We start from the raw sequence: 230,686 nt of genomic DNA, 5'->3' as shown, positions 1-230,686 counted from the left end.
AGGGTTTGTACGAAAAACAGCGCAGGCAGTTTGCGTGCAAACCCGATACCGAAAGCAGAATTTGAGTGGAGAACACCATGAGTGCAGTTCAGAGCGTCGGTCCGCAGGCATTGCCGGCACTGCAGGAGCAAGTCGAGCAGATTCTCGCCGAAGCCAAGCGACAAGGTGCCAGCGCCTGTGAGGTGGCGGTATCGCTGGAGCAGGGATTGTCGACTTCGGTGCGCCAGCGCGAAGTGGAAACCGTTGAGTTCAATCGGGATCAGGGTTTCGGCATTACCTTGTACGTAGGCCAGCGCAAGGGATCGGCCAGCACTTCGGCCAGCGGGCCCGACGCCATTCGCGAAACGGTGGCCGCGGCGCTGGCGATCGCCAAGCACACGTCCGAGGATGACGCCTCGGGGTTGGCCGATGCCGCCCTTATGTGCAAGGAACTGAAGGATTTCGATCTGTTCCACGCCTGGGACATCACGCCCGAGCAAGCCATCGAACAGGCGCTGCGCTGTGAGGCGGCGGCATTCGATGCCGACCGCCGGATCAAGAATGCCGACGGTACGACGCTCAATACGCACCAGGGTTGCCGGGTTTATGGCAACAGCCATGGCTTCATCGGCGGTTACGCTTCGACCCGTCACAGCCTCAGTTGTGTGATGATCGCCGAGGCGGACGGGCAGATGCAGCGCGACTACTGGTATGACGTCAGTCGCCAGGGCACGTTGCTGGCGGACCCGGTGAGCATCGGCCAGAAAGCCGCACAACGGGCAGCCAGCCGCTTGGGCGCGCGGCCGGTGCCGACCTGTGAGGTGCCGGTGCTGTTTTCTGCCGAGCTGGCCGGTGGTCTGTTTGGCAGCTTCCTGTCGGCGGTGTCTGGCGGCAACTTGTACCGCAAGTCGTCGTTCCTGGAAGGCGCGCTGGGGCAGAAGCTGTTCCCGGAGTGGATGACCATTGATGAGCGTCCGCACCTGATGCAGGCCATGGGCAGCTCGGCATTCGACGGCGATGGCCTGGCCACTTACGCCAAGCCGTTCGTGGAAAACGGCGAGCTGGTGTCCTACATCCTTGGTACCTATTCGGGCCGCAAACTCGGCATGCCGAGCACCGCCAACGCTGGCGGTGTGCATAACCTTTTCGTTACCCATGGCGAAGAAGACCAGGCGGCATTGCTTCGGCGCATGGGCCGGGGGCTGTTGGTAACGGAGTTGATGGGCCATGGGCTGAACATGGTGACCGGGGATTATTCCCGTGGCGCGGCGGGTTTCTGGGTCGAGAATGGCGAGATCCAGTTCCCGGTTCAGGAAGTCACCATCGCCGGAAACATGCGTGACATGTTCAAGCAGATCGTGGCGGTGGGGAATGATTTGGAGCTGCGCAGCAACATCCGCACGGGCTCGGTGTTGATCGAGCGGATGACCGTGGCGGGTAGCTGATACTCAAGGCCACAAAAAAAGGCTCGTCATTCATGTGGATGACGCGCCTTTTTTGTGTCGATTAGAGCTCATGGCAAGTCCGTTTTTGTGGCGAGGGAGCTTGTTCCGCTGAGCCGCGCAGCGGCCCCAACATCTTGCGGCCGCTGCGCACTGGAGCGCCAGCCCGGCCGAGCGGGAGCAAGCTCCCTTGCCACGAAATGGCCTTGGGTCCGGAGGAGTTATTCCCCCTCGTCGAAATAGTTGTTGATCAGCGTCACCAAGGCATCCATCGCCTCCTGGGCCTGTTCGCCCTCGGTGCTCAAGTGGATCTTGGTGCCCTTGCCAGCGGCGAGCATCATCATCGCCATGATGCTTTTACCATCGACGGTACTCTCAGGCGTGCGCCCGACCCGGATCGTGGTCTCAGGAAACTGACCCGCCACACCTACGAATTTCGCCGACGCTCGGGCATGCAAACCCAGCTTGTTGATGATTTCAATTTCACGAGCAGGCATCGCGGTGTGAATCCTTTAGCTGAGGTCGCGGTGGCGAACCTGGACGTTCTTCAGGGATTGTTGCAGGAGCTGACCCAGGCGTTCGGTCAGGTAGACGGAGCGGTGATGGCCACCCGTACAGCCAATGGCGATCGTGACGTAGGCGCGGTTGCTAGCGGCAAAGCGGGGCAGCCATTTAAGCAGGTAGCTGGAAATGTCCTGGTACATCTCTTCGACATCCGGCTGGGCAGCCAAGTAGTCGATTACCGGTTGGTCCAGCCCGGACTGCTCGCGCAGTTCCGGTTTCCAATAAGGGTTGGGCAAGCAGCGGACATCGAACACCAGGTCGGCATCTACGGGCATTCCGCGTTTGAAACCGAACGATTCGACGAGAAAGGCCGTACCCGGTTCTGGCTGGTTCAGCAGGCGCAACTTGAGGGTGTCGCGCAGTTGATACAGGTTCAGGTTCGTGGTGTTGAGCTTGAGGTCCGCCAGGTCCGCGATGGGCCCGAGCAGTTGGCTTTCGTCATGGATCGCTTCGGCCAGGGAGCGGCTCGCATTGCTCAGTGGATGGCGCCGGCGAGTTTCGGAGAAACGCTTGAGCAAGGTTTCTTCGTCGGCATCCAGGTAGAGCACATCGCATTGGATATGGCGGCTGCGCACTTCCTCGAGCAGTTCGGGGAAGCGCGACAAGTGGCTGGGCAGGTTACGGGCATCGACCGACACGGCGACCAGCGGTTGCGCCAGTTCGGTGTGGATCAGGGCGCGCTCGGCCAACTCCGGGAGCAGGCCTGCCGGCAAGTTGTCGATGCAGTAGTAGCCGCTGTCCTCGAGCACATTGAGGGCGGTACTTTTACCGGAGCCGGAGCGGCCACTGACGATGATCATGCGCATGTTTAATGACCGTTCTGCTCGTCCAGGACAACCTGATACAAAGCGTCGTTACCCGTTGCGCTGCGCAGTCTTTCGCGCACTTCCTTGCGGTCCAGCATGCTGGCGATCTGGCGCAGCAGCTCAAGGTGCGCATCGGTCGCCGCTTCCGGAACCAGCAATACGAACAGCAGGTCGACCGGGGCGCCGTCGATGGCGTCGAAATCTATGGGCGCTTCAAGGTGCAGTAGCGCGCTGATGGGCGACGTACAGCCTTTGAGGCGGCAATGTGGAATGGCGATGCCGTTGCCAAAACCGGTGGAGCCTAGTTTTTCACGGGCGATAAGGGCCTCGAAGACGTCCTGCATTTCCAGATCCGGCACTTCGCGGTGGATCAGGTTGGCAATTTGTTCGAGGGCTTTCTTCTTACTGCCACCCGGCGCGTTCACCTGGGAACGGCCGGGGGTCAGGATGGTTTCTAGTCGGATCATGGATTGGGGGGGTTAACGACCGGTTGCGCCCTGGAGGAGGCTCTGGGTCTTTTCCTTATGCTTTTTGAGTTGGCGATCCAGCTTGTCGGTCAGCAGGTCAATCGCGGCATACATGTCATCATGCTCCGCATTGGCAACCACTTCTCCGCCGGGAATATGCAGTGTGGCTTCGATCTTCTGCTTCAGCTTTTCGACGTTCAGAATGACTTGCACGTTGGTGATTTTGTCGAAATGCCTCTCCAATCGGTCGAGTTTTTCGCCGATGTAGGTGCGCAGGGGTTCGGTCACTTCCAGTTGGTGTCCACTGATGTTGACTTGCATACAGCTTCTCCTTCGTTGCCAGTGCATAAAGCGGCAGGCTGGGTGCCTGCCACTGGAACGCTGTGGCGTGGCCTGTTACATCAACCGCTTGCGTTCGCTCGAAGGTGCGATCCCCAGGGATTCGCGGTATTTGGCGACGGTACGGCGGGCCACCTGAATGCCTTGTGCCTCCAGTAAACCAGCGATCTTGCTGTCACTCAACGGCTTTTTCTGATTTTCCGCAGCGACCAGTTTTTTGATGATCGCGCGGATGGCCGTGGACGAGCATTCGCCGCCTTCGGAGGTGCTGACGTGGCTGGAGAAAAAGTATTTCAATTCATAGATACCCCGAGGGGTATGCATGAATTTCTGGGTGGTCACCCGTGAAATCGTCGATTCGTGCATGCCCACCGCCTCGGCAATGTCATGCAGGACCAATGGCTTCATCGCTTCGTCGCCATATTCCAGGAAGCCGCGCTGATGCTCGACGATCTGGGTGGCGACTTTCATCAGGGTTTCGTTGCGGCTCTGCAGGCTCTTGATGAACCAGCGCGCTTCCTGCAACTGGTTGCGCATGAAGGTGTTGTCGGCGCTGGTGTCGGCGCGTTTGACGAAACCCGCGTACTGGGCGTTGACGCGCAGCTTGGGCATCGACTCCTGGTTGAGCTCCACCAGCCAGCGATCGTTGTGCTTGCGCACGATTACGTCGGGGACGACGTATTCGGGCTCGGTGGATTCGATCTGTGAGCCAGGACGCGGGTTGAGGCTTTGCACCAGCTCGATGACCTGGCGCAGTTCATCTTCCTTGAGCTTCATGCGACGCATCAGTTGGCTGTAGTCGCGTCCGCCCAAAAGGTCGATGTAATCGGTCACCAGGCGCTTGGCTTCGGCCAGCCACGGGGTTTTGGCGGGCAATTGGCGCAGCTGCAGCAACAGGCATTCGCCCAGGTTGCGAGCACCGATGCCGGCGGGTTCGAACTGCTGGATGCGATGCAAGACGGCTTCGATCTCGTCCAGCTCGATGTCGAGCTCGGGGTCGAAGGCTTCGAGGATTTCTTCCAGCGTCTCGTCCAGGTAACCCTGGTTGTTGATGCAATCGATCAGGGTCACGGCGATCAGGCGATCGGTATCGGACATCGGCGCCAGGTTCAATTGCCAGAGCAGATGACTCTGCAAGCTCTCGCCGGCGGACGTGCGGGTAGTGAAATCCCATTCGTCGTCATCGCCGCTCGGCAGGCTGCTGGCGCTGGTCTGATAGACGTCTTCCCAAGCCGTGTCCACGGGCAGGTCGTTGGGAATGCGCTCGTTCCATTCGCCATCCTCAAGGTTGTCCACCGTGGGGGCGGCTTCCTGTTGGTAGGTTGGTTCCTGGATTTCCGGGGTGGTTTTCTGCTCGACATTGTCGGCCAGTGGATCGGTGTTGTCGAAGTCGTCGCCCTCTTCCTGGCGTTCGAGCATCGGATTGGATTCCAGGGCCTCTTGGATTTCCTGTTGCAGGTCCAGGGTCGACAATTGGAGCAGGCGGATGGCCTGTTGCAGCTGCGGTGTCATCGTCAGCTGCTGGCCCATTCTCAAGACTAGCGATGGTTTCATGGCAGGGGCTTAACACCTTATTTGCCGGCGCACATGCGCCATCCACTACAGGGCGCCGGAGCGCCAAACTTAAGCAAATTATATGCCTGAAACTGAAGTGTTTGCCTAGGGGGCGTCTTCAATTAATTGAGAGTGCCCCACGGGTCGTCATCGGACATTCGGCGCCACCCAGGCCTTCGCCTGAGGCTTCGTGGCTTAAAGGCGGAACTCGTGGCCCAGATACACTTCCTTGACCAGCTCGTTGGCCAGGATGGTGGCCGAGTCGCCCTCGGCGATCAACTGGCCGTCGTTGACGATATAGGCGGTCTCGCAGATGTCCAGTGTCTCGCGCACGTTGTGGTCGGTGATCAGCACGCCGATCCCCTTGGCCTTGAGATGATGGATGATCTGCTTGATGTCGCCCACCGAAATCGGGTCTACGCCGGCGAAGGGTTCGTCGAGCAGAATGAATTTCGGCGCGGTAGCCAGGGCGCGGGCAATTTCCACGCGACGACGTTCGCCGCCGGACAGGCTCATGCCCAGGTTGTCGCGAATGTGGCTGATATGGAATTCCTGCAGCAGGCTCTCCAATTCCTGGCGGCGGCCGGCCTTGTCGAGCTCCTTGCGGGTCTCGAGGATGGCCATGATGTTGTCGGCCACCGACAGTTTACGGAAGATCGACGCTTCTTGCGGCAGATAACCGATACCGGCCTTCGCCCGGCCGTGCATCGGCTGGTGGCTGACATCCAGGTCGTCGATAAGTACGCGGCCCTGGTCGGCCTGAACCAGCCCGACGATCATGTAGAAACAGGTTGTCTTGCCCGCGCCGTTGGGGCCGAGCAAGCCAACGATCTGGCCGCTGTCGATGGACAGGCTGACATCGCGCACAACCTGGCGGCTCTTGTAGCTCTTGGCCAGGTGCTGGGCTTTCAGAGTTGCCATTACTGCGCCTTCTGCTCGTCGGTTTTCTTTTTCGGCTGGATCACCATGTCGATCCGCGGACGCTGTTCGGTCACCTTGCTGCCAGTGGCACGGCCGGCGCTGGCCAGCTTCTTGACCGTGTCGTAGACGATCTTCTCGCCTTGGGTCACGTTGTTGTCCTTGTCGACGACCTTGGCGCGGTCGATCAATACAACGCGGTCCTGGGCGGCGTGATACTGGATGGTGACCCCGTAACCCTGCACAGGCTTGGTGTCGCCTGCGGTCTGCAACTGTTCGAAGTACGCCAGGTTGCCCACGGATGTGACTACGTCGATATCGCCGGACTGGGTGCGGGTGATGGTGACGGTATTGCCGGTCACCTTCATCGAGCCCTGGGTAATGATCACGTCACCCTTATAGGTGGCGACACCGTTCTTGTCGTCCAGTTGCGCGTCGTCGGCCTGGATGCGGATAGGCTGGTCGCGGTCGTTGGGAAGGGCCCAGGCGCTCGCGCTTCCCAGTGCAGCGCCCAGACTGAGCAAAATAGGGAGGGTTTTAGCGAGCTTCATACTGTCCTCTTACTTTCGATAGCAGGTGTATCCTGCTTTCCTTCAAATACGCCTTCATTCCCACGCCGGTCGACACGCCGCCAGCGCCGTCGATTCTAACGGGTTGCTCGGTCTGCGCATATTCTCGCTGCGGGAAGACCGTCATGCGACTGCTGGTGATGATGGTCGTACGGTTCTTTTCATCGGTCCGGGCGATGCGCACCGAGTCGATCAGTTCGACTTCGGTGCCGCCGGGATTGACCTCGGCCCGTTCGCTCTGCACGTGCCATGGAAATTCGGTACCCCGGAACATGTTCAGGTCCGGTTTGGTCACCAGCGTGACGTCGCTGGCCTTTACATGATCGACCTTTTCGGCCGTCATCTCGTACTGCACCTTTCCGTCCGGCAGGTATTGCAGGGTATGCGTATTGGTCGCATACCAGTCGATGTCATTTTCCTCGACCTTGGCCGCGGGTTGGTCAAGGAAGCGTTCCGGGCTGATGTTCCAATAGCCCACCGCAGCGAAAATCGCGGCGATGCAGCTGAACACCAGAATGGTGCGAATCTTCTTGCTTAGCATAAATGGCTCACAAGTATGCGGCGTTGGCCGCTTCGAGGTGGCCCTGGGCACGCAGGATCAGTTCACAGAATTCACGGGCTGCACCTTCGCCGCCCCTTGCCGTGGTGACGCCATGGGCGTGCTCGCGCACGAACGCCGCTGCGTTGGCCACTGCCATGCCCAGGCCGACCCGACGGATGACCGGCAGGTCCGGCAGATCGTCGCCCAGGTAGGCGACCTGTTCATAGCTTAGATTGAGTTGGCCAAGGAGCTCGTCCAGAACCACCAGTTTGTCTTCGCGGCCCTGGTAAAGGTGGGGGATGCCCAGGTTCTTCGCCCGCCGTTCGACCACCGGGGTCTTGCGGCCGCTGATGATGGCCGTTTGCACGCCCGAGGCCATCAGCATCTTGATGCCTTGGCCGTCGAGTGTGTTGAAGGTCTTGAATTCGCTGCCGTCTTCGAGGAAATAAAGGCGGCCGTCGGTGAGTACACCGTCGACGTCGAATACGGCGAGCTTGATGGTCTTGCCCCGTTGCAGCAGGTCGGTCGTCATTACATTACTCCAGCACGCAGCAGGTCGGACAGGTTGAAGGCGCCGATCGGGCGGTCTTCGTCATCCACTACCACCAGTGCGTTTATCCTGTGGTCTTCCATGATTTTAAGGGCTTCGGCGGCCAGCATGTCGGCGCGGGCGGTCTTGCCGTGCAGCGTCATGACTTCGTCGATGGTTGCGTTGCGAATGTCGATCGCGCGGTCGAGGGTGCGGCGCAGGTCGCCGTCTGTGAAAATCCCGGCGAGCTTGCCGTCGGCTTCGAGGATCACGGTCATGCCCAGGCCCTTGCGGGTCATTTCCATCAGCGCATCTTTGAGCAGCGTGCCGCGTTGCACCTGCGGCAGCTCTTCTCCGGCGTGCATCACGTTTTCGACTTTCAGCAACAGGCGACGGCCCAGCGCGCCACCGGGATGGGAAAAGGCGAAATCCTCGGCCGTGAAGCCCCGGGCTTCCAGCAGGGCCACGGCCAGGGCATCGCCCATGACCAGTGCCGCGGTGGTGGAGGAGGTCGGGGCCAGGTTCAGCGGGCAGGCTTCGTGCTCGACATGGACATTGAGGTTCACCTCGGCGGCCTTGGCCAACGGGGAGTCCGGGTTGCCGGTGATGCTGATCATCTGGATGCCCAGGCGCTTGATCAGCGGCAGCAACGTGAGGATTTCATTGGTCGAGCCGGAGTTGGACAGGGCCAGGATGACGTCGTCCCGGGTAATCATGCCCATGTCGCCGTGGCTGGCTTCGGCCGGGTGGACAAAAAATGCCGTCGTGCCCGTGCTCGCCAGGGTGGCGGCGATCTTGTTGCCGATGTGGCCGGACTTACCCATGCCGACCACGACCACGCGGCCCTTGCTGGCCAGAATCATCTCGCAGGCACGTACGAAATCAGCGTCGATGTGGGCCAGTAAGCCTTGTACGGCTTCGAGCTCGAGGCGGATGGTACGTTGTGCCGATTGAATCAGGTCGCTGGATTGGCTCATGTCAGATCGTATAGCCCGATGAAAAGGCGGCGATTATAGCGGTAATGAACGATTCCCTCACGTTAGTTCGTCACGCTTTGTTCGAACGGTTGCAAGGCTGGACATAAAATGTGGTGTTTTACCTTAAGCCAGGCTTAACGGGCGGGGGGTTGGCCTTGGGCGCCTGACGCTTGCAGTGATATAGTTCGCCGCCGGTTCGTGTGCCCGGCGGTACCGGCATTTGTCGGCTGGCCTGGGCATACGGATATGAGGCTGCATCGCAAGGAGTTTAGATGAGTGCCGACAACGCCTACGCGGTCGAGCTGAAGGGACTGTCCTTCAAGCGAGGGACGCGCAGCATTTTCAATGACATCGATATTCGCATCCCGCGCGGCAAGGTGACCGGCATCATGGGGCCTTCCGGGTGCGGAAAGACCACGCTGCTGCGGCTGATGGGGGCACAACTGCGCCCTAGCGCCGGCGAAGTCTGGGTCAATGGCCAGAACCTTCCAAAGTTGTCGCGCAGCGATCTGTTCGATGCGCGCAAGCATATGGGGGTGCTGTTCCAGAGCGGCGCGCTGTTTACCGACCTCGATGTGTTCGAGAACGTGGCGTTTCCCCTGCGGGTCCATACCGAACTGCCGGACGAAATGATCCGCGACATCGTTTTGCTCAAGCTGCAGGCCGTCGGGCTGCGCGGGGCCCTGGATTTGATGCCGGATGAACTGTCCGGTGGCATGAAGCGTCGCGTGGCGTTGGCGCGGGCCATCGCCCTCGATCCAAAAATCCTCATGTACGACGAGCCCTTTGTTGGCCAGGACCCCATTGCCATGGGCGTGCTCGTGCGGTTGATCCGCCTGCTCAATGACGCCCTGGGCATCACCAGCATCGTGGTGTCCCACGACCTGGCCGAAACCGCGAGCATCGCCGACTACATCTATGTCGTTGGCGATGGCCAGGTGCTGGGGCAGGGTACGCCCAAGGAATTGAAGGATTCGGACAACCCACGCATTCGCCAATTCATGAAAGGTGACCCGGACGGTCCGGTGGCGTTTCATTTTCCGGCCACGGATTACCGTACCGATCTGCTGGGGAAGCGCTGATGCGCAAGAAATCATTAATAGAAAGAATTCGCCTGTTCGGCCGTTCCGGCATCGACGTGCTGGCCGTGCTGGGGCGTTCCACGCTGTTCCTGATGCACGCACTGCTCGGACGCAATTCGACCGGAGGCGGTTTTGGCCTGCTGGTCAAGCAATTGCATTCGGTGGGGGTGATGTCCCTGGTGATCATCGTCGTCTCGGGCATCTTCATTGGCATGGTACTGGCGCTCCAGGGCTTCAGCATCCTGTCCAGTTATGGATCGGAGCAAGCGGTCGGGCAAATGGTCGCGCTGACTTTGTTGCGCGAGCTCGGGCCCGTGGTGACGGCGCTGCTGTTCGCTGGGCGTGCCGGGTCGGCGTTGACCGCTGAAATCGGCAACATGAAGTCCACCGAGCAGTTGTCCAGCCTGGAAATGATTGGTGTCGATCCGCTCAAGTACATCATTGCCCCGCGCCTGTGGGCCGGCTTCATCTCGCTGCCGGTGCTGGCGATGATCTTCAGTGTCGTGGGGATCTGGGGAGGCTCCTGGGTGGCCGTCGATTGGCTGGGGGTCTATGAAGGTTCCTACTGGTCCAACATGCAGAACAGCGTCGACTTTCTCGACGATGTGCTCAACGGTGTGATCAAGAGTGCCGTATTCGCTTTCGTGGTCACCTGGATCGCCGTGTTCCAAGGTTATGACTGTGAGCCCACGTCAGAGGGGATCAGCCGTGCCACAACCAAGACCGTGGTCTATGCCTCGTTGGCCGTCCTGGGCCTTGACTTTATTCTGACCGCCTTGATGTTTGGAGATTTCTGATGCAAAACCGCACCCTGGAAATCGGTGTCGGCCTTTTCTTGCTGGCTGGCATCCTGGCTTTGCTGCTGCTGGCCCTGCGAGTCAGTGGACTGGCGCCGACCGCGAGCACCGATACTTATAAACTTTATGCTTATTTTGACAATATCGCCGGTTTGACGGTCAGAGCCAAGGTAACCATGGCCGGTGTCACCATCGGCAAGGTCACGGCAATCGATCTGGACCGCGACAGTTTCACCGGTCGGGTGACGCTGCAACTGGAAAAGCGGGTGGATAACCTGCCGACTGACTCCACTGCATCGATTCTCACGGCTGGGCTGTTGGGCGAGAAATACATCGGTATCAGCGTGGGTGGGGAAGATGCCTTGCTCAAGGACGGTGGGACCATCCACGATACACAGTCGTCCCTGGTGCTCGAGGACCTGATCGGTAAATTCCTGCTCAATACCGTGAACAAAGACGCCAAATGAGGAGCTATTGAATGATCTCTATCCTGCGACGCAGCCTGCTGGTCTTGCTGGCGGCCCTGCCGCTGATGGGCAATGCCGTGGCGGCGCCTTCGGCGCACGACATCATCAAGACCACCACGGATCAACTTCTGGCGGATCTCTCTGCCAATAAGGAAAAGTACAAGCAGGACCCGGGTGCGTTCTATGAATCCCTGAACCGTATCGTCGGGCCGGTCGTGGATGCCGATGGCATTTCCAAGAGCATCATGACCGTCAAATACTCGCGCAAGGCTACGCCCGAGCAGATGACCCGCTTTCAGGAAAACTTCAAGCGCAGCCTGTTCCAGTTCTATGGCAACGCCTTGCTCGAGTACAACAACCAGGGCATCACGGTCGATCCGGCCAAGGATGAGTCAGGTGATCGCACCAGCGTCGGCATGACGGTCAAGGGCAATAACGGCGCCGTATATCCGGTGTCCTACACGCTCGAGAAAATCAGCGGCGAGTGGAAAGTACGCAACGTGATCATCAACGGCATCAACATCGGCAAGTTGTTCCGCGATCAGTTCGCCGATGCGATGCAGCGCAACGGCAACGACCTGAACAAGACCATCGACGGTTGGGCGGGTGAAGTCGCCAAGGCGAAGGAAGTTGCCGAAGATGCCCAAGAGAAGCAGCAACAATGAATGCGTCGGTGAGTGAGTCGGCCGTTCGCCTGGGCGAGTCTGGCGAGTTGCTGCTCAGTGGCGTGCTGGATTACCGCACCGGCCCGGGTTTGCGCAAGCAGGGCCAGGCGTTGATCCAATCCGCCAAGGCCGCCGAGTTGGTCATTGACTGCTCGGCGGTGGAGAAGTCCAGCAGCGTCGGTCTGTCCCTCCTGCTGTGCTTCATGCGCGACGCCAAGGCCGCCGGCAAGACGTGGAGCATCCGTGGGATGCCTGAGGACATGCGCGAAATAGCCCAGGTCAGCGAATTGACCGAGCTGTTGGAGCACCCCTGATTCACAACTTCGTAAAAGCCCCCCGTCAGAGTCCTGCTTCGCGGGGTTCGCAGGCGCGGGGCTTTTTTGTATGATGTGCGACCCGTGCGCACAGGGCGCCGATTGAGGTTGAGCATGCAGGCTGTAGAAGTGAAGAGCTTCCTTGAAGGAAAGCTGCTTGGTACGCAGGTGGAAGTTGAAGGCGAAGGCTGCAATTTCCAGCTGAACGTGATCAGCGATGAACTGGCGGCGTTGAGCCCGGTGAAGCGTCAGCAGAGCATCTATGCCCATTTGAACCCATGGATCGCCGATGGCAGCATCCACGCGGTCACTATGAAATTTTTCAGCCGCGCGGCCTGGGCCGAGCGCACCTGAGCCCAAGGGCGTCGAGATTCTTATGGATAAATTGATTATTACCGGCGGCGTTCGCCTCGATGGCGAAATCCGTATTTCCGGAGCAAAGAACTCCGCGCTGCCGATCCTGGCCGCGACGCTGCTGTGCGATGGCCCTGTGACCGTGGCCAACCTGCCGCACCTGCACGACATCACCACGATGATCGAGCTGTTCGGCCGCATGGGCATCGAACCTGTGATCGACGAGAAACTCGCCGTCGAAATCGACCCACGTACCATCAAGACCCTGGTCGCGCCGTACGAACTGGTCAAGACCATGCGTGCCTCGATCCTGGTGCTCGGCCCGATGGTCGCCCGTTTCGGTGAAGCCGAAGTGGCGCTCCCTGGCGGTTGCGCCATCGGTTCGCGTCCAGTGGACCTGCACATCCGTGGCCTGGAGGCCATGGGCGCGGTGATCGATGTCGAGGGCGGCTACATCAAGGCCAAGGCCCCTGAAGGCGGCCTGCGTGGCGCGCATTTCTTCTTCGACACCGTCAGCGTGACCGGGACCGAGAACATCATGATGGCCGCCGCATTGGCCAAGGGCCGCAGCGTGCTGCAAAACGCCGCTCGCGAGCCCGAGGTGGTGGACCTGGCGAACTTCCTGATCGCCATGGGCGCCAAGATCAGCGGCGCTGGCACCGACACCATCACCATCGATGGCGTCGAGCGCCTGCACTCGGCCACTTACAAAGTGATGCCGGACCGTATTGAAACGGGCACCTACCTGGTTGCCGCCGCCGTCACCGGTGGCCGCGTCAAGGTCAAGGACACCGATCCGACCATCCTTGAAGCTGTGCTGGAAAAACTCAAGGAAGCTGGCGCCGAAGTCACCTGCGGCGAAGACTGGATCGAAGTGAACATGCACGGCAAGCGGCCGAAAGCCGTCAACGTGCGGACCGCTCCCTACCCAGCGTTCCCGACCGACATGCAGGCGCAGTTCATCTCCCTCAACGCCATTGCCGAAGGCACGGGCGCGGTGATCGAGACGATCTTCGAAAACCGCTTCATGCACGTCTATGAGCTGCACCGCATGGGCGCCAAGATCCAGGTCGAAGGCAACACCGCCATCGTCACCGGCGCCGAGAAACTCAAGGGCGCGCCGGTCATGGCAACCGACCTGCGGGCCTCGGCCAGCCTGGTGATCTCGGCCCTGATCGCCGAGGGCGATACCTTGATCGACCGCATCTACCACATCGACCGTGGCTACGAGTGCATCGAAGAGAAACTGCAGATGCTCGGCGCCAAGATCCGTCGCGTGCCGGGCTAGTTCCGGCTGCATGGCACAAGGATGTGCCAGGATTTCGTTTCAAAATCGAGGGTGGTTGCGCCCTCGATGTATGTCCGGCGCCGCTTGCGACCGGGCATGAGTACCTTGATTAGGACTGACGTTTCCCATGTTGACCATCGCACTGTCCAAGGGCCGCATCCTTGACGACACCCTGCCGCTTCTGGCTGAAGCGGGCATTGTGCCGACCGAGAATCCGGACAAGAGCCGCAAGCTGATCATCCCCACGACCCAGGCCGACGTGCGCTTGTTGATCGTGCGCGCCACCGATGTGCCGACGTACGTGGAGCATGGCGCCGCCGACCTGGGCGTTGCCGGCAAGGACGTACTGATGGAATACGGCGGCCAGGGTTTGTACGAGCCGCTGGACCTGCGCATCGCTCGCTGCAAGCTGATGACCGCTGGCAAGGTCGGCGCGCCCGAGCCCAAAGGGCGCCTGCGGGTCGCGACCAAGTTCGTCAACGTTGCCAAGCGCTACTACGCCGAACAAGGCCGCCAGGTCGACATCATCAAACTCTACGGCTCGATGGAGCTGGCGCCGTTGATCGGCCTGGCGGACAAGATCATCGACGTGGTCGACACGGGCAACACCCTGCGCGCCAACGGCCTGGAACCCCAGGATTTCATCGCCGACATCACCTCCCGGCTGATCGTCAACAAGGCTTCGATGAAAATGCAGCACGCCCGTATCCAGGCTTTGATCGATACCCTGCGCAAGGCAGTGGAATCGCGACACCGCGGCTGATTCACCTGCGCGACCTTGAGTCGCGCCCGTCTATCCGCGTCATAGCCAATTTTCTCAGGTGCCCCCGCGAATGGACTGGTAGCTTAGGGCGCCTGAGCATTTGCCATTAATGAGGCCCTCGCTATGACCGCTCCCACCTCGATTCGCCGACTCAACGCTGCCGACCCGGATTTCGCACATCATCTGGATCATCTGCTGAGCTGGGAGAGTGTGTCCGACGACTCGGTCAACCAGCGGGTGCTGGGCATCATCAAGGCCGTGCGCGAGCGTGGCGACGATGCCTTGGTGGAATTCACACAGAAGTTCGACGGCCTGCAAGTGGCGTCGATGGCCGACCTGATCCTGCCGCGCGAGCGTCTGGAACTGGCTTTGACCCGAATCACCGTGGCCCAGCGCGAAGCCTTGGAAAAAGCCGCGTCCCGGGTACGCAGTTATCACGAGCGGCAGAAACAGGATTCGTGGAGTTACACCGAGGCCGACGGCACGGTGCTGGGCCAGAAGGTCACGCCGCTGGACCGCGCCGGCTTGTACGTGCCGGGTGGCAAAGCGTCCTATCCGTCCTCAGTGCTGATGAACGCGATCCCGGCCAAGGTCGCCGGCGTGACTGAAGTGGTCATGGTTGTCCCGACCCCGCGCGGCGAAATCAACGAACTGGTGCTGGCTGCCGCCTGCATTGCCGGCGTGGACCGGGTGTTCACCATCGGCGGTGCCCAGGCCGTGGCCGCGTTGGCCTATGGCACGCAAAGCGTGCCGCGGGTCGACAAGGTGGTCGGTCCGGGCAACATCTATGTCGCCACTGCCAAGCGCCACGTGTTTGGTCAGGTCGGCATCGACATGATTGCTGGCCCTTCGGAAATCCTCGTGGTGTGCGACGGTCAGACCGATCCGGACTGGATCGCCATGGACCTGTTTTCCCAGGCCGAGCATGACGAAGATGCCCAGGCCATCCTTGTCAGCCCGGACACCGAATTTCTCGACAAAGTGGCCGCCAGCATCGACAAGTTGCTGCCGACCATGGACCGCGCCGAGATCATCAACACCTCCATCAATGGCCGTGGTGCCCTGATCAAGGTCGATGACATGGAACAGGCCATCGAAGTCGCCAACCGCATCGCGCCGGAGCACTTGGAACTGTCGGTTGCCGATCCCCAGGCTTGGCTGCCGAAGATCCGCCATGCCGGCGCGATCTTCATGGGCCGTCACACCTCCGAGGCGCTGGGCGACTATTGCGCCGGACCGAACCATGTACTGCCGACCTCCGGCACCGCGCGCTTCTCGTCGCCGCTGGGGGTTTATGACTTCCAGAAACGCTCCTCGATCATTTTCTGCTCGGAGCAGGGCGCGTCCGAACTGGGCAAGACCGCGTCGGTGCTGGCCCGTGGCGAATCGCTGAGCGCTCACGCCCGCAGCGCCGAATACCGCATCAAAGACGAACAGAAGGGGAACTGAAATGAGTAGATTCTGGAGCCCGTTCGTCAAGGACCTGGTGCCGTATGTGCCAGGCGAACAGCCGAAGCTGACCCGCCTGGTCAAGCTCAACACCAACGAGAATCCCTATGGCCCATCGCCCAAGGCCCTCGCGGCGATGCAGACCGAACTCAATGACAACCTGCGCCTGTATCCGGACCCCAATAGCGATTTGCTGAAAAGCGCCGTCGCCCGGTATTACGGTGTGCAAACCAACCAAGTGTTCCTGGGTAACGGTTCGGACGAGGTGCTGGCGCACATCTTCCACGGTCTGCTTCAGCACAACCAACCGGTGTTGTTCCCGGACATCAGCTACAGCTTCTACCCGGTCTATTGCGGGCTGTACGGCATCGAGTTCGACGCGGTGCCGCTGGATGAACAGTTCCGGATCGACCCGACGGATTACGCCAAGCCGAACGGCGGGATCATCTTCCCCAACCCGAACGCGCCGACCGGCTGCCTGCTGGCGCTTGACGCGGTCGAGCAGATCCTCAAGGGCAGCCCGGATTCGGTGGTGGTCGTCGACGAGGCTTACATCGACTTTGGTGGCGAAACGGCCATCAGCCTGGTGGATCGGTATCCGAACCTGCTGGTCACGCAGACGCTGTCCAAGTCTCGCTCGTTGGCGGGATTGCGAGTGGGCCTGGCGGTGGGGCATCCGGATCTGATCGAAGCGTTGGAGCGGATCAAGAACAGCTTCAACTCCTATCCGTTGGATCGTCTGGCAAATGTCGGTGGCGCGGCGGCGTTCGACGATCGCGAGTATTTCGACCGAACCTGCCGGTTGGTGCTCGAGCACCGCGAGTGGGTGGTGGCCAAACTGGAGGCCAGGGGCTTTGAAGTGCTGCCATCGGCGGCCAATTTCATTTTCGCTCGTCACCCCCGGTACGACGCAGCGGGGTTGGCGGCGAAACTGCGTGAGCAGGGCGTGATCGTGCGGCACTTCAAGCAGGAGCGCATCGCGCAGTTCCTGCGGATCAGCATCGGTACGCCGGAGCAGAACCAGGCGCTGATCGACGGCCTAGGCGAGCTCTAAAGCCCTGCATGGATCCTGTGGGAGCGGGCTTGCTCGCGAAGGCTGTGTGTCAGTTAACGCCTGGATGACTGACCCAACGCCATCGCGAGCAAGCTCGCTCCCACATTGATTTCAGGGCGTCCTAACGATCAGCGACACTGAAATCCTTTGTGGGAGCGAGCTTGCTCGCGATAGTGGCCAGATCAGCTCCCACAATTTCAGCGCTTACTCGTGATGCGGCTCGCCAAGGAACGTCAGCGACGTAAACACGCCGCGCGTCGCGACATCCTTATTGTCCTTGAGTGGGATTTCCATCTGCGCGGCAATGACATTCAACCCTTCATTACGTACCGGTACCTTGGCCCGTCCCTCGGCGTCGGTTTGCGTGGTGATAGTACCTGGCGCGCTGCGATAGTCGCCTACCAGTTTCACGCCAGCGGCAGGTTTGCCATCGATCAGCACTCGCACCGGCAAAGGCTGGCCGGGGCCGACGGTCAGTGGGTCGACTTCCGGTACGATGACGAACTTGATCTGATCCAGTTTCGGCAGCTTCGCTCCCGGCTCATAGATCGCCAGGCTGTACTTGAAGGTCTGGGTCGATTCGATCGCCCCGGGGACCTTGCTGCGGCCTTCGTTGATCCACTTCTTGTCGGCGGTCTGTGACCACATGCCGTTGTCCAGGGCGACGGCCAGCACGGCCGGCGGCTTGAGGGGTTGCAGGCGAGCGTGGTCCGGCAGGCGCTCCACGGTGACGGGGATCATGTTGCCGCCCAGGTCGTAGGCCCAGGCGCCACTGATTTTCTTCGCCTTGAAGGCGTTGTCCTCGGCGCCGTGACCGTAGATCACTTCGATGTTGCCGCGTCGCTGTTCTGTCCACAGGCCATGGGCCGAAGCCTGGGTGGCCAGGAGCAGGCCGAGCAGGGTGAAGGTCTTGGGGTATTTCATGCTGACTTCCTTATAGATCGAGGGTGAGGCTGACAGTGAAGTTGCGTGGATCACCGGGCGTGACCCAGTAATTGCTGTAGGAGCGTTCGTAGTATTTTTCGTCGAAAATGTTGTTCAGGTTCAGGCCCCGAGGTCGAACATCCCCCGTCCTTCAAGTTGAGTAATGCTGTCGTGCCAATTGTTGTCTCGCTCGCGGTAACGACGGTTCACCGTGTGGCCGTCGGCATTCAACGGGCGCGCTTCGGAAGCGAATCCCCAGAGTTCACCCTGCTTGTAATGGCTGGCCAGGTGCATGGCGTCCAGTTCCAGGGGCTGGATTTCTTTGGCAAAAGCCGGATCGCCGAGCAACCCCAGGGTGAGGCTGGCAACGGAAATCCGTTTCAGAGATGACATGTTATGTTGTTCCAATTTTTAGCATTGAAACAATATAACACTACTAATGAGAATTTATGCTATCTGTAATTTCAGGTGTGGTTGTGGTCGCTGGATATCGAGAAGATGTGGCGAGGGGATAAATCCCCTCGCCAAGTAATCTCGCCAAAGTGGCGTGCTTACTGTTCTTCTTTAAGCACCACCGGCGCGGGTGGCGGGCGCAGGCCAATCTCAGCCGTGAGCTTGAGTTCCTTGCCGTTGCGCATGACCTGAATCGTGACCTTGTCGGTGGGTTTGATCCGCGCCACCTGGTTCATCGAGCGCCGGCCATCGCCGGCCGGTTCGCCGTCGATGCTCAGGATGACATCACCCAATTGCAGGCCTGCCTTCTGCGCCGGACCGTCGCGGAAGATGCCCGCCACCACGATGCCGGGTCGCCCGGACAAGCCGAACGACTCCGCCAGTTCCTGGGTCAGCGGTTGGACCTCGATGCCCAGCCAGCCACGAATCACCTGGCCGTGTTCGATGATGGACTTCATTACCTCCATGGCCAGCTTCACCGGAATGGCAAAACCGATGCCCTGGCTGCCACCGGATTTGGAAAAGATCGCCGTGTTGATCCCGGTGAGATTGCCGTTGGCATCCACCAGGGCGCCACCGGAGTTGCCAGGGTTGATGGCAGCGTCTGTCTGAATGAAGTCTTCGTAGTTGTTCAGGCCCAGTTGGTTTCGGCCGGTGGCGCTGATGATGCCCATGGTCACGGTCTGGCCAACGCCGAACGGGTTGCCGATTGCCAGGGTCACGTCGCCGATGCGGATGCTGTCGGAACGGCCGATGGTGATCGCGGGGAGGTTCTTCAGATCGATCTTCAGTACCGCGAGGTCGGTTTCCGGATCGCTGCCGATCACCCGGGCCAGGGTTTCACGGCCGTCCTTGAGTGCTACCACGATCTGGTCGGCACCGCTGGTGACGTGGTTGTTGGTCAGGATATAACCTTCCGGGCTCATGATCACACCCGAGCCCAGGCTCGACTCCATGCGCTTCTGCTTGGGCGAGTTGTCGCCGAAAAAACGCCGGAATTGCGGGTCTTCAAACAGCGGGTGGTTGGGCTTGTTGATGACTTTGGTGGTGTACAGGTTCACCACCGCCGGCGCCGCCAGGGTGACCGCGTCGGCATAGGACACCGGCCCCTGCTGCGGCGCCTTGGCTTGGGGCGCTTGTTGCAGGTTGACGTCGAGGCTTGGCAGCCCGACCCATTCCGGGTAGCGCTGGATAATCAATAAAGCGACAAGCACGCCGGCCAACAGCGGCCAGCCGGAAAAACGCAGCGCCTTGAACATTAAGCACGTCCTACAAAGGTTGCAGGCGGGATGGGACCGCCCATAATGTCGCGCATTATACGAGGCCGCGCGCGCCTCTGGACGGGATATTTAGGAGTCTTTTCATGGCCGTCGCCCTGAACACCCTGGTAGAAGAAGCGGACCGTTACCTGGCAAGCAGCCGGATCGCCGATTATTGCCCCAACGGCTTGCAGGTCGAAGGCGCCCCGCAGGTGATGCGTATCGTCAGCGGCGTGACGGCCAGCCAGGCGTTGCTCGATGCTGCCGTGGAGGCCGAGGCCGACCTGGTCCTGGTGCATCACGGCTATTTCTGGAAGGGCGAGAATCCCTGCATCACCGGGATGAAGCAGCGGCGCCTGAGAACCTTGCTCAAGCACGATATCAGCCTGCTGGCCTATCACTTGCCCCTGGACTTGCATGCCGAAGTCGGCAACAACGTACAACTTGCCCGACAACTGGACATCACCGTCGAAGGGCCGCTGGATCCGGATAATCCAAAGATCGTCGGCCTCGTGGGTTCTCTGTCCGAACCGATGACGCCTCGGGATTTCGCCCGCAAGGTCCAGGAAGTCATGGGCCGCGAGCCGTTGCTGATAGAAGGGGAACAGATGATCCGCCGAGTCGGCTGGTGTACCGGTGGCGGCCAGGGATACATCGACCAGGCGGTACTGGCCGGCGTCGATCTGTACCTCAGTGGCGAGGCGTCCGAGCAGACCTTCCACAGCGCGCGGGAAAACGGCATCAGCTTCATCGCCGCCGGGCATCATGCGACCGAGCGCTACGGCGTCCAGGCGCTGGGCGACTACCTGGCGCGGCGTTTTGCGCTGGAACACATCTTCATCGACTGCCCGAATCCGATCTGACTGCCTATAAACGCTGTGGGCGCTTATCCCTGTGGGAGCGAGCTTGCTCGCCCCTACAGAAAAGCAAATGCGAGGCCCGAACCACCGGGCATATCCATATGCTGTTTCGATCTAGTTGGCGCCCTGATTAGAAGAGGTCGCTGTGCTAGGATTCCCCGCTCGAACACGGCCCGCTGGCCGTTCATAAGAAAGCTTTCGTGAGTAGCCATGGTCGACAAACTGACGCATCTGAAACAGCTGGAGGCGGAAAGCATCCACATCATCCGCGAGGTGGCCGCCGAGTTCGATAACCCGGTGATGCTGTACTCCATCGGTAAAGACTCCGCCGTGATGCTGCACCTGGCACGCAAGGCGTTCTTCCCCGGCAAGCTGCCGTTTCCGGTGATGCACGTCGACACCCGGTGGAAATTCCAGGAAATGTACAAGTTCCGCGACCGCATGGTCGAAGAACTCGGCTTGGACCTGATCACCCATATCAACCCGGACGGCGTGGCGCAGAACATCAACCCGTTTACCCACGGCAGCGCCAAGCACACCGACATCATGAAGACCGAGGGCCTGAAACAGGCGCTCGACAAGCATGGTTTCGACGCAGCCTTCGGTGGCGCCCGTCGTGATGAAGAGAAGTCCCGCGCCAAGGAGCGCGTCTACTCGTTCCGCGACAGCAAGCACCGCTGGGACCCGAAGAACCAGCGCCCGGAGCTGTGGAACGTCTACAACGGCAAGGTCAACAAAGGCGAGTCGATCCGCGTCTTCCCATTGTCGAACTGGACCGAGCTGGACATCTGGCAGTACATCTACCTCGAAGGCATCCCGATCGTGCCGCTGTACTTCGCCGCCGAGCGTGAAGTGATCGAGAAGAACGGCACGCTGATCATGATCGATGACGAGCGCATCCTCGAGCACCTGTCCGACGAAGACAAAGCCCGAATCGTCAAGAAGAAAGTACGTTTCCGTACCCTTGGCTGCTACCCGTTGACGGGCGCGGTGGAGTCCGAGGCCGAGAGCCTGACGGACATCATCCAGGAAATGCTCCTGACGCGAACTTCCGAGCGCCAGGGCCGGGTCATCGACCACGATGGCGCAGGCTCGATGGAAGATAAAAAACGTCAGGGTTATTTCTAAGGGGTTGTCATGTCGCACGCATCTGATTTGATCAGCGAGGACATCCTCGCCTACCTGGGCCAGCACGAGCGTAAAGAGCTGCTGCGCTTTTTGACCTGCGGTAACGTCGATGACGGCAAGAGCACCCTGATCGGGCGCCTGCTGCACGACTCCAAGATGATCTATGAAGATCACCTGGAAGCCATTACCCGTGATTCGAAGAAAGTCGGCACCACCGGTGACGATATCGACCTGGCGTTGCTGGTCGATGGTCTGCAGGCCGAGCGCGAGCAAGGCATCACCATTGATGTCGCCTACCGCTATTTCTCCACCGCCAAGCGCAAATTCATCATCGCCGACACCCCCGGCCATGAGCAGTACACCCGCAACATGGCCACCGGTGCTTCCACCTGTGACCTGGCGATCATCCTGGTAGATGCCCGCTACGGCGTGCAGACCCAGACCCGTCGCCACAGCTTCATCGCCTCGTTGCTAGGCATCAAGCACATCGTCGTGGCCATCAACAAGATGGACCTCAAGGACTTCGACCAGGGCGTGTTCGAGTCGATCAAGGCCGACTACCTCAAGTTCGCCGAAGGCTTGAAGATGAAGCCCACCAGCATGCACTTCGTGCCGATGTCGGCCCTCAAGGGCGACAACGTGGTGAACAAGTCCGAGCGCTCGCCGTGGTACACCGGCCAGTCGCTGATGGAAATCCTCGAGACCGTGGAAGTGGCGGGCGATCGCAACTTCACCGACCTGCGTTTCCCGGTGCAGTACGTCAACCGTCCGAACCTGAACTTCCGCGGTTTCGCCGGCACCCTCGCCAGCGGCATCGTGCACAAGGGCGACGAAGTGGTGGTGCTGCCTTCCGGCAAGAGCAGCCGCGTGAAATCCATCGTCACCTTCGAAGGCGAGCTGGAGCACGCCGGCCCGGGTCAGGCTGTCACGCTGACCATGGAAGACGAGATTGATATCTCCCGTGGCGACCTGCTGGTGCATGCCGACAATGTCCCGCCGGTCACCGACAGCTTCGAAGCGATGCTGGTGTGGATGGCCGAGGAGCCGATGCTCCCGGGCAAGAAATATGACATCAAGCGCGCCACGAGCTACGTGCCCGGTTCGATTGCCAGCATCGTCAACAAAGTCGATGTGAACACCCTCGAGGAAGGTCCGGCCAGCGCGTTGCAACTCAACGAAATCGGCAAGGTGAAGATCGCCCTGGATGCGCCGATCGCCTTGGACGGTTACGAGAGCAACCGCACCACTGGCGCGTTCATCGTCATCGACCGTCTGACCAACGGCACCGTGGGCGCGGGCATGATCGTGGCCCAGCCGCTGGCCCACGGCAGCAGCACGCACCACGGCAAACTGGCCCATGTGTCGGTGGAAGAACGTACCCAGCGCTTCGGCCAGCAGCCGGCCACGGTGCTGTTCAGCGGCCTGTCGGGCGCGGGCAAGAGCACGTTGGCCTATGCGGTGGAGCGCAAGCTGTTCGACATGGGCCGTGCGGTGTTTGTACTCGATGGCCAGAACCTGCGCCACGACCTGAACAAGGGGCTGCCGCAAGACCGTGCCGGACGTACCGAGAACTGGCGTCGCGCGGCTCACGTCGCCCGTCAGTTCAACGAAGCCGGCCTGCTGACCCTGGCTGCGTTCGTCGCGCCGAGTGCCGAAGGCCGTGAACAGGCCAAGGACTTGATCGGCCGCGAGCGCCTGGTGACCGTCTACGTCCAGGCCTCGCCAACGGTATGTGCCCAGCGTGATCCACAAGGGCTGTACGCGGCTGCCGGCGATAACATTCCGGGCGAGTCGTTCCCATACGACGTGCCGCTGGATGCCGACCTGGTGATCGACACCCAGTCGCTGACGTTGGAAGAAAGCGTCAAGCAAGTGCTGGATCTGCTGCGCAAGCGTGGCGCGATCTAAGGGAAACAGCTGCAAGCGGCAAGTAAAAGCCCGCCGATGAGTGATCATCGGCGGGCTTTTTTGTTGTCTGGAGGGACGCCATCGCGAGCAAGCTCGCTCCCACAGGTATTTGCCTCAGCAGTGACCATTGTGGGAGCGAGCTTGCTCGCGATGAGGCCGGTGCAGCCACCTCAAGACTTGTTGGGATATTCCCGATGCATCTGCTCAAGCAGCGCATCCTTGTCCTGCCACAGCTGGTTGATCCAACCCTGGAACTCCAGGCGATACTCCCCGTCCTGGTCGTAGCTTTTGCCAATGAACTGCGGCGGTATCTTCAGCTCCTGGAAGTGCACCACCACCTCGCCAACGTTGCCGCAGAGCAAATCCCAATACCCCGGGCGGCCGCCCGGATAATGAATCGTCACGTTGATGATCGACTCCAATTGTTCGCCCATCGCATCGAGCACAAACGCGATGCCGCCGGCCTTGGGCTTGAGTAGGTAGCGAAACGGTGATTGCTGCTGGGCATGCTTGCTTTCGGTGAAGCGCGTGCCCTCAACGAAATTGAAAATACCCACCGGGTTGTTGCGGAATTTCGCACAGGTGCTGCGGGTGGTTTCCAGGTCCTTGCCTTTCTTTTCCGGATGTTTTTCCAGGTAAGCCTTGGAGTAACGCTTCATGAACGGGAAGCCCAGTGCCCACCAGGCCAGGCCAATCACCGGCACCCAGATCAGCTCTTGCTTGAGGAAAAACTTCAACGGTCGGATGCGTCGGTTCAGCACGTACTGCAACACCATGATGTCGACCCAGCTTTGATGATTGCTGGTGACCAGATATGAGTGTTGGTAGTCCAGGCCTTCCAGCCCGCTGATATGCCAGCGGGTACGGCGCAACAGGTTCATCCAGGCCTTGTTGTTGCTGATCCAGGCTTCGTGGATATGGCTCATCAGCCAGTCGGTAAAACGCTGGACAGCGGGGAAGGGCAGCAACAGTTTGAAGATCGCCACGATGAACAGCGGCGTGCAGCAGGCGATGGTGTTCAACGCCAACAGCAGCGAGGCGATCACGCCCCGTACAGGGGGAGGCAGGAAATCCAGCATTTAAATATCCAGAGGTCGGTTGGCGGCTTGAATCGCGGTCAAGGCGATGGTGTAGACGATGTCATCGACCTGGGCACCACGCGGCAAGTCATTCACGGGCTTGCGCAGACCTTGCAGCATTGGCCCGAGGCTGACGCAATCGGCGCTGCGCTGCACGGCCTTGTGGGTGGTATTGCCGGTATTGAGGTCCGGGAAAATGAACACGGTGGCCCGACCTGCGACCTGGCTGTTGGGCGCCAGTTGCCGTGCCACGGCTTCGTTGGCGGCGGCATCGTATTGCAGCGGGCCGTCGATCAACAGCCCCTGTTGCGCCTCATGGGCCAGCAGCGTTGCTTCGCGGACCTTTTCCACTTCTTCGCCGCTGGCCGACTCACCGCTGGAATAGCTGAGCATCGCGACCCGTGGCGTGATGCCGAACGCCGCGGCGGAGTCGGCGCTTTGCAAGGCGATCTCGGCCAGTTCCGCAGCGCTTGGGTGCGGGTTCATCACGCAATCGCCATACACCAGCACTTCCTCGGGAAACAGCATGAAGAATACCGACGACACGAGCGAACAGCCCGGCGCGGTCTTGATCAATTGCAACGCCGGGCGGATGGTGTTGGCGGTGGAGTGGATGACGCCGGAGACGAGCCCGTCCACTTCATCCAGCGCCAGCATCATGGTGCCGATCACCACGGTGTCTTCCAGTTGCTGCTCGGCCATGGGAGCGTTCAGGCTTTTGCTCTTGCGCAGCCGCACCATGGGCTCGACGTAACGCTCGCGAATCACATCCGGGTCGAGAATCTCCAGCCCCGGCGGCAGTTCGATACCCTGGGCGCGGGCCACGGCCTCGACGTCGGCCGGTTTTGCCAGCAACACGCAGCGGGCGATGCCCCGCGCCTGGCAAATGGCGGCGGCTTGCACTGTCAGCGGTTCGCTGCCTTCCGGCAATACGATGCGTTTGTTGGCAGCCTGGGCGCGCTGGATCAGTTGATAGCGGAACACCGCCGGTGACAGGCGCATCTCCCGTGGCGTGCCGCAGCGCTGGTGCAGCCATCGGGCGTCCAGGTGGCTGGCGACAAAATCGGTGATTATTTCCGCGCGTTCGCGGTCATCGATGGGGATTTCCTTGTTCAAGCCGTTGAGCAGATTGGCGGTGTCGTACGAGCCGGTGCTCACCGACAGCACTGGCAACCCGGCCTGCAACGCACCGCGGCAAAGGTCCATGATGCGTGGATCGGGCAGGGTGTCGCTGGTCAGCAGCAGGCCGGCCAGCGGTACGCCGTTGATCGCCGCCAGGCTCACGGCGAGGATGATGTCGTCGCGATCGCCAGGGGTCACCACCAGTACGCCGGGCTTGAGCAGTTCCACGGTGTTGCGCATGGTGCGGGCGCAAATGATGATGTTGCTCATGCGCCGCGTTTCGTAGTCGCCGGCATTGAGCACCTGCGCGCCCATCAGGTCGGCCACGTCGCGGGTACGCGGGGCGTTGAGCTCGGGGCGAAACGGGATGCAGCCGAGCAGGCGGAAGTCGCCGCTGCGCAGCAACGGCGAATGTTCCTTCAGGCGCGCGGTGAACGCCTCCATGCTTTCGTCGGTGCGAACCTTGTTCAAGATCACGCCGAGGACTTTCGGGTCCTTGGGGCCGCCAAACAGTTGTGCCTGCAACTCGACGCGACCGGAAAGCTCCGTCAGCACTTCGTTTTCCGGCGCCGACACCAGGATCACTTCGGCGTCCAGGCTCTTGGCCAGGTGCAGGTTGACCCGGGCGGCGTAGCTCGCGCTGCGGGTCGGGACCATGCCCTCGACGACCAGTACGTCCTTGCCGACGGCGGCCTGCTGATAGAGGGTGATGATTTCTTCCAGCAGCTCATCGAGCTGGCCATCGCCGAGCATGCGCTCCACATGAGCCAGGCCCAGCGGTTGCGGCGGTTTGAGGCCGTGGGTGCGGGCCACCAGTTCGGTGGAGCGTTCCGGGCCGGTATCGCCAGGATGAGGCTGGGCAATGGGTTTGAAAAAGCCGACTTTGAGCCCGGCCCGTTCCAGGGTACGCACCAGCCCGAGGCTGATGGAGGTCAGGCCCACGCCAAAATCGGTGGGTGCGATAAAAAAAGTTTGCATGCGGATTCTCTAAGGGTGCATGGCCAGTGCCCTGTATTTGCGAAACAGGGCACCAGGGCGCGACCTATGACTGGTCATCTACCCACAATTCAGTCGCCAAGGTTATCGCTAACCGGGCCTTGAGCGCACCAGCCGCAAGCAAAGGGCTGGCCGATTTTTTCAATACGTTGCGCCGGGTCCAGTACCCAGGCCCGGGATTGCCACGGTGGCTGGTGGCGCAGGTGCTGGGTGTGGCCGCAAGACAGCTCGACGACCCAGTGTCCGTCCTCATCCTGGCGGAAACCCGTGACCGTTGGTCTGTTCGAGCTAGCCCGTTTGTCCGGGTTCCGTTCGCTTTCGGGCAAATCCTTGTTTAGACTTGTCCGTTCTTCATTCTTATGCAAAAGGTCTCGCCCCATGCTGATCGCCGCCAATAAGGCTGTCTCCATCGACTATACCCTGACCAACGACGCTGGTGAGGTCATCGACAGCTCTGCCGGCGGCGCTCCGCTGGTCTACCTGCATGGTGCAGGCAACATCATCCAGGGCCTGGAAAAAGCCCTCGAAGGCAAAACCACCGGCGACGAGCTGAACGTGACCGTCGAGCCGGAAGACGCCTACGGCGAGTACTCCGCCGAACTGGTCAGCACCCTGAGCCGCAGCATGTTCGAAGGTGTGGATGAGCTGGAAGTCGGCATGCAGTTCCACGCTTCGGCGCCGGATGGCCAGATGCAGATCGTCACCATTCGCGACCTGGACGGCGATGACGTCACCGTTGACGGCAACCACCCGTTGGCCGGCCAGCGCTTGAACTTCCAAGTCAAGATCGTCGATATCCGTGACGCCAGCCAGGAAGAAGTTGCCCATGGCCACGTCCATGGCGAAGGCGGCCATCACCACTGATTCCTGCGTACGTTCAAGGAACCAGTGAACTGGAAAGGCGCCATACGGCGCCTTTTTAGTCGCTTGCTGTTAGCATCACCCATGGCTGTATCGAAAAGATCTGCAAACCTGGAGTTTCGTCATGAGTGCTTTCCACGACCTTAAACTGACAACCCTGGATGGTCAGGAGCTTCCTCTGGCACCGTTCAAAGGGCAAGTCGTGCTGGTGGTCAACGTTGCCTCCAAATGTGGCCTGACGCCTCAATACGCGGCGCTGGAAAATCTCTACCAGCGGTACAAGGACAAGGGCTTCAGTGTGCTGGGCCTGCCCTGCAACCAGTTCGCCGGACAAGAGCCTGGAACCGAGCAGCAAATCCAGGAATTCTGCAGCCTCAACTATGGCGTGACGTTCCCGCTGTCCAGCAAGCTGGAAGTGAACGGTCACGAACGTCATCAGCTCTATCGTCTGCTGGCGGGCGAGGGCGCCGAGTTCCCAGGAGACATCACCTGGAACTTCGAAAAATTCCTGCTCGGCAAGGACGGCCGGGTGCTGGCGCGTTTCTCGCCGCGCACGCCGCCCGATGATCCTGCGGTGATCCAGGCGATCGAAAAAGCCCTGAGCTAAACCGTCAGGCGAACCTTTGTGGCGAGAGGATACATCCCCTCGCCACGTATTGCGGACCTCAAAACAAAAGCGTTCTCTCGGCTCCCTTCTGATCCTTAATCACTCCAATCAATAGTGCTACCCATCACTGCTTCGGCTCCATATTATCGTCGTCATATATGAACCGTGACCGATCCCGTGGAGTGCCCCATGCCTGTACAAGCCCTGTTCAAACCCTTTCAGCTCGGCACGTTCCAGCTGCCGACCCGGGTCGTGATGGCGCCGATGACCCGTTCCTTTTCGCCGGGCGGCGTACCGAACAGCAAGGTGATCGAGTACTACCGTCGTCGCGCGGCGGCCGGGGTTGGCCTGATCATCACCGAGGGCACGACGGTCGGTCACAAGGCGTCCAATGGCTACCCGAACGTACCGCATTTCTACGGTGACGCCGCGCTGGCGGGTTGGAAGAAAGTAGTCGATGCGGTGCACGCCGAAGGCGGCAAGATCGTTCCGCAACTGTGGCACGTAGGCAATGTCCGACGCCTCGGTACCGAGCCGGACGGCGCCGTACCAGGCTATGGCCCGACTGAAAAGCTCAAGGATGGCCAGGTCGTGGTTCACGGCATGAGCCAGGCAGACATCGACGAAGTCATCGCCGCCTTCGCCCAAGCGGCAAAAGATGCCAAGGGTATCGGCATGGACGGCGTCGAGATCCACGGCGCCCACGGCTATCTGGTGGATCAGTTTTTCTGGGAAGGCAGCAACCAGCGCACGGACGGTTACGGCGGCGACCTGGCCAACCGTTCGCGCTTCGCCATCGAGCTGATCCGCGCCGTGCGCGCTGCGGTGGGCGAAGATTTTCCGATCATTTTCCGATTTTCTCAATGGAAGCAGCAGGACTACATTGCGCGCCTGGTGCAGACGCCTGAGGCGCTGGAAGCGTTCCTCAAGCCGTTGGCCGATGCCGGCGTGGATATTTTCCATTGCTCCACGCGTCGGTTCTGGGAGCCTGAGTTCGACGGTTCGGACCTGAACCTGGCCGGCTGGACCCGCAAGCTCACCGGCAAGCCAACGATTACCGTCGGCAGCGTCGGCCTGGACGGCGAGTTCCTGCAGTTCATGGTCAATACCGACAAGGTTGCCCAACCGGCCAGCCTGGAAAACCTGCTGGAGCGCCTGAACAAGGAAGAGTTCGACCTGGTGGCGGTGGGCCGTGCTCTGCTGGTGGATCCCGACTGGGCGCAGAAAGTGCGTGACGGGCGTGAGCAGGACATCCTGCCGTTCAGTCGCGAGGCGTTGATGACCTTGGTGTAAGCGGCGTCTGCCTTCGCGAGCAGGCTCGCGATGGCTGCCTCGGCATCATCGGATAATCAACGCACAGTCGGCGCAGCAGGCAGCACCTGCTCGCCGACACAAGCGCTTCGCAATAACGCCTCGAACTGCTCGATCACCGCCCCCCAGCCCTGGCGGCTGGCATGCTGGCGCGCGTTGAGCCTCACGCAACGCAAGGCCTCTGGCTCTTCCAGCAGCCAACGGGCCGCGTCGCAAAATGCCTCTTCATCCCCAGGCATCGCCAATACGCCGTTATAGCCATGACGGATGTGCTGCGCCGCCGCGGCCTGGTCGTAGGCCACCACGCCCAGCCCGGATGCCAGTGCTTCCAGCACAACGTTGCCGAAGGTTTCGGTCAGGCTCGGAAAGACAAACACATCCCCGGACGCGTAATGGGCGGCCAGCGCTTCGCCACGTTGCGCCCCGCAGAATATCGCCTCGGGCAGTTGTTGCTCGAGAGCGAGCCGCTGTGGGCCGTCTCCAACGATCACCAGTTTGATTTGCCGTGTCGCAAAAGCACTGCGCAGGGTGTCGAAACTGCGTTTGAGCAGCGCCAGGTTTTTCTCCGGCGCCAGGCGTCCCACATGAAGCACCGCGATAGCGTCATCATCCAGGCCCCAGCTCTTGCGCAAGGCGGCTGAGCGTTTGGCCGGATGAAACAAATGGCTATCCACGCCACGGGACAACAATGCCACGCGTTCGAAATGCCGGCGTTCCAGTTCCAGGCGCTGGCTGACGCTGGGCACCAGCGTCAGGCTTGAGCGGTTATGGAACCAGCGCAAGTAATGCGTGAGCCCACGGCTCAGCAGGCCGAGGCCGTATTGCTGGGTGTATTGCTGGAAGTTGGTATGGAAGCCACTGACCACCGAAATACCCAGGCGCCGCGCGGCACGCAACGCAGACAAGCCCAGCGGCCCTTCGGTGGCGATATACAACACGTCCGGGCGATGACGCTTCCAGCGCCGCAACAGCTTGTGCATCGAAGCCTGTCCCCACTGCAAACCCGGATACCCCGGCAATGGCCAGCCCCGGCACAGCAGCAATTGGTCATCACTGGTCAGACCCAGGTCTCCCGCCTGGCGAGGGCGAATCAGTTCTACCCGATGCCCGCGGGCGCGCAAACCGTCATGAAGACGACCCAGGGTATTGGCTACGCCATTGATTTCCGGCGCAAAGGTTTCGGTGACGAGCGTAACGTGCAGGAGTGTGGTCATGGCCCCAGTGTCGACCGGGGCCGTTTCGCCAGTGTGACGTCAGGATGACGGATTCGTGACCGGGTCAGCCCTGACGCGCCAGCGCCGTCTCGGCGCCTTGCTCCCGCACCCAGAACAACGTCGCCCCGGCCACCGCCGCCGGCATCATCAGAATGTTCACGAAGGGAATCAGCAGCACCAGGTACACGCTGCCGCCAAAACCCAGGCTCTGCCAGCGCTTTTCCCGCAGCCAGGCGAGCATTTCGTTCCAGCCCAGCTTATGGTTGTCCGCCGGGTAGTCGATGTACTGGATGGCCATCATCCAGATCCCGAACAGCAACCACAGTGGCGCGGCCACCAGATTGACCACCGGGATGAACGACAGCATGAACAGCCCCAGGGCCCGGGGCAGAAAATAACCGAGCTTGCGCGCCTCTCGAGCCAGGGTGCGCGGGACCATGGCGACCAACTCGCCCCAACTGAACGCTGGGAAATCATCCGTGCCGCGCACTACCACTTCGACCTTCTCGGCGAGAAAACCGTTGAAAGGCGCCGCGATGATGTTGGCAAGCATGGTGAAAGTGAAAAATACCATCAGCACCACAAGGACGACGAACAGAGGCCACAGGACATAGCTCAGGAAACTCAGCCAATCCGGCAGCGACGGCATCAGCGTGTCGACCCACAGGCTGAACTGGTGGCCGGCGAGGTAGATCAGCCCGACGAACAGCACCAGGTTGACAGCCAGCGGCAGCAGAACAAAAAGGCGCAGGCTGGGGCTCAGGACCAATTTGAGCCCTTCGCGCAAATATTGCGGGCCGGACAGGACGGGGGCGGGCATAGGTGGCTCCAAGGGTAGTGGACGCGCCCGACCTTACCGACTTTGCCTTGTGCGGGAAAGTCGCGACACGGCGTGTAACAAAGGTTTAGCGCAGGTTTGTCGCTATCGGCGGCGTCGCGGCGGATAGAGCTCACCTATGAGCTGGATTGTTAAACCGTATTTCCTTAATCTTCGGTCCCTCGATACGCTGCACCCATTCTTTTTACAGGACTGTCGAACCCAAGCCTTCCCCAAGTGCATCAACAGTCTTTTTTTATTCGCGCCGCTCAGCCGGCGTTCCGGGCCGCAGGGTCCGGTCAACAGGAGCAGGTCATGTCTGAAGTCCGTCATTCGCGTGTGATTATTCTCGGTTCCGGCCCTGCCGGTTACAGCGCCGCGGTTTATGCGGCACGTGCCAACCTCAAGCCGTTGCTGATCACCGGCATGCAAGCCGGCGGTCAATTGACCACCACCACCGAAGTCGACAACTGGCCAGGCGACGTCCACGGCCTGACCGGCCCGGCCTTGATGGAGCGCATGAAAGAACACGCCGAGCGCTTCGAGACCGAGATCGTCTTCGACCACATCAATGCCGTGGATTTCGCCGCCAAGCCATACACCTTGACCGGCGACAGCGCGACCTACACTTGCGATGCCCTGATCATCGCCACCGGCGCCAGCGCTCGTTACCTGGGCCTGCCGTCGGAAGAAACGTTCATGGGCAAAGGCGTTTCGGCCTGCGCTACCTGCGACGGTTTCTTCTACCGCAACAAACCCGTGGCGGTGGTCGGCGGCGGCAACACCGCGGTCGAGGAAGCGCTGTACCTGGCCAACATCGCCAGCACGGTCACCCTGGTTCACCGTCGCGAAACCTTCCGCGCCGAGAAGATTTTGATCGACAAGCTCAACGCCCGCGTCGCCGAAGGCAAGATCATCCTCAAGCTCAACGCGACCCTGGACGAAGTGTTGGGTGACAACATGGGCGTGACCGGCGCGCGCTTGAAGAACAACGATGGCAGCTTCGAAGAAATCAAGGTTGACGGCGTATTCATCGCCATCGGCCACACGCCGAATACTTCGTTGTTCGAAGGCCAGCTGGAGCTCAAGGACGGCTACCTGGTCGTCAAGGGTGGCCGCGACGGCAACGCTACCGCCACCAGCGTCGAAGGTATCTTCGCCGCCGGCGACGTGGCCGACCACGTCTACCGCCAGGCCATCACCTCGGCTGGCGCTGGTTGCATGGCGGCTCTGGACACCGAACGTTACCTGGACGGCCTGCAGAACGTTTCGTTCTGATTCATCGGGCATTAAAAAAACCGGCTTCGGCCGGTTTTTTTGTGCTTGGTGTTTAACGCAACTTCATGGGCGGTTTCTGTGGGAGCGAGCTTGCTCGCGATGGCGTCAGACCAGTCAATGTCGGTGCTGGCTGATATACCGCGATCGCGAGCAGGCTCGCTCCCACAAGGTTATGTGTGGTCAGGAAAACCTAGATCAGGCCAGTTCCGCCAGGCACGCCTCCAGGATGTCCAAGCCCTCTTCCAGCACCGCCGCTTCGGTCGTCAACGGCGCCAGCAGCCGGATGATGTGCCGCGATTTACCACTGGGCATCAGCAGCAGGCCCGACTCACGTGCCAGGGCCAGCAGTTGTGTCAGTAGTGCCGGGGCCGGGGTGCCATCGGCGTGGGCCAGTTCGATCCCGCGCATGGCGCCGACGCCGGTCAGGCGGCCCAGGTACGGCGACAGCCCACGGCGGCGCCACGACTCGTAGCGGCTGACGATCGCTTCTTCCTGTTGTGCGCCCCATGCGTGGAGATTGGCGTCAGTCATTTCATCCAGCGTTGCCAGCGCGGCGGCGCAGGCGATGGGGTTGCCAGAATAGGTCCCACCGAGCCCACCCTTTGGCAGGTTATCCATCAGCGACTTGCGCCCTACCACCGCCCCCAGAGGGACACCGCCAGCGATGCTTTTGCCCAGCAGGATCAGGTCCGGGTCGATCCCCAGTCGCGAGAACGCGAAGCGCTGGCCGGTGCGGCCGAAACCGGACTGGATCTCATCGACGATCAGCACGATGCCCTTGTCGTCGCAGAACTGCCGCAACGCCTGGGCGAACGCCACGTCCATCGCCAGGAAACCGGCTTCGCCCTGCACCGGCTCGACGATGAAACAGGCCACGTCGTTTACATCGATCTCGACGCTGAACAGCCTGTCCATGGCTTTCAGCGCTTCGGCGCACGTCACGCCATTGTCGTGGCTGGGGTAGGGCAGGTGATAGACCGGTCCGGGCAGTACGCCGACTTTCTGTTTGTACGGCGCGACCTTGCCGTTGAGATTGAGGGTGGCGAGGGTTCGCCCATGGAAGCCGCCGTCGAAAGCAATCACGGCAGTGCGTCCCGTGGCGCCGCGCACGATCTTCAAGGCATTTTCAGCCGCTTCGGCGCCGCTGTTGGTCAGCATGCCGCTCACCGGATAACCGACCGGGATGAATGCGGCCAGGCGCTCCATCAATTGGACGTAAGGCGCGTGGGGCGCGGCATTGAAGGCGTAGTGCGTCAGGCGGGTGGCTTGCTCGCGGATCGCCTCGACGATGCGAGGATGACAATGGCCCAGATTCAACACGCCAATGCCACCCACGAAATCAATATAGCGCTTGGCGTCGCAATCCCAGACCTCGGCATTTTTCCCGTGGCTGAGACTGACGGGGTGAACGAAGGAAATCGATTGGCTGATGCTGTCGCGGCTCATGGATGACGGCTCGGAAGAAGAAAGGATTTGCCTTATCTAAGCCGCGAGAAGCAGTGCCCGGCAAACGAAATAAAGTCGCCGGGTCAATCATAAAAGTCGGGATGTGGTGAGGTGCCATTTAACTTGAGACGTATTCCCCGTAGCGAGGGAACAAGCTCCCTCGCTACGACAGCGGGTGAATCAGCGGCGTTGCAATGGCTGGGCTTCGAACTTCACCCCCGCCAACCCGTGGGCTATCAGCGCGCGGATATTGCCGTGGTCGCTGCCTTCGGGCGTGTTCAGTACCGAACGGTAGTGCTCGCCGAATGCCAGGAGCGCCTCTTTGTCGCTCAAGCCTTCAAGCAGTGCCAGGCCCAACGTCTTGCAGGAGCCTTCGTTCTGCCCGGCCGCGTTCTTCACGCCACCGTTGTCGAAGGCCTGGGGCTGGTAGTCGTAGCCTTCGGCAATGAACGCCAGGGTGTCGGCAAAGACATGCTCACCGCTCTCGAGGCTGGCGCGGAAAGTGTTCAGGTCAAGCATCGGGGTTTCCTTTGGCAAACGCCGCTTGCTGCTCGGCATTGGCTTCTTTCTGGTATTGGGCTTTCCATTCGGCATAGGGCATGCCGTAGACAACTTCGCGCGCATCATCGAGGCTGACCTCGACCTGGCGCTCATCGGCGGCGGCCTTGTACCACTTGGACAGGCAGTTGCGGCAGAAACCGGCGAGGTTCATCAGGTCGATGTTCTGCACATCCTTGCGGCTGTCGAGGTGGGCAACCAGCCGGCGGAAAGCGGCGGCTTCAAGTTCGAGGCGTTGTTGGTCGTTCATGAGGGTCTCTGCGAGACAGCTTCAAGCGGCGAGCTTCAAGCTGCTAGTTGGTTTGCGGCGTTCAGGCTTGAAGGTTACAGCTTGAGACTGTTGGCGGCTACGGAGTAGCCCTGCTTGCTGCGAGCGTGATCGATACGGACTCGGCGAAGCGCAACGCGTGTGGCTTGTCGACTTCGACCTCGGCGTACAGCACCGACTCGTTCGCCATGACCAGGTCCAGCAACTCCTGGGTGAGGCGTTCGAGCAGGGCGAAGCGATTGTTTTCCACATGGGCAATGACTGCCTTGGTAATGGTGCGGTAGTTCAGGGCGTGGTCGATGTCGTTGTCGCGCACGGCCTCTTGAGCCGCGTAGAGGATGGTCAGGTTGATCAGCACATCCTGCTTGTTGAGGATTTCATCCTCATTGATGCCGATGAACGTACGCAGGCGCAGGTCCTTGACCTTGATACGCGCCATGGCGGGTTGAAGTTGAGGCATTTATTGGCTCCGTCGAATCAATTGCAGAAACTCCTGACGCGTGGTGCTGGATTCGCGAAAGGCACCGAGCATCACCGAGGTGTTCATGGTCGAGTTCTGTTTTTCCACACCGCGCATCATCATGCACATGTGTTGGGCTTCGATCACCACCGCAACGCCGGCAGCCTGGGTGACCTCCTGCACGGCGTCGGCAATTTGCCGGGTGAGATTCTCCTGGATTTGCAGGCGGCGGGCGAACATGTCCACCAGCCGGGCGACCTTCGACAGCCCCAGGACCTTGCCCGTTGGAATATAAGCCACATGGGCCTTGCCGATGAAGGGCAGCAGGTGATGTTCGCACAGTGAATAAAGCTCGATGTCGGCGACGATCACCATTTCATCGCTGTCGGAAGCAAACAGAGCGCCGTTGACGATCTGCTCGACGCTTTGCTCGTAGCCATGACACAGGTACTGCATGGCCTTGGCCGCGCGCACCGGAGTATCCAGCAGGCCTTCGCGCTCCGGGTCTTCGCCCAGGCCGATCAGGATCTCACGGTAATGCTGGGGCGAAAGCGCCATGGATACTTCCTCGAGCCGTGACTATTTGATGTGCCGCCCGCCATTTACCGTCAGGGTCGTGCCGGTGACATATGAGTTATCCAGCAGATAACGCAAACTCTGGTACATGACTTCGCTGCCGGGCTCGATACCCAGCGCGGACTTGGCCAGGGCCTTGGCACGATAGGTTGGGTCGTCGCCGGGATTGAACAGTAGCAGGGCCGGGGCGATACCGTTGACTTTGATGGCCGGTGCATACTTCGCCGCAAATGACAGTGTCAGACTTTCGAGGCCGGCCTTGGTGGCGCAATAGGCGATGTGCTTGCTGCTGCCTTTGCGTGTCACGTCATCGCTGATGTGCACGATATCCGCTGGGACCGAACGACGCAGAAGCTCGGCGCAATGCAGGTTGATCAAGTAAGGCGCGAGCATATGGACGCCAAACATGGCGTTGAACGCGGTGGCTTCGCTATCCGGCGTCTCTGCCAGCCAGGCCGAGGCGTTGTGCACGATGGCTCGCAACTGGTCGGTGTGCTGCTTGAGCAGATCGATGAACGCCAGGATTCCCGGTTCGCTGGCAAGATCGGCAAACAGCACCGTGGCCCCCAGGTCCCGCAGCGTCTGCACGCCCGGGCGTTCGGTGCGGTAAGTGGCTATGACCGGCTGCCCGTCCTCCAATAAACGTCGGGCGCAGTGCAGGCCGACGCGTTGGGCTGCGCCGGTGATCAGGATCGGGGCGGTGGACATGGGACGGTTCGGCTCGGTTCGCGGCACAAGCAAAAACTATAACAGCGACGGCCGGCGCCTCCTATGCGTAAAGACGAATCCAGCGCTGGGGCGCTGTCAGGGGGTTAACGATTTCGAGACCGGTTCCCTTGACCGGGGACCCAGACATTTTGTTTCGCTTTGTAACGAGGGCTATGGGAAAAACGCCCCGTGGGCGTTGGGCTGCGCCTGGTAGCAGGGTGCGCGAGCATTGTTCCTTTCGAGCAATAAACAACGAATCCGCAGGGCGGACGTGTTTGTCCTTGTCAGCCTATGGCAGGAAAGGGGTAAACTGGGATCCAATTTTCCAGCTGGGAAATCCAGGCAAATGAGCGCGATAGTCGAGGAAAACCACCCTTCTCAGGCATCTGTCGCTTCGACCCGCGAGGATTTGCTTCCGATTCGGGAAGTCGCCCGGTTGACGGGGGTCAACCCGGTGACCTTGCGTGCATGGGAGCGTCGCTACGGCCTGATCCAGCCCACACGCACCGAAAGCGGGCATCGCTTGTATTCTTTGATCGATATCGAAAAGGTGCGGAGCATTCTCGCCTGGATCGAGCGCGGGGTCGCCGTGAGCAAGGTGGGTAAGATCCTTGCGAAAACCGAATCGGTACGGCCAGTCTCCAAGTTTATTTCACCCGATCTGGTTCGTGCCGATTACAGCGATTGGCAGCAGCAGGTGTCGGATGCGGTCGGCAATTTTGACGACATCGAACTGGATCGTGTCTACGGAAAGATTTTCTCGAGTTACGCCGAGCCCGTGGTATTCCAGGACATTCTGATGCCGCTCTGGCGAGACCTGCTGCATCGCCAGCATGAGTTCGGGCATACCAGCGAATGGCTGTTCTTCGACGGTTTCCTGCGTTCGCGGGTCATGCACCGTCTCTTGCTCAAGCGTGAGGCAACCTCGCGGCGAGTGCTGGTCAGTGCCGTTGCTGGTCAATGCCGGGAGTTGGAGTTGCTGGTAACAGCGCTGTTCGTTTCCAAGGCAGAGGTGGGCGTGCGGGTCATGCCCGTCGGGCAGCCCTTTGATGAACTGACGCTGGTTTGCCAGAAGATCCGGCCGTTGGCGTTGGTGCTGGTCTCCAATCATGCACCGGCCGCCGAATTGCCCAGGCGGCTGACCAAATTGGCGATGGGCCTGGATTGTCCCCTGTTGCTGGCCGGCGAAGCCTCCGATCTGGCACAGGAAAGCCTGGCGGGATCGCCGATCGCTTGTCTGGGAAATGAGGGTTCGGTGATGGGGCAGCGCTTGCATCAGTTCCTGGCGGGTAACCTGGATACGTGAACCGCGTTTAGAAGTGCATCGCCGGATGGGTCAGGCGGTGCTGTTGCAGGATGTATTGGCGCAGGCGCTCGGTTTCGTCCTGGTCATGCTGGGCCAGGTGATAGGCATACATGCCTTGCTCTGTTTCCCGTTCGAAAGTCCCGCGAAGAGAAATCCTTTCATAGCCAGACGGGCTGAACCACAGGGCAAATTGCTTGGGCGGCTTGGTGCGATTGCGTATTTCCAGCAATACGCCTTTGCAAGAGACCTCGTGCACCCATAAGGGCCCTGGCTGGCCCTTGGCGTTCTCCAGGGCGACCGGCTCATCGAGCGTCAAGCGCCACGGGCGCACCTTCGGCCCCTCTTCATAGATGCTCGGCACACCCAGGCGAAGGTGCATCGCGTGGAATTCATCTTCGACGAGTTGTAACGGAAAGGTCATCTGTTGATTTTCGAAATTGGCCTGCAGCGTGACCTGTTCGTTCGCCGCCAGGCGTGTCAGCAGATCACGGATCTGCGAACCACCGTTTACCAGCAAGCTCGACGTTACATCCCGCTCGTTCAACTGCGGGTTGTGCTGCATGGTCCGGATGAAATCCAGCTCATCCTGGGTGAGAAGGGCGTCGCGCTGCATAAGGTGCTCGAAAAAAATTACTTTCACCGGTGATTGTAGTGACTGACCGCTAATTCGCGGTTTTGTTTTCGCCATTCGTCGCATGGAGGCGCGCGACGGTTTCCCGTGCTTCAGCCAACTCCGCTTCCAGTTGGGTAATGCGCTGTTGAGCCTTCACTTGGGCCGTTACGTCTTTTTGCACACCGACGAAATAGGTGTGGCCGTCAGCCTCGTTTTTCACCGTGGACAGCGACAACTCGTTCCAGAACGGTGTGCCGTCCTTACGGTAGTTGCGCAGGATCTGCCGGCAGGAGCCGCCTTGCTTCAACGTCGTGCGAATGAATTCGAGGGAAGGCTGGTCGCGATCACCCGACTGCAAAAAACGGCAGTCCTGGTAGAGGATTTCGTCACTGCTATAGCCAGTCAGCCGCTCGAATGCAGGGTTCACGTAGATCAGTATGTTGTCTTCGCCTTCCTTCTCGGCGATGACGATCCCGTCGTTCGAAGCGTTGATCACCAATTGCATCAGATGAGCGTTGATCATGAAACCTTCCCTGTTGAGCAGCCGAATAAACGCTTTATAAAAAAGAACGTCGAGCGATATCTATTTGCCATTATCTGGTGTTGAGAGTCAATCGCAGCTTTTACCCGCAGCCTGTTACTATTCCGGTCTTCTATTCAGCTTCAGGATCAGATTGATGAAAGTCGCGATTCTTTCCGGCTCCGTATACGGCACGGCCGAAGAAGTTGCCCGCCACGCCGAAACAATGTTGCGTGATGCCGATTTCGAAACCTTCCTTAATCCGCGGGCAACCTTGGCGGATATCCTGTCCTTCGGACCACAAGCGTTGCTGGCCGTAACGTCGACAACGGGCATGGGTGAGCTGCCGGACAACCTGATGCCGCTGTACTCAATGATTCGCGACCAGTTGCCCGCATCGTTCCGCGGCTTGCCTGGCGCTGTCATCGGCCTGGGTGATGCCAGTTATGGCGACACGTTCTGCGGCGGCGGCGAGCAGATGTGTGAATTGTTCGCCGAGCTGGGCGTGCAGCAAGTACTGCCTATGTTGCGCTTGGATGCCAGTGAAAGCGTTACGCCTGAGTCGGATGCCGAACCCTGGCTGAAGGAGTTGATCGGCAAATTGAAGCCGGCCTGATGTGACCCGCTCGGCCAGTAAGCTGGCTGCCAATGCAACTACCGCCCTCGCTGGAGCTGACTAGACTGGTTTTCTTGTTCACGAAGAAGTGGACGTTTTCTTATAACAAGAAGCCAGAGAGAGGTCATAGCCGTGAGCGTAGCGTCCCTTCAATCGGCAGCCGGCATCAAGGATCAGGTCAGTGCAGCCGAATGGCAAACCCGAGTCGATCTAGCGGCCTGTTATCGGCTGATCGCGCTGCATGGCTGGGACGACCTGATCTTCACCCATGTCTCTGCGAAGGTGCCTGGCACGGAAGAGTTTCTGATCAATCCGTACGGCTTGATGTTCCAGGAAATCACCGCCTCGAACCTGGTCAAGATCGATCAGGCTGGCAACAAGCTGATGGACAGCCCCTACGAGATCAACCCCGCGGGCTATACCATCCACAGCGCGATTCACGAGGTGCGGCACGACGTGGCGTGTGTGCTGCACACCCACACCGCCGCCGGCGTCGCGGTGTCGGCGCAGAAGCAAGGAGTGCTCCCGATCAGCCAGCAGTCGTTGTTCGTACTGTCGAGCCTGGCGTACCACCCTTATGAAGGGGTGGCTTTGAGTCCTGAGGAAAAAGTCCGCCTGCAAGCTGACCTCGGTGAGAACAACTTCCTGATGTTGCACAACCATGGCCTGCTGACCTGCGGCGGGACGATTGCCGATACGTTCCTGATGATGTTCATTTTCCAGCGAGCCTGCGAAATCCAGGTCCTTGCCCAGACCGGCGGCGCCGAGCTGATTGCCATCGAGCCGCAGGTGCTGGCCGGTGCCCGTGCGATGGTGGCCGGCGTGACCAAGAGCGGCCAGGGCATGGGAGGCGCGTTGGCCTGGCCGGCGCTCCTGCGCAAACTCGACCTGCAAGATCCGAGTTATAAGAGCTGATGCCCATGGTCCAGATCCCCTTGCGTATCTGGCGCCAGCGCGGCCAGACGTTCATGTTTCGTGGCCACGCTATCCGTTACTGGACTGCGGGGCACGGCGAGCCATTGCTGCTAATCCACGGGTTCCCTACCGCAAGCTGGGATTGGCACTACCTTTGGCAGCCGCTGGCACAACGTTATCGGGTGATTGCCTGCGACATGCTCGGTTTTGGTGACTCCGCCAAGCCAGTGGACCATGTCTACAGCCTGCTCGAACAGGCCGATCTGCAACAGGCACTGCTGGCCCACCTGAATGTGACGCAAGCGATCCATATACTGGCCCATGACTACGGCGACAGTGTGGCGCAGGAGCTCATCGCCCGGCATGGCGAGGCACGCGCCAATGTCGCCAGTTGCACCTTTCTCAATGGTGGTTTATTCCCGGAGACCCATCGTCCGGTGCTGATGCAAAAACTGTTGCTCAGCCCTCTGGGTTGGCTGATTGGCCGGGCGTTTTCCAGGGATGGCCTGGTCAAGAGTTTCCGACGGATCTTCGGCCCTTGGACTGCTCCCACCGAGAGTGAACTGGATGATTACTGGAGCCTGGTCGAAACCCATCGCGGGCCACGGATCATGCACAAACTCATTGCCTATATCCCGGAGCGGCGCGTGCAGCGTGATCGCTGGGTCAACGCGATGCTGCGCGGCGAGGTGCCCATGCGGGTGATCGATGGGGCGTTCGATCCCATTTCCGGCGCGCATATGGTGGCGCGCTACCAAGCCCTGGTTCCCAACGCCGACACAGTGTTATTGCCCGATATTGGTCACTACCCCCACACCGAGGCGCCCGTACAGGTGCTCAAGCATTACCTCGCGTTTCGTGAAGCCATCGCTGCGCCTTCCCGGCAACTGGCGTGTTCCTGACGCTTGCCTTCAGGGCGACGTAGCGCAACCGGGGCATCATCCCTGCACCTTATCGGCTGCTATTCACTTTCTCCCTTGTTGATTGTGACTGGTCGGCTTGTACAGGAGACTCGTGGCAATGTCCTATCGGCCTGTTGGAGTTCTGCCCATGAATGATTCTGTGCGCTTCGAAGATAAAGTCGTGATCGTCACCGGAGCCGGTGGCGGCCTGGGTCGCGCCCATGCGCTGTTGTTCGCCAGGCATGGCGCAAAAGTGCTGGTCAACGATCTTGGCGGTTCGGCGCAGGGGGAGGGAGCCAACGCTTCGGCGGCGGATCGGGTGGTCAGTGAAATTCGTGAAGCCGGCGGCGTTGCCGAAGCCAATCACGATTCGGTTACCGATGGCGACAAGCTAGTACAGAACGCCCTCGACGTGTTCGGCAGGGTTGATGTTGTCGTCAACAACGCCGGTATCCTGCGAGACAAGACTTTTCACAAAATGGACGATGCCGATTGGGACCTGGTGTATCGCGTTCATGTCGAAGGCGCTTACAAAGTCACTCGTGCGGCCTGGCCGCATTTGCGCGAGCAGAATTATGGCCGGGTAATCTTCACGGCTTCCACGTCTGGCATCTACGGCAACTTTGGCCAGTCCAATTACGGCATGGCCAAGCTTGGTCTCTATGGCCTGACTCGCACCCTGGCCATCGAAGGTCGCAAGAACAACATCCTGGTCAATGCCATCGCTCCCACCGGCGGCACCCGCATGACCGAAGGCCTGATCCCGCCGCAAGTGTTCGAGCAACTCAAGCCTGAACTGGTCAGCCCACTGGTGGTGTACCTGGCCAGTGAAGCCTGTCAGGAAACCTCCGGATTGTTCGAAGTGGGCGGCGGCTGGATGGGCAAGGTGCGCTGGGAGCGCAGCCTCGGCGCGGGGTTCGACCCGCGCGAAGGTTTCTCGCCGCAAGACGTCGCCGCCCACTGGCAGCAGATCTGCGACTTCCAGGATGCTGTTCACCCGAATGACAACCTCGAAGCCTTGAAAGAGATGATGGCTAACCTGCAGCGTTACGCCGTTTAAACCCATCGCCCGGACCGGTTGCCGTCAGCAGCGGTGACCGGTTCAGGGGAAGTATTTCTTCACCAGGGCAGCCAGGTTCGCGGCGGTCTCGATGTCCATCACACCGTCATACTTGGCCGGGCGGAAGTGCAGTTGGAAGGCGCGTACGAGTCGTTGAAAGCCTACGGTTGTGGTGGCCGCCGACGTGTCATAGCCATACCTCCTGAATAATCCCAGCAATTGTTCGCGAAGCGGGATTCCCTGGGTTTGGTATGCCTGCATGTAAGTTTTCTGGGTGCAATCGTCAAACCAAGCCCCAATTCCCTTGAGATACAGCGCGCGCCAAGGAAACATCGGGCCCGGGTCGCTTTTTCGCCCCGCAGCGATGTCCGAATGCGCCACCACGTTGACCGGGCTGATGTCCGGATATCGCTTGAGAATGTCGGATGCCAAATACTCGATGGCCTCGATTTGCTGGGCCTTATAGGGCGGAAAGGTAAATTGGCCTTGGTTGTCGGTGGCCAGGTTGACAATTTCAACGCCAATCGAAGTGTCATTCAAATTGCTGCGGTTGCCCCAACTGCTCACACCGGCATGCCAGGCCCGCTGGTTTTCGTCTACAAGGTTGAAGATCTGTGGCTCTTTGAAGCCAGCCTTCAAGTAAGTGGGGTCGGCAAAGTCGGGGATAAGGTAATGAGCACTGACCGAAGGACCGGTCAGTGCGGTGATGGAAGAGGCGAAGTTGCCGGCTGTGTAATGGAAGACCAGAAAACGAATGCGGCTATTAAAACCTTTTCTTGAGCGATAACTTGTATTGTTTATCTGCATATCAATAATCCACTGATGAAAATCGAAGCGAAGTGCTGCGATTGACTTCAGCGTAACAGTGAAATTTTTATGTGCGCGTAGTTGGGTTCTCGGTTTGTTGTAGGAACTGGCGCTAGGTGCTTGAGGATTTTTTAATGGCAGTGAGAGTTAGATAGGTAGGAAGAATTTGAATGGCCGAAATAGCTATTCCTGGCGGTCCCGTCGCGAAATTGATAATGGCTAATTAAATAAACTCGGCAGCTGAGGGATTACCTAAGTGTTGTAGGAATCGAGAAGTTTTTATCGAGAAAAATAACCTACAAATAAAAAAGGCCGCTGCAAAAGCAGCGGCCTAAGCATGACGTTGGAAAGGAGCTACAAATCAACGTCAGTTGTACACGGGGACGATGGATTGATGCGCAATCCATCCGAATGACGGTGCGTCAGGCGCGGGGGACGCCAGGCGACTTGTGCTTGCGGGCCCGTTGTCCTGCAAGCCCGGCCAGCATAGTAGGCGCAGGCTGTAGGAAACAGTCCGGTTACGGACATGCACTGTTGCAGTGCGCGCAACAGTTGCGGGCACCATGTTGGTCATGCGCGGCATTGATGACCCATCATCCAGTCCGTTCATGCTTGCCGCATAAGCCGTTCCCGCACGGGCAGTAATCCTTTTGGGGTACAGCGCGAATACCCCCTTGGTGCGCTTATCGCCCAATGCCGGCGGCAGTAGGGTGAAGGCTCTGTCACTCACCGGGGAAGACGCATGACAACAATAACAATGCGCGCCATCTTCAAGCCGCAGGCGCTGGCCGTCGCGGTGGCCTTGGGTTGCTGTGCCCAGGCGCAGGCCGTTTCTTTCAACATTGGCGAGATCGAGGGGCAGTTCGACTCCTCTCTGTCCGTCGGCGCGAGCTGGGGCATGCGCGATGCCGACAAGGATCTGGTCGGTACGGTCAACGGGGGGAGGGGGCAATCCTCCACCGGTGACGATGGGCGACTTAACTTCAAGAAAGGCGAGACCTTCTCGAAAATCTTCAAGGGCTTGCACGACCTGGAACTCAAGTACGGCGACACCGGTGTGTTCGTGCGCGGCAAGTACTGGTACGACTTCGAACTCAAGGACGAAAACCGGGAGTTCAAGGACATCAGCGACAGCAATCGCAAAGAAGGCGCCAAGTCATCGGGCGCGCAGATTCTCGATGCCTTTGTCTATCACAACTATTCCATCGCCGATTTGCCCGGCACCGTGCGCGCCGGCAGGCAGGTGGTCAGCTGGGGTGAAAGTACCTTCATCGGTAACTCCATCAACAGCATCAACCCGGTGGACGTGTCTGCGTTCCGTCGTCCGGGCGCGGAGATCAAGGAAGGCTTGATCCCGGTGAACATGCTGTTTGCTTCCCAGGGCTTGACGGACAAGCTCACTGTCGAAGGTTTCTACCAGATAGAGTGGGACCAGACGGTCGTCGATAACTGCGGTACGTTCTTCGGCAACGATGTGGTGGCGGATGGATGCACCAGTGGGTACACCGTAGCCAGCCCGGCTATTGCGCCGTTCGTACCGCTGACCGAGGCATTTGGCCAGGGCATCCAGGTGACCAGCGAAGGGGTTGTGATTCCCCGCGGCGGTGACCGCGATGCGCGGGATTCCGGCCAGTGGGGGACGGCGTTGCGCTGGCTCGGCGATGATACCGAGTACGGCCTGTATTTCATGAATTACCACAGTCGTACGCCTACCGTGGGCACCACTACGGCAGGCCTTTCTACACTGGCAGTGCTAGCGAACGATGATCCGGGTGGCATGCTCGCCATCGCTGAGGGGCTGGCACCGGGCACCGGCGCGGCACAAGCCCTGGCACAAAGCGTAATGCTCGGACGCGGTGGCTACTATCTTGAATATCCGGAAGATATCCGCTTGTACGGCGCAAGCTTCTCCACCACGCTGCCTACAGGCACCGCGTGGACTGGCGAAATCAGCTATCGCCCCAACGCACCGGTGCAGGTCAATACCAACGACCTGACCCTGGCACTCCTCAACCCGATCGCCGGTGGCGCCGCGTCCCCCATCGCCACCTCGCCGGGCGCCGACAACACCGGCTACCGCCGCAAGGAAGTCACCCAGCTCCAGAGCACCCTGACCCACTTCTTCGACCAGGTATTGGGCGCCGATCGCCTGACCGTGGTAGGCGAGGCGGCGGTCGTGCATGTCGGTGGTCTCGAGTCGAAAGACGAGCTGCGTTACGGCCGCGACTCGGTCTATGGCCAGTACGGCTTCAACGGTGACACCGATGGATTCGTCACGTCGACGTCCTGGGGCTACCGCGCTCGGGCGATTCTCGACTACTCCAACGTCATCGGCGGGGTCAACTTCAAGCCCAACGTGTCCTGGTCCCACGATGTGGCCGGCTATGGGCCCAACGGCCTGTTCAACGAAGGCGCCAAGGCCGTCAGCGTCGGCGTCGATGCCGATTACCGCAATACCTACACCGCCAGTCTGAGTTACACCGACTTCTTCGGCGGCGATTACAACGTTCTCGAAGACCGCGACTTCCTCGCGCTGAGCTTCGGCGTGAACTTCTGATCTGGCTGACAAGGAAAACCCAATGCGCAAGACGATCCTGCAATGCGGTGCCCTGGCCCTGAGCCTGCTGGCCGTGAACGTGATGGCGGCGGTCTCGCCGGAGGAAGCGAACAAGCTGGGCACCAGCCTTACGCCTCTGGGCGCGGAGAAGGCCGGCAACGCTGACGGCTCGATCCCGGCCTGGACCGGCGGCATTCCGAAAAACGCTGGCGCCGTGGACAGCAAAGGCTTCCTGGCCGATCCGTTCGCCAATGAAAAACCACTGTTCACCATCACCGCCGCGACCGTGGACAAATACAAGGACAAGCTGTCCGACGGCCAGGTCGCGATGTTCAAGCGCTACCCGGAAACCTACAAGATCCCGGTCTACCCGACACATCGCAGTGTCGGCCTGCCGCCGGAGATCTATGAGGCGGCCAAGCGCAGCGCGCTCAATGTGAACGCCATCAACGACGGCAACGGCCTGGCCAACTTCACCGGCAACCGGTATTACGCGTTTCCGATCCCGAAAAACGGCGTGGAAGTGCTGTGGAACCACATCACCCGGTACCACGGCGGTAACCTGCGGCGCGTCATCACCCAGGCCACGCCACAGACCAACGGTAGCTTCACGCCGATCCGCTTCGAAGAAGAGATCGCCGTGCCGTTCCTGATCAAGGACGCCGACCCGGAAAAAGCCAGCAACGTGTTGACCTACTTCAAGCAGGAGGTCACGGCGCCGGCGCGCCTGGCCGGTAACGTGCTGCTGGTACACGAGACGCTCGACCAGGTGAAGGAACCGCGCCTGGCGTGGATATACAACGCCGGCCAGCGCCGGGTGCGACGTGCCCCGCAGGTGGCCTATGACGGCCCGGGGACGGCCGCCGACGGCTTGCGCACCTCCGACAACTTCGACCTGTTCTCCGGCGCGCCGGACCGCTACGACTGGAAGCTGATCGGCAAGAAGGAAATGTACATCCCGTACAACAGCTACAAGCTCGATTCGCCAAGCCTCAAATACGATGACGTGATCAAGGCCGGCCACATCAACCAGGACCTGACCCGCTACGAATTGCACCGGGTGTGGGAAGTGGTCGGGACGGTCAAGCCCAGCGAGCGGCATATCTACGCCAAGCGTCACATGTACATCGACGAGGACAGCTGGCAAGCGGCGCTGGTGGACCATTACGACGGTCGCGGCCAGTTGTGGCGCGTGGCAGAGGGGCATGCGCAGTTCTACTACGACCATCAGAACCCGGGCTACACCCTTGAGGCGCTCTACGACATCATCGCCGGCCGCTACATCGCGCTGGGCATGAAGAACGAAGAGAAACACGCCTACGTATATGGGTTCGAGGCTCGGGCGGCTGACTATACCCCGGCGGCGTTGCGTTCGAGTGGGGTCCGGTAAGCCTACTGGCGGGACAGCGAAAGGAAGACCGGCAACCGAGTTGCCGGTCTTTTTTTTATGGCCGCCAATCAGCGCGCTGAATACTTCTCCTAAGGTGGTCGACACCGGTCTAGGGTGAAGGAACAACAATAAAAGGGACCTCGCAATGACCGCCATGACCCCGTGTCCGGACCGTCCAGGGCTGCTGCCTCGCCTGTCTTCGACACACGTGCCGCGCAGGTCGTTGAGCGAGCCCCTGTTGGCTTCCGAGGCGCGGGTAAAACTGCTTTGCGCACCGGCGGGAAGTGGCAAGAGCGCATTGTTCGCCGAGTGTTTCCTGCAAGCGCCCGCGGGGTGCCGCTTGCATTGGCTACCCTTGGCGGGCGCGGTGATGGACGCCGCGCAACTGTGCGAATGCCTGGCGCAAGCCCTCGGGCTGCCGGTGACGGATGAGACAAGCCTGTTGGCTCATCTGGCGCGTTTGCAAATCCCGACGTGGCTGTTCCTGGACGATTATTGCCGCACGCCCAATCCTGAGCTGGACCTGTTGCTTGACCGTTTGTTGAGCACCAGCAGCCCGGCATTACACCTGTGGTTGAATGGACGCCGTCGTCCCCATTGCAACTGGCCACGCTTGTTGCTCGATGACGAATTGTATGAAGTCGACGCCCCGGCCCTCGCGTTTTCTTGCGACGATGTCCAGCAACTGCTGGTGCATCTGCCCGGCCCGCTGGCAGCGCGCACGGCCCGGGAAGTGATACAGCGTAGCGGCGGCTGGTGTGCCGGCGTGCGCATCACTTTGCTCGAACGCTGTGAATGGGCACGCCGGCACGCAACGCCGGGGCGGCCCGGCACTTTGCTGGATTACCTTGAATACGAACTGTTCGGTACGTTGACCCCGGAGTTGGCCCAGGCCTGGCGCGTGCTGGCGCACCTGCCGCGCTTCAACGGGCAGCTTTGCGCCCATCTGTTCGGCGATACGGTGGGCGCCGAATGCCTTCCGTTGCTGCTGGACCTGGGATGCTTTATCGAACCCTGGGAGCAGTCATCGGACTGGCTGCGGATTTTCCCGCCCCTGGCGCGATTGGTGCGTGAGGAGCCCTGGCCACAAGGCCGCTCCTGGCATCGACGAGCCTGCCAGTGGTTTGCGGCCGAGCAGGACTGGCCGATGGCATTCGAACAGGCCATGCAAGCCGGGGAATTCGAGACCGCCGTCAGTCTCCTGCAACACTTGCATTTCGAACATGTCCTGCAAGGCAGCAATGCCCAATTGCTGCTAGCCCTGCATGATCAGCAGGGCGAAGCGCTGTCGCTCGGAACCGCGCAATCGGTCGGGGTGATCACGACCGCCTTGCTCTTCGCCGGACGCTTCGACCAGGCTGAAGGCTGTATCGAACAGCTGACCAGGTTCCTGCCCCAACCCCTGGCTTGTCAGCAGCGAGAGCTGATTGCCCGCTGGCAGGTCTTGCGTGGTTGGTTGTTGCACTTGCGCGGAGACGGCGAACAGGCGCGCGAACATTTTTTCCAGGCCCAGGCCGGCCTGGACCCGGAGGCTTGGGCCCTCAAGGTGCTGTGCCTGATTGGCCAGACACAACAGGCGCTGCTTCAAGGTGAATTGGCGCTGGCGCAGGCGATCAATCGCCAGGCGCTATGTGTCGCGCGCGCCGGGGGCTCGCTGGTGTTCGAAGGGCTATTGGAGTTGGACCACGCGCAAATCCTGGAGCAGCGCGGCTCGCCTCACCGGGCCGACCATTTGTTGGGCGCTGTTCAGGCGTTGCTCGATAAACCAGGGCAGGATTTCTCTGCGTTGCTGGGACGTATCGCTTTGCGGCGGGGACGCCTGGCGTTGCGCATGGGGCTTGAGGAGCAGGCTGGCGAGCATTTTCAGGAAGGGCTCGAAGCCGGCTTGCGCAGCCAGGACAAGCAAGTGCTCTATGGCTTTCTCGGCAAGGCAAGCCTGGCCGCCAACCAGGGCGACTATGGCGAAGCCTTCATGCAGCTTCGCGACGCCGAACGGATCATGCAACAGCGGCACATTCCCGAGACGGTATACCGTGGCGTACTGCTGCAAGTCAGCTGTCAATTCTGGCTGCAGCAGGGGCGCCCGGAACTGGCCCATGAAGTCTTGACCCGAGTGTTGCGGCATTTTCGCGGACCGCAGGCCAAGCACGCGCCGCCAGCGACCCTGGAGTTGATTCCGCGCCTCGAATACTTGCTGGTGCTGACCGAAGTCTATCTGCACCGGGCGCAGGATCCGCAGGCTCGGCTCCGGGAAATGATCGCCCAGGCGCAACGTTGCGAAATGCATGGGTTGGAGACCGAACTGGTACTGGTATTGGCGGAAGTCGTCTGGCTGTCGGCCGATCGCTCCCAGGCGCGTGCTCTCATGCAAGAAGGGCTTGAGCGGGTTGCCTGCTGGCGGGCGCAACAAGCCTTGCGCGAGCTGTGCCTGCGTCAACCGGATCTGGTGCGCGCCGCCCAATCCGGTGAACAACTCGAACCGCCACCCACGGTGCCCGAGGAAACCGTGCTCAGCCACCGTGAGTTGGAAGTGCTCGAGTTAATTGCACAGGGTTATTCTAACCAACAGATCGCCGAACAACTGTTCATCTCATTGCACACAGTAAAAACCCATTCGCGTCGCATCCACAGCAAGTTGGGCGTGCAACGACGTACACAAGCTGTCGCCAAAGCCAAGGTCTTGGGCGTGATGAGTTAAATAAGGAACTTACGCCCGCTTACATATCATCGGGGAAAGGTCGAGGCGTGTTGGTGTATAAGTTCCGGGCTGAAGTTGGTTCGACTGAAGTTCAGCTGCCCCGGCACTGTAACGAGTGTCGTCAATTCAAGAATCGAACGGGAAGTTTGATTCGATACAGAACAAGGAAGTTTTATGTACGCTCCATTGTTTGTTTCACATTCGCAAAGGCTTGTCGCCCTCAAGAAAACGCGAGTGGACTTCGCTGTGCAGGTGCTATTGGGAGAGGCCCTGGAAGGGCTGGAAGTCAATCCCCACAACAGTTATTTGAACACGCTGACTGATGTTTCTGGCGCCGAGGTGGTTTCTTCCGTCACCTTGTTTGATGAAGCGCTGGCTTGCGTTGAAAAACAACTTGCCCCTCACTACACCCAAGGTGTTAGTGACGTCTTCAGCAAGCGTTATTCTTTCGCCGCTGAGGATCGGATCAAGGGATTGGACGTGATCGGCTTTGAGAGGATCGTCATCGATATCGTCTCCAGCCTGACTGACGGTCCGTCGATGGATCTATCCCGGCCTGGCCTGAAGTCACTCGCCGTTGCGGACCTTGAGTCGATCCTGAAGGACCACCTGCCAGGCATCGACCTGAATGAAACCTATGTCACCGGTTTTGCGCCCGACGGTCTTGGCGGCCGGGTGATAACCTCATCGCAGAAGTTGGCGGACTATCTCTTGGCTCACTTCGATGATGACAATATTCCCTTTCATGCCAAGGGCGACCATCAGGCCGTGTACACGGTGGCCTTCAGCGGGGAAGCCAGGCACGCTCATCCGCAGCTGACCACTGGCCACCTCAACGACCTACTGATCCGGATCGTGCCGCACTTGCTGGGCTGATCCCGGGGCGCCCTCGTAGCCCATTCGCCAGCTTACGGCCCGGGTCGCCGCCAACAGGCGCTGCGCCGCCGGGCCGTTCTCATCGGCGTGGAACAGCGATGTCGGGCCGACAATCGTGATCACCGCCGCGACGTCGCCCATGGCGTTGAACACGGGTGCGGACAACGCATCCACTCCGGGCATCAGCAAACCATGCACATGATGCAGGCCACGATTGCGGATGTGTTCGCACAGCGTTGCATAGGCCTGCTCGTCGGCCAGGGCATGGCCGTGGGTGGCGCGTACTTCCTGGTCGCGCAACTCGATGGTCTCGCGCTCCGGCAGATAGGCGCTGAAAACCAGCCCGGTGGATGAGCTGAGCAAAGGGAGTACCGAGCCCAGTTGCGTCACCACGGTCACGGCCCGCACGGCGGGCTCGATTCGCACCACCGTTGCGCCGTGGTTACCCCATACCGCCAGGAAACAGGTTTCGTTCAAGTCATCGCGCAATTCGGCCAAGGGCAGGGCGGCCACCTGCAATACATCCATGCCATTCAACGCCGCCAAGCCCACGCGCAAGGCCTCGCGACCCAGGCCGTAGTGATTGGTGGCTGTGTTCTGTTCGGCAAATCCGCTGGCGATCAACGCCTGAAGATAACGATGGACCTTGCTGGCGGGCATTTGCACGTGTTCGGCCAGGCGCGACAGCGACGTGGACGGCGACAGCTCGGCCAAGGCCTTGAGGATATCGGTGCCGACCTCAGCGGAGCGGACTTTCTGTTTACCGTTGCCGGGCGGGTTTTCCATGGAGGTTCGGGTCCGTAGGGCGAATGGGCGTCTTTATAGCTTGACGGTCGTCGCCGAGCAAATTACGTTGTGCGTAATTTGATTACGATAAAAACAACCCGGTACGCCTCAAGTTTTTCATTGAGTGACGGGCCGCATCTCAGGAGGCTCCATGAACCTCGATTCCACGCCGTCGGACGTGCTTTATCAGTCTGGCTTCGGTAACGAATTTTCCAGCGAAGCGCTGCCTGGCGCCTTGCCGGTTGGCCAGAACTCGCCGCAAAAAGCGCCGTACGGGCTGTATGCCGAATTGTTTTCCGGTACCGCCTTCACCATGGCCCGCAGCGAAGCGCGGCGAACCTGGATGTACCGCATCCGGCCATCGGCCAACCATCCGGCCTTTACCAGGTTGGAACATCAGCTGGCCGGCGGCCCGCTGGGCGAGGTCACGCCGAATCGCCTGCGCTGGAGCCCCCTCGAAATTCCCGGCGAACCGACCGATTTCATCGACGGCCTGGTGCGCATGGCCGCCAACGCTGGCGCGGACAAACCGGCTGGCATCAGTATTTATCACTACCGGGCCAACCGTTCCATGGAGCGGGTTTTCTTCAATGCCGACGGCGAATGGCTGGTCGTGCCGCAATCAGGGCGGTTGCGGATTGCCACCGAGTTGGGCGTGCTGGAACTGGCGCCCTTGGAAATCGCCGTGTTGCCCCGTGGCTTGAAATTCCGCATCGAATTGCTCGACGCCCAGGCTCGCGGTTATATCGCCGAAAACCATGGTGCGCCGTTGCGCCTGCCGGACCTGGGGCCCATCGGCAGCAATGGCCTGGCTAACCCGAGGGATTTCCTGTCGCCGGTCGCTCAATACGAAAATCTCGCCCAACCCACTACGTTGATCCAGAAATTTCTCGGGGAGCTGTGGACCTGCGAACTGGACCATTCGCCGTTGGACGTGGTGGCCTGGCATGGCAACAACGTGCCATATAAATATGATCTACGCCGTTTCAACACTATCGGCACGGTCAGCTTCGACCATCCGGACCCGTCGATTTTTACCGTGCTGACGTCGCCCACCAGCGTCCATGGCCTGGCAAATCTCGATTTCGTGATTTTCCCGCCGCGCTGGATGGTGGCCGAGAATACCTTCCGTCCACCTTGGTTCCACCGCAATCTGATGAATGAATTCATGGGGCTGATCCAGGGCGCCTACGATGCCAAGGCTGAAGGTTTCCTGCCGGGAGGCGCGTCGCTGCACAGCTGCATGAGCGCCCATGGTCCCGACGGCGAAACTTGCACCAAGGCCATCAATGCCGAACTCAAACCGGCAAAAATCGACAACACCATGGCGTTCATGTTCGAGACCAGCCAAGTGCTGCGCCCGAGCCGTTTCGCCTTGGACTGCCCACAATTGCAAACGGACTACGATGCCTGCTGGGCCTCGTTGCCGGTCACCTTTGACCCGACCCGGAGATAATCCATGACTCAAGTTTCATCCGCCCGTAGCTGGGTCGACTCCGCCAACGGCCATGCCGACTTTCCCTTGCAGAACTTGCCGCTGGGTATTTTCAGTCCGGCTGGCGAATCCCCGCGCAGCGGCGTTGCCATCGGCGATCGGATTTTCGACTTGCAGGCGGCGCTGCAAGCAGGCCTGTTCGACGGCGCTGCGGGCGAAGCCATCCGGGCGATGGGAGACGGCCAGTTGAATGCGTTCTTCGACCTCGGCCGTGGCGCCCGCGTTGCCTTGCGTGAACAGTTGCTGGAGTTGCTGCGCGAGGGCAGCCCTCGGCGGGACGAGATCGTGGCCCAGGGTGAAAAGCTGCTGCCACTGGCAGCGAACTGCCAGATGCACCTGCCGGCGAAAATCAACGACTACACGGATTTCTACGTCGGCATTGAGCACGCGCAAAATGTCGGCAAGCTATTCCGGCCGGACAATCCGCTGCTGCCTAACTACAAATACGTTCCCATCGGTTACCACGGACGTGCCTCGACGGTCCGGCCGTCGGGCACCGATGTACGCCGCCCGAAGGGCCAGACCTTGCCGGCTGGGCAGGCCGAGCCAACGTTCGGCCCCTGCGCGCGGTTGGACTACGAGCTGGAACTGGGGATCTGGATCGGCAAAGGCAACGCCCTTGGCGAGCCGATCGCCATCGGCGAGGCGGCCGAGCACATTGCCGGTTTCTGCCTGCTCAACGATTGGTCGGCCAGGGATATCCAGGCCTGGGAATACCAACCGCTGGGGCCGTTCCTGTCGAAGAGCTTCCTGACCAGTGTCTCGCCATGGGTCGTGACCGCCGAAGCCCTCGAACCGTTCCGCCGTCCGCAGCCAACGCGTCCGGAGGGCGATCCGCAACCGTTGCCGTACTTGCTGGACAAACGTGACCAGGCCGAAGGGGCGTTCGACATCGAGTTGGAAGTGCTGCTGCTGACCGAAGCCATGCGTGAGCAGAAGCTGCCGGCTCATCGACTGACCCTGAGCAATACCCAATACATGTACTGGACGGTGGCGCAAATGGTTGCGCACCACAGCGTCAACGGCTGCCAGTTGCAAGCGGGCGATCTGTTTGGCTCGGGTACGCTGTCGGGACCGCAAAGCGGTCAGTTTGGCAGCCTGCTGGAAATCACCGAGGGCGGGAAGAAGCCGATCGAACTGGCATCTGGCGAAGTCCGCAAGTTCCTGGAAGATGGCGATGAAATCATCCTGCGCGCCCGTTGCAGCCGCGAGGGCGTCGCGTCCATCGGCTTCGGCGAGTGCCGCGGCAAGATCCTGTCGGCACGGTGAGGCATGGGAATGGAGCTCTATACGTATTACCGTTCCACTTCGTCCTACCGGGTGCGTATTGCCTTGGCGCTCAAGGGCCTGGATTACCAGGCCCTGCCCGTCAACCTGATCGCCGCGCCGGGGGGCGAGCATCGCCAGCCGGCGTACCTGGCAATCAATCCACAGGGGCGGGTACCGGCGCTGCGCACCGATGAGGGGGCGCTGCTGGTGCAATCGCCGGCCATCATCGAATACCTGGAGGAACGTTATCCACAGGTGCCGCTGTTCAGCGGCGACCTTGCGACCCGCGCCCATGAACGTGGCGTCGCGGCGCTGATCGGTTGCGATATCCATCCCCTGCACAACGTCAGCGTGCTCAACAAGCTGCGCAAATGGGGACACGATGAAACGCAGGTGACTGAGTGGATCGCGGACTGGATCAGCCAGGGGCTGACGGCGGTGGAGCAATTGATTGGTGACAACGGCTACTGTTTCGGCGAATTGCCTGGCGTGGCGGATGTGTACCTGATCCCGCAGCTGTACGCCGCCGAGCGGTTCAATGTTTCATTGCAAGCCTACCCGCGGATCCGCCGTATCGCGGCGTTGGCGGCTGGGCATGAGGCCTTTAAACGTGCGCATCCGGCGAACCAGCCCGATACCCCTGCCTGATTTGGCATAAGGCGGCCTATCGCCGTCGCGAGCAAGCTCGCTCCCACACAGGGCACGCCAGACCCAAGCCCTTCGTGGGAGCTCGCTATGGCGATACAACAATCATCAAGATTCAAAAAGCCCGTTCAATGCACAATCGAATTGGGCGGCAGATGCCCCAGTCGCTCGGTCAAGCGCAGCCGTTGAATTGGATCTTCACTGAGCATCAAGGCATGCTCAAGGTCAAAACGTTCGGCGTTGGGGCAGTCGAGCCGTTGATAGAGGCTGGCGCGCGCCAGGTAGTCGGCGGCGTTGGCGTTGCCCATTTCCAAGACGCGTTCGGCGTCGATCAGTGCCGCAATGTAATCATCATTGGCCAGATGCAATTGCCGCAGGTTGCGCGACAACCGTTGCAGCATTTGCATCGGCTCGGCATTGATCAGATGTTCAGCCTTGAGCTGCAGGTTCGGGCCATATTGGCGTTGCAGTAATTCCCGGCAATCGTTGGGGTACAACCGACGGCCACCGCATGGGTCGAGCAGATGATCGGCGCCGGGCACCCGCAACAGGAAATGGCCGGGAAAGTTGACGCCCGCCAGCGGGATTTCCAAGCCGCGAGCCAGTTCCAAGGCTATCAGGCCCAGGGCTAGCGGCTGGCCGTGCTTGCGCGCCAGGACCTTGTCCAGCAACGCCGCGCGAGGGCGTAGCGGGGCGGAGTCGTCCTGTGCGAAACCCAGGTCATTGAGGCGTCGAAGCAACGGTTGGCCCAGTTCGCTGGCCGGCAGCATGGGCAGGCCATGGCTGACGTGCCGTTGCAGCTCCTGAAACACCTGCAGCAACGCCGGTACGTCCACTTCTCGATCGTGTTCGGCGGCAATCCATAGCGCGGCTTCGAACAACGCCGGTGGGGAACGGTGCAGACAGTCAAAAAAAGCTTGGCGCGGCTTCATCACAGTCTCCGGACTATGCCTCGTTTTAGCTCTGCCGTGGCTTTTCGTCCAGTCTCGCAAATACGCAGTAACAGGTTATGCCTAAAAAGCTGCGCGACACTTGGGCTTATTCCGGCGTGCTCCAGCAAATTTCGACCGCGCGCCTATACTGGCGAAACAGACAAAAGTGATTCGGGAGCCTGTCGATGTTTGCTCTCATGCAAAGCTCCCGCCTTGAATCGCTGCACTTGAGCGTAGACCCGGCAACCGGGTTGAAGGCGGTGATTGCCATTCATTGCAGCCGTCCGGGGCCTGCCCTGGGTGGCTGTCGTTATCTTTCCTACCCCGACGACGAAAGTGCCGTGGCGGATGCAGTGCGCCTGGCCCAAGGCATGAGCTATAAAGCCGCCTTGGCTGGTTTGCCCGTGGGTGGGGGAGTGGCGGTCATCATGCGTCCGGCGCATGTCGACAGCCGGGCCGCACTGTTCGAAGCCTTCGGGCGCTGCATCGAGCAGTTGGACGGACGCTACATCACCGCCATCGACAGCGGTACGTCCGTGGCCGACATGGATTGTATTGCCCAGCAGACCCGTCATGTCACCAGCACCACCGCCGCGGGAGACCCGGCGCCCCACGCGGCGATGGGCGTTTTCGCCGGCATCCGTGCCACGGCCATGGCCCGCCTGGGCAGCGATAACCTGGAGAGCCTGCGGGTTGCCATCCAGGGCCTGGGCAATGTCGGTTATGCCCTGGCCGAACAACTGCACGCAGCGGGCGCGGAATTGCTGGTCAGCGACATCGATCCCGGCAAGGTCCAATTGGCAATGGAACAATTGGGCGCCCATCCCATTGCCAACGATGCCTTGCTCAGTACCCCTTGCGACATCCTGGCGCCCTGCGGTCTCGGCGGCGTGTTGAACAGCCACAGCGTGGCGCAACTGCGCTGCTCGGCGGTGGCGGGCTCGGCTCATAATCAATTGAGCAATCTGCAAGTCGCTGATCAGCTGGAAAGGCGCGGGATCCTTTATGCCCCGGACTACGTCATCAACTCAGGCGGCCTGATCTACGTCGCCCTGAAGCACCGCGGTGAAGAATTGCCAACCATCACCGCGCACCTGTCGAAGATCGGTGCGCGGCTCACGGAAGTCTACGCCCACGCCCAGGCGGAAAAACGCTCGCCGGCCCGAGTGGCCGACGAATTGGCGGAGCGTTTGTTGTACCGATAAAAAAAGATCGCAGCCTTCGACAGCGTGTGCAGGGAATATCTAATGCACGCGCTGCCGAAGGCTGCGATCTGTTGGTTCATTCGTCCGACGGATTGAGCAATTCGGACAGGGCGTCCGGCTGGCTCTTGAATGCCTTGGCGAATACATCGCGATTCTTCGCCATGTAGATTCCTGCTTCCTCCACCTGTTGCTCGCTCAGCGATGGAACGGCTTTTTGCAACACCTCGGCCAGCAATTCGGCGAGCTCCAGCATTTTGTCATGACGGTCAGCTTCGGCTTTATCCATGAACAAGCGCTCCAGATCTCGGCTGCTGCGGTATACCACTTCGACGGCCATTCACCACCTCACATGCCTTCACATTGGTTTGTCTGTGTGACTACTGTATTTATATACAGGGCAAAGAATAAGCGAATCCTTTCCCTTTGGGTAGTGGCTTTTTAATGTAGACCGGTTTCCAGACTTGTCGCGCACGCCATGTTGGTGCTCGGCGTGGCCGATTCAGGTCAGCACGTGTCGAATACCAGCCCATCGCCATCTCATCTCTGACAATGGCCTTTTTTCTGCATGCAGAAAACCGTCACGTCCATCCCGCATCATCCGGTCGAGTCGACCTAAGGAAAACTACATCGTGAAAATCAACTGGGCCGAGAACCTGCGCCAGAACGTGCATCAACTGGCCGAATCCCTGGGCAACCTGTTCGTCGAGACGTTCCATTACCTGGCGTTGTTCGCCATCGGTGCGGTGACCGCCTGGGCGGCGGTGATGGAGTTTATGCAGATGATCGAGGTGGGGCACATCAAGATCGACGATATCTTGCTGTTGTTCATCTATCTGGAACTGGGGGCAATGGTCGGGATTTACTTCAAGACCAACCACATGCCGGTGCGTTTCCTGATCTACGTGGCAATCACCGCGCTGACGCGGCTGTTGATTTCCAACGTCTCCCACCACAGCCCGCCGGACCTGGGAATCATCTACCTGTGCGGCGGCATTTTGTTGCTGGCGTTTGCGATTCTGGTGGTGCGCTACGCCTCGTCGCAGTTTCCGTCGGTAAAGATCGAACATCCGCACCGCAAGATCGGTGCGGGTTCCAGCGAGCATTCGGAGGTTGAGAAAGGCGAGATCTAAACGCCGACAGCGGAGGGTGCCGGGCCTTGTGATTGCGGTGGTGGCACCTTGATGTTGTCGCCACCGGTCATGGCCTCGAGAATCGCTACGGCGCTATGGCCCTGTTCGATGGCAATGCCGAACTGGATGCTTTGCACCAGGCGTCGAAGCCGTTCCGGATCGTTGCGTTGCTGGGCGCTGATCATGCGCTTGGCGACGATGCGCCCGCCCTTGGACAGGGTCAGCATGATGCTGCCATCCAGGCCCTGGATGCTCAAGTTGATTTGGTATTGCGGCGCGAAGGCGTCCGTAATGATCTGAAAAGGATTGTCCATGATGCGTCACCGCCTGATTGAACGTGCAGTTGTTGACCGGCCTTGATCGGGATTAGTTCGCAACACCGGACCGTCGGCCATTCCATGTTCGTGTTCATCCAGCAATCGAGGGGCCGGGCGGGCGATGGATCGGTAGATCCCTGCCGGCGGCAGCTCCGCCATGAAGTTTGCAAGGCGCATGCCGGAATAACTTCGGACCAATGAGCCGGGGGGCGGGCGGGCGAATGCTCTGCGATGCAGGTCTGGGCGTAGCCCTTTTCAGGGCAACGAGGGGCGGATGTTCCCTTGCGGTGCAGGCTAAAGAGAGGATTGTCGGGAGGGATGCGTGGCGAGGCAACTCCCGACATTAACAGCGCTTCTGGCGATTGTCCGGCTTTATTTGCAAATGAATATTTATCTTTTTTTGGGGCTTGAATTGTTCCGCTGCCAGCCCGACTCTGTATTCAAGGGGCCGTTGCGCTAACGTCGATGGGCCCCTGGCGAGCTAGCCGAAATAAGGGATGAACTATGCAAATCCAAGTCAACAGCGATAACCATATTCAAAGCAGCATCCGACTGGAGGAGTGGGTACGTACTACCATTGAAAGCACGCTCGAACGTTACGAAGAAGACCTGACACGGGTCGAGGTTCATTTGGGGGATGAGAACGGCGACAAGCCTGGTCCCCACGATTTGCGATGCCAGCTTGAGGCCCGGCCAAAAGGCCATCAGCCAATTTCGGTGACACACAAGGCTGAATCGCTGGAACTTGCCATCGAAGGTGCTGCCACCAAGCTGGAACATAAGCTGGAGCATCTGTTCGGAAAATTGCGCGGCAAGCGTGGCGCCAGCAATGGCCAGACAGAATCGATTGCCCTGGCCGATGCAATGCTGGAGGAAGAATTCCTGGAAAACGAACGAGCCGCGCTCAACGGCTGATCCTTCCGTCTATCGAGACGTCTGACTGAAAACGGGCCTGCAATCGCAGGCCCGTTTACGTTCAGCGCAAAAATGCCTGCCGATATTCTCCGGGCGTCGCGCCCAGGGACTGGCGAAAGCGATTGGCGAAATGACTCGCGCTGGCGAATCCGCAGGCCAGCGCCACGTCGCCCAACGGCTGTGGGGTGGTGCGCAGCAGGTGTCGCGCCCGTGAAAGGCGCCGCGCCAGCAGATACTGATGGGGCGGGAGCCCGAAGCTCTCGCGAAACATCCTGGCGAAATGGTATTCGGACAAGGCACACAGGGCTGCCAGTTGCCCAAGGCTGACGGCCTCGCCCAGATGACTGTCGATGTAGTCCACCAGCAGACGCCGTTGATGAGGCGCCAACCCTCCCTTCAAGCGCAGCCCCTGGCGCGGGCTGACCTGGCTGAGCAGCAGATGACCGAGCAGGTCGTGGGCCAGGCTGGTGCAGAGCAGGCGTTCGGCGGGCTCTTCCCAGTTCAGGCTGATCAACTGATGAAAGCGCCGCGCTTGCTGTGGGTCGTCAAGGAAGGTCGCCTCGTGCAACTGCACCTGCCGGGGTTCGCGGTCGAGCAAAGTGACGCAACCGACGGCAAATTGTTCGGAACTGAAATACAGATGGGCAAGACGGATATCGCCATTGATGACCCACGCCGACTCATGCCCGGCCGGCAAGACGCAGAGCTTGCCCGGCGCCCCGGTGGTATCGGGCCGCTCGCGACGAAACGTACCGGTGCCACCGGCGATGTAGCATGACAGGGTATGGTGAGTCGGCGCCTCGTAATCCCGGGCGTCGTGATGATTGCTCCACAAGGCAGCCGCCATGCCGTCACCGAGCTCGGCGCTGTGCTCGAGGCGAGCATTGGGCGAGCTGTTGAGGGCTTGGAAGACTTGTAGGGTTTGCAGCGTGGCCATGATCGGTTCTCCAACGCTTGCATCCTACTCTGTCGAAAGCCCGGTGCCAGCCCGTCACCGGTAAAAACCGCAAGTTTGCGCAAGCGCGGGGCAGGTGTCGGCATGACACTGGAGGCCAATGCCAGGAGTTACCACCATGAACCTTTCGTTGTATCTGCTCACCGTGCTCATATGGGGCACTACCTGGATCGCCCTGAAGTTGCAGCTAGGCGTCGTTGCCATCCCTGTGTCGATTGTCTACCGCTTCGGTCTTGCAGCGCTGATCCTGTTTGTAATGCTGTTGCTCAGCCGGCGCCTGCAAGTGATGAACCGGCGCGGCCACCTGATTTGCGTTGCGCAGGGGCTGTGCCTGTTCTGCGTCAACTTCATGTGTTTCCTCACCGCGAGCCAGTGGATTCCCAGTGGGCTGATCGCCGTGGTGTTCTCCACCGCAACCCTCTGGAACGCTCTGAATGCCCGGGTGTTCTTCGGCCAGCGGATCGCCCGTAATGTCTTGCTGGGCGGAGCCTTGGGATTGTTGGGGTTGGGGCTGCTGTTCTGGCCGGAACTGGCTGGCCACAGCGCAAGCCCGCAGACGTTGTTAGGGTTGGGGTTGGCGCTGCTGGGCACCTTGTGTTTCTCGGCGGGCAACATGCTTTCGAGCCTGCAACAGAAGGCCGGCCTCAAGCCGTTGACCACCAATGCATGGGGCATGGCGTATGGGGCGACGATGCTGGCGGTATGGTGCCTGTTCAACGGCATACCATTCGACATGGAATGGAACGTGCGATATGTCGGCTCGCTGCTGTACCTGGTGATCCCGGGCTCGGTCATCGGTTTTACCGCCTACCTGACCTTGGTCGGCCGCATGGGGCCAGAGCGAGCAGCGTATTGCACGGTCCTGTTCCCGGTGGTGGCGCTGAACGTCTCGGCATTCGCCGAAGGCTATCAATGGACGGCGCCAGCGCTGGTTGGGCTGCTGTTCGTGATGCTGGGCAATGTGCTGGTGTTTCGCAAAGTGCGCCCGGTCGCTATGAAGGTTGCCTTGGGTGCCCGCTGAGCGGGCAAGGATGCAGGCCCGCTGGGGCGGGCCTGGGAGTGTGTTTATTTCCAGACTTGCGGGTTGACCAGGTTCGCCGGTCGATCGCCCATCAAGGCGCTGCGCAAGTTTTCCACAGCGAGATTGGCCATGGCCTCGCGGGTTTCGTGAGTGGCCGAGCCGATATGGGGCAAAGTCACCGCATTCTTCAACTGGAACAGCGGCGAAGCGGCCAGTGGCTCTTTTTCATAGACATCCAGCCCGGCGCCGCGAATGCGGTTGTTCTGCAAGGCTTCGATCAACGCCGGCTCGTCCACCACGGGGCCCCGGGAGATGTTGACCAGGATAGCGCTCGGTTTCATCAGGGCCAGCTCGCGTTGGCCTATCAGGTGACGGGTCTTCTCGCTCAAGGGCACCACGAGGCAGACGAAGTCCGCTTCGGCCAGCAACTGGTCCAGGGAGCGGAATTGTGCGCCCAGCTGATTTTCCAGATCAACCTTGCGGCTGTTCCCGCTGTACAGGATTGGCATGTTGAAGCCCATTCGACCACGCCGGGCGATGGCCGCGCCAATGTTGCCCATGCCGACGATGCCCAGAGTCTTGCCGTGCACATCGCTGCCGAACAGCTGCGGCCCGACTGACGCCTGCCACTGTCCGGCCTTGGTCCAGGCGTCCAGTTCAGCGACGCGGCGGGCGCTGCTCATCAGCAGGGCGAAGGCCAGGTCGGCCGTGCTTTCAGTGAGCACGTCGGGGGTATTGGTGAGCATGATCCCGCGTTCGTTGAAATACGCCAGGTCATAATTGTCGTAACCCACCGACACGCTGGAAACCACTTCCAGTTTCGTCGCGTTCTGCAGTTGCTCGCGGCCAAGCTTGCGACCGACACCGATCAGTCCGTGGACGTGGGGCAGGGCTTCGTTGAACTGCGCGTTGATGTCGCCGTTCGATGGGTTGGGCACGATCACGTCGAAGTCCTGTCGCAGGCGCTCGATCATGGGAGGCGTGATACGGCTGAAGGCAAGTACGGTTTTTTTCATCGTGCAAGGCTCTCTGCATGGGATACCAAGCACGCTAACATTCTTGGCGCGGGTTAGGCGAGAGGCGGGGAGTAATCGCAGCAGCGCAAGTCCTTTATGGGGGCGAGCTTGCTCGCGATAGCGGTGCATCAGGCACCGGGAGCTTGGCAAAGATATCGCCATCGCGAGCAAGCTCGCTCCCACTGGTAGTCTCTACGAAATCAGGCGGCCCGCAGGGAAATGAAGGCGTAATTGGCCGGTGCCTCGGTGACCACGCTTGCGCCACTGGCCGTGACCTGGCTGGCGATATCATCTCCCGACAAGTGGAACTGCCACTCGGCTTGCTGCTCCAGTGGCTGCAAACGGGCCTGGTCGATAGCCGCGGCAAAGGCCGCCATGTCCGGCAGATACGCGGTAAACCCGTCGCCTTTCAGCGCAGTGGTGTGGATGCCCAGGGACGCGCATATGCGCGCCTTGGTGCCGATTTCGTCACGATCGGCCTGGCGTGAACGAGCGATCAGCCCGGCCAGTTCCTGGTCAACCAGCTCCCCACCGATGATTAACTTCGGGCCCGTTTCCCACGACTCCGGCGGGCAATCCTTGGCGGCGGGATTGAGCGGGATATGCGGGTTGATTTCCATGGGATAGATACGACACACCAGGGGGCGGCGTTCGTAGATACGGCAAAGATTGTCAGCGTCCAGGTTATGGCAGGGGCCAGCGTTATAAGCGGCGAAGGTGATCGCCACCAGGGCTTCGCTCGTGCCACTGCGCACGACGGTGGAACGGCGTTCGGCATGTTCGCGTTGAGCCACCGGCAAGCCGAGGCCATTGGGCAGGAAGGCCTCGGCCAGGACGATCACCTGGCCGCCATCATTGGCCCACATCCGCGCCTCGTCGAGGGTCAGGGGGACGTGGTGACCGGTGCAGCATTTACCACACCCTACACAGGAAAACGTTGTGTTCATTGACTGACCGAATGGGAAAGGCTGGAAGGCGTCGGAAAAACGCCGGCTGAGCCCTGCGTAGCAAATTATGCGCCAGTCACCGGGCAGGACCGACCGGACGGATCGAGTCCCATTCGGTCACGACCGCGGTCTTGGTTTTCTTGCGGTAAAGGCACAGCTCGGTGCCAGTGGCGCCGTTCATGTGTTTCTGAGGATACTGGCCTTGCAGCAACAGCGCGGTGTAGCCGATCCGGTCGTCGAATTGAGCGGCGGTGCCGACCGGTTCGGCGTTCTTCAATCCACTGGCCTTGACGCAGCTGGCGAGCACTTTTTTGTCGTAGGCGGCCCAGGCATCGGAGCTCGATGCATGAACCTGCGAAGACACCGCGGCCAGGGCGAGAAGAATCAGGGTAGGGGCTTTCATCAGGAAAATCCTTGTACTGGGATGCCAAAACAAGAGTATGCCTGAGGTTGCAAGAGAGGGCTGTTATCGAGGCTGATCGCGGTCTCGTTGTGCCTAAAAGCGACAACGAAACCTGCGATCGGCGCCGGTGAAATCAACGACCTTGTTCGGCAACGGCCTTGGCCGCCGTGATCAGGCACTTGGTCAGTTCGGGCGAAGAGAACTTGGTGAGTACGCCGTTGGCGCCGGCCAGCCGGGCTTTTTCGCTGTTCATCGCGCTGTCGAGCGACGTGTGCAGCAGCACGTAGATATGCGCGAAATCGGGCGTTTCGCGCAGGGTCCGGGTGAGGGCGTAGCCATCCATCTCCGACATCTCGATGTCCGAAACGATCAGGTTGATCTCCTGTGCGGTGCCTTGCAGTTCCAGCAGGCAGTCAATGGCTTCCTTGGCGCTGCGTGCGGTGTGGCATTGCAGGCCCAGGTTGCGCAGGGTATGCACCGATTGTTGCAGCGCGACCTGGCTGTCGTCGACCACCAGAATTCGAGCATCGCCGAGCACTTCGGCGTCTTCCATGCTCAGCTCGGTCGGCGCTGTCTCGATTTGCGCCGGGGCGATGCCGTGGATGACTTTTTCGATATCCAACACCTGCACCAAGGTGCCATCCACCGAGGTCACGCCGGTAATGAACGCCCGTACGCCGCCAGAGCCGTAGGGCGGTGGCTTGATGTCTGTCGTCAGGCAATGGACGATCTTGCTCACCGCCTGTACGTGCAGCCCTTGTTTGGAGCGGCTGACGTCCGTCACGATCAGACAGCCGCCGTCCGGGTCTTCGAGCGGCCGCTCGCCAATGGCACGGCTCAGGTCGATCACCGACAACGATGCCCCGCGCAGCGTGGCGATGCCTTTGACGTGCGGATGCGACTCCGGCAGCTTGGTCAGGGGCGGGCAGGGAATGATTTCACTGACCTTGAGCAGGTTGATCGCCATCAGCTTGCCGCTGCGCAAGGTAAAGAGCAGAAGCGAAAGAGAATCTGCGCGGGCTTTGTTGGAGGACATAAAAACCTTCTGTTGAAAAGGTGGGGCGAGCGCGAACATCGCCAAGACAGCTTTTGATAACGGGTTATCGACGTGTTGAGGGCAGGCTTTAGGGCGAAAGCCATAGATGGCCGATTACCAGGGCGGGCGTGTCGCTACTTCAAGCCCAGCCGCTTCGCCATTCGTCCCAGATTGGCCCGGTCCAGGCCCAGCTCACGGGCCGCGCTGGCCCAGTTATGCTGATGGCGTTCCAGGCAGGCGTTGATCATCTGCCGCTGGTAGTTCTCCGTGGCCTGGCGTAAATCCCCCGTCACCGGCACCGTGCAAGTGGATGCCGGGCGGGCGGTAGGAAGGTCTTCCGGCGCGGCATGGGGCAAGTCAAGGTCATTGGCGCTCAAGCTGAGGATTTTCGGTCGTACCGGATGGTTGCCTAATGCTTTCAACGCGCTGCGACCGATCAGGTGTTCCAGCTCGCGCACGTTGCCAGGCCAATCGTAGGCCAGGAGTGCGGCTTGGGCGTCGCTGGTCAAGCGCAGGCTGCCCAGGCCCATGCGTGAACGGTTCTGCTCGAGGAAAAAACCGGCAAGAAGCAGCACGTCGCGTCCGCGGTCGCGCAGCGCGGGCACCTGTAGCGGGTACACACTCAGTCGATGATAGAAATCGGCCCGGTAACGGCCGTTGCGCACTTCTTCGGCGAGGTCGCGATTGGTGGCCGCGATCAGACGCACGTCGACGCGGTGTTCCTTGTCCGAGCCCAGGCGCTGCAACTGCCCACTTTGCAGGACGCGCAATAATTTTGCCTGGACAGTCAAGGACAGCTCGCCCACCTCATCGAGGAACAACGTGCCGCCATCGGCCAGTTCGAACTTGCCCCGACGGTCGTTGGTGGCACCGGTGAAAGCACCGCGTACATGGCCAAACAGCTCGCTCTCCACCAAGGTATCCGGAAGGGCGGCGCAATTGAGGCTGATCATCGGCTGGTCGGCACGGTTAGAGGCGGCGTGAATGGCTTGGGCGACCAATTCCTTGCCGACCCCGGTTTCGCCGGTGATCAGCACCGTCAGGTCGCTGCCACCCACGAGCTTGATTTCCTCCACCAGGCGTTTGTGGGCCTTGCTTTGGCCGACCATGTCGCGATGCTGCTGGCCGCTCGCCTGACGATAGACCTCGGCGCGGTGATGCTCGTCTTCAGCCTTCAAGGCCAGCCGCTCGATACGTTCGGCAGCGCTGACCGTGGCCGCGGCGAGGCTGGCGAAGGCTTGCAAGGCGCTCAGGTCGATAGGCTCAAAGCGTTCCGGGTCCAGCGAGTCCAGCGTCAGCAAGCCCCACGGCTGCTCATCGACGAACAGCGGGCAACCCATGCAGTCATGCACTTCCAGATGCTCGTCCAAGCCTTCGACCAGCCCATCGTAAGGGTCGGGCAGGTCGCTGTCGGTGGCAAAGCGAGTGGGTAGCGGATTGCCTAACAATGCCTCGAAGCGGGGGTGTTCGCTGATGCGGAACCGGCGCCCCAGCGTATCGGTACTCAAGCCATCCACCGCCAGCGGCACGAGGCAATCCCCATCCAGGCGCAACAGCGCGGCGGCATCGCACGGCAGCAGGGCGCGCAGGGCGCCGAGCAAGCGGCGGTAGCGCTCGCCCTCCGGCAGCTCGCGGGAGAGGTCTGCCACCAGTGGCAGCAGTGACGTTAGCAGGGAGGTCGCGGTCATAATGACTCCATCTGGTCGTAATGACTATAAACGCTGCCGTGTCTTTATGACTATTTTGTTTTCAACTTACTGAAAAACAAGCATAAATTTTCTGGCATGGAATGTGATAAGCAAGATATCAGTTATCTATGTCACGTGAGGGGTTTACCCATGCTGAGTCAAGAACAGCGCGCCATCATTCGTTCCACCGTTCCGTTGCTCGAGAGCGGCGGGGAAGCGCTCATCACTCATTTCTACCGCATGATGTTGTCCGAATATCCACAAGTGCGCCCACTGTTCAATCAGGCTCACCAAGCCAGCGGCGACCAGCCTCGGGCGCTGGCCAATGGCGTGCTGATGTACGCCCGGCATATCGATCAGCTCGACCAACTGGGCGACCTGGTGGCGAAAATCGTCAATAAGCATGTCGCCTTGCAGATTCAACCCGAGCATTACCCGATTGTCGGCGCCTGCCTGCTGCGGGCGATTGCCGAGGTGCTGGGCGAAGAAATCGCCACGCCTGAAGTGATTTCGGCATGGGGCGCCGCCTATAACCAATTGGCCGATATCCTGATCGGTGCCGAAGCAGGCCTGTATGACCAGAAGGCCGCGGCACCGGGTGGCTGGCGCGGTGAGCGGGCGTTTATCCTGGTCGACAAGGTACAGGAGAGCGCGGAAATCACTTCGTTCTACTTCGAGCCGGCAGACAAGGGGCCCATCCTGCAAGCGGAGCCAGGCCAGTACATCGGCATGAAGCTGCTCCTGGATGGCGAGGAAGTACGCCGCAACTATTCCTTGTCGGCGCTTGCTGACAATGGCCGGTACCGCATCAGCGTCAAGCGCGAGGCGGGTGGCCGGGTGTCCAACTACCTGCACGACCATTTCCCGGTCGGCAGCGGCATTCAGCTGTTTCCGCCGTCCGGAGACTTCTACCTCACCGACAGCGACAAGCCTTTGGTGCTGATCAGCGGGGGCGTTGGCATCACTCCGACCCTGGCGATGTTGCAGGCGGCATTGCAAACCGAACGCCCGGTGCATTTCATCCATTGCGCGCGCAACGGCCGTGTACATGCCTTCCGCGACTGGATCGACGACCTGGCCGGGCGGCATCCGCAACTCAAGCGCTTCTATTGCTACGACGAGCATGACGGCACGAGCCCTGCGGCTGACAAGGTGGGGCTGTTGAGCCAGGATCAACTGGCGCAATGGCTGCCGGAACAGCGTGACCTGGACGTCTATTTCCTTGGACCGAAAGGTTTCATGGCGGCGATCAAGCGCCATCTCAAGGCCTTGGGCGTGCCGGCGGAGCAAAGCCGCTACGAGTTCTTCGGGCCGGCGGCGGCTTTGGAATAGCCTTTATCGCGAGCAAGCTCGCTCCCATAGGGAATTTGTGGCGCGCACAAAATTGTGTCGCCGCGATGAACATTGTGGGAGCGAGCCTGCTCGCGATAGCGGTAGCTCTGCCGACGCGCCATTGGAATTAATCCGCGCTTAACCCCCTTCCTGTTTATTCCCTCGATGCTGCCGGCTGCCGCTCGTTCACTATCTGCGTGTAGACTTCGGCCATCCGACAACGCGCCGGGCACAGTCATGCGGCGCGTCGATCCATGCAGATGAAGGGAAACGCAATGAGTGAACAAATGATGCGCCTGGGCCGTGAGCGGCGCTACCTGGTGTTGCTGGGGGTGATCTGCCTCGCACTGATCGGCGGCGCGCTGTATATGCAGGTCGTGCTGGGTGAGGCGCCATGCCCACTGTGCATCCTGCAACGCTATGCGTTGTTGCTGATCGCCCTCTTTGCCTTCATCGGTGCGGCCATGCGCACCCGCCGCAGCCTGACGATTTTCGAAGGGTTGGTCGTGCTGTGTGCGTTGGCCGGCGCGGGCGTGGCGGGGCATCACGTCTACACGCAGTTCTTTCCGGCGGTCAGTTGTGGCGTCGACGTCTTGCAGCCGATTGTCGATGACCTGCCACTGGCGAAGATCTTCCCGCTGGGTTTTCAGGTTGATGGTTTCTGCTCCACGCCGTATCCCCCTGTCCTGGGATTGTCGCTGGCGCAGTGGGCGTTGGTGGCATTCGTGTTGACCGCCGTGCTGGTGCCCTTGTTGGTGTCCCGTAATCGCAAAGCCCTACGCTAGAGTCGATCTGCACAGACGCCCCGGTTTTTTCACCAAGACCCGGGGCGTTTTTCATTTCGGCGCCGTCTGGGACCCGCCTTGATCCGAAGCAAGAATGCCCTGCGACGATGTGCGACACGTTGTCACACATCGTGCCTCTGCGTTCCTTTCAAACGGTGAATTGACGCTGCAACCTGTAACAAAAAAACGGCCTGTTATCCTCCCCGACCGCAATATTGTCATCTTCCAAGCAGGCATTTTTAACAGCGAAGCGCCGTGACGCCTAGGCCCCGTAAAACGGGCGCTGACGGGTCATGCAAGCCCGGCGAAAACGTACGCAGCTGTCTAAATCGGGCGTAGTAGCCTTACGTTTTTTGGGGTTCTTGTTGAGAATGTATTTCGATAACATGCTGGCCCGTTGCAATATCGGCGATAGATTGTTGCCGGATCGGATAAAAATTATTTCGGGTTAAGACATGGTCTCCAACGCCGCAGCTCACTACAATCGCCCGCACCGATTTTCCGACCCGGCTCAGGCTTGAGCACGAGAGTGGTCGAAGGGCGCCAGCGCCCCATGCGACCCCAGGTGTCGGTGCCTCCAACTACCCGCACCAAATGGAATTGGGCTTGAGAACTAGGCCTTTGACCAACGAATAAGAACTCACTGCTGGCCCGGGATGTGTCGAACAGCCGCTGACGTTCGACGGGCAGCCCTTATTCAATCCAAGAAAATGCCAACCCTTGGCAGGGTGAAGTGTTGGCGATCAAAACCCAACTGCATTGCGCAAGCTGCTTTAGAGGTCGTGAGATGAGTAAAAACAGGTACCCCCGATTACTAGGCTTGTTGCCGCTGCTCGGCACGTTGCTGCTGGGAGGCTGCAACATGACCCTGCTCGATCCCAAGGGCCAGGTCGGCCTGGATGAACGAAACCTGATCATCACCGCCACGCTGCTGATGTTGCTGGTCGTTGTGCCGGTTATCGTCATGACGTTCTTGTTCGCCTGGAAATACCGCGCGTCCAACACCAGTGCCACCTACACCCCGAAATGGTCCCACTCGACCAAGATCGAAGTCGCGGTGTGGACCATTCCGGTATTGATCATCATTGCCCTGGGTTACATCACCTACAAGTCGACCCACGCACTGGACCCGTACCGTCCGCTGGATTCCGACGTCGAGCCAATCACCATTGAAGTGGTCTCGATGGACTGGAAGTGGCTGTTCATCTATCCGGAACAAGGTATCGCCACGGTCAACAAGATCGTGTTCCCGGCCCACACGCCGATCAACTTCAAGGTCACCTCCGACACCGTGATGAACTCGTTCTTCATCCCGGGCCTGGGCGGCCAGATCTACGCGATGGCCGGCATGCAGACCAAGCTGCACCTGATCGCCAACCAGAACACCGAACTTGAAGGTATCTCCGCCAACTACAGCGGCGCGGGTTTCACCGGCATGAAGTTCAAGGCGACCGCCACCACCCAGGAAGAATTCGACGCCTGGGTAAACGAAGTGAAGAAGGCACCTAAACAGCTTGAAAAAGCTGAATACGAAGCCCTTTCCAAGCCGAGCCAGAACAACCCAGTCGAACTCTACTCGTCGGTCACGCCGAACCTGTTCCAGACCATCATCGATAAGTATGAAGGGATGAATCCGGGCAAGCCGATGCATCACGAGAAGAAAGAGAAGGAAGTGGCCCACAACATGGAAGGGATGGACATGAGCTCGCATTCAGCTGCCGGGGCAGAGGAGTAAACGATGTTTGGTAAATTAAGTTGGGAAGCGATCCCGTTCCACGAGCCGATTGTCATGGTGACCCTCGCCATCATCGGGCTCGGTGGCCTGGCGCTGTTTGCGGGTATCACTTATTTCAAGAAGTGGACGTACCTGTGGACTGAATGGTTGACCTCGGTCGACCACAAGAAGATCGGCGTGATGTACATCATCGTCGCCATGGTCATGTTGCTGCGCGGTTTTGCCGACGCGATCATGATGCGTACCCAGTTGGCCATGGCCACCGAGGGCTCGCCCGGCTACCTGCCGCCTGAACACTATGACCAGATCTTCACCGCCCACGGTGTGATCATGATCATTTTCATGGCGATGCCATTCTTCACCGGCCTGATGAACCTCGCAGTGCCGCTGCAGATCGGCGCCCGTGACGTTGCCTATCCGTTCCTGAACTCCTTGAGCTTCTGGCTGCTGGTTTCCGGCGTCGTGCTGATCAACGTTTCCCTGGGTGTCGGCGAATTCGCCAAGACCGGTTGGGTTGCCTATCCGCCGTTGTCGGGGCTGCAATACAGTCCGGGCGTGGGGGTGGACTACTACATCTGGGCGCTACAGCTATCCGGGTTGGGGACAACGCTGACAGGGGTCAACTTCCTGGCCACCGTGCTGAAGATGCGTACCCCTGGCATGAAGCTGATGGACATGCCGATCTTCACCTGGACCTGCACCTGGGCCAACGTGCTGATCGTCGCTTCGTTCCCGATCCTCACCGCTACACTGGCTCTGCTGACGCTTGACCGCTACATGGATTTCCACATTTTCACCAATGAACTGGGTGGAAATCCGATGATGTACGTCAACCTGTTCTGGGCTTGGGGTCACCCTGAGGTGTACATCCTGATCCTGCCGGCGTTCGGTATCTTCTCCGAAGTCATCTCGACCTTCTCCGGCAAGAAACTGTTTGGCCACCACTCGATGATCTACGCTTCGGGCGCGATCTCGGTACTGGGCTTCATGGTCTGGCTGCACCACTTCTTCACCATGGGTTCGGGTGCAAGCGTCAACGCCTTCTTCGGCCTGGCGACCATGCTGATCTCGATCCCGACGGGTGTGAAGCTGTTCAACTGGCTGTTCACCATCTACCAGGGCCGCCTGCGTTTCACCAGCCATGTGCTGTGGACTCTGGGCTTCATGGTGACCTTCGCCATCGGCGGTATGACCGGCGTACTGCTGGCCATTCCGGGTGCTGACTTTGTGCTGCACAACAGCCTGTTCGTGATCGCGCACTTCCATAACGTGATCATCGGCGGCGCCGTGTTCGGCTACATCGCGGGCTTTGCATTCTATTTCCCGAAAGCGTTCGGCTTCAAGCTGCACGAAGGCTGGGGCAAGGCAGCGTTCTGGTTCTGGATCTCGGGCTTCTTCGTCGCGTTCATGCCGCTCTATGCATTGGGCTTCATGGGCATGACCCGTCGTCTGAACGCCACCACCAACCCTGAGTGGGTGCCGTACCTGTACGTCGCCATGTTCGGCGCGGTGATGATTGCCGTGGGTATCGCCTGCCAGCTGATCCAGTTGTACGTCAGCGTGCGTGACCGCAAGAAGCCGGAAAACATGTGCGAACACGGTGACCCATGGAATGCCCATACCCTGGAATGGTCGACTTCTTCGCCACCGCCGTTCTACAACTTTGCCGTGCTGCCGAAAGCGGACGTCATCGACCCGTTCACCGAAGCCAAGGAAAACGGCACCGCGTACCAGGCTCCGGCCAAGTACTCGCCGATCCACATGCCCAACAACACCGCCACCGGTGTGGTCATGGGCGGGCTGTTGACCGTGTTCGGTTTCGCGATGATCTGGCACATCTGGTGGCTGGCCATCGCCAGCCTGGTCGGCACCGTGGTGTATTTCGCCATCCATGCCGCCCGTGACGATCAGGGCTACATGGTGCCGGTGGATGTCATCGAACGCATCGAAGCCGAGCAGCACAAGCGTCTGGTCGCGGCCGGGAAAGTCCCTGCCACCGCCACCCGTGTTGAAACCTCGTTGGAACAGGCTTAAACCATGTCGAACTTAGTGACCAATGTTGGACACGCCCATGGTCATGACCATGGGCACGATGACCATCACCACGACTCGGGCGAGATGACCGTATTCGGTTTCTGGCTCTACCTGATGACCGACTGCATTCTGTTTGCGTCGATCTTCGCGGTGTACGCGGTGCTGGTTAACAACGTCGCCGGTGGCCCGTCGGGCCACGACATCTTCGAACTGCCTTATGTACTGGGCGAAACCGCGCTGCTGCTGTTCAGTTCGATCACCTACGGCTTCGCCATGCTGGCGTTGTACAAGGGCAAGAAAACCCAGGTCCTGGGCTGGTTGGCGATGACCTTCCTGCTGGGCGCCGGCTTTATCGCCATGGAGATCAATGAGTTCCATATCCTGATCGCCGAAGGCTACGGCCCGAGCCGCAGCGGTTTCCTGTCCGGGTTCTTCACCCTGGTCGGCACCCACGGTCTGCACGTGACCAGCGGTCTGATCTGGATGGCGATCATGATGTACCAGGTCCAGAAAAACGGCCTGACCGCCACCAACAAGACGCGCCTGAGCTGCCTGAGCCTGTTCTGGCACTTCCTGGACGTGGTGTGGATCTGCGTATTCACCGTTGTTTATCTGATGGGGACCCTGTAAATGGCTAACGCTCATTCCCATGATGGCCACGACGCCGGCCACGGCAGCGTCAAGTCCTACGCCATCGGTTTCATCCTGTCGGTGATCCTGACCGTCATTCCGTTCGGCCTGGTGATGTACCCATCGCTGCCCAAGAGCCTGACGCTTTGGATCATTCTGATCTTCGCCGTGGTCCAAGTATTGGTCCACCTGGTGTACTTCCTGCACCTGGACCGTTCGGCCGCCCAGCGTAACAACGTGATTGCGTTTGTCTTCGCTGCGCTGGTGATCGTACTGCTGGTCGGCTTGTCGCTGTGGATCATGTTCAGCATCCACACCAACATGATGGCGCACTGAGGAAAGTCCGGATGTCACTGAAGCACTTTATCCAAATCACCAAGCCGGGGATCATTTTCGGTAACGTGCTTTCTGTGGCGGGCGGGTTTTTCCTGGCCTCGAAGGGGCATGTCGATCTGGCCATCTTCCTGGCGGCGATGATCGGCACTTCCCTGGTGGTGGCGTCCGGTTGCGTGTTCAACAACTGCATCGACCGTGACATCGACATCAAGATGGAACGCACCAAGAACCGGGCGCTGGTCCAAGGCCTGATTCCGGTGCAACTGGCCCTGGCGTTTGCCACGGTGCTGGGTGTGGCCGGCGTGGCGCTGCTGTACTGGGTCGCCAACCCGCTGGCGGCGTTATTCGCGGTGATCGGCTTTGTCATCTACGTCGGCCTCTACAGCCTGTACCTCAAGCGCAAGTCGGTTCACGGCACGCTGGTGGGCAGTCTGTCGGGGGCGATGCCGCCGGTGATCGGTTATGTCGCGGTCAGCAACAGCTTCGACATGGCGGCGGTGACGCTGCTGGTGATGTTCAGCCTGTGGCAGATGCCGCATTCCTATGCCATCGCGATCTTCCGCTTCAATGATTACCTGGCGGCCTCGATTCCGGTATTGCCGGTCAAGCGCGGTATCCAGGTGGCCAAGAAACACATCCTGCTCTACATCCTGGCCTTCCTCGTGGCGACCTTGATGCTGACCTTCAGCGGCTACGCCGGCATGAGCTACCTCGCCGTCGCCGCTGCCATGGGCATGTACTGGCTGTACATGGCCTGGACCGGCTACAAGGCGGTGGATGACACGGTCTGGGCACGCAAGCTGTTCGTGTTCTCGATCTTCACCATCACTGCCCTGAGCGTGATGATGTCCCTGGATTTCAAGGTGCCGAGTGAGTTGTTGCTGACTTACGCGCGTTAAGCGACAGAGGCAGTAAAAAAAGCCCCGCCTTCGAGAGAAGCGCGGGGCTTTTTTTCGAAATGGGTCATGGCGACCCGCTGTCATTCGTCGCAATAGATTCTGGCTTGTTGATCTATACGCGATTTGCCTATAGTTTCTGCCATGCGAACCCTATTTTTTGAAACAACTACGTTCACGTCCACGGTCGGGTACCTTATGAAAAAACGTGATCTGTTTGCCGAGATGATGCACGGCGTCGATGAGATGGCCGCTCACCGCGAGGGAAAGATTACCCTTCGTCAGATATCGATCGACGACAAACCGGTTCCTGAGATTTCAGCCCAGGAAATCGTGGCTCTGCGCGACAGGCTCCATATGTCCCAAGCCGTGTTCGCCAAGAGCATCAGGACCAGTCCGGGCACCCTTAGAAACTGGGAGCAGCAGAAATCCAAACCTAATGCCCAGGCAGCTTTGTTGATCAAATTGGTCGAGAAGTTTCCGGATATGGTCGAGCGGCTTGGCGCTGTTTGATCCGCTCATAGCCGTGGGAAAGCCCCGCCTTCGAGAGAAGTGCGGGGCTTTTTCTTGGGTGTTACTTGGGACTTCTGTGGGAGCGAGCCTGCTCGCGAATGCGCCCGTTCAGCCAACATCACCTCAAATGATCCACCACATTCGCGAGCAGGCTCGCTCCCACAAGGGACTCGACTCGACGCGGGTTTATTTTATTGCTGGGCGATGCTGTAGCCGTCGAATGCCTTTTGCTGTTGCAGGGCGGTGACGATGCTTTTGCGGGTGACCGGTTGTTCGGTGCCGTCATTGTCCAGGAAGGTCTCGCTTTCCAGCTCGGCTTCGTCGCCTTCACCAACAAAGCTGAAACCCAGGAACTCGAAGGCCTCGCGGTCGACGTTCGGCTTGGAGCGCGGGGTGCGCAGGGGCAGGGTGACGCTGATGCCGTCCTTGCTAATGACGAACACCTCGGCTTCCTTCTTGGGCCGCGAGGCCTTGCCTTTGCTACCGCTTGGGTTGCTGATCGCCTGGTGGGTCTGGTTCAGCACTTTCAAGGCCAGGCCGTAGACCAGTTCCTGGAAATCCGCATCATCCTTGTAGCTGGAGAGAATGCGGCTGATGGGGAAGCGGCTGCTCAGGTCTTCCAAAGCAGCAAAATCCGCAGCTTCGGCGTCCTTGAGTTGCTTGAGCTGGCCCATCAGTTCGTAGGCCTTGTCGTCATCGAACGCGTCGTGAGCCTGGCGGATGGCGGTGCGCAGTTCGCGGATCTGGTCGCTTTCGCGGTTCGACTGGAACGCATCCAGGACCATCTCGCTGATGGTTTTGGCCTGGGGCAGATGCTGTGAAAGATTGATGGAGTTTTCGTATTCCGCTTTGGACGACAGGGTGATTACGGATTCAGCGGTATTGGAATCGGACATTGAAATTTCACTACTTCTGTTAGCGGGATATGGCGAGAAAGGGGTTGAGCTTTTTTCCGGCCGCCTAATCTATTGGACGCGGGCGGTGTTGTCACGGTCGGACCGGTCGCCGGTACGCATTTCATCCGCGCAACAGCGCCATCAACCGCAACGCGTCCGGGGTCGCTGCGCCGCTGGCCGTGTTATCGAATATGCACCAGGTCGGTGTGTCCGGGGCGGCTTTCAAGGCTTGGGCGATTTGCTTGAGCCGGACATCATCGTAAGGGGTGTAATAAATCTTCGGCGAGCCGTGCATACGGTAATAACGAATGCCGGGCCACCCCGCCGGTTGGTCGCCCCCCGGCAGCGGCGAGGGATCGGCGGCCACGCGACCGATTCGCTGGGTCTGCAGCATCGCCATGGCGGGTGGTGCGAGCCAGCTCGGGTGTCGAGGTTCAAGCACCGCATCGCCTTGGTAACGATCACGCAAAACCTTGAAGAAGGTCTCGGCCTGGGCGTCGTCAAAGGCCAGCGAAGGTGGCAGTTGAATCAGCAGGCAGCCGAGTTTTTCCCCCAGTTGCGAGCACTGCCCGAGGAATTCTTCCACAAGCCCCTCGCAATCGACCAAGCGTCGTTCGTGAGTGATCTGCTTTGGCATTTTCACCGAGAAGCGAAATTCTGCGGCCACGCTGTCCGCCCATTTTGCATACGTGGCGGGGCGGTGCGGGCGATAGAACGAACTGTTGATCTCCACGGCTGGAAAGCGTGCGCTGTAGCGCTGCAGATGGGTGCCTTCATCGGGAAAGGACGGCCATTGCGCCCTGGGCAATGACCAGCCCGCGCAGCCCAGGAAAAGGATTGAAGAGCGTGAGAGTCGAGTTGCCAATGCGGGAGGCCTGATTGCGGGGACAAAGCTATGACCGCAACAAACGCCTCATGGATTCATTCTTCGCAAGCAGAGGTCAGTCGCATATCACGTTCTTGCCGGCCATCTTCGAGCGATACAGCGCCTGGTCCGCCCGATCCATCAATACCTCTTGGGTTTCGTCTTCGATCCGCTGCACCACACCAAAACTCATGGTGATCTGGAAATCCCCTACCGGGAGCAGGTCGGACAGGCCGCGGCGTATGGTTTCGGCCATCAAGACCGCATCGGCCAAGGATGTATTTGGCAAAATCATGATGAATTCATCGCCACCCCAACGCACCAACAGGTCGCTGTCGCGCTCACAACGCTTGACCGCCTGCACCACTTGCACCAGCGCCGCATCACCGAATGCATGGCCGTATCGATCGTTGATGTCCTTGAAATCGTCGATGTCCATGGCGATCAGCGACAACGGTTCGCGAAAGCGCTGGGCGCGTTCGCAAGCCTGAGGCAGCGTCTGCTCCAGGCGATACCGATTAGCGACCAGGGTCAATGCGTCGGTTTCGGCGAGCCTGCGGTTTTCGTCGAGTTGGATCTGCAATTGATGGTTGACCCGCGACAACTCACGGGTGCGCTCTTCGATGACCGCTTCCAGGGATTTGTTGCGCCGTTCAAGTTGCTCGAACAGACGCTTCTTGTCGTCGATGCTGCGATGGGCGCCGATCATTCGGGCCACGCTGCCGTCGGGGTTGCGAGCGATGACGTAGCCGCGGTCTTCGATCCAGATATACGAGCCGTCATGCGTGCGACAGCGGTATTCGGCTTGGTATTTTGCCGAGCGTTGTTGAAGGTAGTCATCGAACAGTGACATCACCTGGGGGTAATCCTGCGGATGGATCACGCTCTCCCAAGTCAACACGGTGTTGCTCAGCGAATGAGGCGAGTAGCCGAGCATGGTGTACCAACCGGGGTTGCGATAAACGAACCCGGTATTGGCGTTCCAGTCCCAGATGCCATCGCTGACCAGTTCCATGATGGTGTGCAGCACGCTTTCGTCCAGATCGGACAAATCGAACCGCAGCAAATCGATCTTCGAGGCGTCGTCCATCATTGTTCCCTCAATCAGCCCTGATATCAAAATGCTCTCCGAGGGTGAAGAGTAGCCGATGGGCTTAGGGGTCACTAGGGGTGACATGGTGCATCTGAAGTAGCGCCTTAAGGCTACAAATCAAGAAGTAGCCTTTTCAGGCTACTGGTCGGCGATCAACTTTAATGCATTCATGACGAGCAGCCCTGTTCCTATGCTCAAGGTAAAGCTGAGTAGGGTGCCTAATAATACGTATTCGCTGATGGACCGTACTTTGGCATTCTGGATTTCATTGAAGCGAAGGATGCTTTTTGCGGTGAGAAGAAAACCGACGGCCTCCCATTGCTCCAGCAAGACAAATGTCAATATGAGTAATCGCTCCAGATAGCCGATCAATGTCCCTGCGTTGGTCAAGGAGCCTACAGTGTCGATCTCTTTAATCCATGGACTGAGTACTGTGCCAATCAATGCTGAAGCGGGTCGTAGCATCGCGAGATAGGCGAGGCCAACCGTAAGATTTGTCGTGGTCATTAGTTTTGCCAGAGCGCCTTGAACACTCGCAGCACTGCTGTCAGAGAGCAGGCAGATCGTGGCCAGGCTGGCAACTAGAACAGTTTGTCGGGCAAGCAGAGCCCATAGCGGTGATTTGGTAGGGTCATGAATAAAGATGAGGGTAATCAGTTTGGCGGTTGCCATCAACAATCCGGCTTTAGTGGCTAAAGCACCGGTTTGCCCCGCCAGTATCAGCAGCAGGGAAAAAACTGCGAAATAGATACCTAGCATGATCAGGTTGCAGGCGATTTGTCGGGTACGGCTGGCGGAGGTTTTTGATGTGAAATAACCAGATATCCAGAAGTCCAGAAGCAGATGCGCGAATAACAGGATTACGAGCAATCTTGACGATTCAATCACTGCCCAGCTCCTTGATCCACCGGCTGGTGCTTGCCAGGTATTTGTCCAGTAAACGCGCTTGGGCGCGCTGCAGAGCTTTGTTGATGGTGACCCGGGACTTGCCTAGGCTGTGGGCGATGGTTTGTTGGTTGGTTTCCTCTATCAGGTGCAGCGCATAGGTCTGGGCTTCGACCACTGTCCATTCCTCCAGTACGGCTGCAACGAACTCTGTTACCAATCCTGCGCGCTCTTGGAATTCCTGGTGATTGCAGAACACGGCCAGCGTATTTTTTTTCATGCTATCGAGCCCTTGGCCGGAAAGGACGAAAGCTTCACCATAGGTTTGCGATTTGCGTGCCGAGCCAATGCCCACGGCGATGCGCGCATCCCAACGCTCGCCTTCGGGGCTGGCCTCGATCAAGGCGGCTCGCAAGGCGATGGCACAGTGGAAAGCTTGTTCGGGCTGGCTCATCAAAAGTTGAAAACCGTCACCTCTAAAAATGTCCGCTTTCGCTTGGTAGCGTTTTTCCTGCTGTCCCAACACCTTTTCCAGGCGTGCGATGTACGCAAGGGTATTCCCTGCGCTCTGCGAGTGAATCAGGTCACCGGTCAATACCGCTTCTGGCTTCATTGATTGAATGTGCTCAGTCGTTAGAATCTAAAAAGTAGCCTTTAAAAGCTACTTCTACAATAGTAGCCTTAAAAGGCAAATTTCTCTATCCGACGGGCCTCGCCCAGTACTCCAGGGCAAACTCGACAAAACTGCGCAGCTTCGGCAAACGGTAGCGATCCTGGGCGTACATCAGGCTCATCGGGCGATGAGGCAGTTGATAGTCCTGGAGCAGCGCCACCAGATGCCCTTCCTGCAGATCCTTTGCCACCAGCGCGTCGGGCAGCATTACCACGCCCATGCCGGCGAGCGCGGCACGGTGCAGGCCCGAAGAGCTATTGATCAGCATCGGGCCGGTCACCGGGATTTTGATTTCGCCTTCCGGGCCGTTGATTGGCCAGTGTTCCTGGGCGAAGCGCCATTCATCGCCGGCGGAATAGGCAAACGACAGGCAATCATGGTGTCGCAAATCGTCGGGCTTGCGCGGTGTGCCTCGCCGAGCGAGGTAAACGGGAGACGCGCAGATGGTCAGGGTGTAGTCCACCAAGGGGCGGGCGATCAGCTTCGGATCGGGGAGCCCCAGTCGGATGGCGACATCGAAGCCATGGTCGAGCAGATCGAGGCGCTGGTTGGTCAGTACCACATCGAGCTTGACCTGTGGGTAGCGCTGGCTGAACTCGGCCAGTGCTGGCGCCAGGCGCTCCGTGCCGAAGGTCAGCGGCGCGGTGATGCGCAAGGTGCCGGTGGGGTCGCCTTGGGTCTGTTCCGCCAGGCGCTCTGAGTCGGCGACCAGCCCGAGCACCTCCAGGCAACGTTGGTAATAGGCTGAGCCGAATTCCGTCAAGCGTTGACGACGAGTCGTACGATTGATCAGGCGCACGCCGAGGCGTTGTTCCAGCGCACGAAGATGATTTCCTACCATGGTGGTGGACATTTCGCACGCCAGGGCTGCCGCTGTCAGGCTGCCCGTCTCCACGACTTTTACGTAAACAGTCATTGCCTGGAACAAGTCCATTATCAAGCTCGGCTTATAAATGATTGAAGTGAAGCAGCGTTTATCCATCGAGGGTGGCTAACCATACTGGAAAAAACCACCCGATGGAGCTAGATGTCATGACCGCCGCTTGCCTGATGAGCACTTACCAACCTCTGGCACTGAGTTTCACCCATGGCCTGGGGACCCGCCTGTGGGACCAGGACGGCCGCGAGTACCTCGATGCGGTGGCGGGTGTGGCGGTGACCAACGTCGGGCACTCCCATCCCCGGCTGGTGGCGGCTATCAGTGAGCAGGCCGGCCTGTTGCTGCACACCTCCAACCTGTACAGCATCGACTGGCAACAACGGTTGGCCGGCAAACTCACGCAGTTGTCGGGAATGGACCGGGCATTTTTCAACAACTCCGGAGCCGAGGCCAACGAAACCGCACTGAAACTGGCGCGTCTGCACGGCTGGCACAAAGGCGTCGAGCAGCCGCTGGTGGTGGTCATGGACAACGCCTTCCATGGGCGCACGCTGGGCACGATGTCCGCCAGCGACGGCCCATCGGTGCGGCTGGGATTCAATCGGTTGCCGGGGGATTTCATCAAGGTGCCGTTTGGCGATCTCGCGGCGTTGGAAAAAATCCAGCAGACCCATGGCGAGCGTATCGTCGCGATTCTGGTGGAGCCGATCCAAGGGGAAAGTGGCGTGCAAGTCGCGCCGCCGGGTTACCTGCGGGCGCTGCGGGACCTGTGCAGCCGGCGCGCCTGGTTGCTGATGCTCGACGAGATCCAGACCGGCATCGGCCGCACCGGCCAATGGTTTGCGTTCCAGCACGAAGGCATCGTGCCGGACGTCATGACTCTTGCCAAAGGCTTGGGCAATGGCGTCCCCATCGGTGCCTGCCTGGCCCGGGGCAAAGCCGCCGAGCTGTTCACGCCCGGCAGTCATGGGAGTACGTTTGGCGGCAATCCCCTGGCCTGCCGTGTGGGTTGCACGGTGCTGGACATCATTGAGGAGCAAGGCCTGGTGGTGAACGCCGGGCGTCAGGGCGCACAGTTGCTCAGCCGGTTGCGGGCTGAGTTGGCGGATAACCCGAACGTGTTGGAGGTCCGAGGCCAAGGGTTGATGATCGGCATCGAACTCAAGCAACCGGTCCGTGACCTGACCCTTCGTGCTGCCCGGGACCATGGCCTGCTGATCAACGTCACCCGGGGCAAGACCATCCGTCTGTTGCCGCCGCTGACGATTGACGGGCGGGAAGTGGAGATGATCGCCAGGGGTGTGAGCCGCAGCCTTGCGCAGGAGTGAATGCTCAAGGTCGGGCGATGGCGGGTGTTGTTCAGTCAGGGCGAAACGCAGCGCAACGGGACGGAATTTTTAACGATTGCCGCGTTCCAACGCCCGCCAGAGTCGATTGCCTACACTTTGGCAACCAGACTGAAAATCCCAGGAGCATCTTCATGTTCACCTCGCGTCGCTTGATCGTTGTCGCTACCGCCGTGGCCCTGTTGTCCGGCTGTGCGTCGCCCAACCCCTATGACAATCAGGGCCAGGCCTCTACCGACTCGTCGGGCATGAGCAAAACCGCCAAGTACGGTGGCCTCGGTGCGCTGGCCGGGGCACTGGCCGGTGCGGCCATCGGTCACGATAACCGGGGCAAGGGTGCGTTGATCGGCGCTGCGGTGGTTGGCGCCTCGGCGGCCGGCTACGGCTACTACGCCGACCAGCAGGAGAAGAAGCTGCGTGCGAGCATGGCCAATACCGGCGTTGAGGTGCAGCGCCAGGGCGACCAGATCAAGCTGATCATGCCGGGCAACATCACCTTCGCCACCGACTCGGCGAACATCGCCTCCAGTTTCTACCAGCCGCTGAACAACCTGGCCAACTCCCTCAAGGAATTCAACCAGAACCAGATCGAAATCGTCGGCTACACCGACAGTACTGGCAGCCGTCAGCACAACATGGACCTGTCCCAGCGCCGCGCCCAGAGCGTGGCGACCTACCTGACGTCCCAGGGCGTGAGCGGTGCCAACCTCTCGGCCCGTGGCGCCGGCCCGGACAACCCGGTGGCGAGCAACAGCGACGTCAACGGCCGTGCGCAGAACCGTCGCGTCGAGGTCAACCTCAAGGCTATTCCGGGGCAGCAGTACCAGGCGCCGGAGCAGCAGGGACAGACTTACCAGCAGTATCCTTGATCGCTGGGCTGTAAACGAAAGGGGGACCCCGAAAATGGGGTCCCTCTTTTTTTGCGACTGGCGTTTGGGCTTTTGTGGCGAGGGAGCTTGCTCCCGCTGGGCTGCGAAGCAGTCCTGAGATCATTCGCCTTGATTCTCCTGACACACCGTGTTCGCTGATTTGGGCCTGCTGCGCAGTCCAGCGGGAGCAAGCTCCCTCGCCACGGAGGTGTTCGCTTGAGTAATTAGGGGTCAATTCGCCTCTTTCACCGCACTCAAGAACGCACACGTACGTTCCTGCTGCGGGTTTTCGAAAATCTGCGCCGGGGTGCCCTGTTCGTGAATCTGGCCCTTGTAGAAGAAGCACACCCGGTCTGCGAACTCCCGGGCAAAGCCCATCTGGTGAGTCACCATCAGCATCGTCAGGTTGTGTTCGGCGCCGAGTTTGCGGATAACGTTCAAGACTTCGCCGCACAGCTCCGGATCCAGCGCAGAGGTCACTTCGTCAAACAGCATCACCTTGGGCCGCATCGCCAGCGCCCGGGCGATCGCTACCCGCTGTTGCTGGCCGCCAGACAGCTGCGACGGGTAATGGTCTAGCTTGTTGCCCAGGCCCACCAGCTCCAGCAGGTCGGCGGCACGCTCGCGGGCTTCTTTCGGGTTCATGCCCAGCACTTGCACGGGCGCCTCGATGACGTTCTGCAGCGCGGTCATGTGGGGAAACAGGTTGAAGCTCTGGAATACCATGCCGATCTTGCCGCGCACCCGGCGGATGTGTCGGTCGTTCGCGGGCACCAGCACGCCGTTGCGGTTGGGCATGTGGGTCAGCGAATCATCCTCGATGCGGATCTGGCCCTGGTCGATACCCTCCAGGGTCATCAACACCCGCAACAGCGTCGATTTGCCGGAACCACTGGGGCCGATGATCGCGACTTTTTCACCGGGCGCGACATCCAGGTTCAAATGGTCGAGCACTGTGAAGCTGCCGTAGCTTTTGGTCACGTCCTGGAAACTCACAATTGGCCGGGACGGTGTCGGGACGTTCATGGCCGGGGCCTCCTGCTGCGATGCCAGCGTGCTGCGCCGGGACAGATCGGTGGGCGTGGACAGAGGTAAAGTCATTAGCGTAGCTCCATGCGCGTTTCAAGGCGCCGTACCAGATAAGCCAAGGCGAGGCTCAGGGCGAGGAAGAACAGGCCGACCAGGGTGATCGGTTCCAGGTAGCGGAAGTGCTCGGAGCCGATATTCTTGGCCTGCTGCATGATTTCCACCACGGTGATCGCCGATAGCACCGGCGTGTCCTTGAGCATTGCCACCAGGTAGTTGCCCAGCGGCGGCACGATGGGGCGCAATGCCTGGGGCAGGATGATGTTGCGGTACGCGTCGTATGGCGCGATGTTCAATGCTGTCACCGCTTCCCACTGCGCCCGAGGCACCGCGTCGAGGCCGCTGCGATAGACCTCGGCAATGTAGCAGGCGTAGTGCAGGCCGATGCCCACGATGCCAACCTGCATGGCCGTCAGGCTCAGGCCGTAGTTGGGCAGCACGTAGTAGAGGAAGTACACCTGGATCAGCAACGGCGTGCTGCGGATGAATTCGATCACCGCCGTGGCCGGCCACGACAGCCAGAATCGGCGGCTGCGCCGGCCAATCGCAAGGAACAGCCCCAGCACGATTGCAATCACAAAGCCGATCAAGGTGATGCCCACGGTGTTGAGGGAGGCGCGCAGCAGGTCCGGGAGGATTTGCGCGGCGTAAGACCAGTCGAACAGTGTCATGACAGACCTCCACGCATCCGGCCCCGGCTCAGCCGCCGCTCGATGTTGCGCATGCCGAAGTTGATGGCCTGGGCGAGGATGAAATACATCACCAGCGCCAGGCTGAAGATCTCCAGGGTCTGGAACGTTGCCTGATCCAACTGGCGCGCCCGGAAACTCAGGTCCGACAAGGTGATCAGCGATACCAGCGACGTGTTCTTCAGCAACTCGATCAACAAATTGGTGCCGGGTGGAATGGCCGCCAGCAACGCCTGGGGCAGGATGATTCGCTTGAAGCGCGTGAAACCGCTGAAGTTCAGCGCCGTGCAGGCCTCGTATTGGCCCTTGGCGACTGAGCTGATGGCGCCGCGCATCACCTCGGCCCCGTACGCGCCAATGTGCAGGCCCAGGCCGACAATCGCCACGGCGTAGGGGCTCAGCTCGATGTTGAACGGCGGCAGCGGCAGCACGAAGAACAGCCAGAACAATTGCACCAGCAGCGACGTGCCTCGGAACACTTCGATGTAGGTGATGGAAAACCAGCGCAACGCGCGCCACGGCGACAGCCGTCCGAGGGCTGCGAGTACCGCCGCGACAATCGCCAGCAGCGAGCCGAAGAAAGTCACCTGGAGTGTGACCCAGGCCCCTTGAATCAATAACGGAAGTAATTCGCCCATGGTTCAACCCGATGTCCGATGAAGCAGGGAACAGGCATCACGCACCGCGCGTCATGCCCGTTTCGGCGTGCCATTAGGGCTGAGCGCAGAGCTCGGCCGCGGTCTTGCTGGTGACGTTGGATTTGTCGAAACCGAACGGCGCGACGGCCTTGAGGTGTTCTTCCGACCCGAGCCATTTTTTCAGCTCGGCGTTGACCGCGTCGCGCAGGTCCTTGTCTTCGGGACGGAAGGCCAGGGCGCCATAGCCGATGTGGGACGGGTCGTCCTTGAATTCAGTCATCGCCTCGACCTTGTCACCGCCCTTGGCGGCCAGGCCTTTCATGGTCAGTTGGGTGCCGACAGCGGCGTCGGCGCGACCGGCGCGTACGGCTTGCAATTGCGCGGTGGTGTCGGGCACCTGGAGAATCTGTTCATCCTTGACCCCGGAATCACGAGCGTACGCCAGGTTCACCGTGCCGGCCATGATTGCCAGCTTCACATCCGGTTGCTTGGCGATGTCTTCATAACTGTGAAGTTTTTTCGGGTTGCCCTTGGCCACCAGCAAGGCATCGGGCAGCTGGTATTGCGGATCGGTGAACAACACTTGCTTGCAGCGTGCCGGGGTGATGTACATGCCGGCGGCAATCACATCGAAGCGACCCGCGCGCAGCCCAGGGATCAGCGAGCCCCATTCGGTGAGCACGCCATTGACCTGCTTGATGCCCATCCTGGCGAAAATGATCTTGGCGATCTCCGGCGACTCACCCGTGACGGTGCCGTCGGTTTCGGTGAAGGCAAACGGGGTTTCGTTGGCGTAGCCGATGCGGATGCTGCTGTCGCTTTTGATGGTGTCCAGGGTGGCCGCCTGGACGCTGCTGGCCAGGCCCAACGCGGCACAGGTCAACAAGATCCGACGCAAGGGTGCGTAGGTGCCGGGAAGAAAATTGCTCATCGATAAAATCTCCTGTTTCTTGTGGATCCGCCAGCGGACGGTTCTGTGTTAGGAGGCAGTGTGACAAGAGCAAAGCGTACGGCGGCGGATCCGGGCGAGGCCTGGAATCGGTAGCGGCGCCGGTACAGGTCGATCCGGCTTTTTGTCGGGGTAATGAACCCGCCTGGACGATGACCTTGGACCGAGCATACAAAAGCCCCGGCGCGGATTGTATTGCACTAGGACAATTGCTTTGGCGCGATGGCCGCGCAATGCTGTGCGCACCCGTTCTCACGCCGGTCGCAGCCGTTATGGATAAATGGAAGTCAGCCCTGGACCTCGCCCGCAGCGGTGAATCCAAATACAAGATCCTGGTGCAGGCGATCGCCGATGACATCGAACAGGGCGCCTTGGCCAACGACCAGCGCCTGCCGCCGCAACGGCAGGTAGCCGACGCCATGGGCATCAGCGTGCAGACCGTCACCAATGCCTACAAAGAATTGGAGCGCCAAGGGCTGGTACGTTGCGAAGTAGGGCGCGGCAGTTTCGTCTCGCGGCGCATGAGCGACCGGGTCGCCACTTACATACTCGACAGCCCCGAGCGGGCGCTGGTGGATTTTTCCATCACGCGCATTCTCCACACCCGCGAGCACGACCAGTTCTGGCGCGACACCTGCGCCGAGCTGAGCACCGAAGAAGACCAGCCCTGGATCCATGCGTTTCGTCCGATAGCCGGTTTTGAATCCCATCGCGAAGCGGCGGTGCAATGGATCGGGCGCCAAGGCCTGAAGGTCGATCGCAACGATGTGCTGATCACCAATGGCGCCGCCCATGGCATTTTTCTCGCCCTGGCATCCCTCGCCGGGCCCGACGATGTGGTGCTCTGCGAAGGGCTGACCGACCACGGCGTGATCGGCAACTCCCAGGTGCTGGGCTTTACCCTCAAGGGTCTGGACACTGACCGCCATGGCATCGATCCCGAACACTTCGAGGACATGTGCAGCAACGAGCGCATCACCGCCCTGGTGTGCACGCCAAACTTGAACAACCCCACCACCAGCCTGATGCCCGACGCCCGCCGCCGGGAAATCGCCGAGATCGCCCGACGGTTTGGCGTGCATATCATCGAAGACGATGTGTACGGTCCGCTGCTGGACGAACGCCGCGCGCCGCCCATCAGCCACTACCTGCCGGAGCTGTCGTTCTATTGCACGAGCATGACCAAGTCCGTGCTCACGGGGTTGCGGATCGGTTATCTGGTGGTGCCCAAGCGCCTGGCGCTGCGCACCGAAAGCATTCTGCGCGTCAACAGTTGGATGGCCACGCCGATGGTCTCGGAAATCGCCGCCCGCTGGATCCGCGACGGCCGCGCCGATTCGCTGCTGCATCTTCAACGGCGCCTGTTGGCCGGACGCCAGGCGATGGTCACCGAATACATGGGTGAGCATGTATTGGCCCAGCATCCTCATGCCTTGAATGCCTGGATCGGCATCCCGCCGCACTGGGAAGTGGACAGCCTGGTGCGGGCGTTGCGCCACAAGCACATCGCCGTCACGTCCCCCGATCCGTTCACCGTACGCGGCACCCCCAGGCCGCGCGCGGTGCGGGTGTGCGTCGGCGCCGAATGCAGCGATGAAGAAATGCGCCATGCGTTGATCGGCATGCGGGAGATCTTCAATCAATATCCGCAGATTCATGATTTTTGATGGGCAAGCGGTGGGCTTACCCCAAAGTTGCAGGTGCCTTTGTGGCGAGGGAGCTTGCTCCCGCTCGGCTGCGAAGCAGTCGTAAAAACAGTTAAACGCCTGCAGGTGCGTCTGGTTGAAAGGAGTTGGGTCTGCTGCGCAGACCAGCGGGAGCAAGCTCCCTCGCCACAGGGAGCGAGGTGTTCTTTGAGGATTGTGGTCATCTCTTTTGGTCGATAGTGAATGCAAACTAAATTGCCCTAGTACATTCATCACCACAATCCTGCCCTCTTAGACTGCGCCCAACACATCTGCTCGGGACGCGGTCATGACAGGGTTGCAGCTTCAGGACATCTACCTCGCTCGCCAGCGCATCGAGTCGCAGGTCAGGCGCACGCCCATGGAGCATTCCCCTAGCCTGTCGCGACTAATGGGCGTGCCCGTATACCTCAAGCTGGAATCCCTGCAGATCACCGGCAGCTTCAAGCTGCGTGGCGCGAGCAATGCGGTGGCGCAGCTCAGCGTCGAGCAGAAGGCGCGCGGCGTGGTCACGGCGTCGACTGGCAATCACGGCCGGGCGCTGGCGCACGCCGCGTCGCAACAAGGCGTGCGGGCGATTGTCTGCCTGTCTCACCTGGTGCCATCCAACAAGGTGCAAGCGATTCGAGACCTCGGCGCCGAGGTCTGCATCGTCGGCCAGTCCCAGGACGATGCCCAGCGCGAAGCCGAGCGCATCGCGAACGAGCAGGGCGCGACCTTCCTGCCGCCCTTCGATCACCCGGCGATCATCGCCGGCCAAGGCACCCTCGGCCTGGAAATCCTGGAACAGCAACCGGACGTGGCCCAGGTCCTCGTTCCGTTGTCCGGCGGCGGTCTGTTCGCCGGCGTTGCCCTGGCCCTCAAAAGCGCCAATCCAGCGATCCAGGTCCACGGCATCAGCATGGCCCGAGGCGCGGCGATGCACGCCAGCCTTGCCGCTGGGCAGCCCGTGGATGTCGAAGAACTGCCGACCCTGGCCGATTCCCTCGGCGGCGGTATCGGGCTGGACAACCGCTACACCTTCGCCATGACCCGGCAGTTGATCGATGACCTGCACCTGCTCTCGGAAGCGTCCATCGCCCATGCCATCCGCCACGCCTATCACCATGAACGCCTGGTGCTCGAAGGCGCCGCGGTGGTGGGCATCGCGGCGCTGCTCGACGGCCTGGTCGAGCCGCGTGGACCCATTGTCCTGGTGGTCAGCGGGCGCAACGTCGACACCGAACAACATGCCCGCGTCATCGCTGGCGCCAACGCCTGATCCCCTTTAACGGAGCCTGCCATGAGTAAAGTCACCCTATTGAGCGAAGCCGACCTGCGCAGCTGCGTGGCCCTCGACCTGGCCAGTGTCGACGCCGTCGAGCAGGCTTTTGTGCTGCTGGCTACCGCCGCCGTGGCGATGCCGCCGATCCTGCGGCTGGACATTCCCGAGCACAACGGCGAGGTGGATGTGAAGACCGCTTACCTGCCAGGCCTTGAACGCTTCGCCATCAAGGTCAGCCCGGGCTTTTTCGACAACCCCAAGCTCGGCCTGCCCAGCCTGAACGGCATGATGATGCTGCTTTCGGCGCGCACCGGCCTGCTGGAAGCGCTGCTGTTGGACAACGGTTACCTCACCGCCGTCCGTACGGCGGCGGCTGGGGCGGTGGCGGCGCGTTGTCTGTCCCGCGAGGACAGCCGCAGCGTGGCGCTGATCGGTGCGGGTGAACAGGCGGCGTTGCAGCTTCAGGCGTTGCGGCTGGTGAGGCCCATCGACGAGGTGCGGATCTGGGCGCGTGATGCACAAAAAGCCCAGGCGTTCGGCCTTGCGCTGGCGCGTGACACCGGGCTTGCCGTCACGCCGTGCGACGCCATTGACGCCGCCCTGGAAGGCGTGGACATCGCCATCACCTGCACCCCCAGTCGCGAGCCGTTGATCGAAGCCCGTCATTTGCATCCCGGCCTGCACATCACAGCGATGGGCTCGGACGCCGAACACAAAAACGAAATCTCCCCGCAAGCGTTGGCGGCCGTCGATTGCTATGTCGCCGATCGCCTGAGCCAGACCCGCGTGCTCGGCGAGCTGCACCACGCCTTGGCCGCCGGCACCGTTCGCGATGAGCTGGCGTTGACGGAGCTGGGACAAGTGCTGGCGGGGCAACGGCTGGGGCGCTCCGATGCCGCGCAAGTGACGCTGTGCGATCTCACCGGCACCGGCGCCCAGGACACCGCCATCGCCAACCTGGCGTTCGAGCGGGCGCGGGTGGCGGGCAAGGGCTTTGCGTTCGGTCGCTAGATCATTTTGTTCATGAGTCATTCAACAGAGGGCAGGTGGATGTCAGAGATAGTCGTCAATCTTCCGTTCCAGCGGGAGGAATACGCCCAGCGCCTGGCAAAGGTTCGCGCGGCCATGCAGGCCCAAGGTCTGGAGCTGTTGCTGGTCACCGATCCGTCGAACATGGCCTGGCTCACCGGCTATGACGGTTGGTCGTTCTATGTGCATCAGTGCGTGCTGCTGGCGCTGGACGGCGAGCCCGTGTGGTTCGGTCGCGGCCAGGATGCCAACGGTGCCAGGCGCACGGTGTTCATGCAGGCCGACAACATCGTCGGCTACCCGGACATCTACGTGCAGTCCCGCGAGCGCCACCCCATGGACTATCTGTCCCGCGAGGTGATCATCGCCCGTGGCTGGGGCGCCCTGAACATCGGCGTGGAGATGGACAACTACTACTTCAGCGCCGCCGCCTACCTGTCCCTGCAAAAACATCTGCCCGACGCGACGCTGGTGGATGCGGCGGGGTTGGTGAACTGGCAGCGCGCCGTCAAGTCGCCCCAGGAAATCGCCTACATGCGCATCGCCGCGCGCATCGTCGAGAACATGCATGGGCGGATCCTGGAACGGATCGAGCCGGGCATGCGCAAGAACGAACTGGTGGCCGAGATCTACAGCAGCGGCATCCTCGGTGCCGACGGCCATGGCGGCGACTACCCGGCCATCGTGCCGCTGCTGCCCACCGGCGCCGACGCCAGCGCGCCGCACCTGACCTGGGACGATTCGCCGTTCGAAAAGGGCGCCGGCACCTTCTTTGAAATCGCCGGTTGCTACAAGCGTTACCACTGCCCGCTGTCGCGCACCATTTACCTGGGCAAGCCGCCGCAACATTTCCTCGACGGTGAAAAAGCCGTGGTCGAGGGCATCGCCGCCGGCCTGGACGCAGCCAAGCCGGGCAACACCACGGGCGACATCGCCGTGGCGTTTTTCAAGGTGCTGGAGAAGTTTGGCATCCACAAGGACAGCCGTTGCGGCTACCCCATCGGCATCAGTTATCCGCCGGATTGGGGCGAGCGCACCATGAGCCTGCGTCCCGGCGACAACAGCGTGTTGCAACCGGGCATGACGTTTCACTTCATGCCCGGGCTGTGGATGGATGATTGGGGCCTGGAGATCACCGAGAGCATCCTGATCACCGAGACTGGCGTCGAGACGCTGTGCAATGTGCCTCGTCAATTGTTCGTGAAGGATTGACCCATGACTGAATTGCCGATCAACCCCATTAGCGCCACGGTGGATTTCACCCGCAAAGGCGTGCAACACGGCTTCCTCAAGCTGCCGTATTCCCGGGACGATTCGGCCTGGGGCGCGGTGATGATTCCCATCACCGTGATCCAGCGCGGCAGCGGCCCGACCGCGCTGCTCAGTGGTGGCAACCACGGCGATGAATACGAAGGCCCGGTGGCCCTGAGCAAACTGGCCCAGCAATTGACCGCCGATGAAATCAGCGGACGCGTGATCATCGTGCCGTTCATGAACACCCCGGCGTTCCATGCCGGGCGCCGGACTTCGCCCATCGACAAGGGCAACCTCAACCGCAGCTTTCCCGGGAGGCCAGACGGCACCGTCACGGAAAAAATCGCCGACTACTTCAACCGCACCTTGCTGCCCCTGGCCGACATTGTCCTGGACATTCATTCCGGTGGCCGGACCCTGGATTTCCTGCCATTCGCCGCCTGCCACGTTTTGCCGGACAAACAGCAACAGGCCCGCTGCGAGGCCGGGATGCTGGCCTTCAACGCGCCGTATTGCATGCGCATGCTGGAGCTGGACGCAGGGTCGATGTACGACACCGCCGCCGAGTCTCAGGGCAAGGTGTTCGTCACCACCGAGCTGGGCGGCGGCGGTTCGTCCACCGCCCGCAGCGTGGCGATTGCCGAGCGTGGGGTGCGCAACGTGCTGATCCACGCCGGCATCCTGCGGGGCTCTATCGAGTTACAGCCGTCGTTGGTGCTCGACATGCCGGACGCCAGTTGTTTCATCGCCAGCGAGCACAACGGTTTGCTGGAGATGTGCCGCGACCTCGGTGAAAACGTGAGCAGAGGCGAGGTGGTGGCGCGCATCCATGACACCACCCGCAGCGGCGTCGCCCCGGTCGAATACCGCGCCGCCCGCAGCGGCCTGCTCGCGGCCCGGCATTTTCCCGGGCTGGTGCAGTGTGGCGATACGTTGGTGGTGATTGCGGATGTATTGGCGTGATGCACCTCAACTGACACACACACTGCGGCGAGGGAGCTTGCTCCCGCTCGGCTGCGAAGCAGTCGTCGCTTTTTGATCTGAGCGATTACGAAGCTGCTATTGGGGCCGCTGCGCGGCCCAGCGGGAGCAAGCTCCCTCGCCACAGGGACGGTGTGAAATTTGAATTGTCTGGAGAGCCCTGTCCAATGCACAAGCTCGATCGCTACGACTTGAAGATCCTGCAAATCCTCGCCGACGACGGACGGATCACCAAGTCGAGCCTGGCCGAAGCCATCAACCTGTCGGTGACGCCGGCCTGGGAGCGGGTGCGCAAGTTGGAAGCGGCGGGCCTGATCGTTGGCTATCGGGCGCAGATCGACTGGGGCGCGGTGTTCAAGCGTCAACAAGTGTTGGTGGAGATCACCCTGGCCCGGCACACCGCCCAGGACATGCGTCGTTTCGAACAGCGCATGGTCGCCGCGCCCGAAGTGGCGTTCTGTTATGCCACCGGCGGCGGGGTGGATTACCTGGCAATGATCCAGGCGCCCGACGTCGATGCCTATCAACGTTTCGTCGACCAATTGCTGCTCGAAGACCTTGGCATCGAACGCTACTTCACCTACATCGTCACCAAGACCATCAAGACCGCCGGTGCGTTGCCTGCGGAGCTGGCATCGCCCTCCTGAGCACCGCAGAAACCACTTTACGCCCTGTTCTTTCCAGAAAGAAACCAAGGTCTGACGCTGCTCAAACACCCGAAAACCCAAGCGTCGCTGCCCTAGCATGGGTTCACGCACACGCTCTGGAGTGAACGCCATGCCTTACCAACATCCGCTGTTGTTCAAAGCGCTTTGCTACGTCGACGGCCATTGGGTCCACAGCGACAGCGGCCACAGCGTCGCCGTCCACAACCCGGCCAACCGCACGGTCGTCGGCCATGTGCCGATGCTCGACCCGCCGCAGATCGTCGCGGCGGTGGACGCGGCGCATCGCGCATTCCCAGCGTGGCGCGAACAGGGCCTGGATAGCCGTGGCGCGTTGCTGCGGCGGTGGGCGCAGTTGATCACCGAGCACCGCGAGGATCTGGCGCGCATCCTGAGCCTGGAGCAGGGCAAGCCGTTGGCCGAGTCCCGCGGCGAAATCGCCTATGCCGCCAGCTTTATCCCTTGGTTCGCCGAAGAAGCCCGACGCCTCTACGGCCAGAACATCCCCAGCCATATCCCCAACGCGCACCTGGGCACGATCAAGGAACCGGTGGGCGTCTGCGCGCTGCTCACGCCGTGGAACTTCCCCTCGGCAATGATCACCCGCAAGGCCGCCGCCGCGCTGGCTGCCGGTTGCACGGTGGTGATCAAACCGGCCCACGAAACCCCGTATTCAGCCCTGGCCCTGGCCCAACTGGCCGAAGAGGCCGGCTTTCCCGCCGGAGTTTTCAACGTGGTGTTGGGCGAGCCGCAAATGGTCATGGAGACCTTGGTCAAGGACCGCCGCGTACGCTCGGTGAGTTTTACCGGCTCGACCCGGGTCGGCAAACTGGTGCTGCAAGCGGCGGCCCATGATGTGAAGAAAGTCGCGTTGGAGCTGGGCGGCAACGCGCCGTTCATTGTCTGCGCCGATGCCGACCTGACGCTGGCGGTGAAAGTTGCCGTCGAGGCGAAATTCCAGACGTCGGGCCAGGATTGTTGCGCGGCCAACCGGATCATGGTGCAGCGCCCGGTCTACCAGGCATTTCTCACTCGCTTCGCCGCAGCGGTGCGCGCCTTGCGGGTCGGGCCGGCCATGGTCGATCAGCAGGAACAGGAGGTGGACGTCGGTCCTTTGATGCATCAGGCCGCGTTCGATGCGACCTCCGATCGTGTGGCCGACGCCCTGGCGTTGGGGGCTCAACGCCTGGTGGGTGGCGAGGCCCATGCCTTGGGCGGGTTGTTCTACCAACCCACCGTGCTGGCCGATGTCACGCCGCAGATGCGCATCTACCGTGAAGAAAACTTCGCGCCGATCGCCGGGGTGCTGCCGTTCGACACCTTGGACGAAGCCATCGAAATGGCCAACGACACCGAGTACGGACTGGCCGCCTATATTTGCTCCAACCGCCTGGATGTCATTTACCCACTGATCCGCCGTCTCGACCACGCCATGGTTGCGGTCAACGGCGTCAAGTTCACCGGCCACCCGATCCCCTTCGGTGGCATGAAAGCCTCGGGCCTCGGTCGCGAGGGTGGCAGCGAGGGCTTCGAGCCCTTTGTCGAAACCAAATACTTTTGCCTGCACCATCAAGGCCAGTTCCCAGGAGAGTCCGCATGAGCCAAGAACTCAACACGCTGTTCGAACAAGACCGTGCGCATTTCATGCACCCGTCAACCCACGCCCATGACCATGCCAGCGGCGCGCTCAAGGGGCGGATCATCAAGAGCGCGTCGGGCATCCGCATTCGCGATCATGAAGGCCGCGAGTTCATCGATGCCTTTGCCGGCCTCTACTGCGTGAATATCGGCTACGGGCGTACCGAAGTGGCCGATGCCATCTACAAGCAGGCCAAGGAACTGGCCTATTACCACACCTATGTCGGCCATTCGAGCGAGGCGATCATCGAGCTGTCCAGCCGCATCATGGACTGGGCGCCGGAGGGGATGAAGAAGGTTTATTACGGCTTGTCCGGCTCCGATGCCAATGAAACCCAGATCAAACTGGTGCGTTATTACAACAACGTGCTGGGCCGGCCCCAAAAGAAGAAAATCATTTCCCGCGACCGTGGCTACCATGGCTCGGGCATCATGACCGGCAGCCTGACCGGGTTGCCCGCCTTTCACCAACATTTCGACCTGCCGGCGGAGGGCATCAAGCACACCGTTTGCCCGCATTGGTATCGCAAGGCCCCGGCGGGGATGGACGAAGCGACGTTCGTGCGTTATTGCGCCGATGAACTGGAAAAAATGATCCTCGCCGAAGGCCCCGACACCGTGGCGGCACTCATCGGCGAACCGCTGATGGGCACTGGCGGCATCATTGTCCCGCCCGCCGGTTACTGGGAGGCGATCCAGGCCGTACTGAAAAAATACGACGTGCTGTTGATTGCCGACGAGGTGGTTTGCGCGTTCGGTCGCCTGGGTTCGAAGATGGGCAGCCAGCGCTACGGCATGAAGCCGGACCTGATCACTACGGCCAAGGGGCTGACCAGTGCTTATGCACCGTTGTCGGCGGTGATCATCGGCGATAAGGTCTGGAGCGTGATTGAAAAAGCCTCCCAGGCCGAAGGCGCCATGGGCCATGGCTGGACGTACTCCGGGCATCCGATCTGCGCGGCGGCGGCGTTGGCCAACCTCGACATCCTCGAACGGGAAAACCTCACGGCCAACGCCGAGAATGTTGGCGGCTACTTGAACCGTCGGTTGCGTGAAACGCTGGAAGGTCATCCGCTGGTGGGGGAGGTTCGCGGCGACGGCATGCTGGCCGCGGTGGAGTTCATGGCCGACCGCGAACAGCGCACGGCGTTCGACCCGGCCCTCAAGGTAGGCCCCAAGGTATCGGCGGCCTGCCTGGAGCGCGGCATGATCGCCCGCGCCATGCCCCACGGCGACATCCTGGGTTTCGCCCCGCCATTGATCCTGACTCGCGAGGATGCGGACCTGATCGTCGACATCACCAAAGCGGCTATCGATCAGGTGGCGGAAGAAGTGTTGCCTTAACTGAGATGCCTCAGGGCACCAAGCCCCGTGGCGAGGGAGCTTGCTCCCGCTGGGCTGCGAAGCGGCCCTATAGCAGCGAACTCGATTTTCCTGGCACACCGAGTTGCCTGGTTTGGGGCCGCTTCGCGACCCAGCGGGAGCAAGCTCCCTCGCCACAGGGGAATCAAATGGCAGTGAGGAGATAGAACCCAAAAAAAGCCCGCCCGATCTGTGATCGGGCGGGCTTTTTGGTGTCGCTTGGGCTTACTTCTTCAAACCGTAATGCTCATCGAGCATCCCGGGCGAATTCGGGGCCTTTGGGGCGTAGTCCCGTGGCGGTTCCTGGATCCCTTTCGGTGGGGTCAGGCGTTCCCGTGGGCTCTGCGTCGCATCGGCTTGCAGGGCGGCGAGCAGGCGCTGGCGGGTCTGTTCGTCAAGGGCCAGGCGGTTGGCGCCCTCGGACAGATGATCCTGGACTTCCTGGTAGCTCTGGGTGAGTTTTTTCACCAGGGAGGCGGTGCTGTTGAAGTGAGTGACCACTTCATTCTGATAACTGTCGAAACGTTCCTGGATGTCGTCCAGCTGACGTTGGGTGCTGTTGGGCACCGCGTTGGGCAGCAGGCGGGCAATCAGGAAACCAATGGCGACACCGGCAACCAGGGCAAGAGTCGGCAACAGCCAAACTAAGAGCGAGTGTTCCACGAGTCCTTCCTCTATAAACGGCTTTGCTTTACGTTAACGGCTCGGACCTGCGCTGTATACCGCGAAGAACATCGCAATCATGCCAGGCACAGACTTTTAGCTAGACGAGTCGACCCTATTCGGGGTCACGGAGTTCTTTCCTTGCTTATGCGCGAAACCCCTGTAGTCATCGATGGCCCGGTGGGCCAACTGGAAGCCTTGTACCTGGACAGCGAGGCTCCCCGCGGCCTGGCGCTGATCTGCCACCCGAACCCGGTACAGGGCGGGACCATGCTCAACAAAGTGGTGTCGACCCTGCAACGCACCGCTCGGGATGCCGGCCTGGTTACGTTGCGTTTCAATTATCGTGGCGTCGGCGCCAGTGCCGGCAGTCATGACATGGGTACCGGCGAAGTGGATGACGCCCAGGCCGCAGCCGCCTGGCTGCTGGAAAAACACCCCGGCCTGCCGCTGACCCTGTTCGGTTTCTCTTTCGGCGGCTTCGTTGCCGCGACCCTCGGCGGGCGCCTGGAAGCCCAGGGTCAATCCCTCAAGCACCTGTTCATGGTTGCCCCGGCGGTGATGCGCCTGAACGAGCAATCGCCTTTGCCGAAGGGGGGAGAGTTGACCGTGATCCAGCCGGAAACCGACGAAGTGGTGGATCCGCAACTGGTTTACACCTGGTCCGAGGCGCTCGAACGCCCCCATGAGCTGCTGAAAGTGGCAGAATGCGGACACTTTTTCCATGGCAAGCTGACCGATCTCAAGGATCTGCTCTTGCCGCGCCTCTCGAATTGACAGCAGTCTGACAAGCGATAATCCATGACGACGCGTACCCGTATCCTGACTGGCATCACCACTACTGGCACCCCGCATCTGGGCAACTATGCCGGCGCCATCCGTCCGGCGATCCTCGCCAGCCGCGACAGCAATGCCGATTCGTTCTACTTCCTGGCTGACTATCACGCCCTGATCAAGTGCGATGACCCGATGCGCATCCAGCGCTCGCGCCTGGAAATCGCCGCCACCTGGCTGGCCGGTGGCCTGGATGTGGACCGCGTGACGTTTTATCGCCAGTCTGACATTCCCGAAATTCCGGAGCTGACCTGGCTGCTGACCTGCGTCGCCGCCAAGGGCCTGCTTAACCGTGCCCACGCCTATAAGGCGTCGGTGGACAAGAACGTCGAGGCCGGCGAAGACCCGGACGCCGGCATCACCATGGGGCTGTACAGCTACCCGGTGTTGATGGCGGCTGACATCCTGATGTTCAACGCTCACAAGGTGCCGGTCGGTCGCGACCAGATCCAGCACGTGGAAATGGCCCGCGACATCGGCCAGCGCTTCAACCACCTGTTCGGCAAGGGCAAGGAGTTCTTCACCATGCCCGAGGCACTGATCGAGGAAAGCGTCGCCACGTTGCCGGGGCTCGATGGCCGCAAGATGTCCAAGAGCTATGACAACACCATCCCGTTGTTCAGCAGCGCCAAGGACATGAAGGATGCGATCTCGCGGATCGTCACTGACTCCCGCGCGCCAGGCGAAGCCAAGGATCCGGACAACTCGCATTTGTTCACCTTGTTCCAAGCGTTCGCCACTGCCGAACAGTCCGCCGAGTTCCGTAGCGAGCTGCTGCAGGGCCTGGGTTGGGGCGAAGCCAAGAATCGTCTGTTCCAGTTGCTCGACAGCGAGCTGGGCGAAGCGCGCGAGCGTTATCACCAGTTCATCGAGCGCCCATCGGACCTCGAAGACATCCTGCAACTGGGCGCGAGCAAGGCCCGGGCCGTGGCGACACCGTTCCTCAACGAGCTGCGGGAGGCCGTCGGCCTGCGCTCCTTCGTCAGCCAGGTCCAAGTGGCGACCCAGACCAAAAAGAAAGCAGCCAAGGCAGCGCGTTTCGTCAGCTTCCGCGACGAGGACGGGAGTTTCCGCTTCCGCCTGCTTTCCGCCGATGGCGAGCAACTGTTGCTCTCCAACAACTTTGCCGACGGCAAGACAGCGGGGCAGGTGACCAAGCAGTTGCAGTCCGGCCAACCCTTGGACGTACGCAGTGACGACTTGGGTTTCGGTGTCTGGCTCGACGGTGCATGCGTGGCCCAGAGCCCGGCGTTCGCCGACAGCACCGCTCGGGATGCGGCCATCGACGCGTTGCGCGTGGCCCTGACGCCTGCCCAGGACTAAGCGAAGACGTCACCCGACCATCGGCCCGAATAAGGGCCGATTGCCATTCTTCTGGGCCATCGCTACAGTGACGGCCCGTTTTTGTTGCCTTGCTAACGAATATGACGCCCCTAGAACGATATCAAGCTGATCTGAAACGCCCGGAATTCTTTCACGACGCAGCCCAGGAAACGGCCGTGCGGCACTTGCAGCGCCTGTACGACGACCTGATCGCCGCGTCGAACAACAAGCCGGGCTTGTTGGGCAAACTGTTCGGCAAGAAAGACCAGGCGCCGGTCAAGGGCCTGTATTTCTGGGGCGGCGTCGGCCGTGGCAAGACTTACCTGGTGGACACCTTCTTCGAAGCGCTGCCGTTCAAGGAAAAGACGCGGACGCACTTCCACCGCTTCATGAAGCGCGTGCACGAAGAAATGAAAACCCTGGGCGGCGAAAAGAACCCGCTGACCATCATCGCCAAGCGCTTCGCCGCCGAAACCCGGGTGATCTGCTTCGATGAATTCTTCGTCTCCGACATCACCGATGCCATGATCCTGGGCACGCTGATGGAAGAGCTGTTCAAGAACGGCGTGACCCTGGTCGCCACCTCGAACATCGTGCCCGATGGCCTCTACAAGGACGGCCTGCAACGGGCGCGTTTCCTGCCGGCCATCAAGCTGATCAAAGAACACACCGAAGTTGTCAACGTCGACAGCGGCGTGGACTATCGCCTGCGTCACCTCGAGCAAGCGGAGCTGTTCCATTTCCCGCTGGATGCCGCCGCCGAAGAGAGCCTGCGCAAGAGCTTCCGCGCCCTCACGCCGGAATGCACCCAGGCGGTCGAGAACGATGTGCTGATCATCGAGAATCGCGAAATCCGCGCCATCCGCACCTGTGACGACGTGGCCTGGTTCGACTTCCGCGAATTGTGCGACGGCCCTCGCAGCCAGAACGATTACATCGAGCTGGGCAAGATCTTCCACGCTGTGTTGCTCAGCGGCGTCGAGCAGATGAGCGTCACCACTGATGACATCGCTCGGCGTTTCATCAACATGGTTGACGAGTTCTACGACCGCAACGTGAAGCTGATCATCTCGGCCGAAGTCGAACTCAAGGACCTGTACACGGGCGGGCGCCTGACGTTCGAGTTCCAGCGGACCCTGAGTCGCTTGCTGGAGATGCAGTCCCACGAATTCCTGTCGCGGGCGCATAAGCCTTAAGAGATCGGAAAATCAAAAAAGGCCTGCCATTGCAGGCCTTTTTATTTGCTGGTTCCCCACTTAACCCCTGTGGGAGCGAGCTTGCTCGCGATGGCGATGTGTGAGTCAACATCCATGCTGCTGATCCACCGCCATCGCGAGCAAGCTCGCTCCCACAATGGATTTTTGCCCGGTACTTGGGCTACGCCGCCTGCTGAAACTGCTGCCGATACTGGTTCGGCGACAGGTCGGTGTGTTGCCGGAACAGTCGCGCAAAAAAGCTCGCGTCGTCGTAACCCACTTCATAACTGATGGTCTTGATGCTCTTTCGACTGCCGGACAGCAGGCCCTTGGCGGTTTCGATCCGCAACCGTTGCAGGTAATGCAGGGGCTTGTCGCCCGTGGCGGTCTGGAAGCGACGCATGAAATTGCGGATGCTCATGCCGTGCTCGCGGGCGACGTCCTCGAAGCGGAACTTGTCGGCGAAGTGCTCTTCGAGCCACTGCTGGATCTGCAGGATGATCACATCCTGATGCAGCTTCTGCCCGCCGAAGCCGATCCGTCCTGGTGAATAGCTACGTTGCACTTCATAGAGAATGTCCCGCGCCACGGCTTGGGCGACGTTGGCGCCGCAGAAGCGCTCAATCAAATAGATATACAGATCACATGCCGACGTGGTGCCACCTGCGCAGAACAGATTGTCCGCGTCGGTCAAATGCTTGTCCTGGTTCAAGTGGACCTGGGGGAAACGTTCCTTGAAGGCATTGAAAAAGCGCCAATAAGTGGTGGCCTCCTTACCGTCGAGAAGCCCAGCCTCGGCCAGCCAGAAGACCCCGGTGGCTTCGCCGCAGAGCACCGCGCCGCGCGCGTGTTGTCCGCGCAGCCACGGCAGGACTTGTGGGTAACGTTGGCTGAGGGTTGCGAAATCATCCCAGAAGGCCGGCAGGATGATGACGTCGGTGTTTTCCAGGCCGCCGTCCACCGGCATGATCACATCGCTGAAGCTGTTCACCGGTTGGCCATCGGGACTGACCAGGCGGGTTTCAAACGCCGGCGTCAGGCCGTGGCCCAATTGTTTGCCATAGCGCAGGCTGGCCAGGTGGAAAAAATCCTTGGCTTGCATGAGGGTGGAAGCGAAAACCCGGTCGATGGCCAGGATGCTGACGCGCCGCAAGGGCGTGGAGACGTGCATGGACATAATTCATCTTTATTTTTATAGGGGATAGTGGTCATCAAACGGCTGGATCGTCTTATTTTTTGGCGCAAGTGTCCAGTGTCCCGTTGTGCGCGGCAGGCTTAGGCTCTGTCGGATAAGCCATCCAACAATAACCAAAGGTGCGCCATGATCCCCAGAACCCTGTTCAGTCCCGAGCACGAATTGTTTCGCGACAGCGTACGAACTTTCCTAGAAAAAGAAGCCGTGCCGTACCACAGCCAGTGGGAAAAACAGGGGCATATCGATCGTGAACTCTGGAACAAGGCAGGGGAGGCGGGGATGTTGTGCTCGCACCTTCCGGAGGCCTACGGTGGGCTGGAAGCGGATTTTCTCTACAGCGCGGTGGTGATCGAGGAAATCGGTCGCCTGGGGCTGACCGGGATCGGTTTCTCGTTGCACTCCGATATCGTTGCGCCGTACATCCTTCATTACGGCAGCGAGGCGTTGAAGCATAAATATCTGCCGAAACTGGTATCCGGCGAAATGGTGACCGCCATTGCCATGACCGAGCCGGGCGCGGGCTCCGACTTGCAAGGGGTGAAGACCACCGCGGTGTTGGACGGCGATGAATACGTCATCAACGGCTCCAAGACATTCATCACCAACGGCTTCCTTGCGGACCTGGTCATCGTAGTCGCCAAGACCGACCCGAAGGCTGGCGCCAAGGGCACCAGCCTGTTCCTGGTGGAAGCGGGGACGCCCGGCTTCGAGAAAGGCAAGCGCCTGGAAAAAGTCGGAATGAAAGCCCAGGACACGTCCGAATTATTCTTCCAGGACGTGCGGGTGCCGAAGGAGAACCTGTTGGGGCAGGCGGGTATGGGGTTCGCCTACCTGATGCAGGAACTGCCGCAGGAGCGCCTGACCGTCGCCATTGGTGGCCTCGCCTCGGCCGAAGCGGCGCTGCAATGGACACTGGACTACACCCGCGACCGCAAGGCATTCGGCAAGTCCATTGCCGACTTTCAGAACACCCGCTTCAAACTCGCCGAAATGGCCACCGAAATCCAGATTGGCCGGGTCTTTGTCGACCGTTGCCTGGAGCTTCACCTGCAAGGCAAGCTCGACGTGCCGACGGCGGCGATGGCCAAGTACTGGGGCACCGATCTGCAATGCAAAGTGCTGGACGAATGCGTACAGCTGCATGGCGGTTACGGTTTCATGTGGGAATACCCGGTTGCCCGGGCATGGGCGGATGCGCGAGTGCAGCGGATCTATGCCGGGACCAATGAGATCATGAAGGAGATCATTGCGCGGTCGCTTTGATAAGGGGGTGGCCTTGAGTCCGCTATCGCGAGCAGGCTCGCTCCCACAGGTGTTTGTGTCGCTCGCGATCTAGCGGTCGAACATAAAGCCAGTGTGGGAGCGAGCCTGCTCGCGATGGGGCCTATGAGTCAATCAAGGCGCCGGGTTCGGCTGATCCTTGTGAATCGCCTCGATCCCCGCCAGCACTTCATCCGACAGCTTCAAGTCGAAGCTGGCGATGTTGCTGTCCAGTTGCTCCAGCGTGGTGGCGCCGATGATGTTGCTGGTGACGAATGGCTGTTGGGTGACGAACGCCAGCGCCATCTGCGCCGGGTCCAGGCCGTGCTCACGGGCCAGGGCCACATAGCGGCTGCACGCGGCTTCCGACTGCGGATTGAAGTAACGCATGAAGCGGCTGTACAGCGTCAGGCGGCCTTTGGCGGGGCGCGCGCCGTTTTCATATTTCCCCGACAGGAAGCCGAACGCCAGCGGTGAATAAGCGAGCAGGCCGCACTGTTCGCGGATGGCAACCTCGGCCAGGCCGATTTCAAAGCTGCGGTTGAGCAGGTTGTACGGGTTCTGGATCGACACGGCGCGCGGCCAGCCACGGGCCTCGGCCAAAGCGAGGAATTTCATGGTGCCCCACGGCGTCTCGTTGGACAGGCCGATGTGGCGGATCTTGCCGGCCCGGACCTGCTCGTCGAGGGCTTCGAGGGTTTCCTCCAGGGGCGTGAAGTCTTCGTCGGCCTTGTGGGTGTAGCCCAGTTGGCCAAAGAAATTGGTGCTGCGTTCCGGCCAGTGGAGTTGGTAAAGGTCGATCCAGTCGGTCTGCAGGCGCTTGAGGCTGGCGTCCAGTGCTTCGACGATGTGGCGGCGGTTGTGCTTGAGGTTCTTGTCGCGAATGTAGTCGATGGTGTTGCCTGGGCCGGCGATCTTGCTCGCCAGGATCCAGTCGGCGCGGTCGCCACGGCTCTTGAAGTAGTTGCCGATGTAGCGCTCGGTAGTCGCGTAGGTGTCGGCCTTGGGCGGCACGGGGTACATTTCGGCAGTGTCGATGAAATTGATGCCGGCACCCTTGGCGCGTTCGATTTGGGCGAATGCCTCGGCCTCGCTGTTCTGCTCACCCCAGGTCATGGTGCCGAGGCACAGGGCGCTGACATTCAGATCGGTACGGCCTAGCTTGCGATAGTCCATCGGGGACTCCTTGGGCAAAACAATCATAAAAGCAGGTTGAAATATTTTTCGCAATCTGCATAATTGCGCACCTCTTTCTGCAGTGGAAGTGATGCGCCGCCGCCGAAGAATCTTGCCGTTGAACGGACGCGCCGACCCGAGCCCCCGAAAGCGTCTGTATCCGGCTGCCTTTGACTTGTCAAAGTACGCACTATTCAGTAAGATCCGCCGTCTAATTTACAGGGCGGCCCCTGAGGCTATAAAGAATGAAAACTTTTACTGCTAAACCGGAAACAGTAAAGCGCGACTGGTTTGTCGTCGACGCTGCTGGTCAGACCCTGGGTCGTCTGGCCACCGAAATCGCGAGCCGTCTGCGTGGCAAGCACAAGCCTGAGTACACCCCTCACGTTGACACCGGCGACTACATTGTCGTAATCAACGCCGAGCAAGTACGTGTTACTGGCGCTAAAACCACTGACAAAATGTACTACTCCCACTCCGGTTTTCCTGGCGGCATCAAGTCGATCAACTTTGAAAAGCTGATCGCCAAAGCCCCTGAGCGCGTGATCGAGACCGCGGTTAAAGGCATGCTGCCTAAGAACCCGCTGGGTCGCGACATGTATCGTAAGCTGAAGGTTTATGCGGGCGCTGCTCACCCTCATACTGCTCAGCAGCCCCAAGAACTGAAGTTTTAACGGAATAGTTCATTATGTCGGCGACTCAAAATTACGGCACTGGCCGTCGCAAGACTGCAACCGCACGCGTTTTCCTGCGTCCGGGCACTGGTAACATCTCCATCAACAACCGCTCCCTGGATAACTTCTTCGGCCGCGAAACTGCCCGCATGGTAGTTCGTCAGCCGCTGGAACTGACCGAGACCGTCGAAAAATTCGACATCTACGTCACCGTTATCGGTGGTGGTGTAAGTGGCCAGGCTGGCGCAATCCGCCACGGCATCACTCGCGCCCTGATGGATTACGACGAAACTCTGCGCAGCGCCCTGCGTAAAGCTGGCTTCGTAACTCGCGATGCTCGCGAAGTTGAACGTAAGAAAGTCGGTCTGCGTAAAGCGCGTAAGCGTCCGCAGTACTCGAAGCGTTAATTTCGCTTCCGCGTTCAAAAGGCGCCCAGTTCCTCACGGAGCTGGGCGTTTTTTTATGTGCGAAATAAATGCTCTGTGACAACTTGCCACATTCGTAGAGCCCCTATACTACAAGGCTTGGCGGTTTAGCCGCTTGGTAATTACCTTGTCAGAATTGGGGGTTTTCATTACCATTCGGCAAAATTTTTATAAGTTCAGATTTTTACTTAGTAGACGCCTGATTTAACAGGCCACAAAGCTGATGGGAGAGGACTGAATGAGCAATGACGGCGTGAATGCAGGCCGGCGTCGCTTCCTGGTAGCAGCCACATCCGTGGTGGGTGCTGCAGGAGCGGTGGGGGCTGCGGTCCCGTTCGTGGGGTCATGGTTTCCCAGCGCCAAGGCGAAAGCCGCAGGTGCACCGGTGAAAGTGAATGTCAGCAAGATCGAGCCAGGCCAGCAGATGATTGCTGAATGGCGCGGTCAGCCGGTGTTCATCGTCCGCCGTACAGAGGAAATCCTGGGGAATCTGAAAAAGATCGAGGGCCAGCTCTCCGACCCCTCCTCCAAGAACTCGGTCCAACCGGAATACGTCAACCCTGAAACGCGCTCGATCAAGCCGGAAGTCCTGCTGCTGATCGGGATCTGCACGCACCTGGGTTGCTCGCCAACGTTCCGTCCCGAAGTGGCCCCTGCCGACCTGGGTAAAGACTGGGTCGGTGGTTATTTCTGCCCATGCCACGGCTCCCACTATGACCTGGCCGGTCGCGTCTACAAATCGCAGCCCGCACCCCTGAACCTGCCAGTTCCCCCGCATTCCTATGAGTCGGACGACATCATTGTCGTTGGCGTCGATACGGAGAAAGCGTGATGAGCAAATTAATGGACTGGTTTGATGCGCGCTTTCCCGCGACCAAAATGTGGGAAGACCATCTCAGCAAGTATTACGCTCCGAAGAACTTCAACTTCTTCTACTTCTTTGGCTCCTTGGCGTTGCTCGTCCTGGTCAACCAGATCGTCACCGGCGTCTGGCTGACGATGAGCTACACCCCCTCGGCAGAAGAGGCGTTCGCCTCCGTTGAATACATCATGCGCGACGTCGAGTACGGCTCGATCCTGCGCCTGCTGCACTCCACCGGCGCTTCGGCGTTCTTTATCGTCGTTTACCTGCATATGTTCCGTGGCCTGCTTTACGGTTCATACCAGAAGCCGCGCGAACTGGTGTGGGTCTTCGGCATGCTGATCTACCTGGCGCTGATGGCTGAAGCCTTCATGGGCTACCTGCTGCCGTGGGGCCAGATGTCCTACTGGGGTGCCCAGGTGATCATCTCGCTGTTCGGTGCGATCCCGGTCATCGGCGATGACCTGACCCAGTGGATCCGCGGTGACTACCTGATCTCGGGCATCACCTTGAACCGCTTCTTCGCTTTGCATGTGGTTGCCCTGCCGATCGTGATCCTCGGCCTGGTAGTGCTGCACATCCTGGCGCTGCACGAAGTGGGCTCGAACAACCCGGACGGCGTGGACATCAAGAAGCACAAGGACGAAAACGGCGTACCGCTGGATGGCATCGCCTTCCACCCGTACTACACCGTGAAAGACATCGTCGGCGTGGTGGTCTTCCTGTTCATCTTCTGCTCCATCGTGTTCTTCTTCCCGGAAATGGGCGGTTACTTCCTCGAGAAGCCGAACTTCGAACAGGCCAACGCCTTCAAGACCCCCGAGCACATTGCTCCGGTCTGGTACTTCACGCCGTTCTACGCAATTTTGCGGGCTGTTCCTGACAAGCTGCTGGGCGTCATCGCCATGGGCGCCGCCATTGCCGTGCTGTTCGTCCTGCCGTGGCTGGACCGCAGCCCCGTCAAGTCGATGCGTTACAAAGGCTGGCTGAGCAAGATCTGGCTCTGGGTGTTCTGCATTTCGTTCGTGATCCTGGGCGTGCTGGGCGTACTGGCGCCGACACCGGGCCGGACGCTGTTGTCGCAGGTCTGCACATTCCTGTACTTCGCCTACTTCATTCTGATGCCTTTCTACACCAGGCTCGAGAAGACCAAACCGGTTCCGGAAAGGGTGACTGGCTGATGAAAAAACTATTTGCTGTACTGATTCTTGCTGCCATGCCAGCACTGTCCTTTGCGGCTGAACACGGTGGTCCGGAATTGGAAAAAGTCGACATCGACGTTTCCGACAAGGCGGCCATGCAGGACGGCGCTCGTACGTTCGCCAACTATTGCATGGGCTGCCACAGCGCCAAATTCCAGCGTTACGAGCGCGTGGCCGATGACTTGGGCATCCCCCACGAGCTGATGCTCGAAAAGCTTGTGTTCACTGGCGCCAAGCTGGGCGATCACATGAATATCGGCATGCAGCCTGCGGACGCCAAGTCATGGTTTGGCGCCGCGCCGCCGGACTTGACCCTGGTGGCCCGCGTGCGGGGTACCGATTGGCTCTACGGCTACCTGCGCTCGTTCTACGAAGATCCTGCGCGCCCATTGGGTTGGAACAACAAGGTCTTCCCGAACGTCGGGATGCCGAACGTACTGGTCGGCTTGCAAGGTCGCCAAGTGGTAGGCTGCAAGCAGGTCCAGATCGTCGAGGACGGCAAGAAGCAATATGATCCGCTGACCGGCACGGCTTTGACTCATGAGGCCTGCGACCAGCTGACCATCGTGCCAAACTCTGGCACTCTGACGCCTGAGCAGTTTGATGAGAAGGTCAAGAACCTGGTGACCTTCCTGGCCTACTCGGCCAACCCGGTGAAGCTGGAGCATCAGCGCATCGGTACGTATGTATTGCTGTACCTGGCGTTCTTCTTCGTATTCGCTTATCTGCTCAAGCGTGAATACTGGAAAGACGTGCATTGATAAAGCTGTAAGCCGTTGCTGTTAATCGTGCGCGCCCAAGGGCGTCTCTGAAGGTGTAACGAGCCTGGTCGGCCAGGTGGTTACGGGAGACGTCCTCTGGGCGCGCTCGTTTTTCCGTTTTTCGATAATTTCAACAAGCGAGGAGGATCGCCATGGGCGTGACCAATCGGTTGGCCTGTTACTCCGACCCCGCCGACCACTATTCCCACCGGGTACGCATCGTACTGGCCGAGAAGGGTGTCAGCGCCGAGATCATTTACGTTGAAGCGGGCCGTCAGCCGCCGAAGTTGATCGAGGTAAACCCTTACGGCAGCCTGCCAACGCTGGTCGATCGTGACCTGGCCTTGTGGGAGTCGACCGTGGTGATGGAGTACCTGGATGAGCGTTATCCGCATCCGCCTTTGCTGCCGGTATACCCCGTCGCGCGTGCCAACAGTCGCTTGCTCATCCATCGCATCCAGCGTGACTGGTGCGGGTTGGTGGATCTGATCCTGGATCAGCGAACCAAGGAACCGGCGCGGGTCGTGGCGCGTAAAGAACTGCGCGAAAGCCTGACGGGCGTGTCGCCGCTGTTTGTCGACAAGCCGTTTTTCCTCAGCGAGGAACAAAGTCTGGTGGATTGCTGCCTATTGCCCATACTCTGGCGTTTGCCGATCCTGGGTATCGAACTGCCGCGGCCCGCCAAGCCGCTGCTTGATTATATGGAGCGCCAATTTGCGCGTGAGGCTTTCCAGGCGAGTCTGTCTGCTGCCGAACGTGACATGCGCTAAGGCTTAGGGAGCCGCTATGAACTCCAGTCGACCTTATTTGGTCCGCGCGCTCTATGAGTGGATTGTGGACAACGATTGCACCCCGCACATGCTGGTCAATGCCGAGTATCCCTCGGTCCAGGTGCCGCAGGGTTTTGCCAATGACGGGCAGATTGTATTGAACGTATCGCCGGCCGCTGTGCGTCATCTGCACATGGATAATGATGCGGTCAGCTTCGAAGGGCGTTTTGGCGGCGTGCCGCACACGCTGTACGTGCCGATTGCTTCGATCCTGGGGATTTATGCCCGGGAAAATGGCCAGGGCATGGTATTCGAGCTGGAAGTGCCGCTGGAGGGCGAAGAAGAATTCGAGGCGGACGATGATATGCCGCCACCGGATGACGAACCGCCGCGGCCTAGCGGGCGGCCGAGCTTGAAGGTGGTGAAATAACTGGCGGAAGCTGTCTGCCGGTTGTTTGAACGAATGCCTGTATCGCTGGATACGGGCATTTTTTTTGGTTTTGGTGCCTATCCGTTTTTGCGTTGAGGTCATGCACGCTGAAGATTGTCCTCGAACGATGCACAAAAAAACGGCGCTTTCCCTCCAAGGAAAAGCGCCGTTCTTGTAACTTACTTGTTCAGTCGATGTACTCGAACAACTTAACGATCTTCTGCACCCCAGACACACCCTGAACCAGGTTGGTCGCCTGCGCAGCCTCCTGCTTGGTCAGCAGCCCCAGCAGATAGACAATCCCGTTCTCGGTCACGACCTTGATGCGCGACCCTGGAATGCTGGCGTCGGTCAGCATCTGCGTCTTGATCTTGGTCGTCAGCCAGGCATCGTTCTGGCGCGCCAGCAGGGAAGAGGGCTGCAAGACCTGCAATTCGTTATGCACGGTCTTGACCCGCTGCACGGCGCTGGCCTCCTGCTCGGCCTTGGCCTTGAGGTCGGCCCGTGGCGTCTGGCCGGCCAGCAGCACGACGCCGTTGAAGCTGGTGACGACGATGTGCGAATTGTTGTCCAGGTCCGGGTCGGCCTTGGCGATGTTCACGCCGACTTTGGTTTCGATCAGGGAGTCATCGATCTTGCTGCCGAAGGTGCGGGTGCCGCGGTCATCTTCGATCGGCTTTTCCCGGCTGGCGTTAACCACCGATGTGCAGCCGCTGATGCCGAGGCACAGGGTCAGGGCCAGAAGGCCTAGGCGATTAGGGGTCATTCTTCACTCCCGAACAGTTGGCTGTCGATCAAGTCGCAAAGGCAATGGATCGCCAGCAGGTGGACTTCCTGAATACGTGCGGTGACATTGGCCGGTACGCGAATCTCGACGTCTTCGGGCAAGAGCAAGGATGCCATGCCGCCGCCGTCGCGACCGGTCAATGCTACGACAATCATTTCGCGATCATGTGCGGCCTGGATCGCTTGAATAATATTGGCCGAGTTACCGCTGGTGGAGATCGCCAGAAGCACATCGCCGGGTTGGCCGAGGGCGCGGATCTGCTTGGAGAACACTTCGTTGTAGCTGTAATCGTTGGCGATCGAGGTGATCGTCGAGCTGTCGGTCGTCAATGCGATGGCCGGCAGGCTCGGGCGTTCGCGTTCGAAGCGGTTGAGCAGCTCCGATGAGAAGTGCTGGGCATCGCCGGCCGAACCGCCGTTGCCACACGAGAGCATCTTGCCTTCGTTGAGCAAGGCGTTGACCATCACTTGGCTGGCTTGCTCGATGTGCGGTGCAAGTACGTCCATCGCCTGTTGCTTGGTGTCGATACTGGCCTGAAAAAGCTGGCGGATTCGCGATTGCATGTCCATCTGTGTGACCTTAAGTAGCGCGACTTATCGGCACAAGCATGTGCGGCGCGCAAAGCAAAGAGCAAAAAAGTTGAATGAAGGTGTCCGGCCAGGCTGGGCGTTCAACTGTCGAAGGCGTTCTGCAGCCAGTTCAACTGGTCGGCGTTGCTGTCGATGGCGACCACGTCGAAGCGGCAGGGGTAATCGGCCCAGCGAGACTCGCGTTGCAGAAAGTACTGCGCGGCGAAAATCAGTTTCTGGCGCTTGCGCTCGTCGATGCTCTCGATCGCGCCGCCCCATTGGGTATTTTTTCTGTAGCGGACTTCGACGAATACTACTGTATCGCCGTCAAGCATGACCAGATCCAGCTCGCCGCGTTTACACAACCAGTTCTGTGCCAGCAGGCGCAGACCTTGTTGTTGCAGATGCGCGAGGGCTTGGCCCTCGGCATCCTTTCCGCTTTGCAAGTGTGATCGGTCAAGCATCAGCGCTGAGTGTCCGGCAGGCGCTGCACCTGGCCGTTGATGAACTGGGCCCACGGCAATTGACGTTGCACGCGTTGGGTTGGCGAGATCGCCAGGCTGCCTGACAGGCCTTCGATGCGGCTGTCCGGAAGTGCCTTGAGCTGGCCCAGGCGCGGAGCGAGGCGATAGGCGTCGGCACCCATCGCATACAGTCGGCCCAGGCTGCCACCGGCCTGTGGCCATTGTGCAGTGACCTGCTGACGCAGTGGGTCGTTAGCGTCGAGCAGCCATGGCGTTTCACAGAAACGCACGCCATTCATGTCGTTGTACTGGTTCTGGTCGCCGCTGACGCTGAATACCGAAGACGTCGCATAGACCGGCACGTCGCCGGCGTACTGGAAGTTCAGGGTCGGCTTGATCTGCTGGGCCTGCTGCGGAGTCGATGCCAGGAAAATGAACTCGATGTCCTGGCGACGCGAAGGCTGGGCCGCTACTGCGGTGCCCACCGTGCTTTGCAGGCTTTTGGCGCGACCTTCGCTCTGGCGCAACTGGAACATGTCGGCGATCTGCTGGGCCAGTTGCACAGGCTGGTCGACACGCTCGATCGCAACGATGGTGCCGCCATTGGCCTGCCAGTCCTGGCTGAAGGCTTTCAATACCCGATCGCCCCATTCGCCTTTCGGCACCATGGCGGCGGCGCGATGCAGGCCGTCGGCGCGAGCACGACGGGATACTTCGCGGGCTTCATCTTCCGGGGCCAAGCCGAACTGGAAGAGTTGGGGTGGGCCCTGTTCGCCCTCGCTGTAGTTCAATGCCAGGGTGGTAATCGGCAATTGCGGGCGAAGGCTGATCTGCTTGACCAGTGGTTTTTCCAGCGGGCCGACCACCAGTTGTACGCCGTCGGCCTGGGCCTTGCGGTAGAACTCGTCCATGGAAGTCAGGCTGGCGCTGTCATAGACCTGAATGCTTGGCGGCTTCTGTCCAGCCTGTTGGGCCTGGTAGTGCGCAGCCATGAACCCTTCGCGCAAGGCTTTGGCAACCGAGGCCAGCGGGCCGTTCTGTGGCAGCAGCAAGGCGATCTTGCTCAGCGGCTGGCTTGCCAGCTCCTTGAGCTTGACCAGTGGCGTCGGCAGTTGAAGCGCGGCTGGGTGTTTCGGGTTTTGTTCGCGCCAACTGTCGATGGCGGCCTGTTGTTGCTCCAGGGTGCCGGCGGTTTTCACCGCCTTGGCCAGGCTCAACCAGCCACCGAGGTCGTCGGTGGTGGTCGGTTGCAGTTGATCGGTAGGCAGCGAAGCGATCAGCGACCAGATCGCCTCGTGGTTTTTAGCCGCGGCTTCGCCTTCCAGCAACGGCGCGATAAAGATCCGCTCCTTGGCGGCCGCCAGGGTCTGGCCATCGGCTTCAAGGGCCCGAGCACGCACGGTGCCGGTGCGCACTTGCTGTTCCACCGGCATTTCGCCCAGGTGCTGCAGGCTTGGATGGCCCAGGGACGTCAGCGCTGCCTTGGGCTGGTTGCGGGTCATCGCCAGTTCGGCTGACAGCGTGCTGGCGAAAATCTGCTGGCCGGGCTTGAGTTGCTCCAGCGGCACTTGTTGCAGGATCTGTGCGGACTGGCCGGCATTGCCCTGGCGGTAGGCCAGGTCCGCGGCGCTCAGGCGCAGCAGGGCGGCTTTTTCCGGGTTTTTGCTTTGGGTGGCCTGTTCGAGCAATTGCTCGATACTGGCATCCGGGGTCCGTGGGAGTTCGCCAAGGCTGGACGAAGGCGAACTGGCGCAAGCCGCCAGGAGGGCAGCGAGGCAGAGGGCGGAGAGCAGCCGCAGGCAAGCGATCATGTAAGTGTTCCTGATACGAGATCAAATTAGCGTCGAATTGTACCCAAGCAGCGGCTGGGGCGCGATGTTAGTGGTGTGAATCGATCAATTTAGGTATTTCAAAGAGTGCGGCGCAGCATAAATCCGAGGGTGTCGATTCCCCGTGGCGAGGGAGCTTGCTCCCGCTGGGCCGCGCAGTGGCCCCAAAACCATTCAACACGGTACATCAGAATGTGGCTGTCAGATTTTTACGGCTGCTGCGCAGCCGAGCGGGAGCAAGCTCCCTCGCCACAACTGCTAATGTGACCGGCCGAGAATGGCGGCACACGCTACAATGGCGGTTTTTACCCTCATGAGGTGTGCGTTTTGACTGCTCCAGGTGCTTCGAATTCCGCTGCTGGCTCGCTTTTCGTGGTGGCGACGCCTATTGGCAACCTGGACGATATCAGCGCCCGTGCGCTGAAGATCCTGAAGGACGTCGCCCTTATCGCCGCTGAAGATACCCGTCACTCCCAGCGCTTGCTGCAGCATTTCGGCATTTCCACGCCGCTGGCGGCGTGTCATGAACATAACGAGCGGGACGAGGGCAGTCGTTTTATCACCCGGCTGCTGGCGGGCGATAACGTGGCGCTGATTTCCGATGCCGGCACGCCGCTGATTTCCGATCCGGGTTATCACCTGGTGCGCCAGGCTCGTGCTGCTGGCATCAATGTGGTGCCTGTACCCGGGGCGTGTGCGTTGATCGCGGCGCTGTCGGCGGCCGGCTTGCCGTCGGATCGATTTATCTTCGAGGGTTTTCTGCCAGCCAAGGCGGTGGGACGACGAGCGCGCCTGGAAGCTATAAAGGAAGAGCCGCGCACATTGATCTTTTATGAAGCGCCGCACCGTATCCTTGAATGCCTCCAGGATATGGAGTTGGTGTTTGGTCCCGAGCGCCAGGCGTTGCTGGCGCGGGAGCTGACGAAAACCTTCGAGACGCTCAAGGGGCTGCCCTTGGCGCAATTGCGAGGTTTCGTCGAAAGCGACAGCAACCAACAGCGCGGTGAATGCGTTGTACTGGTGGCCGGTTGGACGCCGCCGGAAAGCGAAGACGCCGTAAGTGGCGAAGCGATGCGCGTCCTGGACTTGCTGCTGGAGGAAATGCCACTGAAACGTGCGGCGGCCCTCGCCGCGCAGATCACCGGCGAGCGCAAGAATGTGCTGTATCAGGTCGCGCTGCAAAAGCAGAAGGACCAATGAAACCGCCATGCCCGGCTGGCTGCGGGCTTTTAGCGCTTGTTCTTGAGGCGCTGTACCGTTAACCTTCGCGGCGGAGAGTCGATCGGACAGTCGCTGCCCTCTATGAAAATTAGGGGGGGGAGGAAAGTCCGGGCTCCATAGGGCGAAGTGCCAGGTAATGCCTGGGAGGCGTGAGCCTACGGAAAGTGCCACAGAAAATAACCGCCTAAGCGTTTCGGCGCCGGTAAGGGTGAAAAGGTGCGGTAAGAGCGCACCGCACGGCTGGCAACAGTTCGTGGCTAGGTAAACCCCACTTGGAGCAAGACCAAATAGGGTCCCAAGGCGTGGCCCGCGCTGGGACCGGGTAGGTTGCTAAAGATGTCCAGTGATGGCCATCGTAGACGAATGACTGTTCAAGACAGAACCCGGCTTACAGATCGACTCTCCACCTTTTTCCCTCCCTGCCGGAATCGCTGGCAGACGCAGTTCCTAATACCAAAAAAATCTTACTCTTAACAAATCACTTTAACTTGTGCGCGCAGTCCCCTGTACTGCCTCAGGTTGGAGCGAAATTTCCTACGTCAGATTCTTGTTGCCCCTCCTGAAACGCTCCTAAATCTCCGATCTATAAGGCTTTTCCTTCATTCCGCGCCTTGACGGTGCGGTGGGCGCATTCCTATAGTGTGCGCAAGTGGCGGAAAGTGGCATGAAGTGGGTTTTTTTGAAGGTAAAACGCCAAAAAGTGGAGAAACGCTGACGTGTTTCGCGGAGCTAACGCAATCAGTCTCGATGCAAAAGGCCGGCTCGCCATGCCCAGCCGGTATCGTGACGAGCTCGTTTCGCGAAGTTCGGGGCAGTTGATCGTCACGATCGACGCCGTTGACCCATGTTTGTGCGTCTACCCGCTGGATGAGTGGGAAATCATCGAAACCAAACTGCGCGCACTGCCTTCGCTACGTGAAGAAAACCGTCGTTTGCAGCGCTTGTTGATCGGTAATGCCGTTGATCTTGAGCTCGACGGCAGTGGTCGTTTCCTGGTCCCGCCGCGCCTGCGCGAATACGCCAAGCTGGACAAGCGCGCGATGCTGGTGGGCCAGCTGAACAAGTTCCAACTGTGGGACGAAGATGCCTGGAATGCGGTTTCTGCCGCCGACCTTGCTGCTATTCAACAACCGGGCGCCATGCCTGATGAACTGCGTGATTTGATCCTGTGACTATTGATAGCGGCTTTAACCACATCACCGTACTGCTTGACGAAGCCGTCGAGGCTCTCGCCGTACGTCCTGATGGGTGCTATCTGGATGGCACGTTCGGGCGTGGCGGGCACAGCCGATTGATCCTCAGCCAGTTGGGGCCTGATGGCCGGTTGCTGGGGTTCGACAAGGATCCTCAAGCGATTGCCACCGGGCAAGCGCTGGCGGCCGAAGACGGCCGCTTTGTCGTTGTGCAGCGCAGCTTTGCCGAGTTGGGTTCGGAAGTCGCCCAGCGTGGTTTGGCTGGCAAGATCAGCGGCGTGCTGCTGGACCTCGGCGTGTCCTCGCCGCAACTGGACGACCCGGAACGTGGCTTCAGTTTCCTCAATGACGGCCCGCTGGACATGCGCATGGATCCGACCCGCGGCATCAGTGCCGCTGAGTTCGTCAACACCGCGCCCGTCGAAGAAATCGCCCGTGTCTTCAAGGAATATGGCGAGGAACGCTTTTCCGGCCGCATGGCGCGAGCCGTGGTCGAGCGCCGCGAGACCAAGCCATTCGAACGCACCGGTGACCTGGCCGAAGTGCTGAAGGTTGCCAACCCTGCGTGGGAGAAGGGCAAGAATCCAGCGACTCGCGCCTTCCAGGGCCTGCGTATCCATGTCAATAATGAGTTGGGTGATCTTGAGGCTGGCCTCGAGGCCGCCCTTGAGGCGCTGGAGATCGGTGGCCGGTTGGTGGTGATCAGCTTCCACTCCCTGGAAGACCGCATCGTCAAGTTGTTCATGCGCAAACTCACCAAAGGCGAAGCCGACAACCTGCCGCGCAACCTGCCGGTGCGTTTCGAGGCTTTCGTACCGAAAATCAAGATCCATGGCAAAGCGCAGTTCGCCTCCGAGGCCGAACTCAAGGCCAACCCGCGTGCCCGTAGTGCTGTCATGCGTGTCGCGGAGAAGCTGCGGTGAGCAAGCTCTTCGCCAAGCCCCTGCCGGGCGGCAGCTTTTTCATGCTGCTGCTGTTCATCGGCGTGCTCGTCTCGGCCATCGCCGTGTCTTACAGCGCGCACTGGAACCGCCAGTTGCTCAACACCCTTTATAACGAACTGAGCGTGCGCGACAAGGCGCAGGCTGAGTGGGGCCGGCTGATCCTGGAGCAGAGCACCTGGACCGCCCATAGCCGTATTGAGGTATTGGCCACCGAACAACTGAAGATGCGCATCCCCGGCGCCGCCGAAGTGCAGATGGTGGCGCCATGATGAAGCTCGAAGGGGCACTTTTCCCGTGGCGGTTCCGTCTGGTCCTGGGCTTGCTCGGGATCATGGTCGCAGCGATCGCGTGGCGCATCATCGACCTGCAAGTCGTCGACCGCGACTTCCTCAAGGAGCAGGGCGATGCCCGCAGCGTGCGTCATATTCCGATCCCGGCCCACCGTGGCCTGATCACTGACCGCAACGGTGAACCCCTGGCCGTGAGCACCCCGGTGACCACTCTGTGGGCCAACGCCAAGGAAATGCAGCAGGCCAAGGAAAAGTGGCCGGCGTTGGCCGCCGCCCTCGGCCAGGATCCCAAGGCTTTGGCGGAGCGCCTTGAAGCCCAGGCCAATAAAGAATTCATCTACCTGGTGCGCGGGTTGACGCCCGAGCAAGGCCAGAGTGTGCTCGATTTGAAAGTACCTGGTGTCTATGGCATCGAAGAGTTCCGGCGTTTCTACCCGGCCGGAGAAGTCACTGCCCACATGGTCGGGTTTACCGACATCGATGACCGGGGCCGAGAAGGTGTCGAACTGGCCTATGACGAATGGCTGGCCGGGGTTGCCGGCAAGCGCCAGGTCATCAAGGATCGGCGCGGCAGGCTGATCAAGGATGTCCAAGTCACTAAAAACGCCAAGGCCGGTAAGCCCTTGGCGTTGTCCATTGACCTGCGCCTGCAATACCTGGCCAACCGCGAGCTGCGCAATGCCATCGTCGAGAACGGCGCCAAGGCCGGCAGCCTGGTGATCATGGACGTCAAGACCGGCGAGATCCTCGCCATGGTCAACCAGCCGACCTACAACCCGAACAACCGCCGTAACCTGCAACCGGCGATGATGCGTAACCGCGCAATGATCGACGTCTTCGAGCCGGGTTCGACCATGAAGGCCGTGTCCATGGCCGCCGCCCTGGAAACCGGGCGCTGGAAACCGGGTGACACCGTCGAGGTGTATCCGGGGACGTTGCAGATCGGCAAATACACCATTCGCGACGTGTCCAAGACTGAAGGCCCGGTGCTCGACCTGACCGGCATCCTGATCAATTCCAGTAACGTGGGCATGAGCAAGATCGCCTTCGATATCGGTGGCGAGGCGATCTATCGCCTGGCCCAGAAAATCGGCCTCGGCCAGGACACCGGCCTGGGCTTCCCGGGCGAGCGCGTCGGCAACCTGCCCAACTACCGTGAATGGCGCAAGGCCGAAACCGCCACGTTGTCCTATGGCTATGGTGTTTCGGTGACGGCGATCCAGCTTGTCCACGCCTTCTCGGCGCTGGCCAACAACGGGCGGATCGCACCGCTGACGCTGGTCAAGACCGACAAGGCGCCGCAAACCACCCAAGTGATTCCGGAAGACGTCGCCAAGACGATGCAAGGCATGCTGCAACAGGTGATCGAGGCGCCGCGTGGTGTCTATCGTGCCCAAGTGCCCGCCTACCATGTTGCCGGCAAGTCGGGTACGGCGCGCAAGACGTCCGTGGGTACCAAGGGCTATGCCGAGAATTCCTACCGTTCGCTGTTCGCCGGCTTCGGTCCGATGAGCGACCCGCGCTACGCCATCGTGGTGGTTATCGACGAACCGAGCAAGGCAGGCTACTTCGGTGGCCTGGTCTCTGCGCCGGTGTTCAGCAAAGTGATGTCCGGCACCCTGCGCCTGATGAACATTACCCCGGATAATCTGCCGCCGACCCAGCAGGCGAGTACCGCCCCGGTCGTTCCCTTGAAAGCCGACGGAGGGCGTGGCTGATGTCCCTGAGCCTGAACAAGATTTTTGCCCATGCCGGTCATGACCTGCTGATTCGTGAGCTGGCGCTGGACAGTCGCGACGTGCGTGCCGGGGACCTGTTCCTGGCGGTGCCGGGCGCCCGTGTTGATGGCCGCGACCATATCGCTGATGCCTTGAAACGCGGTGCGGCTGCCGTGGCCTATGAAGTGAACGGCGCGACCGTGCTGCCGATCACCGATGTCCCGCTGATTCCGGTCAAGGGCCTGGTGGCGCAGTTGTCGGATATCGCCGGGCGTTTTTATGGCGAGCCGAGCCGTCACCTGAACCTGATCGGCGTGACCGGTACCAACGGCAAGACCAGCGTGACGCAACTGGTGGCACAGGCGCTCGACTTGCTCGGGCAGCATTGTGGCATCGTGGGGACGCTGGGCAACGGTTTCCACGGGGCGCTGAAAAGCGGGCTGCACACCACGCCAAACCCGATCGCCGTGCAGGCGACCCTGGCCGACCTGAAGAAGGCTGGCGCCAAGGCCGTCGCGATGGAGGTTTCCTCCCATGGCCTCGATCAAGGTCGCGTCACCGCGTTGGCCTTCGACGTTGCCGTGCTCACCAACCTGTCCCGCGATCACCTGGACTACCACGGCACGATGCAGGCCTACGGCGAGGCCAAGGCCAAGCTGTTTGCCTGGAACAACCTGAAATGCCGGGTTATCAATGTCGATGACGAATTCGGCCGCCAGCTGGCCGCCGAGAGTCGCGAGTCGCGGTTGATCACCTACAGCCTCGAAGATGCCGGCGCCTACCTTTATGTACGCCAGGCACAGTTCGACGACGAAGGCGTTCGTGCCACGTTGGTCACGCCCCAGGGCGAACACCATCTGCGCAGCACGTTGCTGGGCCGCTTCAACCTGAGCAATGTATTGGCCGCCATCGGGGCCTTGCTCGGGCTGGACTACGCGCTGGATGAAGTTCTCAAGGTATTGCCAAAACTCGAGGGCCCGGCCGGGCGCATGCAGCGCTTGGGCGGAGGCACCCAGCCGCTGGTGGTGGTCGATTACGCCCATACGCCAGACGCGCTGGAAAAAGTCCTCACGGCGCTGCGTCCTCACGCCAAGGGTCGGCTGCTGTGCCTGTTCGGCTGTGGCGGCGACCGTGACCGTGGCAAACGTCCGCTGATGGCGCAAGTCGTGGAGCGGCTGGCCGATGGAGTACTCGTCACTGACGATAACCCACGCAGCGAAGACCCCTCGCGGATCTTCGACGATATTCGCGCCGGTTTCTCGGGGCAGGATAACGTCACTTTCGTGGCCGGACGCGGCCAGGCCATTGCGCAATTGATTGCCAGTGCTTCGGCGGATGACGTCATCGTCCTGGCCGGCAAGGGCCACGAGGACTATCAGGAAATCAACGGCGAACGCCATGCGTTCTCCGACTTGGTTGAAGCCGATCACGCCCTGACCGCATGGGAGGTGGCCCATGCTTAAGGCCTTGAAACTCAGCGAGCTGACCAACGTCCTGAATGCGCGCCTGATCGCGGCGGACGCCACGTTCAACGGCGTCAGCATCGACAGCCGGGCGATTGCGCCGGGCCAATTGTTTGTCGCCCTGGCCGGGCCGCGTTTCGACGGCCACGATTATCTGAACGAAGTGGCTGGCAAAGGCGCGGTCGCGGCGTTGGTCGAGCGCGAAGTCACCAACAGCACACTGCCGCAACTGCTGGTCAGCGACACCCGCCAGGCCCTGGGCCAGCTCGGCGCGTTGAATCGCGCGGCGTTCACCAACCCGGTCGCAGCCATCACCGGCTCCAGCGGCAAGACCACGGTCAAGGAAATGCTCGCCAGCATCCTGCGCACGCGCGGCCCGGTATTGGCGACCCGTGGCAACCTGAACAACGACCTCGGTGTACCGCTGACGCTGCTTGAGCTGGCGCCGGAGCACAGCGCCGCCGTCATTGAACTCGGTGCTTCGCGGCTCGGCGAGATTGCCTACACCGTCGGCATGACCAAGCCCCACGTGGCGGTGCTCAACAACGCCGGGACCGCCCACGTGGGTGAGTTCGGCGGCCCGGAAAAGATCGTCGAGGCCAAGGGCGAGATCATCGAGGGGTTGGCTGCCGATGGCGTCGCCGTGCTGAATCTCGACGACAAGGCCTTCGAAATCTGGAAAATCCGGGCGGGCGAGCGCAAGGTGCTGACCTTTGCCTTGAGCAACCTTGCCGCGAACTTCTACGCCAGCGACCTGGACCGCGATGCTCGCGGATGCCCGGCCTTCAACCTCCACAGCCCCGACGGGGCCGAGCGCGTGCAGTTGAACCTGCTCGGCACCCATAACGTTGCCAACGCCCTGGCCGCCGCCGCCGCCGCCCATGCCCTGGGTGTTTCGTTGCCAGGCATCGCCGCGGGATTGAACGCGGTGCAACCGGTCAAGGGACGCACCGTCGCCCAACTGGCGAGCAACGGCATGCGCGTCATCGATGACACCTACAACGCTAACCCGACGTCGATGTGCGCGGCCGTGGACATCCTTGCCGGTTTCTCCGGCCGCACCGTGCTGGTGCTCGGCGATATCGGCGAATTGGGTGAGTGGGCGCAGCAAGGCCACCATGATGTCGGCGCGTATGCCCGCGGCAAGGTCGATGCGTTGTACGCCGTTGGCCCGATGATGGCCCATGCGGTATCGGCGTTTGGCGAGCATGCACAGCATTTCACCACCCAGGCCGAGTTGATCCAGGCCCTGGGTGCCGAGCAAGACCCGAACACCACCTTATTGATCAAGGGCTCACGCAGTGCGGCGATGGAAAACATCGTTGCGGCTTTGTGCGGCACCCGTATGGAGAAACATTAATGCTGCTGCTGCTAGCGGAGTACCTGCAACAGTTCCACAAAGGCTTCGCGGTCTTCCAGTACCTGACCCTGCGCGGGATCCTGGGTGTGCTGACCGCGCTGTCGTTGTCGCTGTTCCTGGGCCCGTGGATGATCCGCACCTTGCAGAACCTGCAGATCGGCCAGTCGGTCCGCAACGACGGTCCGCAATCGCACCTGTCCAAGTCCGGTACCCCGACCATGGGCGGCGCGTTGATTCTTTCGTCCATCGGCATCAGCACCTTGCTCTGGGCCGACCTGGCGAACCGCTATGTCTGGGTCGTGTTGCTGGTGACCCTGTTCTTCGGCGCCATCGGCTGGGTAGACGACTACCGCAAGGTCATCGAGAAGAATTCCCGTGGGCTGCCAAGCCGCTGGAAATATTTCTGGCAGTCGGTGTTCGGCCTCGGCGCGGCGATCTTCCTTTATATGACTGCCGCTTCGCCGGTGGAAACCACCCTGATCCTGCCAATGCTCAAGGACTACAGCATCCCGCTGGGCGCTGGCTTCATCGTGCTGACCTACCTGGTCATCGTTGGATCGAGCAACGCGGTCAACCTCACCGATGGCCTCGACGGCCTGGCGATCATGCCGACGGTCATGGTTGGCGGCGCGCTGGGGATCTTCTGCTACCTGTCGGGCAACGTGAAATTCGCCGAATACCTGCTGATCCCTTATGTACCGGGCGCGGGCGAGCTGATCGTGTTCTGCGGCGCGCTGATCGGTGCCGGCCTCGGTTTCCTTTGGTTCAACACCTACCCGGCGCAAGTCTTCATGGGTGACGTCGGCGCGTTGGCGCTGGGCGCGGCCCTGGGCACCATTGCCGTCATCGTTCGCCAGGAAATCGTCCTGTTCATCATGGGCGGTGTGTTCGTGATGGAGACCCTGTCAGTCGTCATTCAGGTTGCTTCCTTTAAATTGACCGGCCGCCGCGTATTCCGCATGGCGCCGATCCACCACCACTTTGAACTCAAGGGCTGGCCCGAGCCGCGCGTGATCGTCCGTTTCTGGATCATCACCGTGATTCTGGTGCTGATCGGCCTTGCCACCCTGAAGCTGAGGTAGAACGAGTGTCCCTGATCGCTTCTGACCACTTCCGCATCGTTGTCGGCCTCGGCAAGAGCGGCATGTCCCTGGTTCGCTTCCTGGCGAACCGGGGCGTGTCGTTTGCCGTGGCCGATACGCGGGAAAATCCCCCTGAGCTGGCCACGCTGCGCCGTGACTATCCGCAGGTGGACGTGCGTTGTGGCGAGCTGGACGTCGAGTTCCTGTGCCGCGCCGATGAGCTCTACGTGAGCCCCGGCCTGGCCCTGGCGACTCCGGCGCTGCAGGCTGCGGCTGCCCGAGGCGTGAAACTGTCCGGCGACATCGAGCTGTTCGCCCGCAACGCGAAGGCGCCGATTGTCGCCATCACCGGCTCCAACGCGAAAAGCACCGTGACCACTCTGGTCGGTGAAATGGCCGCGGCGGCCGGCAAGCGCGTCGCCGTGGGCGGCAACCTGGGGACTCCGGCCCTGGACTTGCTCGGCGATGACATCGAGCTGTATGTCATGGAACTGTCGAGCTTCCAGCTTGAGACCACCGACCATCTCGGCGCCGAAGTGGCGACGGTGCTCAACATCAGCGAAGACCACATGGACCGCTACAGCGGCCTGCCCGCGTATCACCTGGCCAAGCACCGGGTCTTCCGTGGCGCCCGCCAGGTCGTGTTCAACCGCCAGGACGCGTTGACCCGTCCGCTGATGGGTGAAGGGCTGCCGTGCTGGACCTTCGGCTTGGGTGTTCCGGATTTCAAAGGCTTCGGCTTGCGTGAAGAGAACGGCGAAAAATACCTCGCTTTCCAATTCCAGAACCTGATGCCAGTGCGTGAGTTGAAAATCCGCGGCGCCCACAACCAGGCCAATGCCCTTGCGGCGCTGGCCCTGGGCCACGCGGTCGGTCTGCCGTTCGACGCCATGCTCTCGGCCTTGCGCCAGTTCGCAGGGCTGGAACACCGCTGCCAATGGGTGCGCGATCTGGATGGCGTGGCCTGGTACAACGATTCCAAGGCCACCAATGTCGGTGCCGCGCTGGCGGCCATCGAAGGCCTGGGCGCGGACATCGACGGCAAGCTCGTGCTGATCGCCGGTGGTGACGGCAAGGGCGCCGACTTCAAGGACCTGCGCGGCCCCGTGGCCGCCAATTGCCGTGCCGTGGTGCTGATGGGCCGCGACCGCGAACTGATCGCCCAGGCGTTGGGCGATGCGGTGCCGCTGGTTCGTGTCGCTTCGCTGGATGAGGCGGTGCAGCAATGCCGCGCCCTCGCGCAATCGGGCGATGCCGTCCTGTTGTCGCCGGCCTGCGCCAGTTTCGACATGTTCAAGAACTACGAAGAGCGCGGGCGCCTGTTCGCCCAGGCCGTGGAGGACTTGGCATGAGCTTGCTGAACATCATCAAGCCGTACCCGTCGCCGCTGATCACCGGCCGTGGCATCGACCTCGATTTCCCGATGCTCGCCGGTTGCCTGGCATTGCTCGGCCTGGGCCTGGTGATGATCACCTCTGCGTCGTCGGAAGTGGCTGCCGTTCAGTCGGGCAACACGCTTTACCACATGATCCGCCATCTGATTTACCTGGTGATCGGCCTGGGTGCCTGCATCGTGACCATGATGGTGCCGATCGCCACTTGGCAACGCCTGGGCTGGATGATGCTGTTGGGGGCCTTCGGCCTGCTGGTCATGGTGTTGGTGCCGGGCATCGGCCGCGAGGTCAACGGCTCGATGCGCTGGATCGGCTTCAGTTTTTTCAACGTCCAGCCTTCGGAAATCGCCAAGGTCTTCGTGGTGATTTTCCTTGCCGGTTACCTGGTGCGTCGCCAGAAGGAAGTGCGCGAAAGCTGGATGGGCTTCTTCAAGCCATTCATCGTGTTGCTGCCCATGGCGGGCCTGTTGCTGATGGAGCCGGACTTCGGCGCCACGGTAGTGATGATGGGCGCGGCTGCGGCGATGCTGTTTCTCGGTGGGGTCGGGCTGTTCCGCTTCATCCTGATGGTGGCGCTGGCCGTGGCGGCGGTGACCGTGCTGGTGCAGGCACAACCGTATCGAATGGCGCGCCTGATCACGTTTACCGATCCGTGGGCCGACCAGTTCGGTTCCGGCTATCAATTGACCCAGGCCTTGATCGCCTTCGGCCGTGGCGAGTGGCTGGGCGTGGGTTTGGGCAACAGTGTGCAGAAGCAGTTCTATCTGCCGGAAGCGCATACCGACTTCGTGTTTTCGGTACTGGCCGAAGAACTCGGCGTCGTGGGCTCCTTGTGCACCGTTGCACTGTTCGTGTTCGTCTGCGTGCGCGGCATGTACATCGGCTTGTGGGCCGAGAAGGCCAAGCAGTTCTTCGCCGCGTATGTGGCGTATGGCCTGTCGTTCCTGTGGATCGGCCAGTTCCTGATCAACATCGGCGTGAACGTCGGCCTGTTGCCGACCAAGGGCCTGACGCTGCCGTTCCTCAGTTATGGCGGCAGCTCCCTGGTGATCTGCTGTGCCTGTCTCGGCCTGTTGCTGCGCATCGAATGGGAGAGCCGAACCCACTTGGGCAGCGAAGAGATGGAATTCCAGGAGAGCGACTTCGCCGAGGAGCCGACTCATGGGCGCTAACGTGCTGATCATGGCGGGCGGTACCGGCGGGCATGTGTTCCCGGCGCTGGCCTGTGCCCGGGAGTTCCAGGCGCGCGGCTACACCGTGCATTGGCTGGGTACGCCACGGGGCATCGAGAATGAGTTGGTGCCCGCCGCTGGCCTGGAGCTGCACCGGATCAATGCCAGCGGCCTGCGGGGCAAAGGCAAGCTGTCGCTGCTCAAGGCGCCGCTGATGCTGCTCAAGTCGGTCTGGCAGGCGCGGGCGATCATTCGTCGGCTGCGGCCGGTGTGCGTGGTCGGTTTTGGTGGCTATGTGACCGGCCCCGGCGGTGTTGCGGCAAAACTGGCCGGTGTGCCGGTGATCGTCCACGAGCAGAACGCCGTGGCCGGTACCGCCAATCGGTTATTGGTGCCGTTGGCCGCCCGGGTGTGTGAAGCCTTCCCGGACACCTTTACCCTGTCGGGCAGCCGTCGCACCACGGGTAATCCCGTGCGTACGGAGCTGTTCCTCGCTGCACCGCGCCCGGCCCTGGCCGGACGCAAGGCGCGTTTGCTGGTCCTGGGCGGAAGCCTGGGGGCCGAACCGTTGAACAAGCTGCTGCCCGAAGCCCTGTCGCAGGTTGCCCCCGAACTGCGGCCGGAAGTGTTTCACCAGGCCGGCAAAAACCACGATGAAGTGACTGCCGAACGCTATCGCGCCGCTGGCGTCGAGGCGCAAGTGCAGCCCTTCATCAAAGACATGGCCCAGGCCTATGGCTGGGCCGACCTGGTGGTCTGTCGCGCAGGCGCGCTGACCATCAGTGAACTGGCTGCCGCCGGTCTGCCCTCGATGCTGGTGCCTTTGCCCCATGCCATCGACGATCACCAGACTCGCAACGCCGATTATTTGGCCCGTGAAGGCGCTGCCTTCCTGATGCCGCAAAGAACGACTGGCGCCGCGGATCTTGCCGCGCGCCTGACAGAGGTCTTGATGCAGCCGCAAACACTCGAAGACATGGCTCGCGCCGCGCGCCGCCTGGCCAAACCCGATGCCACGGCCCAAGTGGTCGACACCTGCCTGGAGGTGGCCCATGGTTGAGAATCGCAAAGCCATGCCACAACCGGAAATGCGCCGCATCCGTCGCATCCACTTCGTCGGTATCGGCGGCGTGGGCATGTGCGGGATCGCCGAGGTGTTGCTGAACCTGGGTTACCAGGTCTCGGGTTCCGACCTGAAGGCTTCCCCGGTCACCGAACGCCTGGAATCGTTCGGTGCGCAGATCTTTATCGGCCACCGTGCCGAGAACGCCGCCAATGCCGACGTGCTGGTGGTGTCCAGCGCCGTGAACACCTCCAACCCGGAGGTTGCCACCGCCCTGGAACGTCGTATTCCCGTGGTGCCACGGGCCGAGATGCTGGCCGAGCTGATGCGTTATCGCCACGGCATCGCCGTCGCCGGCACCCACGGCAAGACCACCACCACCAGCCTGATCGCCTCGGTGTTCGCCGCCGGTGGCCTGGACCCGACCTTTGTGATCGGTGGTCGTCTGAATGCCGCGGGCACCAATGCCCAGCTGGGCACCAGCCGCTACCTGATCGCCGAAGCCGACGAGAGCGACGCGAGCTTCCTGCACCTGCAACCGCTGGTGGCCGTGGTGACCAACATCGACGCCGACCACATGGCGACCTACGACGGCGACTTCAACAAACTGAAGAAAACCTTCGTCGAGTTCCTCCACAACCTGCCGTTCTATGGTTTGGCCGTGGTGTGCCTGGACGACCCGGTGGTTCGTGAAATCCTGCCACTGATCAAGCGCCCAACCGTGACCTACGGCTTTGGGGAAGAAGCCGATGTGCGCGCCATCAATGTGCGCCAGAAGGGCATGCAGACCTTCTTCACCGTGTTGCGTCCTGACCGCGAGCCGTTGGACGTCTCGGTGAACATGCCCGGCAACCACAACGTGCTCAATGCCTTGGCCACCATCTGCATAGCCACCGACGAAGGCGTCAGCGACGAAGCCATCGTCCAGGGCTTGTCGGGCTTCCAGGGCGTGGGCCGACGTTTTCAGGTCTACGGCGAGCTGCCGGTGGACGGCGGTAACGTGATGCTGGTGGACGATTACGGCCACCACCCGACCGAAGTCGCGGCGGTGATCAAGGCCGTGCGCGGTGGTTGGCCGGAGCGGCGTCTGGTGATGGTCTATCAACCGCACCGGTACAGCCGCACCCGCGACCTGTACGACGATTTTGTCCAGGTCCTGGCCGATGCCAACGTGCTGCTGTTGATGGAAGTCTATCCGGCCGGCGAAGAGCCGATCCCCGGCGCCGACAGCCGCCAGCTGTGCCACAGCATCCGCCAGCGTGGCCAGTTGGACCCGATCTACATCGACCGTGGCGTGGACCTCGCGCCGCTGGTCAAGCCATTGCTGCGCGCTGGGGACATCCTGCTGTGCCAGGGCGCGGGTGACATCGGTGGCCTGGCCCCGAAATTGTTGAATAGTCCGTTATTCGCCGGAGCCATCGTGGCCTCCAGCGAGGGGAAACTGAAATGACTGCTGCATACGCCAACCTGGCCTCGACCCTTGACCCGAAAGCCTTCGGCCGCGTCGCCGTGCTGTTCGGCGGCAAGAGTGCCGAGCGCGAGGTGTCCCTCAAGTCCGGTAACGCCGTGTTGCAAGCCTTGCAGAGCGCTGGCGTCGACGCCTTCGGCATCGACGTGGGCGACGATTTCCTGCAGCGCCTGCTGAGCGAAAAAATCGACCGTGCGTTCATCATTCTCCACGGTCGCGGCGGCGAAGACGGCAGCATGCAAGGGCTGCTCGAATGCCTGGGCATTCCCTACACCGGCAGCGGCATCCTCGCGTCGGCCCTGGCGATGGACAAGCTGCGCACCAAGCAGGTCTGGCACAGCCTCGGCATTCCGACGCCGCGTCACGCCGTGCTCGCCAGCGAGGCCGATTGTATTTCGGCGGCCACGGAACTGGGCTTTCCTTTGATCGTCAAACCGGCCCATGAAGGTTCCAGTATTGGCATGGCGAAAGTGAATTCGCTGCCTGAGTTGACCGCAGCCTGGAAGGACGCCAGTTCCTACGATTCGCAAGTGTTGGTCGAGCAATGGATCACCGGTCCGGAGTTCACCATCGCCACCCTGCGTGATCAGGTGTTGCCCCCGATTGCCCTGGGCACGCCCCACACGTTCTACGACTACGACGCCAAATACATCGCCAATGACACCCAGTACCGCATTCCCTGCGGGCTGGATGCCGCCAAGGAAAAAGAACTGATGGACCTCACGGCCAAGGCCTGTGAGGCGCTGGGCATCGCCGGTTGGGGCCGGGCGGACGTGATGCAGGACGCCGATGGGCAGTTCTGGTTCCTGGAAGTCAACACCGCCCCCGGCATGACCGATCACAGCCTGGTGCCGATGGCGGCGCGTGCCGCCGGCCTGGATTTCCAGCAACTGGTGATGGCGATCCTGGCTGCCAGTGTCGGCCATCAAGAGCCAAGAGGTTAAGCCATGCAAGGCGCATCGCTTCGTCATCAGCCATCCGCACCCGGTCGCAAGCCGGTGCCGCGGGGTGCCAGCCGAATGGTGGCCAAAGAGCCGATGTCGGCGCGCTTGCCGAAAGCCAATTTTGGTTTTCTCAAGAGCCTGTTCTGGCCGGTGCTGCTGGTGGCGTTGGGGTTCGGCACGTATGAAGGCGCGCAACGGTTGCTGCCTTATGCCGACCGGCCGATTGCCCGGATCAATGTCCAGGGCGACCTGAGCTACATCAGCCAGCAGGCGGTGCAGCAGCGGATTGCCCCGTTCGTCGCGTCGAGCTTCTTCACCATCGACCTGGCGGGCATGCGCACGGAACTGGAGCAGATGCCCTGGATCGCCCACGCCGAAGTCCGGCGAGTGTGGCCGGACCAGGTGTCGATCCGCCTGGAAGAGCAATTGCCGGTGGCCCGTTGGGGCGACGAGTCGCTGTTGAACAACCAGGGCCAGGCGTTTACGCCACGGGAACTGGCCAATTATGAACATTTGCCCCAACTGTTCGGTCCACAGCGGGCCCAGCAACAAGTGATGCAGCAATACCAGGTGTTGAGCCAGATGTTGCGGCCATTGGGCTTCTCCATCGCGCGCCTGGAATTGCGTGAACGCGGCAGCTGGTTCCTGACCACTGGCGCGGGCAGCTCGGGGCCGGGCATCGAGCTGCTGCTCGGGCGCGGCAACCTGGTGGAAAAGATGCGCCGCTTCATCGCCATCTATGACAAGACGCTCAAAGAACAGATTACGAACATTGCGCGCATCGATCTGCGCTACGCCAACGGCCTCGCTGTTGGCTGGCGGGAACCTGTAGCGCCGACGACGGCCGAACCCGCCGTCGCGAAGAATTAAGAAGAGGCAGGACCCATGGCAAACGTGCAAAGCGGGAAAATGATCGTCGGTCTGGATATCGGCACTTCCAAGGTGGTTGCGCTGGTAGGCGAGGTCGCGGACGACGGCACGCTGGTCATCGTCGGAATCGGTACACACCCGTCCCGCGGCTTGAAAAAAGGCGTGGTGGTGAACATCGAGTCCACCGTGCAATCGATCCAGCGCGCCATCGAAGAAGCGCAGCTGATGGCCGGTTGCCGGATCCACTCGGCGTTCGTCGGCGTGGCGGGCAATCACATCCGCAGCCTGAACTCCCACGGCATCGTGGCGATTCGTGATCGCGAAGTCAGCTCCGCCGACCTCGAGCGCGTACTCGACGCGGCCCAGGCCGTAGCGATTCCGGCCGACCAGCGCGTGCTGCACACCCTGCCGCAGGACTACGTGATCGATAACCAGGAAGGCGTGCGCGAGCCCCTGGGCATGTCGGGCGTGCGCCTGGAAGCCAAGGTCCACGTGGTGACCTGTGCGGTGAACGCCGCGCAGAACATCGAGAAATGCGTGCGCCGCTGCGGCCTGGAAATCGACGACATCATCCTCGAGCAGCTGGCCTCGGCGTACTCGGTGCTGACCGACGACGAGAAAGAGCTGGGCGTATGCCTGGTGGACATCGGCGGCGGCACCACGGACATCGCGATCTTCACCGAAGGCGCGATTCGCCACACGGCCGTGATCCCGATTGCAGGCGATCAGGTGACCAACGACATCGCGATGGCGCTGCGCACCCCGACCCAGTACGCCGAGGAAATCAAGATCCGCTACGCCTGCGCCCTGGCGAAACTGGCCGGTGCCGGTGAAACCATCAAGGTGCCGAGCGTCGGCGACCGTCCGCCGCGCGAACTGTCGCGCCAGGCGCTGGCCGAAGTGGTCGAGCCGCGTTACGACGAGTTGTTCACGCTGATCCAGGCCGAACTGCGTCGCAGTGGCTACGAAGACCTGATCCCGGCCGGCATCGTGCTGACCGGCGGTACGTCGAAGATGGAAGGCGCGGTCGAGCTGGCCGAAGAGATTTTCCACATGCCGGTGCGCCTGGGCGTGCCGCATGGCGTCAAGGGGCTGGACGACGTGGTCCGCAACCCGATCTATTCCACCGGCGTGGGCCTGTTGATGTACGGCCTGCAGAAGCAATCCGACGGGATCTCGTTCTCGGGGATTGGCAGCCGCGATAGCTACAGCAGCGACGAGCCCAAGGCTCCGCTGTTCGAGCGGCTCCAGGCCTGGGTGAAAGGCAATTTCTAAAGATTCAAGCTTCAGGCGCCGGGTTTCAGGCTCGGCGTTGCAAGACGGCAATAAAACGCAGTAGGCGAAAAAACTAGAGAATGAAAGGAGAGGGAACATGTTCGAACTCGTAGACAACATCCCCGCTAGCCCGGTTATCAAAGTAATCGGTGTCGGCGGTGGCGGCGGCAACGCTGTCAACCACATGGTCAAGAGCAACATCGAAGGCGTCGAATTCATCTGCGCCAACACCGATGCTCAAGCGCTGAAAAACATCGGCGCGCGGACCATCCTTCAACTGGGCACCGGCGTGACCAAGGGCCTGGGTGCCGGCGCGAATCCCGAGGTTGGCCGTCAGGCTGCCCTGGAAGACCGCGAGCGCATCGCTGAAGTCCTGGCCGGCACCAACATGGTGTTCATCACCACGGGCATGGGCGGTGGTACCGGTACCGGTGCAGCGCCGATCATTGCCGAAGTGGCCAAGGAAATGGGCATCCTCACCGTTGCGGTGGTGACCCGTCCGTTCCCGTTCGAAGGCCGCAAGCGCATGCAGATCGCCGATGAAGGCATCCGCGCGCTGAGCGAAAGCGTCGACTCGTTGATCACCATCCCCAACGAGAAGCTGCTGACCATCCTGGGTAAAGACGCAAGCCTGCTGTCGGCTTTCGCCAAGGCTGACGATGTACTGGCCGGTGCCGTTCGCGGTATCTCCGACATCATCAAGCGTCCAGGCATGATCAACGTCGACTTTGCCGACGTGCGCACCGTGATGTCCGAAATGGGCATGGCAATGATGGGCACTGGCTGCGCCAGCGGTCCGAACCGTGCTCGCGAAGCCACCGAAGCGGCCATCCGCAACCCGCTGCTGGAAGATGTAAACCTGCAGGGCGCCCGCGGCATCCTGGTGAACATCACCGCCGGTCCGGACTTGTCTTTGGGCGAGTACTCCGACGTGGGTAGCATCATCGAGGCATTCGCTTCCGACCACGCGATGGTCAAGGTCGGCACCGTGATCGATCCGGACATGCGTGACGAGCTGCACGTGACCGTGGTTGCCACTGGCCTGGGCGCGAAAATCGAGAAGCCGATGAAGGTGATCGACAACACCGTGCAGACTGCCATGGCTTCGCAGCCACAGCAGCCAGCTGCCGCTCGTCAGGAAACGCCTGCGGTGAACTACCGTGACCTGGACCGTCCGACCGTCATGCGCAACCAGGCCCAGGCCGGTGCTGCGACTGCCGCGAAGTTGAATCCGCAAGATGATCTGGATTACCTGGACATCCCGGCTTTCCTGCGTCGTCAGGCCGATTGATGGAATGTATCAGGGGTATACGGGTGATTGGTGTTCAGCAAAGGTCTGGTCTGCTATCATCGCCAGCCTTTGTTGATACCAGTTCGCAATTTGCGCTGAAGCGGCCCATGCCATGATTAAACAACGCACCCTGAAGAATATTATCCGTGCCACAGGTGTCGGCCTGCACTCCGGCGAGAAGGTCTACCTGACCCTCAAGCCCGCGCCTGTCGACACCGGCATCGTGTTTTGTCGTGCCGACCTCGACCCTGTGGTGCAGATTCCTGCTCGCGCGGAAAACGTCGGTGAAACCACTATGTCGACCACACTGGTCAACGGTGACGTCAAAGTGGACACGGTGGAGCATTTGCTCTCGGCCATGGCTGGCCTGGGCATCGATAACGCCTACGTCGAGCTCTCCGCGTCCGAAGTCCCGATCATGGATGGCAGTGCCGGACCCTTCGTATTCCTGATTCAATCGGCTGGCCTGGAAGAGCAGGACGCGGCCAAGAAATTCATCCGCATCCTGCGGGAAGTGACAGTGGAAGACGGCGACAAGCGCGCCACTTTCGTCCCTTTCGAAGGGTTCAAGGTGAGCTTCGAGATCGATTTCGATCACCCGGTTTTCCGTGACCGCACCCAGAGTGCAAGCGTGGATTTTTCCAGCACTTCGTTCGTAAAAGAAGTCAGCCGCGCCCGTACCTTCGGTTTCATGAGTGACATCGAGTACCTGCGCAAGCACAACCTCGCACTCGGCGGCAGCGTTGAAAATGCGATCGTGGTCGACTCCGATGGCGTGTTGAACGAAGACGGCCTTCGTTATGAAGACGAATTCGTCAAGCACAAGATCCTCGACGCAATCGGCGACCTCTACCTGCTGGGCAATAGCCTGATTGGTGAGTTCAAGGGCTTCAAGTCCGGCCACGCACTGAACAACCAGCTGCTGCGCAAGTTGATTGAGCAGAAAGATGCTTGGGAAGTCGTGACGTTCGAAGACGCCAGCACCGCACCCATCTCTTACATGCGTCCTGTCGCGGCCGTGTAAGCAAAAAACCTCTCTAGTTTTTTAAGGGCTGCCTTCGGGTGGCCCTTTTTTATGGCGGCAATGAACCCCGTGTGGGTCATTTCCTAAGGGATTGCGATATTCCCCTATAGGACGCTTCCCAAACGTCGCCGAACCCGTTGTTACTCGATGGAACAACCCTCTGAAGTAAGTCACGCTGAATGCCCTTGAAAACCAATCCCGCGTAAGACGCGGGCACCAAGGGAAGTCATGCCAGCAGACCGATCTGAACAGCACCAACTCGATTTCAATCAAAGCGACGCCGACACGGTTTTTGCCCCGTCACGTTCCCTCTTGGAACAAGCGGCTGCAAACGCCTGGGGGGATCGGCAACATGCTTGATCAACGGCCCACCTTCTTCGACCACAGCCGCCACACTCTGAGCGTCTGCGACCTCACAGCCCATCTCGACGTCCTGGCCTTCATCGGCGAGGAGCACCTGAGCCGGCCCTACCACTACCGCATCGAATTCACCTGCACCGAGCGCGACCTGGTGGTCACCGACCTGCTCAACCGGGATGCCTACTTCAGTCTTTACCCGCTGCCGCCACCGCCGACGCCCAAGGGCTTCGCGCCGCCGGAGATCAAGCCGCTGCGCACGTTCAATGGCGCGATCACGGCGTTCAAGCGCCTGTCCGGCTCCAACGACGAAGCCCGCTACGAAATCACGTTGCAACCGCGTTTCGCGCTGCTGGCGCGGGGCAAGCAGTTTCGGATCTACCAGCACCAGTCGGTGCCGCAGATCGTCGAACACATCCTGCGCACGCGCCATGATTTCCGGGGCCAGCATTTCTATTTCAATGTGGTGCGCGACTACCCCCGGCGTGAACAGGTCATGCAATACGACGAAAGCGACCTGGCCTTCATCGAGCGCCTGTTGGCCGATGTCGGCATCTGGTACCGCGTCGTCAGCGATGACCGCCTGAGCATCGACGTGGTAGAGTTTCACGACGACCAGCGGCACTACCAGCGCGGCGTCAAATTGCCGTGTCGCCCGCCGTCCGGCTTGTGCGCCAACGAGCAGGACGCGGTCTGGCACCTGCAAACCGCCCACCAGGTGGTGGAAAAAAACATCAACTTTCGCGCCTACCACCATCGCGAGGCCTACGCATTCCTCGACGGCGAGGTCGACCATACCCGCCGCGCCAAGGGCACCTACGGCGAGGCCTATCACTACGGCGAACCTTACACGGTGCTGGGCGAGCGCTACGCCCTGGACGAGGACCTGCAAAGCGAAAGTGGTTTTTTCTACGCGCGCCTGCGCCATGAACTCTACCTCAACGACCAGACCCGCCTCAGCGGCACCACCAGCAGCGCTACCCTGGCCCCGGCCCAGATGCTCGAAATCACCGGCGGCGCGCCCCAGGCCTTCGAGTTCGGCGCGGTGATCGTCAGCCTGCGCACCGAAGCGGCCCGGGACCGCAGCTTCATCGCCACCTTCCAAGCGATTCCTTACTCGGAAACCGTGTGCTTTCGCCCACCGCTGCCGCCCAAGCCGCGCATCAGCGGCACCATTCCCGCCCGCGTCAGTCACCCGGAAGTCAACCCGCCGTACGCTGACCTCGACTTCGAGGGCCGCTACAAGGTGCGCTTCCTGTTCGACCGCGACACCTGGCAAGCCGGCCGCGAAAGCGCCTGGCTGCGCCTGGCCCGACCCTACGGCGGCGACACCCACGGCCTGCATTTCCCGCTGCAGGCCGGCACCGAAGTGGCGGTGGCCTTCGAGCACGGCGACCCCGACCGCCCCTACATCGCCCACGCCCTGCACGACGACCGGCACCCGGACCCCGTCACCGCCCGCAACGAGCGCCGCAACGTGCTGCGCACCCCGAGCAACAACAAACTGCGCATGGACGACACCCGCGGACAGGAGCACATCAAGCTCAGCACCGAGCACAGCGGCAAGAGCCAGTTGAACCTGGGGCATCTGGTGGATGCCGAGCAGACGAAGCGGGGGGAAGGGTTTGAGTTGCGCACCGATGGACATGGCGCCCTTCGTGCGGGCAAGGGGGTGTTTATCAGTGCTGATGAGCAAACCCAGGCCAAGGGCGACGTCCTCACCATGGACCCGGCCACCGCCCAGGTCGAAGGTGCCAGACAGCAGATGGCCGAATGGCAGGACATCGCCCAGGCCCACCACAGCCGCAAACCCGACCTGCGCGGCTTGGAACAACTCCAGGCCGACGCAAAAGACCTTTCGGCCGCCGCCATCCTGCTCAGCGCCCCCCAGGGCATCGGCGCCGTCACCCCGGCCAGCCTGCTGCTCAAGAGCGGCGACGCGCTGTACCTGCAAAGCCACAACGAAATCAACCTCGCCGCCGCCAAGCGGCTATCGGCCCACGCCAACCAGGGCATCTCGCTGCTGGCCCAACAGGAAGGCCTGCGCCTGGTCTCCGGCAAAGGTCCCCTGGACATCGAATCCCACGGCGATGGGCTGGGCATGAAAGCCCAGCAGGACATCACCGTGCAGTCGGTGCAGGGGCATGTGCAGGTGACGGCGAAGAATGGCCTCACCCTGGCGTGTGGGGGTGGGTTCATTCGGATTACCCCGACCGGCGCAATCGATATCCATAGCCCCGGCAAGCTGAACCTCAAGGGGCAGCACGTCTGGGAACTGCCTGCCGGGCAATCTTTTGCACTGGCGGATTTGCCGCAATCGGTGTGCAAGGAATGCCTGGAGATGGCCCGCGAAAACGCCGTGGGAATTCTTCCGCGTGAAAGCTGAAATAAGGAATACATACATGGCAGCGCCAAGCGAATGGCAACAGCAGATAGAACACGTCTGCGTGACTGCGGACATACAGCGAGTGGACCTTTTGCTGGACCAGTCCGACTGGGACAGCTGCGCTATCCCGGCCCTGAAACAAATAACGCCAGAGATAGCATGGCATTCGTTGTTTACCGGTACACCGGAGGAAAACCTGCTGGAGCAAGCGCCGCTGTTGATGCGGCTGGATCTGGCGCATTGGCAACATCGAGCCTGGCTGGAAGAACTCATGACTCACTGTGCAGCCGATGCCCGGCTGTTGGTCGCGATCTCCCCGTTGCCCTTCGACGCGCTCAGCCTGGCCCTGCAAACCTTGTCCCAAATGAATTGGGGTGGGCAGCCAGGCTTGTTGCGGTACTACGACCCGCGAATCTTCCCTCTGTTGATTTCCTCCATCTTGAGCGACCAACAGCGCCTCCAATTCCTGCTCCCTGTCAGTTACTGGAGCTGGCTGGATCGGGACGGCCAGCCGCAATGGCGACGGGGCGCCAGCCAGACACGGGGGCGCATCGACATACCGCCCACCGTCGAACTGAGTGATGAGCAATGCGACCTGATCGGATGCATCTCCGATGCGCAGCAGCTTTTTGATAGCGGCCAATTTGATCAGCTTGAGGAAAGTCAGGAGCAGCGTTTCGCGTTGTTATATCGGCTGGTCGTAAAGGCGAACAAAGAGAATTACTTCAACGATCTCAGCGAGTATGTGCGCAACTGCGCTTTTTAGCTCCAGGGAGGACCGGCAATGGTCGCGGTGGCTATTGCTGCATAACGGATCGCATGCAAAAAAAAGATTCCGGACGAAGCGGTTTTTTGCGTGATTTAGGAAGTTGATAAAAAGGACTTTTCCATGAAGCAGTTGATGTTCCGCAAATCGATAGTGCGAGGTTCTTGTGCCTTGCTGGGGTTGATGTTGCATGGGTGTTCTTCACCGGACAACAAGATGGCGGGAGGGAACTTGGCTGCCGTCAATCACACCTTGGGCGCGATTAATTGGTTTTCCGTCAACGGTTACAGGGCTCATGGAGGAGGAGGCAGTTCATGCTGCATTGTTATGCCGATCAAATGGCGCCCGGGCTTGATGGCTTATATTGAATGGGAGGTGGATCCTAATCGACACGCAAAATTACCTTCGGTCACCTCAATTGAGTTTCGCGAAGCATATGCCAAACATTCGGCTAACTACCAGCGACATAGCGCTACGGTAGAAATCCCGGAATGGCCAGGAACGGAATCCTGTGATTTGAAAGTGCATTTTCTGACTTGCAATCAAATCAAGGTTACTACCGCGTGTGCGGTGTACGGCCAGCCGAACTATCCCATCAAAGAAAAAAAACAGATGAAGGAGCCTGCCGTATGCCCGAAATAGAAACTAATTCGAGGGCATACAGAGTGCGGCCGTTGTTGGTGCTCAGAAGGTGGGCGTCGCAGGGGCTCTATGCCTCGCTGGGATTGATGCTACATGGGTGTTCTTCAGCGGACAACGAGATGGCGGGAGGGAATATAGAAGCCGTTAACCATACGTTGAATGCGATCAATTGGTTGTCGGTTAACGGATATAGGGCGGACGGGGGAGGAGGCAGTTCATGTTGCATCATTATGCCGACCAAATGGCGTCCAGGGTTGAAGGCTTATATTGAATGGGAGGTGGATCCTAATCGACACGCAAAATTACCTTCGGTCACCTCAATTGAGTTTCGCGAAGCATATGCCAAGCATTCGGCTAACTACCGGCGGCATAGCGCTACGGTAGAAATTCCGGAATGGCTGGGGACGGAGTCCTGTGATCTGAAAGTGCATTTCCTGACTTGTAATCGACTCAAGGTTACTACCGCGTGTGCGGTATACGGTCAACCCAATTATCCTATCAAAGAACTGTTGGAAATAAAGGAGCCCTCCACATGCCCGAAGTAAAACTCAATAACTCGAAGGCTAAGGCTAAGGCTTGGGCGCCGCCGATTTTTCCCGTCGGGGGACGTCTGCCCGTAGAGATGCGAAAGGTGACCGAGAACTACGATAAACAAACTGCAGAGAAGAATGCTTTTCGTCGAACGACCAATGCCCGAGGGCAAAAGCGGCACTCCGCGTGCTGCTACAGTTTGCACATCAGCTTGTTTTGACGGGACCAACAACAACGAGGACAACGATACCAAGGAAGGACATCCCAGTAATATTGCCAAGCTGTTTCATGCGTCAATTCAAGACGATGATGCCAAAGAGAGAGGGTATTTCTCTTACTACATGCCCGGCGTAGGCACACCTTTTCCGGAAATCGGCGAGCTGGATTACAGCGAGGAGGGGTTGAAGTTCGCCACAGGTGGCGAAAACCGTATCAATTGGGCCCTTGTTTCTTTGGCTGATGCCTTGCATACAGCCCTGATCAAAAAGCCATTGTCCCAAGATCGTCGAGCAAAAGCCGTCGAGTCCATGGACACGTACATAGCTCCTATGATGAGCATCTTCGGCGCTGGTCGGCGGCGCCAAGTCATGCAGGGCCTGCTGGAACCCCTGAAAACCCATGTCCGTCAAGCCAGGCCTGAAGTCCTGGGCGTCAAGCTCTTCGTCTATGGATTTTCCCGCGGCGCGGCGCAAGCGCGCACTTTCGTGAGCTGGCTGAGCCAGCTGTTCGACACGCCGGATGAGGCCGAGAAACCGGAACAGACTTTACTGGGCCTGCCGGTGAGCATCGAGTTCCTCGGCCTGCTGGATACCGTGGCGTCGGTGGGTATCGCCCATGTCACGCCGTTTTTTGCCGGGCACATGGACTGGGCCGATGACACCCAGCTCCTGCCGGACGCGAAGACATTTCCCGATTTCGTCAAATGCTGCCGGCACTTTGTGGCGGCCTTCGAACAACGTGCCTGTTTCCCACTGGACTCGGTTCGTAACGAGGATGGCAATTACCCATCCAATACCTATGAAGTGGTGTACCCCGGCGTGCACTCCGATGTGGGCGGTGGGTACCCGAAAAACGACCAGGGCAAGGCGCGTGGCGGTACGGATGAGCTAGTGTCGCAGATCGTTTTGCACGATCTGTACGCAGCAGCATTTGCCGCCGGAGCTCCGTTACAGGTGCCGGAAGCGGCATTGCCGAAGAACCTTGAGACACAAAAATCATGGCGTGAGATGGGGCCACAAACAGTGGGAGAGTTTGTGGTCAATCAGCAAGTCATCGAACGCTTCAACGCCTGGCACCACCAGACCCTGCAAACGACCCCGCCCGAGGACCAGGGCAGCATTTCCACTGACGGCTATCACCCCTTGTTGCTCACGACCACCGTCGAAGACACCCTGGCCGAGCAACTGGGCTGGATCACCGGCTGGCGCATCGGCCGCTATGCCAATGACCGCGAGCAGGTTGAAGATCACTATCGATACGACGACAGCTACAAGCATCAACCTTTCTTCACCGAGGCCCAGGAAGCCACGGCCTACGATACGGACCAACAGCGTAGCGAGTATGAAGACAAGAAACGGACCGTGCTGAAGAACCGCCAGAAAGAACCCGTGGCGGCGATGAATCATCCCGGCCCGCCGATCTACGAACCGCAGATCGACCAGACCCAACTGAGCCAGGCCGCCACTGAGTTCAAGCACGACTATCTGGATATCGAACGCAAACAAACCAGCAAGTACGGTACGGTCCTGGACGTGGTCATGCGCGACACGATCTATCTGCTCAACGAGAACGATGAGGTGCGCGACCACGCCAGCATCAAGGCGGCGGGCGAGCTGCGTTACGAGCAACTGTTCGATGACAGGTTCGGCAGGCCCAGCCGGGACCCTGGCCTGGCGCTGCTGGTGGCGTTGTTCGATGACCACATCCACGACTCACGGGCCTGGTTCATGCACGACAAGTTGGCATCCCGTGAGCTATGGGCCGGCTACTTCTTTTATCGCATGACCTATTTCGGCAATGAGAACAGTCGTGACCTGTCTCCGGTGGTGGTGGCCGGGCGGATGCTGGGGGTGGCGGTGCTGGCGGGCGCCACGGTGTATGGCATCAAGCGCAGCGGCACGCTGGGCGGGGTGGGTGGCGTGGCGGCCGGTATGGGCGCGGCGACCATTGGTTATCAGGTGATCGACCAGGTCAGCGGGGCGGTAGTGCCGTTTCTGCCGGGGGCGGAAAAGATTTTGCAGCCGACGCGCCATATCGGCGAAGTGGTTATCGAGCAGAAGAAACAGATCGCCCAGGACGACTATCTGCAGCGCCTCGATCGGACCGACGAGATGCTGCGGCTCGCCGGCGTGCTGGTGGAGTTTGATGGGGAGGTGGCGCCATGATGCCCGTGATCCGCATAGGCGACTCTCTACACCCCTTCGGCGGCAAAGTGCTCGAAGGTCGTTTCCTGGCGATCGGCCGGCCGCTGTCCTGCATGGGGGACAAGGTCCGCTGCGAAAAGCACGGCGAGAATCGCATCGCCCAAGGCGCGGGAGGGTTCAGCTTCAACGGGCAGTTGTTGGCCTTGGACGGGTACCGCTGCGATTGCGGTTGTACGTTGGTCAGCTCCTTGGCGCTGTCGTTTATATCGGTGAAGCCATGAATCGCCCGCCGCGTTACCCGCCGTTCGCCCAGCCAAGGGAACCGCGCTGGGGCCGCTGGTGGCTGGCGTTGCCGCTACTGTGGGTTGTCCAGCTGGCAATCCTGGTGCCGTTCTGGCCCGAAGATCAGCCACGCCTGGCATTGTGGTTGTGGAGCGCTGTGTTGCCCTTGAGCTGGGCGCTGGCGTTGTCGTTGCGGGTGTTGCCATGGCAGATCGGCTTGTTCAGGCGCGACGTATTTCGCCGCACCCAGGACGACGACACACAGCGCTGGTGGCGCTGGCGAAGCCTGGGGTTGCCGGTGGAAGAGGTGCTGGTGTTGGGGCCGGCCGGTGATGATCAAATCCACTATCGGGGCCTGATGAACGACACGCCGCTGCCGACGCCCATGGCGCGATCCAAGGCTGCGGTGCCGTCATTGAATTGCCCGGTGATACTCAGCCAGTCCGCCGAGCGTGCTCCGGCGCTGGCGCAACACCTGGCTCGGTTGGTTTTTGAGCAAACCGGAATATTGGAGCGGTGGCCGAGGTTGCGGGCGATTGTCTGGGCGGGCGACGAAATCGAACTGGCTGCCTTCGAGAAGGTGCTGGGCAGCCACGGCACCGAGCTGCCAAAGGTGTGCTTGCCGTTGCAAAACCTGGCGGACCTGGACGAACTGATCGACATATTCAATCAAGAATGCCGTCACGCCGAGGACTGGCTGCTGTGCGCCGGGGTGGTTTCGGTGCAGGGCGCCGAAGCAGCAACGCCACCTGGCGAAGGTGGTTTTCTGTGGGTGGTGAGTCGTCAAGGGCGGCAGCTGTTGCATCGTGGTGAATACCTGTCGGGCGAGACTGACGACCCCCCCGCTGAGCTCAGCGCACAGATGCAGCGTTATGCCGGGCTGCAAGCCCCGCCGACCTGTCTGGCCATGGACCAGGCCAGCCAGCAAGCCTTCATGGCCGGCGGCTGGTCGGCGATCGAGCATCAATTGGAAGCGCACTGGGGTGAATTGGCGCATCTGGCGCCGTTTATCGGCATGTCGTTGGCGTTGTTGCATGCAAAGGAGGCCGGACAGCCCTGTGGCTGGCTGAGCCAGGATGCGGACAAACGATTGGCAATTGGAGTGGCAAAACCTCATGGCAAGGGATAACGGCGAGCCCAAGGGCTCATTGATAGGGTTGGGGTCAGGCTACCTGCTGGTCATGACATTCATGGTGCTGCTCGGTTGCCTGCTGTATCGCTTGGCGGGCCATCACCTGGAATTGCCGCCAGTCAGGTTCCAGCAATTGATGTTGTGGGGGCTGGGGACATGGGTTGCGCTCTTTTGGTTCTGCCCGATGATTTTATTGGCCTGGGATCGTTTGACGGTACGCCAGGCGCAGCGGACCACGCCGGGAGGCATTGGCAGCGTCGCTGCGTCCCGATTGAATCCACAGCCGGATTTGAAAGACGACGAAGAGAAGCTGGCCAGGCTACGCGAAAACCTCCACTTCCAATACGGCCCCCTCTGGCGCCACAAGGTCCGTCTGCTGCTCATCGTCGGCGAGCCCACCCAGATCGCCGCCATCGCCCCGGAGCTGGCGAAAAAGAAATGGCTCGAAGGCGAACGCACCGTGCTGCTATGGGGCGGCAGCGTCCAGGAAGAATTGCAAACCCCGCTGTTGAACCCATGGCTCACCCTACGCCGTTGGCGGGCGCTGGATGGGGTGGTCTGGGCGCTGGACAAACCGCAAAGCACCGATGCGGTGGCGCTGGCCAAGGGCATGCGGCAGTTGCAGGGGCTGGCTCGGCGGCTACGCCGACGGTTGCCGTTGCACTTGTGGCAGGTGTGCGAGAGCGGCTGGTCCCAGGACGGGCGCGAGAGCCAGCCGGTGGGTTGTCTGTTGCCGGCCAAGGTGACGCCGTCGCTGCTGGAGGCGTGCCTGGAGGATCTGGTCGAGCCGTTGCGTTGCCAGGGCTTTGCCCAGATGAAGATCAAGAAGCGGATGCACCACGATTTCCTGCTGCGCCTGTCCCGAGATTTGCAGGCCGAGGGCATTGCCCGTTGGCGGCAGGCGCTGGCGCCGTCGTTGAGTGGGTTCAACCCGGGGGTGATGCTGCGAGGGTTGTGGTTCAGCCTGCCACTGCGCGTGACGCAAAGCGCTGACGGCGAGCATTTCTGGTGGCCGGACCCGGCGTGGCACGGCGTGCAGCGCGACAAGGCCGTCGGCGCGCGGTTGGGGTGGGGCGCGCCGCGAGTCGTCTATGGGCTGTTCATGGGCCTGGCGCTGGTGTGGGGCGCGGGGATGGCGCTGTCCTTTGTGAGCAATCGGGCGCAGATCGTCGAGGCGCAGGCCTTGTCAACGGCGTTGCAACAGTCATCCACCCAAGAGGAGCAACTGTTGGCGCTCGAAGCGCTCGTCCACGTGCTGGCTCGCCTGGATCACCGTGTCGTGTCCGGTGCGCCGTGGTACCAGCGCTTTGGCTTGAACCGCAATGAAACCTTGCTCGAGCTGTTGTGGCCCCGGTATGTCGAGGCCAATAACCGCCTGGTGCGCGACCCGGCGGCGGCGAGGTTGCGCGGGCAACTGGAGGCGCTGGTCAAGCTGGCGCCGGGCAGCCCCGAGCGCGTTGAGCGCACGCGTATGGCCTACGATCAGCTCAAGGCTTACCTGATGATGGCGCGCCCGGACAAAGCCGAGGCGCCCCTGTTGGTCAAGACCCTGGGCCACGCCGAACCCACGCGTGACGGAATTTCGCCAGGGCTCTGGCAGATCCTCGCACCGAACCTGTGGCAGTTCTACGCCGAGCAACTGGCCGCGCACCCGGACTGGCGCATCGAGGCCGACCCGCGGTTGGTGGCGCAGGTGCGCCAGGTACTGCTCGACCAATTGGGCCAACGCAACGCCGAGGCCAGCCTGTATCAACGGGTGCTGGACGACGCCACCCCGTACTATCCAGCCCTGGGCCTGCAACAGATGGTGGGCGACACCGAAGCCGCCGGGTTGTTTTCCAGCAAGGCCAGCGTGCCGGGAGTGTTCACGCGCCAGGCCTGGGAGGGCCAGGTGCGCCAGGCCATCGATGACATCACCCAGGCGCGCCGCGAAGAAATCGATTGGGTGCTCAGTGATCGCCCCGGTGACATCGATGTGCGCTTGACGCCCGGCGAGCTCAAGGCGCGCCTGACCGAACGTTATTTCAAGGACTACGCGGGCGCCTGGCTGGTGTTTCTCAACAGCCTGCGGGGCAATCAACCCAAAAGCCTGGAACAGGTCATCGACCAGTTGACGCTGATGAGCGACGTGCGCCAATCGCCGTTGCTCGCGTTGATCAATACCCTGGCCTATCAAGGGCAGGCGGGCACCCGGGTCCCGGCCCTGGGCGACTCGCTGATGAGGTCCGCGCACAAGCTCATCGGCCCGGACAAGGCCCCTCCCATAGACCCGCTGGCCGACCTGCCGAGCGGCCCGCTGGATCCGACGTTCGGCCCGTTGTTGGCCTTGCTGGGCAAGGGTGGCGCTGACCATTTGAGCCTCCAGGCCTACCTCACCCAAGTGACCCGCGTGCGCCTGAAACTGCAACAGATCAACACGGCCAGCGACCCCATGGAAATGACCCAGTCCCTGGCGCAGACGGTGTTCCAGGGCCGGGGCATCGACCTCACCGATACCCAATCCTATGGCCGCCTGATGGCCGCCAGCCTCGGTGCGCAATGGGCCGGCGTGGGCGAAACGCTGTTCGTGCAACCGCTGGAGCAGGCCTGGCAGCGAGTGCTGCAACCGTCGGCGGCGGGCCTCAACAGCCAGTGGCGGCGTTCGATCGTCGAGCATTGGAACGCGGCCTTTACCGGGCGTTATCCCTTCGCCGCGACGGCCAGCGATGCTTCGTTGCCGATGCTGGGGCAAATGATCCGCGCCGACACGGGGCGCATCGAACGTTTTCTCCACAGCCAGTTGAGCGGCGTGTTGCGCAAGGAAGGCAACCGCTGGGTGGCCGATCCCCGCCACGGTCGCGGTTTGCGCGTCAATCCCCAATTCCTGGAGGCGGTCAATCAACTGAGCGATCTGGCCGACGTGCTCTACACCGACGGCGGCCTGGGCTTGAGTTTTGAACTGAGCGGCAAAGGCGTGCGCGATGTGGTGCAAACCACCTTCATCCTCAACGGAGAGAAACACCACTACTTCAACCAGAAGGAGCGCTGGCAGCGCTTCGGCTGGCCGGGGCGCAGCGACTACCCCGGCGTCAGCCTGACGTGGACCAGCGTCCACACCGGCGAACGGTTGTTCGCCGACTACGCCGGCGCCTGGGGGCTGATCCGCTTGCTGGAACAGGCCACGTTCACCGCGCTGGACGATGGCGACAGCCGCTACCGCATGGTGCTCAAGGCGCCCGATGGCCTGGGCCTGACGTGGCACCTGCGCACCGAACTGGATGCCGGACCGATGGCGCTTTTGAAGTTGCGAGGGTTTACGTTGCCGGGGCGGATATTTTTGGATGGGCGCGGGGCGGCGGAAGGATAGATCTACATCGCGCAGACGACCCGATTGCGTCCGCTGGCCTTGGCCTGGTAAAGCGCCTTGTCGGCGGCGAACAGCAATTCTTCCAACTCGCTGTAAGGCCCCTGGACCCAGGTGGCGATGCCGATACTGACGGTCATGGGCATCTCGCCAGGCATCTGTTCCACGGCCTCGCGAATGTTCTGCGCCGTCGTGAATGCCCCGGCCGTCGTGGTTTCCGGCAGTACCACCGAGAATTCCTCGCCACCGTAACGCGCCGCCAGGTCGGCGGGGCGACGGACATGCTCGCCAATCAACTGAGCCAGGCTTCGCAACGCCTCGTCACCGCGTTGATGGCCGAGGCGATCGTTGAATGTCTTGAAGTGGTCCGCGTCGATCATCAGGACTGACAACGGCTGGCCGGAACGTTGGGCGCGCAGCCATTCCAGTTGCAGCATGTGGTCCAGGGTTCGACGATTGGCCAGGCCGGTCAGCGGATCGACAGACGCCAACTGGGCCAACTCCCATTCGGCGTTGCGGCGGCGTTTCAATTCCCGGCGCAGCAGCCAGGTGAGCCAGAGCAGGCTGATGCACAGCGCGCCAGTGGCGCCACTGACCAGAAGCGCCGTGCGTTGCCACGAGGCGAAGACTTCTTGGGAAGAGAGCGCGACCACCACGATCAGCGGCAAGTCACCCACCTGGGAAAAGGTATACAGACGCTGGGTCTGGTCAACGCTGGATAGGCCTGTGAAGCTGCCGTCGCCTTCGCGCAGGATGCGTACGAAGTTTGGCCGTTTGCTGAAATCCTTGCCGATCACGTCTTCGGCCAACTGCGGTTCTTGCGCCAGCAGGATACCGTCGCGGCTGACCAGGTTGACCGTCCCGCCGTGACCGATGTTCAGGCTCTTGAACAGTTGGTTGAAGTAATTCAAGCGCATCGCGGCTTCGGCCACGCCCATGAACTCGCCACGTTCGTCGTTCAAGCGATAACTGAAGCTGATCCGCCAGTCGTGGGGTTCGCTACGGGCGCGGAAGGGCCGGCTGATCATCATGCCCGGGCGTGGATCCTGGAGATGAGACTGGAAATACTCCCGGTCGGCGTAATTACCTTTGCGTGGCTGGATCGAGGCGGAATCGGCGATCACATCACCACGCTTGTCGAGCAGCAGTATGTCGCCTTTATAAGGCGCGGCGGTGGCGCGGTCGAAGAGGGCGAGATGACGAATCGTGGGTGATACTTCATTCAGGTCGTCGCGCTTTGCGGCAGCGACAAGACCTTGCAATGACAAGTCATAGAGTTCGACATTGCGCAGCACGTCGGCGTCGATCAGTTGCACGATGTTGCTCGCCGCACGGATCGCGGCCTGCTGGGCGCTGGCGTGTTCACGGATCAGCAGGAACGTCACGATACTCAGGATGGCAATCACAGCCAGCGAGCTGGCCAAGACGAGTACCCGTTCCGAACGTATTGGAAGTGGGATATTGGCGGGTGTTGCAGTGCTCGCGCTCATGATTCCGATCTGCATTGTCATATGGCTGGGATCCTTCCCATAGGCTGCTCATCCACAGCCGCGGATGACTGGCATCAAACAATGCTGGCCTTTTGCAAGATTGTGCTTGTGACACCGGAATTGAGCAATCCACATCGTGGCTTATTTCAAGCCGGCAAACGGATCCCGAAGGTGTTTGCGCCCCGCTCGCTGTGTACGAAAACGTCGCCGCCATGCATCAGCGCAATGGCCTTGACGATGGCCAGGCCCAATCCATGGTTGGCGCCGCTGTTGCTGCGGGAGGCGTCGACGCGATAGAAGCGCTCGAACAGGCGCGGCAAGTGCTCTCCAGCGATGGGCGCGCCGGGGTTGGTGACGGCGAGGGTGATCTGGTCGCCGATGGCTTCGATGCGCACGGCGATCACCTGGCCGGGCGCGGTGTGCTGGACGGCGTTGCTGAGCAGGTTGATCAAGGCCCTTCGCAGGTGGGCAATTTCGATGGTGGCCTGGGCGTCGCCACTGACGTGAACCTCGACCTGGGCGTCTTCCAGGATGAAGTCCAGGTAGTCGAGGGTGGTTGCCACTTCGTCGGCCAGGGAGGTCGTGATCAGCTTGGTGGCCTTGCTGCCCTGGTCAGCACTGGCCAGGAACAGCATGTCGTTGATGATGGAGCGCAAGCGTTCCAGCTCTTCGAGGTTCGATTGCAGCACTTCGAAGTAATGCTCCGCCGAGCGCCCTCGGGTCAGCGCCACTTGCGTCTGGCCGATCAGGTTGGTCAACGGCGAACGCAGTTCATGGGCAACATCGGCGTTGAATGATTCCAGCCGGGAGTAAGCCTGCTCGACCCGGTCGAGAGTGGCGTTGAACGAGCTGACGAACTGGCCGAGCTCCGGTGGCAATGGAGACAATCGCAGCCGCCCGCAAAGGCGGGGTGGCGCCAGGCGTTGGGCTTCGTCCGATAACTTGATGAGCGGCTTGAGCCCGATGCGCGCCACCCAATAACCCAGCAACGAGGCCAGCAGCACACCGATACAGGCCAGGCTCACCAGGGCCACTAGCAGGTGGTGTTGGGTCTGGTAGAACGTCTCGGTATCGATGCCGATCATGAATCGCAGGGGAGGGCGCTGGTCCTTGGCGGGGAACTGGCTCACCAGGACTTTCATTGGATAGTGCCGGTCGGGCAACATCAGGTCATGCTTGCCCAAGGGGCCCTGGGCGATGGCGCGAATCCGAGGATCGGGGCTGCCATATTCAAAGCGCGGGTCGCCGCTGACGATCCAGAAATGGATGCGCTTGTCTTCCTCCCCCAGTAACCGCAGCTTGTTGTTGATCTTCACCCAATGCTCGGGCGTGCCATAACGACCCACGGTGGATTCAAGCACGCTGTAGCGGGCGTCGAGCTCCGCTTCCGGCAGCAGGCCCAGGCCTTTGTCGACCTGCTGGTACAGTGCACCGCCAATCAACAGGAACACCAGCGCCGCCACCAGCGTGAAGAGCCCGCTCAGGCGCAGCGCGATGCTGTTACTCACCTCGATTCTCCAGCACATACCCCATCCCACGGATGGTGTGCAGAAGCTTGTGCTCGAAAGGACCGTCCAGCTTGGCCCGCAGGCGCTTGATCGCAACTTCCACGACGTTGGCGTCGCTGTCGAAGTTGATGTCCCAGACCATCTCGGCAATGGCGGTCTTCGAAAGGATTTCGCCCTGGCGACGGGCGAGGACGCTGAGCAGCGAAAACTCCTTGGCGGTGAGGTCCAGGCGCTGCCCGGCCCGGGTAGCCTTGCGGCTGATCAGGTCGATCCACAAATCGGCGATGCTCACCTGCACCGGCTCGTGGGCGCTGCTGCGGCGGGTCAGCGCTTGCAGGCGCGCCACCAGTTCGAGGAAGGAAAACGGTTTGCCCAAGTAATCGTCGGCCCCGTCGCGCAGGCCCTTGATACGGTCCTCGACCCGTTCGCGGGCGGTGAGCATGATGACCGGTGTCTGCTTGCGGGCGCGCAGCGCACGCAGCACGCCAAAACCGTCCAGGCCTGGCAGCATGACGTCGAGCACGATCACTGCGTAATCGCTTTCCAGGGCCTGGTGCAGCCCTTCGACGCCATCGCGCGCCACGTCCACGATGTAGCCTTGTTCGGTCAGGCCGCGGTGCAGGTAGTCGGCGGTTTTTTCTTCGTCTTCGATGATCAGAACGCGCATGGCCCGGCCTCAGTCTGTATTCGCCAGCGCCGCCGTCGGCGCAGGGCCGTTTCGAGGGGCGGGTCGATGTAACAGTCGTTCAAGCCACAAGTATATGACCGGTGTGGTGAACAACGTCAGCGCCTGGCTCACCAACAAGCCACCGACCACGGCAATGCCCAACGGCTGGCGCAGCTCTGCGCCGGCGCCATAGCCGAGCATCAGCGGCAGCGCACCGAGCAGCGCGGCGAGGGTGGTCATGATGATGGGGCGGAACCGTGTCATACAGGCCTGGAAGATCGCATCCTGGGGCGTCATCCCGCCGTTTCGCTGGGCGTCGATGGCGAAGTCGATCATCAGGATCCCGTTCTTCTTGACGATCCCGATCAGCAGCACCAGCCCAATCAACGCCATGATCGAGAAATCCTGACCCAGCAGCCACAGCATGATCAGCGCGCCAAGGCCGGCCGAGGGCAGCGTGGAGATAATGGTCAACGGATGCACGAAACTCTCGTAGAGCACGCCGAGGATGATATAGACGGCCACCAGGGCGGCGAGGATCAGCCATGGCTGGCTTTTCAGCGAACTCTGGAAGGCTTGGGCCGCACCCTGGAAATTGCCGGTGATGGCCGCAGGCATGCCGATTTCGTTCTTGGCCTGGTCGAGCAGCCGCACCGCATCCCCCAATGCCACGCCTGGTGCCAGGTTGAACGACAGGTTGGCGGCCGGGAACATGCCATCGTGGGCAATCGACAACGGGCCGTTGGTGGGAGCGTCGAAGCGGGCGAGGGCGGAGAGCGGCACCATCTCCCCGGTCAGGGGCGAGCGCAGGTAGAAATACGCCAGGCTTTCGGCCTTGCCACGCTGTTGTGTGTCGAGTTCGAGAATCACGTTGTACTGGTTGGTCTCGGTCTGGAACTCGTTGATCTGCCGCTGGCCGAACGCGTCATACAGCGCCTGGTCGACATCCGTGGCGGTGAGGCCGAAGCGCGCCGCTGCACTGCGGTCGATGTTGATGTGGGTGATGCTGCCGCCCAGTTGCAGGTCATTGGAGATGTCGCGGAACGCCGGAATGCTGCGTAGCTTGTCGGTGAGTTTCTGCGTCCAGGCGTTGAGGGTCGGCCCGTCGTTGCTCTTGAGCACGTACTGATACTGGGCGCGACTGGGGCCGGAACTGAGGTTGATGTCCTGCCCGGCCCGCAGGTACAGCACCACGCCGGGAATCTTCAGCAACTTGGGTCGGATACGATCGATGAAGCCGCTGGCTGATACATCGCGCTCGCCCCGAGGCTTCAGGGCGATCCAGAAACGGCCGTTGGCGATGGTCTGGTTGTTGCCCGAGACACCGACGGAGTGAGAGAAGGTCTGCACCGCCGGGTCGGCGGCAACGATCTCGGCCAGGGCCTTGTGCTTGGCCACCATGTCCGGGAATGAGATGTCGGCGGCGGCTTCGCTGGTGCCGAGCACCAGGCCCGTGTCCTGTACCGGAAAGAAGCCCTTGGGGATGAACACGTAGCCCACCACCGCCAGCGCCAGGGTCAGGCCGAACACACCGATCATCAGCTTCTGGTGAGCCAGGGCCCGGCGCAGGCCTCGTTCATACCAGCCCAGCAGGCGTTCGCCGAAGCCCGGTTGGGCGTGAGCGGGGTGCTTTGGCGCGCGCATGAACAAGGCGGCCAGGGTCGGCGCCAGGGTCAAGGACACCACCACCGAAATCAGGATGGTCGAGGTAGCCGTCAAGGCAAACTCTTTGAACAGGCGCCCGACCACGCCGCCCATGAACAAGAGCGGAATGAATGCCGCCACCAGCGAGAAGCTGATGGACACCACGGTGAAGCCGATTTCCCCGGCGCCCTTGATGGCCGCCTCGCGCATGCCCTCGCCGGCTTCCAGGTGCCGGTGGATGTTCTCCACCACCACGATGGCATCGTCCACCACGAATCCCACCGAGATGACAATCGCCACCAGGGTCAGGTTGTTCAGGCTGAAGCCCATCACGTACATCAGGGCGAAACTGGCGATCAACGACACCCCGAGCACCGCCGAGACGATCAGGGTCGCCGAGAGCTGGCGCAGGAACAGCGCCATCACCGCCACCACCAGCAGCACCGCGATCAGCAGGGTGATTTCCACTTCATGCAACGAGGCGCGGATGGTCTGGGTGCGATCGATCATGACCTTGACCTGCACTGCGGCGGGGAGCATGGCCTCCAGGGTGGGTAGCGCCGCCTGGATGCGGTCGACGGTCTCGACGATGTTCGCCCCCGGTTGGCGGAAGATGACCAGGTTGACCCCGGGCTGATCCTCGGACCAGGCCTGGACGTAGGCATTTTCCGAACCGTTGACGACTTTGGCGATGTCGTTGAGATGAACCGGCGCCCCGTCCCGGTAGGCCACGATCAGCTCACCGTATTCCTCGGGCTTGAACAACTGATCGTTCGTGGACAGCGTAGAGATGCTCGACTCGCCGTACAGCGCACCCTTGGCCAGGTTGAGGCTGGCCTGCTGGAGGGATAGGCGAACGTCGGCCAAGGTCAGGCCGATGGCCGCGAGTCGGTCGGCCGAGGCCTGGACCCGGATCGCCGGGCGCTGCTGGCCGGTGATGTAGATTTGCCCGACGCCATCGATCTGGCTGATCTGGCGGGCGAGCAGGGTCTCGACGTAGTCACTCAGTTCGGTGCCGGGCATCAGGTTGGAGCTGATGCTGTAAATCAGCACCGGGCTGTCCGCCGGGTTGACCTTGCGCCAGGTCGGCAGGTTCGGCATGTCGTTGGGCAGCTTGCCAGCGGCGGTGTTGATGGCGGCCTGGACTTCCTGGGCGGCGGTATCGATGCTCTTGTCGAGACTGAATTGCAGGGTCAGGTTGGTCGAGCCCAACGCGCTGCTGGAGGTCATTTGGGTAATGCCGGGGATGGCGCTGAATTGCACCTCCAGCGGGGTCGCCACCGACGAAGCCATGGTCTCGGGGCTGGCACCGGGCAGTTGCGCATTGACCTGGATGGTCGGGAATTCCGCTTCGGGCAAGGGCGCGACAGGCAAGCGAGGAAAGGCGATGAGCCCCAGCAGCACCAGGGCGAACGTCAACAGCACCGTGGCGATGGGATGGTCGATGCACCACGCCGATACCGAACCACGCCCCTTCATGGTTGCGCCTGCCCGGTCTTCGCCACGGCGGGCGGGTCGCCGATCACCTGGACGCTGGCGCCTGGCTTGAGCCGTGACTGGCCGTCGCTCACCAGTTGGTCACCCGCGTTCACGCCGTTGATGATGTGCATGTCGCTGTCCTGGTAAACCATTTCAACCGGCACGCTCTCCACCTTGTCGCCGTTGACCCGGTAGACGAAAGGTTGCTCCAGCCCACGCTGGACGACGGTCGGCGGCACCACCAGCGCACCCTTGTCGACGGCGGTCTGGATTTTCAGCGTGACCAACTGCCCCGGCCACAACCGTTGTGCGGCGTTATTGAATTCGGCCTTGGCCCGCAGGGTTCCGGTGCTGGTATTGACCTGGTTGTCGATGAGGCTGAGTCGTCCTTCGCCGAGCAATTGCCCGGTGGCCCCGTCGGCGCCGATGTAGGCCTTGACCAATGCCTGGTCCGGGGCAGCGATCAGTCGCTGCAGCGTCGGAAGCATCTGTTGCGGGAGGGAAAACTCCACGGCGATCGGGTCGATCTGGGTCACGGTGAACAACCCTTCGGTGTCGCTGGTGCGCAGGAAATTGCCTTCATCCACATTGCGAATGCCGACACGGCCAGTCACCGGCGAGCGGATTTGGGTGTAGGACAGTTGCACCTGCGCCGAGTCGATGGCCGCCTGGTTACCCTGGGCGGTGGCCTTGAGTTGGTTGACCAGCGCCTGTTGCTGGTCGTAGGTCTGTCTGGATACGCCATCATCGACACTCAGCACTTTGTAGCGCTTGAGGTTGACCTGGGCCACCGCCAGTTGTGCCTGGCTTTCGCCGAGTTGGGCGCGGGCCTGGTCGAGGCTGGCGCGGATGGAGCGGTCGTCGATGGTTGCCAGCAGATCGCCTTTCTTGACCAATTGTCCTTCCTTGACCAGCAGCTTGGTAAGGATGCCGTCGACCTGCGGACGGATCACCACGCTGTGCAGCGACAACACCGTGCCGATCCCACTGGCAAAGCGCGGCACGTCCTTTTCGACCACGCTCACGACCTTTACCGGTACGGCGCTGGCAGCACTAGGTTTGGTGGCGGCGGGTTTCATCGAGAACCACAGGACCAGTGCGCCCAAGGCGACCAACAGCGCGACGAGCAGGACGGTTTTTTTCTGAATGTGCATGGATGCGAAGAGCCGGTTCGGGACGGTGGGATTTCTATCTGTCTTATATAGCGTTGCGAGGCGGTCAGGAAGGTGACGGCTAGCTGTCAGGGCTGTCAGTTTCGTCCCGGTTTTCCGTCGGACGGAGCGCCGCTATGGAATCTGCTTCGTGGCACCGCGATTCCGGGCGGGTATACTGCTGCGTTTCGCGGCTCACCTAGCGAGCCCGGCATACCCGCCCGGAGCCTTACATGACTTCCCCGACACCATCGTCCGCGGACGAACGCTTGCAAGGCGAACCGTCTGCCCAGACGGACAGCGATGTTTCCAGCGCTGAAGAAAAACCGGCGATCCCGGCGTTCAAGTTTCCCTTCAAGCCCGGCGAACTGGCGGCCGCCAAGGGGGCCGGGCAACAGCCTTGGTACAAGAATGGCGCAAAGAACGGCCATACCAAGACCCCCGGCGCCGCGCCTCCCGGTACGCGTCGCTCGATGGGCAAACGCTGATATTGTCCCCCGGCGCCGGTCGCGGATTCAGTTAGCGACCCGTGGCCCCGTCAGGCTTCCACTCAATTCATAAGCCGTCAATTCGGCCTGGTGCGCCGCCAGAATCTCCGGCAACGATCCCCTCAGGTACTCGACCCACGTCTTGATCTTCGCATCCAGGTACTGGCGCGATGGGTAGATGGCGTAGAGGTTCAGTTCCTGGGAACGGTAGTTGGGCATGACCCGCACCAGCGTGCCGTTGCGCAGACCCTCGATGGCGGCGTACACCGGCAGCACACCCACGCCCATGCCGCTGGTGATGGCGGTTTTCATGGCATCGGCGGAATTCACCAGGAACGGTGAATTGTTGACGGTGACCATTTCCTGGCCTTCCGGGCCGTCGAACACCCATTTCTCCAGCGGAATGACCGGACTGACCAGGCGCAGGCAGGCATGGTTGAGCAGGTCGGCGGGTTTCTGCGGGCAGCCGCTGGCCTTCACGTAGGCGGGCGATGCGCAGACGATGCTGTAGGTGATTCCCAGGCGCTGGGAGACGAAGCCTGAATCGGGCAGTTCGCTGGCGAGCACGATCGAGACGTCGTAACCCTCGTCGAGGATGTCCGGCACGCGGTTGGCCAGGGTCAGGTCGAAGGTGACATCCGGATGGGTCTTGCGATACCGGGCGATGGCGTCGATCACGAAATGCTGGCCGATGCCGGTCATGGTGTGCACTTTCAATTGCCCGGCCGGACGCGCATGGGCGTCGCTGGCCTCCGCTTCCGCTTCTTCGACGTACGCCAGGATCTGCTCGCAACGCAGCAAGTAGCGCTTGCCGGCCTCGGTCAGGGCGATGCGTCGGGTGGTGCGATTGAGTAGGCGGGTTTGCAGATGGGCTTCCAGGTTGGAAACCGCACGCGAGACATTGGCCGTGGTGGTGTCGAGCTGCGCGGCGGCGGCGGTGAAGCTGCCGGCTTCGGCAACACAGCTGAACGCACGCATGTTTTGCAAGGTGTCCATGGAGGGCTCTCTTGGGAGGTGTCAAATTGTGACATGAAGTTACAGCGTGACGGGACCCGACTTATTGATTATCGCGTTTACGGTAACAAAGATTCACAGAAAGGTCGGCTTATCGCTATCGGGGGCGGTCCCTAGAATTGCTGCCAATGCAGAGCGATCTGGTGTCAAGGACCTGTGGGAGCGAGCTTGCTCGCGATGGCGTCTGGGCATTCACTTCAGTGTTGTATGCGAGGACCCCATCGCGAGCAAGCTCGCTCCCACAGGCCTTGCAGTCATCCGCAGACCGTCGTCAGCCCCTTCTATTAGGAATATTGCGCCCGTGCCGCGTTGCATCAGCAGAGAGCTGAAGACTCTCAGTGTTTGGGTTTTGACGTTAACCATCAGTGGTTGCATCGGCACGGGAGCAACTGCGCCGCAAGGCAAGGCGTTGTCGCCCGACCAATTGGCGACCGACGAGGCGATTCGCGAGGCTGCCCACGACGCTCATTGGCCCAACCGCCAGTGGTGGAAAGCCTATGGCGACCCGCAACTCGATCGTTGGATCGATTTGGCCGTGCCAGACAACCCGAGCCTGGCCATGGCCGCCGCGCGGGTCCGCCAGGCCAGGGCCATGGCCGGAATCGCCGAGGCCGCCGAGTCACTGCAGATCAATGGCGAGTCCACACTCAAGCGCCACAACTGGCCCACCGACCAGTTCTACGGCCCTGGCGAACTGGCCGATACCACTACTTGGGACAATAACGCCGCCCTGGGGTTGAGCTACGCCCTGGACTTGTGGGGTCGCGAGCGCAATGCCAGCGAGCGGGCCGTCGACCTGGCCCATGTCAGCGTCGCCGAGGCGCGCCAGGCGCAGTTGGAATTGCAGAACAACATCGTGCGCGCCTATATCCAGTTATCGCTGCACTATGCCCAGCGCGACATCGTCGCTGCGACCCTAGGTCAGCAAGAGCAGATCCTCGAACTCGCACAGAAACGCCTGGATGGTGGCATCGGCACGCACTTCGAAGTCAGCCAAGCCCAAGGGCCATTGCCCGAAACCCATCGTCAACTCGACGCCCTCGACGAAGCCATCGCCTTGAGCCGCAATCAACTGGCCGCGCTGGCGGGAAAGGGACCGGGAGACGGTGCGCGCTTGCACCGTCCGACCCTGGCCTTGGGTGCTGCCTTGAAGCTGCCGTCCACGTTGCCCGCCGAACTGCTCGGCCAACGCCCGGATGTGGTTGCCGGACGCTGGCAAGTGGCAGCCCAGGCACGGGGTATCGATGTGGCCCGGGCCGGCTTTTACCCCAACGTCGATCTGGTGGGCAGCCTGGGCTACATGGCCACCGGCGGCGGGGCGCTGGAGTTCCTGACCGGCAAGAAACTCACCTACAACGTCGGCCCGGCGATCTCGTTGCCGATCTTCGACGGCGGTCGCCTGCGTTCGCAATTGGGCGAGGCGACCGCCGGCTACGATATTGCCGTGGCGCACTACAACCAGACGTTGGTTAACGCACTCAAGAGCATTTCCGACCAGTTGATCCGCCGCGAGTCGATGGACAAACAACAGGCTTTCGCCGCCGAGTCCGTTGCCGCGGCACAGCGCACCTATGACATTGCGCTGGTCGCGTTCCAGCGTGGGCTCACCGATTACCTCAACGTGCTCAATGCCCAAAGCCTGTTGTTCAAGCGACAACAGGTGCAACAACGGGTGGAGGCGGCGCGCCTGAGTGCCCATGCCGATCTGGTCACCGCGTTGGGCGGCGGGCTGGAGGCTGGCAGTGACATGCCTGTTGCAAGCAATGGCCCATGGCGAGGGAGCTTGCTCCCGCTGGGCTGCGAAGCGGCCCCGGTTTCCGCCCATGGGTGTTGCACACCCAAGCGCGAGCAAGCTCCCTCGCCACGATGCTGAGTGCTCCCTCCGTGACGTATTTACTCATGCTGTATCGCCTCGAATGGCGCCGTGGTTTCTTCGACTGGGCCCGCAGCGACGGCGTGACCTGGGTCTACATCTTCAAGGTCTTGCTGGCCGCGTTCCTCACGTTGTGGCTGGCGATGCGCCTGGAGCTGCCGCAGCCGCGCACGGCGATGATCACGGTGTTCATCGTCATGCAACCGCAGAGCGGGCAGGTGTTCGCCAAAAGTTTCTATCGCTTGCTCGGCACGTTGGCCGGCTCGGCGGTGATGGTTGCGTTGATCGCCTTGTTCGCCCAGGACACCGAGCTGTTCCTCGGGTGCCTGGCGATCTGGGTGGGCATCTGTTCGGCGGGGGCGGCGCGTTATCGCAACTTTCGTGCCTATGGTTTCGTGCTGGCCGGCTACACCGCGGCGATGATCGGCCTGCCGGCCCTGGCCCATCCCGAGGGTGCCTTCATGGCGGCGGTCTGGCGGGTGTTGGAAATTTCCCTGGGGATCCTCTGTTCCACCGCGGTCAGCGCCGCGATCCTGCCGCAAACCGCCAGTGCCGCCATGCGCAACGCGCTTTACCAGCGCTTTGGTGTGTTCGCCCTGTTCGTCACCGACGGCTTGCGCGGGCGCAGCCAACCCGAGGCATTCGAGGCGCGTAACGTCGGTTTCATCGCTGAAGCGGTGGGCCTGGAGGGCCTGCGCAGCGTGACGGTGTTCGAAGACCCGCACATGCGCCGGCGCAACGGCCGGCTCAGTCGCTTGAACAGCGAATTCATGGGCATCACTACCCGATTCAACGCCTTGCACCAATTGCTCGAAAGATTGCGCACTGGCACGGCGGACTCGGTGGCGAGCGCCATCGAGCCCGGATTGCAAACCCTCGCCGAACTGCTCGATGGTTTCAGCGCACGGCCCTTGATTGATGCTGATGCGGCGCGCTTGGCGGCCGCGTTGGCAGACTACAAGGCCGACTTGCCGGCCCAGGTCCGTCGATTGCGCGCGCAGTTTTTGGAGACGGATCCCAGTGACGCGCAGCAGTTGGATTTTCATACCGCCTACGAGCTGTTATATCGGTTTGTCGAAGACCTGCACGGCTACGCCCAGACCCACGCATCCCTGGCCGACCACCGCCACGAACGCGAACGCTGGGACGAGCCCTTCGTGTCGCAGACCAACGGGTTGGCGGCAGCCGCTTCCGGTTTTCGCGCTGCGTTCATCCTCTTGGTGCTGGGCAGCTATTGGGTCGCCACCGCCTGGCCGAGCGGCGCGACCATGACGATGATTGCCGCTGCCACCGTCGGGCTGTCCGCCGCCACGCCGAACCCCAAGCGCATGGCGTTCCAGATGGCCTGCGGCACGTTGTCAGGGGCGCTGATCGGCTTCGTCGAAATGTTTTTCGTCTTTCCATTGATCGACGGTTTTCCCTTGCTCTGCGTGATGCTGACGCCAGTGATCGTCGTGGGCTCGTTCCTCAGTTCCCGCCCGCAATACGCCGGAGTCGGGCTGGGGTTGCTGATCTTTTTCTGCACCGGCTCGGTGCCGGACAACCTGACGGTCTACAACCCGTACACCTTCATCAACGATTACATTGCGATGATCCTCGGCATGCTCGTATGTGCCGCCGCCGGCGCGATTATCCTGCCGCCCAACAGCCGCTGGCTGTGGCGTCGGCTTGAACAGGACCTGCGCGAACAGGTTGTGTTCGCCATCAGCGGCAAGCTCAAGGGCTTGGCCTCGGGTTTCGAGAGCCGCAGCCGGGACTTGCTGCACCAAGCCTACGGACTGGCGGCGGGGCAACCCCGAGTGCAAAGGGATTTGCTGCGCTGGATGTTCGTAGTGCTGGAAATCGGCCACGCCATCATCGAGTTGCGCAAGGAGCAGGCGACGCTACCGGTGCATCCGGCCTACGCCGAGAGCCAGCCATGGCGCCAGGCGATTCGGGGGATGGGGCGTGCGCTGGTGCGGCTGTTCCGCCAGCCCGGCCAGAACAATCTGGAGCGTGCGCTGGTGGCGGTGGACCACGCCATCAGCCGCGTGCAGGCCACCGACGAACCTTTCGCCCCGCATTTCGACACCTCGGCCCTGCGCCGGGTGAAAAGCTACCTGCACTTCATACGTACCTCTTTGCTAGACCCGCAATCGCCATTGGCCGGCCATGCCATGCCGCTTTCCCAGGAACCTGAACATGCCCCGTGAAATCGCCTTCCACGGCGTCTACATGCCCACCATGACCTTGATGTTCTTTATCGCCGCCGGCCTGGCCTGGGCGTTGGATCGGTTCCTGTCGGGGTTGGACCTGTACCGGTTTTTCTGGCACCCGGCGCTGCTGCGCCTGAGTCTGTTTACTTGTCTGTTCGGCGCGCTGGCGCTGACGGTCTACCGTTGAGATCGATGCGATGAAAAAGTTTTTCAGCCTGCTGGCGACGTTGTTGATCGTGGCCCTGGCGCTGTGGATCGGCCGGACATTGTGGGTGCATTACATGAACACGCCCTGGACCCGCGACGGCCGGGTACGGGCCGACATCATCAATGTCGCTGCCGATGTCAGCGGGGAGGTGGTCGAGGTGCCGGTGCGCGACAACCAGTTGGTGAAAAAAGGCGACCTGTTGATGCGCATCGACCCCGAGCACTACCGCATCGCGGTGAAGCAGGCGCGCTCCCTGGTGGCGTCACGCAAGGCCACCTGGGAGATGCGCAAGGTCAATGCCCATCGGCGCGCCGATCTGGACAGCCTGGTGATCTCAAGGGAGAACCGTGACGACGCCAGCAACATCGCCGATTCGGCCCAGGCTGACTACCAGCACGCCCAGGCGCAGCTGGAGGCCGCCGAGCTGAACCTGGCCCGCACCGAGGTTCGCGCAGCGGTCGACGGATACGTCACCAACCTCAACGTGCACCGTGGCGACTACGCGCGCATCGGCGAGGCAAAAATGGCCGTGGTGGATATGAATTCGTTCTGGGTCTATGGCTTCTTCGAAGAGACCAAGCTGCCCAAGGTGCGGGTCGGGGATTCCGCGCAATTGCAGTTGATGAGTGGCGAGGTGCTCAAGGGCCACGTGGAAAGTATTTCCCGGGGGATCTACGACCGCGACAATCCCCAGAGCCGTGAATTGATCGCCGACGTGAACCCCACGTTCAACTGGGTACGCCTGGCCCAACGGGTGCCGGTGCGCATTCATCTGGACGAAGTGCCGGATGACGTGCTGCTGGCGGCGGGGATGACCTGCACCGTGGTGGTGGAGCCATACAGTCACCGCTAGTTCCCTCGCCACAACGGCAAATAAGACCGGAACGATTACAGTAACCGACCCAAACCGAACCGCTTCATCAAGCCTTTCTCCAGCAACCCCTTGGGCAGCAGGCCGGCCATCAGCGGCAATGCACGACTGCCATTGCCCAGGCGCAGCAGGCGGGGTGGCTTGGGCTGTTGGATAGCCTTGAGCAGCGCGGCGGCGAATTCGCTGGCCGGGGTCGGGTTGTCCTGGGATGCCTTGGCGCGGGCACGAATGCCGTCGCGCAGCGGCCACCAGGGCGATTGCTCACTGATCAACTGTTCGGCCTCGTGCCCGGCGTTCTTGGCGAAGCTGGATGCGATGGCGCCGGGCTGGACTTCCATCACGCGGATGCCGAACGGCGCCAGTTCCATGCGCAACGCATCGCTCAGGGCGTGTACCGCTGCCTTGGAGGCGCAGTAGGCGCCGGCGAATGGAGTGACCAGCACACCGGACACGCTGCCGATATTGACCACCAACCCTTTGGCCTGGCGCAGCACGGGGAACAATGCGCGGGTCACGCCGACGATGGCGAACACGTTGGTTTCGAACTGGCGCTGCATGGCCGGCACGCCGCCGTCCAGCAGCGGGCCCATGGCGCCATAGCCGGCATTGTTCACCAGCACGTCGAGGCCGTCGTGTTGCTGGTTGATCCGCTCGCTCAACTGCTCCAATGCCTGGCCGTCGTTGACGTCCAGTTGCACCGCTGTGAAGCCGGCAGCGCTTAGCTGCGCCACGTCTTCGGTCTTGCGCGCGCTGGCCCAGACCTGGTAACCGCCGGCCTTGAACGCGTCGGCGAGGGCGCGGCCGATGCCGCTGGAACATCCGGTGATCAACGCAACGGGCATGGCGCTTTCCTTGGGTAACGTTGTGATGGAATCAGTTGGAAAAACTACCCTGCAACCGCTCGGCACGAAACTCCAAGGTTTGCGGGCGATAGCCGGGGCGCAACGGCGGCAACGGCAGGCAGTCTTGCCAGTCGGCGCCAGGTTGCAGTTCGCCAGGGCCGCGATAGCGGGGTGAGCTGTAGACGTTTTCGGCCAGGTTGATGGTGTCGCCGGGCGCGTAGGCCGCTATACGCCAGTGCAGCTCGGTCAACGGCACGTCGTTGCCATTTTTCAGGCTCAACGACAGCGGACGATCAGCAGGGCAGCGCTCAGGCGCATAGGCAATGCGCACATCCAGGCGATCCAGTTGCCGGGTTTCGCGGTTTTCCTGCCAAAGCACCCACGCCGCGACCAGCCCCAGCCCGACGAACGCCGCCAGGGAAACCGGCAAGGCCTTGGCCGGGTAGCGCAATAGCAGGATGAGCCAGGTGATGACCAGCGCGACGCCGATAAGCATGTTGAAGCCTCCGTTCCTATCGCCACATCCTACCGAAGGGCGCGGGCGATGGATATTCATCTGCCCTGCACCGTCCGTCGTCACTGTCATACATGACAGTAGGCAGCCTTGCGCGACCGTTGGTTAGATGTGCCGGGTTACCTGGCACTTTACGGAGCTGCTGCTGATGGGCATGGATTATCGAACGCCGACGTTAATCGCTGTCGACTCGCGTAGCTTGCCGGTTCGTTCGATTGGCTATTGCCGAAGCCGTGCGGATAGCCCCGCGCAGCGGCGCATCAACCGCAGCCTCGTTGACGTGGCTGGGCACACGTTGAAACAGTGGGATCCACGCTTGTGGGCCTTGCAGGAAACGGGCGAATCGACGCCCGCCAATCTTTCAGCGGTTTATTCGCTGTCCGGCACTACGCTGCAGGCAGACAGCGTCGATGCCGGCCGGCAAACCGATCTGTCGGGTCTCGCCGGTGAAGTTCTACTGGGGTGGGACAGTCGAGGAACACAGCGCGATATTCGTTATGACGACTCGCTTCGCCCTGTCGCGGTATTCGAGCAAGGCAGCGGGCAGCCGCGCCGGTGTACCGAACGCCTGACGTATGGCTATCCGGGCCAGGGCGATCAAGCCCACAACCAGTATGGGCAATTGATCCGCCACGACGACACGGCGGGCACCTTGTCACTGGCATCCTTTGCCTTGACCGGGCAAAACCTCATGCAGGATCGCCGCTTCATCCTCGATGCGGCTCTGCCCGATTGGCCGGAAGCCGAGGGCGATCGCGAGCACCTGCTGGAGCCGGGAGACGGCGCCGTTTCGACGTGGCGCGTTGGGCCGTTGGGCGATGTACTGGAGCGTGTCGACGCCAGGGGCAATCGACACCGACAAGGCCTTACGCTCGATGGCCGGCTGTCAGGCAGCCAATTGCTGTTGGAGGGGCAAGACGATTGGCAGGCGTTGGTGAGCGACATTCGCTACGACGCCCAAGGACAAATCGAGCAGGAAACAGCCGGCAACGGCGTGCTGACTTCACTCACGTATGACCCAGAGGACGGACGCTTGTCCGAACGCCAAGCCATGCGTGCCGACCATGTGCTGCAACATTTGCGCTACGACTACGACCCGATGGGCAATGTGCTGAGCATCGAAGACCAGGCCCAGGCGATCCGCTACTTCGCCAACCAACGCATCGATCCGATCAGCCACTTCACGTACGACAGTCTTTATCAACTGATCGAAGCCACGGGGTGGGAGGCGGGAACGGTCAACCAAGGCCCCGACTCGCTAGGACGCAACGACCCGGCGGCGGTCAGCAACTACCGACAGACCTACCGCTACGACGAGGCCGGCAATCTTTTGGAGCTGACTCACGTCGGCGCCCAAAGCCATGGCCGGGAAATCAAAGCGGCTCGCCACAGCAATCGCTGCCTGCCTTACCGCAACGGCGTGCCGCCCACCGAGGATGAAATCGCCGCCGCGTTCGATGCACGGGGCAATTGCCTGGAACTGGACACGGGCCGGTTCCTGACTTGGAACCTGCGTAATCAGCTGAATTCGATCATGCCCATCGAGCGCGACTCGGGGCTCAACGACAGCGAAGCGTATGTCTACGACGGCGGCGGACAACGAGCCCGCAAGCTGCGCACCTTGCAGACCGGCACCCGCACGCTGGCCTCCGAGGTGCGTTATCTGCCGGGGCTGGAACTGCGTGCCGACGGCGGCACGGGCGAGGCATTGCAAGTGATCGTCGCCCAGGGCGGGCTCAGCGAGGTTCGGGTCCTGCATTGGGAAAGTACGCCGCCGACCGGAGAGAACGACGCTTACCGGTTCAGCGTTGCCGATCATCTGGGCTCGGTCGGCCTGGAGGTCGCGCTTGATGGGCGGATTATCAGCCGTGAGCATTTTTATCCTTTTGGCGAGACGGCCTATTCGGCTGGGGAAAATGCGATTGAGGTGGGCTATAAGACCGTTCGTTATTCAGGCAAGGAGCGGGATGCAACGGGGCTTTATTACTATGGCTTTCGTTATTACGTCCCGTGGTTGCAGCGTTGGGTTAATCCGGATCCGGCGGGGGCGGTGGACGGTTTGAATCTATACGCGATGGTGGGAAACAATCCGCTGACATTTGTGGATACGGATGGGCGCATAAAGGAAGAGGCGGCGAGTGATAAAGGAAGTAAAGCGTCGTTCATACCCGGTCCTCCGGCGTTCAAGCTGCTGCCATTTATTTCCCAACCGCCTTCTGCGCCGGGGCCTCCTCCGCCACCGCCTTTAGCGCCGGGCCCTCCGCCCCCACCTGGGGCAGGCGCGTCCTCCGCTTTATCGATGGCTCGTCCACCGGAGCAGGGCGAGATATTTTCGCCCATTAACTTAGCGCCTCCTGAGGTGCGGGATTATGAGCCCACAGCTTCGTGGAACGTAGAAAATTATGTGGATCTTACTGAGCTTTCCAGGAGGATAAGCGATAGATTCAAGCTGCCAATACAGGTAATTGCCTTAGAGCAAGTTTCAATGCATAGAGTTAATACAATGATAAGTGCAGATAAGCGTATAAATCCAGGCGGAGGATTCGTTGATTGGGGAGCTCCTGCATTCACGGCGCCCCACGGGCGGATTTATATAGCGGAGGCCGCACCGGATTATTCGAATAACGGTCAGATTGATGCGGATAAAATTATTTCGACCATTATTCACGAAAGTTTGCATTTTTACTCTTTTGAACATGTAGGTCTTCAGGCGGAAACTGATACGAATGTGGACTATGGTAATTATGATGAGTACGTAACGGACTATTTTGCCAACGAGATTTTTACTGATATGTTTCCCGGTAGAGTCTACAAGACCCAGTATTTTACAAGGGTGAACAATCAATACCAGCAATGGGGCGGCAATATGGCTAAATATATGATTGACTCCGGCCATATAACGCGTACCGACTTGGAAAATGCGTACTTTCGAACAGGAAAGCTGAAAAAACTGTCAGCTTCATCAATGTCAAAATGGCAAGGCTTTGCCAAGCAGAATCGAGGATCTCTGAGAATGTGACCAGGCAAAAAAAGCCCCCACCCAACCCACTGCGGATAGGGGACGCAGTGGGCTGGATGAGGGCTTCTTGTCTGGCTGGTCGTTGCTGATCTTATTGGGCGATAGTCTTCACCGACACGCCGCGCTCCAGTGGGGTGGAACGACCGTAGATATCTTCGAAGCGCTCGATGTCGTCTTCGCCCAGGTAGCTACCGGACTGCACTTCGATGATTTCCAGCGGGATCTTGCCCGGGTTGCGCAGGCGGTGAACCGACGCGATCGGGATGTAGGTCGACTGGTTTTCGGTGAGCAGGAACACGTTCTCGTCGCAGGTCACTTCAGCGGTGCCGCTGACCACGATCCAGTGTTCGGCGCGATGGTGGTGCATCTGCAGCGACAGGCACGCGCCCGGCTTGACCGAGATGTGCTTGACCTGGAAGCGACCGCCCATGTCCACCGAGTCATAGGAACCCCACGGACGATAGACCTCGCAGTGGTTCTGGGTTTCGGTGCGGCCCTGGGCATTGAGGGTGTTGACCAGTTGCTTGACGCCTTGGACCTTGTCCTTGTGGGCGATCATCATGGCGTCCTTGGTCTCGACCACAACGATGTTGTCCAGCCCGATCACCGACACCAGCTTGCCGTTGCCGTGGATCATGCAGTTGCGGCTGTCCTGGACCACGACGTCGCCCTTGGTGACGTTGCCGTTGGTGTCTTTGGCATTGACTTCCCACAGCGATGCCCAGCAACCGACGTCGCTCCAGCCCGCCGACAGTGGCACTACGCAGGCGCGCTGGGTTTTTTCCATTACCGCGTAGTCGATGGAATTGTCCGGGCAGCAGGCGAAGGTGGCGTCGTCGAAGGTGATGGTGTCGGCGGTCTGCTCGCTGCGCTCAAGGGTCAGCAGGCAGGTGTCGTAGATGTCCGGATCGTGTTTTTTCAGCTCTTCGAGGAAGCGACTGGCGCGGAACAGGAACATGCCGCTGTTCCAGAAGTAACCGCCGGCTTGGACGAACTCGGTAGCGCGCTTGACGTCGGGTTTTTCGACGAAGTGGGACACGCGGCTCACGCCTTCAGGCAGCAAGGCGTCGTTGGTCGACTTGATGTAGCCGTAGCCGGTTTCCGGCTTGGTGGCCGGGACGCCGAACAGCACCATTTCGCCACGCTCGGCCGCCACGGTGGCCAGGGCCAATGCGCGTTGCAGGGCTTTCTGATCCTCGATGACGTGGTCCGCCGGCAGTACCAGCATCAGTTCGTCGCGGCCTTCGTTGACCAGCATCATCGCGGTCAGGGCCACGGCCGGCGCGGTGTTGCGACCGAACGGTTCCATCAGGATGCGCTGGGCTTCCAGATTCTGGGCGGACAGCTGCTCGTTGACGATGAAACGGTGCTCTTTGTTGCAGACCACGATCGGCGTGTCCATGCCTTCGAACACCAGGCGCTCGAGGGTCTGTTGGAACAGGGTGTGTTCGCCGGTCAGGGCCAGGAACTGTTTAGGGAATTGCTTGCGCGAAAGCGGCCAAAGACGTGAGCCACTACCACCTGACAAGATCACCGGAATCATGTTTGTTACTCCTTTGAAGCAAAAATGGTTTTAGAGCTACTGCGTTCTGTCGTTTCACTCTCTTGTTTTTGTTCCGTATCCGAATGACACCTGTGTCCTGTGGGTGCGAGCTTGCTCGTTCCCACAGGTGAAGCGTCAGTCAGAAAAACTCATCAGCGGGTGGACACCGGGCGCTTGACCCAGACCGGCGACAGGCTGCTGCCAGAACCAGTCACGTACAGTACGGCCGCTTCGCCGCGCTCAAGGGCTACTGGCTTCACATCGCCGACTTTCTTGTCGCCTTCGTACAGAGCCAGGGACACTTTCACCGGGTTGATTTCACGTTCGCCACGGCCCTTGGCCGCTACCTCCTTAACCACGTCGGTCTTGCCGTCGGCGGTCTTGAGGGTCAGCTTCTTGTCGCTGAGGTTCTGTACGCGGACCAGGGATTTCTGCTTGTTCTTGAACGGTGGTTCTTCGATCAGTTGTGGCTGGCCGCTGGCGTTGTTGACCAGGGTGTAATAGTGATCGGAGGCCAGTTTAACCGGTACGGTCTGGCTGCCTACCTTGGCGCTGTAGTCGCCGCCAGGCATGAAGCTGAAGTCACTGCTGGCCAAGGGGGCGACGTCGCTGATGTTGGTGCTGCCGACGGTGGCGCTGACTTCGGCGTTGCTGGCGTTGTAGACCCGCACGAAGCTCGAGCCTTTCGGCGCGACAGGGCCATACAGGGCCGAGTCACCGGCGAAGGCTGAGAAGGAAAGGGCGCTCATGCTGGCGACCAGGGCAACGGCCTTGAAGGAGCGAGCAGCGAGACGACGAGGAGTAGTGTTGAAAGTCATGATGGACCTCTCTTTCAGTTTTGCGCCCGGTCGGGCGTCTCGGATTGTGTGTTAGCAGCTACGTTCTGTTGGCGGGTGCCGGCTTGCTTGAGTTCGGCGACCCATTGCGGATCGGCGTCGCCGATCTCGTTGTTCACGGGCAGATAACGTTCAGGAAACTCCCAGATCAGCACCTGTGGCGGGCTGTTCTTGAAGGCGTCGCTCTTGAGGTAGCTGAGCATCGGCAGAATCGGGCCATGGCCGTCTTCGGCGTAGTTGACGACGTCGCTGTGCAGCGCTTGCTTGAGAGCACCGACGAAGTTCCAGTTGGGGTTGGCGCTGTAGCTGGTGCCGATCAGGGCCACGGGCACCTGGGCATCGGCGAACAACGCGTCATCGCTGGCCGGCTGGTCGTCGGCTTCGCGGGTGTTGCGCTTGACTAGCGGCTCCTGGGCCGGCATCAGGTTTTCGAACAGGGGATCGAGCGGCAGGAACTGGCGCAGGTCGCCCTTGTGGATGATCTTCTCCGCAGGCTCGGTGACAAAACGCTGTGGTTCGCCATTCAGTGGTGTGCGTTCGGCAATGGCTTTGGCCAGATGTTCCGCGGCAATTTGCGCGCCTTCCGGCGTCCAGTGAGTGTCGGTGCGCAGGAACACTTGCTGGCCGCTCTGCTTGGCCTGTTGCAGCGGGCCGAGCAGATCAGGAGCGAGGATCTTGTCCGTCGCCACGCGGGCGTGGAAGTCCTGGTACAGGTTGGCGTGGATGCTCGACGGCTTCACTTCACCCAGGTGCTCGGGATACAGCCGCGCCTTGGCGGGCACGATCGCCATGACCAGGGTGATGCCTTGTTCCTTGAGCTTCTGGCGCACGCCTTCGATCAGCGCGTAGTTGCCTTGCAGGTTCTGCTCTTCGTTGACGATCGGGTTGAACTCTTCGTCGCTGAACAGCCACTGGTCGCGGCCCAGGACCACGCCCTTGCGGCCTTCGTTGAACAGTTTGTAGTCCAGCGCGGCCCAGATGTTGGTGCCCAGGCGCTTGATCGGGAATTCATCGTCGTAGTGCGTTTCCACGGCCTTGGCCCAGCGACCGTTGAGCACGGTCGCATCGGGGTTGGTGCTGAAGCCTAGGAAGCTGCGCATCGACCAGATACCCAGCGCCGTCAGGATCAACATAAACAGCGCGACGTAGAAGATGCGTAATGAGCGGGTCATGTCCGGATCCCTCAGAACTGGAAGTAAAGGAACGGCGAGAAGCTTTGCGCCGACAGTTTGAGAATCGAGGCGATGAACAACAGCAGTACCAGGGCGCGCATCACATAGCGTGACCAGTCCACGGTCCAGTAGGCCGGTTGCACCTGGGCTTCGACGCCCACGGTGTAGCCGGGTTCATGGATGGTCGACGGGTTGTCGCCCGGTACGGCTTTGATCAGCCCCGGTTGCGCGGTGGCCGGGCCATTGGCTTCGGCGCTCACCTCAGGCTTGGCCTTGACCGGCGGACGGTTGGTGTAGAAGTCCCGCAGGCCGAAGAAGGCGAGGGTGATGTAGGCCACCGCCAGCGTGGCGATCTGCAAACCGGTGAGGTTGGCGCGGGTCAGTTCCGACAGCGACCAGTCGTTGAAGCTGAACATCGCGCCGTACATGCGGCCGGCGACGTGCAGGTTCTCGGCGCGGAAGATCACCCAGCCCATCACCACCAGCAGGAACGTCAGTGCCCAGCGGATCGGGTTGATGCTGCGCGGGTTGGTGTCGATGCCCACGGCTTTTTCGATCGCCAGCCAGATCCCGTGCCACGCGCCCCAGATCACGTAGGTGATGTTCGCGCCGTGCCACAGACCACCGAGCAGCATGGTCAGGAACAGGTTGCGATAGGTCATCAGCGTGCCTTTGCGGTTACCGCCCAGGGTGATGTAGAGGTAATCGCGCAGCCAGGTCGACAAGCTGATGTGCCAGCGACGCCAGAACTCGGTGATCGATTGGCTGATGTAGGGTTGCTTGAAGTTTTCCATGAAGCGGAAACCCATCATCAGGCCCAGGCCGATGGCCATGTCGCTGTAGCCGGAGAAGTCGAAGTACAGCTGCGCCGTGTACGCCAGGGCGCCAAGCCAGGCATCGCCCGTGGTCGGGTTCTGCAGAGCGAAGCAGTGGTCCGCCACCACCGCCAGGGTATCGGCGATGAAGACTTTCTTGATGAAGCCCTGCATGAAGCGCGTGCAGCCTTCGGAGAATTTGTCCAGCGTATGGGTGCGGTTGTTGAACTGATCGGCCAGGTCACGGAATCGCAGCACGGGGCCTGCGATCAAGTGCGGGAAGATCGCCACGAATGCCGCGAAGTCGATCAGGTTGCGCGTGGCCGGCGTATCACCGCGATACACGTCGATGATGTAGCTGATGGACTCGAAAATGTAGAACGAGATGCCGATCGGCAGCAGCACGTGGGTCAGGATGAACGGGTTGAGCCCGAAGCTGGTGATGATCGCGTTGAGGCTGTCCACGCCGAAGTTGGCGTACTTGAAGTAGCCCAGGATGGCCAAGTCCACGCCCACGCCGAGCAGCAGCCAGCGCTGGGCCGGCTTGGTGCGCACGCCGGCGGCACCGACTTTCAGGCCGATCCAGTAGTTCCACAGGGTGACACCGGCGAAAAGGGCCAGGAAGTCCACGCGCCACCAGGCATAGAACACATAGCTGGCGATGAGCAGCAGCAGGTTGCGATAGCGTTGCCCGCTCAGGTAGTACAAGCCGAGAAAGATCGGCAGGAACAGGAACAGGAACACATTGGATGAAAATACCATCCCGATCTCTCCTTGTTGAATCAACAGTCAAGGGCCAGAGCCCCCCCAAACCCCCCCATGAAAACCGGGGGGTTATTGCATTTGAAACAGACCACTTTCCCTTGTGGGAGCGAGCTTACTCGCGATAGCAGTGGTTCAGCTTGCATCGCAGTCGCATGTGCCGCCGTCATCGCGAGCAAGCTCGCTCCCACAGGGTTCCCTTTCAGGCAGGGAGACCGGTGTCAGCTTCCTTTCTCGCCTTTCTCCCGCGAAGGGTCATACACCCGGGTCAGGTCCCCGCCGAGGCGGAAGGTCTTGAACGGTTGCATTTCGTGCTTGCGTTCCAGCACGTCCTCGGAGCAGGTGTAGAGGCTGCAGAACGGTTCGAGCCAGGCGAATTTCGAATCGATCTTCAGATCCTTCATGTCCTGTTCTTCGCCGTTTTTCTCTTCGAAGATGTCCGGGTCTTTCACCCCGGCGAGCACTCGTTCACCCAGTCGCTTGAGGGCACCGTTGTTTTCCTGGCGCAGGTCCACGCCGTTGACCTGGGCGAAGCTGGCGATCATCGCCAGCGGTGGCAGGGCGTAGTTGTGGTAGGACAGGGCGCGTTGCTTGCGCTTGAGTTCGTTGGGCAGATAGCCCTCGGCATCAACCTGGTTGGCGCCGACCTTGTATTCCTTGACGGCCCAGTCGAACAGGTCGCGACGGTTGGTCGCCACGGACGTGGCCATGACCGACCAGGCGGCCCAGTACGAATGGTTGTTGATTTTCTCCAGCGGCAGGTTGTCCCAATCGCTGACCACCTGGTCGGCCATCTTGCTGAACCAGGCTTCGATCAGTTGCGCCTGTTCTTGATGGTTCGCCAGCGGGCGCGACTCGGAGAACTTCAGGCGCACATAGGCCGAAGCCATGCTGCCCAAGGCCCATTTGCGCATGGACTTGCCGGTGTGGTTGAAGTCCTTGGACATCAGCGCATCGGCCTTGGCCCAGGCGGTCAGCCAGTTCAGCGTGCATTCAAGCTGCTCGGGACGACCGTCGCGCATGAACTGCATGACTTGTTTGCTCACGCCGCGCTCGATCCTGGTGATGTCGGCGGTGCTGTCGCGGAAGGCTTTTTCCGATTGCAGGTTCAGCGTTGCGCGAGCTTTGTCGGAGCCCTCGTATTTGCTGCGAAACTGCAGCGAGCCCGTGTATGGCGTCGGCACTGCCTCGCAGCCCTTGCCGCCGTCGCCTTCCTTGACCTTTTCAATCGGTGCGAAGTAGCCCTGTGGCGGGCGCAGTGGCGCCGCGGCCTGCGTGGCCCCGGCGAACATCGCCAGGGTCAGCAGGGACGGAGCCAGCAGCGTTTTCAACGTTCGGGTGCGCATGGTTCTGGTCATGAGACGAGACCTCATTGTCCGATTTGAGCCGTTTGTTGCTCGGCTTGCGGAGATGCATTGCGTTTGCAGACTTTCGCTTCGATTTGCAGTGGTTCTTTACCGGCTTCGGGTCCCTGGACTTCGACAGCCAGCAGGTTCTGCGAGGCCCAGTCTTCGTCGGTGCGCAATTGGAAGGCGAAACGTCCGTCGGTTTCGGAGGTGTTCGGTTTTTCGATCTTGATGTCCTCGTGGCGCCCGTTCATGTACCAGAGGGTGGCTTGCAAGGTTTTCACCGAGGTGTCGGCGAAGCGGATGTCGATCTGGTGACTGCCGTTACGCAGGTCCATATTCTTGCTGTTGACCATCAATTCGTTCTTGCCCGGCTTGAGCTTGGCTTTGCTGCTCATCAATGCCGGCTTGCCTTCGCAACCGTTGTTGTCCAGCAGCGCCATCATCTGGCGGTAGATGGTTTCCTGGTCCAGGCGATACAGCGGCGAGAATTCCCAGATGAGGATCTTCGGTGGGTTCTTCTGGAACTCTTCGCTGCCCAGGTACTGGATCATCGCACCCTCGAAACCGCCGCCCGGGAAGGCTACGTTGAGGATGTCGGCGCCGATGGCTTCTTGCAGGAACCCGGCGAAGTTGTAGTTCTTGCCGCTGTGACTGGTGCCCACCAGCGTGATTTGCGGGTCGCCCGCATCGCCGAACAGGTCGCCATCGCCCGCCTCGCCCTTGGGCTCGGTGGTGAACTGGTCCATGTACTGGATCGCATAGCTGGTGCCACACAGTTGCCCGGCCATGTTGTGCAGGGTGCCGGTCTTGCCCATGCGGCCGGACTTCTTGGTCTCGAATTCACGCTTGGGAATGTCGGCGAATGCCGGGATCTGCTTGACCTTCTCGGCCACGATCTTCGCCGTGCGCTGGGCGCCGTACGGGGTCCAGTGCTGGTCGCCACGGAAGTAGAAATCATGGGCCGGCAGGGTTTCGGGCAGGTTTTCGTTGGTCAGCGGCGACAGGTCCGGCACCACGTAACCCATCTGGGCGAAACGGCCGAGCATGTTTTTGTAGTTGGTCAGCGCCTTCTCGTAGTCGAAGGCGGCCTTTTCCTGCGGGTTGAGCTTGTTGCGGTTCACCAGGCCCCGGGTCGGCTGGTAGACAAGCACCAGTTCTACGCCTTTTTTCTTGAACGCATCGTGCAACTGCTGCATGCGCTTGTAGCCGGCCGGCGTGGTGTTGAACTCCGTGCGCAGGTCTTCCTGGGTACGGAACAGCCAATCGCCCTGGGCCTGGACCAGCGTGGTGAAGTTCTGCTGGTAGCGCGTGGTGTAGTTCTTCGCGTCATGGGCGGCCGGGCACAGGTTGCAGCAAGGTTCGGCGGTAAAGGTCGGTGCTTTGACTTCATCGGCGCGCGCGCCGCTTGCGGCGGCGAGAATGCCGGCGGTCAGGGCGGACAGGCCCAGGAGTTTGATCATCTGTGGGTTCATAAAGGTCATTCCTCAGTCCCGCATTTCGGTCTGGCGTTCGACAGGGTCGATCAGCACGGCTTTTTGCTGGCGCACCAGCAGGTCGAGGATTTCGTCCTGGCGTTCGCCCAGGATCCCCGTGAAGCTGATGCCGCTGGATTTGGTCGGCGCAAGCATGGACACGCGGTACAGCTCGACGCTCAACGGCGAGTCGATGGACAGCGGGCCGCTGCCGTTGCCGGCCAGTTCGCCGCCGACCACGATCAGCGACACCTCGGTGTCGAACGGGTCGAGCTTGATGTCCCGGTCGGTGTCGGACAGGTCTTTGATGTGGCCATACAGACCGGTCAGGCCGTTGGCCATGGACAGGTTTTCGTACAGTCGGATGTTTACGCTGTTACGAATCCGGATGCCGTGGCGCTGGTTGCTGATCACCTTGTTGCCCCACAACAGGTTGTCACCACTCTCATAAAGCGTGATGCCGTCGGTGTGGTTCTTGTAGATCTCGTTGTAGGCGATCACGTTGTTCACACTGTTGCGGTCGATCACCACGCCCGAGAGCTTGTTGTCGTAGCTGCGGTTGTTGAAGATGAAGCTGTCATTGACCTCACGGGAAATAATGATCCCGTGCTTCTTCTTGGTTCCGTAAACGGTGTTGTCGGCAATGATCAGCCGATGGGAACGGTCGTGGGGGTCGATGCCGTAGACGATGTTGTCTTTGTAGGTGTTGCCCTTGATCACAAAGTCTTCCGTTTCGTAGCAGTAGAAGCCGTACCACATGTCCGAGAACTCGGAACCGATGATCCAGCCGGTCGGTTCCGGGCGCTTGAGGACCTTGGCCATGTTCGGCGTGTACTGGGAAATACTCACGCCGTACGACTTACTGTTGGCGTAGCCGAAGCTGGCCATCTTGGTATTGACGATGTAGGTCTCGGTACCACCCCAGGACAGCAGGAACGGACGGAACTCGTTGGGCGAACGGAACGTGGCGGGGCCGTTGTCCTTTTCGCGCCAGCCGGTGACCTTGGTGTCGCGGATGAACATGTGCCCATCGTTGACCAGGAACGAGCCGCCCTCCTGGGACAGGCGCAGTTCCTGGGTCTGCTTGTCGATTTCCAGGATGCCTTTTTCGCCCACGACAATCGGAATTCGCGCCAGGAACACCCCTGGCGACGTTTCCTTGAGGTACTGCTTGGGCACTTTCTTGACCAGGTCCTTGAGGTTCATGTAACCGTCGTCGATGAAGATGGCCTGCGGGATGCCGTGCTGACGCACCACCCACTCGGCCATCTTGTTGTCGCCGCCGATGAAGTCCTTCAAGGCGTTTTCCTGCATCATCCGGCGCACGCTGACTTTGCCGGGCTTGCTGCGCACGATCTTCGCCGCGACCGCTTCGGCGGTATAACCCTTGAGGTCGGGCAGGGTTGGCGCGGCCAGTTCCAGCGGCGCGGTCGGCGCGCTGCTGACGGTGTAGGTCTTGGCTCGTTGCAGCTCCTTGACCACGTTGCCCGGCTTGACCGCCGGTTCAACGTTGGCGAACGCCGATGAGCCGGCCAGCAGCATCGCTGCGGCCAACAGGCTGATCGAACCCTTCATCGCCTGGCTGTTCCTGAGGTAGCGGTTCATATCGGGCACTCCCATGGCCGTTCGCATCAGAAGCGCCAGATCACGTCGACAAAGGCACGATGCATGTACGAATCGACCTCTTTGCCGTAGGCGTCGCCTGGCTTGAACACGCCGCCACGCAAGCGCACCAGCGCCGACGGCTCATCTATGGATTGACTCAGCGCAGCCGGCAACAGGCCTTGCTTGAAGTACTTGGTGACCACCAGATCGACTTCCTGGCCCAGGTCCTTCTCGCCGTCGCGCAGGGGCAGGGTCGAGGTGGACAAGATGGCGCCGGTCACGTCGTCAGTGTTGTTCTGCACGGCATTGATGCCGTTGCTGCCCACCGCCTTGTTGCCGTCCACGCGCCAGAACTTGTGGTACACGAGGCTGGCGTCGTATTCGTCGCGCAGTTGCCAGGAGCCGAACAGGCTGGCGCTCTGGGTGTTGGCCATTTCGCCACGGAAGGCCTCGCCGAAACGGTGGACGCGCGAGCGGGTGCCGGTGAAGTTCGAGCGGTTACTCTGCAGGCCGTTCTGCTCGTAGTCCTCGCTGGCGCGGGCGTAGGCCGCACCGACTTGCCATTGCGGATCCAGACGCAGGCGGATACCCAGGTCGGTGGCCCAGCCGTCAACGTCGTCGCTGCGCTTGAGCTGCGCGGGGCGGGTGCCGTCGGCGTCGAGCGGGTTGACGGTGTCGCGGTCGCCGGTCATGCCGGTGATGCTTGCCCAGTAATTGACGGTGTTGGTGTTGCGCCAGTTGTAGGCATCGCTGTTGGCTTCCAGGCCGAGCCAGGTCAGGTCACCATTCTGGGTCTTGTCCAGGGTGTCGGTGGCTTCGCCCGGGGTCGGGTAGTCCAGGCTGCCGTTGTCATGGGTGTGGTGCGCGCGGATCCCGGCCCATTGGCCTGGCATCCATTGGTACGCCACGTCACCGTAGACGTGCAGGCGATCCTCGTCCTGGGGCGACAGTTCCTTGAGGTCGGTGCGGTATTCGCTGAAACGCTCGGCCACGCCCAGGTTGGCGCGCAGCAGGGTGGTGTCGAAGGTCCAGTTCAGGGCCTCGATGTTGGTGTCGCGCCATTGCCCGTCGTCGTTGCGCAGGCGCTGGCGACCGAACTTCAACAGTTCGCCCGGATAAGGCGTGAGGCCGCTGTAGCCAATCCAGAATTCGCGCATTGCCAGGTAGCTTTTTTTGGCTTCGCGATCACCGCTGTCGGTTTGCTGGGTCGCGTCATCCGACTGTTGCAGCGTGTCGGTCTCAATGATGTCGGTGGATGTCACGGCCTGGGCCATGGCGTAGCCGCTCCAGTTACCGCTTTCGCCATAGATCCAAGGGCGCAGGTCCAGGCCGATACCGTTGACGTCGCCACCGCTCTGGGTGCCGAGGTCGCGGTCATCTTCGGACTGGCCGGTGATCTTCACTTCCAGGCCGAAATTCTTGCTTTCGGTCAGCGCCGCCAGGGTCGGGCAGGACCACAGCAGGGCAAACGACAGGCCAATACCAGCCTGTACAAAAGGGTTGAGCTTCAAAAGCTTCATAGAGGTTCCTCGCCGTCATCTTCTTTTAGGGCTTGCAGTTCAAGCGTATCGGGGCTCATGGCGCCGCGAATGGCCTGCTCTTGTTGTAGCAGGCGTTGCGCTTGTGCAAGTTGTTCCGGCGGTAATTGTGCTTCGAGGGTCTGGGCAAGCTCGGTGGCCTGCGGGGTGTTTTGTGCCTTGGCCAACTGGCTGAACACGTAAGCGTTGACCGGGTTGGGCTTGGTGCCCTTGCCTTGGGAGAACAGCTGGGCAATGGCGTAGTCGGCGCTGTTCTGGCCGTTGCGGGCGGCCTTGAGCAGGTGATCCAGAGCCTTTTGCGAGTACACCTGGCCCAGATAACCACGGCGATAGATCTGGCCGAGGTAATAATCGGCCGCCACTTCACGGCCCACGGCTTTCTGGAAGTGCGCCTCGGCGACCTTGGCGTCGGCGGGCACCCACTTGCCTTCGTAATACAGCTTGCCCAGCAACAGCTCGGCGCGCGGCTGGTCGGCGGCGCGGCCGTTTTCCAGGTACTGCATCATCTTGTCGACGTCACCCAACTCGGGGAAATCGTAAAGCAGCTGCGCCAGGCTGACCCAGGAAGCGGGGTAGCCGGGGGCGATGCCTTCGAGCAACGACTGGGCGGTTTTCTCGTCGGTCTTGCCCAGGCTCTGATCGGCCAGGACGCGGGCGACGCTGTCTACACGCTGGGCCGAGACCACACCGCGGGCGTGACCGGCTTGCATCTGCTTGATCAGCTCGGCCTGTTGTTCCGGCTGGCCGCGTTTCTGGTAGACCGTGGCCAATTCGACGTAGCAGATATCGGTGGTCGCCAGGGCGGCCTTGCAGACCTTTTCCACTTCGTCCAGGTGCTGGTCGTACGTGCCCTGGGTGCGGTAGAGCAGGATCTGCGCCAGGCCGGCTTCCGGGTAGCCGGCGCTGCGCCATTGGCTGATCTGCTGCTGGGCGTTGACGTTCGGGAAGCTGTGGGGGTATTGCAGGTACAGCATCGCCAGCGGGATCAAGGTATTGCCTTCACCGTTGGCGAAGGCTTTTTTCAACAGGCCTTCGGCTTCGTGTCTTTCAGCCTCGGTGGACCCGGGCTTGGCCACCAGCAGGCGACCCAGGCGAGCCTGGGCGCGCGGCGAGATATCGGCGGCGGCGCGGTAGGTCGCCTCGGCCTTTCTCATCTGCTCGGGGTCGCGGCTGTCCACCTGGATATCGGCCAGGCCCACCTGGGCCTCGCTGTAGCCCAGGTCCGCCAGTTGCTGATAGTTCTGCTGCGCCAACGCCGTGTCGCCGCGCTTGAGGGCTTCGTTGGCCAGGCGCTGGTCGGGCAGGCCGGCGCAACCGGCCAGGCTGACGGCCAGTGCCAAGGCACACAACGCATAGCCTGTGTGGGAGCGAGCCTGCTCGCGATGCAGGCTGCTCGGAGTCTCAGACAGACCGCGTCGATCCCATCGCGAGCAAGCTCGCTCCCACAGGGAACGCGGCGCATTGTTGTTTTGTGGAGTGATCACGGGCATATCCTCGACTTAAAGACCAACGGCCATGGCTTTGTCGATCAGCCAGTTCAGGCTTGGGCCACGATCGCTGACGACTTCCACGGGACGGCCGGCCAGCGCGCTGTCGAGGGCTTCGTCGGGCTGGATCAGCACGCGGATATCGGAAGACAGGTCGGCGCTTTTCAGGCTGGTGCTGCTGACGATCTTGCCGGTACGGGTGGTGTCTTCGCCGGCCACCTGGAAGCTGACCGGTGTACCTGGGCGCACGTCGCCGAACTGGCGATAGGAGAAACGCGCTTCAACGTTGGCTTCGGCGCCACGTGGAACCAGTTGGAAGATCACGTCGCCCTTGCTGGCGTACTGGCCGTTGGAAACCAGTTGCTGGGCCACGATGCAGTCGCATGGCGAGGTGAGGGTGCCGGTCATTTGCTTGCCGAACAGCTCTTCAACCTTGGCCGGCTGCAGCTGGTTGTCGTCCAGGTGACCCTTGAGTACGTCCAGCATGCTGGTGCTGAAAGTCGCCAGCGGAGCGCCTTTGGCGGCCAGGCCGTCGGCCTTGACCAGGCTCTGCACGGTGCCGTCGCGCGGCATGGTGATGGCCATGCCCGGTACGTTGACGATGCCGGCCTGGGCGTGGCTGACGAAGTACATGCCGTATACCGACTTGAAGATGAAACCGAACGCCGCCAGGCCGACAATGAAGATGCCCAGGCTGAAGGTCACGGCGCGCAGGCGGCCGAAGGCGCTCATGCCACCGTTGTCATCTTTCTGTTTGCGGGCCTTGGTGAAGTTGTCGCGTTGCAACGTCGCCAGCACGTCGCCGACGCCCACGATGTCGCCGGCCAGGTGCGAGGTAATGATATGGCGCAGTGTCGAGATGTCACGCGGCTCCAGGTTCTGGAACTGGCAACCGGTGCGGCCGGTCTGGCGGTCGTGGGAACGGATTTGCAGCTCCACGTCCATGGCCAGGCCAAGGTTGTCGATCACGAACTGCAGGCGGGCCTTGTACGTCTCGCCAACCTTGAGCGGCATCTGGCCGGCGTTGAAGCACAGCCCACCGGCCGACAGGTCCAGGACCTTGACTTCCATGGGCGTACGGTCTGGGCCGAAGAAGCGCAACTTGGCCGGGATTTTGACCCGGGCGTGTTGGCGTTGGGCTTCGGATTCATGCACTACGTTGACATTCACGGCGGTGTTCATAGGGGCGATTTCCTAGTTAATTCAGGCAAGTTCGGTCAGACCATCGTCAGCAGCACGGCGACAAAGATGCTGCCGGCGGAGAAGGTCATGGTCCGAGACGACCAGGTGTTGAACCAACGTTGAAAGCTGGCGAGATCACGGGTCAGGTGGGTGGGCTGGCGGGTCCAGGACTGTTGATCGAGGCGGAAGAACACATAGATCTTCACCATCGCGCCGACGATCTGGTTGTAATAGAGAATCGCCGGGTAGGCCGGGCCGATCCGGTGTCCGGAGCACGACAGCAACAGGGTCAGTAGCAGCCGCGTGATGCCGATCCACAGCAGGTACACCAGGATGAACGCGGTGCCGTACTTGATGCTGGCGATGATCGCCACGGTCAAGCCCAGCAGCGAAGTCCACATCGAGACGCGCTGGTCGAACAGCACCACCGACGTGAACAGGCCCAGACGCCGCAGACCCAGGCCCAGGGCCCGGGAGTTCTGCCGCAGGTTGTTGCCGTACCAACGGAACATCAACTTGCGACTCGCCTTGATGAAGCTTTTTTCCGGCGGATGCTCAACCGTGTTGATGGCCGCGTCTGGCACGTAGAACGTGTCGTAGCCCAGGCGCATCAGGCTGAACCAACTCGATTTGTCATCGCCGGTGAGGAACTTGAAGCGGCCCAGGCGCCAGTGTTGCAGCGAGTCGCTTTCCACGTCGGCGATGAAGTCCGGGTTGGTGACCACGGTCGCGCGGAATACGGACATGCGTCCGGTCATGGTCAACACGCGCTTGGACAGGGCCATGGAGCACATGTTGATGTGACGCTGGGCGAAACGCAGCTTGTGCCACTCGCTCATGATGTAGCCGCCGCGTACTTCGCAATATTCGTTGGTGGTCAGGCCGCCGACATTGCCGAACAGTTGGAACCACGGCACGGTCTTGCGCACCACGCCCTCGGCAAGGACGGTGTCGCCATCGATCACCGCGACCACCGCGCGATCGTCCGGCAGGTGGCGGGAGATGGCGCGAAAGCCGTAGGCCAGGCCGTCACGCTTGCCGGTGCCAGGGATGCGCACGAAGTCCAGCTTGACGTGCTCGGGCGGGTTCATGCGGGCCCAGAGGCTCTTGACCAGCAACTCGTCGGACATTTCCACGATGGAGCAGACCACGGTGGTGGGCAGCCCGCACTCGATGGCTTCGCGAATTACCGAGCCATAGACCTGGGCGGTGGTCAGCGCATCGATGCGAAAGCTGGTCACCATCAGGTACACATGGGACGGGTCCGCCGCCTTGCCCAACTTGCGAACCTTGCGGCGCAGATGTGGGTAGACGATGTACAGGAAGATCATGCCGCGCACGAAATGCGTTGCTCCCATGGAGTAACGCCAAATGCCCACGGCGCCGATCAGGAAGATGAAGTCCTTGGATTCGGCGTCGAACGTGGACGTGGGCAACGCCGTGGCGATGCCCATCAGTAAACTCAAGTAAAACAGCCAACCGGCGGCCTGAAGCAGGCCGTGCTTTAGCCTGTGCATAATCTGCATCCGTCTCTATCTCGGGCGGGCCCTGGGGGCGGCCCGATGGGTTAAGGCAGGCGAAAGGCCGGCCGGGGCGAGCCCCGGCCGGCTAACAGACTTACCAGCAGATGCCTTCGGTCCGGCCATTCGCAGAGGTGGCCTTGGACATGAACCCAACCAGGTCGATGACCTGCTTGCCTTCCGGTACGTTCTCGGTCAGCGTGCGGAACTTCTCGTCGCGGTTGCCGAGGATGATGATGTCGGAGCTGTCGATCACCGCGTCGAAGTCGGAGTTGAGCAAGGACGAGACGTGAGGGATCTTCGACTCGATGTAATCCTTGTTCGCGCCATGGACACGGGCGTATTCGACGTTGCTGTCGTAGATGCGCAGGTCGTAGCCCTTGCCGATCAGCATTTCCGCCAGCTCTACCAGCGGGCTCTCACGCAGGTCATCGGTGCCGGCCTTGAAGCTCAGGCCCAGCAGGGCGACTTTGCGCTTGTCATGGCTGGATACGATGTTGAATGCGTTCTGCACCTGGGATTCGTTGCTGCGCATCAGCGAGTTCAGCAGCGGTGCTTCCACGTCCAGGGAGCCTGCACGGTAGGTCAGGGCGCGCACGTCCTTGGGCAGGCACGAGCCGCCGAAGGCGAAGCCTGGGCGCATGTAGTACTGGGACAGGTTCAGGGCCTTGTCCTGGCAGACCACGTCCATTACTTCACGGCCATCGACGCCGACAGCCTTGGCGATGTTGCCGATCTCGTTGGCGAAGGTGACCTTGGTGGCGTGCCACACGTTGCAGGTGTACTTGATCATCTCGGCGACGGCGATGTCCTTGCGGATGATCGGCGCATCGAGTTCTTCGTACAGCGATTGCAGGACGTCGCCCGAGGCTTTGTCGAACTCGCCGATGACGGTCATTGGCGGCTGGTCGTAATCCTTGATCGCGGTGCTTTCGCGCAGGAACTCAGGGTTGACCGCAACGCCGAAATCAACGCCGGCTTTCTTGCCGGAGCAATCTTCGAGAATCGGGATAACGACGTTGGCCACGGTGCCTGGCAGTACGGTACTGCGGACCACGATGGTATGGCGGGTGGTCTTCTCGCGCAGTACAAAACCGATTTCACGGCACACTGCTTCGATGTAGTTCAGTTCCAGGTCGCCATTCTTCTTACTTGGCGTGCCGACGCAAATCATCGACAGATCGGTATCACGAATTGCTTCGGCGAAGTTGGTAGTACCACGCAACCGACCTGTTTGAATGCCTTGCGCCAACAGCTCGCCAAGACCCGGTTCAACGATCGGGGATTTACCCGCGTTGATCATGTCGATTTTGTCTTTGGCGACATCTACGCCAACTACGTCATGGCCCCGTGCAGACAGGCAACCGGCACATACTGCACCGACGTAACCCAAACCAAATATGCTAATGCGCATCGCATTTACCTCTGTTTTCACGCCATTAAATGGCCGGAGTTAATAGTGTTCAGCGGTCATCGTGCACTCGGAAGTGTGGAATGCAGGCGCCACAGTGCCGTGTGCAGGCATACAAAGTTCCGAGTGTCTAAATAATTGCACTCAAGTTGTGCGCAAAGCGGCCTAGTTGTTATGACCTGCCCTGTTATGCAGCCAGTCCTCGTTGGCGGGACGTCGGTGCAAAAGATCCTTCACTTCAGACTCCTGGCAAAAAGCCCACAAAATCAGAAGCTTGTGTGCTCGGGGGAGCACGTTAATAGGGGCGCAGCCTTGGCCTTGTAGGGGATACTAATGGTGCATTATCTCCCGTCCTTCAGGGTGGATCCAATTAGACGACCGTTTCGCTAAGTTGTCGTTACAACTCTGTTACTCCGGACGACGTGCCACGTAAGTTATCTCGTACATCCTCGGCGAGAATCGTTACGGGTGGTATGAGCCGTGCGTTTTGACATAGTTCCGATCCGCTCATCGCCATTTTCGAAATTTTTCGAAATATCTGCCTAGATGGCACTGCCCTCATAGTGATAGCACTCGTGTTTTTAGCCTTTAGTTTCGGGGAGTTGAGGGGGGTAGATAGTTTTGTGCCACTACTGATGAAAAATTTCCGTGCCACTACGGAAAAATCTGACATTTGTCGAGTGAAAGAAAAGTTAGCGCGGTGTATGTTTGTTTTATTGGCGCCAAGAAAGTGGCAAGTAGGGAGGGGAATCGGGATGACATCTAGCGAAGTGATCGAGGCCCCTTATCGGGGCCTGAAAGAGGTATTGCGTTATTGCGGGGCGTGGTCGCGCAAGAAGACCAGTTTTTCCGGGGTGGATTGTTCAGGGTTGTAGCGATAACCCTGCACATCAAACTCCCTTAGTGCAGTGGGATTATTAATGCGTTGTTCGATGACAAATCGGCTCATCAGGCCCCGGGCTTTTTTCGCGTAGAAGCTGATGATCTTGTACTGGCCGTTCTTGAGGTCCTTGAATTCGGTATCGATCACCCGTGCCTTCAGGGCACTGCGTTTAACCGCCGAGAAGTATTCATTGGAGGCCAGGTTCAACAACACGTCGTCACCCTGTTCGGCCAAGGCTTCGTTCAACCATTCGCTGATGCGGGTGCCCCAGAAGGCGTAAAGATCCTTGCCCCGGGCATTGGCCAGTTTCGTGCCCATCTCCAAGCGATAAGGTTGCATCAGGTCCAGGGGGCGCAGCAGGCCATATAAACCGGACAGCATGCGCAGGTGCTGTTGGGCGAAATCGAAATCGGCGTCACCGAGGCTTTGCGCATCGAGGCCGGTATAGACGTCGCCTTTGAAGGCCAGCAATGCCTGTTTGGCGTTGGCGGGGGTGAACGCCGGGTTCCAACTGCCGAATCGTGCTGCGTTGAGGCCGCCGATCTTGTCGGAAACGTGCATCAGTTCGCTGATCTGGGCCGGCGAAAGTTCGCGTACTTGCTCGACCAGCTCCTGGGAGTGGTCAAGGTATTGCGGCAGGGTGAAGCGCTCGATGGCCGGCGGTGTTTCGAAATCGAGGGTCTTGGCGGGGGAAATCACCATCAGCATGCAGACGTCTCCTTTGAGGGTGCGGCGATTCTAGGGGGTTGTCCGGGTGGACTCCAGCTATTGGGGTGATAGGGGATGGATGGTGGTGGTGCCTTTGTGGCGAGCAAGCAAGCTCCCTCGCCACAAAGGCAGGTTCTCCAAGAAGGATCAGCTATCATGCCGCGCGGGTTTCGTTATGGAGACATCCCCTTTGCGTATCGCCCTTCTATTGTCGGCCTGGTTGTTGAGTTTCGCTGCGATCGCCGCACCCAACGACGTCGCCACCTTGGACCGCAGCACCTGGCCTGAGCAACTCACCAATCCGACGCTGTTCGATGTTGCCTCGCGCGCCGAGATCCTGATGTTCGCCCGGGTATTGCTGGACGTCGATGCCATGGATGAAGTGGCGCTCAAGCAGTACCTTGGGCTGCGCTCGGTCAATATGGCGGCGGTCGACGCGCTGCGCACACGGCTGTGGCAGCGTCTGCTATCGAGTTACAACTTTGCCCAGCGAAGCTGTGAATTGGATGCCTCCTTCTGCTATCTGGTGGAAAACATGGCGACCCTGCGAGAAGAAGCGGGCAGGTTCCAACTCGATGATAATTCCTACTACATCAAGTGGGCCGAGCCGAGCCGGACCTTCCATACCCACTATCGGGACGAACTGTTGCGCAAGGCGGCGCTGTTTCCCCAGGTCAGCAGTGAAATCGAGCGTTTCGGCGATTACGAGCGCAACGGCGAGCAGATGAACGACCGGCTGTTCTTGCTGACCTTCGACAGCGGCGCCAACATCGCGCCGGATAACACCCCGTGGCTGACCGAATACCTGCGAAAATCGAACATGAACGGTACGTTCTTCGTACTCGGCAAGGATATCCAGGCGCGGCTGGCGGATCGCTCGGTCAATGATCTGCAGAGCCTCTATTCCAGACAATGCGTCGGTGTGCAGGGCTGGGAGTTTCGCTCTCACAGCTATTGGCAGGATTGGCAAGACTCGGTGCGGCGCAGTGTCGACCTGGTCAAGGGCAAGCTGCCGGAGAATTTCGTGCCGCTGTTCCGCCCGCCCCAAGGCCAACGCCGGGGCGATGCGCAATCATTCTTCCAGGCACAGGGCCTGCAAGTGGCGCTGTGGGATATCGATCCTCAGGACAGCACCAACCGCCTCAAGCCCGAACAGAGTGCCCAGCGGGCGCTGACCTTGATGCTGTTGTGGCGCCATGGCGTGATCAACTTCAACGCCAAGCAGGATGCGGTGAAAATCGCACTGCCCTGGCTCGTAGCGCAAACGGCGCAGAGCGGGATCGGCTGGGAGGAATGTCAGGACGCGTTTCGCTGAAAGATGGGAAAGGCCCGGAAACATTGGGCGGGGTGGGTTTTTTGGCACGCATTCGGTGCGACCCGACTTCCGACTTTAACGGTGCGACAGCGGTACGCCAAGGGTTATTCGTCACTCTGAAAAATAAACTTCAAAAAAGCGTCAAAGTGCTTTTTCCTTTCATGTGTTTTGGAGTATCAAGAAGTCAGACCGCCGAAACCTGCAACACAGGTGGCGTCTTCCAAGACCCAGATTGTGTGCAGTTCACCTGAATCCTCGCGGGTGAATTCGGTGGCTACCTCGAGGCGCAGCACTGTCACGGTATTGCGTCGAATGGCCCCCACATAGGTGACCGAGTATGGATGACCACGGACGTAGCCCTTCCTCCAACCAGCCAATCCTCTATGTACTCGATACCAACGTATTGATCCACGATCCAAACGCGCTCCTGAACTTCGAAGAACACCACGTAGCCCTCCCGATGACCGTCCTTGAAGAGCTGGACAAGCTCAAGAGTGGGCATCACAGCGTGGCGGCCGAATGTCGCCAGGCGATCCGCCTGATCGACAAGACCCTGGGGGACGCCTCTCCCGAGGACGTCGAACTCGGCGTACCGATCCAACGTGGCAAAAGCGGCCCCAAGGGCCTGCTCTCGATCCTGATGAGCAAGCGCACCGAACCCAACCTGGTGCTGCCTGAACACCTTAACGACAACATCATCATCAACCAATTGATCGACCTGCACGCGCGCAACAAGGATCAGGCCGTGGTGCTGGTGACCAAAGACATCAACATGCGCCTCAAGGCCCGCGCCTGCGGGATTGCGGCCGAGGACTACAGCACCGACCAGCTGGTCGACGACGTGTCGCTGCTGCCCAACGGCTACCACACGATGACCGGCTCCTTCTGGGACCGCGTGAGCAAGGTCGAAACCCGCCAGGACCATGGCCGCACGTGGCACCAGGTGCAATTGATCGACAATCTGCCGGCGGTGCACATCAACGAATTCATCATCGACGAACAAGGCTTCGTCGGCTGGATCAAGGAAATCCAGGTCGACAAACTGCTGATCCTCGACTTGCATCAGGAACCCTTGTTGCATCAGGAGGCGTGGGGCCTCAAGCCTCGTGACATCTACCAGAGCCTGGCGCTGTTCGCCTTGCTCGATCCGGATATCCACCTGGTCAACCTGTCCGGTGCGGCTGGTTCCGGCAAGACCATCCTGGCCCTGGCCGCTGCTATCGAGCAGACCATGGTCAGCAAGCGTTACCGGCGCATCATCGCCACCCGCAGCGTGCAGGGCCTGGACCAGGAGATTGGCTTTTTGCCCGGCACCGAAGCGGAAAAAATGGAGCCGTGGCTGGGCGCGATTACCGACAACCTCGAAGCCTTGCACATGGATGACGAAAGCACCCATGGCAGCGTCGACTACATCCTCAGCAAAGTGCCGTTGCAGTTCAAATCCCTCAACTACATCCGAGGCCGCAGCTTCCAGCAAAGCCTGATCTTGATCGACGAATGCCAGAACCTGACCCCGCACCAGATGAAAACCATCATCACCCGTGCCGGCGCCGGTTCCAAAGTGGTGTGCCTGGGTAACCTGGCACAGATCGACACCCCATACCTGTCCGCGACCAGCTCCGGGCTGACCTACCTGACCGAACGCTTCAAGGACTTCCCCAACGGGGTCCACATCACCCTGCAAGGCGTACCGCGCTCGATCCTGGCCGAATACGCTGAGTCTCATCTGTAACACCAGCCGAACCGGGCGACCTCACCTTCGCCCGGTTCTTCCATGCACCACATAACCCTGTGGGAGCGAGCAGGCTCGCTCCCACCAAGGATCTTCAGTGTCTGCTAATTACGGGCACGACAATCAGCCCTGCCAGAATCTGACCCACGGGTTTACAATCGACGCTCCTGATCAGGAGTAACCCTGTGCTGACTCATCTCGATTCCCAAGGTCGCGCCAATATGGTCGACGTGACCGACAAGGCCGTGACGTTCCGTGAAGCCACGGCTGAAGCCTTTGTGCGAATGCTGCCCGATACCCTGCGGATGATCGTCAGCGGCGGCCATCCCAAGGGCGACGTGTTTGCCATTGCCCGCATCGCCGGCATCCAGGCTGCGAAGAAAACCAGCGACCTGATTCCGCTCTGCCACCCGCTGATGCTCACCGGCGTCAAGGTCGAGCTCAATGCCGAAGGCGAGGACCGGGTACGTATCGTTGCCCGTTGCAAACTGTCGGGGCAGACCGGCGTGGAAATGGAAGCGCTCACCGCCGCCAGCGTCGCCGCGCTGACTATTTATGACATGTGCAAGGCCGTGGACCGGGGCATGACCATCGAAGGCGTGCGGGTGCTGGAAAAGCTTGGCGGCAAGAGTGGTCATTTCCAGGCGGATGCATCATGAAAATCACTGTGAAGTTTTTTGCTCGCTACCGCGAAGCGCTCGGCGTGGACTCGGTTAAGGTGGAAGGCGGTTTCGCCACGATTGACGACGTGCGCGCCTTGCTCGCGCAGCGTGACGGCGCCGAAGTGCTGAAAGAGCAAAACCTGATGTGTGCCCGCAACGAAGATCTCTGTCAACTCGACGAGCCAGTGGCGGACGGCGATGAGGTGGCGTTCTTTCCCACCGTGACCGGAGGCTGAGCCATGGCGATTCGGGTACAGGTGGAACCGTTCGACCCGGGCAGCGAAGTCAACGCGATGCACGCGGCCAATGTCGGCGTGGGTGCTGTGGTAAGTTTTGTCGGCTACGTGCGCGACTTCAATGACGGCCTCGATGTGTCCGGGATGTTCCTGGAGCATTATCCGGGCATGACCGAGAAAGCGCTGGGTAAGATCGCCATCGAGGCCGAGCAGCGCTGGCCATTGCTCAAGCTTGAAGTGCTGCACCGCATCGGCGCCTTGGAGCCGGGTGAGCCGATCGTTTTTGTCGGCGCCGCCAGCGCCCACCGCCAGGCGGCGTTCGACGCCTGCGCCTTTGTCATGGACTACCTCAAGACCCGCGCGCCGTTCTGGAAAAAAGAAAACACCGTCGATGGCCCGCGCTGGGTCGAAGGGCGGGACAGTGATCATGCGGCGGCGGATCGCTGGAAGCAGTAGTCCACGTCATTTCTTCGCAATACTTATGCCCGCATCGCGAGCAAGCTCGCTCCCACAGTGGCGCTTCGTTGCACACAATGTTTGTGTCTGACACAGATCCCCCTGTGGGAGCGAGCCTGTTCGCGATGAGGCCGGTAGCCTCCCATCACTTTCGCCTGTTTCCCCAATTGACGATGTGTACATTAAAGTCCAGTATGGATTTATAAGTACAAAATTAGTCGCACCTGCCTTTCTCTGCCAAACCAACAACAACCCGCGAGAGAACGATTATGAAGAAACTCCCCCTCATCACTGGTCTGGCCTTGAGTCTGTTGGCCTCCAGTAGCCTGTTCGCCGCCGATAAAACCTTGCGCATCGGTATCGAGGCGGCTTATCCGCCGTTTGCTTCGAAAACCTCGGAGGGGAAAATCGAGGGGTTTGACTACGACATCGGCAATGCCTTGTGCGCACAGATGCAGGTGAAGTGCGAGTGGGTCGAGGGTGAGTTCGATGGGCTGATCCCGTCGCTCAAAGTGAAGAAGATCGACTTGGCCCTGTCGTCCATGACCATCACCGAAGAGCGCAAGAAGTCGGTGGATTTTACCCACAAGTATTACTTCACCTCATCGCGCCTGGTCATGAAGGAAGGGGCGTCGGTCGATGACCAGTACGCCAGCCTCAAGGGCAAGACCGTCGGCGTGCAGCGCGCCACCACCACGGACCGTTTCGCCTCGGAGGTCTTTGAACCCAAGGGCGTTACGGTCAAGCGCTACAGCAATAACGAAGAAATCTACATGGACCTGGCGTCGGGTCGCCTGGATGCGATTTTTGCCGACACCATTCCTTTGGAAGACTTTCTGTCGATGCCTCGTGGCAAGGGCTATGCCTTCGTCGGGCCGGAGCTCAAGGACCCGAAATACGTCGGCGAGGGCGCCGGGATTGCGGTGCGCAAGGGCAACACCCAATTGGTGGCGGATTTGAACAAGGCCATCGATGGGATTCGGGCCAATGGCGAGTATCAGAAAATCCAGGCCAAGTATTTCAAGTCGGATATCTACGGCGATTGATCGATAGCCTTCGCGAGCAGGCTCGCTCCCACAGAGGATTTGTGTCGTGCACGAGATATGTGTGCAAAGCGATTCAATGGGGGAGCGAGCTTGCTCGCGATGGCGTCAGGCCAGGCAACCCAAAACCTCAGCCCTTCAATTCCTTCAGATGCTTGTACACCGTCGCCCGCCCCATGTTCAGCACATTGGCCACATAGTTGGACGCGCTCTTGCCCTTGAACGCGCCTTCGGCATGCAGCGCCAACACCAGCTCGCGTTTGTGGTCGCGGGTCAGCAGGTTCAGGCTCAGTTGACGCTCGCGCATCCAGGCGTGCAGGAAAGTGTTGATCCGCTCCTGCCAGTCATCACGAAACAGTGAATCCGGCTGGGGAATCAATTTGCCTGGCGACAGGAACAGATCCAGCGCGGCCTTGGCATTCTCGAACAGCGAAATATTCAGGTTGATGCACAGCACCGCCAGCGGATGACCGTTTGCATCGCGCAGGACGCTGCTGAGGCTGCGAATCTTCTGTCCGTCCCAGTTCAGTTTTTCGTACGGCCCGATGTTACGTTCGCTGACGTCCTCACTGAGCATGTCTTCCAGGGACGAGTCATCGCCGATTTCGCGCTTGGACAGGTTATTGGCGATGTAGTCGACCTTCTGGGTGCGCAGGTCATGCAACACCACTTCCGCGTGGGGGTAGAACAGTGTGGCGATGGCATCGGCGATAGTGCGGAAGTTATCGAGTGTCGGATTGGCTTGCGGGGCATTCATGACGGGACTCCAGACGGTCAGCGCCCCGTGGAACAGGGGCGCGGGGGAGTGTGCCGCAATCGTGGCGATGCGTCACCTCACCGAAGGTCAACCCAGGCGAGTGGGCGATAGCATCGCGGCGTTCAGGCCGAAACGGGTCAAAGGCTCAGGCAGTGGTTCACCGCGCGCCAGTGCCGCGCTTGCCTGGCCCATGGCAGGGGAGGTCTGGATGCCATAGCCCCCCTGGGCCGCGACCCAGAAAAGGCCGGGTACTTGTGGGTCGAAGCCGGCCAGCAGATCACCGTCAGGCACGAAGCTACGCAATCCGGCCCAGGTGCGGGTCGGACGGCGAATGGTCAGGGTGGTCGCCTCTTCGATCTGGTAGATGCCCATGGCGATGTCCAGCTCCTCGGGCTGTACGTCGTGTGGTTCGACCGGGTCGGCATTGGCCGGAGAGCCGAGGAACATGCCAGCGTCCGGCTTCATGTAGAAGGATTCGTCGAGGCTCACCAGCATCGGCCAGTCGTGGATATTCACACCCTCGGGGCCGGCGAAAATGAACGCCGCCCGCCGCTTGGGTTGCAGGCCCAGCTTGCGCGCGCCGGCCATTTCGGCCACTTGATCGGCCCAGGCGCCGGCCGCGTTGATCAGCACCGGCGCGTAGAACGTCTGGCTGGCGGTCCTGACCTGCCATCGCCCTTGGTCGTCGCGGATCAAGTCCAGCACTTCGCTGTCGGTGTGTACCTCACCGCCGCTGCGACGGATACCGCGCAGATAGCCTTGGTGCAGCGCATCGGTATCGATATCGCAAGCCGTGGGGTCGTAGATCGCGCCGTGGACTTTATCCCGTCGCAGGATCGGCAGGCGCAGGCAGGCCTCTTCGGCGCTGAGCAATTGCATTTGCGGCACCGTGGCCTTGGCGCTGAGGTATTGGTTACCAAGCTCGGCCGGGTCGCCGATGAAGTCCACCGTCATTTCGCCGCGCGGGGTGAGCAACGGGTGTTCGCAGAACCCGGCTGGTGGTGCGTCGAAGAAATCCCGGCTGGCCTGGGTCAATGCCCGTACCTGAGGGGTGCCGTAGGCTGCGGTGTACAACGCCGCCGAGCGTCCGGTGGAGTGATAGGCCGGATGGGATTCGCGTTCAAGCACAATGACCCGGCCGTGGGGTGCGAGCCAGTAGCCGGTGGAAGCACCGGCGATGCCACCGCCGATGATGATGAAGTCTGCTTGTGTCATGAAGTTCTCCTGTCGAGCACATTGCCGGGAGTTTCCGTGAACCTGTGGGAGCGAGCCTGCTCGCGAAAGCGGTGTGTCAGTCACGCGTATTTATCTGATAAACCGCTTTCGCGAGCAGGCTCGCTCCCACAAGGGAAAATGGGTGTGTCAGTCGAGAAGTTGGTAAAGCGCATTCGCCAGCGCAACATCCTCCAGCCCCAACCCAATGGAACGGAAAAACACGTGGCGCTCATAGTTTGGTCGCGCCGCACGTTCGCTCAGCAGATCGGGCAAGTCACCCACAATGCTTGAAGGCTCCCAGCCATGCTGTTCAGCGGCGACCAACATCTCGCCAGCCGAGCCCGGAGTGGTCTGACGATAGTCGCAGAACACATCCATGTCGTTGAGGCTCTGGGGCGGGACTTCATGGGCACGTGGGGCATTGGTGCTGATGGAAGTGATCAGCGCAGGTTTGCCCAAGGTCTGCGGGTCAAGCACCGCTACGGCGGACGAGGTGCAGAGCATCACCACATCGACGTCGTGCAACGCGGCTTCAAGTGTATCGGCGATGTGCAGGCGCGGGTCGAGCCCGGTGATTTGCGCGAGATCCTGGGTTGAGCGCTCTTTGAGGCTTGGCGAATAGAGACTGATGCCTTGCCAATCCCGCAGTCCCTTGACGTACTGCACATGGGCGCGCGCCAGCGCGCCACTGCCGATGACCGCCAGGCGCCTGGCGTTGTGCGGGGCGAGGGCATCGATGGCGACGGCGGTGGTGGCCGCGGTGCGGACGGTCGTCAGCTCGGCGGCATCGCACAGCATCAACGGCTGGCCGGTCTGCATCGACATCAGCAAAGTCCAGGCGGTGATGAGTGGCCCTTGCTCGCGCACGATGTAGGGCGAGGTCTTGACCCCATAGACCTGGTCTTGAGCCAGCACACCGAGGAAGTTGATGAAGTCCCCGGCGCCCTCGGGAAACACCACCCTTTGCTGGGGCGGCTGCACCGCTTGCCCGGCCGCAAGATCGCGGAACAGCTTGCGCAGGACTGCCAGCACATCGACGTGCCCGAGCAGTTCTCGGGCCTGGGCTTGGGTCATGACATAAGGCGTACTGGTCATCGTAGACTCCGGGTGGTCTCGAATAAACTAATTTGTCCATTATGGACTTTTAGTTTATTCGAGCAATATCCCCGGGCAAAAAAAACGCAGCCTGTGTTGGCTGCGCTGATCATTCCCACGCGCTGCGTGGGAATGCCTGAATGGACGCGTTGCGTCCGTCTCGACGTTAGGGCCGCTTGCGCTCAACCGGCCGCAACAGATGAGTCGGTGGCATCTCGCAACTGATCTTGCGACCCAGCAGCGCTTCGATCGACGGCAACTGGTAAGAGTCGTCTTCGCCGGCAAAGCTGATCGATACACCTGCTGCCCCGGCACGACCCGTGCGACCAATGCGGTGCACATAGTCGTCCGGTACTTCAGGCAAGGTGAAGTTGATCACATGGCTGATGCCGTCGATGTGAATGCCCCGACCCGCCACATCGGTGGCGACCAGCACGCGGATCTTGCCTTCGCGGAAACCTTCCAGTGTCTTGATCCGCTTGTGCTGCGGCACGTCGCCCGAGAGCTGGGCGGCGTTGACGCCGTCGCGCACCAGGCGTTCCTCGATGCGGCGCACTTCGTCCTTGCGGTTGGCAAATACCATCACCCGCTCCCAGCCATTGTCGTTGACCAGGTTGTAGAGCAGCTTGTACTTGTCGGCACCGGCAACGGCGTAGATGTGCTGCTCCACATTTTCGCTGGCGACGTTCTCGGCTTCGATCTCGACGATGGCCGGGTCGGTGGTCCATTGCTTGGCGAGGTTCATCACATCGTCGGTGAAGGTGGCGGAGAACAGCAGGGTCTGGCGTTCGCTTTTCGGCGGGGTCTGGCGAATGATCTGGCGGACCTGGGGAATGAAGCCCATGTCGAGCATGCGGTCGGCTTCGTCCAGCACCATCACTTCGACCATGTCCAGGTGCACGTCGCCGCGCTGGTTGAAATCCAGCAGGCGGCCCGGCGTGGCCACGAGGATGTCGCAGTGGCGGGCTTCGAGGTGCTTGAGCTGCTTGTCGAAATCCATGCCGCCCACGAACGTCATCACGTTCAGACCGGTGTACTTGGTCAGGTCGGCGGCGTCCTTGGCGATTTGCACCACCAGTTCGCGGGTCGGCGCAATGATCAGCGCGCGCGGTTCGCCCATATAGCGTTCCTTGGGCGGTGGGGTCTGAAGCAATTGGGTAATGATGGAAATCAGGAATGCGGCGGTCTTGCCGGTGCCGGTCTGGGCACGGCCGATGGCGTCTTTGCCAGCGAGGGTGTAACCGAGCACCTGCGCCTGGATCGGCGTGCAATAGGGGAAGCCCAGGTCCTGGATGGCATGCATCAATTCAGGGGCGAGCTTGAAATCGTGGAAGCGGGTCTTGCCTTCCTGGGGCTCTACGACAAAGTCCTCGAGCTTCCAGGCGACGACGGGCGGTTTTGGTGCGCGTTCGCGGCGCGGCCTTGGCGCTTCGCTGCGTGGCTTTTCCTGGGTAGGGGCCGCGACAGGCTGGGCTGCGGTGGCGGTTGGCGGCGTTGTTTTCGCCTCCGCAACCGGCGGTGCGGTCCGGCGCGACTGCTGCGCATCGGCGCGGTTCGGGGCCTGGGGCGCGCTGGCGACAGGCGCGAGCTGCTCGGCCTCGCTTTTACCGAACATCTTCTTGAGTGCTTTGAGCACGGTCATCTCATCGATTGGTTAAGGAATGTACGCCGGCCAGTGTAATGCAAGAAACGGGCGCGGCGTAGTGTGTTCATCAAAGCGCTGGCGTGCGATAGGCCTCTTAGCGCAACTGCTTATCCAGCCAGGCGCCGATGTCGCGGATCTCTTCGGGTAACACTTCGTGGCCCATTGGGTATTCCTGCCATGTCACGGTGACACCATGCTGCTTCAGATACTCTTTCGCCGTCCGGCCCATCGGGTTGAGGACCACCTCGTCGTATTGTCCGTGCAACGCCAGTACCGGGATGCGCTGCTGGCTGGCAGAGAGTTGCAATTCCTCGCTGAAAGTTGGCGCATAAGTGGACAGCGCGATAACGCCCCCCAAGGGCCCCTGCCATTTGACGAATGCGGTGTGATAGACCACCGCGCCACCTTGGGAAAAACCCGCGAGGAAGATTCGCGAAGCGTCTATTCCGCTGGATCGCTGGGTCTCCATCAGGTCGATGACCCGCTGGGCCGAGGTTTCGAGTTGATCTTCGTCAATGGCTCGAGCCGGGCTCAGGGCGCGGATGTCGTACCAGCTTGGCATGGCATAGCCACCATTGATGGTGACGGGCTGAGTGGGTGCTTGAGGCAGGACGAAACGTGTGGTGAGCAGGCTTTGCTGCAACATTTCGGCTACCGGCATGAAGTCGTAGCGATCGGCGCCCAGGCCGTGGAGCCAGATAATGCAGGCATCGGCGGTGCCAGAAGGCTCGAGAATCAAGGGGTCGGTCATGGTGTGCTCCAAAAATGTGCGGGCGCGCTCGATCAGTGCATGGTTACGGTGCGCGCTTGGTGCCTCAGTTAATTACATGTCGCAATGCTACAACTTTTTGTCTTGACGTACCCGGTATGGGGTAAGCGCAGCGGTATGGTACGGGCTTTGCTATGGGGTAGCTGAGTGATGATTCTTACGCTGCGCGGTAACACTATCAGCTAGACGCGACGCATGGGATATCAGAAATCCGGTGATGGATGTTCGCCAATAGCCGCTACGGGCTTCGCGAACGTGAAGGGCTACAGCCCGTTCGGCCGATTGGTGAGAAGTGAGCAGGCCGCTGTTGATGGGCGCTCTCATTAATAGACTCATAGCGAAGGCCCAGACGTCGGTCGACCCTAAAAAAAGCCAACAGGGGTCGGCAATGCCTCAAAAGGGTGCGACAGGGCTCAAGCTCCGACACAACAAGAGCAAAACTGGAGGTTTGAATGAAGTTACTGAAATCCACCCTGGCAGTCGTGACTGCAGCAGCAGTCCTCGGCGTCAGCGGGTTCGCTCAGGCGGGTGCAACCCTGGATGCCGTGCAGAAGAAAGGTTTTGTGCAATGTGGTGTAAGTGATGGCTTGCCGGGCTTCTCGGTGCCAGATTCCACCGGCAAGATCGTCGGTATCGACGCTGACTTCTGCCGTGCCGTTGCCGCTGCGGTATTTGGCGATGCGACCAAGGTCAAGTTCAGCCAGTTGAACGCCAAGGAGCGCTTCACCGCGCTGCAATCGGGCGAAATCGACGTGCTGTCGCGCAACTCCACCATGACCAGCTCCCGTGATGCGGGCATGGGCCTGAAGTTTCCTGGCTTCATCACCTACTATGACGGCATCGGTTTCCTGGCCAACAGCAAACTGGGCGTCAAGAGCGCCAAAGAACTGGACGGTGCAACCATCTGCATCCAGGCCGGTACCACCACCGAACTGAACGTATCCGACTACTTCCGCGCCAACGGCCTGAAGTACACCCCGATCACCTTCGACACCTCCGATGAAAGCGCCAAGTCGCTGGAATCCGGTCGTTGCGACGTGCTGACCTCCGACAAGTCCCAGCTGTTCGCCCAGCGCAGCAAGCTGGCCTCGCCAAAGGACTACGTGGTTCTGCCGGAAACCATTTCCAAGGAGCCTCTGGGCCCGGTCGTGCGTAACGGCGACGACGAGTGGCTGGCTATCGTGCGTTGGACTGGCTTCGCCATGCTCAATGCCGAAGAAGCAGGCGTGACTTCGAAGAACGTCGAAGCCGAAGCCAAGTCCACCAAGAACCCTGACGTCGCTCGTATGCTGGGCGCTGACGGTGAATACGGTAAAGACCTGAAGCTGCCTAAGGACTGGGTCGTGCAGATCGTCAAGCAAGTCGGCAACTACGGCGAAATGTTCGAGCGCAACCTCGGCAAAGACACCCCGCTGCAAATCGATCGCGGTCTGAACGCTCTGTGGAACGCAGGCGGCATCCAATACGCACCACCAGTGCGCTGATGGTTCTATCACCCGGTGGGCCAACCACCGGGTGATGTTCTGTTCCATTCTTTGCGGGGCACTTCATGCAAAATTCAATCGGCGCACCTAAGCAGAGGTTCAGCCTCAGCGATCCACGAGTGCGTGCGTGGGTATTTCAGATCGTCACCATCGTGGCGGTTATTTCGCTGGGCTGGTTTCTGTTCGATAACACACAAACCAACCTGGAACACCGGGGCATCACGTCCGGTTTCGGTTTTCTGGAGCGCAGTGCCGGGTTCGGCATCGCCCAACATCTGATCGACTACACCGAAGCGGACAGTTATGCCCGCGTCTTTGTCATCGGTCTGCTCAACACCCTCCTGGTGACCTTCATTGGCGTGATCCTGGCGACCATCCTGGGGTTCATCATCGGCGTCGCACGCTTGTCGCAGAACTGGATCATCTCCAAGCTGGCGACCGTCTATGTGGAGGTTTTCCGTAACATCCCACCGCTGTTGCAAATCCTGTTCTGGTACTTCGCCGTATTCCTGACCATGCCGGGACCACGGGCTGCCCACAATTTCGGTGACACGTTCTTCGTCAGCAGCCGGGGCCTGAACATGCCGGCGGCGCTGGTGGCCGATGGGTTCTGGCCGTTCGTGATCAGCATCGTGCTGGCGATTGTCGCGATCGTGCTGATGACGCGCTGGGCCAACAAGCGCTTCGAAGCGACGGGCGAGCCGTTTCACAAATTCTGGGTCGGCCTGGCGCTGTTCCTGGTGATCCCGGCAATCTGCGCTTTGGTCTTCGGGGCGCCTGTGCATTGGGAAATGCCACAGCTCAAGGGCTTCAACTTCGTCGGCGGCTGGGTGTTGATCCCGGAGCTGCTTGCGTTGACCCTGGCCTTGACCGTGTACACCGCGGCGTTCATCGCCGAGATCGTGCGCTCGGGCATCAAGTCGGTCAGCCATGGCCAGACCGAGGCGGCCCGTTCCCTGGGGCTGCGCAACGGTCCGACCTTGCGCAAAGTCATCATCCCGCAAGCCCTGCGTGTGATCATTCCGCCGTTGACCAGCCAATACCTGAACCTGGCGAAGAACTCTTCCCTGGCGGCTGGTATCGGTTACCCGGAAATGGTTTCGCTGTTTGCCGGCACGGTGTTGAACCAGACCGGCCAGGCCATCGAGGTGATTGCGATCACCATGAGCGTGTACCTAGCGATCAGTATCAGCATTTCCTTGCTGATGAACTGGTACAACAAGCGCATTGCGCTGATCGAGCGGTGAGGAAACGCGCATGACATCTCATACTTTCAAACCCGACATGCCACCGCCGAGCAGCAGTATCGGCGTGGTGGCATGGATGCGCGCCAACATGTTCTCCAGCTGGCTCAACACGCTGTTGACGTTGTTTGCGTTCTACCTGATCTACCTGATCATTCCGCCGATCCTGCAATGGGCGATCCTGGATGCCAACTGGGTCGGCACCACCCAGGCCGACTGCACCAAGGAAGGCGCCTGCTGGGTGTTCATCCAGCAGCGTTTCGGCCAGTTCATGTACGGCTATTACCCGACGGGCCTGCGCTGGCGCGTGGACCTGACCGTGTGGCTGGCCGTGATCGGCGTGGCGCCACTGTTCATCTCGCGCTTCCCGCGCAAGGCGATCTACGGCCTGAGCTTCCTGGTGCTGTACCCGATCATCGCCTGGTGCCTGTTGCACGGCGGCGTGCTGGGCCTGGATACCGTGGCGACCAGCCAGTGGGGCGGCCTGATGCTGACTCTGGTGATTGCCACCGTCGGCATCGCCGGAGCCTTGCCGCTGGGTATCGTCCTTGCGCTTGGCCGTCGCTCCAACCTGCCGGCGATCCGCGTGGTTTGCGTGACGTTCATCGAGTTCTGGCGCGGCGTGCCGTTGATCACAGTGCTGTTCATGTCCTCGGTCATGCTGCCGTTGTTCCTGCCTGAAGGCATGAACTTCGACAAGCTGCTGCGGGCGCTGATCGGCGTGATCCTGTTCCAGTCGGCCTACGTGGCCGAAGTGGTTCGCGGTGGCCTGCAAGCGATTCCCAAGGGGCAGTACGAAGCGGCCGCGGCGATGGGCCTGGGGTACTGGCGCAGCATGGGCCTGGTGATTCTGCCGCAAGCCCTGAAAATGGTGATCCCGGGGATCGTCAACACGTTTATCGCGTTGTTCAAGGACACGAGCCTGGTGATCATCATCGGCCTGTTCGACCTGCTCAACAGCGTGAAACAAGCTGCCGCCGACCCGAAATGGCTGGGCATGGCCACTGAAGGCTATGTGTTCGCCGCCCTGGTGTTCTGGATTTTCTGTTTTGGTATGTCCCGCTATTCCATGCATTTGGAACGCAAGCTGGACACTGGCCACAAGCGTTAGGAGTTGACTCATGAGTGAAGCGATCAAACAGCCTGTGAGCCCTGAAGGCATTATTCAGATGCAGGGCGTGAACAAGTGGTACGGCCAGTTCCACGTGTTGAAAGATATCAACCTGAACGTCAAGCAGGGCGAGCGCATCGTGCTGTGCGGCCCGTCGGGTTCCGGCAAGTCCACGACTATCCGCTGCCTCAACCGCCTGGAAGAGCACCAGCAGGGTCGCATCGTGGTCGACGGCGTCGAGCTGACCAACGACCTCAAGCAGATCGAAGCGATCCGTCGTGAAGTCGGCATGGTGTTCCAGCACTTCAACCTGTTCCCGCACCTGACCATCCTGCAGAACTGCACCCTGGCGCCGATGTGGGTGCGCAAGATGCCCAAGCGCAAGGCCGAGGAAATCGCCATGCACTATCTGGAGCGCGTTCGCATTCCAGAGCAGGCGCACAAATACCCGGGTCAGCTCTCCGGTGGTCAGCAACAGCGCGTGGCGATTGCCCGCGCCCTGTGCATGAAACCGAAGATCATGTTGTTCGACGAGCCGACTTCGGCCCTCGACCCGGAAATGGTGAAAGAGGTTCTGGACACCATGATCGGCCTGGCCGAAGACGGCATGACCATGCTCTGCGTAACCCACGAAATGGGCTTCGCCCGTACCGTGGCGAACCGTGTGATCTTCATGGACAAGGGTGAAATCGTCGAACAGGCCGCGCCGAACGACTTCTTCGACAACCCGCAGAACGACCGCACCAAGCTGTTCCTCAGCCAGATCCTGCATTGATCTGATTAGGCGGCGAAATAGACCCGGACTTGTCCGGGTTTATTTTTGTCCGCAGGTCAGAGATCCGCCGTGTCGCGTTCCCCATGGCGACTCGACAGCAGTCGCTGCAAATCGGCTCCGTCACTCAGCGCAACGACCTCAGCCATCAGATGCGGATGGCGATCAAGCAGCCGCATCAGCACGAACAGCGATTGAGCCGGGGCGACTTCGCCGCGCTCATAGCGGGAGAAGGCGTTGTGTCCGCCTCCCGACAACAGCTTCACTGCGTCTTTTTGCGTGAGGTGCAGTTTGCGCCGGATGCGTTTGATTTCCGCACCTATGGCCAGCGCATAATCTTCGAGCAACAGGTCGCTGGCCTTGGAGTAACGCTCGGCACTGTCAGTGTCGTGATCGAATTCGATTTCCCCGCAGATCCGGCATTCCCATCCGGCGATGTCGGATACTTGCCGGGTAACCTGCTTATAGTCGACCGCAAATGTGCGGCCTTGGAAGTGATGCATCGCTTCGAGAGTGCCGCAGCTGACGCATTGCTGGGTTTTCATTGGTTTTTCTCCTTGAAGGAGATCACCGGATGCCCACCGCCGGGGCGATAGGACACTTTGATGTAGATCTCCCGATCCTGAAATGTTGTGTGATAGACGTCTTGCCAGATTCGGTGATCGGCGTAGGTCGTCATTGATTTGTGCAACATTCTGTATTCGAGCAATTGAACGATTCGCAGCATTTGGGGAAGACTCAGCGACATCCTTCTGCCGCCCTCCCGCGCACTTAGCGTGAAGGCCTTGCTTCCCAACCTGCGAGTCTCGACCTTGACCACCGCCAGGTCGTAATGGGGTGTGCTCTTTTCCATAAGAAGTCATTTGCCCTGTTTCTGAAATTACCCATATTGGGTAATTGTGTCCAATCGAAATTTCAGGATCTTTTACCTCCAATAAAACGTAGGCGGTTGCTGTCCTACACGAAGCTGACTAACATGTCAGAAAATTCATCCCATGATTGGATGAAAAGGCGAAGCCCATGTCCGACATTTCTCCATTGATAAAGCGCTCGTTGGTCGATCAGGCCTTGGAGCAATTGCGCCAACGCATCAGCGACGGCGTGTGGGTCGTCGGCCAGCGCCTGCCCACCGAGCCGGAGCTGGTTGCCGAGTTGGGCATCAGCCGCAACACCGTGCGCGAAGCCATGCGCGTGCTGGCGTTTTCCGGGTTGATCGAAATCCGTCAGGGCGACGGCAGCTATGTGCGGGCGGTGGTCGATCCGCTGGACACGCTCAAGGCGTTGTCGCGCTGCTCGCTGGAGCAGGCGAGGGAAACCCGGCACATCCTGGAAGTGGAGGCCATTGGCCTGGCGGCGCTGCGGCGCACCGAGGCGGATTTGGCTGCCTTGCGCCAGGCGCTGAAAACCAGCGGCGAGCATTACCACGGCGACCTGGAGCACTACATCGCCTGCGACCTGATTTTCCATCGGCTTCTGGTGGATGCCGCGCATAACCCGGCCCTCAGCGAGCTCTATCGTTATTTTTCCAGCGTGATCGGCGCGCAGTTGCGCCAGAGCCTCAACGTCATTCCTCGCCATCAACACGTGTTCGACCTGCATGTCGAAATCCTCGACGCCGTCGAACGACAGGAGCCGGAGCGGGCCAAGGCCCTTTGCCGGCAGTTGATCAATGAACCCTGAACCAGAGCTTTCCATGTCCCGCGACCCGCTTGACCACGCCACCGCGACGACGCACAAACGCGCCGCCGAACTCGAAGAACTGCTGATCGACGCCGAAGCCGACGATGAGCAAGCCCAGCAGAACCATCCATTGGTGCGCCGGCCCTGGCTGTTGTTGCTCGGGCTGATTCTGGTGGCGCTGAACCTGCGTCCGGCTCTGTCGAGCATGGCGCCGCTGCTCAGTGATGTTTCAAAAAGCCTTGGACTGTCGGCTGCCCAAGCGGGCCTGCTGACTACGCTGCCCGTGCTTTGCCTGGGGTTGTTTGCACCGCTGGCTCCGGTTCTGGCTCGGCGTTTTGGCGCAGAGCGCGTCGTGTTGGGGATTTTGCTCACGTTGGCTGGCGGGATCATTCTGCGCAGTTCGTTCGGCCAGTTCGGGCTGTTCGCCGGTAGCATCCTGGCAGGTGCCAGCATTGGCGTGATCGGCGTGCTGCTGCCGGGCATCGTCAAGCGCGACTTCGCCAAACAGGCTGGGGCCATGACCGGTGTCTACACCATGGCGCTGTGCCTGGGCGCCGCGATGGCGGCCGGGGCTACGGTGCCTTTGAGCGAACGAATGGGCGATAGCTGGTCGCTTGGCCTGGGTTTCTGGATGCTGCCTGCGCTATTGGCCGCGGTGTTCTGGTTACCGCAAGTGGGGCACAAGCACGGCGCTCACAACGTGGCCTATCGTGTCCGCGGTCTGCTGCGTGATCCATTGGCCTGGCAGGTGACGTTGTACATGGGGTTGCAGTCTTCCCTGGCCTACATCGTATTCGGTTGGCTGCCGTCGATTCTCATCGGCCGGGGCCTGACGCCTACCCAGGCCGGGCTGGTGCTGTCCGGTTCGGTGATCGTGCAATTGATCAGCTCGCTGGCGGCGCCATGGCTGGCAACGCGCGGCAAGGACCAACGGCTCGCCATCGTGATTGTGATGGTCATGGCCCTCGGCGGTCTGTTCGGTTGCCTCTATGCCCCTATCGAGGGCCTGTGGGGCTGGGCGATCTTGTTGGGGTTGGGGCAGGGCGCGACGTTCAGCCTGGCCCTTACCCTGATCGTATTGCGCTCGCGCGACGCCCACGTGGCCGCGAACCTTTCGAGCATGGCCCAGGGCTTTGGTTACACGCTGGCGTCCCTGGGGCCGTTCGCGGTGGGCGTGGTACATGACTGGACTGGCGGCTGGAGTGCTCTGGGCTGGATCTTCGGCGTGATTGGCCTGGGGGCGATCATCGCGGGAGTCGGTGCCGGTCGGGCTCTGTACGTCGGCGTGGTCAGCGAAAGAGTCACCGAGCCTCATTGATATCATTTTCATGGCGAATGACGATGGTCTTCCCGGCGGCGGGGGATTATCGTGCAGGCCTGTCGAACCGTTTCCCGGAGCCTGTCCATGAGTGATGCCCATAACGCCCTGATCACCCGTTTCTACCAGGCCTTCCAACGCTTGGATGCCGAGGCCATGAGCGCTTGTTATACCGATGACGTGGTGTTCAGCGATCCGGCGTTCGGCGAACTGCGCGGGCGCGATGCCGGTGACATGTGGCGCATGTTGACCACTCGGGCCAAGGATTTTTCCCTGACGTTCGACAATGTGCGCAGCGACGAGCGCAGCGGCGGCGCCCATTGGGTGGCAACGTACCTGTTCAGCCAGACCGGCAATATCGTGGTCAACGATATCCAGGCGCGCTTTGTGTTTCGCGATGACAAGATCTGCGAGCACCACGACAATTTCGATCTGTGGCGCTGGTCTCGCCAGGCTTTGGGCGCCAAGGGTCTCTTGCTGGGCTGGACGCCGCTGGTGCGCAACGCTGTCAGGGCGCAGGCCCTCAAGGGGCTGCGGGCGTTCCAGGCCAGTCGCTGATAAGATCGCGGCTTGTTTCCTACCTGCTTGTTGAACATCCGTGACGACCGCCAACGAATCTTCCGAGCTGTGCGTGCCCGAGGCGACCGAGCCGGGCAAGCCCTGGTTCGTCTACCTGGTGCGGGCCGCCAATGGCTCGTTGTACTGCGGCATCAGCGATGACCCGGTGCGGCGCTTCGCCAAGCATCAAAGCGGCAAGGGCGCGCGCTTCTTCCTGTCCAGCCCGGCCGTGGCGCTGGTGTACACCGAGGCCTGTCGCGACAAGGGCGAGGCCCTGCGCCAGGAACGGCTGATCAAGAAGCTCAGGAAGAGCGCCAAGGAATGCCTGGTAGCCAGCGCAACGGCTCTTGATCAACCGCGCTGATAGTCCTTCATCACGCCGGTAGGCTGTTGTTCCTTGGCGCGCTAAAGTGCGGGACTTCCTACCTGCATTGGCGAATCTCATGTCAGAGCTGATTCTTCACCATTACCCGACATCTCCTTTCGCGGAAAAAGCCCGCCTGCTGCTGGGTTATAAAGGCTTGGCCTGGCGCTCAGTGAACATCCCGCCGATGATGCCCAAGCCCGACCTGACCGCGCTCACCGGCGGCTACCGCAAGACACCGGTCCTGCAAATCGGCGCGGATATCTATTGCGACACCGCCTTGATGGCCCGTCGGTTGGAGCAGGAAAAAGCCTCGCCGGCGCTGTTCCCTGAAGGTCGTGAAATGATCGCGGCGTCCTTTGCGGCGTGGGCCGATTCGGTGGTGTTCCAGCATGCGGTGAGTCTGGTGTTCCAGCCGGAGTCGGTGGCGGTGCGTTTTGCCAAGTTGCTGCCTGAAGCGATCAAGGCGTTCATCAGCGACCGCGCTGGCTTGTTCAGTGGCGGCACGGCCACGCGGTTGTCCGCCGAGCAGGCCAAGCACCAATGGCCGACGATCATGGCGCGGCTTGAGCAGCAGTTGCAGCGCGAAGAGGGGGATTTCCTGCTGGGTGATCCTTCGATTGCCGACTTTGCCATGGCTCATCCGCTGTGGTTCCTCAAGGGCACGCCCGTCACTTCGCCGTTGGTGGACGAATACCCTGCGGTATCGGCTTGGCTGTCGCGGGTGCTGGGTTTCGGTCATGGCGCGCCGAAAGAGATGAGCTCCGAAGAGGCGTTGGACGTGGCCCGGAACGCGACGCCGGCAGCGTTGCCGGATGAATTGTTCAATGAGCCAAATGGCTTTGTGGTGGGGCAGCAGGTAGTGGTCGCCGCGACTGACTATGGGGTCGATCCGGTGGCCGGGGAGTTGTTGTTTGCAGGCAGTGAGGAGCTGATCTTGCGTCGCGAAGATGAGCGCGCCGGAGCAGTGCATGTGCATTTTCCGCGGATGGGTTTCAGTCTTTCGTCCACATAACTGAAGCACCTCCCATCCAGCTTGAAGCTTCAATCCACTCCATGACCAGGCAATAGCGGTTTCCAGGATTCCGTTATTGCCTGCCGGTCGAAGAAAATCCTAATTGGCCAGCGCAACGGACGGGCCGCGTCTAGCGTTTTCTGTTTGATTTCCCCCATCGTTTATAGCGGATCAGTTCTAAAAACTGTCAGTTCCGACAGTGGGCGGCGCTTGAGCGCTGCGTTTCACTGTGGGTGGAAAGTTAAAGAACGGGTGCGCTATGAAATATATATATATCGTGTCAGCGGCTTCCGCATGGTTGACGTTATGCGGCGCAACGCTATTGCCCTACGCGACTCCGGAGCAACGTGGCGTTGAAGTCGCAGATCAGTTGAGGCGAAATTATAACGATCTGACGACCGATTGCGGAGCAGTCAGCAGACCTTCCTTTTTATGTTCGGGCGTCATCCTGCGAGGTACGATATATTCCGACAACTACAGGGCTTGGGATCCGAGCCCCCAATCAACTGCTCAGGGCGGCACGTCTTTTTCATTCTTACGGAAAGATGCGAAGTTCAACTCCCTGGCGTCTAACCATAAAAATGGTTATATCCTTTATCCGGAGTTCCTGAAGCCGGTCAGCACGATGACCAGGGCCAGCGTGCTTTGCGCGTTTCCTGTTGATGCCGGGAGTCATCTCCGGCTTTCGGCCGGCTGTGGTGACTTTACGTCAACACCTCAGGTTGAAGACTACTGTCAGAACCTTGGCATAACTACCGCTGAGCAATGGAATACGCATTACCGAAATAATGGGAGCTCCCATTATCGTGCCTGCGGATTTAACGTAGCGGCAAATCCACAGGGAAAAGGTGCCGAGGCATTTAAAGCGACGCTTCGTTCCATGAAATATACAGAGGACGAAAACTTCGGCAACGCTGGTCGCAGTAATAACGAACTACGGATCGCAGCATGGCCTTCTGGGCTAGCTGAGCAACTTCCAATACAAGCGTTTTTTTATCTGACTGGGGGGGTGGAATTCGCTAAAAAAGACCAGCGAGCATTTTATGCCGATGGCGGGAGATTTGTGCCCGTTATTAAACTGGCCTTCCCCGCCACCCCGGGGCAAGACGCAACGTTTACATACAGTAGTGCTGACCAGGCCTCGCTGGGAGATGTCGTTTGTAAACGATATATCGATTCGGCTTCTTGGGAGAAACGTTTTGACCCGGGTTTGAATGCGCAGGCTTGGACGCTATCGGTCATTCCGACGGACTGCGGGAGATCAATCGGGGCCGGACAAACCGAGGCGTTCTACAGTGAAATGTTGCGTAATTATGGCAACAGTGCCGAGTGGAAAGAACGGGACGGTGGAGGGATGCGCCGGCAACTGGTGTGTTTGATTTCTACCGTGCGTACAAAGGATGTATGGAATCTTGAGCCATTTCGCCCTTATACCACCCATGAAAAAGCCGTGGCAGCAGGTTGCAATAATACCTAGCGAATTCGTCCCGTGTGGCGCCGCGTTATTGAGAGAGTTGGCGGTGCTCTTGTTTTAATCTTTAGTAAGAGAGGTTGACATGAGATATTTAGCGCAAGCTCTGATATCAACTGGTTTTGGGTTGTCGCTGTCATTTGCCTCAGTGGTCCAAGCATTGGAGACTTCTGGGGCACAGGTCGCTTATGAATTGAAGACGCTCTATAACGACACGCCTGTTAATTGCGGCACAGCTTCTATGCCGGGTTTCTTATGCAGCGGTATTATTTTTCGGGCGACAATTCCTTCTACTGCCTATAAGTCCTGGGCGCCTAGCCCCCCAGCTGTCGCGAGTGGAGGGTTTTCATTTTCCTACCTAAGAGCTGATGCGGAATTCAGAAGATTGGTTCGCGACGAGAATAACGGTTTTATTATATTTCCTCCGTTGTTTGCGCCTGTGGGAAGGCAAAGAGTTGCCGTCTTATGCATGTTTCCGGTGGACGGTGTAACTGACGTTCGGGCTGAAAATGGCTGCGGCGTCGCTCGAGGCGCCAAATTAAACAGCGACCTCTGCCATCGGCAGGGCATCTATACAGCACAGCAATGGTACGAAAAGAGAGTGGCCGATGGTCACAGTAATTTCAGTCAGTGCGGCTTCAATGTAAAAGACGATGCCAATGAAAAGGCGACCGTCTCTTTCAACGAGGCCATCAAAGCAATGAGCCTGGGTGACAACGGAACCATTCATCAACAAAATGAAATGAGGTTGGCTACGGCTGCGTGGGACGTCAGCCGGCCTGAGACGTTGCCAATAAAAGCCTTCTTTTACCTGCCGGGGGGGTTGGCAGATGCCCAGTATGATCAAAGGGATTATTATTCGACAACAAGAGTTCTAGTGCCTGTTATTGCAATGACGTTGCCTGGTACCCGGGCCCAAGATGCCAGTTTTGTTTTCAAAGCGGCAGACCAAGCCATCAAGATGGCCGATCCAATGGACGGATACATCAACTACGCCAAATGGATAAAGCGCTATGACCCTGGCACACGGAAAGACGAGTGGAGCCTGTCTGTCGTTCCTACCGACAGGGGCCGCATGGCCACGTCGCAAAGCACAGACGCGGTGTATGCAGAATTGGTAAAAAGATACGGTGACGATCCGCGCTGGGTAAATAATGATGGCGGTGGCATGCGTCGCCAACTGGCTTGTCACTTCACTATCTCACGCAATAAATCGGAGTGGAATATGGAACCCTTCAGACCCAACGTTTCCCATGAAGCGGCAGTGGCGGCAGGTTGTAATCCGATTCCATTTTCGGGGTGAGGATAAGGTTTATCCAAACGCCCAAAAGCAGGTGCTTGTAATAATACTGTAGAGGTTGACAGTGCCGACCAACGGCAATCAGGAGTTCAGGGCGACCATTTCCAATTTATGGCGATCAAACAAAGCCATCGTGAGGCATCGATGGCGCGCTGTTGAGGCGATACTCAGTGGCTGTGCTGCATATCAATTACGACGCTTGAGCTGATCAGTCAACGAAGTTGGCAAGCCCTTTCTTGCCCTTGATGAGCGAGATGTACTGTCTGGATCGCTGCATTTTCCACGGCTGGGTTTCAGTCTTTCGTCAACTGAAGCACCCTCCCATCCAGCTTGAAGCTTCAATCCACTCCATGGCCAGGCAATAGCGGTTTCCAGGATTCCGTTATTGCCTGCCGGTCGAAGAAAATCCTAATTGGCCAGCGCAACGGACGGCCGCGTCTAGCGTTTTCTGTTTGATTTCCCCCATCGTTTATAGCGGATCAGTTCTAAAAACTGTCAGTTCCGACAGTGGGCGGCGCTTGAGCGCTGCGTTTCACTGTGGGTGGAAAGTTAAAGAACGGGTGCGCTATGAAATATATATATATCGTGTCAGCGGCTTCCGCATGGTTGACGTTATGCGGCGCAACGCTATTGCCCTACGCGACTCCGGATCAACGTGGCGTTGAAGTCGCAGATCAGTTGAGGCGAAATTATAACGATCTGACGACCGATTGCGGAGCAGTCAGCAGGCCTTCCTTTTTATGTTCGGGCGTCATCTTGCGAGGTACGGTATATTCCGACAACTACAGGGCTTGGGACCCGAGCCCCCAATCAACTGCTCAGGGCGGCACGTCTTTTTCATACTTACGAAAAGATGCAAAGTTCAAGGCCCTAGCGTCTTTCCATAAAAATGGTTATATCCTTTATCCGGAGTTCCTAAAGCCGGTCAGTACGATGACCAACGTCAGCGTGCTTTGCGCCTTTCCTGTTGACGCCAGTAGTCATACTCGGCTTTCGGCCGGCTGTGGTGACCACACGTCAACACCTCAGATTGAAGACTACTGTCAGAACCTTGGCGTCACTACCGCTGGGCAATGGAATACGCATTACCGGAATAATGAGAGCTCCCATCGTCGTGCCTGCGGATTTAACGTAGCGGCAAATCCACAGGGAAAGGGTGCCGAAGCATTTATAGCGACGCTTCGCTCCATGAAATATACAGAGGGCGAAAATTTCAGCAACGCTGGTCCCAATAATAACGAACTACGGATCGCAGCATGGTCTTCTGGGCTAGCTGAGCAACTTCCAATACAAGCGTTTTTTTATCTGACCGGGGGGGTGGAATTCGCTAAAAAAGACCAGCGAGCATTTTATGCCGATGGCGGGAGATTTGTGCCCGTTATTAAACTGGCCTTCCCCGCCACCCCGGGGCAAGACGCAACGTTTACATACAGTAGTGCTGACCAGGCTTCGCTGGGAGATGTCGTTTGTAAACGATATATCGATTCGGCTTCTTGGGAGAAACGTTTTGACCCGGGTTTGAATGCGCAGGCTTGGACGCTATCGGTCATTCCGACGGACTGCGGGAGATCAATCGGGGCCGGACAAACCGAGGCGTTCTACAGTGAAATGTTGCGTAATTATGGCAACAGTGCCGAGTGGAAAGAACGGGACGGTGGAGGGATGCGCCGGCAACTGGTGTGTTTGATTTCTACCGTGCGTACAAAGGATGTATGGAATCTTGAGCCATTTCGCCCTTATACCACCCATGAAAAAGCCGTGGCAGCAGGTTGCAATAATACCTAGCGAATTCGTCCCGTGTGGCGCCGCGTTATGAGAGAGTTGGCGGTGCTCTTGTTTTAATCTTTAGTAAGAGAGGTTGACATGAGATATTTAGCGCAAGCTCTGATATCAACTGGTTTTGGGTTGTCGCTGTCGTTCGCCTCAGTGGTCCAAGCATTGGAGACTTCAGGGGCACAGGTCGCTTATGAATTGAAGACGCTCTATAACGACACGCCTGTTAATTGCGGCACAGCTTCTATGCCGGGTTTCTTATGCAGCGGTATTATTTTTCGGGCGACGATTCCTTCTAGCGCCTATAAGTTCTGGGCGCCTAGCCCCGCAGCTGTCGCAAGTGGAGGGTTTTCATTCTCCTACCTAAGAGCTGATGCGGAATTCAGAAGATTGGTTCGCGACGAGAATAACGGTTTTATTATATTTCCTCCGTTGTTTGCACCTGTGGGAAGGCAAAGAGTTGCCGTTTTATGCATGTTTCCGGTGGATGGGGCAACTAATGTTCGGGCCGAAAATGGCTGTGGCGTCGCTCAAGGAGCCACATCAAACAGCGACCTCTGCCATCGGCAGGGCATCTATACAGCGCAGCAATGGTACGACAAGCATGTTGCCGACCGTTTCGATAACCTCAGTCAGTGCGGCTTCAATGTAAAAGATGATGCCAATGAAAAGGCCACCATCTCTTTCAACGAGGCCATCAAAGCAATGAGCCTGGGTGACAACGGAACCATTCATCAACAAAATGAAATGAGGTTGGCTACGGCTGCGTGGGACGTCAGCCGGCCTGAGACGTTGCCAATAAAAGCCATCTTTTATCTGCCGGGGGGGCTGTCAGATGCCCGGTATGATCAAAGGGATTATTACTCGACAACCAGAGTTGTAGTGCCCGTTATTGCAATGACATTGCCTGGTACCCGGGCCCAAGATGCCAGTTTTGTTTTCAAAGAGGCAGACCAAGCCATCCAGATGGCCGATCCAATGGACGGATACATCAACTATGCCAAATGGATAAAGCGTTATGACCCTGGCACACGGAAAGACGAATGGAGCCTGTCTGTCGTTCCTACCGACAGGGGCCGCATGGCCACGTCGCAAAGCACAGACGCGGTGTATGCAGAATTGGTAAAACGATACGGCGACGATCCGCGCTGGGTAAATAATGATGGCGGTGGAATGCGTCGCCAACTGGCTTGTCACTTCACTATCTCACGCAATAAATCGGAGTGGAATATGGAACCCTTCAGATCCAACGTTTCCCATGACGCGGCAGTGGCGGCAGGTTGTAATCCGATTTGATGTTCGAGGGGAAGATAAGGTTTATCCAAACGCCCAAAGCGGTTGCTTTGGGCGTTGGTTGGGAGTGGGTCAAGGGCTGCAGCTAATCCAATTGCTCGTAGCATTGTAAAAAGGCTGCGTCCTAAAAAAATTTCTCGCTTGGTTCACGGCGTCTGGGTACGTAGTTGCGTTGATTTGAATAGGGGGTCCTTGTTGTACGCCTTGAATCGTAAGGTATACACAAGTATAGGGGGCGGCAAAAGCTGACTCGGCATAGATTGATACCATTAAACTTAACAGGCCAAGACGGGCTACCTGTTGCATACGGAAGATTGGACGACGATGATTCGATTTCATTTTTATATGCTCCACGTACTATTCGGTCATGGCGTCATCCAGCCGCGCGGCAGCTGGACGCATATAAACTTATCTGGTGCATCAAAGGTAATAATACTGTAGAACTTGACAGTGCCGACCAACGGCGTCCATGTATTCTGGGCGACCGTTGTCCAGCTCACGGGGATTTAAACAACGCCATCGCGGGGCATCGATGGCGTGCTGTTGAGGCGATACTCAGTGGCTGTGCTGAATATCAATTACGACGCTTGAGCTGATCAGTCAACGAAGTCGGCAACCCCCTGATGATCAACGTCCCAGCCTCTTCGTCATACTCAATCTTCGAGCCCAGCAAGTGCGCTTCGAAGCTGATGGACAAGCCTTCGGCGCGGCCGGTGAAGCGGCGGAACTGGTTGAGGGTGCGTTTATCCGCCGGGATTTCCGGTGACAACCCGTAGTCCTTGTTGCGGATGTGGTCGTAGAAGGCCTTCGGGCGATCTTCATCGATCAGCTCGGAGAGCTCTTCCAGGCCCATCGGCTCACCGAGCTTGGCCTGGCTGCTGGCATAGTCCACCAGGGTCTTGGTTTTTTCCCGGGCATCGTCTTCCGGCAGGTCTTCGCTTTCGACGAAATCACTGAAGGCCTTGAGCAGGGTGCGGGTCTCGCCAGGGCCGTCGACGCCCTCCTGGCAGCCGATGAAGTCGCGGAAGTACTCCGAGACTTTCTTGCCATTCTTGCCCTTGATGAACGAGATGTACTGTTTGGATTGCTTGTTGTTCTGCCATTCCGACACGTTGATCCGCGCCGCCAGGTGCAACTGGCCCAGGTCCAGGTGGCGGGACGGGGTCACGTCCAGCTCGTCGGTGACTGCCACGCCTTCGCTGTGGTGCAGCAGGGCGATGGCCAGGTAATCGGTCATGCCCTGTTGGTAGTGGGCAAACAGCACGTGGCCGCCTACCGACAGGTTGGACTCTTCCATCAGTTTTTGCAGGTGTTCCACCGCCACACGACTGAAGGCGGTGAAGTCCTTACCGCCGTCCAGGTACTCCTTCAGCCAGCCGCTGAACGGATGCGCGCCGGACTCGGCATGGAAAAATCCCCAGGCCTTGCCTTGCTTGGCGTTATAGCTCTCGTTTAGATCGGCGAGCATGTTCTCGATGGCCGTGGACTCGGCGAGTTCAGAGTCGCGGGCGTGAAGCACAGCAGGCGTGCCGTCGGGTTTTTTGTCGATCAGGTGGACGATGCAATGACGGATCGGCATGGATTTCTCGGCTGGTGAAAGAGAGGAGGGCGCGCTCCCCGAAAAAGGGCTCAGTGTACCGCAATCACTGGTTTTGCAACGCGTCGAAGGCCCTTTCAGACCCTTCCGACACCCTGCGAGCATTTTTTTTACCGATTTAGCGCAATAAAGCTGACCAAATGGGTAGGTAGAGGCGGATATTTCACAGGCGTTGTGCTAGTTTTGCCCGGTCTTACGCGATGTCACTGCGTTAAGCGTGCATTCAGCATTTGTCAGGTCGAACCAAACCCGGATTTCGGCATCTATTACCCCGATCCGTCGTGGTGATGACCGAGGGCGGCTGATCAGACAGATCGGGCTCGATGGCTGACACTGCACTCTGCAATCCATATGAATTTGATAGGGAAGGAACACTACATGGCTCTTACTAAAGACCAACTGATCGCTGATTTGGCTGAATCTGTAGACGCACCTAAAGCTACCGTGCGTGCTCTGCTGGACCAACTGGGCCAAGTCGTTGCCGATCAGCTGGAAAACGGCGGCGAACTGACCTTGCCAGGCGTTGGCAAGCTGAAAGTCACCGAGCGTCCTGCCCGTACCGGTCGCAACCCTTCGACTGGCGCAGCCATCGAAATCCCGGCCAAGAAAGTGATCAAGCTGGTTGTGGCCAAAGGCCTGACCGACGCGGTCAACAAGTAAGACCGCCCGATAAAAACCGTGCCGCGGAGCGACCCGGGCACGGTTTTTTATTGCCTTGGAAAAACCAGTGAGACGGCAATGCTGTCGCAGTAAACCCGTGGCGAGGGAGCTTGCTCCCGCTGGGCTGCGCAGCAGCCCCAACTGCGAGTACTTTGTATTGGGTGGCTCCACTCAACCCTTGCGAACCCAACGCGACTGGCGCCAAGCCTGTTGCTGTGCCTCGGTCTGGAAGGTCCAGGCCACGAAGCGGCTCTGTTTTTGTCCCTGGGACATTTCCACCACCTGACTATGCAAGGCCCCCGCTTTTTTCAGCGCTGTCTCGATGGCCGGCAGGTTCGACGCCTTCGATACCAGGGTGCTGAACCACAACACTTGGCCCGCCACCTGTGCGCTTTCGCTGATCAGTTGCGTGACAAACCGCGCCTCGCCGCCCTCGCACCACAACTCCGCCGCCTGGCCGCCGAAGTTCAGCACCGGTAACTTGCGCTTCGGATCCGCTTTGCCCAGCGCGCGCCATTTGCGCTGGCTGCCCTTGGTCGCTTCTTCCAGGGAGGCGTGAAACGGTGGGTTGCACATCGTCAGGTCGAAGCGTTCGGCGCTTTCCAGAAGGCCCAGCAGAATCTGCTTGCGGTTGGTTTGCTGGCGCAACTGGATGGCCTTGGTCAGCCCGTTGGACTGCACGATCGTCTTGGCCGAGGCAATCGCCGTCGGATCGATCTCCGAGCCGAGGAAATGCCAGCGGTAATCGCTGTAGCCGATCAGCGGATAGACGCAATTGGCGCCGGTGCCGATATCCAGCACCTTTACCGCAGCCCCGCGGGGGATTTCACCTTCGTTGTGGCTGGCGAGCAGATCGGCGAGAAAATGCACATAGTCCGCACGCCCTGGCACCGGCGGGCACAGGTAGTCAGCGGGAATGTCCCAATGCGCGATGCCGTAAAACGATTTGAGCAGCGCCCGGTTGAACACCCGCACGGCTTCAGGGCTGGCGAAATCGATGCTTTCCTTGCCGTAGGGGTTGATGATTACGAACCTCGCCAGTTCGGGCGTGCTCTTGATCAGCGCTGCAAAGTCATAACGGCCCTGGTGGCGGTTGCGCGGGTGCAGGCTGGCTTTCTCCCGTGGCGCCTTGGCCTCGGTGGCAGGCTTGGGCTTCTGGCGGGCAGGCTTGGGTGTGCGAGGGGCGGTCATGGGCGGGTCGATTCGGGGCTGGTCAAAAAGTGGCGGGCATTGTCCCACATCTGGTCCGTTCTTGATGACTGCGCGGGTTAAATGTGGGAGATTCTATGTTGCAGGGGAACCCTGCAGCATAGAATTAGAGCGATATTCGCTCTGGTTTTTCATCAGGGCGAATGCCACCCGACACAATTTACGGGCGAGGCTCACCAACGCTTGGGTTCTGGCGAAACCTCTTGCCAAGCAGGACTCGTAGTAAGGCTTCCAGACTGGAGACCGGCAAGCCGCCATTGCTGCGGTGTGTGCCAAGCGTCGCAGCTCGCCATCTCCTTTCTTGCTCAGGTGTCTGGGACTGTGTTTTTTTCCGGAGTCTTTTGGCCTCAGGTCCATCCCTAAAAAGGCAATGAACGCATCGCCGCTGGCGAAGTCACCTCGCATGAATGCGGTCGCCAGGCTTGTTGCCGTCAGTTCGCCCACACCCTCAATGGCTTTGCAGCGGTTGATATTCTCAGTAATCCCCGCCCCTTGGCTGGCTTCACGCAATAACTTCTGAATGGCCCGATCGCTTTGCTTGAAGGCGTCCAGTTGCTGGGTCAGGATATCTTTCAGAAGCGGTTCGCTCGACCAGCTCAGCATGAGGCTGACGCGAGCTTTGATCAGTTCTGCACGCTTGCGTAGCAGGCTTCTTAGCACTTTGTAGGCATCTGAAGGTGGTGTCCAGGCACGTAACCGTTGCTGTTCATTCGTTAGATAACGCGCCAGCAAACGTGCATCACAAGGGTCGGTTTTTGCCCGCTGCCCAATGCTTTCGCGGTAATGGGCCACACGATAGGCATCCACAACATAAACCCTGTGCCCCATCCCATGGGCCAGTTCAGCCGTATCCAGGTGATAAAAGCTGGTGGCTTCCAAGGCAATCAAGCTTTGCGCTGGCAACATTTTGAGCCAACGGACAAGGGCTTCACGATTGTTATCGACGATTTGAATGCTTTTCAGATCCTCGCGATAAGCGACAATTTCAGCCTTGGCGACATCAATACCGATAACCGCTGGAGAGGTAAGGATTGTCATCTCGAATCCTCGGAGCTAGGGTTTAGATGCTTGTCGGGGTCTACCGTAGCGCTGGCTTGCTTCTATCGTCGGTTTTACCGATGAATTCCTTATCGGCGCTTTAGGTAGAAAGGGCGGGATGAGAAGTCTCCCACGGTCCGTACTGGCTAGAGTCGGAATCGAGCTTTTAGTCCTGCCCACCCCTTCAAGTCTAAACATACAAGCGAGCTTGCTCGCGATGACAGCGGCACATCCAGCGCTGATGCAAGCTGACCCGCCGCCATCGCGAGCAAGCTCGCTCCCACAGGGGGGCGATACCTGAAAGAAAAGTGGCAGGCATAAAAAAGGAGGTCCAGCTGGACCTCCCTTTTCATTGCGAACAACCGTTACAGACTGGAAATCCGCGCGTGTTGCTCGGCCAGCTTGCCCAGGGCCAGCTCAGCCTCGGCCAACTTGGCCCGTTCCTTCTCGATGACTTCGGCCGGCGCCTTGTCGACAAAGCCGGCGTTCGACAGCTTGCCGCCAACGCGCTGGACTTCACCCTTCAGGCGCAGGATTTCCTTGTCCAGGCGCGCCAGTTCGGCGGCCTTATCGATCAGCCCGGCCATCGGCACCAGCACTTCCATCTCGCCAACCAACGCGGTGGCCGACAGCGGCGCCTCTTCGCCGGCAGCCAGCACGGTCACCGATTCAAGCTTCGCCAGCTTCTTGAGCAGCGCTTCGTTCTCGTTGAGGCGGCGCAGGTCTTCGGCGCTGGCGTTTTTGAGGAACAGGGTCAGCGGCTTGCCCGGGCCGATGTTCATTTCGGCGCGGATGTTGCGCAGGCCGAGCATGAAGGTCTTCAGCCACTCGATGTCGTCTTCGGCCGCCGGATCGATGCGGCTCTCATTGGCCACCGGCCATGGTTGCAGCATGATCGTTTTGCCCTGTGCACCAGCCAGCGGCGCGACGCGCTGCCAGATTTCCTCGGTGATGAACGGCATGAACGGATGCGCCAGGCGCAAGGCCACTTCCAATACCCGAACCAAGGTGCGACGGGTGCCGCGCTGGCGCTCGACCGGAGCGTTTTCGTCCCACAAAACCGGCTTGGACAGTTCCAGGTACCAGTCGCAATACTGGTTCCAGATGAACTCGTACAGCGCTTGCGCCGCCAGGTCGAAACGGAACTGGTCGAGCTGGCGGGTTACTTCGGCTTCGGTGCGTTGCAGCTGGGAAATGATCCAGCGATCCGCCAGGGTCAGCTCGTAGGCTTCGCCGTTCTGGCCGCAATCTTCGCCTTTATCCAACACGTAACGCGCGGCGTTCCAGATCTTGTTGCAGAAGTTGCGATAGCCTTCGACGCGGCCCATGTCGAACTTGATGTCGCGGCCGGTGGATGCCAGCGAACAGAAAGTGAAACGCAGGGCATCGGTGCCGTAGCTGGCGATGCCGTCCGCGAACTCTTCGCGGGTGGCTTTCTCGATCTTCTTCGCCAGTTTTGGCTGCATCAGGCCGGAGGTGCGTTTCTGCACCAGGGTTTCCAAGTCGATGCCGTCGATGATGTCCAGCGGATCCAGGACGTTGCCCTTGGACTTGGACATCTTCTGGCCCTGGCCGTCGCGCACCAGGCCATGGACGTAAACGGTCTTGAACGGCACCTGCGGGGTACCGTCTTCGTTTTTCATCAAGTGCATGGTCATCATGATCATCCGGGCGACCCAGAAGAAAATGATGTCGAAGCCGGTGACCAGCACGTCGGTGGAGTGGAATTTCTTCAGGAATTCGGTCTGCTGCGGCCAGCCTAGGGTGGAGAAGGTCCACAGGCCGGAGCTGAACCAGGTATCGAGCACGTCGTTGTCCTGTTGCAGGGCAACGTCCGGGCCGAGGTTGTGCTTGGCGCGGACTTCGGCTTCATCACGGCCAACGTAGACCTTGCCCGACTCGTCGTACCAGGCCGGGATGCGATGCCCCCACCACAGCTGACGACTGATGCACCAATCCTGGATGTCGCGCATCCACGAGAAGTACATGTTTTCGTATTGCTTGGGCACGAACTGGATGCGGCCGTCTTCCACGGCGGCAATCGCCGGCTCGGCCAATGGCTTGGTGGACACGTACCATTGATCGGTCAGCCACGGCTCGATGATGGTGCCGGAACGGTCGCCTTTCGGGACTTTCAGGGCGTGATCATCGACGCTCACCAGCAGGCCGGCGGCTTCGAAGGCCGCGACGATCTGCTTGCGTGCCTCGAAGCGCTCCAGGCCGGCGAATTCGGCCGGAATCTGGCCGTCGACGTTCTCGTTCAGCGTGCCATCGAGGTTGAATACCTGGGCTGCTGGCAAGACATTGGCGTTCTTGTCGAAGATGTTCAGCAGCGGCAGGTTGTGGCGCTTGCCGACTTCGTAGTCGTTGAAATCGTGGGCCGGGGTGATTTTCACGCAACCGGTGCCGAATTCAGGGTCGCAATAATCGTCGCCGATGATCGGAATACGACGGCCCACCAACGGCAGCTCGACAAACTTGCCGATCAATGCCTTATAGCGCTCGTCGTTCGGGTTCACCGCCACGGCGGCGTCGCCGAGCATGGTTTCCGGACGGGTAGTGGCAACGATCAGGTAATCCTTGCCTTCGGCGGTTTTGGCGCCGTCGGCCAGCGGGTACTTCAGGTTCCACAGGAAACCCTTCTCGTCGTGGTTCTCCACTTCGAGGTCGGAAATCGCCGTGTGCAGCTTGGTGTCCCAGTTGACCAGGCGCTTGCCGCGGTAAATCAGACCGTCTTCATGCAGGCGCACGAAGGCTTCCTTCACCGCTTCCGAGAGGCCGTCGTCCATGGTGAAGCGCTCGCGGCTCCAGTCCACGGACGAACCGAGGCGGCGGATCTGGCGGGTGATGTTGCCGCCGGACTCCTCTTTCCATTCCCAGACTTTCTCCAGGAATTTTTCGCGACCCAGGTCATGACGGTTCTGGCCCTGGGCTTCGAGGCGGCGCTCCACCAACATCTGGGTGGCGATACCGGCGTGGTCGGTGCCCGGTTGCCACAACGTATTACGACCTTGCATGCGACGGAAACGGATCAGGGCGTCCATGATCGCGTTGTTGAAACCGTGGCCCATGTGCAGGCTGCCGGTGACATTCGGCGGCGGGATCATGATGGTGTAGGAATCGCCCGCGCCTTGCGGAGCGAAATAATTCTCGGACTCCCAGGTGTTGTACCAGGAAGTTTCAATGGCGTGCGGCTGGTAGGTCTTATCCATGCGCGGCGGGACCCTATAGGCATTTATTCAGGAAAAGCCGGGAAGTATAGCGGGCAGGGCTGGTGCAAGCCACAAGCTGCGATGAATGCGGAGACAGTTGACCCCTGTGGGCGCGAGCTTGCCCGCGATAAGGCCATCACATTCAACATGGATGGTGACTGACAGCCCGCTATCGCGAGCAGGCTCGCTCCCACAGGATGTTCACAATGAGGCGGAGGACGCTATTCGTACTGGCTCAACAACCGCTCCATCCGCGCATCCAACCGGCGCTTGATCTCGGTCTCGATATGCGGTGCGAAGTCGTCGATGACGTCTTGCATGATCAACTGCGCGGCGGCGCGAAGTTCTCGGTCCAGGTGTAGCAAGGCGTCGGGGCCTTTCGGTTCTGCCTTGGTGGCTGGCTGGGGTTCAGGCTGGCCGTTGATCGGGTCGAACAGCAGCGGGATCTGTTCGTCATGCACCGGCTCGTGCTCCACCGTATCGGTCAGCAGCGGCGGTTGCAGGTTGTCATCGCCGAGCAGTTGGCGGATCGACTCGAGGTCATCCAGCAGTTGCGCGGGTTTTTGCGAAGGTTTTGGAGTATCCATCGTAGGCTCAGAGTCGCTGTAAACGGTGGTCTTGCAGAGGATAGCCCTGTTCACGGTAGAAACGGAAACTCTCCCGAGCGGCTTGCCGGATGGCCGGGTCTTCCACCACCACTTCCGCCACCCGGGCGAAGCGCTGGGCGAAGGCCGGCACTTTCAGGTCGAGGTTGACCAGCAGGTCGTGGTGTTGCCCGCAGTCATTCCCGAGCCCGAGTACGATCAAGCCCTCGGGTTCGTTTTCGGCAGGGCCATGGGGCACGAAGCTCTCTCCCTTGAACGCCCACAAGCGCGCATCGAGGTCGTCACGCTGGGCGGCATCGCTGCAATGCAGGTAGATGCGATGGCCCATGCGCCAGGCCTTTTCGGTGAGTTTGCAGGCGAAATCCAGCCGCGCCGAGGGATCGGCGCTGGGCAGGATATAGAAATCGACTTTGGTCATTGTGGTTCCTGGATCGCCGATGCGCCGCCCGAAGGCGACGTACCGGCTATCATCAGTGTCAGGCTTTGGCGCGGTCCAGCAGGTACTGGGTCAACAGGGGGACCGGACGGCCGGTGGCGCCCTTGTCCTTGCCGCCGCTGGTCCAGGCCGTGCCGGCGATGTCCAGGTGCGCCCAATTCAAGTTCTTGGTGAAGCGCGACAAGAAGCACGCCGCCGTGATGGTCCCGGCTTTCGGGCCGCCGATGTTGGCGATGTCGGCGAATGGGCTGTCCAGCTGTTCCTGGTACTCGTCGAACAACGGCAGTTGCCAGGCGCGGTCGTCGGCTTGCTGGCCGGCGCTCAGCAATTGGGCGATCAGCTCGTCATTGTTGCCCAGCAGGCCCGAGGTATGGGCGCCCAAGGCAACCACGCAGGCGCCGGTCAGAGTGGCGATGTCGATCACCGCTTGCGGCTTGAAGCGCTCGGAGTAGGTGAGGGCGTCGCACAGCACCAAGCGGCCTTCGGCGTCGGTGTTGAGGATTTCGACAGTCTGGCCGCTCATGGTGGTGACGATGTCGCCAGGGCGCGACGCCGTGCCGCTGGGCATGTTCTCGGCGCAGGCGAGGATGCACACCAGGTTGATCGGCAATTGCAGTTCGAGCACGGCGCGCAGGGTGCCGAACACGCTGGCGGCACCGCCCATGTCATATTTCATTTCGTCCATGCCGGCGCCGGGCTTGAGGCTGATGCCGCCGGTGTCGAAGGTGATGCCCTTGCCGACCAGCGCGTACGGCTTCTCGGATTTCTTGCCACCGTTGTATTGCATGACGATCAGGCGCGGCGGCTGGGCGCTGCCCTGGCCGACGGCATAGAACGAGCCCATGCCCAGGTCCTTGATCTTCTTCTCGTCGAAGACCTCGACCTTGAGACCCTTGAATTCCTTGCCAAGCGCCTTGGCCTGTTCGCCCATGAAAGTCGGGTGGCAGATGTTCGGCGGCAGGTTTCCCAGGTCACGGGTGAAAGCCATGCCGTTGGCAATGGCGGTGGCATGGGTCACGGCGCGCTGGACTTCGGCCTGGGCGGCCTTGATGGTCAGCAGGGTGATTTTCTTCAGGGCGCGCGGTTCGGCTTTCTGGCTCTTGAAGCGGTCGAACTGGTACTCGCCGTCAATCAGGGTTTCGGCCAGCAGGCGATTCTTGCCGTAGCTGTCGCGGCCTTTGACTATCAGTTCGTCCAGCGCCAGTGCAGCGTCGCCGCCACCGAGGTTTTTCAGGGTGGCCAGCACGCCGGCGATGATCTTGCGCAACGGACGGTCGCCCAGTTCGGCGTCCTTGCCCACGCCCACCAGCATCACACGGTCGGCCTTGAGGTTGGGCAGGTTGTGCAGCAACAGGCTCTGGCCGACCTTGCCGGCCAGGTCGCCGCGCTTGAGCACGGCGCTGATTGCACCGCCGCTCAGGGCGTCGAGCTGGCTGGCAACGACGCCGAGCTTGCGGTTTTCACCCACGGCAACCACCAGGGTGGCGGTCTTCAACGTTTCTGGGCTGACGCTTTTTACAACCAGTTCCATGTCCGGATCCTTGAGTCAATGGTCAAGAGGCCAGGCGCCACGACGACATTGGCGCGCTGAACAGCTGTCTTCTATAAAAAGAAGCGCCGGGGCTTGCCGGCGACAAAGGCGGCAGTTTGAACCTCGGCGCCCGAGCCTGACAACCCTGGCAATCGTTAACTTTTTGGCCATGAAGCGTCTGCTTAAAGCGTGCGCAGTGACAGGCGCCTCCAATCACAGGATAATGCGGCTCTTTTTTCGGCGGCTCGCGTTGTGGGCCGGCTCGATACGTTTGCTAGTTTGGCCGCCTTAGGGTTCGTATGAAAAGTCGCGCAGGCGCTTCTCGTACAAGGCCCAGCCTGACAATCCTGGAGTGTCTGGTTTGATCGTCTTCCGTTACCTATCCCGCGAAGTCCTGTTGACCCTGAGCGCCGTCAGCGCCGTGCTGCTGGTCATCATCATGAGCGGGCGCTTCATCAAATACCTCGCCCAGGCGGCCTCCGGTGCCTTGGACCCGGGCTCCCTGTTCCTGATCATGGGGTTCCGCCTGCCGGGCTTCCTGCAATTGATTCTGCCGCTGGGGCTGTTCCTCGGCATCCTGCTGGCCTATGGGCGCTTGTATCTGGACAGCGAAATGACCGTGCTGTCGGCCACCGGTATGAGCCAGCAACGGCTGTTCCGCATCACCTTGTTCCCGGCAACGCTCGTGGCGCTGGTGGTCGCGTGGCTGAGCCTGAGCCTGTCGCCGCAAGGGGCCAACCAGTTCCAGCTGTTGATCAACCAGCAGGACGCCATGACCGAATTCGACACCTTGGTACCGGGGCGCTTCCAGGCCCTGCGGGACGGGACGCGGGTCACTTATACCGAACAACTCTCGGACGATCGCATCGACCTGGGCGGCGTCTTCATTACCCAGAAGAATGTGTCTTCTGACACCAAGAAGGATCGGGGCATTTCCGTGCTGGTGGCTGAAAAAGGTCGCCAGGAAATCAACCCCGACGGCAACCGCTACCTGATCCTTGAAAATGGCTATCGCTACGATGGCACGCCAGGCCAGGCCAACTACCGGGCGATCAAGTACGACACCTACGGCGTATTGCTACCCAAGCCGGAGGCCAGCGACGAAGTCACCGATCGTGACGCCATGTCCACGGCCAGCCTGCTGGGCAACGACGACATCCGCGCCCGCACCGAGCTGCAATGGCGCCTGTCGCTGCCGCTGCTGGTATTTATCGTGACGCTCATGGCGGTTCCGCTGTCGCGGGTCAATCCGCGCCAGGGCCGTTTCCTCAAGTTGTTGCCGGCGATTCTTTTGTATATGGCTTACCTGACCATCCTGATTTCCGCCCGCAGCGCCCTGGAGAAAGGCAAGATCCCTCCGACGCTGGGCCTGTGGTGGGTGCATTCGATATTTCTGGCCATTGGCCTGGGGCTGCTCTACTGGGAGCCGCTGCGCCTGAAGCTCGCAAGTCGTCGCAGCGCGCTGGAGGTGGCCCGTGGTTAAGCTCGATCGCTACATCGGCAGCAGCGTATTCATGGCGATCCTCGCCGTATTGGGGATCATTCTTGGCCTGGCGACCTTGTTCGCGTTCATTGATGAAATGGGCGATGTCAGCGATACCTATACGCTGCTGGACGTGGCGAGCTACGTATTGCTGACCGCGCCGCGCCGCTTGTACGACATGCTGCCGATGGCCGCATTGATCGGCTGCCTGATCGGCCTGGGCAGCCTGGCGAGCAACAGCGAACTGACCATCATGCGCGCCGCTGGCGTGTCCATCGGTCGGATCGTCTGGGCGGTGATGAAACCCATGCTGGTGCTGATGCTGGTGGGTGTGCTGATCGGCGAGTACGTCGCCCCGGCCACCGAGAATACCGCCCAGGCCAACCGCTCCCTGGCCCAGGGCGGCGGTGACGCGCAAAGCGCCAAGCACGGTCTGTGGCACCGCCAGGGCGAAGAGTTCATCCATATCAACTCGGTCCAACCCAACGGAACCTTGTATGGCGTGACCCGCTACCGTTTCGACGATCAGCGGCATATGTTGTCCTCCAGCTTCGCCAAGCGGGCCCAATTCGCCGACGATCACTGGCAACTGAGCGATGTCACCACCACGCTGTTCCATGACAAGCGCACCGAAGTCGTCGCCGCACCGCAGGAACGCTGGGACGTGGCGCTCAGCCCGCAGCTGCTCAGCACCGTGGTCATGGCGCCGGACTCGTTGTCCATCACCGGATTGTGGGGGTACATCCATTACCTGGCGGACCAGGGCCTGAACAACGGTCGCTACTGGCTGGCTTTTTGGGTCAAGGTGTTGCAACCCCTGGTGACCGCTGCGCTGGTGTTGATGGCCATCTCCTTCATCTTCGGTCCGCTGCGCTCCGTGACCCTTGGCCAACGGGTATTCACCGGTGTGCTAGTGGGCTTTACTTTCCGCATTGCCCAGGATCTGCTCGGGCCATCGAGCCTGGTGTTCGGCTTCTCGCCATTGTTCGCGGTGCTGGTGCCGGCCGGCGTCTGCGCGTTGGCCGGGCTCTGGCTGTTGCGCCGGGCAGGTTGATTCAACGCTCGATGTGGCGAGCAAGCATCCTCGCCACACATGCTCATCGACAGGCGAGCGTGACGCTTGCGCGGTGTATCGGGTACAATTCCCGGCTATTTTTCGGCGGGCCATGCCTGCAGCCTTTTTGAGTGTTGATCCGTGAGTGATTTGAGTCATATCCGCAATTTCTCCATCATCGCCCACATTGACCATGGCAAGTCGACGCTGGCTGATCGCTTCATCCAGATGTGCGGCGGCCTGGCCGAGCGTGAAATGGAAGCCCAGGTCCTGGACTCCATGGACCTCGAGCGTGAACGCGGGATCACCATCAAGGCCCACAGCGTTACCCTTTACTACAAGGCTCGCGACGGCATTACCTACCAGCTCAACTTCATCGATACCCCGGGCCACGTCGACTTCACCTATGAAGTCAGCCGGTCGCTGGCGGCCTGTGAAGGTGCGTTGCTGGTGGTCGATGCCGGCCAGGGCGTCGAGGCCCAGTCGGTCGCCAACTGCTACACGGCCATCGAGCAGGGCCTGGAAGTCATGCCGGTGCTGAACAAGATCGACCTGCCCCAGGCCGATCCGGACCGCGTGAAGGAAGAAATCGAAAAAATCATCGGCATCGATGCCACCGACGCGGTCACGTGCAGCGCCAAGACCGGCCTGGGCGTGGATGAAGTGCTCGAGCGCCTCGTCACCACCATCCCCGCGCCGACCGGCAATATCGAAGATCCGCTGCAAGCGTTGATCATCGACTCCTGGTTCGACAACTACCTGGGCGTGGTTTCCCTGGTTCGCGTGCGCCATGGCCGCGTGAAGAAGGGCGACAAGATCCTGGTCAAGTCCACCGGCAAGATCCACCTGGTGGACAGCGTCGGTGTCTTCAACCCGAAACACACCGCTACCACCGACCTGAAGGCCGGTGAAGTGGGCTTCATCATCGCGGGCATCAAGGACATTCATGGGGCGCCGGTGGGCGATACCCTGACCTTGAGTTCCACCCCGGATGTCGATGTGCTGCCAGGCTTCAAACGCATCCAGCCACAGGTCTACGCCGGCCTGTTCCCGGTCAGTTCCGACGACTTCGAAGACTTCCGCGAAGCCCTGCAAAAGCTGACCCTGAACGACTCGTCCCTGCAGTACACCCCGGAAAGTTCCGACGCCCTGGGCTTTGGCTTCCGTTGCGGGTTCCTCGGCATGCTGCACATGGAAATCATCCAGGAGCGCCTGGAGCGCGAGTACGACCTGGACCTGATCACCACGGCGCCGACGGTAATCTTCGAGCTGCTGCTCAAGAACGGCGAGACTATCTACGTCGACAACCCGTCCAAGCTGCCGGACCTGTCGGCCATCGAAGACATGCGCGAGCCGATCGTGAGGGCCAACATCCTTGTGCCTCAGGAGCACCTGGGCAACGTCATTACCCTGTGCATCGAGAAGCGCGGCGTGCAGCACGACATGCTGTTCCTCGGCTCGCAGGTCCAGGTGACCTACGACCTGCCGATGAACGAAGTGGTGCTGGACTTCTTCGATCGCCTGAAATCCACCAGCCGCGGCTATGCTTCGCTGGACTATCATTTCGATCGTTACCAATCGGCTAATCTGGTGAAACTGGATGTGCTGATCAACGGCGAAAAAGTCGATGCCCTGGCATTGATCGTGCACCGCGACAACGCGCACTACAAAGGTCGTGCGTTGACCGAGAAGATGAAGGAACTGATTCCGCGGCAGATGTTCGATGTGGCAATCCAGGCCGCCATTGGCGGGCAGATTGTGGCGCGTACAACCGTCAAGGCACTCAGAAAGAACGTATTGGCCAAATGCTACGGCGGCGATGTCAGCCGTAAGCGCAAGCTGTTGGAAAAGCAGAAGGCCGGTAAAAAACGCATGAAGCAGGTCGGCAACGTGGAAATTCCACAGGAAGCCTTCCTCGCGGTGCTCAGGTTGGATAGTTAGGTCCTATGTCGCTAAATTTCCCGCTGTTGCTGGTTATCGCCGTGTTTGTCTGCGGCCTGTTGGCGTTGCTTGATCTGTTGTTCCTGGCGCCTCGGCGCCGGGCCGCCATTGCCTCTTATCAGGGCAGTGTCAGCCAGCCTGACGGCGTGGTCATTGAAAAGCTCAACAAGGAACCGCTGCTTGTCGAGTACGGCAAGTCGTTCTTCCCGGTGCTGTTCATCGTGCTGGTGCTGCGCTCGTTCCTGGTGGAGCCGTTCCAGATTCCGTCCGGTTCGATGAAGCCCACCCTGGACGTGGGCGACTTCATCCTGGTGAACAAGTTTTCCTATGGGATCCGGCTGCCAGTGATCGACAAGAAGGTCATCGAGATCGGCGACCCGCAACGCGGCGACGTGATGGTGTTCCGCTTCCCAAGCGATCCGAACGTCAACTACATCAAGCGTGTGGTGGGCCTGCCGGGCGACAAAATCCGCTATACGGCCGACAAACGTTTGTTCGTCAATGGCGAACTGGTTGCCGAGCAGTTGATCGGTTCCGAACCGGGCACGCTGGGCAGTGCCGAGCTCTACAAGGAAAAACTCGGCGAGGCAGAACACCAGATCCGCAAGGAAATGAGCCGCTACCGCGCCACGCCGGACCATTCATGGACCGTGCCGGCCGGGCACTATTTCATGATGGGCGACAACCGCGACAACTCCAACGACAGCCGTTACTGGGATGATCCGAACATACCCAAGGACATGTTGGGCATGGTCCCCGACCGCAATATTGTCGGCAAGGCCTTTGCGGTCTGGATGAGCTGGCCGGAACCCAAACTCAGCCACCTGCCGAACTTCTCGCGGGTAGGGTTGATCAAGTAATCACACACGGCGCTGTTGAACACAGCGCCGAATGCATTTCTGGAGCCTGCACAAGGCTGCCCGAAGGCATGAAGCCAACGATAGTCAGGACGTCATTTTTGAACACAGCGTTAATTGTCCCAAGCCAACGGCGCCTTGCCGCCGTGGCGGTGGAATCCAGCCACGAACTCAGCGTGGGTAAACCGTGAGCGTTTCTCTAAGCCGCCTCGAGCGTCAGCTCGGCTACACCTTCAAGGATCAGGAACTGATGCTCCTGGCCCTCACTCACCGCAGTTTTGCCGGGCGCAACAACGAGCGCCTGGAATTCCTCGGCGATGCCATCCTCAATTTCGTCGCCGGCGAGGCGTTGTTCGAACGCTTTCCCCTGGCTCGCGAAGGCCAGTTGTCGCGTTTGCGCGCAAGACTCGTGAAAGGTGAGACCCTGGCCGTATTGGCCCGGGGTTTCGACTTGGGCGAGTACCTGCGCCTGGGTTCCGGCGAACTGAAAAGCGGTGGTTTCCGCCGCGAATCGATCCTCGCCGACGCCCTGGAGGCATTGATTGGCGCGATCTACCTGGACTCGGGCATGGAAATGGCGCGCGAGCGCGTGCTGGCCTGGCTGACTTCCGAGATCGACAGCCTGACGCTGGTGGACACCAACAAGGACCCCAAGACCCGCTTGCAGGAATTTTTGCAATCGCGCAGTTGCGAACTGCCACGCTACGAAGTGGTGGATATCCAGGGGGAACCGCATTGCCGAACCTTTTTCGTCGAATGCGAAGTGGTCTTATTGAATGAAAAAAGCCGTGGCCAGGGCGTGAGCCGTCGTATCGCCGAACAGGTAGCGGCCGCCGCAGCACTGATCGCCTTGGGCGTGGAGAATGGCAATGACTGATACAACCGTCACCCGATGCGGCTATGTCGCCATTGTCGGTCGGCCGAACGTGGGCAAGTCCACGTTGCTGAACCACATCCTGGGCCAGAAGCTGGCGATCACCTCGCGCAAGCCTCAGACCACGCGCCACAACATGCTGGGCATCAAGACCGAAGGCGATGTGCAGGCGATCTACGTCGATACTCCGGGAATGCACAAGGGCGGTGAGAAGGCCCTGAACCGCTACATGAACAAGACTGCCTCGGCAGCGTTGAAAGACGTTGACGTGGTGATCTTCGTGGTCGACCGCACCAAGTGGACCGAAGAAGACCAGATGGTCCTCGAGCGCGTCCAATACGTGACCGGTCCCTTGATCGTGGCGCTGAACAAGACCGACCGCATCGAAGACAAGGCAGAGCTGATGCCGCACCTGACCTGGTTGCAGGAACAGTTGCCGAACGCGCAAATCATCCCGATCTCCGCCCAACACGGTTACAACCTCGACGCGCTGGAGCGGGTGATCGCCGAGCACCTGCCGGAAAACGATCATTTCTTTCCTGAAGACCAGATCACCGACCGCAGCAGCCGTTTCCTCGCCGCCGAGTTGGTGCGCGAGAAAATCATGCGCCAGATGGGCGCCGAGCTGCCGTACCAGATCACGGTGGAGATCGAGGAATTCAAGCAACAGGGCAAGACCCTGCACATCCATGCCTTGATCCTCGTCGAACGTGATGGCCAGAAGAAGATCATCATTGGCGACAAGGGCGAGCGCATCAAGCGCATCGGCACCGAGGCGCGCAAGGACATGGAGCTGCTGTTCGACTCCAAGATCATGCTCAACCTGTGGGTCAAGGTGAAAGGCGGCTGGTCCGATGACGAGCGCGCGTTGCGTTCGCTGGGTTACGGCGACCTGTAATCCTTAATGTGAGTACATGAATGCCACTGTGGGAGCGAGCCTGCTCGCGATAGCGGTCTGTCAGTCAACATCCCTGTTGAATATCAGTCCCTCATCGCGAGCAGGCTCGCTCCCACAGTGGTTTGTGGTTGCCGGTAAAATTGCGTTTGTTCATTGAGAACCCAGATGGCTGCGACCCCTCCCACCGCCCAACCCGCCTATGTCCTGCACAGCCGCGCCTACCGCGAAAGCAGCGCCCTGGTGGACTTCCTCACGCCCCAAGGGCGGCTGAGAGCGGTGTTGCGTGGGGCTCGGGGCAAGGCCGGGACGCTGGCGCGGCCGTTCGTCCCATTGGACGTCGAGTTTCGCGGCAGGGGCGAATTGAAGAATGTCGGGCGCATGGAAAGCAACGGCGTCGCGGCCTGGCTCAACGGCGAAGCGCTGTTCAGTGGTTTGTACCTCAATGAATTGCTGATCCGCCTGCTCCCCGCCGAGGATCCTCATCCTGAAGTCTTCGACCACTATGCCGCCACGCTGCTGGCCCTGGCCGAAGGTCGCCCTCTGGAGCCATTGCTGCGCTCTTTCGAATGGCGCCTGCTGGACGATCTGGGCTACGGTTTTTCCCTCGACACCGACCTGCACGGACAACCCATCGCGGCGGACGGCCTCTACCGCTTACAGGTGGACGCGGGCCTGGAGCAGGTCTACCAGTTGCAACCCGGGTTGTTCAATGGCGTTGAGCTTCTTGCCATGGCCGAGGCCGACTGGACCGCGCCCGGTGCATTGGCGGCGGCCAAGCGTTTGATGCGCCAAGCCCTGGCGGTTCATTTGGGCGGCCGGCCGCTGGTCAGTCGCGAGCTGTTTCGCAAGCCCTGATCTACCCGTATGCTGTGGGCCGAATCTCTGTCCATTCAGGAGCGCTTTTCGTGAGCACCAGCAATCGCATTCTTCTCGGCGTGAACATCGACCATGTCGCCACCCTGCGCCAGGCCCGAGGTACGCGCTACCCGGATCCGGTCAAGGCCGCACTGGATGCCGAAGAGGCGGGCGCCGATGGCATTACCGTGCACCTGCGCGAGGACCGTCGCCACATCCAGGAGCGCGATGTGCTGCTGCTCAAGGATGTGCTGCAAACCCGCATGAACTTCGAAATGGGCGTGACCGAAGAAATGATGGCCTTTGCCGAGCGCATCCGCCCTGCGCACATCTGCCTGGTCCCGGAAACCCGTCAGGAGCTGACCACCGAAGGCGGCCTGGACGTGGCGGGGCAGGAGGCGCGGATCAAGGCCGCGGTGGAGCGGCTGTCGAAGATGGGCGCCGAGGTATCGCTGTTCATCGACGCCGACGAGCGGCAGATCGAAGCCTCCAAGCGGGTCGGCGCGCCGGCCATCGAGCTGCACACCGGGCGCTACGCCGATGCCCAGACCCCCACGGACGTGGCCGATGAGCTGCAACGGGTGGCAGACGGCGTCACCTTTGGCCTGGCCCAGGGCCTGATCGTCAACGCCGGCCACGGCCTGCATTATCACAACGTCGAAGCTGTCGCCGCCATCAAGGGCATCAACGAGCTGAACATCGGCCATGCGCTGGTGGCCCATGCGTTGTTTGTCGGGTTCAAGTCAGCTGTGTCGGAAATGAAGGCGCTGATCCTGGCGGCCGCCAGATCCTGACCCATCACCACACCCTGTGGGAGCGAGCCTGCTCGCGAAAGCGGAGTGTCAGTTAACAATCATGTCGACTGATGCACTGCTTTCGCGAGCAGGCTCGCTCCCACATTTAGATGTGTATGGCTGTCAGAGTTGCGGTGATTCCTGGCTCGGCTTGCTCTTGTCGACACCCGGCACGTGCAGGTTGCCCTCGGCCACCTGGTTGCCTTCGAGCTGTGGCTGCGTCACCCAGGTCAAGATGTCGTAGTAGCGACGGATGTTCGCCACGAAATGCACCGGCTCTCCGCCCCGGGCATAGCCGTAGCGGGTCTTGCTGTACCACTGCTTCTGGGACAGGCGCGGCAGGATTTTTTTCACGTCCAGCCACTTGTTCGGATTCAGTCCTTCCTTGGCGGCGAGCTTGCGCGCGTCGTCCAGATGACCACTGCCCACGTTATAGGCGGCGAGGGCGAACCAGGTGCGGTCCGGTTCCTCGATGCTTTCATCCAGTTGTTCCTTCATATAGGCCAGGTACTTGGCGCCGCCCATGATGCTCTGCTTCGGATCGAGGCGGTTGGATACACCCATGGCCTGGGCAGTGTTCTGGGTCAGCATCATCAGGCCGCGCACACCGGTCTTGGAGGTCACCGTCGGTTGCCAGAGCGATTCCTGATAGCCGATGGCAGCCAGCAACCGCCAATCGACTTTTTCCTTCTTGGCGTAGGTCTTGAAATGCTGTTCGTATTTGGGCAGCCGCTGCTGCAGGTGCTGGGCAAACGTCGTTGCGCCCATATAGCCGAGGACGTCAACGTGGCCGTAGTAGCGATCCTTCAACCGCTGCAACGTGCCATTCTTCTGCACCTTGTTCAGGTAGGCGTTGATTTCATTGAGCAGGCTGTTGTCTTCGCCGGGGCCCACTGCCCAGCTCTGGCTGCGGGTGTCGCCCAGGTCGAACGCCACGCGCACGTTGGGGAAGTAGACCTGGTTCATCGCCACTTCGTTGGAGTCCACCAGCGTCAGGTCGATCTGGCCCTCGTCGACCATGCGCAGCAGGTCGACGACTTCAACGGCGTCGGATTCTTCGTATTCGATCCCAGGATATTGCTGCTTCAGCTGTGCCAATTGTTCGGCATGGGAGCTGCCCTTGAGCACCATGATCTTCTTGCCGGCCAGGGCCGCCGCGTCGGTGGGGCGCGACTGACCGTTGCGATAGATGATCTGCGGGGTGACTTCCAGGTAAGGGCTGGAAAAGCGAACCTGTTTTTTGCGCTGTTCGCTGCTGACCAGGCCTGCCGCGGCCAGCACCGGGCCGTTGGGCTTGCCGATCTGGCTGAACAGGTCGTCGAGGTTGTCGGCGGTCTCGATTTTCAGCTCGACCCCCAAATCCTCGGCGAAACGCTTCACCAGCTCGTATTCGAAGCCGGTTTCACCACTGCGATCCTGGAAGTAGGTGGCGGGGCTGTTCCGGGTAACGACCCGCAGCACGCCATCCTCCTTTACGCGCTCCAGTGTGTTGGGTTTCTCAACACAGCCACTGAGCACCAGGAAGAGTCCGGTTGCGATCAGCCATCTGGCGTACCGCGGACGCAAAGCCGTTGGGGAAAACATCTGCGCAGTATACGCAAACGGCCTCGACCGCCATATATCGACAGCAAAAGGCCAGTCTGATAGAGGTTGCAAAACGTGTCCGCAAGCCAAGCGGGCCGGCGCGCGGCAAGGCCCCGCAGGGATAAAAAATATCTCTGTGGCGCGGGCCGGATGGCCGGGTAATCAAGCTATCCGCGCCACGACCGACGTTCGGCTCGCACCTGACGTAGCGTTTCGGGTGCCGTTGGCAGCGGTTTAGGCTAGAATGCACGGCCTCAAAGCACACCCCTTCCCGAGGCTGTCCCGAAGATGTTGATCCTGCGCGGCGCTCCTGCCCTTTCTGCCTTTCGCCACAGCAAACTTCTTGAGCAACTGAGCCAGAAAGTACCGGCTGTCAGTGGCTTGTATGCTGAATTCGCTCACTTCGCCGAAGTTACCGGCGGTTTGACTGGCGACGAACAGCAGGTGCTCGCGCGCCTCCTGAAGTACGGCCCAAGTGTTCCAGTCCAGGAGCCAACCGGCCGCCTGTTCCTGGTGTTGCCGCGTTTCGGCACCATTTCGCCGTGGTCGAGCAAGGCCAGTGACATTGCCCGCAACTGCGGCCTGTCGAAGATCCAGCGCCTGGAGCGCGGCATTGCCTTTTATGTCGCCGGTGAGTTCAGCGAGGCCGAGGCCCAACTGATCGCCGAAGGCCTGCATGACCGCATGACCCAGGTCGTACTGGGCAACCTGGAGCAGGCCGCCGGCCTGTTCAGCCACGCCGAACCCAAGCCGCTGACCGCCATCGACGTATTGGGCGGTGGCCGCGCCGCGCTGGAAAAAGCCAACGCCGAGCTGGGCCTGGCCCTGGCCGAAGACGAGATCGATTACCTGGTCAACGCCTTCCAGGGCTTGAAGCGCAACCCCCACGACATCGAACTGATGATGTTCGCCCAGGCCAACTCCGAGCATTGCCGCCACAAGATCTTCAACGCCAGTTGGGACATTGACGGCCAGAGCCAGGAAAAGAGCCTGTTCGGCATGATCAAGAACACCTACCAGATGCACAACGAAGGTGTGCTGTCGGCCTACAAGGACAACGCCGCGGTGATCGTCGGCAATGTTGCCGGTCGCTTCTACCCGAACCCCGAGACCCGCCAGTACGGTGCGGTCCAGGAGCCGGTGCACATCCTGATGAAAGTCGAGACCCACAACCACCCGACCGCCATTGCCCCGTTCCCGGGCGCGTCCACCGGTTCCGGTGGCGAGATCCGCGACGAAGGCGCCACCGGTCGTGGTGCCAAGCCCAAGGCCGGCCTGACCGGCTTCACCGTGTCGAACCTGCAGATTCCTGGCTTCGAACAGCCGTGGGAAAAGCCTTACGGCAAGCCTGAGCGCATCGTCAACGCCCTCGACATCATGATCGAAGGCCCACTGGGCGGCGCGGCGTTCAACAACGAATTCGGCCGTCCGGCCCTGACCGGTTATTTCCGTACCTTCGAACAGTCCATCACCACCCCTCGCGGTGAAGAGGTTCGCGGTTATCACAAGCCGATCATGCTCGCTGGCGGCATGGGCAACATCCGCGCCGAACACGTGCAGAAAGGCGAGATCGTGGTCGGCTCCAAGCTGATCGTCCTCGGCGGCCCGGCCATGCTGATCGGCCTGGGCGGCGGCGCGGCTTCCTCCATGGCCACCGGCACCAGCTCGGCCGACCTGGATTTCGCGTCGGTCCAGCGGGAAAACCCGGAGATGGAACGCCGTTGCCAGGAAGTCATCGACCGTTGCTGGCAGTTGGGTGAGAACAACCCCATCAGCTTCATCCACGACGTCGGCGCGGGCGGCCTGTCCAACGCCTTCCCGGAACTGGTCAACGACGGTGGCCGTGGAGGCCGCTTCGAATTGCGCAACATTCCGAACGACGAGCCGGGCATGGCCCCGCACGAAATCTGGAGCAACGAATCCCAGGAGCGTTACGTCCTGGCGGTCGGCCCGGCTGACTTCGAGCGCTTCCAGGCCATTTGCGAACGCGAGCGTTGCCCGTTTGCCGTGGTGGGTGAAGCCACCGCCGAGCCGCAACTGACCGTGACCGACAGCCACTTTGGCAACAGCCCGGTTGACATGCCGCTGGAAGTGCTGCTGGGCAAAGCCCCGCGCATGCACCGTTCGGCGGTTCGCGAAACCGAGCTGGGCGACGATTTCGATCCGTCCACCCTCGACATCGCCGATTCCATCGAGCGCGTGCTGCATCACCCGGCCGTGGCGAGCAAGAGCTTCCTGATCACCATCGGCGACCGCACCATCACCGGCCTCGTGGCACGTGATCAGATGGTCGGCCCATGGCAGGTGCCGGTGGCCGACGTGGCCGTGACCGCCACCAGCTTCGACGTCTACACTGGCGAAGCGATGGCCATGGGCGAGCGCACGCCGCTGGCGCTGCTGGACGCCCCGGCGTCGGGCCGCATGGCGATCGGTGAGACCCTGACCAACATCGCGGCCTCGCGCATCGGCAAGATTTCCGACATCAAGCTGTCGGCCAACTGGATGTCCGCCGCCGGTCACCCCGGTGAAGACGCGCGCTTGTACGACACCGTCAAGGCCGTCGGCATGGAACTGTGCCCTGAACTGGGCATCACCATTCCGGTGGGCAAGGACTCCATGTCCATGGCCACGCGCTGGAACGACGAAGGCGTGGACAAGAGCGTGACCTCGCCACTGTCGCTGATCGTGACCGGTTTCGCCCCGGTCACCGACATCCGCCAGACCCTGACCC

The 230,686-nt window shown here is 60.4% G+C and carries 212 protein-coding genes, 1 other RNA gene and 1 pseudogene (1 of these 214 running past the window's edge); 124 read left to right on the top strand and 90 right to left on the bottom strand.

The window, feature by feature from the left end:
• The first annotated feature begins 77 nt into the window (after positions 1-77).
• On the top strand, positions 78-1,424 hold the full coding sequence (gene pmbA, locus J3P81_RS20780; RefSeq protein WP_420765522.1) for a metalloprotease PmbA: 1,347 nt from the start codon (positions 78-80) through the stop codon (positions 1,422-1,424).
• Positions 1,425-1,642: 218 nt separating this feature from the next.
• On the opposite strand, the gene J3P81_RS20775 is transcribed toward pmbA, so the two are convergent.
• The 10 genes from J3P81_RS20775 to J3P81_RS20730 all read right to left on the bottom strand — a co-directional run bounded on the left by J3P81_RS20775 (position 1,643) and on the right by J3P81_RS20730 (position 8,685).
• On the bottom strand, positions 1,643-1,918 hold the full coding sequence (locus tag J3P81_RS20775) for an HPr family phosphocarrier protein (RefSeq protein WP_434560639.1): 276 nt from the start codon (positions 1,916-1,918) through the stop codon (positions 1,643-1,645).
• A 15-nt stretch (positions 1,919-1,933) separates the two neighbouring features.
• A complete protein-coding gene (gene rapZ, locus J3P81_RS20770) occupies positions 1,934-2,791 on the bottom strand; it encodes an RNase adapter RapZ (protein ID WP_420765520.1) in 858 nt (285 codons plus the stop codon).
• A 2-nt stretch (positions 2,792-2,793) separates the two neighbouring features.
• The gene (ptsN, locus tag J3P81_RS20765; protein ID WP_434560637.1) at positions 2,794-3,258 is read right to left on the bottom strand and encodes a PTS IIA-like nitrogen regulatory protein PtsN; all 465 of its coding nucleotides are present in this window, start codon (positions 3,256-3,258) and stop codon (positions 2,794-2,796) included.
• Positions 3,259-3,270: 12 nt separating this feature from the next.
• Positions 3,271-3,579 carry a ribosome hibernation-promoting factor, HPF/YfiA family gene (gene hpf / locus J3P81_RS20760; protein WP_090281780.1) on the bottom strand — a complete coding sequence of 103 codons (309 nt, stop codon included), beginning with the start codon at positions 3,577-3,579 and terminating at the stop codon, positions 3,271-3,273.
• A 75-nt stretch (positions 3,580-3,654) separates the two neighbouring features.
• On the bottom strand, positions 3,655-5,151 hold the full coding sequence (locus tag J3P81_RS20755; protein ID WP_434560635.1) for an RNA polymerase factor sigma-54: 1,497 nt from the start codon (positions 5,149-5,151) through the stop codon (positions 3,655-3,657).
• 195 nt (positions 5,152-5,346) lie between these two features.
• The gene (gene lptB / locus J3P81_RS20750; protein ID WP_047228667.1) at positions 5,347-6,072 is read right to left on the bottom strand and encodes an LPS export ABC transporter ATP-binding protein; all 726 of its coding nucleotides are present in this window, start codon (positions 6,070-6,072) and stop codon (positions 5,347-5,349) included.
• Positions 6,072-6,620 (bottom strand): lipopolysaccharide transport periplasmic protein LptA, encoded by a 549-nt coding sequence (lptA, locus tag J3P81_RS20745; protein WP_420765517.1) that lies wholly within the window; start codon positions 6,618-6,620, stop codon positions 6,072-6,074. Before lptA ends, lptB begins: the two co-directional genes overlap by 1 nt.
• Positions 6,607-7,179, bottom strand: coding sequence for an LPS export ABC transporter periplasmic protein LptC (gene lptC, locus J3P81_RS20740; RefSeq protein WP_434560633.1), 573 nt, complete (start codon positions 7,177-7,179; stop codon positions 6,607-6,609). The genes lptA and lptC overlap by 14 nt, the downstream gene beginning before the upstream one ends.
• A gap of 7 nt (positions 7,180-7,186) precedes the next feature.
• Complete coding sequence (locus J3P81_RS20735) at positions 7,187-7,711, bottom strand: KdsC family phosphatase (protein WP_039592232.1); 525 nt, start codon at positions 7,709-7,711, stop codon at positions 7,187-7,189.
• Positions 7,711-8,685: a KpsF/GutQ family sugar-phosphate isomerase gene (locus J3P81_RS20730; RefSeq protein WP_420765515.1), complete on the bottom strand. Its 975-nt coding sequence runs from the start codon at positions 8,683-8,685 to the stop codon at positions 7,711-7,713. Before J3P81_RS20730 ends, J3P81_RS20735 begins: the two co-directional genes overlap by 1 nt.
• A 272-nt stretch (positions 8,686-8,957) precedes the next feature.
• On the opposite strand from J3P81_RS20730, the gene J3P81_RS20725 reads away from it, so the two are divergent.
• From J3P81_RS20725 to hisC, 10 genes are all read left to right on the top strand, one after another.
• Complete coding sequence (locus J3P81_RS20725) at positions 8,958-9,767, top strand: ATP-binding cassette domain-containing protein (RefSeq protein ID WP_420765514.1); 810 nt, start codon at positions 8,958-8,960, stop codon at positions 9,765-9,767.
• The gene (mlaE, locus tag J3P81_RS20720; protein WP_420765513.1) at positions 9,767-10,564 is read left to right on the top strand and encodes a lipid asymmetry maintenance ABC transporter permease subunit MlaE; all 798 of its coding nucleotides are present in this window, start codon (positions 9,767-9,769) and stop codon (positions 10,562-10,564) included. The genes J3P81_RS20725 and mlaE overlap by 1 nt, the downstream gene beginning before the upstream one ends.
• Entirely contained in the window at positions 10,564-11,031 is a 468-nt protein-coding gene (mlaD, locus tag J3P81_RS20715) for an outer membrane lipid asymmetry maintenance protein MlaD (protein WP_420765512.1), read from the top strand. Before mlaE ends, mlaD begins: the two co-directional genes overlap by 1 nt.
• An 11-nt stretch (positions 11,032-11,042) precedes the next feature.
• Positions 11,043-11,696 carry an MlaC/ttg2D family ABC transporter substrate-binding protein gene (locus tag J3P81_RS20710; RefSeq protein WP_420765511.1) on the top strand — a complete coding sequence of 218 codons (654 nt, stop codon included), beginning with the start codon at positions 11,043-11,045 and terminating at the stop codon, positions 11,694-11,696.
• An 8-nt stretch (positions 11,697-11,704) separates the two neighbouring features.
• Entirely contained in the window at positions 11,705-12,010 is a 306-nt protein-coding gene (locus tag J3P81_RS20705) for an STAS domain-containing protein (protein ID WP_434560631.1), read from the top strand.
• A gap of 114 nt (positions 12,011-12,124) precedes the next feature.
• Positions 12,125-12,364: a BolA family protein gene (locus J3P81_RS20700; protein ID WP_434560629.1), complete on the top strand. Its 240-nt coding sequence runs from the start codon at positions 12,125-12,127 to the stop codon at positions 12,362-12,364.
• A gap of 22 nt (positions 12,365-12,386) precedes the next feature.
• Complete coding sequence (gene murA / locus J3P81_RS20695) at positions 12,387-13,652, top strand: UDP-N-acetylglucosamine 1-carboxyvinyltransferase (RefSeq protein WP_144922830.1); 1,266 nt, start codon at positions 12,387-12,389, stop codon at positions 13,650-13,652.
• Positions 13,653-13,779: 127 nt separating this feature from the next.
• The gene (gene hisG / locus J3P81_RS20690; RefSeq protein WP_047699553.1) at positions 13,780-14,415 is read left to right on the top strand and encodes an ATP phosphoribosyltransferase; all 636 of its coding nucleotides are present in this window, start codon (positions 13,780-13,782) and stop codon (positions 14,413-14,415) included.
• A 123-nt stretch (positions 14,416-14,538) separates the two neighbouring features.
• Entirely contained in the window at positions 14,539-15,864 is a 1,326-nt protein-coding gene (gene hisD / locus J3P81_RS20685) for a histidinol dehydrogenase (RefSeq protein ID WP_434560627.1), read from the top strand.
• 1 nt (position 15,865) lies between these two features.
• A complete protein-coding gene (gene hisC / locus J3P81_RS20680; RefSeq protein ID WP_434560625.1) occupies positions 15,866-16,918 on the top strand; it encodes a histidinol-phosphate transaminase in 1,053 nt (350 codons plus the stop codon).
• 204 nt (positions 16,919-17,122) lie between these two features.
• On the opposite strand, the gene J3P81_RS20675 is transcribed toward hisC, so the two are convergent.
• The 3 genes from J3P81_RS20675 to algW form a co-directional block, all read right to left on the bottom strand.
• Entirely contained in the window at positions 17,123-17,842 is a 720-nt protein-coding gene (locus J3P81_RS20675) for a DUF4198 domain-containing protein (protein ID WP_434560623.1), read from the bottom strand.
• Between the two features lie 120 nt (positions 17,843-17,962).
• Positions 17,963-18,235 carry a hypothetical protein gene (locus J3P81_RS20670; RefSeq protein WP_434564176.1) on the bottom strand — a complete coding sequence of 91 codons (273 nt, stop codon included), beginning with the start codon at positions 18,233-18,235 and terminating at the stop codon, positions 17,963-17,965.
• 158 nt (positions 18,236-18,393) lie between these two features.
• A complete protein-coding gene (algW, locus tag J3P81_RS20665; protein ID WP_420765507.1) occupies positions 18,394-19,554 on the bottom strand; it encodes a Do family serine endopeptidase AlgW in 1,161 nt (386 codons plus the stop codon).
• Positions 19,555-19,658: 104 nt separating this feature from the next.
• On the opposite strand from algW, the gene J3P81_RS20660 reads away from it, so the two are divergent.
• From J3P81_RS20660 to cysN, 3 genes are all read left to right on the top strand, one after another.
• Positions 19,659-20,417, top strand: a complete 759-nt coding sequence (locus tag J3P81_RS20660) for a Nif3-like dinuclear metal center hexameric protein (protein WP_434560621.1) — start codon at positions 19,659-19,661, stop codon at positions 20,415-20,417.
• Positions 20,418-20,624: 207 nt separating this feature from the next.
• A complete protein-coding gene (cysD, locus tag J3P81_RS20655; RefSeq protein ID WP_030139871.1) occupies positions 20,625-21,542 on the top strand; it encodes a sulfate adenylyltransferase subunit CysD in 918 nt (305 codons plus the stop codon).
• 9 nt (positions 21,543-21,551) lie between these two features.
• A complete protein-coding gene (gene cysN, locus J3P81_RS20650) occupies positions 21,552-23,450 on the top strand; it encodes a sulfate adenylyltransferase subunit CysN (RefSeq protein WP_420765505.1) in 1,899 nt (632 codons plus the stop codon).
• Between the two features lie 170 nt (positions 23,451-23,620).
• Here the strand turns inward: cysN and J3P81_RS20645 are convergent, their stop codons facing one another.
• From J3P81_RS20645 to J3P81_RS20635, 3 genes are all read right to left on the bottom strand, one after another.
• The gene (locus tag J3P81_RS20645) at positions 23,621-24,529 is read right to left on the bottom strand and encodes an acyltransferase (RefSeq protein WP_434560619.1); all 909 of its coding nucleotides are present in this window, start codon (positions 24,527-24,529) and stop codon (positions 23,621-23,623) included.
• Positions 24,530-26,629 (bottom strand): phosphate acetyltransferase, encoded by a 2,100-nt coding sequence (pta, locus tag J3P81_RS20640; RefSeq protein ID WP_420765503.1) that lies wholly within the window; start codon positions 26,627-26,629, stop codon positions 24,530-24,532.
• Between the two features lie 89 nt (positions 26,630-26,718).
• Positions 26,719-27,057 (bottom strand): DUF3565 domain-containing protein, encoded by a 339-nt coding sequence (locus J3P81_RS20635; RefSeq protein WP_420765502.1) that lies wholly within the window; start codon positions 27,055-27,057, stop codon positions 26,719-26,721.
• Between J3P81_RS20635 and J3P81_RS20630 the strand changes: the two genes are divergently transcribed.
• From J3P81_RS20630 to J3P81_RS20620, 3 genes are all read left to right on the top strand, one after another.
• Complete coding sequence (locus J3P81_RS20630; protein WP_265066092.1) at positions 27,026-27,511, top strand: FKBP-type peptidyl-prolyl cis-trans isomerase; 486 nt, start codon at positions 27,026-27,028, stop codon at positions 27,509-27,511. The genes J3P81_RS20635 and J3P81_RS20630 overlap by 32 nt on opposite strands.
• Before the next feature lie 121 nt (positions 27,512-27,632).
• Positions 27,633-28,115, top strand: coding sequence for a glutathione peroxidase (locus J3P81_RS20625; protein WP_434560617.1), 483 nt, complete (start codon positions 27,633-27,635; stop codon positions 28,113-28,115).
• Between the two features lie 189 nt (positions 28,116-28,304).
• Positions 28,305-29,408 (top strand): NADH:flavin oxidoreductase, encoded by a 1,104-nt coding sequence (locus J3P81_RS20620; RefSeq protein WP_434560615.1) that lies wholly within the window; start codon positions 28,305-28,307, stop codon positions 29,406-29,408.
• Positions 29,409-29,464: 56 nt separating this feature from the next.
• Here the strand turns inward: J3P81_RS20620 and J3P81_RS20615 are convergent, their stop codons facing one another.
• Both J3P81_RS20615 and cysZ read right to left on the bottom strand, forming a co-directional pair.
• Entirely contained in the window at positions 29,465-30,640 is a 1,176-nt protein-coding gene (locus J3P81_RS20615; RefSeq protein ID WP_434560613.1) for a glycosyltransferase family 4 protein, read from the bottom strand.
• Between the two features lie 64 nt (positions 30,641-30,704).
• Entirely contained in the window at positions 30,705-31,460 is a 756-nt protein-coding gene (cysZ, locus tag J3P81_RS20610) for a sulfate transporter CysZ (RefSeq protein ID WP_434560611.1), read from the bottom strand.
• Between the two features lie 312 nt (positions 31,461-31,772).
• Between cysZ and trxB the strand changes: the two genes are divergently transcribed.
• Positions 31,773-32,735, top strand: coding sequence for a thioredoxin-disulfide reductase (gene trxB / locus J3P81_RS20605; RefSeq protein ID WP_420765497.1), 963 nt, complete (start codon positions 31,773-31,775; stop codon positions 32,733-32,735).
• A 195-nt stretch (positions 32,736-32,930) separates the two neighbouring features.
• Here trxB and J3P81_RS20600 read toward each other — a convergent pair whose 3' ends face one another.
• From J3P81_RS20600 to folM, 6 genes are all read right to left on the bottom strand, one after another.
• A complete protein-coding gene (locus J3P81_RS20600) occupies positions 32,931-34,181 on the bottom strand; it encodes a 2-aminoadipate transaminase (protein ID WP_434560609.1) in 1,251 nt (416 codons plus the stop codon).
• Positions 34,182-34,361: 180 nt separating this feature from the next.
• On the bottom strand, positions 34,362-34,700 hold the full coding sequence (locus J3P81_RS20595) for a HopJ type III effector protein (RefSeq protein WP_420765495.1): 339 nt from the start codon (positions 34,698-34,700) through the stop codon (positions 34,362-34,364).
• Entirely contained in the window at positions 34,693-34,989 is a 297-nt protein-coding gene (locus J3P81_RS20590; RefSeq protein ID WP_420765494.1) for a DUF1244 domain-containing protein, read from the bottom strand. Before J3P81_RS20590 ends, J3P81_RS20595 begins: the two co-directional genes overlap by 8 nt.
• Positions 34,990-35,086: 97 nt before the next feature.
• Positions 35,087-35,467 carry a dihydroneopterin triphosphate 2'-epimerase gene (gene folX / locus J3P81_RS20585; protein ID WP_434560607.1) on the bottom strand — a complete coding sequence of 127 codons (381 nt, stop codon included), beginning with the start codon at positions 35,465-35,467 and terminating at the stop codon, positions 35,087-35,089.
• The gene (folE, locus tag J3P81_RS20580) at positions 35,468-36,025 is read right to left on the bottom strand and encodes a GTP cyclohydrolase I FolE (protein WP_434560605.1); all 558 of its coding nucleotides are present in this window, start codon (positions 36,023-36,025) and stop codon (positions 35,468-35,470) included.
• A gap of 21 nt (positions 36,026-36,046) precedes the next feature.
• Positions 36,047-36,751 carry a dihydromonapterin reductase gene (folM, locus tag J3P81_RS20575; protein WP_420765491.1) on the bottom strand — a complete coding sequence of 235 codons (705 nt, stop codon included), beginning with the start codon at positions 36,749-36,751 and terminating at the stop codon, positions 36,047-36,049.
• Positions 36,752-37,097: 346 nt separating this feature from the next.
• On the opposite strand from folM, the gene J3P81_RS20570 reads away from it, so the two are divergent.
• A complete protein-coding gene (locus J3P81_RS20570) occupies positions 37,098-38,057 on the top strand; it encodes a MerR family transcriptional regulator (protein ID WP_434560603.1) in 960 nt (319 codons plus the stop codon).
• 7 nt (positions 38,058-38,064) lie between these two features.
• On the opposite strand, the gene J3P81_RS20565 is transcribed toward J3P81_RS20570, so the two are convergent.
• Together J3P81_RS20565 and J3P81_RS20560 are read right to left on the bottom strand one after the other, a co-directional pair.
• Entirely contained in the window at positions 38,065-38,670 is a 606-nt protein-coding gene (locus J3P81_RS20565) for a hypothetical protein (protein ID WP_420765489.1), read from the bottom strand.
• Between the two features lie 49 nt (positions 38,671-38,719).
• Complete coding sequence (locus J3P81_RS20560; RefSeq protein ID WP_434560601.1) at positions 38,720-39,193, bottom strand: PAS domain-containing protein; 474 nt, start codon at positions 39,191-39,193, stop codon at positions 38,720-38,722.
• A 154-nt stretch (positions 39,194-39,347) separates the two neighbouring features.
• Here J3P81_RS20560 and J3P81_RS20555 point away from each other — a divergent pair, with 154 nt between their 5' ends.
• The 4 genes from J3P81_RS20555 to J3P81_RS20540 all read left to right on the top strand — a co-directional run bounded on the left by J3P81_RS20555 (position 39,348) and on the right by J3P81_RS20540 (position 42,683).
• Positions 39,348-39,806, top strand: a complete 459-nt coding sequence (locus J3P81_RS20555) for a flavodoxin (RefSeq protein WP_420765487.1) — start codon at positions 39,348-39,350, stop codon at positions 39,804-39,806.
• 132 nt (positions 39,807-39,938) lie between these two features.
• On the top strand, positions 39,939-40,721 hold the full coding sequence (locus J3P81_RS20550; RefSeq protein WP_434560599.1) for a class II aldolase/adducin family protein: 783 nt from the start codon (positions 39,939-39,941) through the stop codon (positions 40,719-40,721).
• Entirely contained in the window at positions 40,721-41,623 is a 903-nt protein-coding gene (locus J3P81_RS20545) for an alpha/beta fold hydrolase (protein ID WP_434560597.1), read from the top strand. The genes J3P81_RS20550 and J3P81_RS20545 overlap by 1 nt, the downstream gene beginning before the upstream one ends.
• Positions 41,624-41,771: 148 nt before the next feature.
• Positions 41,772-42,683: an SDR family oxidoreductase gene (locus J3P81_RS20540; RefSeq protein ID WP_420765484.1), complete on the top strand. Its 912-nt coding sequence runs from the start codon at positions 41,772-41,774 to the stop codon at positions 42,681-42,683.
• A gap of 42 nt (positions 42,684-42,725) precedes the next feature.
• Here J3P81_RS20540 and J3P81_RS20535 read toward each other — a convergent pair whose 3' ends face one another.
• Positions 42,726-43,490, bottom strand: coding sequence for an N-acetylmuramoyl-L-alanine amidase (locus J3P81_RS20535; RefSeq protein ID WP_434560595.1), 765 nt, complete (start codon positions 43,488-43,490; stop codon positions 42,726-42,728).
• 742 nt (positions 43,491-44,232) lie between these two features.
• Here J3P81_RS20535 and J3P81_RS20530 point away from each other — a divergent pair.
• The 4 genes from J3P81_RS20530 to J3P81_RS20515 all read left to right on the top strand — a co-directional run bounded on the left by J3P81_RS20530 (position 44,233) and on the right by J3P81_RS20515 (position 51,011).
• Positions 44,233-46,047: a DUF1302 domain-containing protein gene (locus J3P81_RS20530; RefSeq protein WP_434560593.1), complete on the top strand. Its 1,815-nt coding sequence runs from the start codon at positions 44,233-44,235 to the stop codon at positions 46,045-46,047.
• 22 nt (positions 46,048-46,069) lie between these two features.
• Entirely contained in the window at positions 46,070-47,437 is a 1,368-nt protein-coding gene (locus tag J3P81_RS20525; protein WP_420765481.1) for a DUF1329 domain-containing protein, read from the top strand.
• A gap of 145 nt (positions 47,438-47,582) precedes the next feature.
• Entirely contained in the window at positions 47,583-50,135 is a 2,553-nt protein-coding gene (locus tag J3P81_RS20520; protein WP_434560591.1) for a LuxR C-terminal-related transcriptional regulator, read from the top strand.
• Positions 50,136-50,309: 174 nt separating this feature from the next.
• Positions 50,310-51,011 carry a hypothetical protein gene (locus J3P81_RS20515; RefSeq protein WP_434560589.1) on the top strand — a complete coding sequence of 234 codons (702 nt, stop codon included), beginning with the start codon at positions 50,310-50,312 and terminating at the stop codon, positions 51,009-51,011.
• Here J3P81_RS20515 and J3P81_RS20510 read toward each other — a convergent pair.
• Positions 50,976-51,797, bottom strand: coding sequence for an IclR family transcriptional regulator (locus J3P81_RS20510; RefSeq protein ID WP_434560587.1), 822 nt, complete (start codon positions 51,795-51,797; stop codon positions 50,976-50,978). The genes J3P81_RS20515 and J3P81_RS20510 overlap by 36 nt on opposite strands.
• Positions 51,798-51,948: 151 nt before the next feature.
• On the opposite strand from J3P81_RS20510, the gene hmgA reads away from it, so the two are divergent.
• From hmgA to maiA, 3 genes are read left to right on the top strand one after another with little or no spacing between them, the layout of a single operon-like run.
• Positions 51,949-53,253 (top strand): homogentisate 1,2-dioxygenase, encoded by a 1,305-nt coding sequence (gene hmgA, locus J3P81_RS20505; RefSeq protein WP_420765477.1) that lies wholly within the window; start codon positions 51,949-51,951, stop codon positions 53,251-53,253.
• Between the two features lie 3 nt (positions 53,254-53,256).
• Positions 53,257-54,561, top strand: coding sequence for a fumarylacetoacetase (fahA, locus tag J3P81_RS20500; protein WP_434560585.1), 1,305 nt, complete (start codon positions 53,257-53,259; stop codon positions 54,559-54,561).
• 9 nt (positions 54,562-54,570) lie between these two features.
• Positions 54,571-55,209 (top strand): maleylacetoacetate isomerase, encoded by a 639-nt coding sequence (gene maiA, locus J3P81_RS20495; protein WP_434560583.1) that lies wholly within the window; start codon positions 54,571-54,573, stop codon positions 55,207-55,209.
• 125 nt (positions 55,210-55,334) lie between these two features.
• On the opposite strand, the gene J3P81_RS20490 is transcribed toward maiA, so the two are convergent.
• Complete coding sequence (locus J3P81_RS20490; protein WP_434560581.1) at positions 55,335-56,138, bottom strand: SirB1 family protein; 804 nt, start codon at positions 56,136-56,138, stop codon at positions 55,335-55,337.
• A 185-nt stretch (positions 56,139-56,323) separates the two neighbouring features.
• On the opposite strand from J3P81_RS20490, the gene J3P81_RS20485 reads away from it, so the two are divergent.
• Complete coding sequence (locus tag J3P81_RS20485) at positions 56,324-57,343, top strand: Glu/Leu/Phe/Val dehydrogenase dimerization domain-containing protein (protein ID WP_434560579.1); 1,020 nt, start codon at positions 56,324-56,326, stop codon at positions 57,341-57,343.
• A gap of 76 nt (positions 57,344-57,419) precedes the next feature.
• On the opposite strand, the gene J3P81_RS20480 is transcribed toward J3P81_RS20485, so the two are convergent.
• Positions 57,420-57,680 (bottom strand): YebG family protein, encoded by a 261-nt coding sequence (locus tag J3P81_RS20480; protein ID WP_003205410.1) that lies wholly within the window; start codon positions 57,678-57,680, stop codon positions 57,420-57,422.
• 292 nt (positions 57,681-57,972) lie between these two features.
• Here J3P81_RS20480 and J3P81_RS20475 point away from each other — a divergent pair, with 292 nt between their 5' ends.
• A complete protein-coding gene (locus tag J3P81_RS20475) occupies positions 57,973-58,473 on the top strand; it encodes a phosphate-starvation-inducible protein PsiE (protein WP_434560577.1) in 501 nt (166 codons plus the stop codon).
• Here J3P81_RS20475 and J3P81_RS20470 read toward each other — a convergent pair.
• Complete coding sequence (locus tag J3P81_RS20470; protein WP_420765471.1) at positions 58,470-58,787, bottom strand: DUF3509 domain-containing protein; 318 nt, start codon at positions 58,785-58,787, stop codon at positions 58,470-58,472. The genes J3P81_RS20475 and J3P81_RS20470 overlap by 4 nt on opposite strands.
• Before the next feature lie 507 nt (positions 58,788-59,294).
• Between J3P81_RS20470 and J3P81_RS20465 the strand changes: the two genes are divergently transcribed.
• Positions 59,295-59,705, top strand: coding sequence for an HPF/RaiA family ribosome-associated protein (locus J3P81_RS20465; RefSeq protein ID WP_039591615.1), 411 nt, complete (start codon positions 59,295-59,297; stop codon positions 59,703-59,705).
• Between the two features lie 61 nt (positions 59,706-59,766).
• On the opposite strand, the gene J3P81_RS20460 is transcribed toward J3P81_RS20465, so the two are convergent.
• Positions 59,767-60,642: an AraC family transcriptional regulator gene (locus tag J3P81_RS20460; RefSeq protein ID WP_420765470.1), complete on the bottom strand. Its 876-nt coding sequence runs from the start codon at positions 60,640-60,642 to the stop codon at positions 59,767-59,769.
• Between the two features lie 136 nt (positions 60,643-60,778).
• On the opposite strand from J3P81_RS20460, the gene J3P81_RS20455 reads away from it, so the two are divergent.
• A complete protein-coding gene (locus tag J3P81_RS20455) occupies positions 60,779-61,681 on the top strand; it encodes a DMT family transporter (RefSeq protein ID WP_420765469.1) in 903 nt (300 codons plus the stop codon).
• Between the two features lie 44 nt (positions 61,682-61,725).
• Here J3P81_RS20455 and J3P81_RS20450 read toward each other — a convergent pair whose 3' ends face one another.
• From J3P81_RS20450 to norR, 5 genes are all read right to left on the bottom strand, one after another.
• Positions 61,726-62,697: a 2-hydroxyacid dehydrogenase gene (locus tag J3P81_RS20450; RefSeq protein WP_434560575.1), complete on the bottom strand. Its 972-nt coding sequence runs from the start codon at positions 62,695-62,697 to the stop codon at positions 61,726-61,728.
• Between the two features lie 200 nt (positions 62,698-62,897).
• Complete coding sequence (locus tag J3P81_RS20445; RefSeq protein ID WP_434560573.1) at positions 62,898-63,644, bottom strand: YkgJ family cysteine cluster protein; 747 nt, start codon at positions 63,642-63,644, stop codon at positions 62,898-62,900.
• Positions 63,645-63,720: 76 nt separating this feature from the next.
• A complete protein-coding gene (locus J3P81_RS20440; protein WP_434560571.1) occupies positions 63,721-64,047 on the bottom strand; it encodes a hypothetical protein in 327 nt (108 codons plus the stop codon).
• Positions 64,048-64,180: 133 nt separating this feature from the next.
• Positions 64,181-65,083: a chemotaxis protein CheV gene (locus J3P81_RS20435; protein WP_420765465.1), complete on the bottom strand. Its 903-nt coding sequence runs from the start codon at positions 65,081-65,083 to the stop codon at positions 64,181-64,183.
• Positions 65,084-65,217: 134 nt separating this feature from the next.
• The gene (norR, locus tag J3P81_RS20430; protein WP_434560569.1) at positions 65,218-66,771 is read right to left on the bottom strand and encodes a nitric oxide reductase transcriptional regulator NorR; all 1,554 of its coding nucleotides are present in this window, start codon (positions 66,769-66,771) and stop codon (positions 65,218-65,220) included.
• Positions 66,772-66,921: 150 nt separating this feature from the next.
• On the opposite strand from norR, the gene hmpA reads away from it, so the two are divergent.
• The 8 genes from hmpA to J3P81_RS20390 all read left to right on the top strand — a co-directional run bounded on the left by hmpA (position 66,922) and on the right by J3P81_RS20390 (position 75,032).
• Entirely contained in the window at positions 66,922-68,103 is a 1,182-nt protein-coding gene (hmpA, locus tag J3P81_RS20425; RefSeq protein WP_434560567.1) for an NO-inducible flavohemoprotein, read from the top strand.
• A 275-nt stretch (positions 68,104-68,378) separates the two neighbouring features.
• Positions 68,379-68,888, top strand: coding sequence for a disulfide bond formation protein B (locus J3P81_RS20420; RefSeq protein ID WP_420765461.1), 510 nt, complete (start codon positions 68,379-68,381; stop codon positions 68,886-68,888).
• Between the two features lie 787 nt (positions 68,889-69,675).
• Positions 69,676-70,623 (top strand): ubiquinol oxidase subunit II, encoded by a 948-nt coding sequence (gene cyoA / locus J3P81_RS20415; protein WP_434560565.1) that lies wholly within the window; start codon positions 69,676-69,678, stop codon positions 70,621-70,623.
• A 3-nt stretch (positions 70,624-70,626) separates the two neighbouring features.
• Entirely contained in the window at positions 70,627-72,657 is a 2,031-nt protein-coding gene (gene cyoB, locus J3P81_RS20410; RefSeq protein ID WP_420765459.1) for a cytochrome o ubiquinol oxidase subunit I, read from the top strand.
• Positions 72,658-72,660: 3 nt separating this feature from the next.
• Entirely contained in the window at positions 72,661-73,287 is a 627-nt protein-coding gene (locus J3P81_RS20405) for a cytochrome o ubiquinol oxidase subunit III (protein ID WP_039591598.1), read from the top strand.
• A complete protein-coding gene (gene cyoD / locus J3P81_RS20400) occupies positions 73,288-73,623 on the top strand; it encodes a cytochrome o ubiquinol oxidase subunit IV (protein ID WP_039591596.1) in 336 nt (111 codons plus the stop codon).
• An 11-nt stretch (positions 73,624-73,634) separates the two neighbouring features.
• Entirely contained in the window at positions 73,635-74,522 is an 888-nt protein-coding gene (gene cyoE / locus J3P81_RS20395; protein ID WP_434560563.1) for a heme o synthase, read from the top strand.
• 195 nt (positions 74,523-74,717) lie between these two features.
• Positions 74,718-75,032: a helix-turn-helix domain-containing protein gene (locus tag J3P81_RS20390; protein ID WP_434560561.1), complete on the top strand. Its 315-nt coding sequence runs from the start codon at positions 74,718-74,720 to the stop codon at positions 75,030-75,032.
• A gap of 191 nt (positions 75,033-75,223) precedes the next feature.
• Here J3P81_RS20390 and J3P81_RS20385 read toward each other — a convergent pair whose 3' ends face one another.
• From J3P81_RS20385 to J3P81_RS20360, 6 genes are all read right to left on the bottom strand, one after another.
• Positions 75,224-75,928 (bottom strand): hypothetical protein, encoded by a 705-nt coding sequence (locus J3P81_RS20385; protein WP_434560559.1) that lies wholly within the window; start codon positions 75,926-75,928, stop codon positions 75,224-75,226.
• A gap of 121 nt (positions 75,929-76,049) precedes the next feature.
• The gene (locus tag J3P81_RS20380) at positions 76,050-76,736 is read right to left on the bottom strand and encodes a DUF72 domain-containing protein (RefSeq protein ID WP_420765456.1); all 687 of its coding nucleotides are present in this window, start codon (positions 76,734-76,736) and stop codon (positions 76,050-76,052) included.
• 133 nt (positions 76,737-76,869) lie between these two features.
• Positions 76,870-77,883 (bottom strand): sensor domain-containing diguanylate cyclase, encoded by a 1,014-nt coding sequence (locus J3P81_RS20375; RefSeq protein ID WP_434564149.1) that lies wholly within the window; start codon positions 77,881-77,883, stop codon positions 76,870-76,872.
• Between the two features lie 141 nt (positions 77,884-78,024).
• Positions 78,025-78,774, bottom strand: a complete 750-nt coding sequence (locus tag J3P81_RS20370) for a hypothetical protein (protein ID WP_434560557.1) — start codon at positions 78,772-78,774, stop codon at positions 78,025-78,027.
• Positions 78,767-79,366, bottom strand: coding sequence for a hypothetical protein (locus tag J3P81_RS20365; protein WP_434560555.1), 600 nt, complete (start codon positions 79,364-79,366; stop codon positions 78,767-78,769). The genes J3P81_RS20370 and J3P81_RS20365 overlap by 8 nt, the downstream gene beginning before the upstream one ends.
• Before the next feature lie 103 nt (positions 79,367-79,469).
• Positions 79,470-80,378 (bottom strand): LysR family transcriptional regulator, encoded by a 909-nt coding sequence (locus tag J3P81_RS20360; RefSeq protein ID WP_434560553.1) that lies wholly within the window; start codon positions 80,376-80,378, stop codon positions 79,470-79,472.
• A 98-nt stretch (positions 80,379-80,476) separates the two neighbouring features.
• On the opposite strand from J3P81_RS20360, the gene J3P81_RS20355 reads away from it, so the two are divergent.
• Positions 80,477-81,652 (top strand): aspartate aminotransferase family protein, encoded by a 1,176-nt coding sequence (locus tag J3P81_RS20355; RefSeq protein WP_434560551.1) that lies wholly within the window; start codon positions 80,477-80,479, stop codon positions 81,650-81,652.
• A gap of 152 nt (positions 81,653-81,804) precedes the next feature.
• On the top strand, positions 81,805-82,539 hold the full coding sequence (locus J3P81_RS20350) for an OmpA family protein (protein WP_420765451.1): 735 nt from the start codon (positions 81,805-81,807) through the stop codon (positions 82,537-82,539).
• Positions 82,540-82,770: 231 nt separating this feature from the next.
• On the opposite strand, the gene ehuA is transcribed toward J3P81_RS20350, so the two are convergent.
• From ehuA to ehuB, 4 genes are all read right to left on the bottom strand, one after another.
• Positions 82,771-83,640, bottom strand: coding sequence for an ectoine/hydroxyectoine ABC transporter ATP-binding protein EhuA (ehuA, locus tag J3P81_RS20345; protein WP_420765450.1), 870 nt, complete (start codon positions 83,638-83,640; stop codon positions 82,771-82,773).
• A complete protein-coding gene (ehuD, locus tag J3P81_RS20340) occupies positions 83,640-84,296 on the bottom strand; it encodes an ectoine/hydroxyectoine ABC transporter permease subunit EhuD (RefSeq protein ID WP_420765449.1) in 657 nt (218 codons plus the stop codon). The genes ehuA and ehuD overlap by 1 nt, the downstream gene beginning before the upstream one ends.
• Entirely contained in the window at positions 84,293-84,952 is a 660-nt protein-coding gene (gene ehuC, locus J3P81_RS20335; protein WP_045156852.1) for an ectoine/hydroxyectoine ABC transporter permease subunit EhuC, read from the bottom strand. Before ehuC ends, ehuD begins: the two co-directional genes overlap by 4 nt.
• 73 nt (positions 84,953-85,025) lie before the next feature.
• A complete protein-coding gene (gene ehuB, locus J3P81_RS20330) occupies positions 85,026-85,883 on the bottom strand; it encodes an ectoine/hydroxyectoine ABC transporter substrate-binding protein EhuB (RefSeq protein ID WP_434560549.1) in 858 nt (285 codons plus the stop codon).
• A gap of 290 nt (positions 85,884-86,173) precedes the next feature.
• Between ehuB and J3P81_RS20325 the strand changes: the two genes are divergently transcribed.
• From J3P81_RS20325 to J3P81_RS20290, 8 genes are all read left to right on the top strand, one after another.
• Positions 86,174-87,568 (top strand): PLP-dependent aminotransferase family protein, encoded by a 1,395-nt coding sequence (locus tag J3P81_RS20325; protein ID WP_420765447.1) that lies wholly within the window; start codon positions 86,174-86,176, stop codon positions 87,566-87,568.
• Between the two features lie 307 nt (positions 87,569-87,875).
• The gene (eutB, locus tag J3P81_RS20320; protein ID WP_434560547.1) at positions 87,876-88,847 is read left to right on the top strand and encodes a hydroxyectoine utilization dehydratase EutB; all 972 of its coding nucleotides are present in this window, start codon (positions 87,876-87,878) and stop codon (positions 88,845-88,847) included.
• Positions 88,848-88,868: 21 nt separating this feature from the next.
• On the top strand, positions 88,869-89,861 hold the full coding sequence (eutC, locus tag J3P81_RS20315; RefSeq protein ID WP_434560545.1) for an ectoine utilization protein EutC: 993 nt from the start codon (positions 88,869-88,871) through the stop codon (positions 89,859-89,861).
• A 39-nt stretch (positions 89,862-89,900) separates the two neighbouring features.
• A complete protein-coding gene (gene doeA, locus J3P81_RS20310; protein WP_434560543.1) occupies positions 89,901-91,091 on the top strand; it encodes an ectoine hydrolase DoeA in 1,191 nt (396 codons plus the stop codon).
• 3 nt (positions 91,092-91,094) lie between these two features.
• Positions 91,095-92,096: a N(2)-acetyl-L-2,4-diaminobutanoate deacetylase DoeB gene (gene doeB, locus J3P81_RS20305; protein WP_434560541.1), complete on the top strand. Its 1,002-nt coding sequence runs from the start codon at positions 91,095-91,097 to the stop codon at positions 92,094-92,096.
• A 185-nt stretch (positions 92,097-92,281) separates the two neighbouring features.
• Positions 92,282-92,761: an Lrp/AsnC family transcriptional regulator gene (locus J3P81_RS20300; protein ID WP_434560539.1), complete on the top strand. Its 480-nt coding sequence runs from the start codon at positions 92,282-92,284 to the stop codon at positions 92,759-92,761.
• Between the two features lie 130 nt (positions 92,762-92,891).
• Entirely contained in the window at positions 92,892-94,379 is a 1,488-nt protein-coding gene (locus J3P81_RS20295) for an NAD-dependent succinate-semialdehyde dehydrogenase (RefSeq protein ID WP_420765441.1), read from the top strand.
• A complete protein-coding gene (locus tag J3P81_RS20290; protein ID WP_434560537.1) occupies positions 94,376-95,761 on the top strand; it encodes an aspartate aminotransferase family protein in 1,386 nt (461 codons plus the stop codon). Before J3P81_RS20295 ends, J3P81_RS20290 begins: the two co-directional genes overlap by 4 nt.
• Positions 95,762-96,004: 243 nt before the next feature.
• Here the strand turns inward: J3P81_RS20290 and J3P81_RS20285 are convergent, their stop codons facing one another.
• On the bottom strand, positions 96,005-96,442 hold the full coding sequence (locus J3P81_RS20285; protein ID WP_420765439.1) for a YhcB family protein: 438 nt from the start codon (positions 96,440-96,442) through the stop codon (positions 96,005-96,007).
• Positions 96,443-96,589: 147 nt separating this feature from the next.
• Between J3P81_RS20285 and J3P81_RS20280 the strand changes: the two genes are divergently transcribed.
• From J3P81_RS20280 to zapE, 3 genes are all read left to right on the top strand, one after another.
• Positions 96,590-97,219 (top strand): alpha/beta hydrolase, encoded by a 630-nt coding sequence (locus tag J3P81_RS20280; protein ID WP_434564148.1) that lies wholly within the window; start codon positions 96,590-96,592, stop codon positions 97,217-97,219.
• A 24-nt stretch (positions 97,220-97,243) separates the two neighbouring features.
• Positions 97,244-98,599 carry a tryptophan--tRNA ligase gene (locus J3P81_RS20275; protein WP_434560535.1) on the top strand — a complete coding sequence of 452 codons (1,356 nt, stop codon included), beginning with the start codon at positions 97,244-97,246 and terminating at the stop codon, positions 98,597-98,599.
• 101 nt (positions 98,600-98,700) lie between these two features.
• The gene (gene zapE, locus J3P81_RS20270; RefSeq protein ID WP_420765436.1) at positions 98,701-99,795 is read left to right on the top strand and encodes a cell division protein ZapE; all 1,095 of its coding nucleotides are present in this window, start codon (positions 98,701-98,703) and stop codon (positions 99,793-99,795) included.
• A gap of 181 nt (positions 99,796-99,976) precedes the next feature.
• Here the strand turns inward: zapE and J3P81_RS20265 are convergent, their stop codons facing one another.
• Positions 99,977-100,873, bottom strand: coding sequence for a GlxA family transcriptional regulator (locus J3P81_RS20265; protein ID WP_434564147.1), 897 nt, complete (start codon positions 100,871-100,873; stop codon positions 99,977-99,979).
• A 243-nt stretch (positions 100,874-101,116) separates the two neighbouring features.
• On the opposite strand from J3P81_RS20265, the gene J3P81_RS20260 reads away from it, so the two are divergent.
• Positions 101,117-102,253, top strand: coding sequence for an acyl-CoA dehydrogenase family protein (locus J3P81_RS20260; protein WP_434560533.1), 1,137 nt, complete (start codon positions 101,117-101,119; stop codon positions 102,251-102,253).
• Positions 102,254-102,385: 132 nt separating this feature from the next.
• Here J3P81_RS20260 and J3P81_RS20255 read toward each other — a convergent pair whose 3' ends face one another.
• The gene (locus J3P81_RS20255; RefSeq protein ID WP_420765434.1) at positions 102,386-103,426 is read right to left on the bottom strand and encodes an NADP(H)-dependent aldo-keto reductase; all 1,041 of its coding nucleotides are present in this window, start codon (positions 103,424-103,426) and stop codon (positions 102,386-102,388) included.
• A 245-nt stretch (positions 103,427-103,671) separates the two neighbouring features.
• On the opposite strand from J3P81_RS20255, the gene rplM reads away from it, so the two are divergent.
• From rplM to J3P81_RS20220, 7 genes are all read left to right on the top strand, one after another.
• Complete coding sequence (gene rplM / locus J3P81_RS20250) at positions 103,672-104,100, top strand: 50S ribosomal protein L13 (protein WP_003205365.1); 429 nt, start codon at positions 103,672-103,674, stop codon at positions 104,098-104,100.
• 14 nt (positions 104,101-104,114) lie between these two features.
• Positions 104,115-104,507, top strand: coding sequence for a 30S ribosomal protein S9 (gene rpsI, locus J3P81_RS20245; RefSeq protein ID WP_003228056.1), 393 nt, complete (start codon positions 104,115-104,117; stop codon positions 104,505-104,507).
• Between the two features lie 256 nt (positions 104,508-104,763).
• The gene (gene petA, locus J3P81_RS20240; RefSeq protein WP_305496657.1) at positions 104,764-105,357 is read left to right on the top strand and encodes a ubiquinol-cytochrome c reductase iron-sulfur subunit; all 594 of its coding nucleotides are present in this window, start codon (positions 104,764-104,766) and stop codon (positions 105,355-105,357) included.
• Entirely contained in the window at positions 105,357-106,568 is a 1,212-nt protein-coding gene (locus J3P81_RS20235) for a cytochrome b (protein ID WP_305496655.1), read from the top strand. Before petA ends, J3P81_RS20235 begins: the two co-directional genes overlap by 1 nt.
• Positions 106,568-107,350, top strand: coding sequence for a cytochrome c1 (locus J3P81_RS20230; RefSeq protein WP_420765433.1), 783 nt, complete (start codon positions 106,568-106,570; stop codon positions 107,348-107,350). The genes J3P81_RS20235 and J3P81_RS20230 overlap by 1 nt, the downstream gene beginning before the upstream one ends.
• 152 nt (positions 107,351-107,502) lie before the next feature.
• Positions 107,503-108,120, top strand: coding sequence for a glutathione S-transferase N-terminal domain-containing protein (locus J3P81_RS20225; protein WP_420765432.1), 618 nt, complete (start codon positions 107,503-107,505; stop codon positions 108,118-108,120).
• 16 nt (positions 108,121-108,136) lie between these two features.
• Entirely contained in the window at positions 108,137-108,550 is a 414-nt protein-coding gene (locus tag J3P81_RS20220) for a ClpXP protease specificity-enhancing factor (protein ID WP_434560531.1), read from the top strand.
• Positions 108,551-108,737: 187 nt separating this feature from the next.
• Here J3P81_RS20220 and J3P81_RS20215 read toward each other — a convergent pair whose 3' ends face one another.
• From J3P81_RS20215 to J3P81_RS20200, 4 genes are all read right to left on the bottom strand, one after another.
• Positions 108,738-109,316, bottom strand: a complete 579-nt coding sequence (locus tag J3P81_RS20215) for a BON domain-containing protein (RefSeq protein WP_030139689.1) — start codon at positions 109,314-109,316, stop codon at positions 108,738-108,740.
• Positions 109,313-109,906, bottom strand: a complete 594-nt coding sequence (locus tag J3P81_RS20210; protein WP_007928463.1) for a phosphoheptose isomerase — start codon at positions 109,904-109,906, stop codon at positions 109,313-109,315. Before J3P81_RS20210 ends, J3P81_RS20215 begins: the two co-directional genes overlap by 4 nt.
• Positions 109,907-110,007: 101 nt before the next feature.
• Positions 110,008-110,370 (bottom strand): YraN family protein, encoded by a 363-nt coding sequence (locus J3P81_RS20205; RefSeq protein WP_420765431.1) that lies wholly within the window; start codon positions 110,368-110,370, stop codon positions 110,008-110,010.
• A complete protein-coding gene (locus tag J3P81_RS20200) occupies positions 110,370-112,181 on the bottom strand; it encodes a penicillin-binding protein activator (RefSeq protein ID WP_434560529.1) in 1,812 nt (603 codons plus the stop codon). Before J3P81_RS20200 ends, J3P81_RS20205 begins: the two co-directional genes overlap by 1 nt.
• Positions 112,182-112,526: 345 nt before the next feature.
• Here J3P81_RS20200 and rsmI point away from each other — a divergent pair, with 345 nt between their 5' ends.
• From rsmI to J3P81_RS20070, 26 genes and pseudogenes are all read left to right on the top strand, one after another.
• A complete protein-coding gene (gene rsmI / locus J3P81_RS20195; protein WP_420765429.1) occupies positions 112,527-113,399 on the top strand; it encodes a 16S rRNA (cytidine(1402)-2'-O)-methyltransferase in 873 nt (290 codons plus the stop codon).
• A gap of 74 nt (positions 113,400-113,473) precedes the next feature.
• Positions 113,474-113,827, top strand: an RNA gene (gene rnpB / locus J3P81_RS20190) — RNase P RNA component class A.
• A gap of 309 nt (positions 113,828-114,136) precedes the next feature.
• Entirely contained in the window at positions 114,137-114,592 is a 456-nt protein-coding gene (gene mraZ, locus J3P81_RS20185; RefSeq protein ID WP_003205355.1) for a division/cell wall cluster transcriptional repressor MraZ, read from the top strand.
• On the top strand, positions 114,589-115,536 hold the full coding sequence (gene rsmH, locus J3P81_RS20180; RefSeq protein ID WP_434560527.1) for a 16S rRNA (cytosine(1402)-N(4))-methyltransferase RsmH: 948 nt from the start codon (positions 114,589-114,591) through the stop codon (positions 115,534-115,536). Before mraZ ends, rsmH begins: the two co-directional genes overlap by 4 nt.
• On the top strand, positions 115,533-115,826 hold the full coding sequence (ftsL, locus tag J3P81_RS20175) for a cell division protein FtsL (protein WP_003178214.1): 294 nt from the start codon (positions 115,533-115,535) through the stop codon (positions 115,824-115,826). Before rsmH ends, ftsL begins: the two co-directional genes overlap by 4 nt.
• Positions 115,826-117,565, top strand: coding sequence for a peptidoglycan D,D-transpeptidase FtsI family protein (locus J3P81_RS20170; protein WP_420765650.1), 1,740 nt, complete (start codon positions 115,826-115,828; stop codon positions 117,563-117,565). Before ftsL ends, J3P81_RS20170 begins: the two co-directional genes overlap by 1 nt.
• Positions 117,565-119,028: a UDP-N-acetylmuramoyl-L-alanyl-D-glutamate--2,6-diaminopimelate ligase gene (locus J3P81_RS20165; protein WP_420765427.1), complete on the top strand. Its 1,464-nt coding sequence runs from the start codon at positions 117,565-117,567 to the stop codon at positions 119,026-119,028. The genes J3P81_RS20170 and J3P81_RS20165 overlap by 1 nt, the downstream gene beginning before the upstream one ends.
• Complete coding sequence (locus tag J3P81_RS20160) at positions 119,021-120,388, top strand: UDP-N-acetylmuramoyl-tripeptide--D-alanyl-D-alanine ligase (protein ID WP_434560525.1); 1,368 nt, start codon at positions 119,021-119,023, stop codon at positions 120,386-120,388. Before J3P81_RS20165 ends, J3P81_RS20160 begins: the two co-directional genes overlap by 8 nt.
• Positions 120,388-121,470 (top strand): phospho-N-acetylmuramoyl-pentapeptide-transferase, encoded by a 1,083-nt coding sequence (gene mraY, locus J3P81_RS20155; RefSeq protein WP_053124966.1) that lies wholly within the window; start codon positions 120,388-120,390, stop codon positions 121,468-121,470. The genes J3P81_RS20160 and mraY overlap by 1 nt, the downstream gene beginning before the upstream one ends.
• A gap of 5 nt (positions 121,471-121,475) precedes the next feature.
• Positions 121,476-122,822 carry a UDP-N-acetylmuramoyl-L-alanine--D-glutamate ligase gene (gene murD, locus J3P81_RS20150; RefSeq protein WP_434560523.1) on the top strand — a complete coding sequence of 449 codons (1,347 nt, stop codon included), beginning with the start codon at positions 121,476-121,478 and terminating at the stop codon, positions 122,820-122,822.
• A complete protein-coding gene (gene ftsW, locus J3P81_RS20145) occupies positions 122,819-124,036 on the top strand; it encodes a putative lipid II flippase FtsW (protein ID WP_420765424.1) in 1,218 nt (405 codons plus the stop codon). Before murD ends, ftsW begins: the two co-directional genes overlap by 4 nt.
• Positions 124,026-125,096 (top strand): undecaprenyldiphospho-muramoylpentapeptide beta-N-acetylglucosaminyltransferase, encoded by a 1,071-nt coding sequence (gene murG / locus J3P81_RS20140; protein WP_420765423.1) that lies wholly within the window; start codon positions 124,026-124,028, stop codon positions 125,094-125,096. The genes ftsW and murG overlap by 11 nt, the downstream gene beginning before the upstream one ends.
• On the top strand, positions 125,089-126,549 hold the full coding sequence (gene murC / locus J3P81_RS20135; RefSeq protein WP_420765422.1) for a UDP-N-acetylmuramate--L-alanine ligase: 1,461 nt from the start codon (positions 125,089-125,091) through the stop codon (positions 126,547-126,549). Before murG ends, murC begins: the two co-directional genes overlap by 8 nt.
• The gene (locus J3P81_RS20130) at positions 126,546-127,511 is read left to right on the top strand and encodes a D-alanine--D-alanine ligase (RefSeq protein ID WP_434560521.1); all 966 of its coding nucleotides are present in this window, start codon (positions 126,546-126,548) and stop codon (positions 127,509-127,511) included. The genes murC and J3P81_RS20130 overlap by 4 nt, the downstream gene beginning before the upstream one ends.
• A 3-nt stretch (positions 127,512-127,514) precedes the next feature.
• Complete coding sequence (locus tag J3P81_RS20125) at positions 127,515-128,381, top strand: cell division protein FtsQ/DivIB (RefSeq protein WP_042729561.1); 867 nt, start codon at positions 127,515-127,517, stop codon at positions 128,379-128,381.
• 15 nt (positions 128,382-128,396) lie between these two features.
• Complete coding sequence (gene ftsA, locus J3P81_RS20120; RefSeq protein ID WP_003205342.1) at positions 128,397-129,656, top strand: cell division protein FtsA; 1,260 nt, start codon at positions 128,397-128,399, stop codon at positions 129,654-129,656.
• A gap of 97 nt (positions 129,657-129,753) precedes the next feature.
• On the top strand, positions 129,754-130,947 hold the full coding sequence (gene ftsZ / locus J3P81_RS20115; RefSeq protein WP_434560519.1) for a cell division protein FtsZ: 1,194 nt from the start codon (positions 129,754-129,756) through the stop codon (positions 130,945-130,947).
• 112 nt (positions 130,948-131,059) lie between these two features.
• A complete protein-coding gene (gene lpxC / locus J3P81_RS20110; protein ID WP_095106092.1) occupies positions 131,060-131,971 on the top strand; it encodes a UDP-3-O-acyl-N-acetylglucosamine deacetylase in 912 nt (303 codons plus the stop codon).
• Between the two features lie 352 nt (positions 131,972-132,323).
• A complete protein-coding gene (locus J3P81_RS20105; RefSeq protein ID WP_434560517.1) occupies positions 132,324-134,714 on the top strand; it encodes a type VI secretion system Vgr family protein in 2,391 nt (796 codons plus the stop codon).
• A gap of 16 nt (positions 134,715-134,730) precedes the next feature.
• On the top strand, positions 134,731-135,480 hold the full coding sequence (locus J3P81_RS20100; RefSeq protein ID WP_434564146.1) for a DUF4123 domain-containing protein: 750 nt from the start codon (positions 134,731-134,733) through the stop codon (positions 135,478-135,480).
• Positions 135,481-135,615: 135 nt separating this feature from the next.
• Positions 135,616-136,122, top strand: coding sequence for a DUF3304 domain-containing protein (locus J3P81_RS20095; protein ID WP_434564145.1), 507 nt, complete (start codon positions 135,616-135,618; stop codon positions 136,120-136,122).
• A gap of 86 nt (positions 136,123-136,208) precedes the next feature.
• Positions 136,209-136,667, top strand: coding sequence for a DUF3304 domain-containing protein (locus tag J3P81_RS20090; RefSeq protein WP_420767941.1), 459 nt, complete (start codon positions 136,209-136,211; stop codon positions 136,665-136,667).
• A pseudogene (locus tag J3P81_RS20085) lies at positions 136,655-139,037 on the top strand (T6SS phospholipase effector Tle1-like catalytic domain-containing protein). The gene J3P81_RS20090 and the pseudogene J3P81_RS20085 overlap by 13 nt, the downstream one beginning before the upstream one ends.
• Positions 139,034-139,297 (top strand): PAAR domain-containing protein, encoded by a 264-nt coding sequence (locus J3P81_RS20080; protein ID WP_434560515.1) that lies wholly within the window; start codon positions 139,034-139,036, stop codon positions 139,295-139,297. The pseudogene J3P81_RS20085 and the gene J3P81_RS20080 overlap by 4 nt, the downstream one beginning before the upstream one ends.
• Positions 139,294-140,427: a hypothetical protein gene (locus J3P81_RS20075; protein WP_434560513.1), complete on the top strand. Its 1,134-nt coding sequence runs from the start codon at positions 139,294-139,296 to the stop codon at positions 140,425-140,427. Before J3P81_RS20080 ends, J3P81_RS20075 begins: the two co-directional genes overlap by 4 nt.
• On the top strand, positions 140,414-143,776 hold the full coding sequence (locus tag J3P81_RS20070; protein ID WP_434560511.1) for an ImcF-related family protein: 3,363 nt from the start codon (positions 140,414-140,416) through the stop codon (positions 143,774-143,776). Before J3P81_RS20075 ends, J3P81_RS20070 begins: the two co-directional genes overlap by 14 nt.
• A gap of 2 nt (positions 143,777-143,778) precedes the next feature.
• Here the strand turns inward: J3P81_RS20070 and J3P81_RS20065 are convergent, their stop codons facing one another.
• The 5 genes from J3P81_RS20065 to J3P81_RS20045 all read right to left on the bottom strand — a co-directional run bounded on the left by J3P81_RS20065 (position 143,779) and on the right by J3P81_RS20045 (position 151,715).
• A complete protein-coding gene (locus tag J3P81_RS20065; protein ID WP_434564144.1) occupies positions 143,779-145,263 on the bottom strand; it encodes a GGDEF domain-containing protein in 1,485 nt (494 codons plus the stop codon).
• 146 nt (positions 145,264-145,409) lie between these two features.
• Positions 145,410-146,789 carry a heavy metal sensor histidine kinase gene (locus J3P81_RS20060; RefSeq protein ID WP_434560509.1) on the bottom strand — a complete coding sequence of 460 codons (1,380 nt, stop codon included), beginning with the start codon at positions 146,787-146,789 and terminating at the stop codon, positions 145,410-145,412.
• The gene (locus J3P81_RS20055; RefSeq protein WP_434560507.1) at positions 146,764-147,438 is read right to left on the bottom strand and encodes a heavy metal response regulator transcription factor; all 675 of its coding nucleotides are present in this window, start codon (positions 147,436-147,438) and stop codon (positions 146,764-146,766) included. The genes J3P81_RS20060 and J3P81_RS20055 overlap by 26 nt, the downstream gene beginning before the upstream one ends.
• Positions 147,439-147,447: 9 nt before the next feature.
• Positions 147,448-150,561 (bottom strand): multidrug efflux RND transporter permease subunit, encoded by a 3,114-nt coding sequence (locus J3P81_RS20050; protein WP_434560505.1) that lies wholly within the window; start codon positions 150,559-150,561, stop codon positions 147,448-147,450.
• Positions 150,558-151,715, bottom strand: coding sequence for an efflux RND transporter periplasmic adaptor subunit (locus tag J3P81_RS20045; protein ID WP_434560503.1), 1,158 nt, complete (start codon positions 151,713-151,715; stop codon positions 150,558-150,560). Before J3P81_RS20045 ends, J3P81_RS20050 begins: the two co-directional genes overlap by 4 nt.
• A gap of 230 nt (positions 151,716-151,945) precedes the next feature.
• Here J3P81_RS20045 and J3P81_RS20040 point away from each other — a divergent pair, with 230 nt between their 5' ends.
• Positions 151,946-152,200, top strand: coding sequence for a hypothetical protein (locus tag J3P81_RS20040; RefSeq protein WP_420765407.1), 255 nt, complete (start codon positions 151,946-151,948; stop codon positions 152,198-152,200).
• A 27-nt stretch (positions 152,201-152,227) separates the two neighbouring features.
• Here the strand turns inward: J3P81_RS20040 and J3P81_RS20035 are convergent, their stop codons facing one another.
• Positions 152,228-153,196, bottom strand: a complete 969-nt coding sequence (locus J3P81_RS20035) for a LysR family transcriptional regulator (RefSeq protein WP_420765406.1) — start codon at positions 153,194-153,196, stop codon at positions 152,228-152,230.
• Between the two features lie 319 nt (positions 153,197-153,515).
• Between J3P81_RS20035 and J3P81_RS20030 the strand changes: the two genes are divergently transcribed.
• Genes J3P81_RS20030 through J3P81_RS20015 form a run of 4 tightly spaced genes read left to right on the top strand, consistent with a single transcriptional unit; the run spans position 153,516 to position 158,343 of the window.
• A complete protein-coding gene (locus tag J3P81_RS20030) occupies positions 153,516-155,087 on the top strand; it encodes an efflux transporter outer membrane subunit (RefSeq protein ID WP_434560501.1) in 1,572 nt (523 codons plus the stop codon).
• Positions 155,081-157,279, top strand: a complete 2,199-nt coding sequence (locus J3P81_RS20025) for an FUSC family protein (RefSeq protein WP_434560499.1) — start codon at positions 155,081-155,083, stop codon at positions 157,277-157,279. Before J3P81_RS20030 ends, J3P81_RS20025 begins: the two co-directional genes overlap by 7 nt.
• The gene (locus tag J3P81_RS20020; RefSeq protein WP_003205331.1) at positions 157,269-157,469 is read left to right on the top strand and encodes a DUF1656 domain-containing protein; all 201 of its coding nucleotides are present in this window, start codon (positions 157,269-157,271) and stop codon (positions 157,467-157,469) included. The genes J3P81_RS20025 and J3P81_RS20020 overlap by 11 nt, the downstream gene beginning before the upstream one ends.
• A 10-nt stretch (positions 157,470-157,479) precedes the next feature.
• Positions 157,480-158,343 carry an efflux RND transporter periplasmic adaptor subunit gene (locus tag J3P81_RS20015; protein WP_434560497.1) on the top strand — a complete coding sequence of 288 codons (864 nt, stop codon included), beginning with the start codon at positions 157,480-157,482 and terminating at the stop codon, positions 158,341-158,343.
• 35 nt (positions 158,344-158,378) lie between these two features.
• On the opposite strand, the gene J3P81_RS20010 is transcribed toward J3P81_RS20015, so the two are convergent.
• Together J3P81_RS20010 and J3P81_RS20005 are read right to left on the bottom strand one after the other, a co-directional pair.
• Complete coding sequence (locus tag J3P81_RS20010; protein WP_434560495.1) at positions 158,379-159,203, bottom strand: SDR family oxidoreductase; 825 nt, start codon at positions 159,201-159,203, stop codon at positions 158,379-158,381.
• A gap of 31 nt (positions 159,204-159,234) precedes the next feature.
• Positions 159,235-159,699 (bottom strand): multidrug transporter, encoded by a 465-nt coding sequence (locus tag J3P81_RS20005; protein WP_434560493.1) that lies wholly within the window; start codon positions 159,697-159,699, stop codon positions 159,235-159,237.
• A gap of 166 nt (positions 159,700-159,865) precedes the next feature.
• Here J3P81_RS20005 and J3P81_RS20000 point away from each other — a divergent pair, with 166 nt between their 5' ends.
• Positions 159,866-162,736 (top strand): RHS repeat domain-containing protein, encoded by a 2,871-nt coding sequence (locus J3P81_RS20000; protein ID WP_434560491.1) that lies wholly within the window; start codon positions 159,866-159,868, stop codon positions 162,734-162,736.
• 91 nt (positions 162,737-162,827) lie between these two features.
• On the opposite strand, the gene J3P81_RS19995 is transcribed toward J3P81_RS20000, so the two are convergent.
• The 13 genes from J3P81_RS19995 to yaaA all read right to left on the bottom strand — a co-directional run bounded on the left by J3P81_RS19995 (position 162,828) and on the right by yaaA (position 181,019).
• A complete protein-coding gene (locus J3P81_RS19995; protein WP_420765398.1) occupies positions 162,828-164,279 on the bottom strand; it encodes a mannose-1-phosphate guanylyltransferase/mannose-6-phosphate isomerase in 1,452 nt (483 codons plus the stop codon).
• 152 nt (positions 164,280-164,431) lie between these two features.
• Complete coding sequence (locus J3P81_RS19990; protein ID WP_420765397.1) at positions 164,432-165,097, bottom strand: alginate O-acetyltransferase AlgF; 666 nt, start codon at positions 165,095-165,097, stop codon at positions 164,432-164,434.
• Positions 165,098-165,111: 14 nt separating this feature from the next.
• A complete protein-coding gene (locus tag J3P81_RS19985) occupies positions 165,112-166,287 on the bottom strand; it encodes an alginate O-acetyltransferase (RefSeq protein WP_434560489.1) in 1,176 nt (391 codons plus the stop codon).
• 11 nt (positions 166,288-166,298) lie between these two features.
• Positions 166,299-167,864, bottom strand: coding sequence for an MBOAT family O-acyltransferase (locus tag J3P81_RS19980; protein ID WP_420765395.1), 1,566 nt, complete (start codon positions 167,862-167,864; stop codon positions 166,299-166,301).
• A gap of 221 nt (positions 167,865-168,085) precedes the next feature.
• Entirely contained in the window at positions 168,086-169,210 is a 1,125-nt protein-coding gene (locus J3P81_RS19975; RefSeq protein WP_420765417.1) for a mannuronate-specific alginate lyase, read from the bottom strand.
• A gap of 23 nt (positions 169,211-169,233) precedes the next feature.
• Positions 169,234-170,685: an alginate O-acetyltransferase gene (locus J3P81_RS19970; protein ID WP_434560487.1), complete on the bottom strand. Its 1,452-nt coding sequence runs from the start codon at positions 170,683-170,685 to the stop codon at positions 169,234-169,236.
• 12 nt (positions 170,686-170,697) lie between these two features.
• Positions 170,698-172,290 carry a mannuronan 5-epimerase AlgG gene (gene algG / locus J3P81_RS19965; RefSeq protein ID WP_434560485.1) on the bottom strand — a complete coding sequence of 531 codons (1,593 nt, stop codon included), beginning with the start codon at positions 172,288-172,290 and terminating at the stop codon, positions 170,698-170,700.
• A gap of 26 nt (positions 172,291-172,316) precedes the next feature.
• Positions 172,317-173,801, bottom strand: coding sequence for an alginate export family protein (locus J3P81_RS19960; RefSeq protein ID WP_434564143.1), 1,485 nt, complete (start codon positions 173,799-173,801; stop codon positions 172,317-172,319).
• Positions 173,802-173,806: 5 nt separating this feature from the next.
• On the bottom strand, positions 173,807-175,312 hold the full coding sequence (algK, locus tag J3P81_RS19955) for an alginate biosynthesis TPR repeat lipoprotein AlgK (protein WP_420765392.1): 1,506 nt from the start codon (positions 175,310-175,312) through the stop codon (positions 173,807-173,809).
• Positions 175,313-175,327: 15 nt separating this feature from the next.
• Positions 175,328-176,497 carry a PilZ domain-containing protein gene (locus J3P81_RS19950; RefSeq protein WP_420765391.1) on the bottom strand — a complete coding sequence of 390 codons (1,170 nt, stop codon included), beginning with the start codon at positions 176,495-176,497 and terminating at the stop codon, positions 175,328-175,330.
• Positions 176,498-176,532: 35 nt separating this feature from the next.
• Positions 176,533-178,014, bottom strand: a complete 1,482-nt coding sequence (gene alg8 / locus J3P81_RS19945) for a mannuronan synthase (protein ID WP_420765390.1) — start codon at positions 178,012-178,014, stop codon at positions 176,533-176,535.
• A gap of 100 nt (positions 178,015-178,114) precedes the next feature.
• Positions 178,115-179,431 carry a nucleotide sugar dehydrogenase gene (locus J3P81_RS19940; RefSeq protein WP_420765389.1) on the bottom strand — a complete coding sequence of 439 codons (1,317 nt, stop codon included), beginning with the start codon at positions 179,429-179,431 and terminating at the stop codon, positions 178,115-178,117.
• An 808-nt stretch (positions 179,432-180,239) separates the two neighbouring features.
• Positions 180,240-181,019 carry a peroxide stress protein YaaA gene (gene yaaA, locus J3P81_RS19935; RefSeq protein WP_434560483.1) on the bottom strand — a complete coding sequence of 260 codons (780 nt, stop codon included), beginning with the start codon at positions 181,017-181,019 and terminating at the stop codon, positions 180,240-180,242.
• Positions 181,020-181,209: 190 nt separating this feature from the next.
• Between yaaA and J3P81_RS19930 the strand changes: the two genes are divergently transcribed.
• The 6 genes from J3P81_RS19930 to J3P81_RS19905 all read left to right on the top strand — a co-directional run bounded on the left by J3P81_RS19930 (position 181,210) and on the right by J3P81_RS19905 (position 186,466).
• The gene (locus tag J3P81_RS19930) at positions 181,210-182,334 is read left to right on the top strand and encodes a polysaccharide deacetylase family protein (protein ID WP_434564142.1); all 1,125 of its coding nucleotides are present in this window, start codon (positions 181,210-181,212) and stop codon (positions 182,332-182,334) included.
• 337 nt (positions 182,335-182,671) lie between these two features.
• Positions 182,672-184,066 carry a PhoH family protein gene (locus tag J3P81_RS19925; RefSeq protein WP_030139644.1) on the top strand — a complete coding sequence of 465 codons (1,395 nt, stop codon included), beginning with the start codon at positions 182,672-182,674 and terminating at the stop codon, positions 184,064-184,066.
• Between the two features lie 185 nt (positions 184,067-184,251).
• The gene (gene moaC / locus J3P81_RS19920) at positions 184,252-184,725 is read left to right on the top strand and encodes a cyclic pyranopterin monophosphate synthase MoaC (protein WP_434560481.1); all 474 of its coding nucleotides are present in this window, start codon (positions 184,252-184,254) and stop codon (positions 184,723-184,725) included.
• A complete protein-coding gene (locus J3P81_RS19915; protein ID WP_420765386.1) occupies positions 184,722-184,964 on the top strand; it encodes a MoaD/ThiS family protein in 243 nt (80 codons plus the stop codon). Before moaC ends, J3P81_RS19915 begins: the two co-directional genes overlap by 4 nt.
• Positions 184,965-184,967: 3 nt before the next feature.
• Positions 184,968-185,420 carry a molybdopterin synthase catalytic subunit MoaE gene (gene moaE / locus J3P81_RS19910; RefSeq protein WP_420765385.1) on the top strand — a complete coding sequence of 151 codons (453 nt, stop codon included), beginning with the start codon at positions 184,968-184,970 and terminating at the stop codon, positions 185,418-185,420.
• Between the two features lie 269 nt (positions 185,421-185,689).
• Positions 185,690-186,466 carry an ABC transporter substrate-binding protein gene (locus J3P81_RS19905; protein WP_434560479.1) on the top strand — a complete coding sequence of 259 codons (777 nt, stop codon included), beginning with the start codon at positions 185,690-185,692 and terminating at the stop codon, positions 186,464-186,466.
• A 127-nt stretch (positions 186,467-186,593) separates the two neighbouring features.
• Here J3P81_RS19905 and J3P81_RS19900 read toward each other — a convergent pair whose 3' ends face one another.
• The 5 genes from J3P81_RS19900 to J3P81_RS19880 all read right to left on the bottom strand — a co-directional run bounded on the left by J3P81_RS19900 (position 186,594) and on the right by J3P81_RS19880 (position 191,926).
• Positions 186,594-187,220 (bottom strand): helix-turn-helix transcriptional regulator, encoded by a 627-nt coding sequence (locus J3P81_RS19900; protein WP_420765383.1) that lies wholly within the window; start codon positions 187,218-187,220, stop codon positions 186,594-186,596.
• Positions 187,221-187,307: 87 nt separating this feature from the next.
• The gene (locus tag J3P81_RS19895; protein ID WP_434560477.1) at positions 187,308-188,435 is read right to left on the bottom strand and encodes an NAD(P)/FAD-dependent oxidoreductase; all 1,128 of its coding nucleotides are present in this window, start codon (positions 188,433-188,435) and stop codon (positions 187,308-187,310) included.
• A gap of 147 nt (positions 188,436-188,582) precedes the next feature.
• Positions 188,583-189,530, bottom strand: a complete 948-nt coding sequence (locus J3P81_RS19890) for an ornithine cyclodeaminase family protein (RefSeq protein WP_434560475.1) — start codon at positions 189,528-189,530, stop codon at positions 188,583-188,585.
• Positions 189,531-189,696: 166 nt separating this feature from the next.
• Positions 189,697-191,172, bottom strand: coding sequence for an ATP-dependent RNA helicase RhlB (gene rhlB, locus J3P81_RS19885; RefSeq protein WP_434560473.1), 1,476 nt, complete (start codon positions 191,170-191,172; stop codon positions 189,697-189,699).
• Positions 191,173-191,269: 97 nt separating this feature from the next.
• Complete coding sequence (locus J3P81_RS19880; RefSeq protein ID WP_420765379.1) at positions 191,270-191,926, bottom strand: alpha/beta hydrolase; 657 nt, start codon at positions 191,924-191,926, stop codon at positions 191,270-191,272.
• Between the two features lie 470 nt (positions 191,927-192,396).
• On the opposite strand from J3P81_RS19880, the gene J3P81_RS19875 reads away from it, so the two are divergent.
• From J3P81_RS19875 to J3P81_RS19860, 4 genes are all read left to right on the top strand, one after another.
• Positions 192,397-193,428 (top strand): amino acid ABC transporter substrate-binding protein, encoded by a 1,032-nt coding sequence (locus J3P81_RS19875; protein ID WP_186610954.1) that lies wholly within the window; start codon positions 192,397-192,399, stop codon positions 193,426-193,428.
• 65 nt (positions 193,429-193,493) lie between these two features.
• Positions 193,494-194,675: an amino acid ABC transporter permease gene (locus J3P81_RS19870; RefSeq protein ID WP_420765378.1), complete on the top strand. Its 1,182-nt coding sequence runs from the start codon at positions 193,494-193,496 to the stop codon at positions 194,673-194,675.
• A gap of 10 nt (positions 194,676-194,685) precedes the next feature.
• Positions 194,686-195,783, top strand: a complete 1,098-nt coding sequence (locus J3P81_RS19865; protein WP_420765377.1) for an amino acid ABC transporter permease — start codon at positions 194,686-194,688, stop codon at positions 195,781-195,783.
• 10 nt (positions 195,784-195,793) lie between these two features.
• Positions 195,794-196,558: an amino acid ABC transporter ATP-binding protein gene (locus J3P81_RS19860; RefSeq protein WP_003178331.1), complete on the top strand. Its 765-nt coding sequence runs from the start codon at positions 195,794-195,796 to the stop codon at positions 196,556-196,558.
• A gap of 56 nt (positions 196,559-196,614) precedes the next feature.
• On the opposite strand, the gene J3P81_RS19855 is transcribed toward J3P81_RS19860, so the two are convergent.
• Together J3P81_RS19855 and J3P81_RS19850 are read right to left on the bottom strand one after the other, a co-directional pair.
• Positions 196,615-197,100, bottom strand: coding sequence for a type II toxin-antitoxin system MqsA family antitoxin (locus J3P81_RS19855; RefSeq protein ID WP_420765376.1), 486 nt, complete (start codon positions 197,098-197,100; stop codon positions 196,615-196,617).
• Positions 197,097-197,408: a type II toxin-antitoxin system MqsR family toxin gene (locus tag J3P81_RS19850; RefSeq protein ID WP_420765375.1), complete on the bottom strand. Its 312-nt coding sequence runs from the start codon at positions 197,406-197,408 to the stop codon at positions 197,097-197,099. The genes J3P81_RS19855 and J3P81_RS19850 overlap by 4 nt, the downstream gene beginning before the upstream one ends.
• Positions 197,409-197,575: 167 nt before the next feature.
• Between J3P81_RS19850 and J3P81_RS19845 the strand changes: the two genes are divergently transcribed.
• The 9 genes from J3P81_RS19845 to J3P81_RS19805 all read left to right on the top strand — a co-directional run bounded on the left by J3P81_RS19845 (position 197,576) and on the right by J3P81_RS19805 (position 207,330).
• The gene (locus tag J3P81_RS19845; protein WP_434560471.1) at positions 197,576-198,235 is read left to right on the top strand and encodes a FadR/GntR family transcriptional regulator; all 660 of its coding nucleotides are present in this window, start codon (positions 197,576-197,578) and stop codon (positions 198,233-198,235) included.
• Positions 198,225-199,553 carry a CynX/NimT family MFS transporter gene (locus J3P81_RS19840; RefSeq protein ID WP_434560469.1) on the top strand — a complete coding sequence of 443 codons (1,329 nt, stop codon included), beginning with the start codon at positions 198,225-198,227 and terminating at the stop codon, positions 199,551-199,553. The genes J3P81_RS19845 and J3P81_RS19840 overlap by 11 nt, the downstream gene beginning before the upstream one ends.
• Before the next feature lie 87 nt (positions 199,554-199,640).
• Positions 199,641-200,111, top strand: a complete 471-nt coding sequence (locus tag J3P81_RS19835) for a nuclear transport factor 2 family protein (RefSeq protein WP_420765372.1) — start codon at positions 199,641-199,643, stop codon at positions 200,109-200,111.
• Between the two features lie 40 nt (positions 200,112-200,151).
• Positions 200,152-200,475, top strand: a complete 324-nt coding sequence (locus J3P81_RS19830; RefSeq protein ID WP_420765371.1) for a GIY-YIG nuclease family protein — start codon at positions 200,152-200,154, stop codon at positions 200,473-200,475.
• Positions 200,476-200,554: 79 nt separating this feature from the next.
• Positions 200,555-201,490, top strand: a complete 936-nt coding sequence (locus tag J3P81_RS19825; RefSeq protein ID WP_434560467.1) for a glutathione S-transferase family protein — start codon at positions 200,555-200,557, stop codon at positions 201,488-201,490.
• 259 nt (positions 201,491-201,749) lie between these two features.
• Positions 201,750-202,967, top strand: coding sequence for a DUF2599 domain-containing protein (locus J3P81_RS19820; RefSeq protein WP_434560465.1), 1,218 nt, complete (start codon positions 201,750-201,752; stop codon positions 202,965-202,967).
• A gap of 79 nt (positions 202,968-203,046) precedes the next feature.
• Positions 203,047-204,264, top strand: a complete 1,218-nt coding sequence (locus J3P81_RS19815; protein WP_434560463.1) for a DUF2599 domain-containing protein — start codon at positions 203,047-203,049, stop codon at positions 204,262-204,264.
• A 564-nt stretch (positions 204,265-204,828) separates the two neighbouring features.
• Positions 204,829-206,046: a DUF2599 domain-containing protein gene (locus tag J3P81_RS19810; protein ID WP_434560461.1), complete on the top strand. Its 1,218-nt coding sequence runs from the start codon at positions 204,829-204,831 to the stop codon at positions 206,044-206,046.
• 78 nt (positions 206,047-206,124) lie between these two features.
• Entirely contained in the window at positions 206,125-207,330 is a 1,206-nt protein-coding gene (locus tag J3P81_RS19805; RefSeq protein WP_434560459.1) for a DUF2599 domain-containing protein, read from the top strand.
• 571 nt (positions 207,331-207,901) lie between these two features.
• Here the strand turns inward: J3P81_RS19805 and yejK are convergent.
• Entirely contained in the window at positions 207,902-208,906 is a 1,005-nt protein-coding gene (yejK, locus tag J3P81_RS19800) for a nucleoid-associated protein YejK (RefSeq protein ID WP_434560457.1), read from the bottom strand.
• A gap of 396 nt (positions 208,907-209,302) precedes the next feature.
• Between yejK and J3P81_RS19795 the strand changes: the two genes are divergently transcribed.
• Positions 209,303-209,584: an HU family DNA-binding protein gene (locus tag J3P81_RS19795; RefSeq protein WP_030139622.1), complete on the top strand. Its 282-nt coding sequence runs from the start codon at positions 209,303-209,305 to the stop codon at positions 209,582-209,584.
• A 171-nt stretch (positions 209,585-209,755) separates the two neighbouring features.
• On the opposite strand, the gene rlmF is transcribed toward J3P81_RS19795, so the two are convergent.
• The 6 genes from rlmF to J3P81_RS19765 form a co-directional block, all read right to left on the bottom strand.
• Positions 209,756-210,775 (bottom strand): 23S rRNA (adenine(1618)-N(6))-methyltransferase RlmF, encoded by a 1,020-nt coding sequence (rlmF, locus tag J3P81_RS19790; RefSeq protein WP_434560455.1) that lies wholly within the window; start codon positions 210,773-210,775, stop codon positions 209,756-209,758.
• Positions 210,776-210,868: 93 nt separating this feature from the next.
• Complete coding sequence (locus J3P81_RS19785) at positions 210,869-211,831, bottom strand: IS110 family transposase (RefSeq protein ID WP_434560453.1); 963 nt, start codon at positions 211,829-211,831, stop codon at positions 210,869-210,871.
• A gap of 365 nt (positions 211,832-212,196) precedes the next feature.
• On the bottom strand, positions 212,197-215,043 hold the full coding sequence (locus tag J3P81_RS19780) for a valine--tRNA ligase (RefSeq protein WP_434560451.1): 2,847 nt from the start codon (positions 215,041-215,043) through the stop codon (positions 212,197-212,199).
• Positions 215,044-215,264: 221 nt separating this feature from the next.
• Positions 215,265-215,630 (bottom strand): DNA polymerase III subunit chi, encoded by a 366-nt coding sequence (locus tag J3P81_RS19775; RefSeq protein WP_434560449.1) that lies wholly within the window; start codon positions 215,628-215,630, stop codon positions 215,265-215,267.
• 7 nt (positions 215,631-215,637) lie between these two features.
• The gene (locus J3P81_RS19770; protein WP_420765365.1) at positions 215,638-216,066 is read right to left on the bottom strand and encodes a DNA polymerase III subunit chi; all 429 of its coding nucleotides are present in this window, start codon (positions 216,064-216,066) and stop codon (positions 215,638-215,640) included.
• Positions 216,067-216,124: 58 nt separating this feature from the next.
• The gene (locus J3P81_RS19765; protein ID WP_434560447.1) at positions 216,125-217,615 is read right to left on the bottom strand and encodes a leucyl aminopeptidase; all 1,491 of its coding nucleotides are present in this window, start codon (positions 217,613-217,615) and stop codon (positions 216,125-216,127) included.
• 361 nt (positions 217,616-217,976) lie between these two features.
• Here J3P81_RS19765 and lptF point away from each other — a divergent pair, with 361 nt between their 5' ends.
• From lptF to pdxJ, 8 genes are all read left to right on the top strand, one after another.
• On the top strand, positions 217,977-219,098 hold the full coding sequence (gene lptF / locus J3P81_RS19760; protein ID WP_434560445.1) for an LPS export ABC transporter permease LptF: 1,122 nt from the start codon (positions 217,977-217,979) through the stop codon (positions 219,096-219,098).
• Positions 219,091-220,152: an LPS export ABC transporter permease LptG gene (lptG, locus tag J3P81_RS19755; RefSeq protein ID WP_420765362.1), complete on the top strand. Its 1,062-nt coding sequence runs from the start codon at positions 219,091-219,093 to the stop codon at positions 220,150-220,152. The genes lptF and lptG overlap by 8 nt, the downstream gene beginning before the upstream one ends.
• A 141-nt stretch (positions 220,153-220,293) precedes the next feature.
• Complete coding sequence (gene lepA, locus J3P81_RS19750) at positions 220,294-222,093, top strand: translation elongation factor 4 (RefSeq protein ID WP_245142437.1); 1,800 nt, start codon at positions 220,294-220,296, stop codon at positions 222,091-222,093.
• A 5-nt stretch (positions 222,094-222,098) separates the two neighbouring features.
• On the top strand, positions 222,099-222,953 hold the full coding sequence (gene lepB / locus J3P81_RS19745) for a signal peptidase I (RefSeq protein WP_420765361.1): 855 nt from the start codon (positions 222,099-222,101) through the stop codon (positions 222,951-222,953).
• A gap of 184 nt (positions 222,954-223,137) precedes the next feature.
• Complete coding sequence (rnc, locus tag J3P81_RS19740; RefSeq protein ID WP_245142433.1) at positions 223,138-223,827, top strand: ribonuclease III; 690 nt, start codon at positions 223,138-223,140, stop codon at positions 223,825-223,827.
• Positions 223,820-224,722, top strand: coding sequence for a GTPase Era (gene era, locus J3P81_RS19735; RefSeq protein WP_434560443.1), 903 nt, complete (start codon positions 223,820-223,822; stop codon positions 224,720-224,722). Before rnc ends, era begins: the two co-directional genes overlap by 8 nt.
• Positions 224,723-224,887: 165 nt before the next feature.
• Positions 224,888-225,577: a DNA repair protein RecO gene (gene recO, locus J3P81_RS19730; protein WP_434560441.1), complete on the top strand. Its 690-nt coding sequence runs from the start codon at positions 224,888-224,890 to the stop codon at positions 225,575-225,577.
• Between the two features lie 50 nt (positions 225,578-225,627).
• Positions 225,628-226,371, top strand: a complete 744-nt coding sequence (gene pdxJ, locus J3P81_RS19725; protein ID WP_434560439.1) for a pyridoxine 5'-phosphate synthase — start codon at positions 225,628-225,630, stop codon at positions 226,369-226,371.
• A gap of 123 nt (positions 226,372-226,494) precedes the next feature.
• Here pdxJ and mltF read toward each other — a convergent pair whose 3' ends face one another.
• Positions 226,495-227,955, bottom strand: a complete 1,461-nt coding sequence (gene mltF / locus J3P81_RS19720) for a membrane-bound lytic murein transglycosylase MltF (RefSeq protein ID WP_420765358.1) — start codon at positions 227,953-227,955, stop codon at positions 226,495-226,497.
• 288 nt (positions 227,956-228,243) lie between these two features.
• Here mltF and purL point away from each other — a divergent pair, with 288 nt between their 5' ends.
• Positions 228,244-230,686, top strand: partial view of a phosphoribosylformylglycinamidine synthase gene (gene purL / locus J3P81_RS19715; RefSeq protein ID WP_420765357.1) — the 5' portion only. 1,454 nt of this gene lie beyond the right edge of the window; the window shows 2,443 of its 3,897 coding nt (coding positions 1-2,443); the start codon lies at positions 228,244-228,246; its stop codon lies beyond the right edge, outside the window.

The sequence above is a fragment of the Pseudomonas sp. R1-6 genome (assembly GCF_051132115.1).
Lineage (GTDB): Bacteria > Pseudomonadota > Gammaproteobacteria > Pseudomonadales > Pseudomonadaceae > Aquipseudomonas.
This window is presented reverse-complemented; position numbering and strand designations above follow the sequence as displayed.

Coding starts and splice junctions, on each gene's coding strand:
- J3P81_RS20095 (WP_434564145.1), top strand. CDS start 135,616: ATGTTCCGCAAATCGATAGTGCGAGGTTCTTGTGCCTTGCTGGGGTTG.
- J3P81_RS20660 (WP_434560621.1), top strand. CDS start 19,659: ATGGCCGTCGCCCTGAACACCCTGGTAGAAGAAGCGGACCGTTACCTG.
- murA (WP_144922830.1), top strand. CDS start 12,387: ATGGATAAATTGATTATTACCGGCGGCGTTCGCCTCGATGGCGAAATC.
- folX (WP_434560607.1), bottom strand. CDS start 35,467: ATGCCTCAACTTCAACCCGCCATGGCGCGTATCAAGGTCAAGGACCTG.
- J3P81_RS20290 (WP_434560537.1), top strand. CDS start 94,376: ATGAGCCAAGAACTCAACACGCTGTTCGAACAAGACCGTGCGCATTTC.
- J3P81_RS20630 (WP_265066092.1), top strand. CDS start 27,026: ATGCTGATCGCCGCCAATAAGGCTGTCTCCATCGACTATACCCTGACC.
- folE (WP_434560605.1), bottom strand. CDS start 36,025: ATGGCGCTTTCGCCCCAGCATTACCGTGAGATCCTGATCGGCCTGGGC.
- J3P81_RS19840 (WP_434560469.1), top strand. CDS start 198,225: ATGAACCCTGAACCAGAGCTTTCCATGTCCCGCGACCCGCTTGACCAC.
- J3P81_RS19785 (WP_434560453.1), bottom strand. CDS start 211,831: ATGACAATCCTTACCTCTCCAGCGGTTATCGGTATTGATGTCGCCAAG.
- recO (WP_434560441.1), top strand. CDS start 224,888: ATGGCTGCGACCCCTCCCACCGCCCAACCCGCCTATGTCCTGCACAGC.
- J3P81_RS19845 (WP_434560471.1), top strand. CDS start 197,576: ATGTCCGACATTTCTCCATTGATAAAGCGCTCGTTGGTCGATCAGGCC.
- cyoA (WP_434560565.1), top strand. CDS start 69,676: ATGAGTAAAAACAGGTACCCCCGATTACTAGGCTTGTTGCCGCTGCTC.
- J3P81_RS20445 (WP_434560573.1), bottom strand. CDS start 63,644: ATGAACACAACGTTTTCCTGTGTAGGGTGTGGTAAATGCTGCACCGGT.
- doeA (WP_434560543.1), top strand. CDS start 89,901: ATGTCAGAGATAGTCGTCAATCTTCCGTTCCAGCGGGAGGAATACGCC.
- J3P81_RS20005 (WP_434560493.1), bottom strand. CDS start 159,699: ATGCTTATCGGCGTCGCGCTGGTCATCACCTGGCTCATCCTGCTATTG.
- eutB (WP_434560547.1), top strand. CDS start 87,876: ATGACAGGGTTGCAGCTTCAGGACATCTACCTCGCTCGCCAGCGCATC.
- J3P81_RS20535 (WP_434560595.1), bottom strand. CDS start 43,490: ATGCAGATAAACAATACAAGTTATCGCTCAAGAAAAGGTTTTAATAGC.
- trxB (WP_420765497.1), top strand. CDS start 31,773: ATGTCTGAAGTCCGTCATTCGCGTGTGATTATTCTCGGTTCCGGCCCT.
- J3P81_RS20625 (WP_434560617.1), top strand. CDS start 27,633: ATGAGTGCTTTCCACGACCTTAAACTGACAACCCTGGATGGTCAGGAG.
- J3P81_RS20210 (WP_007928463.1), bottom strand. CDS start 109,906: ATGGACATGCAATCGCGAATCCGCCAGCTTTTTCAGGCCAGTATCGAC.
- pta (WP_420765503.1), bottom strand. CDS start 26,629: ATGCAAACTTTTTTTATCGCACCCACCGATTTTGGCGTGGGCCTGACC.
- murC (WP_420765422.1), top strand. CDS start 125,089: ATGGTTGAGAATCGCAAAGCCATGCCACAACCGGAAATGCGCCGCATC.
- hmgA (WP_420765477.1), top strand. CDS start 51,949: ATGAACCTCGATTCCACGCCGTCGGACGTGCTTTATCAGTCTGGCTTC.
- J3P81_RS19880 (WP_420765379.1), bottom strand. CDS start 191,926: ATGACCGACCCCTTGATTCTCGAGCCTTCTGGCACCGCCGATGCCTGC.
- J3P81_RS19915 (WP_420765386.1), top strand. CDS start 184,722: ATGAAAATCACTGTGAAGTTTTTTGCTCGCTACCGCGAAGCGCTCGGC.
- J3P81_RS19990 (WP_420765397.1), bottom strand. CDS start 165,097: ATGACTTTCAACACTACTCCTCGTCGTCTCGCTGCTCGCTCCTTCAAG.
- fahA (WP_434560585.1), top strand. CDS start 53,257: ATGACTCAAGTTTCATCCGCCCGTAGCTGGGTCGACTCCGCCAACGGC.
- folM (WP_420765491.1), bottom strand. CDS start 36,751: ATGTCCACCGCCCCGATCCTGATCACCGGCGCAGCCCAACGCGTCGGC.
- cyoB (WP_420765459.1), top strand. CDS start 70,627: ATGTTTGGTAAATTAAGTTGGGAAGCGATCCCGTTCCACGAGCCGATT.
- J3P81_RS20160 (WP_434560525.1), top strand. CDS start 119,021: ATGCTTAAGGCCTTGAAACTCAGCGAGCTGACCAACGTCCTGAATGCG.
- J3P81_RS20545 (WP_434560597.1), top strand. CDS start 40,721: ATGCCCATGGTCCAGATCCCCTTGCGTATCTGGCGCCAGCGCGGCCAG.
- petA (WP_305496657.1), top strand. CDS start 104,764: ATGAGCAATGACGGCGTGAATGCAGGCCGGCGTCGCTTCCTGGTAGCA.
- J3P81_RS19780 (WP_434560451.1), bottom strand. CDS start 215,043: ATGGATAAGACCTACCAGCCGCACGCCATTGAAACTTCCTGGTACAAC.
- cysZ (WP_434560611.1), bottom strand. CDS start 31,460: ATGCCCGCCCCCGTCCTGTCCGGCCCGCAATATTTGCGCGAAGGGCTC.
- murG (WP_420765423.1), top strand. CDS start 124,026: ATGGGCGCTAACGTGCTGATCATGGCGGGCGGTACCGGCGGGCATGTG.
- J3P81_RS20595 (WP_420765495.1), bottom strand. CDS start 34,700: ATGCTTGACCTGAACACTTTCCGCGCCAGCCTCGAGAGCGGTGAGCAT.
- J3P81_RS19925 (WP_030139644.1), top strand. CDS start 182,672: ATGGATGACCACGGACGTAGCCCTTCCTCCAACCAGCCAATCCTCTAT.
- J3P81_RS20555 (WP_420765487.1), top strand. CDS start 39,348: ATGAAAGTCGCGATTCTTTCCGGCTCCGTATACGGCACGGCCGAAGAA.
- ftsZ (WP_434560519.1), top strand. CDS start 129,754: ATGTTCGAACTCGTAGACAACATCCCCGCTAGCCCGGTTATCAAAGTA.
- J3P81_RS19985 (WP_434560489.1), bottom strand. CDS start 166,287: ATGACCCGCTCATTACGCATCTTCTACGTCGCGCTGTTTATGTTGATC.
- mraY (WP_053124966.1), top strand. CDS start 120,388: ATGCTGCTGCTGCTAGCGGAGTACCTGCAACAGTTCCACAAAGGCTTC.
- J3P81_RS20000 (WP_434560491.1), top strand. CDS start 159,866: ATGGGCATGGATTATCGAACGCCGACGTTAATCGCTGTCGACTCGCGT.
- J3P81_RS20510 (WP_434560587.1), bottom strand. CDS start 51,797: ATGGAAAACCCGCCCGGCAACGGTAAACAGAAAGTCCGCTCCGCTGAG.
- J3P81_RS19855 (WP_420765376.1), bottom strand. CDS start 197,100: ATGAAAACCCAGCAATGCGTCAGCTGCGGCACTCTCGAAGCGATGCAT.
- J3P81_RS20480 (WP_003205410.1), bottom strand. CDS start 57,680: ATGGCCGTCGAAGTGGTATACCGCAGCAGCCGAGATCTGGAGCGCTTG.
- ftsA (WP_003205342.1), top strand. CDS start 128,397: ATGGCAAACGTGCAAAGCGGGAAAATGATCGTCGGTCTGGATATCGGC.
- algW (WP_420765507.1), bottom strand. CDS start 19,554: ATGTTCAAGGCGCTGCGTTTTTCCGGCTGGCCGCTGTTGGCCGGCGTG.
- zapE (WP_420765436.1), top strand. CDS start 98,701: ATGACGCCCCTAGAACGATATCAAGCTGATCTGAAACGCCCGGAATTC.
- J3P81_RS19770 (WP_420765365.1), bottom strand. CDS start 216,066: ATGACCAAAGTCGATTTCTATATCCTGCCCAGCGCCGATCCCTCGGCG.
- J3P81_RS20725 (WP_420765514.1), top strand. CDS start 8,958: ATGAGTGCCGACAACGCCTACGCGGTCGAGCTGAAGGGACTGTCCTTC.
- lpxC (WP_095106092.1), top strand. CDS start 131,060: ATGATTAAACAACGCACCCTGAAGAATATTATCCGTGCCACAGGTGTC.
- J3P81_RS20675 (WP_434560623.1), bottom strand. CDS start 17,842: ATGAAATACCCCAAGACCTTCACCCTGCTCGGCCTGCTCCTGGCCACC.
- hisG (WP_047699553.1), top strand. CDS start 13,780: ATGTTGACCATCGCACTGTCCAAGGGCCGCATCCTTGACGACACCCTG.
- J3P81_RS20275 (WP_434560535.1), top strand. CDS start 97,244: ATGACGACGCGTACCCGTATCCTGACTGGCATCACCACTACTGGCACC.
- J3P81_RS20420 (WP_420765461.1), top strand. CDS start 68,379: ATGAGTGAACAAATGATGCGCCTGGGCCGTGAGCGGCGCTACCTGGTG.
- ehuD (WP_420765449.1), bottom strand. CDS start 84,296: ATGACACTGTTCGACTGGTCTTACGCCGCGCAAATCCTCCCGGACCTG.
- era (WP_434560443.1), top strand. CDS start 223,820: ATGACTGATACAACCGTCACCCGATGCGGCTATGTCGCCATTGTCGGT.
- lptB (WP_047228667.1), bottom strand. CDS start 6,072: ATGGCAACTCTGAAAGCCCAGCACCTGGCCAAGAGCTACAAGAGCCGC.
- ptsN (WP_434560637.1), bottom strand. CDS start 3,258: ATGATCCGACTAGAAACCATCCTGACCCCCGGCCGTTCCCAGGTGAAC.
- J3P81_RS20775 (WP_434560639.1), bottom strand. CDS start 1,918: ATGCCTGCTCGTGAAATTGAAATCATCAACAAGCTGGGTTTGCATGCC.
- J3P81_RS20050 (WP_434560505.1), bottom strand. CDS start 150,561: ATGAAGGGGCGTGGTTCGGTATCGGCGTGGTGCATCGACCATCCCATC.
- J3P81_RS19975 (WP_420765417.1), bottom strand. CDS start 169,210: ATGCGCACCCGAACGTTGAAAACGCTGCTGGCTCCGTCCCTGCTGACC.
- J3P81_RS20350 (WP_420765451.1), top strand. CDS start 81,805: ATGTTCACCTCGCGTCGCTTGATCGTTGTCGCTACCGCCGTGGCCCTG.
- J3P81_RS20035 (WP_420765406.1), bottom strand. CDS start 153,196: ATGGACACCTTGCAAAACATGCGTGCGTTCAGCTGTGTTGCCGAAGCC.
- rplM (WP_003205365.1), top strand. CDS start 103,672: ATGAAAACTTTTACTGCTAAACCGGAAACAGTAAAGCGCGACTGGTTT.
- rhlB (WP_434560473.1), bottom strand. CDS start 191,172: ATGACCGTGCTCAAAGCACTCAAGAAGATGTTCGGTAAAAGCGAGGCC.
- hmpA (WP_434560567.1), top strand. CDS start 66,922: ATGCTGAGTCAAGAACAGCGCGCCATCATTCGTTCCACCGTTCCGTTG.
- J3P81_RS19950 (WP_420765391.1), bottom strand. CDS start 176,497: ATGAACACCGCCGTGAATGTCAACGTAGTGCATGAATCCGAAGCCCAA.
- J3P81_RS20355 (WP_434560551.1), top strand. CDS start 80,477: ATGACCGCCGCTTGCCTGATGAGCACTTACCAACCTCTGGCACTGAGT.
- J3P81_RS20105 (WP_434560517.1), top strand. CDS start 132,324: ATGCTTGATCAACGGCCCACCTTCTTCGACCACAGCCGCCACACTCTG.
- algG (WP_434560485.1), bottom strand. CDS start 172,290: ATGAACCGCTACCTCAGGAACAGCCAGGCGATGAAGGGTTCGATCAGC.
- J3P81_RS19890 (WP_434560475.1), bottom strand. CDS start 189,530: ATGACCAGTACGCCTTATGTCATGACCCAAGCCCAGGCCCGAGAACTG.
- ehuB (WP_434560549.1), bottom strand. CDS start 85,883: ATGAGCAATTTTCTTCCCGGCACCTACGCACCCTTGCGTCGGATCTTG.
- J3P81_RS20460 (WP_420765470.1), bottom strand. CDS start 60,642: ATGGCCACGCTGCAAACCCTACAAGTCTTCCAAGCCCTCAACAGCTCG.
- J3P81_RS20540 (WP_420765484.1), top strand. CDS start 41,772: ATGAATGATTCTGTGCGCTTCGAAGATAAAGTCGTGATCGTCACCGGA.
- J3P81_RS19905 (WP_434560479.1), top strand. CDS start 185,690: ATGAAGAAACTCCCCCTCATCACTGGTCTGGCCTTGAGTCTGTTGGCC.
- J3P81_RS20450 (WP_434560575.1), bottom strand. CDS start 62,697: ATGAAAAAAACCGTACTTGCCTTCAGCCGTATCACGCCTCCCATGATC.
- J3P81_RS20515 (WP_434560589.1), top strand. CDS start 50,310: ATGTACGCTCCATTGTTTGTTTCACATTCGCAAAGGCTTGTCGCCCTC.
- J3P81_RS20060 (WP_434560509.1), bottom strand. CDS start 146,789: ATGTGCTGGAGAATCGAGGTGAGTAACAGCATCGCGCTGCGCCTGAGC.
- J3P81_RS20490 (WP_434560581.1), bottom strand. CDS start 56,138: ATGAAGCCGCGCCAAGCTTTTTTTGACTGTCTGCACCGTTCCCCACCG.
- cysN (WP_420765505.1), top strand. CDS start 21,552: ATGTCGCACGCATCTGATTTGATCAGCGAGGACATCCTCGCCTACCTG.
- J3P81_RS19805 (WP_434560459.1), top strand. CDS start 206,125: ATGAGATATTTAGCGCAAGCTCTGATATCAACTGGTTTTGGGTTGTCG.
- J3P81_RS20235 (WP_305496655.1), top strand. CDS start 105,357: ATGAGCAAATTAATGGACTGGTTTGATGCGCGCTTTCCCGCGACCAAA.
- hisC (WP_434560625.1), top strand. CDS start 15,866: ATGAGTAGATTCTGGAGCCCGTTCGTCAAGGACCTGGTGCCGTATGTG.
- ehuA (WP_420765450.1), bottom strand. CDS start 83,640: ATGACTTTACCTCTGTCCACGCCCACCGATCTGTCCCGGCGCAGCACG.
- J3P81_RS20485 (WP_434560579.1), top strand. CDS start 56,324: ATGTTTGCTCTCATGCAAAGCTCCCGCCTTGAATCGCTGCACTTGAGC.
- J3P81_RS20325 (WP_420765447.1), top strand. CDS start 86,174: ATGGATAAATGGAAGTCAGCCCTGGACCTCGCCCGCAGCGGTGAATCC.
- J3P81_RS20295 (WP_420765441.1), top strand. CDS start 92,892: ATGCCTTACCAACATCCGCTGTTGTTCAAAGCGCTTTGCTACGTCGAC.
- maiA (WP_434560583.1), top strand. CDS start 54,571: ATGGAGCTCTATACGTATTACCGTTCCACTTCGTCCTACCGGGTGCGT.
- J3P81_RS20280 (WP_434564148.1), top strand. CDS start 96,590: ATGCGCGAAACCCCTGTAGTCATCGATGGCCCGGTGGGCCAACTGGAA.
- rpsI (WP_003228056.1), top strand. CDS start 104,115: ATGTCGGCGACTCAAAATTACGGCACTGGCCGTCGCAAGACTGCAACC.
- cyoD (WP_039591596.1), top strand. CDS start 73,288: ATGGCTAACGCTCATTCCCATGATGGCCACGACGCCGGCCACGGCAGC.
- J3P81_RS20230 (WP_420765433.1), top strand. CDS start 106,568: ATGAAAAAACTATTTGCTGTACTGATTCTTGCTGCCATGCCAGCACTG.
- J3P81_RS20080 (WP_434560515.1), top strand. CDS start 139,034: ATGATGCCCGTGATCCGCATAGGCGACTCTCTACACCCCTTCGGCGGC.
- J3P81_RS19970 (WP_434560487.1), bottom strand. CDS start 170,685: ATGAACCCACAGATGATCAAACTCCTGGGCCTGTCCGCCCTGACCGCC.
- J3P81_RS20015 (WP_434560497.1), top strand. CDS start 157,480: ATGAAAAAGTTTTTCAGCCTGCTGGCGACGTTGTTGATCGTGGCCCTG.
- J3P81_RS20700 (WP_434560629.1), top strand. CDS start 12,125: ATGCAGGCTGTAGAAGTGAAGAGCTTCCTTGAAGGAAAGCTGCTTGGT.
- J3P81_RS19765 (WP_434560447.1), bottom strand. CDS start 217,615: ATGGAACTGGTTGTAAAAAGCGTCAGCCCAGAAACGTTGAAGACCGCC.
- J3P81_RS19895 (WP_434560477.1), bottom strand. CDS start 188,435: ATGACACAAGCAGACTTCATCATCATCGGCGGTGGCATCGCCGGTGCT.
- cyoE (WP_434560563.1), top strand. CDS start 73,635: ATGTCACTGAAGCACTTTATCCAAATCACCAAGCCGGGGATCATTTTC.
- J3P81_RS20615 (WP_434560613.1), bottom strand. CDS start 30,640: ATGACCACACTCCTGCACGTTACGCTCGTCACCGAAACCTTTGCGCCG.
- yaaA (WP_434560483.1), bottom strand. CDS start 181,019: ATGCTGATGGTGATTTCCCCCGCCAAGACCCTCGATTTCGAAACACCG.
- J3P81_RS20590 (WP_420765494.1), bottom strand. CDS start 34,989: ATGAACGACCAACAACGCCTCGAACTTGAAGCCGCCGCTTTCCGCCGG.
- J3P81_RS20470 (WP_420765471.1), bottom strand. CDS start 58,787: ATGGACAATCCTTTTCAGATCATTACGGACGCCTTCGCGCCGCAATAC.
- J3P81_RS20440 (WP_434560571.1), bottom strand. CDS start 64,047: ATGAAAGCCCCTACCCTGATTCTTCTCGCCCTGGCCGCGGTGTCTTCG.
- J3P81_RS19835 (WP_420765372.1), top strand. CDS start 199,641: ATGAGTGATGCCCATAACGCCCTGATCACCCGTTTCTACCAGGCCTTC.
- J3P81_RS20100 (WP_434564146.1), top strand. CDS start 134,731: ATGGCAGCGCCAAGCGAATGGCAACAGCAGATAGAACACGTCTGCGTG.
- J3P81_RS20735 (WP_039592232.1), bottom strand. CDS start 7,711: ATGACGACCGACCTGCTGCAACGGGGCAAGACCATCAAGCTCGCCGTA.
- pmbA (WP_420765522.1), top strand. CDS start 78: ATGAGTGCAGTTCAGAGCGTCGGTCCGCAGGCATTGCCGGCACTGCAG.
- norR (WP_434560569.1), bottom strand. CDS start 66,771: ATGACCGCGACCTCCCTGCTAACGTCACTGCTGCCACTGGTGGCAGAC.
- J3P81_RS19810 (WP_434560461.1), top strand. CDS start 204,829: ATGAAATATATATATATCGTGTCAGCGGCTTCCGCATGGTTGACGTTA.
- moaE (WP_420765385.1), top strand. CDS start 184,968: ATGGCGATTCGGGTACAGGTGGAACCGTTCGACCCGGGCAGCGAAGTC.
- J3P81_RS20255 (WP_420765434.1), bottom strand. CDS start 103,426: ATGGACTATCGCAAGCTAGGCCGTACCGATCTGAATGTCAGCGCCCTG.
- J3P81_RS19815 (WP_434560463.1), top strand. CDS start 203,047: ATGAGATATTTAGCGCAAGCTCTGATATCAACTGGTTTTGGGTTGTCG.
- rlmF (WP_434560455.1), bottom strand. CDS start 210,775: ATGACCGCCCCTCGCACACCCAAGCCTGCCCGCCAGAAGCCCAAGCCT.
- J3P81_RS19940 (WP_420765389.1), bottom strand. CDS start 179,431: ATGCGCATTAGCATATTTGGTTTGGGTTACGTCGGTGCAGTATGTGCC.
- J3P81_RS20645 (WP_434560619.1), bottom strand. CDS start 24,529: ATGCTGGATTTCCTGCCTCCCCCTGTACGGGGCGTGATCGCCTCGCTG.
- mltF (WP_420765358.1), bottom strand. CDS start 227,955: ATGTTTTCCCCAACGGCTTTGCGTCCGCGGTACGCCAGATGGCTGATC.
- J3P81_RS19865 (WP_420765377.1), top strand. CDS start 194,686: ATGACATCTCATACTTTCAAACCCGACATGCCACCGCCGAGCAGCAGT.
- J3P81_RS20570 (WP_434560603.1), top strand. CDS start 37,098: ATGAGCGCGATAGTCGAGGAAAACCACCCTTCTCAGGCATCTGTCGCT.
- J3P81_RS20170 (WP_420765650.1), top strand. CDS start 115,826: ATGAAGCTCGAAGGGGCACTTTTCCCGTGGCGGTTCCGTCTGGTCCTG.
- alg8 (WP_420765390.1), bottom strand. CDS start 178,014: ATGCACAGGCTAAAGCACGGCCTGCTTCAGGCCGCCGGTTGGCTGTTT.
- J3P81_RS19900 (WP_420765383.1), bottom strand. CDS start 187,220: ATGAATGCCCCGCAAGCCAATCCGACACTCGATAACTTCCGCACTATC.
- J3P81_RS20125 (WP_042729561.1), top strand. CDS start 127,515: ATGCAAGGCGCATCGCTTCGTCATCAGCCATCCGCACCCGGTCGCAAG.
- J3P81_RS20465 (WP_039591615.1), top strand. CDS start 59,295: ATGCAAATCCAAGTCAACAGCGATAACCATATTCAAAGCAGCATCCGA.
- lepB (WP_420765361.1), top strand. CDS start 222,099: ATGTCGCTAAATTTCCCGCTGTTGCTGGTTATCGCCGTGTTTGTCTGC.
- J3P81_RS20360 (WP_434560553.1), bottom strand. CDS start 80,378: ATGGACTTGTTCCAGGCAATGACTGTTTACGTAAAAGTCGTGGAGACG.
- hpf (WP_090281780.1), bottom strand. CDS start 3,579: ATGCAAGTCAACATCAGTGGACACCAACTGGAAGTGACCGAACCCCTG.
- J3P81_RS20090 (WP_420767941.1), top strand. CDS start 136,209: ATGCTACATGGGTGTTCTTCAGCGGACAACGAGATGGCGGGAGGGAAT.
- J3P81_RS19995 (WP_420765398.1), bottom strand. CDS start 164,279: ATGATTCCGGTGATCTTGTCAGGTGGTAGTGGCTCACGTCTTTGGCCG.
- J3P81_RS20025 (WP_434560499.1), top strand. CDS start 155,081: ATGCTGAGTGCTCCCTCCGTGACGTATTTACTCATGCTGTATCGCCTC.
- J3P81_RS20635 (WP_420765502.1), bottom strand. CDS start 27,057: ATGGAGACAGCCTTATTGGCGGCGATCAGCATGGGGCGAGACCTTTTG.
- ehuC (WP_045156852.1), bottom strand. CDS start 84,952: ATGGGCGAATTACTTCCGTTATTGATTCAAGGGGCCTGGGTCACACTC.
- J3P81_RS20710 (WP_420765511.1), top strand. CDS start 11,043: ATGATCTCTATCCTGCGACGCAGCCTGCTGGTCTTGCTGGCGGCCCTG.
- J3P81_RS20455 (WP_420765469.1), top strand. CDS start 60,779: ATGAACCTTTCGTTGTATCTGCTCACCGTGCTCATATGGGGCACTACC.
- J3P81_RS20200 (WP_434560529.1), bottom strand. CDS start 112,181: ATGATCGCTTGCCTGCGGCTGCTCTCCGCCCTCTGCCTCGCTGCCCTC.
- J3P81_RS19980 (WP_420765395.1), bottom strand. CDS start 167,864: ATGGTATTTTCATCCAATGTGTTCCTGTTCCTGTTCCTGCCGATCTTT.
- J3P81_RS20065 (WP_434564144.1), bottom strand. CDS start 145,263: ATGAGCGCGAGCACTGCAACACCCGCCAATATCCCACTTCCAATACGT.
- J3P81_RS20215 (WP_030139689.1), bottom strand. CDS start 109,316: ATGACCCCTAATCGCCTAGGCCTTCTGGCCCTGACCCTGTGCCTCGGC.
- J3P81_RS20165 (WP_420765427.1), top strand. CDS start 117,565: ATGTCCCTGAGCCTGAACAAGATTTTTGCCCATGCCGGTCATGACCTG.
- J3P81_RS19775 (WP_434560449.1), bottom strand. CDS start 215,630: ATGGATACTCCAAAACCTTCGCAAAAACCCGCGCAACTGCTGGATGAC.
- J3P81_RS20755 (WP_434560635.1), bottom strand. CDS start 5,151: ATGAAACCATCGCTAGTCTTGAGAATGGGCCAGCAGCTGACGATGACA.
- lptA (WP_420765517.1), bottom strand. CDS start 6,620: ATGAAGCTCGCTAAAACCCTCCCTATTTTGCTCAGTCTGGGCGCTGCA.
- doeB (WP_434560541.1), top strand. CDS start 91,095: ATGACTGAATTGCCGATCAACCCCATTAGCGCCACGGTGGATTTCACC.
- J3P81_RS20525 (WP_420765481.1), top strand. CDS start 46,070: ATGCGCAAGACGATCCTGCAATGCGGTGCCCTGGCCCTGAGCCTGCTG.
- J3P81_RS20260 (WP_434560533.1), top strand. CDS start 101,117: ATGATCCCCAGAACCCTGTTCAGTCCCGAGCACGAATTGTTTCGCGAC.
- J3P81_RS20075 (WP_434560513.1), top strand. CDS start 139,294: ATGAATCGCCCGCCGCGTTACCCGCCGTTCGCCCAGCCAAGGGAACCG.
- eutC (WP_434560545.1), top strand. CDS start 88,869: ATGAGTAAAGTCACCCTATTGAGCGAAGCCGACCTGCGCAGCTGCGTG.
- J3P81_RS20670 (WP_434564176.1), bottom strand. CDS start 18,235: ATGTCATCTCTGAAACGGATTTCCGTTGCCAGCCTCACCCTGGGGTTG.
- rapZ (WP_420765520.1), bottom strand. CDS start 2,791: ATGCGCATGATCATCGTCAGTGGCCGCTCCGGCTCCGGTAAAAGTACC.
- J3P81_RS20220 (WP_434560531.1), top strand. CDS start 108,137: ATGAACTCCAGTCGACCTTATTTGGTCCGCGCGCTCTATGAGTGGATT.
- J3P81_RS20130 (WP_434560521.1), top strand. CDS start 126,546: ATGACTGCTGCATACGCCAACCTGGCCTCGACCCTTGACCCGAAAGCC.
- J3P81_RS20560 (WP_434560601.1), bottom strand. CDS start 39,193: ATGATCAACGCTCATCTGATGCAATTGGTGATCAACGCTTCGAACGAC.
- J3P81_RS20225 (WP_420765432.1), top strand. CDS start 107,503: ATGGGCGTGACCAATCGGTTGGCCTGTTACTCCGACCCCGCCGACCAC.
- ftsW (WP_420765424.1), top strand. CDS start 122,819: ATGAGCTTGCTGAACATCATCAAGCCGTACCCGTCGCCGCTGATCACC.
- J3P81_RS19870 (WP_420765378.1), top strand. CDS start 193,494: ATGCAAAATTCAATCGGCGCACCTAAGCAGAGGTTCAGCCTCAGCGAT.
- J3P81_RS20010 (WP_434560495.1), bottom strand. CDS start 159,203: ATGCCCGTTGCGTTGATCACCGGATGTTCCAGCGGCATCGGCCGCGCC.
- J3P81_RS20055 (WP_434560507.1), bottom strand. CDS start 147,438: ATGCGCGTTCTGATCATCGAAGACGAAGAAAAAACCGCCGACTACCTG.
- J3P81_RS20020 (WP_003205331.1), top strand. CDS start 157,269: ATGCCCCGTGAAATCGCCTTCCACGGCGTCTACATGCCCACCATGACC.
- J3P81_RS20620 (WP_434560615.1), top strand. CDS start 28,305: ATGCCTGTACAAGCCCTGTTCAAACCCTTTCAGCTCGGCACGTTCCAG.
- J3P81_RS19820 (WP_434560465.1), top strand. CDS start 201,750: ATGAAATATATATATATCGTGTCAGCGGCTTCCGCATGGTTGACGTTA.
- J3P81_RS20730 (WP_420765515.1), bottom strand. CDS start 8,685: ATGAGCCAATCCAGCGACCTGATTCAATCGGCACAACGTACCATCCGC.
- J3P81_RS20070 (WP_434560511.1), top strand. CDS start 140,414: ATGGCAAGGGATAACGGCGAGCCCAAGGGCTCATTGATAGGGTTGGGG.
- J3P81_RS20385 (WP_434560559.1), bottom strand. CDS start 75,928: ATGTCCGATTCCAATACCGCTGAATCCGTAATCACCCTGTCGTCCAAA.
- J3P81_RS19825 (WP_434560467.1), top strand. CDS start 200,555: ATGTCAGAGCTGATTCTTCACCATTACCCGACATCTCCTTTCGCGGAA.
- J3P81_RS20205 (WP_420765431.1), bottom strand. CDS start 110,370: ATGCTTGACCGATCACACTTGCAAAGCGGAAAGGATGCCGAGGGCCAA.
- J3P81_RS20520 (WP_434560591.1), top strand. CDS start 47,583: ATGACCGCCATGACCCCGTGTCCGGACCGTCCAGGGCTGCTGCCTCGC.
- J3P81_RS20045 (WP_434560503.1), bottom strand. CDS start 151,715: ATGCACATTCAGAAAAAAACCGTCCTGCTCGTCGCGCTGTTGGTCGCC.
- J3P81_RS19860 (WP_003178331.1), top strand. CDS start 195,794: ATGAGTGAAGCGATCAAACAGCCTGTGAGCCCTGAAGGCATTATTCAG.
- J3P81_RS20600 (WP_434560609.1), bottom strand. CDS start 34,181: ATGAGCCGCGACAGCATCAGCCAATCGATTTCCTTCGTTCACCCCGTC.
- J3P81_RS19795 (WP_030139622.1), top strand. CDS start 209,303: ATGGCTCTTACTAAAGACCAACTGATCGCTGATTTGGCTGAATCTGTA.
- J3P81_RS19850 (WP_420765375.1), bottom strand. CDS start 197,408: ATGGAAAAGAGCACACCCCATTACGACCTGGCGGTGGTCAAGGTCGAG.
- J3P81_RS20390 (WP_434560561.1), top strand. CDS start 74,718: ATGAAAAAACGTGATCTGTTTGCCGAGATGATGCACGGCGTCGATGAG.
- J3P81_RS20435 (WP_420765465.1), bottom strand. CDS start 65,083: ATGTCCTCCAACAAAGCCCGCGCAGATTCTCTTTCGCTTCTGCTCTTT.
- mlaE (WP_420765513.1), top strand. CDS start 9,767: ATGCGCAAGAAATCATTAATAGAAAGAATTCGCCTGTTCGGCCGTTCC.
- hisD (WP_434560627.1), top strand. CDS start 14,539: ATGACCGCTCCCACCTCGATTCGCCGACTCAACGCTGCCGACCCGGAT.
- J3P81_RS20565 (WP_420765489.1), bottom strand. CDS start 38,670: ATGCAGCGCGACGCCCTTCTCACCCAGGATGAGCTGGATTTCATCCGG.
- J3P81_RS20375 (WP_434564149.1), bottom strand. CDS start 77,883: ATGGACGACGCCTCGAAGATCGATTTGCTGCGGTTCGATTTGTCCGAT.
- lptC (WP_434560633.1), bottom strand. CDS start 7,179: ATGCTAAGCAAGAAGATTCGCACCATTCTGGTGTTCAGCTGCATCGCC.
- mlaD (WP_420765512.1), top strand. CDS start 10,564: ATGCAAAACCGCACCCTGGAAATCGGTGTCGGCCTTTTCTTGCTGGCT.
- J3P81_RS20040 (WP_420765407.1), top strand. CDS start 151,946: ATGACTTCCCCGACACCATCGTCCGCGGACGAACGCTTGCAAGGCGAA.
- cysD (WP_030139871.1), top strand. CDS start 20,625: ATGGTCGACAAACTGACGCATCTGAAACAGCTGGAGGCGGAAAGCATC.
- J3P81_RS20530 (WP_434560593.1), top strand. CDS start 44,233: ATGACAACAATAACAATGCGCGCCATCTTCAAGCCGCAGGCGCTGGCC.
- J3P81_RS19875 (WP_186610954.1), top strand. CDS start 192,397: ATGAAGTTACTGAAATCCACCCTGGCAGTCGTGACTGCAGCAGCAGTC.
- J3P81_RS20405 (WP_039591598.1), top strand. CDS start 72,661: ATGTCGAACTTAGTGACCAATGTTGGACACGCCCATGGTCATGACCAT.
- yejK (WP_434560457.1), bottom strand. CDS start 208,906: ATGCCGATCCGTCATTGCATCGTCCACCTGATCGACAAAAAACCCGAC.
- J3P81_RS20300 (WP_434560539.1), top strand. CDS start 92,282: ATGCACAAGCTCGATCGCTACGACTTGAAGATCCTGCAAATCCTCGCC.